A 225,986-nucleotide genomic window follows, 5' to 3' on the forward strand; every position below is an offset into this window, starting at 1 on the left:
CACGGACTCGCCCACGTCCCCGACGAACTTCGCGAACACGTTCTTCCCGTCGCGGACGAACGGCGCCGACTCGTCGCCGACGACGACGCTGTACTCGGGATGCGGCAGCGCCGATCGGAGCCGTCGGCCGCCCTCGACGCCGAGGGTGAACCGACCGTCCGTCAGGTACGAGACGATCCGCCCGGCGTCGCAGGTGACCTGCCGGGGGCGCCCGCTCGTCGAACGCCGGACCGTCACGTCCTCGTCGGTCGGGAACAGCGCGTCGCCCGCGCCCGCGCCGAACTGGTAGTCCGCGACCGTTCGGAGGTCCTCCAGGGTCGCGTCGCCGCTCATAGCAGGAACGTCTCCTCGCGCTCGCTCATGTCGACGAACGAGTCGGCGGCCGCCTTCAGGTCCGCCGCCGCGGACTCCTCGAAGGCGACCACCTCGACGCGGACGCCCTCGTGGCGGAGATGCGAGCACAGGCGCGAGAAGTCGGCGTCGCCGGTGCAGAGCACGACCGTGTCCACGTGGTCCGCCAGCGTCACCGCGTCGAGACTGATCCCCACGTCCCAGTCGGCCTTCTTCGAGCCGTCGCCGAACGTCTTGATCTCTTTGATCTTCGTCTCGAACCCGATGTCGCGCAGCGCCTGGAAGAACGTCTCCTCGTCGGGCGAGTCCGCGCGGATCACGTACGCGATCGCTCGGGTCAGCTGCCGCCCCATCACGGCCTTCTCCAGCATCTTCGAGTAGTCGACGTTGCGGGAGTAAACGCTCTGTGCGGAGTGATACAGGTTCTGCGAGTCGGCCAACACGGCCACCCGCTGTCCCTCGTGTATCTCGGTCATATCTGTGGGTGTCGGACCGGGCGTTTAGTCGTGTCGGGGCGCGTCGCCGACAGCTACACCATCCTCGGCGACGATAACGCGATATGGCATCTTCGCTCGAAGCCCTGCCGGACCGCTTCGCCGGCCTCAGCCACGAGGACCACGTCCGCGAGGCGATCGAACTGGCCCGGGGCGCCGCGGAGCGCGGCGACGACCCGTACGGCTCCGTGCTCGTGCGCGCCGCGGACGACGAGATCGCGATGACCGAGCGCAACGCCGTCACCACCGAAAACGACGTGCGCCGACATCCGGAGCTGACGCTCGCCCACCGCGCTGCCCGGGAGTTCTCGCCCGAACAGCGCGCCGACCTGATCATGTACACCAGCACCGAGCCGTGTCCGATGTGCGCGGGCGGGATCGCCCACGTCGGCCTCGGCGCGGTCGTCCACGCCACCTCGTCCGAGCGCGGCGCCGAACTGTACGGCTCGGACTCGTGTCTCCCGTCCGCGGAGGTGTACGAGCGCCTCGGCAGCGACGTTGTCGCCGCGGGGCCGGTGCTGCCCGAGGTGGGCGACGCGGTTCACCGCGACTACGGCGGCATCGCCGGCAAGTAAACGGCGCGCAGTCGTCCGGGCCACGCCGTCGACCGGGCCGGAACTCGAACCCCGGAACCACTGGGTGTTTTGTCGCGGCCGACCGGAGGCGAGTACATGACCGACTCCGACGCCACCTCCGACGGGGACCGCCGCGACGCCGCGCTCGTCGACGCGTTCACGACCGAACCGCTCGCGGGCAACGTCGCGGGCGTCGTCCCCGACGCCGACGGCCTCGACGACGGACAGATGCGGGCGATCGCGAACGAACTGGGCGCCAGCGAGACGGCGTTCCTTCACCCGTCGAGCGGGGCCGACCGCCGGGTGCGCTACTTCTCGCCGACAGCGGAGGTCGACCTCTGCGGCCACGCGACCGTCGCCGCCCACGCCCGCCTGTTCGAGACGGGCGCGATCGACGCGGGGACGCACTCGCTGGAGACGAACGTCGGCGTCATCGAGATCGAGGTGACCGACGAGGGGCGGGTGTGGATGACGCAGAACCCGCCGACGGTGTACGAGGTCGAGGTCGACTACGACCGCCTCGGCGACGTGCTCGGCGTCTCCAGCGAGGCCTTCCGCGACGTGGGCGCGGAACTGCCCGTCGCGTACGCCTCGTCGGGGCTGCCGTTCCTTGTCGTCCCGGTGAACTTCCTCGAACACCTCGGCGACATGACGCCGGACTTCGACGCCGTCGCGGCGCTGGCGGACGAGCACGACGCCGCCGGCGTGTACGCGTTCACCTTTGACGCGCTCGGCCCCGACTCCACGGCCCACGGCCGGTGTTTCGTCCCCGGCAGCGGCATCGACGAGGACCCCGTGACCGGAACCGCGAGCGGCGCCTGCGGCGCATACCTCGACCACTTCGGCGCGTTCAGCGGCGGCGACACCGGCGGCGTTCCCGGATCGGATGCCGGCACCGCGGGCGACGGAGGCGACGGCGTCGACGCCGGGACGCCCGAGGAACTGGTGTTCGAACAGGGCCACTACGTCGACCGCCCGGGGCGGGTTCGGGTGCGCCCCGGTGCCGGCGACGGCGGCGCGCCGGTCGTCGGCGGCGACACGGTGACCGCGTTCGAGGGCGAGATCCGCGTCCCCGAGAGCGACGACGACGAGATCATCGAAGTCTGAGTTCTCGCTCCGATCCCGACCGCTGTCCTGCGGTTATTACGTCGGAGGAGGTCTTCGAGAGGACGGAAAGACGCGACGGCGATCCGGAGGAACTACCGCCCCTGAGCCGCGTCCAGCGCCTCCTCTGGTGAGCGGTCGGGCGCCTCGTCGGGGTTCTCGTCGAGGTACGCCTCCGCGTCCGCGATCGTCGCCTCGTTCTCCAGCCCGTACGCCCGCGCCGTCGCCGCGTCCGCGCTGGCGTCGACGACCTCGGGTACGTCGGTCCGCTCGTCGTCGTCCTCGCCGACGTGGCGGCGAACGATCACCGCGGCCGTGACGACCGCGAGAACGGCGCCGACCGCGAGCCCGAGCGCGCCCGCGAGCAGCCAGCCCGCGGCTGGGAGGCCGACCGCTGCGATCGGGACGAGCGCGAGCACGAGGCGACGACGGGAGCGCGCCCGGCGTTCGTACGTCGTCACCACGTCGGATCCGGCGCCGGCGGGGACGACGCGGTGGACCGGCTCCGGGTCCTCCTCGTACCGGAGCACGTCCCAGCGGTCGGCGGCCGCCGCCGCGAGATACGGCTCCTCCGGCGACCCCTCGCCGGACGCATCGGGCTCGGTGGTGTCGCTCACACCTCGTCTCGGGAGCGGGCCGTCGAAAACCCCGCGGTTCGTGAGCACCCTCCCAGGCTGTGCCGCAGTTCGTGAATTCCCTCCCAGGCTGTGCGGTGTCGGCCGCATCCGTACGGGGGCGACAGCGACGGAGACAGCGACGAGATCGACCGTTCGCGAAACCCCACGAGACCCGACGAGAAGTACTCAGAACCGAGTATAGTCTTCAATTCCGTTGCGTCGGTCGATACCTTCTTGGTTCAGTCCTCGGTTCCTCCAGGTACGAAATGGCTGTACTTTGGCTGGACGACGTCTCCGCCGATGACCTGGACACCGTCGGCGGAAAAGGGGCCTCGTTGGGGGAGCTGACCGGCGCCGGCCTGCCGGTCCCACCGGGGTTCGTGGTGACCGCGGGCACGTACCGAACGTTCATCGAGGAGGCGGGCATCGACGAGGAGCTGTTCGCAGCCATGGAGATCGACCCCGAGGACTCCGCGGCGTTGCGGGCGGCCGAGCAGACCGCCAGGGACCTCATTCTCGGGACGGAACTGCCCGAGTCCGTGCGCGAGGAGATCCTCGATGCCTACCGGACGATGGGCGACGACGGCGAGGCGTTCGTCGCGGTGCGCTCGTCGGCGACCGCGGAGGACCTCCCGGACGCCTCCTTCGCGGGCCAACAGGAGACGTTCCTCAACGTCCGCGAGGAGGCGCTGCTGGAGCGCGTGAAGGAGTGCTGGGCGTCGCTGTTCTCCCAGCGCGCCATCTACTACCGACAGCGGCAGGGGTTCCCACACTCGGAGGTCGACATCGCGGTCGTCGTCCAACGGATGGTCGACGCCGAGAAGTCCGGCGTGATGTTCACCTCCCATCCCTCGACGGGGGAGCCTGAGATCATCATCGAGGCCGCGTGGGGACTCGGCGAGGCGGTCGTCTCCGGCTCGGTTTCGCCCGACAACTACGTCGTCAACCGCGAGACGGCGGCCGTCGACGAGGTGACCGTCGCCGACAAGAAGCTCCTCATGGAGAAGGACATGGAGACCGGCGAGACGGTCACGCGCGACGTGCCCGACGAGAAGCGCGAGGCACGGGTGCTCACCGACGAGGAGATCGAGCGGCTCGTCGAGCTCGGGCGACGGGTCGAGGACCACTACGGCGAGCCGCAGGACGTGGAGTGGGCCGTCTACGACGGCGACGTGTACATGCTCCAGTCGCGTCCGATCACGACGATCACGGACGCCTCGGGGTCGACCGAGTCGACCCCGTCGGGCCAGGAGCGCGAGGCCGTCACGAACGGCGGCGCGGCCGCCGGAACCGCCGGGGCGAGCGGCGACGACGACGACGACGTGCTCTTCCGCGGACTCGGTGCCTCGCCGGGGATCGTCTCCGGAGAGGTGCGGATCGTCACGAAGCTCGATCACCTCGACCAGGTCGCCGAGGGCGACATCATCGTCACCGAGATGACGATGCCGGACATGGTGCCCGCGATGAAGCGCGCCGTCGGCATCGTCACCGACGAGGGCGGCATGACCAGCCACGCCGCCATCGTCTCCCGCGAGCTCGGCGTCCCGGCGGTCGTCGGCACCGGCTCGGCCACGAGCGCGCTCTCGGACGGCCAGGTCGTCACCATCGACGGCGACAAGGGAACGATCCGACAGGGTCGCGCGACGAAAGAGGAGGAGGAGTACGAGCCGGTCGAGGCGGTCCGCCCGGAGACGCCGGTCAAGCCGATGACCGCGACGGAGGTGAAGGTGAACGTCTCCATCCCCGAGGCCGCGGAGCGAGCGGCCGCGACGGGCGCCGACGGCGTCGGCCTGCTGCGCATCGAGCACATGGTGCTGTCGCTCGGGGTCACCCCCGAGAAGTACATCGCCGACAACGGCGCCGACGCGTACGTCGAGGAACTCGTCGACGGCATCCGGGAGGTCGCCGAGGAGTTCTACCCGCGGCCCGTGCGCGCGCGAACGCTCGACGCCCCCACCGACGAGTTCCGCGAGCTGGAGGGCGGCGAGAGCGAGCCCGACGAACACAACCCGATGATGGGATGGCGCGGGATCCGCCGTTCGCTCGACAAGACGGACGTGTTCCGCCAGGAACTGACGGCGTTCAAGCGCCTCTACGAGATGGGGTACGACAACGTCGAGCTGATGCTCCCGCTGGTGAACGACGCGGCGGACGTGGAGGCGGCCAAGCGCCACATGGAGGCCGTCGGCATCGACCCCGTGAAGCGTCGCTGGGGCGTGATGATCGAGACGCCCGCCAGCGCGCTCGCCATCGAGGAGCTGGCCGAGTGCGGCATCGACTTCGCCTCGTTCGGGACGAACGACCTCACGCAGTACACGCTCGCGGTCGACCGCAACAACAGCAACGTCGCCGATCGATTCGACGAGCTCCACCCGACGGTGCTCACACTCATCGGCGACGTGATCGAGTCGTGCCGCGAGCTCGACGTGGACACCAGCATCTGCGGGCAGGCGGGGTCGAAGCCGGAGATGGTCGACTTCCTCGTCGAGGAGGGGGTTACGAGCATCTCCGCGAACATCGACGCCGTCCGCGACGTGCAACACGAGGTCAAGCGCACCGAGCAGAAGCTGATCCTCGACGACGTGCGCTGACCGGCACCCGGACACCGCGACACCGGGTCCCCGAAATCGCAATCCCTAATTCCCGCTCCCGTCGTTCTTCCGGCAATGCAGCCGTCCGCCGCCGAGCGCCGTCCCCGGTCGTTCGACCGTGTGCTCTCCTCGATGTGCACGGAGCCGCACCCGGCGGCCCGGCGGGCGGCCGAACGCTTCCTCGCGTCCAATCCCGGCGACCCGGCGACCTACGGGACGATCGCCGAACTGGAGCGCGAGGCCGTCGCCGCGCTCGCGGAGATAACCGGACTCGCCCACACGCTCGGGGGCGACGCCGCCGACGTCTCGTCACACGGCTACGTCACCGCCGGCGGCACCGAGTCGAACATCCAAGCCGTGCGCTCGGCGCGCGAGCGCGCCGACGTCGTCGACCCGGTCGTCGTCGCGCCCGACTCCGCCCACTTCAGCTTCCACAAGGCGGCGTCGGTGCTCGGCGTGGAGCTTCGGACCGTCCCCACCGACGGGGACGGCCGCGTCGACGTGGACGCCGTCGCCGCCGCGATCGACGACGCGGCGCTGGTCGTCGCCGTCGCGGGCTCGACGGAGTACGGTCGCGTCGACCCGATCCCCGCGCTCGCGGACCTGGCGGTCGACGCCGACGTTCCGCTTCACGTCGACGCCGCGTGGGGCGGGTTTCATCTCCCCTTCTCGGGGCACGACTGGGGATTCGCCGTCGACGGCGTCGAGACGGTGACGATCGACCCCCACAAGGTCGGCCGCGCGGCGGTGCCCGCCGGTGGACTGCTCGCGCGCGACCCCGCGACGCTGGACGCGCTCGCGGTCGACACGCCCTACCTCGAAACCGCCTCGCAGGCGAGCCTTACGGGCACCCGCTCGGGTGCGGGCGTCGCCAGCGCGGTCGCGGCGACGGACGCGCTGTGGCCCGACGGCTACCGCCGCGAGCACGAGCGCGCGATGGAACTTGCGACGTGGTTCGCGGACGAACTGCGCGGCCGCGGGCTCGGCGTCGTCGACCCGGAGCTCCCGCTCGTCGCGTTCGACCTCCCGCGAGCGACGTTCGAGGGACTCCGCGAGCGCGGCTGGCGCCTCTCCCGGACCGGCGCCGACGAGGCCCGCGTCGTCGTCATGCCCCACGTCACCCGGGAGTCGCTGTCGGCGTTTCTCGACGACCTCGACGAGTTGCGGTAGTTCGATCCGACCCGCCGGTCGATCCTCGCCGGGAACCACCGAACTTATTCTCCGGTATCCCCCCGGTTCGAACGTGCTTCCGGTCCCCGCCTCCGCCACGCTGACGGCACCGACGGCGGTCGACGCCGTCACCACGGCGGCGTCCGTCGGACTCATCCCCCTCGGCGACGCGGTCGCTCAGCTCGGCACCGCGGTCCCGCTGGCGAGCGAGCCGTCCTGGTGGCCCGACTTCGGCTGGCTCACTCGCCTCGTCGAGACCGCGACCGGCTGGACCGGCCTGGGGATCATCTTCGTCTACTCGTTTCTCATCGCGTTCGCGCTCCCGGGCGTGAGCGAGGTCGTCCTGCTCGCCCCCTTGGATCTGGGGCTCCCCACGTGGGCGAAACTCTCCGTGATCATGTTCGTCTCCGGGCTCGGGAAGGCCGCAGGCTCCGTGTTCGCGTTCCACATCGGGCAGGAGGCGAAGCAGTCCGGCCCGATAATCAGGTGGCTCCGACGCTCTCGGTTCGACGTGATCGAGTGGTCCGAGAGCACCACCGCGGAGCTGGCGCGTCGGTACGGGTACGCGGGGCTCGCGCTCGCGCTGTGTGTCCCGTTCTTTCCGGACACGATCTCCATCTACGCGTTCGCCGTGCTGGAGCGCGACTACTGGCGGTTCGCGCTCGCGACGTTCGTCGGCAGCGTCGGCCGGCTGATCGTCACGCTCGCCCTGTTCGGCGCCGGATCGCTGACGCTCGGCCTGTTCTAAGGCGTCCGTCTCCGGTCCTGTCGACGAGGCACCAGCCGTGACCCCCTCCGTCCTCAACTCACTCCGTCGTCGACGGGGGCTCGTCCGACGACTCGATCGGTTCGTGTCTCACACGATAGCCGCCGGCCGTCGACTCGACCGCGGTCGCCTCGTACAGTCGGATGTCGCGTTCGGCCTTCGTCACCACCGGAAACTCGTAGTGGCTCGCGTCGTAGCCCGGCCGCTCGTCGCGCTCTGTCACGAACGCCCGGTGTTCGCGGAGCCTGCGTCGCCCCCGCTCGCGCGAGAGTGCGGGCGCCCGTCGAGCGTCGGCGTCGAACGACGCGACCAGGTCCGGGTCGCGCTCGACCCCGACGGATCCGCGGCCGGCGGCCATCGCCGCCAGCGTCGTCGTTCCCGTCCCCCAGAACGGGTCGAGCACGCGGTCGCCGTACGTCGAGTACATGTTGAGCAGCCGGTAGGGGAGTTCGAACGGGAACGCCGCCGACCGGTCGCGGGCGTCGCCCCCCTCGAGCGCCTGGTCGACCCCGCGGAGGTCGGTCCAGGCGTCCGAGAACCAGCGGTTGCGCTCCTCCCAGAAGAACGCCGACGCGTAGCGCGCGGGGTCGCCGGCGTCGAACGAGCGGCGCGACCCCTTCCGGAACACGAGCACGTGCTCGTGTTCGAGCGTGACGTAGGCGTTCGGCGGGAGCGTCCCGCTCCCCATGAACTTCGTCGGCGCGTTCGTCGGCTTGCGCCACAGTACGCCCGGCAGGCGGTCCAGTCCCGCCGCGCCGAGTGCGTCCGCGACCCGGGTCGCGTTGTCCCACAGCCGGAACCGCCCGCCGACCGAGCGGGTCGCGTCGCCGACGTTGACGCAGGCGACGCCCCCGGGCGCCAGCACCCGCGCGATCTCGTCCCACGCCGGGGCGAGCGCCTCGTGCATCGCGTCGAACGCGCGCTCGGCGGCCGCCGCGGCGTCGGCATCGCCGGACCGTGCCGCCTCGAGCGCCTCGCTGACCGCGGGGTCGAGGCGCGCGAAGAGGTCGTCCCACTGCTCGACCATCGGATACGGCGGCGACGTGACGACGAGATCGATAGACTCGTCGGGGATCGCGAGCGCACGCGCGTCGCCGCCGACGACCACGTGTTCCGTCTCGAACACCGGGCCGACGCCGGGTGTGGCGGCGTCAGCGTCGGCGTCGTCGACTCCGGTCGCGTTCGGTTCGTCGTCGCCGCTCATCGCGTCATCGGATCGGTCCCCGTGGACCGAGCGAATAAACCCCGGCGGTTCGGTCGAACGACGGGAACGCAGGACGGAGAGCTACTCGGTACAGGCGTCGAGCCACTCGCCTGCCCACGACTCCACCTCGTCGAAGACGACCGAGAGGGACTCCCCCTTCGCGGTCAGCGAGTAGTACGTCGCAACGGGTGCGTCCGGCTCCATGCGCTTGTGGACGAAGTCCATCTCCCGGAGGTCGTCGAGCACCCGCGAGAGCGTCCGCGCGCTCGCGTCCGTGGAGCGCTTCAGCTCGTTGAATCGCTTCTCCCCGTCCAGGAGGTCGTGTAGCACCACGAGCCGCCACTTCGATCCCACCTGTTCGAGCGCGTCGACGACGGGACACGGCCCGGCGTCGAGCGACTCCACGGACTCCGCCGTCTGCGGCTCTTCGACTGCCATGGAATCTCGTACACGTCCGAGGGGTATAGCAGTTCGGATCCGAACCGGGTAACGGACGGCAATCGCAAGTCACGATGTCAGCGGTACGAACGGGGTCGATCAGTTCGCCTGTGTGCCTTACTCCTCGGCGTCGACAGCCGCGCGCTCCGCTTCCCAACTCTTCAGCGAGTCGCGTACCGCCGCCAGATCCTCCGGGTCGCCGGCCTCGCGGCTGTCGACCACCGTCCAGCCCGTGTCGGGATCGTACCCGAGGCCGTGGATCGTCTCGCCAGCCTGCACCGCGAGCGCGCGAATGTCGTCGTCGTCTACTCCCAAGGGCGCGGCCTCGGTGACGCTGTCGGCGTCGCGGAGTGCCTCCAGTTCGGCCGAACGGAGCGGTCGCGGCGGGAGCGAATCGAGGACGGACATGGAGAGAGAACAGAGCGGATGCGGGTTCAACGATCCGACTCGCAATCGGATCGCCCAACGATCGATAGCTGCCGTAACGCTCGTGGGTCCGACGGTGTTGACCGTCTGGTCGGCGGCGCCTGGCGGTCAGTCCGCCGGCGCCGGAAGCGCGACCGAAGGCGACGGTGTCGTCGCCGAAGGGGCGCCCGATGTCGGCCGAGAGCGTGTCGGGCGCCCAAAGATTCATCGAGCCAGGTTGGAACCGGTGAACTGCACATGTCAGGGGGGACCACCGACGGCGACGGCGACGACGTGCTCGAAGTCGAGTTCCGATTCCAGCGATCGGCGTATCCGTTCGTCCGGGTGTCCGCGGTCGCCGACTGTACGCTCGAACTCGCCGAGTTTCTGCCGCGAGCGGACGGCGAGTATGCCGAGTTTTTCACCGTGACGGACGCCGACCCCGAACGGATCACGGCGCTTGCGGCCGAACACGAGGGAACAGAGGCCTCGCTGGTCGAGACGTACCGCGACGGCGGCCTGTTCGAGTTCTTGGTGTCCGACGACTGCCCGGCTCGCCGGCTGGCCGAACTCGGCGCGCTCCCGCGGACGGTTCGGGGAGCCGCCGGTCGGGGCAGCATCGTCGCCGAGATCCCGACGGAAGCCGACGCCGCGGGGATCGTCGGGACGTTCCTCGAGGAAACGCCCGAGGCGACGCTAGCCTCGAAGCGGTCGAAGCCGTCGATGACGCCGCTGCTCTCGCGGGCGACGCTGCACCGAACGCTGGAAGCGGAACTGACAGACCGACAGCGCGAGGTCCTACAGACTGCCTTCGAGGCCGGCTACTACGACTGGCCTCGCGAGTGTACTGGCGAGGAGGTCGCGTCCAAACTCGGTATCTCGTCGGCGACGTTCTCGGAGCACGTCCACGCCGCCGAGCGGACGCTCATCGCGACGCTGTTCGATGAACGCTGAAGCGGGACGCTACCGATACCGGGATTCGAACGGGCTAGGTATCCCCTCCAGTCGGTTCGACTGTCGTCCCACCGCTCGCGTGGATCGTAACGTCGCATCCGTGATAGCGGAACGTGACGTGGCCGTCCGTCGCCCGCGTTCCGGATCCGATCTCTCTCGTGAACAGACGGTCCAGCGCTTCGGGGTCGACCACGTCGTGGAGCGGTGGAAGACGGATCGGGTCAGTGGCGGTCGCCTCGGCGACGGACTCGATCACGAGGCGCGACGGCTGCCGTCCCTCGCCAGTGTCGTCCCGGCTGGTCAGTTGATCTGTCATTCAATGGACTCCCATACCCTCCGTCGACCGACTACGCCATAGTTCGGTTCCCTACAGTTCGAGGGTTTCGTTCGCTCACCGTCGGTACGTCCTTCACCTCTTGTCCGAGCACGGTCGGTCGTGGTGCCCCCGCACTCGGGAGAGCCGGTGGTTCGGCGATTGTATATCGCGCTATATGATTTACGCTACTCGAACGCGCTCGTCGTCACTGGATCCGCGATCGCCTGTAACTCCTCGGGAGCGAGTGCGAACACCGCATCCGGCGTCCCCGCGGCCGCCCAGATCCGATCGTGGGCGAGCAGCGACTCGTCGAGATACGTCGGAACCGCCGACTCGTGGCCGAACGGGGGAACGCCGCCGATGCTCCATCCCGTCGCCTCCTTCACCTCGTCGGGATTGGCGGTCCGGACGGAGTCGGCGCCGAGTTCGGTCGCGAGCGCGTCCGTATCGACGCGGTTGTCGCCGGCGGTGAGCACGACGATCGCCTCGTCGTCGGCGACGAGGACGATGCTCTTGACGATCTGTGCGACCGAGCAGCCGACGGCGTCGGCGGCATCTGCCGCGGTTTTCGTTCCCTCGGGGAACTCCTCGATCTCGGGCTCGAACCCGTACTCGTCGCCGACGCGTCGTGCAAACCGTGCCGCGCTGTCGTGCATATCGGTGCGGACCGCGCCGACAGCCAAGTAGCCACGGGAGGCGACACCGACGTGTGTGCGGCGGTCCGTTCGCCTCGGGTAGATCGTTCGCGGCCGTCGCGGTCCGTAGCGGAGCGGCACCGACGGCGACGTGAATGCCGGACGCACGGTCGGAGGACCGACGACGCCCACGGACGGAGATCGTTCGCCCGATTCGGCGGGCTTTAGGTCCGCATCCACGACACGTCACCCATGAGCAGCAAGGACACTCTCACGCGCGACCCGTTTCCCGCGGACGCGCCGGCGGTGGTGACGTGCGGGTTGCCGTACGCCAACGGCGACCTCCACATCGGCCACCTCCGGACGTACGTCGGCGGCGACGTGTACGCGCGCGCGCTGGAATCGCTCGGCCAAGAGACCGCGTTCGTCTGCGGGTCGGACATGCACGGCACGCCCGTCGCGGTCAATGCGGAGAAGGAGGGTACCTCACCGGAGGAGTTCGCGCTCGCGTGGCACGAGCAGTACGAGGAGACGTTCCCGCGGTTCGACGTCGACTTCGACAACTACGGCCACACGCACGACGCGACGAACACCGAGACGACTCAGGAGTTCGTCCGCACGCTGGAGGAGAACGGCCACGTCTACGAGAAGGAGATCAAGGTCGCGTACGACCCCGAGGCCGAACAGTCGCTCCCGGACCGGTACGTCGAGGGGACGTGCCCGTACTGCGGGGAACTCGCCCGCGGCGACGAGTGCGACGAAGGGTGCGGCCGCCACCTCGAACCCGGCGAGATCGAGGACCCCCGCTCGACGGTCACCGGCAACCCCGCGGAGTACCGCGATCAGACACACAAGTTCTTCCGCGTCTCGGAGTTCGAGGAGTACCTCTCGGGCTTTCTCGACCGCCTGGAGGGCACCTCGAACGCCCGAAACCAGCCGCGCGGGTGGCTCGAGGACGGCCTCCGCGACTGGTGTATCACCCGCGACATGGACTGGGGGATCGACTACCCCGATATCGACGGGGAGGATCCCACCGATCTCGTCTTGTACGTCTGGGTCGACGCGCCCATCGAGTACGTCTCCTCGACGAAACAGTACACCGAGCGCGTCGGAGCCGACGAGTACGACTGGCAGCGGGCGTGGCAGGAGGACGGGGAGATCGTCCACGTCATCGGGCGCGACATCATCCAGCACCACACCGTCTTCTGGCCCGCGATGCTGCACGGCGTCGACTACAGCGAGCCACGCGCGGTGATGGCAAGCGGCTTCATGACGCTCGACGGGGACGGCTTCTCCACCTCCCGTAACCGCGCGGTGTGGGCACGCGAGTACCTCGAGGAGGGGTTCCACCCGGACCTGCTGCGATACTACCTCGCCACCAACGGCGGGTTCCAGCAGGACGTCGACTTCTCGTGGGAGAAGTTCCGCGACCGCGTCAACAACGAGCTCGTCGGGACAGTCGGCAACTTCCTCTACCGCTCGCTTTTGTTCGCCCACCGCAACTTCGAGGGGACGCCCGAGGCGGAAGTCAGCGACGAGGTCGAGGCTCGGATCGAGGAGGCGATCGCGGAGTTCGAGGCCGGCGTCAACGACTACTCCGTCCGCGCGATCGGCGACGCGACCGTCGAACTGGCCCGCTTCGGCAACGAGTACATTCAGCACGAGGAGCCGTGGAACCTCGTCGGCGAGGACGACGAGGCGGCTGCGCAGGTGATCCGCGACTGCGTCCAGATCGCGAGGGCCGTCGCCGTCCTCTTCGAGCCGGTCGCGCCCGGCACGAGCGAGGAGCTGTGGAGCCAGCTCGGCGAGGATGGCTCCGTCCACGACGTGACCACGGACGCCGCGCTGGCGGCGCCCCCGCGCGACTTCGGCGCGCCCGAGGAGCTGTACGAGAAGATCGAGGACGAGCGCGTCGAGGAACTCAACGAGAAGCTCGAATCGCGCGTCGCCGCGGCGGCGACCGACGACGCGGACGAAACCAAAACCGACGAGGCCGAGGCGGACGCCGAGTCGACCATGAGCGACATCGAACCCGTCGCCGACGACCGCATCAGCTTCGACGAGTTCCAGGATCTCGACCTCCGCGTGGGCGAGATCCTGGCGGCCGAACCGATCGAGGACTCCGACAAGCTCGTGAAGCTCACCGTCGACATCGGCGTCGAAAAGCGTCAGATCGTCGCGGGGATCAAGCAGCTTCACGACGTGGACGACCTCCCGGAGACGAAGGTCGTCGTCGTCGCGAACCTCGAGAAGGCCGAGCTGTTCGGTCACGAGTCCAACGGCATGCTGCTGGCCGCCGGCGAGGACGCGGACCTGTTGACGACCCACGGCGACTCGCCGATCGGAACGAAGATCCGATAGTCCGCTCGTTGCGACGGCGGCTCGTTTCATTTTCACGGTGACTGTGGGCCGCTGAGCCCGTCGTACGGAAGATTTTCGATGTCCGGCGGAATTCCCGGCAGTCCGGATATATGCTTGTATAAATTCCATAACGCGATACAAAATATACTCTCCTGCAGCAGAGTTTCGGAGGATGGGTGGGGGCGGCGACATTTCTTCCAGAGGTCATCGGAAGCGTATGCGATGAGACCGCTCCAGAAGCGCGTGAAATCGCGAACGGCGTTGCGTCGGTAGTTCCCACCACCGCCACCCCGGCTTTTCCCTTTGTCCTGCTGATAGCGCTGGAAGGAACTCGTGAATGACTGATCGGCACGTTCTCGGGATATTTTTATCGGGAATCATGATCCAGTAGAAAGTACCGGCATTATTCATATTCCGGCGGAAACAACTCCGCATGAACAGTTTGGAACTAACACTTCGCCTGAGTGCCGGCCTCTTACTCATCCTTGCAAACGGGTTTTTCGTTGCAATCGAGTTTGCGCTGACCCGTGTCCGGCAGTATCCACAATCCGAGTTCGATGTCCCGGGCCTCAGGCGGGCTTGGAAGATGACACAGGATCTCGAAATCTATCTCACGAGCTGTCAGGTCGGTATCTCCGCAACCAGTATTGCTGTCGGCATCGTCGCAGAACCAGCGCTGGCTTCGTTGATCGACCCAGTGTTCGAGAATACGCTCCTCACGTCGATCGGCGCGGGTGGCATCCTCGCGTTCGTCATCATCAATCTGCTCCACCTGACTCACGGCGAACAGACACCCACGTATCTCGGGGTCGAACGGACGAAATTCGTCGCTCGATACGGTGCGACCCCTCTCTACTGGTTTGCGAAACTACTCTACCCGGTTATCGTGCTCGGCGATGGCGTCGCCAAATGGACGCTCCGGCGCTTCGGAGTCGAAATGACCGGTGCCTGGCTCGAAACCGAAACCGATCGCGTCGAATCGCGGGCGGACCTCCGCCATCGACTCGGGTCCTTGCTTGATCGAGGGAACCTCTCCGAGGAGCGCAAAGATGAGATCATCAACGCCTTCACTGTCGGCGAAAAGCCGGTCAGCGATGTTATGACCGATCGTGAGGATATTATTTTTCTCTCGACAACAGTCTCTGTACAGGAAAACCTCCATCGGATCGGAACGAGCCCTCACACACGATTTCCGCTCATAGGTGACGATCCCACCGATTATATAGGCATTGTCTATGTTCCCGCAGTTGTCGATCGAATCGACGAACTCCAACGTGGCGAGATTGCGTTTGAAGATATCGCTGCCCCACCAATGACGCTTCGAGCAGACACCCTCATTAGCGATGCTGTCGATCAGTTTCAGAACGAACATCAGGAACTCGCACTCGTGGCTACTGAGAGCGAAGAGAACGTCGTTGGACTGATCACTGCGACGGACGCCCTCGAAGCGGTGATGGGTGAAATCGAAGACCCTCTCGATATCAAACTTCAGGAACGAACGAGTGATTCGCGGTGACACGTCATCCATCTTTCAGATATAATATCGGAACTGAATTTTGCCACGTGGTGACTACACGCTCTGTATCTCGCGCCCGATTTCTGAAACCATGTCGGTAGGTTGGCCCTCTGGGCGGCAAGTGAGCCATCTGTAGGTAGCAACTGTTCCGTACTACCCGTTCAGATCTCAGCAGATCTCCTCGACGTATCTCCGAACGGTCCGGCGAACCCTTTTGTCCCGTGATGTCGTTGTTCACGGAACTCATGGGGATCTTCAACGAGCTCGGGCGACGGGTCGAGGAATTCAAGCAGACTGCGAAGAACGCGGCCGACGAGAACGAGGCGTCCGAGTGTCCCGCGTGTGGTGAGCGGTTCGACAGCAGCCGCGAGCGGTGCCCGGACTGCGGGGAGCGGCCGGTCACATCGACGGGAACGACGGAGTAGTGCGTCCGCCGTCGTTCCCGATCGGCGACGGAGCGACCCAGACGGACTCCACCACGATCCCGACAGTTACGCGACCGCGAATCGAACGCGTATCTCGTCAGGATCGACCGCAACGAGCCCGTTGCCGCCGTTTTCCGTCACGCCGAATCCCGCGTCAGTGAGCGACTCGCGGATCGCTTCGAGCGCGTCGCCGTCGGAAACGAGCATCTCGAACTCGGCGAGCCCGGTTCCCGAGGCGGGCTCGCTTCGTCGGTTCCAGGTGTTGAGGCCGACGTGGTGGTGATAACCGTCGGCGGCGAGGAACAGGGCGTCGCCCCCCAAGCGCTGGCGCACGTCGAACCCGGCGGCGTCGACGTAGAACGCCTCGGCAGCATCGAGGCTAGTCGCCTCCAGATGAACGTGGCCGACAGTCGTGCCGGCGGGTGCGGGGTCGCCGGCGGCGTCCGCGTCGCCCGCGCGGTCCGCGAGAAGCGCGTCCACGTCGAGCGGCAGCGTGTCCATCTGCACCTCGCCGTCCGCTTCCGGCCACTCCTCGCGCGGTCGATCGCGGTACAGTTCGACGCCGTTTCCCTCCGGATCTCGCAGGTACAGCGCCTCGCTGACGCGGTGGTCTGAAGCGCCGGTGAGCCGTGCGCCAGCGTCGCGGATCCGTGCGAGCGCGTCGCCCAGCGCTCCCCGGGACGGAAACAGGAAGGCCGTGTGAAACAGCCCCGCGGCGTTCGACGGCCGAGGGTCGGCGTCGGAGTCCTCCTCGAGAACGAGCAGATCGGCGGGAGCGTCGCCGGCGGAGTCGTCGTCAGCGACGGCGTCGGCGGCGCTTCCGAGAACTGTCCGGCCGTCGCCCCGATCGCGAACGCGGAGGCCGACGACGTCGCGGTAGAACGGGAGGACGGTTTCGAGATCGGAGACGGCGAGCGTGACGCGACCGAGCCGCGTCTCCGCGGGAAGCGAACGGGTTGGCACGGCGGATCTACTCGACAGGCGACCATAGTCGTGGCGTCGGGGGCGGTTCGATCCGGCGTCACGATCGGTGCGGCGATTCACCCCGCCGGGAGTCGCTCCGGCCTCGGTCACTCCGGCAGCCACGACGCCCGCTGTGCCAGCACCAGTCCGACCAGCAGCACCACGAGGCCGACCGCGGCGGCGCCGAAGACGGCGTCGTACGCGAAGCCGGCGCCACGGAGCGACCCGACGACCGAGGAGCCGGTCGCCTGAACGACCATCATCGACGCGGAGTAGACGGCGTACGCCGACCCGCGTGTCGCGTCGGGCAGCGTGTCGAGCAGGTAGGTGTCCATCGCCGGGAACAGCGAGTGGATAACGTAGCCCGTGACCGCCGACACGACGAGCAGCGGCACGAGCCCGGAGACGGACACCAGCGCGAACAGGCACACGATGAACGCCGCGAGAACGCTCAACAGATACGGGACGTGCGGGAACCGGTCGGCGAGCCGCCCGGAGATCAGGAACGCCGGGACGCCGGCCCCGAAGACGACGGTGAGCGCGTTGCGGGCGACGTTCGGCGCGAGCCCCTTGTCGAGCATGTACAGTTCATAGAAGTTGAACACGCCCTGCCAGACGAAGCCCGCGATCCCGAGGATGAGCACGCCGGTGAGGATGGTCCGCCACTCGGTTCGGGCGGCGCCGAGCAGGTCTCGGTCCTCCGCGCCGAGCTCGGGGAGGTCGGCGCCACGGGCGGCGACGAACACCGCGCCGGTGACGGTCGCCGCCGCGACGGCCAGCAGCGCGAAGACGGCGCGCCACCCGGCGAACGACTCGATTCCGAGACCGAGCGCGACCGTCGCGAACGGCGCGGCGGAGACGGCGGCCAGTTGACTCGCGGTGCCGTGGATGCCCATGACCCGACCAACCGTTTCGGGGAACAGTTCCGAGACGAGCGGATTGCCAGCGATGAAGTAGACGCCGGAGGCCAGCCCCATACCGACCGCGGCGATCATCAGCACGTCGATTCCGGGGGCGAACGCCGCGAACGTCGACGCCAACGTGAGGACGACCCCGGCGCCGAGGACGACGTAGTGGCGGGGGACTCGGGTGAGCAGCCACCCGGTCGGGAGCCGAGGGGCGGCGCTACCGACCCACACGAGCGTGACGAGCAGCCCCGCGGTCGCCTCGCCGATCCCGAAGGTATCGATGAACTCCGACAACAGCGGCGCGAACACGACCCGCGCCATATTGACGAGGAACACCGCCCCGCACAGCGTTCCGAACAGCCGTCCCCGTGACACGGTCCAACGATTTGCGTCTCAAAGCTCAAGCCTTCCGACTCGCCGCCGTCGTGGGTACGACTCGCAAGCCCCGCCGGACGGCGTGGTCGTCCGCAACGCCGTCCTTTTGGGGCCCCCGCGCCAACTCACGGGTATGAAATCGACTCGTAAGGGGCTCCGCGAGGGTGAACTGGAGAAGGACAACTACGAACGGCTGGTGTGTGCCGACTGCGGTCAGTCGCTCGCGAGCGAGAACCCGCCTGATGAGGTGTACACCATCCGGAGCTGTCAGGACTGCGGACGAGAGTGGAAGGAACTTCGCTGACACGACCGATCTCCGACCGCGACGACGACCGACCCGGCCCCTCCACGTTCGATTCTCCCGTTTTCGACCCCGCTAACGACTTCGGCAAGCGATCCCCTCGCTACTCGAACACCGAGTCGAACGCCGACGCGCCCAACGGGTCGAACGTCCCCGCGGCGACGCTCTCGCGGACGTGTTCGGCCCGGCTACACCCAACGAGCGCCGCGGTCACTGCGGGCGCCGAGCGCGCGAAGTTCAGCGCCCGCTGGGCCGGCGAGTCCCCGGCCAACCGCGCTTCGACGGACTCGGGGATCGACCCCTCCTTCGTCAGATCCCCCTGCCCGAGGCTGGCGGCGGCGAACACGGACAACCCCTCGCGGTGACAGAACTCCAGCGCGCTCACCGGTCCGTCTTCGCCGTCGGGGTCGTGGCGTTCGCGGGTGAACGCGTCGGCCATCCGGACGTTGAACGGGAGCTGTACCGCCCGGAGGCCGTGCTCGTCGAGACCGACTCGGTCGGCGGCGGCCTCGGCGCGGGCGAGCACCGCCGCCAGATCGAGGGCGGCGTCGTGGTCGGCCGGCACGCGGAACGCCTCCCAGGTGGCGACGCCGTATCCGCCGATGTCGCCGGCGGCGCGGCGGTGCTCCAGTGCCTCGAACGCGGCGCCGAGCTGATCGTAGACGGCCTCGCGCCCGCGTCCCGCGAGCTGCGTCTCGGGGTTGTGGACGTAGTAGCAGTCGATCGAGTCGACGCCGAGCGCGTCCAGCGATCGATCCAGCATCGCGTTGAGGAACCCGGGCGCGATGCAGTGACTTCCCCGCGCCAGGTCCGCGGGGTCGACGAGGCCGGCGTCGACGAATCGCTCGCGGACGTACTCACTCGGATCGTCGGGGCGCTCTCTCTCGAACGGGAGGAAGCCCGCCTTGCTCGCGACGACGACGTGGTCGCGGTCGACGGTCGACTCGCGAAGCGCCTCTCCGACGACGCGCTCGGACCGTCCGCACCGATAGTTGCTCGCGGTATCGACGAGGTTGACCCCCGCTTCCAGTCCCGCGACTATCGCCTCGCGGTAGCCGTCGTCGACGGCGTCCGTGGGATCGCCCAGGTACGTGCCGAGGCCGACGCTGGAAACGACGCCGGGGCCGAACCGGCGGAAGTAGGTGCGACCGAAGCGGTCGCCGAAGCGGTCGCGGTACGCCCACGTTCCGCTGGAGGTTGCCATGTCGGGCGGTCCGGGCCGAGCGAGAAAAGGGCTGCCGGACGGGCGTCGGTTCTCGCTCCCCTCAGCGCTCCCCGTCCATCGCGTCGAACAGCCGGTCGATCAGTTCCGTCCGGCCGAGGACGGGGACGTCCTCGCTCCCGTCGGCCGTGATCTGTGGCCCGATCTGGCCGCCGCCCATCCGGGCGTGCCCGCCGGCAGAGGCGTCGTTCGCGTCGCTGACAGCCGCCTCCAACGCCCGTCCCATGTGGACGCGGTCGTCGCGCGAGCGCCCCGAGAGATGGATCGTCCCCTCCCGTTCGCCGAGGACGACGACCGCCGTCACCCCCTCGAGGCCGACGAGTTCGTCGGCCGCCTGCGGGATGGTGTCGGCGCTGGAGACGCGCCCCACGTCGCTGACGGCGAAGGAGCCGCGGACCTCCCGGCCGGCGATCGCGCGCGCTTTCACGTCGAGCGCCTCGGTGCTGACGGCCGGGTCCGCGATCCGTTCGAGGGTGTCCTCGTCGACGCCCGGCTGAAGGTACGCCCCCGCAGCGAAGTCGGCCGCGGACGCTCCTCTCGTCAGCCGGTTCGTGTCCGAGACGATGCCGTACAGCAGGCCGGTCGCCGTGCGCGTCGAAAGGGTGGCTCCGGTCACCTCCGTCTCGTGGGCGTCCGGCGGGATCGGCGTCGCGCCGGTGTCGCGGAAGTACTCCGCGAGGATGCTCGCGGACGCGCCGTAGTCGGTACGAACGTCGGTGTACGCCTCGCCGCCGCCCTCCCCGGGGTGGTGGTCGACGACCGCGAACGGGAGCACGCCGTCGGCGCCCGCGAACCCGCGCGGGGCGTTGTGGTCGACGAGGACGACCGCCTCGGCGGCCAGGTCCGAGACGTGGTCGATCCGGTCCAACTCCACGTCGAGGACGGTCCGAAACGCGCGGTTCTCCTGGCGGCGCACCTGGCCAGTGTACTGGACGATCGCGTCGGTGTCGACGCTCTCGGCGAGTTCGGCGACGGCGATGCCGGCGGCCATCGCGTCCCCGTCCGGATTCGGGTGCAAGAGCACGCTGATCGACTCTCGCCCGGCCAGCAGCGCCCGGAACCGCTCGCCCGGCGCCCGACGAAGTCGTCGGTACAGCGCAAGCGCGGCGACGAGCGTGAGAGCGCCGCCGGCGACGGCGACCACCAGCCGCGGGTTGGCGGTCAGCGCGTCCCACCCCGCCCGGATGGCTCGCGTGCTCACCTGTGCCATAGCGGCGCTATTTGGGCCCACCATATGAAGGTACTAGTCCCTTACTCGTCGCGATACGCCTCGACCGCCGCCCGGTATCCGCTCCGATACGTGGGATACGTAAACTGGTATCCGAGCGTCCGGAGGCGGTCGTTCGAACAGCGCTTGCTCGTACGGACCCGACGTTCGGCCGCCGTCGAGAGGTCGCCCGCGGCGATTCGTTCCTCCTTGGTGCGCGTTTCGGGCCGCTCGACGCCGCACTCGTCGGCGAGCCAGTCGGCGAACGTCCACTTGTCGGCGGGCTCGTCGTCGACGACGAGGACGGTCCCGTCGCGCGCGAGGTCGTCCGAGAGGAGGAACCGCACGGCGCCCGCGGCGTCGTCGCGGTGGACCATGTTCAGATATCCCGCGGTTACCGGCCCGTCCAGGTACCGCTCCAGTCGATAGCGGTCCGGACCGTAGAGGCCGGCGAACCGGGCGACGGTGCCGTCGATGCCGACCGCGGCCGCCTCCTCGCGGGCGACGCGCTCGGCCTCGGCGAGCACGCGGGTCTTGTCGGTGGTCGGGTCCAGCGGTGTCTCCTCGTCGACCCAGTCGCCGCCGTGGTCGCCGTACACTCCGGTGCTGGAGGTGTACACGAGTCGGTCCGGCGGAGCCTCACGAGCGTCGTACTCGCGGATCACGTTCCGCAGCCCCTTGACGTACACCGAACGGGCGGCGTCGGCGCCGCGGCCGCCGGAGCTGGCGGCGAACACGACGGCGTCCGTGTCGGGCAGTGCCGCAAGCGAGTCGGGGTCGGTCGCGTCGGCGGCGACGGCCGTCGCGCCGACCGCCTCGACGGCGTCCAGCCCCGACTGTGATCGACGAACGCCGACGACCGCGTGGCCGTCCGCGAGCAGTTGGCGCGCGAGTTCGAGTCCGACGTAGCCGCAGCCGATGATCGTGACGTGCATGGGGGGATCAGTTGAGTTGGAGTCGAGTGGGCGATCAGGGCGTCCGGTCGATCATGAGCGCCTGGATGTCTGCCAGTTCGCCGAGGGTGAGCCGGGTCCGACCTTCGAGCGCCTGTTGGACCTCCTGTCCGGTGAGGTCGGCGTCGATCTCGGCGGCGATCGTGTCCACGTCGAGGATGGCTGTCACCATCTCCATCATCAGGTGGTCGCGCACCTCGTATGCGATGTCGTCCGCGGGAACCCCCTCGTGAAGTTCGAGAACCGCCGCGGCGTCGGTGAGTCGGACGGTCGCGAGCGCGTCGGTGTCGCCGGCGGCCATCGCGGCGACGACCGACTCGTCGACGCCGGTTTCGTCGGCCACCGCGGCCGGATCGGCGTCGTCGAGCGCTCCCGCCAACTCCCCCGCGTACGAATCGAGCAGGTCCCCCGGTGTCGCCCCGTCCGGATCCGCGAGGGCGTCGTAGAGCATACCCTCCCTCCCGCCCGCGACGGCAAAACCGTTGTCACTCCCCGCCCGGAGGCGGACAGCCGGGAGCTTCGGCCGCCGCCGCGGTTCCGCTACCGTCCGGCACAGTCGGGCACGGCCACTCCGGCGATCGCTCGTCCGCGTTCCCGTCCACGTCGCCGACGCCGGACGGTCCGGCCGGAACGACGACTACGACCACCGTCCAGGTCCGGAACGCGACGCGCTCGCTTCGGCCGAGTCGTTCGACTGTCCCGTCACCGTCCACGTCGATCGTTACGGTTCGGCCGTCGCGAACGTACCGGACCTGACTGACACCGCCGTCGGGGTCGCCGCCGGGGGCGGCAACTTCGAACCGGGGATACGCGCCGGCGACTTCCACGTCCCAGACGTTCACCGTCGCGTACCAGTAGCCGGGGACGGGCGCGACCGGGAGCCCCGCGAGGACCGGTCCGAGCTTCCCCTTGCCGTACCGCTTGTGGAGGCGCTCGGTGGCGTTGTCACCCGCTCGCTTCGCCGCGGTGCGCAGTTCAGCGCGCCGCGCCGCCCGCGTCTCGTCTACGACGCCCGCGCTGATCGACGCGGGGACCGCGACGCTGGCGTCGGTCGCCGCGTCCGCGGTCTCGACGCGCAGCCGGAGCGCCAACCGGTCCCTGTCGGCCTCGCCCCAGTCGTCGGCGCGGGCGGTCGCGGCCCGTGCGACGGCGGCGGCGTAGGACCCGTCGACGATCGCCGCCGTCCGCGCTCCCGGCGACGGCCACCGACGGTTCGCGGCGCGAATCGCGGCGGCCCGCTCGCGACGGGCGAGATCCGTCCGGCGGTCGAGCACCGCGAGCGCGCGCGAGTCGACAACTCGAAGCTCGTCGGCGACCCGCCGGCGCAGCGTCGCCCGCGCGCGGTCCTCGTCCGACCCCGGAGCCGCGCTCGCGTTCGTCGCCGCGGCCGTCCGGTTCGCAGCGACGAGCGCCCGCCCAGCTTCAGGGAGCGACGCGGTGCGCTGCGCGGGGAGCGCGGCGTCAGTGACTGTGTCCGCTGCGTCGCCGGTGGGAACGGCAAACAGGTTCGTGTTACGCGCGACGAGCGGATGAACCGGCTCCCCGGGCGTCACCGACGCGACGTGATCGGCGCCGACGGCCGTGACCGGGAGATACCCCGGCGTTCCCTGCGGGGTGAACACCACTTCGCCGGCGCGCCACCGCCCCGCCGGCGCCGGCTCCGGCTCAGTCGCGTCGGCCGCGATCCGTGCGAGCTCGTCGATCCGTCCGTCAGCGTTCCCTCGTACCTGTCGGATCTGTTCGAGATAGGCGTCGTTGCGCGCGGCCGAGCTCTCGGATCGGGCGTCGAGTTCCGCGAGCACCGCGTCGACGTACGCAGCTCTGGCGGCCACCCGCGCCCGGTCGGCGGCGCCGTCGTACGTCCCCGGAGAGTCGACGAGTGTGTCCCGCCGTTGTCTGATTACAGCAGCCAGCCGTCGGGCGGCGTTCGCCCCTCCGGCGGCGACCTCGGAACGCGGAACGAGGACGGAGATACCCCGGACGCGTTCGCGGAGGGCCGCCACGTCGCGGTACACCCAGTCGTCGAGGCGATCCGGTCTGTCGCCGTAGAGAACCGTACGGTCCACAGTCTCGCCCGGTCTCGAGTCGTCCTCGGCGATCGACCGGACCGCGGCCCGTGCCTCGCGGTCGGCGGCGCCGGCGGGAAGTAGCTCGGCTCGCGCGGCCGCCGGTGTGTCCGCGAGGTTCGGCCCGTCGACGGCGCCGCCGCGAACGAACACCGGCTCGGTCGGTCGTGCGGGGCCGGCCGACGGGGCATGCTCGATCGACACCGCGATCCGCACCTCGTACCGGTCGGTCCACGTCGCCGTCGTCGTCCGAAAGGAGCCGTTAGCTATCCATCGTCTCGTCACACGGTGTCTGACGGCGACCGTCCGCCGTTCGTCGGCGACCGAGCGGGACGACGACGCGGAGTGCGGCGAGGACGACGAACGCGACGGCGTGGAGCCCGATTCCCGGTCGACGATGACGACCCGCTCGTCGGTCCGCGCCGAGAGGAGCGTCCAGTTGGGACCGGGCGGGGACGCCGACGGTCGCCGTGAGCGGGCGACCGACTCTACGGTCACGCTGCGGACCGCCTCGGCGCGGTAGGCGTCGCGGACCACGGCGTCGAAGCCCCGAGGGGAGTCGTCGTCGATGAACTCGAGGAAGGCCCGATCCGCGGTGGCGTTCACGCCAACGCGGAAACCATCAGCGCCGGCGGCTCCGGCGGCGCCGCCGCTCGGGTCCCACCGGCTGTCGTTCGCGGACGCGGTCGATGACGGTCCGCCCGCGCCCGCTCCGATAGCGGACGTGCTCGCGTCGAGGACACGACCGGTCCACGACGGCCCGCTCTCCATCGCCGGCGTGAGCAGGTCCCGTGCTCCGACGCGACCGGTCGCCCTGATCAACGCGGCGCGGCCCGCCGGGTCGCTGTGGCCGTACGTCGCACCCTGCGCGCGCAACGCCGCGGCGTTCGTCGACAGCTCCACGTGGCGGGCGGCGAGCACGTTCGAGATCGGCGCGCCGAGGTACTGTCCGGTGCCGCGAGCCTGCGCGACCGACCACAGGCGCCACGTGAGCGCACGGCCCAGTCCCGGTCCCTGGAAGGGGGAGCGGTTCAGCCGCGTCTCGTACGCGACCGTGCGGTCGTGCATCGCGAGGACGGGCACCGCCACCGCGACGGTGTAGTTCACCCGACGCGTCGCGACGGCGTCGCCCCCGCGGGTCGCGGTGAGCGTCACGTTCCGGACGGTGACGCGCATCGCGGTTCCGTTCGCGAGCGACGCGACCGAGACGCGCTCGATGGCGGCCCGCGTGTCGTTCGGGGACTCGACCGCCGGGAGCGACGCGGTCGCCGTCACCCCGCCGGCGTCGGTCCGCGCGTCGGCCAGCGCATCGGCGACCGCCAGCGAGATCCGCAGCCGAAGCGCGTCCCGGAACGGCCGGTGGGGATCGAGGGCGCGTCCAGCCGTCGTGTTCGCGGGCGCCGTTACGGGGTTCAGGGCCGCCTCGCGGGCCGCGGCGGCCGCTGCAGTCCTGACAGCGGGCCTGCCGACCGCTTCGGCGCGGTCGAGCGCGTCGTCCGCGGCGGTGTCGACGACGACCGGACCGCGGAGCGCGAGCGTGTTCGCGTAGACGACGCTTCCGAGCAGGAGCACGACGGCGATCAGCGCGAAGGGAACCAGCGCCCTGTCGCCGTCGTCTCCGCCCCCGGATCCGCCGAGTGCGCCGAATCCGCCGAACCCGCGGAGTCCGCCGCATCCGGAGACCCTGGCGGGCGCGGACCCCGGACTGCCTCGTGCGTTCATGCTGACCACGTCCTGACGACGACGGTCACGCGGTCCGGATCTCCCGTCCGGCATGCGTCGGCTGTCTCATTGGAGGCCGAGGAGCTATCCCCCACATATCGGTCAGCGAGCGCCGTCGCGAGCGCGCGGTTCGCCTCGCGCGGCCCGCCGCGCTTCAACGCGTCGACCGCGTCGACGCCGAGCGCCTCGCCGGCCCGACGATACCGGTCCGTCACGGCCGTCGCCGCCGCGGGGTCACCCCGTGCGGCGGCGGCGATCCTGTCGGGCGGAAACAGCACCGCGATCGTTCGCGCGGCGGCGCTCCCGACTCGAGTGGCGTCCCCGTCCCCGGACGTCAATGACTCCGATGACGGGGCGACCGGAACCGCGAACCGTGCGGCGTGGACGGTCGCCGCCGGCGGTGGGCGGGGCCCGACTCTGATCACCTCCGTGACTCGGGACCCCTCGTCGGAGTCGTCACACGGGAGCGGACGCCAGACGGCGCGAACCCTCGTGTTCGAACCGAGCGCGTCGGCGACCGTTCTGCGGACCGACCGACGGTAGTCAGCGGCCGTCGGCGACGGCGTCGCGTCTTCGAAGGTCGCCGACCGGACCGCGGCGCGCGCGAGGTGCTCGGCGAGCGTCGCGTGTGCGACCCGCTGTGCCTCCGGCGACGGGGTTGCGCCGTCGTCGGTCCCCGTCCTCTCGCCTGCGGGGACGACCGTGTACTCGACTGCCGCCGTCGACGCGGCAAGCGTCTCCGCCGTCTCGCCGGCTCGCGAGGACGACGCTCCGATATCGTCGGCGGTGGCCGCCTCCGCGTCGGCGCCGACAAGCGTTCCGGCGGCGGCGCTGATCAGGAGGAGCGCGAGGCACACGTCGAGCAGCGACCCGGTCATTGCCACACCGTGACGCGGAGTCGTCCTGGCCGGACGCGGCCGGGTGCGAGTGCGACGCCGACGCGATGGGTCGCCGTCGCCCGAGTCGAGGCGGGAGCCGAGGACTTCGGAACCGCATCTCCGGCGCGCCAATGTCGACCCGCGACGGTCAGCGTGACGCTCGCGTTCCCGTCCGTTCCAGCGATCACGGAGCGGACTCGATCGAGGCGGCCGGGATCCGCGACGCCGCCGACCGAGATCGCGTCGTGAACGCGTTCCAGCGTCGGCTCCGCGGTCGGCTCTCGCTCGTCGACACCGCCCAGTACAACCGTGTACGCGGCGACGCCGAGCGACAGCGCGAGTACGGCCGCCAGCGCGACGGTCGGCTCGGCGAACGCGCGCTCACGCGACCAGAACGAGCGTGACATCCGTCTCCCCCCACGAGACGTGGCGGACATGCAGCGTCCGGCCCGCGGTCCATTCGGCGGCCGACTCCGTTCGCGTCGCGATCGAGTCCTCCTCCGCACGCGCGGTCGCGACCGCGACGGCGAACTCTCCTGGTGCGTCGAACGCCCGGTTCGGGTGATCGCCGAGCGCGATCCCCGCGAGCGCGTCGCCGGAGTCGACGGGAACAACCGAGTCCGTTCCGAAGGCGGCGAACGCGCTGCCGCCGTCGGAGCGCAGCGAGACGCCGCGGGTCGTCACTCGGGTCCGATCCGCTGTGACCCGATAGCGGGCGGTCGCGGGCGGGTCCGCAGCAGCGACGGTGTCGACGGTCTCGGCGGCCGAGACGGCGTCGGGCGGCGGTGCAGTCGGGAGCCCCGACACGACCCCGAGGGTGACCGCGCCGGCGACGGCGAGCCCGATCCAGGCGTACCAGACGTCAAGCGGTGCGTCGATCATGTCCCGGGGTGGTCCCGTTCTCGTATTTGAAGGCTCGGGGCGGGGTCACCCGATGAGCATCGCGACGGCGGCGTGTCCGGCGACGAACGCGCCGCTCGCGGTGACGAGCGCGATCCCGACGCGGTAGCCGACGACCGTGCGGTCGAGCCCGCGCTCCAGTCCCGTCGCGAGCACGGTCAGCGTCGCCGCCAGCGACAACACGTACACCCCGACGACTGGGCCGACGAGCGACGCCGAGAGCGCGGCGGTCTCCGCTGTGACTGCGCCCCCGGCAGTGTGTCCGACGGCGCCCGCGGTCGAGCCGATGTTGCCGGCACCCGATGCGAGGCCGCCGACCGCCCCCGAACCGCCGAACCCGCCGAGATCGTCGAGCCGTCCCGCCAGCGCGACCGTCGCGCCGCCGACGAGCGGGCCGAACAGCGCCGCCGTGTCGCGGAGCGTCCCCGTCACGGTCGCCAGCTCCCGGCGGGCGGCGCGCTCGGCGCTCGCCAGCGCGTCGAGTCGGTCGGCGTGTGTCACCAGCGCGTCCCCGGCTGGCCGCCCCTCCGTCGCCGCCGTGGCGATCGCGGTCACCGCGCCGGCCGCTCGGCCGCCGGAACCGCGATCTGGACCGAAGGGAGCACCGTCGCCGGCGAGCGCGCGCCGGACCGGAACGCCGAGCGCCGACCGTCGCCGGCTTGCCTCCGCGAGCGCGTCGGCCGTCGGCCCGGACAGCGACGCCGCGACGGCCGGGAGCGCCCGTTCGACGGCCTCGCCGTCGGCCACACGACGACCCAGCAGCGCGAGGGCGTCGCTCAGCCCGCGATCTCGCTCGTCGACCGCCCGCCGGACCTCGCGGCGCGGATGCAGATGGACGCAGAGCCCGACACCGACGCCGCCGCCGACGGCGAGCACCGGGCTCGCCCACTCGCCGGCGACGATCGGGGCAGCGAACCAGCCCGCGGCAGCCGTCGCCACGGCTGCAAGCAGTGCCGGTCCCCGTCGGTCGGGAACGTCCGGATGTGTCGTGTCGATCCGCGGTGCGGGTATCGCGACCGGGCGGCGCAGCAGCAGCCGGCCGGCGGCGACAGCGACCGCCGCGGGCAACACCACGTCGTACGTCACGACGAACGCCCGCGGCGGAACCGGCACGCCCGCGGCGATCGCCGCCGGAAGCGTGCCGACGAGCGCCAGCGGGAGCAGCACCCCGAACGCGTACAGTCCGGTGACCGGCGCGCGGAGGTCGCCGGCGAACGAGGCCGTCCGGTCGCGGAGGTCGTCCTCGACGGCCGCGACCGCGCGATCGAGCAGCCGAGTCCGATCGGTGCCCGCGTCGGCGTCGACGGCCGCGAGCAGGAGCGCGACCGAGCGATCGAGCGCCGGGAACCACTCGCGCCACTCCGCGGCGAACGCCGAGAGTCCGCCGTCGGCGGCGCCCGTGACGACGGCGTGATCGGCGTGTTCGGCCAGGCTCCGGTGGAGGGGTCCCGTCCCGGCGTTCGCGGCGAAGCGCGCCGCCCGCTCCGGCACCGGCGAGAGCCGGAGCGACAGCGCCAACGCGCTCGCGACGGCCGCCGCGTCCCCGACCGCCCGGGTTCTGGCGATCGCCGCCGCGACCACGGGCGCACGACAGCTTCCCGAGAACGCGATCCAGCCGGTCGCCACCGCGATTCCGGACGCCAAGGGGACCGCAATCGACGGGGGTACTGCACGACCGAGGAGCCACCAGCCGAGCGCGACGACGAACGTACCCGCTCCGACGAGCGCGCTTCCGGTTGCGGCCGCGGACGTGATACGGTCGGCGTCGACGGTGAGATCGAGGAACGCGCACGCCCGGCGGAGTTCCTCGTCCGGGGCGACCCAACCGGCGTAGCGATCGGGCCATGCGCGGGCGGCCGACGCGATCCAGCGCTGGACGGCTCTCCGTCCGGTCATGGATCTGCGGTCACGTCGACCCCGCTCACGTCGGTCCTGTCGACGTCCGCGAGTGAACCGATCGCCCGCCCACGGCGACGGATCGCCTCACGAACGTCGGCGTACGTTTCGCCCGGTCCGGCGAGCTCGGCGACGATCGCGCTCTCGCCGCGATCGATCACGTCGGTCACGACCCCGCCGCCGTCGCGCTCGACGACCTCCACGATATCCCCGAGGTCGGGTCCGCGAACCTCCTCGATCGACGCCAGCGCTCTGTCCGGCCCGAGCGTCACGACGAGATCCGTCGCGGCGAACGACGACGCCGGCACGTCGAGGTCGGAGACGACCCGCTCGCGAACCGCCTCGCCGCCGGTCCCGTGGATCGTCCCGAGGACGGCGTCGGCGGCGGCGCCGACGCGCATCGCCTCGTACAGCGCCCGCGCCTCCGGTCCGCGGACCTCGCCGACGGCCAGCGCGCCCTCGCCGAGCCGGAGAGCGGTTCGGACGGCGTCGGTCGGCGTGAGCGCGTCGTCTCGGTCGGTCCCGGCATGCAGCGGCTGTACATCACGGCCGGCCTCGCGGATCGCCGCGACCGGGAGTTCGGGCGTGTCCTCGATCAGGACCGTCCGGGCGTCGACCGGAACCTCCATACATAACCCGCCGAGCAGCGACGTCTTGCCCGCTCCGCGGGGGCCGGCGACGAGGATCGCGGCGCCGCGCTCGACGGCGACCGATAGGAGTCCGGCGGTTCGTGCCGAGAGAGAGTCGACCGAAACGAGCCGGGGGAGCGTCCACGGGTCCTCGTCTCGTCGTCGGAAGGCGAACCCGCGGCCGTCGCTCGCGGGATCGGTGACCGCCGCGACGCGAACGTCGCCGAGGGCGGCGTCGGTCGTCGGCGACGCCCGCGAGAACGCCCGCCCGCTGGACGCGCGGACTCTGGACGCCAACGCGTCGAGATCGTCGCGCGAGAGCCGGACGTTGGTCGTCATCGTCTCGTCGTCGACGACCGCCCGGAGCCTCCCGTCGGCCGCGGGCGCCGACAGGAACGCGTCTGTCACGCGGTCGTCGTCGAACAGTTCGTCCAACACGCCGAGCCCGCAGGTGTGGCGACGCAGCGCCGCCGCCAGGGAGTCGATCGGAAGCGGCTCCGCCGGGTTCCCGGTTTCGCCCGCGTCGGACGTTCGATCGGCGACCGCGTGGCGGACGGCACGGCGATGAGAGCGCGGCCCGTGAGCCACGGATCCGTCGGCGAGTGCGTCGGCAGCAGCCGCAAGCATGCCCAGCGCGTCCGCCGAGAACGTTCGATCCGCGGGCGTGAGGTGATAATGCGGAACGTCGTCCGGTCGGTCGTACACGGTCGCGCTTCCGCCCGTCGAGAGGTCCCGACGCCCGCGCAGCACAGTGTCGGATGGGGGCGCGGGTCGAGTTCGTCCCAGCGCCGCCACCGAGGCGACGCTCGCCGAAAGCGACGCCTCGCCGTTCCCCGGGTCGGCGCAGGTGTCGGCCCACGTCGAGAACCCCGTCTCGGCGGCGAGTCGAGCGACCGGCCCGGCACGGCCGACCGTCTCGCGGGCGACCGCGAGGGGATCCCCCGGGACGCGCTCCGCCAGGGCCGGATCGCGGCCCTCGACCGCGTCCGCGAACCGGCCCGCCCCGAGCAACAGCGCGGCCGCCTCGTCCTCGTAGAACCGATCGAGTCCGCCGGATCGGACGCGAACGAGCCCGGCGTCCCGGTCTGCGAGCGCGTCGATCACCGTCGCTCTGCACGCCGGATCCGCCGCGAGGTCGCCCCCGGAACACCCCGACGCGTCGACGTGCAGTGCGGTCGTCTCGGTCATCGAACCGGGATCGGGACTCGATCCGTGACCGGGGACCGAACGGGTTGCGAACTCGGTGGTGCACCGGCAGCCACCCCCGGCGCATCCGCGGTCGTCGGCACTCCGTCCGTCGCCGACGCGGTCGCGGAGGTCGTCGATGAGTCGCATGGCCGGGCTGGTTCCGTCTCGGTACTTGAACCTGCGCTCGGGGTCGGCGGGGTACGCAGTCGGACCCGAACGCGGCGCGTCGTTCCTCCGGGCCCGGAACCGATGGGGACCAACGAGAGGGACACGCGGCGACCTCGGTCGAGCGCGATCCCGCCGTTCGGGAGGTCGTACGGGGCCGAGAGCACCGTTCGTGACGGGACGGCGTCGCCGACGGCGGAGACCAGGACCGCCGTTCCCCGTTCGTCGCCCGGACACAGCGACAGCGATCGAACCGGCGCGGTCGCGACCGATCCACCGGGAACCGGGATCGACACGACGCGTCGTGCGGTCGGCGCCGATCCGGTTGACGGCCGCCGCTCCGGCTCCCCGGCGAGCGTCGACAGCGCCGCGCGGTCGATCCGGTCGGGGACGCGCTCGATCGCGGCCGTCGTCCGTTCGACCCGTGCGGTCTCGACCGCCGGGAGCGACGCCGAGAGCAGCGCCGCCGCGACCGCGACCGCGACGACCGCGCGGATCACAGCGCGTCGTGCAACCGCTCGACGAGCGGCGCGTCGTCGTCCTCGGGGTCGCCCGCGTCGTCGGGGGGCCCGGTCGTCTCGTCCCCGACCGCGTCGGCCGGGGCCGCCGTCCCGTCGATCGCCGGTCGGTCCCCGGCCGGTCGGGTCCGCCCCGAACGCTCCTGATCCGGTCGCCCTTCCGTGGGGCCCTCCCCTGTCGCTGCGAGCGCCCGGTCGGCGCGTCGCTCGACGCGCTCGTTCACCGCGCGTATCGATCCGACGTAGCCGCGGAGCGCCTGCGTGGCCGATTCGAGTTCGGCGACGCGCGCTTCGAGGTCGTCGAGCCGTGTGGATGCGCGTTGCAGCTCCGCCGTGGCTTCGGCAGCGTCGGCGAGATCGGATAGGTCGGTGTCGGCGTCGCCGGTGCAGGCGCGTTCGACGGCGGCGATCCTGGCTCGGAGGTCATCGACCGTGGTCGTCGTGGCGTCGAAACCGGTGTCTGCGTCCGTCAGCCGTCCGTCTTCGGGGGAGAACCGCTCCGACGTGTCACGGGACATACGAGGGATAGCCGCGTGTTCGTATTTGAACTTCGAGGCCGACAGGGGCCGCAATGTGGAGCGCGAACGTCGAGGACAGCGCCCCACCGGCGGCGCGTTCGCGGCGACACGCTCGAAGTCACCGCGAGTGAAGCCACCCCGACCGTGGGAAGATTCAAGCGCTGGGCTGCACGAACTGCGTGCGTATGAAGACGGTCCTCATCGGCGTCGGCCAGGCCGGCGGCAAGGTCACCTCCTCGCTGGTCGAGTTCGACCGCGACATGGGATTCGATTCGGTCCGAGGGGCGCTCGCCGTCAACAGCGCCACGGCGGACCTCCAATCGATCCCGATCGACACGGTACTCGTGGGACAGGACCGCGTGAAGGGACACGGGGTGGGCGGCGACAACGAGCTCGGCGCCGAGGTGATGCAGGCGGACGCGGGCGAGGTCATGTCCGCGCTCGACGGCCGCATCACCGCAGAGGCGGAGGCGATCGTCATCGTCGCGGGGCTCGGCGGCGGGACTGGCTCAGGCGGCGCGCCGGTGCTCGCGAAGGAGCTCAAGCGCGTGTACGACGTGCCCGTCTACGCCATCGGCATCCTCCCCGGACGCGGCGAGGGCGCGATGTACCAAGTCAACGCCGGACGCTCGCTGAAGACGCTGGCGCGGGAAGCCGACTCGACGATCCTCATCGACAACGACGCGTGGCACTCCTCGGGCGAGAGCCTGGAGGAGGGGTTCGACAGCATCAACAAGTCCATCGCCCGCCGGGTCGGCCTGCTGTTCGCCTCCGGCGAGAACGTCGAGGGAGTCGGCGAGTCGGTCGTCGACACCAGCGAGGTGATCAACACGCTCCGCTCGGGCGGCATCGCCGCGCTCGGCTACGCCAGCGCGCAAGCCGACGACGACCCGGACACGAACATCAACGTCGTCACCAGCGTCACCCGCAACGCGTTGCTCACGGGGACGAGCCTCCCGAACGCGACGGAGGCGGACGCCGCGCTGCTCGTCGTCGCCGGCAAGCCCGACCGCATCTCGCGCAAGGGCGTCGAGCGAGCCCGCAAGTGGCTCGAGGAGGAGACCGGGTCGATGCAGGTCCGCGGCGGCGACTTCCCGCTCGACTCCGACCGCCTCGCCGCGCTGATCGTGCTCGGCGGCGTCGAACGCTCCCCCCGGGTGGAGGAGTTCATGGAGCGGGCGAAGGAGGCCCGTGAGGAGGCGCAACGGCAGAGCGAGGAGACCGACGAGGCCGATAAGCTGTTCCAGAACGACGACCTCGACGGGTTGATGTGATCTGATCCTGTCAGCGACGAGAGTGTTCCCAGTCGCGATCCGTGTCGCCGTCGCGACCTGACGCGGCCGCGACCGATCGTCCGGCGTCCGTACGGGATCGGTCCGCGTCGAGAACGGCCTCCATCCGTTCATCGAACTCGCCGCGGTCGATCTCGCCTGTCGCGTACTGCCGTTGTAGCTCCGTCACCGGATCGCTCTCGGTTCCATCGGCGGCGTCCCCGGGGCGATCGCCGGGGCCCCCTGCGTCCGGGGCCAGCAACGCTGCCGCCGCGAACGCCGGCGCGAGGAGCGTTACCGCGGCGAACGCCGCGATAAGCAGGTTGTAGATCGGCCCGCTCTTGACGCCGGAGACCACTGCAACGGCCGCATACAGCGCGATCACCGCCGCGAGCGACGCCGTCGCGGCGACCAGTCGCCGCCTCCGGCGGTCGTCCGGAGTGACTCGTGCGAGGAAGGCTGATCCGATCGGGTTCGGTGGAGGGCTCACGATTCCCGGCGCGTCGCATCGGAACTTAATGGTGACCCCATCGCGTCGGATTCGACCGCGCGTTCTAAGTGCGAGCGCGACCCAGATCCGTCGATGACACGCGGACCCGACTGGCTCTCGTTCCGTCGGTACGCGGCGTTCACGGCCGGGATGGCGCTGACGCTCATCTCGCTCGGGATCTACACCGCCGCGACCGGCGCAGGATTGGCGTGTGCCCAACAGTGGCCGTTGTGTGACGGGGGCGTGCTCCCGCAGTCGATCCCCTCGTTCATCGAGTGGTTCCACCGGCTGTGGGCGATGATAACCGGGATCTTCATCCTCGGCGCGGCCGTGTGGGCGTGGCTCGGACGGGGAACGGTGTCGACCCGTGGTCGGTACGCAGCGACCCTCGCGACGGTGCTCACGCCGATGCAGGCGATCTTCGGCGCGATCACCGTGACTCTCAACGGCGCGCTGCCGGGCGGCTACTCCGCGCCGGTGCACGCGGCGCACTTCCTCACCGGCTTTTCGATCTTCGCGCTGCTGTCGTACACGACGATACTCGCGTACGACGGGCGGTTCTCGCGGGACGCGCTCTCGCGCAGTCGACTCGCCGTCGGCGTCGGATTGGTCGGGCTGCTCCTCGCGTGGGTGTTCGCGCGGATCGATCCGGTTTCGTCGTACAGCCCCCCCGAGCAGGCCGCCTTCTTCGCCGTGTCGCTGTCGGCGTTCGCGGGACTGCTGGCGGCGACGCGCTGGCTCGGCGAACTGGACGAACTGGTCCCCCGTGTCGCGACCGGCGCCGCGGGCGTGCTGCTGTTCGTCGGGATGCTGCTGGGTCGCGACCTCGTCGTGTATTCGGCCGGCGTGCGGTTCGTGAACTGGCTCGTGTTCGCGGCCGCGGTGGCGCTGACTGCGGGCGCGGCGTGGGTGCTGCGCGGCGTCGAACCCGACGTCTCGGAGCCCGTCTACGGGTCGACGGACGACTGAGCGGGCCGCGGCAATACTTGCGTCCGCGGACGGCCACCGAAGGGAACTAATAGCCAGGCCGGAGTATCACACGCTGTCATGGATAGACGCACGTACATCAAGTCCGCCGGCGCGACCGGCGTAGCGCTCACGGCCGCCGGCTGTCTCGGCGGCGGCGGCGGCGAAAGCGAGACGATCACCATCGGCTCGGACATTCCGTACCGGCCGTTCGAGTACGAGACGACCGACGGGGAGCTGACCGGCTTCGACGTCGACATCGCGCAGGCGGTGTTCACCGAGGAACTCGGCTACGAGCACGAGTTCGTCCAGACGTCGTTCGACACCATCATCCCGTCGTTGAACAACGGGAACTTCCGCGTCATCATGTCCGCGATGACGATCAACGACGAGCGCGACGAGGAGGTCGACTTCTCGGACCCGTACTTCACGGCGTACCAGACCATCGTCGTGCTAGAGGACTCCGACATCTCCTCCGTGGAGGACATGGCGGGCGTCCGCGTCGGCGTCCAGAAGGGGACCACCGGCGCCGCCGCCGCCCAGTCGCTCAAGGAGGACCTCGGGGGCGACCTCGAGATCAACGAGTACGACCAGATCCCCGACGCGTTCAGCGCCCTGCTGAACAACCAGGTCGACGCCGTGGTCAACGACAACACCGTCAGCGCGGAGTTCGTCAACGGCGATGGCGAGGGGGAGGTCCGGTTCGTCGAGGGCGAGGGCGCCGCCAGCGAGGCCGGCCAGGACGCGCCGCCGTACCTCACGCTCACCGTCGAGAACTACGGTATCGCGTTCCGCGAGGACGACGACGAGCTCCTCGAGGAGGTCAACGGCGCGCTCGCGACCATCAAGGACAACGGGACGTACGACGAGATCTACAGCGAATACTTCGCCGGGTAACCGATGGCGACAGACACCGGGCGCGCGGCAGAGCGGGATCGCGGTTTTTTCGAACGGCTGAACGACCGCACGTTCCGACGACTCGGCATCGTCGGGACGACGGTGTTCGCGCTCGGCGTCGCCGCGTTCATCGCGTACATCCTGTTCGTCAGGGTCGACTACGCGCTGCTGGTCAACATCGTCTACCCGCAGTTCACGTTCGCGTTCCTGCGCGTCATCGGGATCGTCGTGGTCTCAAGCGTGCTGTCGGTGATCGCGGGCGTCTTGGTCGGGTTGGCGCGCGTCTCGAAGACGCGCGTGACGAGTTCGATCGCTAAGAGCTACATCGAGTTCTTCCGGGGGACGCCGCTGTTGTTCCAACTGTTCGTCATCTATCTGGGCATCCCTCAGTTGTGGCCGCCGGGCCAGTTCCCCATTCAGGGGTTCAACTACTACGCCGCGGTCATCGGGCTGACGCTCAACCACGCCGCGTACGTCGGCGAGGCGCTCCGCGGCGGCATCGAGTCGATCCCGGACGGCCAGATGGAGGCCTCGCGCTCGCTGGGCCTGTCGTACATCCAGTCGATGCGCGAGGTCATCCTCCCGCAGGCGTGGCGCAACTCCCTGGCCGCCATCGGCAACGACCAGGTGATCCTCGTGAAGGACACCTCGCTGCTGACGGTGCTGGCGATCCCGGAACTCCTCTCGGCGTTCCGGCAGATCAACTCCGCGACGTTCGACGCGTGGACGCCGATCGTCCTCGTCGCGATCGCGTACCTCATGATCACGGTCCCGCTCGGGAAGGTGATCCGGACGCTCGAGGACCGTGCCGATCCGGCGACTCACGGAGGTGACGACTGATGGCACTGCTCGAGTTCGATGGGGTGAACAAGTACTTCGGCGAGACGCACGTGCTGAAGGACATCGATCTGTCGGTCGACGAACAGGAGGTGGCCGTCGTCATCGGTCCCTCGGGGTCCGGGAAGTCGACGCTCCTGCGGTGTACGAACCGTCTCGAGGAGATCCAGTCCGGGGAGATCCGCCTCGACGGCGTGCCGCTCACCGACCCGGACGCCGACATCAACCAGCTCCGCCAGCGCATCGGAATGGTGTTCCAGTCGTTCAATCTCTTCCCGCACAAAACGGCCCTAGAGAACGTCGCGCTCGCCCCCAAGCGGGTGAAGAACGTCCCGGAGGAGAAGGCAAACGAGAACGCACGGGACCTGCTGGAGCGGGTGGGCCTTGGGGCCCAGACGGATTCGTACCCGAGCGAGCTCTCCGGCGGCCAGCAGCAGCGCGTCGCCATCGCCCGCGCGCTCGCGATGGATCCCGACGTGATGCTGTTCGACGAGGTGACCAGCGCGCTCGACCCCGAGCTGGTCGGCGAGGTGCTGGAGGTCATGCGCGATCTGGCCGAGGAGGGGATGACGATGATGGTCGTCACCCACGAGATGGGCTTCGCCCGCGAGGTCGCCGACACGGTGACGCTCATGGCCGACGGCCGGATCGTCGAGCGGACGCCCCCCGAGCAGTTCTTCGACCAGCCGACGACCGAGCGCGGGCAACAGTTCCTCTCGAAGCTACTGTAACGCCGGCGATCACCCGCCGGTCGCGTTCGCTCCATCTCGGTCAGAACGTCAGCACCTCGACCCCGTCTGTCTCGTAGTCGGTCATCGCCGCCAGTCGCTCCGGCACCTCGTCCAACCCGACCTCGCGACCGACGAGCACGCTCGGATCGAGGTCTCCGGCCTCCAACAGGCCGAGCAGCTCGTCGTACCGCGTCGGCGGCATCCCGCGCGAGCCGAGGAAGTCCACCTCCCAGCGGCTCATCGCGTCCGTCGGCAGCGACACCTCCCCCTTCTCGGCGTCGGTCGTCAGCCCGACCTGCACGTGCGTGCCGCGCTCGCGGAGGCAGCCGACGGAGTTGCGGCACGTCTCCGCTCGGCCGAGCGCGTCCACCGAGACGTGTGCACCCCGACCGGTGATCGATTCGACCGCGTCGGGCACGTCCACCTCGTCGCCGCGGACGGTCTCGTCGGCGCCCGCCGCCGTCGCCCGCGAGAGCGCACTGTCGTCCACGTCGACGGCGATCACACGGGCCCCGAGGGCGTCCGCGACCTGCACTGCCGAGAGCCCGACGCCGCCGCAGCCGTGGACGGCGACCCACTCGCCGGCGCCGACGACCGCACGGTGTTCCAACGCGTGGTAGGCGGTCATGAACCGGCAGCCCAGCGCGGCCACGTCCTGGGGGGCGACGCCCTCCGGCAGGCGCATCGCGTTGTAGTCGGCGTGCGGGAGGTGCACCCGCTCGGCGAACGCGCCCGGCGCCGCGCGCTCGAACCCCAGCGCACGACCGTCGAGGCAGGTGTTCCCGTGGCCGTTCACGCACTCGGGGCAGGCGCCGCAGCCGAGATTGAACGGGACGGCGACGCGGTCGCCCTCCTCGACGGAGGCGACGCGCTCCCCGACCGCGACGACGGTGCCCGCGGGCTCGTGACCGAGCACGTAGTCGAGGGGGACCTGATCGTCGGCCCACTCGCCGTGGCCCATCCAGGCGTGCCAGTCGGAGCGGCAGATGCCGCACGCCTCGACGTCGACGACGACGCCGTGGGGTTCCAGCTCAGGCCCGGGAACGTCGGTCACGTCCAGTGGCTCCCCGTACTCGCGGAGGACGGCCGCTTGCATGGCTCGTGGTTCGGGGACGGGGATGAAAAGTAGGTCTGTCCCGGCGAACGGCGGGACGGCCGCGGGGTCCCGTCGCCGATCACACGGGGTTCGGGCGGATCACATGAAGTCCGACAGCCCCGACTGGCCGTCGTCTTCTTCGGCGGCATCGGGGTCGGCGTCGCGGTCGTCATCGTCCATGTGTTCTGTTTCGTTCCCGCCGGCGGCCGCGAGGCTCGTCTGGCCGTCGTCGGATCCCTCGTCCGTCTCGGCTTCCGCCTCCCTCTCCGCTTCCGTGCTCGGCGCGACGCCCGCGAACGCCCCGCCGGAGTGCGCTTCCATGCGTTCTGCCCGCATCTCTTCGGCGTCCGCGACGATCGACTCGACCTTGTTCGTCGTCTCGCCCGAGCCGGTGACGAACGAGATGTGCTCCTCCTCGAACTCGTAGGCGGCGGCCATTTCGACCGTCAGTTCCCGCGGTTTGCAGTGGTGGGTCATCGCCTGAAGATACGGCAACACGGCGCGGCGGGCCGTGTCCATCGAGAAGCCGCCGCGCTCGGCGATGGCGCGGACGACCTCGTCGCTGGTGTTCGAGGTGGAGTGGTAGAACTGCGGGCGACCCCAGCGCGTCCATCCGCCCTTCGTCTCGTCGCGGGCGGCAGCGACGCCCGCCGAGAGGTTGTCGCCGGCGTAGCGCCAGTACGAGTAGTTCTGGCTGGCCCACACGCGACCGAGCCACACGTCGGCGTCGGCGAGATAATCGTACGCGCGGGTCGCCTCCGCCGCGTCGTACACCTCCAGCATGTTGTCCTCGATCCACTTCGTCAGGTCGTCCGGCGTCTCGTCCACGTCGTAGCTGGCCTGCAACGCCTCCTGTGCGGACTCGGTCTCCTTGAGCACCAGATCGAGGAACGGGAAGACCCCCATCGAACGGTCGCGGTCGCCGGTGATCACGTCCTCCAGCGTGAGTCGGTTCCTGCCGTCGGCGACGGCCTGCAGGTCGTTGACGGCGCCGCGGAGGTCGCCGTTGTTGCGCTCGGCGATGCGATCGAGCGCGTCCGAGTCGAACTCGATCCCCTCCTTGCGGCAGATGTCGCGGAGGACGGGCACGATCGATCGCGTGCCCACGTCGCGGAACTCGATGTCCTGCGTCGCGTTGCGCAGTCCGCGACTCATCTCGTAGTACTCGTTGGCGATGAGGATCACCGGCTGGCCGGCGCTTTTCACCAGCTCCGTCACCGCGCTCTTGCCGCCGCGGTCGTAGTTGCCGTGAATGTTGTCCGCCTCGTCGAGGACCACCAGCTGGCGGCCGCCGGTGTCGTCGCCGCCGCTGGAGCCGCTGAGCGTCTCGTTGTTCGCCGCGCGGCCGGCGTACCGCTCGATCACGTCGGCGGTGCGCTGGTCGGACGCGTTCAGCTCGACTGTCTCCCAGCCCATGTCCGCCGCCAACGCGTGCGCCGCGGAGGTCTTCCCGACCCCCGGCGAGCCGTGGACGACGAGCGCCTCGCGGTGGTCGTCCCACGTGTCGGCCCACTCGCGGACCCCCTTCACCGCCTTGTCGTTGCCCCGGAGCTCCGAGAGCGAGGATGGGCGGTACCGCTCCGTCCAGTCGGTCATTATCGGAGGGAGGAGCGAGCCGCGTTTAGTGGTTGTGGACGGGGGCGGACCGCGCCGGCGATCGTCCCACAGGTCGGGCGCTTTCGGTATCAGCCGTGATTCTCCCGGCGACGCGATTACGTATCGAACCGGGAGAGTTCCGGTAGTTCGGGCGCGTCGCTGGGGACCCGACAGTCGGAAACCCATGACAGCGACACCACAGCGGGACACGCCCTCGCGCGACAGAGCGGTGACGCCGGTGATCGCGACCGTCACGATGGTCGCGATCACGGTCGTGCTTGCGGCCGTGCTCGGCGCCGCGGTGCTCGGCCTCCCGGGCGGACTCGGTGCCGGTCCCCCGGCGCTGTCGGTCGACTTCACCTATCGGACGGTCGGCAACGACTACGAGGTGGCCGCCAGTATCCACGGCGGGGAAACCGTCACCAAGCAGAACACGGGCAACCTGACGCTCGTCGCCGACAGCGGCCACGAGCACGCCGCGGTGAAGGATCGCTACCCGCTCACCGGCGGCGACAGCATCATGCTCTCAGAAGAGACGGATGGGCCGGTTCCGTCGGGAACCGACGTGCGGTTGGTCTGGACCGACCCGGACGGGCGGGCCTCCGTCGTGCTCGCTCGTGGGCGGACGCCGTTTTGAGGGCACGTCGGCGGGAGGGGCAGCCGCGGTGGTTCGCCCCCGCCGGCGACGACCGCGGCCCGCAGAGTTTTCGAGCGCCGCCGCGCAACCCCGAGTATGAGCGAGGACCTCGGGACGCCCGTGCTCGACAACCACCTCCACCTCGACCCCGAGCACGGCCGTGGCATGGCCGCCGTCGACGACTTCGCACGCCTCGGCGGCACACACTTGATCGTCGTCAACAAGCCCTCGTGGCACCTCGGTCCGATCCCGTCGAGCCGCGAGGAGTTCCGCCCAGTGTTCGAGGCGACGGTCGACGCGGTCCGTGAGGCGAGCGACCGGCTTCCCGGACGGGCATGGCCCGTGCTCGGCGTTCATCCGGGGTTGATCTCCCGCCTCGTCGACGAGGAGGGATACGAGCCGACAGCGGCGCGGGATCTGATGTGCGAGGGGCTGTCCGTCGCCGCGGAGTTCGTCGCGGAGGGTCGCGCGCTGGGGCTGAAGTCCGGACGGCCGCACTACGACGTGTCCGAGGCGGTGTGGGAGGGGTCGAACGCCGTGATGCGCCGGGCGTTCGAGTACGGCGCCGAGTTGGACTGTGCGGTGCAACTTCACACGGAGGCGAGCGAGGACCTCACCGGGATCGCCGAGTGGGCCGCCGACGCCGGGATGGACCCCTCTCGCGTCGTGAAACACTACGCCTCCGGGACACTGGCCGGCCCGACCCCGAGCGTGATGAGCGAGACGGACTGGCTGTCGACCGCCGCCGAGCGCGGGGAGCCGTTCCTGATGGAGACGGACTTCGTCGACGACCCCGAGAAGCCGGGAATGGTGTTGGGGCCGAAGACCGTGCCGCGGCGCGTCCGGTGGCTGCTCGAGGAGGGGTACGACGATGCGGTGCGGACCGCACACGTGGAGACGCCGCGGACGGTGTACGACATCGACACCGAGGCGACGCTGTCGGCCGGGGATTCGACCTGATCCCGCGGGAGAGATACGTGAACTCACAGTTGGGAACGGTCGTCGGGCGAGCCTGACGCGGGAGACTGGGTCGGCCCGGCGTCGGAGACGGCAACTGTCGCCGCTATCGGTGCATGAGAGTGACACGGGAGATCGCCGGGAGATCCCCTGACTCGGCCAGGATCGGCGGGCGTACGGAGAGAAGAAAGGCCTATCAAGACAGGCCGAAACCGTGTGGGTATGAGCGAATCCGAGGACACGTTCTACACCGCCGACCGGTGGCAGAACTGGCTCGACCGCGTGGCGGAAGAAGACCTCGATCCGGAAAACGAGGACTCCGCCCGACTGCTGCTCAATCTTCAGGACGACACCGCGATCGCGATCGCGAAAGTCCTCGCGGCGTACGACGACGACCAGCTGAGCGAGGAGGAGGCGACCGACGAGGTCGCCGACATCCGCGACATCGTGCTCGCCGACGTGGACATCACCGACGAGGAGAAGGCGATGTTGATCGACGGCGTTCAGACGAGCCTGGTGTGCGTGTTCTACGCCGCCGAGGAGTACGTCGTCGGCGGCCCCGCCGAGGAGGGAACCGTCGCCGAGTACGTCGAGGCCGCCGCGGCCGCGGAGGCCGAGGAGGACGTCGACGCCGCGCTCGGCTACCTCGTGCAGGCCGGCACGCGCATCATCGACGGCGACGAGCTGCCGATGGACCTCGTCGAGGACCTCGAGTACGGCTTCGTCTCCGAGTGGGTCAACGGGCTCGACTCGCTGCAGTCGGCGATGGCCGACCCCGAGGTCGTCGAGGAAGACGAGTAAGATCACCGACGTGGCGGCGTCCGAACTGATATTTGGTCCCGCACGCTTATCCCCGTCCTCCGGCTACAGGGCCCCATGACTGGCCGGGGGGACGGGAACGGAGAGCGAGACCGCGCCGTCACGGTGCAGATCGGCGCGGTGATCCTCTTCGGATTTCTGATCGTCGCCCTCTCGACGTACCAGGCCACGGTCGTCCCCGACCAGAACCGCGAGGTCGAGTTCCTCCACAACCAGGAGGTCCAGACCGACATGGTGGAACTGTCGTCCGGTATCACCGCCACCGGTCGGACCGGCGACGCCGCGCCGGCGACGGTGAAACTCGGGACGCGCTATCCGAGTCGGACGTTCTTCGTGAACCCGCCGCCGGCGTCGGGGAGACTACAGACAGTCGATCCGCCGGACGGCGGGAACGTGACGCTGGAGAACATCACGATTCAGAGTTCCGCCAACGGCGAGGCGAACGACTACTGGAACGTCGCGGCGAACCGGAACAAGTCGACGCGGTTCATCGTGTACGAGCCGGGGTACAACCTCTATCGCGGGGCTCCGACGACACGCTACGAATCGGGGGTCGCGTTCAATCGGTTCTCCAACGGGGCGAACCTCACGCTGACCGATCAGGGCGTCGTCAGGGGCGACCGGATCACACTCGTCGCCGTGTCGGGAGAACTCCAACGTAACGGTGTTTCGACCGTTTCTGTCGACCCCGAGTCGATCAGTTCGATCAGCCGGCGCGAGCGCGTCTCGGGAGAGTTGACGATCGTGATCCCGACGACGCTCAGCAACGAAACGTGGGAGAACGAACTGTTGAACGAGGAGATCGAGGACGGGTGGGTGAACGGGACGGAATCTATCTCGGGGGAGGACCGGATCAGGATCCACCTGAACGACAATCGCAACTACTCGCTCGGCATCGCGGCGGTCCACGTCGGCTCCGGCGACGGTCCGGACCGATCGGCGGCGTATCTCGACATCGACCAGCGCCCCTCGGAGATGACCGAGGGGACGACCCGGGAGGTCGTCGTCGAGGTGCGCGACCAGTTCGGGAACCCGGTCTCGGGGACGACCGTCACCGGCTACGCGTCGGACGGATCGTTCGTGGACGACACCAATGCGACCGTACGTACCAACGGTGACGGACGAGCGATCTTCGAATACACCGCCGGGACCGCGAACACGACGCTGAACTTCTCGTTCGCTGACGACCCCGCTCTCGCCGGGTTCGACGCCTCCACGGCGGAGAACGCGAGCGTCGACATCACGGTGAACGATGGCGGAGCGGCGGGCACAGGCGATGACGCGGAGGGTATCAATCCTGCTTCCGCCGGGGAGATCAGACTCGAGGACGAGACGACGAACGGCAAAAGTGTCGCAGATCTGGTGCTTAACAACACTGCAAACACGACAGTGAACGTCACCAACGCGCGGGTTAGTTTTTACTTCGAGACGGAGAATAAAAAGGAGTTCGACACCGCCGAGATTCGGCAGGGCGGGACGCCGTCCGCGACGCTGACCATCGGTGGGAAGTTTGAGCGGCTCGATCCCGAAATAAACCTCCCTCCGGGTGAGACAACTGTCACGCTTGAGTTCTCCGGCGATGCGCAGTTCAGTAGAGACGAGTTCTTCGTCCTTAGTCTCCGGTTCGACAACGGGGAGTCCGTTACATACTTCATCAATGCCGGCTGATTTCGACGATCGACGTATTCGATCATCGACAGACCTACAACCCGGTTTCGCATACACCCGCCCATGACAGCAGTCGGCATCGACGCGATCGAGATCTGGACGGGGAAGCTCCAGCTTGACCTCCCCGGAACGTTCGCGCCGGCGAAGGGTGAGGATCCCGGCAAGTACACGAAGGGACTCGGACTGGAGACGTCCTCGTTCCCGGACGCCTACGAGGACATCGTCACGATGGGGGCGAACGCGGCCAAGCGCCTGATCGACCGGAAGGGGCTCGACCCCCAGGACATCGGGCGCATCGACGTGGCGACGGAGTCGGCGTTCGACAACTCCAAGCCCGTCTCGACGTACATCGCGGGCTGCCTGGAGCAGGTGTACGACGACGACTTCCACCACGCGAACAAGGGCGAGCGGAAGTTCGCGTGCCTCGCGGGCACCCAGGCGATCGACGACGCGTACAACTGGATCAAGGCGGGGCGAAATCGCGGGCGCGCGGCGCTGGTCATCGCCACCGACACCGCGCTGTACGCCCGCGGCGACCCCGGCGAGGCGACCCAGGGCGCCGGCGCGGTCGCGATGCTCATCACGGAGGACCCGTCGGTCGTCGAACTCTCGACCGAGCAGGGGTACGGCAGCGCCGACGAGACGGACTTCCTGAAGCCGAACCAGCAGTTCCCCAGCGTGGACGGCAAGCGCTCGATGCAGGTGTATCTCGCGCGGATGCGCGAGGCGTTGACGGACTTCGAGTCCGTCGCGTGGGACGCCCACCCCGACGACTTCGCGTACGTCCCGTTCCACACGCCGTTCCCGGGGATGGTCCGCAAGGCGGGGCTGCTCGGCTACCGGCACATGATCCGCGACACGGAGATCGAGGACGCGCTGGAGGGTCGCATCGGCCGCCAGCCCCGCGAAGAGGACTTCGACGACTGGGAGGCGTACGAGGAAGCCATCCGCGCGTACATGGACGACCTGAAGGAGACCGAGGAGTACCAGAGCTGGTACGCCGACACGATCGAGCCGACGCTCGACATCGCCCGGCGCGTCGGTAACTGGTACACCGGCTCGGTCCACGTCGCCCGCGCGTCCGCGCTGCGACGCGCCGCCGAGAACGACCGCGACCTCGCGGGGAAGAAACTCCTCGTCGCGTCGTACGGCTCCGGGGCGCAGGCGGAGATCCACGCCGAGACGGTCGCCGACGGCTGGCGCGAGGAGATCGAGGCGGCGAACGTCGAGGACCAACTCCAGCGGCGCTACGACCTCTCGTACGAGGAGTACGAGGGCGTCCACGATCGCCACAACCACGACATGGACGTGGAAATGGAGAAGTTCACCCAGCCCGAGGGCGAGTTCGTGTTCACCGGCTGGGGCCGCATGAGCGAGCGGAAGTACGACTACGTCGAGTAGACAGCGCTTCGCCGTCGGCGTCCGGCGTTCTCCCGTCGATGCGCGGGTCGCGCATTCGGGTGCAACGGCTTTACCCGCGGACGGCGAACTTCGTTCATGAGCGACACATCAGCCGCAGAGCCGTCCGCCGACACGACACCCAAGCCCCGCAGCGTCGACGCCCACGACTTTCCCGACGAACTCCGAGCGGCCGTCGCCGAGTCGGACCTGGTACTCGTCGACTTCTACACGAACGGCTGTTCGATCTGCAAGAGCATCGAGCCGGTCTTGGGCGGCGTCGCCCGGAATGCAACCGTGCCCATCCTCCTGGTGAATCCCCGAGACGACCCGCCGCTGGTGAGCGAGCACGCGATCCGCTCGGTGCCGACGCTCGCACTGTTCGAGGCGGGCGACGACGGCGAGCCGGTCGAGGTCGACCGCCTCGCCGAGGGGTTCGTCGGCGCCGACGAGCTCGTCGAGTTCGTCGAATCGCACCGCTGAGGCTGCCGCTTCGGCGACCCGGACTACAGCGTTCGAAGCTTCTCCAATGCCGGCTCCAGCTCCGCGGTCGACACCGCCAAGGAGAACCCGTCGACTCGCGCCAGCGCGGCGGCGTGATCCCACAGCGCCCCCTCGTCGAGGCCGTGGAGGATCACTGCGTTCGGCGTCGGCGTCACCACCCGCAGCGCCACCAGCGGCGACTCTCCCCGGGTGACGCCCGTGAACACTAACGCGCGGTCGGTCGACTGGCCGTACAGCCGATAGAACTCCTCGGAGGACAGCGAAGTGATCGCCTCGATGGAGTTGATCACCGTGTGGCCGTTGACGGTGTCGCGCTCGCCGGCCGTGATCTCGGTGGCGTCGAGCGCCTCGTACACCCGTTCGGTCGGGATGGCCGCGGGATACTCGCGGATGTCGCGGACGATGTCCGACTCGAAGCCCGCCGAGACGACGCGTGCGAACTGCCGGATCCGCGATCCGCCGCGGGCCTCGTCGATGTCGAGCAGCCCCTCCACGACCCGGGAGACGAGGCCGATCCCGGGCGACTCCCGGCGACCGCTCTCGTAGTCGGAGACGACCGACGATGAGACGTCCATCCGCTCGGCCAACTCCGTCTGTGAGACGTCGAAGTCCGTCCGCCATTTTCGAAGCGTCGCCCCGGGGTCAGTCGAGAGCGTGATCTCGCCCGCGATCCGGCGGGCGAGTTGCGCGCGCGCCTCGCCGGAGTGCTCGCCCACTGTCATAGCCCGGAGGTCGTCGCACCCGCGTGTAAGGGTGTCGGAGCGGACGGTTCACGGCGCCCGGACGCCGTCAGCGATGCCAACTATCGGAGCCCGGGACGCCGAAACGGCCATACCGTCGCGCCGCCAGAGTCATCCCGTGCCGTCCACGCTCGTCCACCTCGCGCTCGGGGGGCTGCTCGCGGCGGCGCTGCTGCGCGAGTCCGCGTTCGGTCGTCGCGCGGTCGGCGTCGTCCTCTTGGCGACCGTGATCCCCGATCTGGACTCGTTCGTTTCGCCGGTGCTCGCGGGCGCACATCGCTCGCTGGGCCATAACGTCCTGATCCCGATCGCGCTCGTCGGCGTGCTCGCATACGACGCCCGCGTTCGCGAGCGCTCGTGGCTGCGGGAACACTGGGGCGACGCCGCGCCGCATGTCGCGTGGATCGCGCTCGCCGGCTTCGCCGTCGCGGGGGTCGGACTGGACTACGTCGCCAACGGCGTCAACCTGTTCTGGCCCGTGCACGACCAGTTCTACACCCTGAACGGCCGTGCCGGCCTGTCGAACCAGCGCGGCTTCTTTCAGACGTTCGTCGAACTGACGCCCGAGACGGTTCGCACGACCGAGACCCTCCACTACGCGACCGGCGTGGATCCCTCGCCCGGCGACGAGGCCGAAGACGTCGAGCGGGTGTTTCCGCTCGTGTGGGCCGGGTGGCAGTTGCTGCTCGTCGCGACGAGCGCCGCCGTGCTCGCGGTTCGATTCGCGCGTGGGCGGTGAGGCGGTCGCTGTCGTCGGGATCGCCGCCACCGGCGGGTTGATTCGTCCGCCGGCGAAGACGACGGCATGGACGACACGGACGACGGGAGCGACGCTGATTCGACGATCCGGCCGTACGAATCGAGCGACGCCGACGCGCTGTGGGCGCTCAAGCGCGGCTTCGAGACCGGACTCGGCGCCGGAACCGGCGGCGAGGAGAAGGCGGCGACGTACGAGGCCAAGTTGACCGACGAGTATCGGCGACGCTGGCTCGAGTGGGTCGACCGCTGCGTCGACGAGCAGGCGGCGACCGTGACGGTCGCGGAGGCTGGAGGCGACACGGCCGCCACGGGGGGCGCCGCAGACGGCGCCGCGGACGACGCAGCCGCGGACGAAGGTCCCGTCGGGGAGGCGTCGGCCCTCGCGGGCTACGTGTTCGTCCTCCCGGAGTCGCTGTCGTTCGTCTGGGACGCCGCCGTCCTCAACGAGGTGTACGTCCGCCCCGAGTATCGCAGCACGGGCGTCGCCGACGACCTGATGGAGGCGGCGCTGTCGACCGCCCGCGAGCAGGACCTGCCGCTCGACCGGATGGTGCTCGACGTGGACCGAGAAAACGAGCGCGCACAGGCGTTCTACGAGCGATACGGCTTCGAACACTGGGGCGAGATGGTCGCCCGCGATCTGTAGCGGCGCCGCGGGCGAACGGAGTCGCGCCCGCCGAACCGGCCGTCAGGCGTCGCCGACGAGCGACCCCAGCGCACCCCCGATACCGCCGAAGACGGCCGGGTAGACGACGCCGGCGAGGAGCGCGCCCGTGACGTAGTCCGGGTGGACGCTCCCGGCGTCGCCGACGCCGTACGCGAAGGCGACGGTGCCGACGACCGCGAGCAGGAAGTACGCGGGGACGACGCCGAGCGCGGCCAGCGCCCCGTAGGCGGGGTCGTCGACGCCCGCAAACACGGCGACCGCGACGCCGGCGAAAAGCAGCGCGAGCGGCGGTACCACGTACAGGTACGTCAGGCCGGCGTCCGCGCTCGCGAGGAGATTCGACGAGCGCGTCCCGCCGCCGAACGACGGCGACACGGTCGCGACGAAGTGGGCGTTGTAGAAGTACCAGCCGACGCCCTGCCACGCCGCGACCGGGTCGCCGCCGAACAGGCTGGTGAGGAAGTTCAGCCCCGAGACCCGCTCACGAACCGCGCCAGCCTGTGTCGCGTACGTCACGAGATAGCCGAGCAGGTACGCGCCGACGCCCGCGATCGCCCCGGGACCCAGCGAGATCCGCTCGCGTCTCCCGACCGTGTTCGATCCGTCCGATCCCGTCGCTCCCGCGTTCGTCCGTGCATCCCCCATGCCCTCGGGGAGCCCCCGGCGAGCTAAACCCGTTGTGGCCGCGCCGTCAGGTCCGCGATCCTCCGCCCCCGGATCCGGAACCCTCATTCGACCGCCGTCCGGACCGGAGAGCATGCTTCTGCGGGACGCGACGCTCGTGGACTCCGGAGGCGTTCGAACCGGCGGTCTCCGCGTGTCCGATGGACGGATCGAGGACGCGGGCGATCTGACCGCCCGGACCGACGAATCGGTCGTCGACCTCGCCGGGTACGCCGTGCTCCCCGGGCTGGTCGACGCCCACGTGCACTTCTCGCTGTCGGGCGAGCGAACCGTCGAGGACGTCGTCGGCCGAAGCGACGCCGAACTCGCGTTGACCGAGGCGCGCAACGCTCGCCGGACGCTTGAGGCGGGGGTAACCGGTGCCCGCGTGATGGGCGCACGCGACGTGGACGTGCACGTTCGCGATCGGATCGACTCGGGGGACGTTCCGGGCCCGCGAACGGTCGCGAACTGCCGGTCGATCACGGCGACCGGCGGCCACGGTCACCATCTCGGCCGGGAGATCACCGGCGCCGACGACGCCCGACGGGCGGTCCGCGAGCAGGCGAAGCGCGGCGCCGACTTCATCAAGTTCATGGTGACCGGCGGGGTGACGACGCCCGGCAGCGACCCGAACGCCGTCGCGCTCACCGACGCCGAGGTGGAAACGCTCGTCGACGAGGCCCATCGCCGCGGGCTGCACACGGCGACCCATGCGCACGGCGGCGCAGGGGTGAAGGCGGCCGTCGCGGCCGGCGTCGACACCGTCGAGCACGGGACGCTCCTCGACGACGAGGCGGTCGACATGCTCGTCCGCGAGGACGTGACGCTCGTGCCGACGCTGTCGGCGCCCCACCACATCGTCCGCAACGTCGCCGCCGCGACCGAGGAGGATCGCACCCAGACCGAGGCGGTGTACGAACGCCACCTCGACTCGTTCGCCCGCGCCGTCGAGGCGGGCGTCCGGATCGCCGGCGGAACCGACGCCGGGACGCCGTTCAACATGCACGGCAGCAACGCGGCGGAGGTTCGGCTCATGCACGAGTACGCGATGGACCCGCTGGAGGCGATCGTCGCGATGACCGAAACCGCCGCCGCCGCCGTCGGCCTCGACGGACAGGGGACGCTGGATCCGGGGACCCACGCCGACCTGCTCGTCGTCGACGCGGACCCGACCGACGACCTCACCGCGCTGAACGACCCGGGCGTCGTGATCAAGGGCGGAAGGGTCGTCGCGGGCGGAGCCGAACGGACGAAGCGGGCGATCGTCGACGCCCGCAGCGACGACTGAGCACGGGTCGGACGGCGTCGGGCCGGACGGTCGCGGATCGCCTCCGCGCACCCGGTGCACACCCCGGCGGAGTTTAAGTCGGCGGCGACGCTACGTCCGGACGCGATGTCAGATCTCGTCCTCTACGAACTGGAAGGCTGCCCGTACTGTGCGAAGGTGACGAACAAGCTGGCCGAACTCGGCCTGGAGTACGAGTCTATCGCGGTCCCGGGCTCGCACGCCGACCGCACCGAGGTCGAGGAGGTGTCGGGACAGACCGGCGTTCCCGTCCTCGTCGACGAGGAACACGGCGTCGAGGGGATGCCCGAGTCCGACGACATCGTCGCGTACCTCGAAGAGACGTACGGCGACGGCGCGGCGTAGTCGTTTCGGCGCGCAGTCGATCGCGCAAACGATCCCGCGCTGTCGGGGCCGCTCACGCCTCCGCCGGTTCGTCGGAGCGCTCGCGGATCAGCTCGCGGATGCGCTCGGGGTCGTCGGCGCGCGACAGTTCGACCATCGTGACGATGGCGGTGCCCTCGACGGTCTCCTCTTTCGGCTCGTCGTCGCCCTCGGTGAAGTAGACGGCGCGCGTGCCGGTGACGCGCCCGAGTGACCCCATGAGCTTGGCGCGTTTCTCGGCGGTCCTGGTAAACGGCGAGTGCCCAGTGAGCAGCGTGAACTCCACGCGCGGTTCAGCCTCGTCCTCGCCGACTGCGGTGAACGGCGCCCGCTGGGTCGGGTGAACCGCGAAGCCGGCCCGCGAGAGCACGCCGTACACGTCCTCGTCGTCGGGGTCGGCATCCGGCGGCTCCGGGGTGGGGTCGGCCTCGCGGACCTCCTCGGCGCCCTCCATCACTCGCACCGGGTCCGAGAAGGGGCGGTCGAACAGGTCCTCCAGCTCGACGGCGACCTCGACGGAGGCGTTCATCCCGTCCTCGTACTTCGCGACGGTGCGCCGGGAGACGCCCAGCTCGTCGGCCAGGCGGCCGAGGCTCCAGTCACGGTCCCTGCGCTCGTCCGCGATCGTGTCGCCGTCGATGTTGACGTACAGACCGCCGGGGGCGGCGTAGATGAGCGGCGGCACCTCCTCGACGAGCAGATCGTACAACGTGTCGGGATGGATCGCCGGGACGCCATGGCGGAAGTAGACGACGCCGGGCTTGAGGTCCTCGTCGCGCGTGCGCATCCCCACGAGGATCGGCGTCCCCGAGAGGTACTCCCCGAGCCGGCGCATCTCCGCGCCCGTGGCCCGGTCGAACGCGTCGACGTTGCCGAGCACCTTCACGAGGAGGAGGTCCTCTCCCCGCCGGGCGGCCACGTCGAAGCTTTTGGGGCGAACCGCACAGCGCTCGCTGACCAGGAAGTCGGCGTCCGCGAGCATGGCGGTCACGTTCCCGACCAGCGCTTTCCGCGACATACTCGTATATACGCGACTCACCGGTTAAAGGGATTGTGCCGAGTGTCACGACGGTCCATTCGACGCCGTCACGCGGTCAGTACGCGCTCGCGGCCGATAGAGCTATACACCCGTGTCGCCGCCGGCGGACGGCGCCAGACGCGAAAGGCACAACTCCGGTCGCGCTCTCCGACCGGTCGTGACGGTCCTCGGCATCGACGACACCGACTCGCGCACCGCGGGGATGTGCAGCACGTACCTCGCCGCGCTGGTCGCCGAGGCCATCGAGGACGCCGGCGACACCGTGCACCGCCGGCTGCTCGTCCGGCTCAACCCCGCCGTCGAGCACAAGACGCGGGGCAACGCCGCGCTCGCGCTCCACACCGACGCACGGGCCGGGGACGCCCTGGCGATCGCGAGCGACCTGGTCGGGACGTACGCCGTCGACACCGACCCGCGGACGTCCCCCGGCGTCGTCGTCGCCGACTGCGACCCCGCGGCCGTTCCGGACCGCGTCGCCGCGTTCGCCCGCGAGGCGGTCCGCGAGTTCCACGAACTCGACGACGCACTCGCGCTCGCCGACGAGGTCGGATTCGACCATCGTGGATGGGAAGCCGACGGCGGTGGCGACACCCGAGCAGCCGCCGCCGGCGACGACGCGGACGACGCTGACGACGTGGCCGGCCGCGGCCGGATCGGCGCGCTCGCCGCCATCGGGGCCTGGCGAGCGTTCGACGACTGGACGTACGAGCACATCTCGTATCGGGAGTTCGACCGGTGCGGCACGCCCCGCGAGGTCGAGGAGGCGAGCGTGTTCGCCGCCGCCGAGGAGGCGTATCCGCTCGCGTGGGACACCGTCGACCGCGACGAGGGCGAGGCAGTGTGCGTCCCGAACGCCCCCGGACCGATCCTCCACGGGATCCGTGGCGACGACCCCGACGCCGTTCGGTCGGTCGCCGACGGAATCGACGGCGAGCCGGTCGAGCGGGCGGCGCTGTTCGTTACCAACCAGGGAACCGACGTACACCTCCGGGAGGGGACCCTCGGCGACCTCCGCGACGGGGGCGCCTACCGCGTCGAGTGCGAGGTCGCGACGGCGCCCGAGACGCGCCGCGGCGGGCACGTGTTCTTCGAGGTGACAGACCCGGACAGGGACGCCGCCGACGCACCCGGTGACGGGGACGCCGCCGACGGCGACCCCGCCGAGTCGGCCGCGGTCGACTGCGTCGCGTTCGAGCCGACGAAGCGGTTCCGTGACCGCGTCCGCGACCTGCGTATCGGCGACCGCCTCACCCTCTGCGGCGAGGTCGCCGACGGCACGCTCAAGCTCGAGAAGTTCGCCGTCCGCGACCTCGTCGAGACGGAGCCCGCCGTGCCGACGTGCCCGGACTGCGGTCGCTCGATGGAGTCGGCCGGCGCGAACCAGGGCTACCGCTGTCGGGACTGCGGAACCCGCGAACCCCGGAAGGTCGTCGAGCCGATCGATCGGGGGCTGGAGCCCGGCTGGTACGAGGTGCCGCCGTGCGCGCGGCGCCACGTCAGCAAGCCGCTCGTCCGCGGCGGCTTCGACGCGCCGACGCACCCCGAGCGGTGACGCCGCTCGGGCGAGGACCAACCGCGGACCGAGTCAGCCGTCGAACACGGCCGCGAGCAGGTCGCGGTCCCACGGGCTTATCCCGCCGTCGTCGCGGAACGCATCGAGCGTGTCGAACCGGGCGGCGCTGGTCTCGTCGCGGGCGGTCGGCTCGCCCGCGGTGACGGCCCGGTCGACGACGTAGCGGATCCCGACGACCGACCGGCGCTCCTTCGCCGTGTGATCGACCGAGAACAGTTGCAGATCCCCGGGAGCGACACGGACGCTCGTCTCCTCGCGGAGTTCTCGCGCGGCACCCGCCGCGGGATGCTCGTCGTGTTCGAGGTTGCCGCCGGGGACACCCCACAGGCCCCGGTTTGGTTCCACATCGCGCTTCCCGAGCAGCACCGCGTCGCCGTCGCGGACGACAACGCTCGCGACTGGTTTGCTGTTTTGCCAGACGACGCGGTCGCAGTCGGGACAGCGGCGCCGTTCGCGTCCCTCGACACGGGTGCGATCGAGTGCAGCGCCACAGAGCGGACAGTAGTCGCCGTCGACGGTGATCACGCTCCGACCACCATGAAGAGCGACCTCGTTGGGTCCATCGTCACGTCTTCAGTCCGCTTCCTGTCAGGGGAACGACGACGTCCTCGTCGTCGTCGAGCGCGCCCCGTTCGCGGTACGCGCGCAGCGCCGCGGGCGCGACCGCGCAGGTCGGCTCGGTGTAGAACCCCGACGCGTGGAGGTCGGCGAGTTCGGCCTCGACGGCGTCGCCCCCGAGCGCGATCACGTCGCCGTCGGTGTCATCTATCGCCTCGAGGATCTGGTCGCGGCGAACGGGCTCTGCGATCTGGATGCCGTCCGCGGCGTCGTTGTCGCCGGCGGCGGCCTCCGGGCCGTGGAGCGCCTCGACGACCGGGGCGTGGCCGGCCGCCTGCGCGCCGAGCAGTCGCGGCACCTCGTCGATCCAGCCGGCGTCCCGAAGCGCGTGAAAGCCGCGATACGCGCCGAGAAAGAGCGTGCCGTGCCCCAGCGGGAGGACGACCGCGTCGGGGGCCTCCCAGTCGCGCTGGAGCGCGGTCTCGTAGGCGAACGTCGCGGTCCCGGCGAAGAACGCGGGGTTCCACGCGTGGCTGGCGTACCAGCCGGCGCGCGTGACTCGCGGCTCGTCGCCGTTCGCCCCGTCGGCGGCGCTTCGCGCCGCCCGCTCGACGGCGTCGATACACGCGTCGGTCGTCGCCTGCCGCGGACCCTCGGTCTTCACCGGCGTCGCGCCGGCGCGGCGGATCGCCCGCAGCTTGGCGTCCTTCACCGACGCCGGGACGTAGATCTCGGCGTCGATGCCCGCGCGGGCGGCGTAGGTGGCGATCGCGGCGCCGGCGTTGCCCGAGGAGTCCTCGACGAGCGTGTCGACGCCGAGGGCGGCCGCCCGCGAGACGGTCGTCGTCGCGCCGCGGTCCTTGAACGAGCCGGTGGGGAACACGTACTCCAGCTTGAACTGGGCGTCCCACGCGTCGGCGTCGACCAGCGGCGTCATTCCCTCGCCGAGAGTGACCAGCGGCGACTCGGGGAGGAACTCGTCGAACGACCAGAGCCCGTCGCGCGTGTCGAACGCGGACGGGTCGGGGGCGGGCTCGTCCGGAAGCGGTCGGGATCCGTACTCGAGCGGGTGTCCGCACTCGCAGCGCCAGCGGTCCGCGTACGTGGCGCCGCAGTCGGGGCAGCGGAGCGGCGGAGCGGTCATGCCTGAACGAGCGACGGCGACCGACCAGTAGGTGACGGTTCGAGAAATCGGGTCCGAGTCGTCCGTCGAGGACCGCCGACCCGTTTACCGCTCGTCGTCCGATCGCTTCGATCTGAGCCGGTCGAGGCCGAGCGTCGTGACGAAGAAGACGCTCCCGACGTACAGCAGCGTCTGCGGACTCGTAATAAGGGAGTTGCTATAGCCGATAGCGGTACCCAGATATCCGAGAAGGGACGCCGTCCAGCCGAAGCCCGTTATCCCCGCGATCTGATCGATCACGTCCCTGTCCGATCGTGCCTTCTGTTTCAGCGACATGGAGCAGTCACACCCAGCATAGGACGTGCTTACTCGTCGGCGGTGATGAAGGTGTTTTCAGCCTGCCATAGTATGAGTACCATTCCGTCCCCGCTGAGGATCGAACGCGTCCTCGATACGTGCATCGTTCGGTCGACCGCTCGTCGTCCCACCCGTGAATCACCCGTTTGAGGGAGGGTCCGCTTCGGTACCGTCGATCACCGTCGTACGGAGGGAGACGGGAGCCGGACGGGGCGACGGCCGAACCCGATCGACACCGACGCGTCGGTGACGGGGCTGTGCGACGCTGCCAGTGCCGGCGAGCTAGAACTGATCGATGTCCGTTCCCACCGAGCAGACGTACTCCCCAGTGGCGACCTGCGGCAGGCGTCGGGAGCGCCAGAAGACGCCGTCGTTGTCGGCGGTCACGCGACCCTTGAGCGAGCCGAACGTGTCGGTCACCTCGAACAGGGTGTCGCCGCGCTCGACGCGATCGCCAAGGTCGCGCTCGAAGGTGACGAGCCCCCCGGCGGGGGAGCCGTACTGGTCGAATCCGGAGGCGCGCGTCTGCAGATCGCGGTCCACCTCGCCCTCGAGAAAGCCGTAGTAACGGAGCACGCGGACCATCCCGTCCACCCCGATCTGAATCGACTCCTCGTCCCACCCGACAGCGCCGCCGAGTTCCGGATCGATCGTCGGGATGCCGTTGTCGGGCGCCGTCCGCGCGAGCTGGCCGTCGGGACCCTTCTGATCGAGGACGTAGCCGGTGCCGAAGACCTTCGCGAGCTCGAGACACTCCCGGTGGAGTCGATGCCGGGGCCCACAACGCACGCGTGTCTCGTTGATCATCCGGGAGGTACGCCCTTGGTGGAGGTCGACGACGAGGTCGGCGCGCTTGGCGGCCTCGAACGTCGCGGCGGCGATGCGCTCGGAGGAGGTGCCGTTGGCGTCGCCGGGGTACGCCCGATTCATCTTCGTGTCGTCGATGGGGTTGCGGTGCTCGGCGACCTGGAAGGCGTGGTAGTTGACGATCCCGACGAGGAGGATCTCGCCCGCGACCTCGTCGGGGTCGAGTTGCGGCACGAGACGGTTGATCACGCCGAGTCCGTTGAGCTCGTCGCCGTCGCTGACCGCCTGCACGTACAGCGTCTTCCCGTCCTCGGCGCCGTTGAGTACCGCCACGGGGAGCCCGACGGTCGAGCCGTCGCGGGTCTCCCCGACCGCGAGCCGGCCCGTGTCGAACTCGCCGGGGGACGCACTCGCGCTCCCGAGCGTCGTCTTCATTACGTCGTGGCTTTCGAGTATCGCCTCTTTAGGGGTTCGGTCCGATCGTGCGCTCCTCTCGGTATCGGCCGTGGACAAGGGGCCTCCCCAGGTAGAGATGAGATCCGTCAAGAGAGGACTCAGAGGACTCAGAGGACGGACCGCGAAAGCCCCCGCGGCCCTTTTCAGTCCCACCCTGTGGACGGACGGGTGCGCCGTCGCCGGCGGCTGCTCGGGGTCGTCGATTCGGCTCCCCGCCCCTCCCCGGTCGCCCGCGAGGGCGCGGCACACCGAGGCGCCGCGCGTGAATGCGGGCGACACGCGTCCCCGTGGATGGTCGGTTGTCGTCGGTTCCCGGCGGTTGACCGGAGGTCGTCGGGTTCCAACGGTCGTCGGCGATGCCGCGGGTTTGAAGCCCGGGCGGTCGGACCCGCGAGTATGGTCGACATCGACGAGCGCGAGGAGCGCCTGGAGCGCTTCCTCGCCGAGGAGGGGTACGAGGCGGCCTGGTTCGCGCGACCCAACGCGTTCGCGTGGCTCACCGGCGGCGACAACTGGGTCGACGCGAGTGCCGACGTGGGCGACGCCGCCGCGGGCTACCTCGGCGACGGCGAGTGGACAGTCGTCACGAACAACATCGAGGCCGCGCGGCTGGCCGCCGAGGAACTCCCCGCGGAGCTGTCGATGTCCGTCGTCGCCGACGACTGGTACGAGGCCTCCCTGGCGGAATCGGTCGCCACGCGTTCGCCGACGCCCGCGGCGGCGGACTTCGACGTCCCCGGGCTCGACTCGGTCGACCCCACACGGCTGCGCCTGCGGCTCGGCGACGACGACCTCGCGTCGTACCGCGACCTCGGCCGGGAGGTCGCGCTGGCGGTCGAGACGGTGTGTCGGGAGCTGCAGCCGGGCGACACCGAACACGAGGTCGCCGCAGGACTGCGAATTTCGCTGGCCGGCCGGAACATCGACGCGCCGGTCGTGCTCGTCGGCGGGAGCGAGCGCGCGCCCGAGTACCGCCATCCGACCCCGACCGACGCCGCCCTGGGCGAGTACGCGCTCGTGATCGTCACCGCCCGGCGGGGCGGGCTGCACGCCTCCTGCACCCGGACCGTCGCGTTCGACCCGCCCGAGTGGCTCGAGGACCGGCACCGCGCGGCCCAGCGTGTGGAGACACGCGCGCTCGCGGCGACCCGCGAGGCCGCCGGGCGCGAGGATGGCACCGCGGGCGACGTGTTCGCGGCGATCCGGGAGGCGTACACGGAGGAGGGATACGACGGCGAGTGGCGCGAACACCACCAGGGCGGCGCGACGGGGTACGCCGGCCGCGAGTGGTTCGCGACCCCCGGCAGCGACGCGCCCGTCGCGAACGGGGCCGCCTACGCGTGGAACCCGACCGTACAGGGAGCGAAAAGCGAGGACACCGTCTACGTCGCCGACGACTCCGTCGAGGTGCTCACCGACTCGGGGCGCTGGCCGACCGACACCGTCGAGGTCGACGGGCTTAGCTTGCAGCGGCCGGCGATCCTGGAGAACTGACCCGCCGAACTGCGTACCGGACCGGAACCGGAGTTCCTCGCCGAGCCGAGGAACAACCTTCATGTTGCGCGGCCATGAGACGCCGACATGAGTTGGCACGGCGTCGACGCGGTCGACGACGCGATCGACGTGACCCGCGAGTTCCTCTTTCCCTTCAGCCTCGGACGGTGGATCAGAATGGTGGTCGTGAGCCTGTTCACCGGCGGCGGCAGCGCCGGCGGACAGGTCGTCAGCAACGCCGGCAACTTCGGCGCACGCCTCGCCGGCGTCGGCGGGGTTTCCGGACCATCCAGCGGGGCGAGCGCGCTGGCGGCGCTGCTGGTCTCGGTCCCGGCGCTCTCGGTGGGCGCGCTCGCACTCGGCGGCCCCGTCCTCCAAGCCGAGGGCGTCCCACAGCCGGGCGCGCTCGGCGCGCTCGGGATCGCCGCCCTCGTCGTGGTCGCCGTGATCGCGTTGCTCGCGGTCCTCCTCTCGCCGGTGTTCGAGTTCGTTCTCGTCGACGCCATCGCCCGCGACGACCTCCGCCTCCTGCGGGACGTCGGCAGCCACCTGACGAACGGGCTCCGGCTGCTCGGCTTCCGGATCGGGCTGTTCGCCGCGTTCGTCGTTCCTCCCGCGGCCGTGGTCGCCGCGATCGTCCTCAGCGGCACCCGCGTCGAACCGCTGGCCGGGCGACCGCTGCTCCTCGCCGGAGTGGCGATCGTTGCGATCGCGTACGTCGTCGCGTACGCGTTGATCGACCGGTTCACCGTCGAGTTCGTCGTCCCGGCGATGGTCGCCGACGGCGGCGGCGTCATCGACGGCTGGCGGCGCGTGTGGCCGTGCCTGCGGAGCCAGCCCGGACAGACGATCGTCTATCTCGTGATGCACGTGCTCGTCGGGATCGGCATCTCGATCGTCTCCGTTGTGCTGCTGCTGATCGGACTGCTCGCGGTCGGTGCCGGGGCGGCCGGGATCGGCTTCGGGGTCGGGACGATCTCCAGCGGCGCCGCGTCGACCGATCTCGGGGTCGGTCTGGGCCTGCTTGCCGGCGTCGCCGTCGGTATTCCGGTGTTCATCGTGTGTGTTCTGCTCCCGGTTCAGGTGCTCACGGTGACGTACCGGCGCTCCTACGAGATCGCCGCGCTCGGTCGGTTCGGCGAGAACCTGGATCTCATCGGGCGCTATCGTGACGGCGACGGTGACGACGACGACGGCGACGATATCGCCGCCGCGATCCGGGACGACGGGAGCGACGGCGACGACACAGCGGCTCTCGGCGCCGATGGCGACGCCGTCACCGGCGACAACGACTCGCCCGCGGACGAGGAGTTCGGCGGGTTCGTGCCCGCGTCGTCAACTGTGGCGGCCGAGGAGGACGAGGCTGTCGAGGAGGACGAGGCGGTCGAGGAGGACGAGGCGGTCGAGGAGGACGAGGCGGTCGAGGAGGACGAGGCTGTCGAGGAGGACGAGGCGGTCGAGGAGGACGATCGGGACGAACCGAACCACGGCGACGACACGGAACGCCGCGAGTAAGGGGAACTCGGCGTCGAGTTGCGGTTTCGGGCCCGGGCACTCGGGGGTGTCGGCTCGGTAGGTTTTTCCCCGATCCTGCGGTCCCGACAGTATGGGACTAGACGACGACGCACGGGAGTACCACCGGTCGGATCCTCCCGGGAAGATCGAGATCTCGACGACGAAGCCGACGAACACCCAGCGTGACCTCTCGCTGGCGTACTCGCCGGGCGTGGCCGCGCCGTGTCTCGACATCGACGAGGACCCCGAGCGCGCGTTCGAGTACACCGCGAAGGGGAACATGGTCGGGGTCGTCTCGAACGGGTCGGCCGTGCTCGGACTCGGCGACATCGGCGCCCAGGCTTCCAAGCCCGTGATGGAGGGGAAGGGCGTCCTGTTCAAGCGGTTCGCCGACATCGACGTGTTCGACATCGAACTCGACGAGGACGACCCCGACGAGATCGTCCGCTCGGTCGCGGCGATGGAGCCGACGTTCGGCGGGATCAACCTCGAGGACATCAAGGCGCCCGAGTGCTTCGAGATCGAGGAGCGCCTCCGCGAACGGATGGACATCCCCGTGTTCCACGACGACCAACACGGCACCGCGATCATCTCCGGGGCCGGGCTGCTCAACGCCGCCGACATCGTCGACAAGGACCTCTCGGAGCTGGATATCGTCTTCTCCGGTGCGGGCGCCTCCGCCATCGCGAGCGCGAAGTTCTACGTCTCGCTCGGGGCGGACCCGGACAACATCACGATGTGTGACTCCTCGGGGATCATCACCGAGGAGCGCGCGGCCGCCGGCGACGTGAACGACTACAAGGCGCAGTTCGCCAGCGAGGGCGAGGGCGGCGACCTCGCGGACGCCATCGAGGGCGCGGACGTGTTCGTCGGCCTGTCGGTCGGTGGGATCGTCAGCCAGGAGATGGTCCGCTCGATGGCCGACGATCCGGTCATCTTCGCGATGGCGAACCCCGACCCCGAGATCACCTACGAGGACGCCAAGGACGCCCGTGACGACACCGTCATCATGGGGACGGGCCGGTCGGACTACCCCAATCAGGTGAACAACGTCCTCGGGTTCCCGTTCCTGTTCCGGGGCGCGCTCGACGTTCGCGCGACCGACATCAACGAGGACATGAAGCGCGCGGCCGCCGAGGCGCTCGCGGAGCTGGCGCGTCAGGACGTCCCGGACGCGGTCGTGAAGGCGTACGGCGACCAGCCGCTGAAGTACGGCCCGGAGTACGTCATCCCGAAGCCGCTGGACCCGCGCGTCCTCTTCGAGGTCGCGCCCGCGGTCGCGAAGGCGGCCATGGAGTCGGGCTGTGCCCGTACGGAGGTCGACACCGACGTGTACGCCGAACAACTCGAGGCCCGCCTCGGCAAGAGCCGCGAGATGATGCGCGTCGTCCTGAACAAGGCGCGCTCGGAGCCAAAGCGCGTCGCGCTCGCGGAGGGGACCGACGAGAAGATGATCCGCGCGGCCTACCAGATGGCCGAGCAGGGCATCGCCGACCCGGTGTTGCTGGGGGACCGCGACACGATCGAGTCCACCACCGCCCACCTCGGGCTGGAGTTCGACCCCGAGGTCGTCGACCCTGACGGGGACAGCAAGGCCGACGTGTACGCCGACCGCCTCCACGAACTCCGCAGGCGCAAGGGAGTCACCCGGTCGGAAGCGGACGAACTGCTCCGCCGTGACACGAACTACTTCGGCAGCGTGATGGTCGAACGCGGCGACGCCGACGCGCTCCTCACGGGCCTGACACACCACTACCCGAGCGCGCTCCGGCCGCCGCTGCAGGTCATCGGCACCGCCGACGACGCAGAGTACGTCGCCGGCGTGTACATGCTCACGTTCAAGAACCGCGTCGTGTTCTGCGCCGACACCACGGTGAATCAGTCCCCCGACGCCGAGGTGCTCGCCGAGGTGACGAAACACACCGCGAAGCTGGCGCGTCGGTTCAACGTCGAGCCGCGCGCGGCGATGCTGTCGTACTCCAACTTCGGCTCCGTCGACAACCCCGGGACACGCAAGCCCCGGGAGGCGGTCGACCGGCTCCACGACGACCCCGAGGTCGACTTCCCGGTCGACGGGGAGATGCAGGCCGACACCGCCGTCGTCGAGGACATCCTCGAGGACACGTACGACTTCTCGACGCTCGACGGTCCCGCGAACGTCCTCGTGTTCCCGAACCTCGAGGCCGGCAACATCGGCTACAAGCTGCTCCAGCGTCTCGGCGGCGCCGAGGCCATCGGGCCGATGCTCGTCGGGATGGACCAGCCCGTCCACGTGATGCAGCGCGGCGACGAGGTCAAGGACATCGTCAACCTCGCCGGCGTCGCCGTCGTCGACGCACAGAGCGAGACGGAGTAGTCAGTCCCGCTGCCGGCCGATTCAGGCGGGCGACTATCCCGCTGTCCCTCGTCATCGCGCGGACGGTGACCGAGCCGACAGGCCGAAGCGTCCGGGGCTCGAGCGTGTGCGCCACAGTACCCCAGCATATAAGGAGTCGTCTCACATCGTTCCTGCTATGTCTGATCAAGACACGAGCAGACGGCGGTTCCTCCAAGCGGCGGGTTCGGCGACTGCGGCCGTCGCGCTCGCCGGCTGTTCCGGCGGCGGCGACTCGACGCCGACCGACGAGGCGACCGAGACCAGCGGGGGCGGCATGGAGACGACGAGCGAGCCGGAGGAGACGACCGAGCGCCCCGAGCCGGACACTCGTGACGGCTTCCTCCAGCGCGCCAACCGCCACACCCACGAGCAGGCGCCGTGGGTGTTCCTCCACCGCCAGTACTCCGTGTACGGGCAGTCCTCCGACATCGAGTGGCAGCCCCGGACCGACGAGCGTGTGTCGGCGTACGCCATCGAGCCGGCGACCGACGCCGGCGACGACGTCGTGATGACGCAGTCGCAGATGGACTCCGGGCTCGACCCGCAGGACCACCGCGAGACGCCGACCGACAACATCGTCCTGCAGGCGTACGAGGGGCTGCTCGAGCGCGATCGCGAGGGCGCCATCGTCGAGACGCTGGCGACCGACTACCAGCGCCTCGACGAGACGACGGTCCAGTTCACCGTCCGTGACAACGTCTCGTTCCACTCGGGCGACTCGCTCACTCCCGAGGACGTCGCCTACTCGATCAACCGGATCGTCAAGTCGGACGTGGGCATCGAGTCGCCGCAGGTCGACCAGCTCCTGGGCGTCGAGGGTGCCGAAGTCGCCTCCTCCGACGACCGCACGGTGAACGTGAACCTCTCGGGGCTCAACCCGATCGTGTTCGCCTCGTTCGCGACCTACTGCGACGTGATGAACAAGTCGTGGGTCGAGAGCAACGACCAGGCGTACATCAACCAGAACATGGAGGGGACCGGTCCGTTCGTGCTCTCCAACTACGAGCAGGGCGTCGAGGTCGCCTTCCAGCGGAACAACGACTACTGGGACGAGCCGGCGGCCATCTCGACGTTCACGATCAACTCCGCGTCCGAGTCCTCGACGCGCGTGAACCGGCTCCTCAGCGGCGAGACCGACATCGCGGTCAACGTTCCACCCCAGGAGGTCTCCCGGGTCGAGAACAGCGAGGACGCGTCGATCTCGGCGGTGCCGTCGACGCGCGTCATCTTCAACGCGATGCGCTACGACGTGGAGCCGTTCGACTCGCCGACGTTCCGGCAGGCGGTCAACTACGCGGTCGACCTCGACTCCATCATCGAGAACGTCCTGCAGACGTTCGGCTCGGCGACCGGCCAGCCGACCCTCGAGGGCTTCTTCGGTCACAACGAGGACCTCGACCCGTACCCGCAGGACCTCGACCGCGCCGAGCAGCTCGTCGAGGAGTCCGGCTACGCCGGCGCCGAGATCGAGCTCGTGACGCCGATCGGTCGGTACCTCAAGGACGTCGAGATCGCCCAGGCGGTCGCCTCGCAGGTCGACGAGATCCCGAACGTCTCGGCGACCGCGCGACAGGTCGAGTTCTCGACGCTCGTCAGTCAGGTGACGACGGGCAACATCGAGGACAAGCCCCCGTGGTACCTGCTCGGGTGGGGGAACGCGACGTTCGACGCGATCCAGACGATCCAGCCGCTCCTCGCGAGCGACGGGGCGCTGACCTCGTACAAGAACGACGAGCTCGATCGGCTGCTCGACGAGGCGCAGAGCCTCCCGAGCGAGAGCAACTAGGCCGTCATGGGCTACGGTCGATTTCTTCTCAAGCGCGGCGTGCAGGGAGTGGGTGTCGTCTGGGGAGTCGTGACTGTCGTCTTCGTCCTCCGATTCATCACGCCGGGGTCGCCGATCGACACGGTGGCGCCGCTGGACGCCAGTCAGGAGACGCGCCAGCGGATCGCCGAGGAGCTGGGACTGAACCAGCCGCTGTACGTCCAGTATCTGGATTACCTCTGGGAACTCCTCCAGGGAAACATGGGGTACTCGTACATCTCGAGCATCCCGGCATCGGTGCAGGTGTTCCAGAAGCTCCCGGCGACCCTGGAGCTCGCGGTCGCCGCGAGCGTCGTGGCGGTCGTCATCTCGATTCCGTTGGGGGTCATCTCGGCGACGCGGCGCCACGAGCCGGCCGACTACGCCGCCACGACGTTCTCGCTGCTCGGCATCTCGACGCCGAACTTCTGGCTGGGGATCATGCTCGTGCTCGTGTTCGCGGTGGAGCTCAACGTCTTCCCGACCAGCGGTCGGGCGTACGGCTTCATGGAGTCGCTCGCGGCGATCACCGGCCCGGAGCCGTTCTTCACGGTCGTGACGGCGTGGCTCGCCTCGCTGTTCCTCCCGGCGATCACGCTGGGGACGTACTTCACGGCGCTCATCACTCGACTGGTCCGCTCCGGGATGCTCGACGAGCTGTCGGAGGGGTACGTCCGCGCGACGCGAGCGAAGGGGCTTCCCGAGTCCCTCGTCCGATACAAGCACGTCCTCCGCAACACGCTCGTTCCGGTGGTGACCGTCCTCGGGCTCCAGCTCGGGACGCTCATCGGCGGAGCGGTGATCACGGAGGCCGTCTTCGCGTGGCCCGGACTGGGCTCGGAGATCATCCGCGCGATCAACGCGCGCGACTGGCCGATCCTGCAGGGGAGCCTCATCGTTATCGGGACCGGGTTCGTCCTCTTGAACATCGTCGTCGACGCGCTGTACGCGTATCTCGACCCGCGGGTGATCGCTGAATGAAGATCGGACCGATATCGATCTCCCCACGTACCATCCGGAACCTCCGCAAGGAGTTCCGGTCGTCCGGACTCGCGCGGATCGGCGTGGTGCTCGTGGTCGTGATCGTACTCGCGGCGGCGTTCGCCCCCATGATCGCCCCGCACAACCCCCGAACCCAGGATCTGGACCGGGCGCAGCTCCCGCCGCTTGGGTTCACCGATACCGAACAACAGACCCGGACCGAGATGGTGAACGGGAGTGTCCAGACCGTGACTGAGAACGTCACGGTGAACGCGACCGCTCAGCACCCATTGGGGACCAACTCGCTGGGACAGGACATCCTTTCGCGGGCGATATACGGCGCCCGGACGTCGCTGCTCGTCGGGTTCTTCGGCACGGTGCTCGCTGCGCTGTTGGGCGTCACCGTCGGGCTGACCGCGGGGTACTACCGCGGCCGAATCGACGACGCGCTGATGCGCACCGCCGACGTGTCGCTGGCGTTCCCGTCGCTCGTGCTGGCGATCGCGTTGATCGGGCTGTTCAGCCGCTTCCAAGCCGACGTGGCGGTCGCGATCACCGACCCGCTCGTGACCACCGGCGTGGCCGGCGCGTTCCGCGACGCGGTCGGGCTACCGACACCGATGCCGGAGGCGTTCGTGTTGCCGACGGTCGTCATCCTGGTCGTCGGGTTCGTCAACTGGGTGTGGTTCGCCCGCATCGCGCGCGGCGAGGCGCTCTCGGTCCGCGAGGAGGAGTACGTGAAAGCCGCGCGGGCGCTCGGCGCCAGCGACGTGCGGATCGTGTTCCGGCACGTCCTTCCGAACTCGATCACGCCGATCCTCGTGTTGGCGACCATCCAGGTCGCCGCGATCATCCTGTTGGAGTCGGCACTGTCGTTCCTCGGTTTCTCGGGGACGACGCTCTCGTGGGGTTTCGACATTGCGCAAGGACGCGACTACCTCTCGTCGTCGTGGTGGATCGCAACCGTGCCCGGGATCGCGATCGTGCTCTCGGTCATCGGCATCAACCTCGTGGGTGACTGGCTCCGCGACGCGCTCGATCCGGGTATCGAGGGCGAGGGGGGGATGTAGATGAGCGAGACAGCCTCCACGGAGTCCACCGGCGCCCCCGACGAGCACGGTGCCCCGGAGGGCCACCCGGACGACGTGCTCCGGGTTCGGAACCTCTCTACGCGCTTCTTCACCGAAGAGGGGCAGATCAACGCCGTCGAGTCGGTCGACTTCACCGTTCGTGACGGCGAGGTGTACGGTATCGTCGGCGAGTCCGGCTCCGGGAAGTCGGTGGCGGCGCTGTCGCTCATCGACCTCGTCGACTCGCCGGGGCGGATCACCTCCGGCGAGGTGTGGTACCGCGACGCCGACCTCGCGGACGAGTTCCGGGACGAGCTGCCCGAGGCCGTGGACGGCGACCTCGTCGACACGCGTCGGCTACCCGAGGGCGTCCGCCGCGCGCTGCGCGGGCCGGCGTTCTCGATGGTGTTCCAGGACCCGATGTCCTCGCTGAACCCCTCGATCACCGTCGGCGAACAGATCGCCGAGGCCGTGGAGGTGCAGCGACGCGCCCGCGCGAACCCGCGAAGCACGCGCTCGCGGACACAGGGGTACGGGATGGGACGACTCATCGCCGACACGCTGCTGCCGAACCGCGGATACACCTCCGAGTCGAGCATGAACCGGGCGATCGAGCTGCTCGAACAGGTCGGCATCCCCGACCCCGCCGATCGCGCCCACGAGTACCCCCACCAGTTCTCCGGCGGGATGCTCCAGCGCGCGATGATCGCGCAGGCGCTTGCCGGGGAACCGGACGTGCTGATCGCCGACGAGCCGACGACCGCCCTCGACGTGACGATCCAAGCGCAGATCCTCAACCTCCTGCGCGACCTGCAGGAGGAGCAGGACACCTCCGTCGTGATGATCACCCACGATCTGGGCGTCATCGCCCGGATGTGCAACCGCGTGGGCGTCATGTACGCGGGGCAGATCGTCGAGCGGGGAACGCTCGCGGACGTGTTCGACTCGCCCGTCCATCCGTACACCGAGGGACTCATCGGCTCGATCCCGGACCTCGACGATCCGGACCCTCGGCTCCAGCCGATCGGGGGGAACGTCCCCTCGCTGTTGGACGAGGAGATGGGCGGCCGGTGTTTCTTCGCCGACCGCTGTCCGAAGGCGATGGCCGATTGCCTTCAACCGATCCCCGAGTACGACGCGGAACCCGGAACCGACGACCACGCCGTTCGCTGCGTGCTCGCACAACGGGAGTTCAGCGAGGCGGACGCGCTCCCGCCGGATCACTTCGACCGCAACGAGGAGGTGCGCGGCGATGAGTGAGTCCCCGCCCGGAGACCCGCTGCTCGAGGTCCACGGCCTGCGGAAGTACTACTACGAGAACGACTCGCTGTTCGATCGACTGCTCGGCCGGGACCCGTCCAGCGTGAAGGCCGTCGACGGCGTCGATCTGGAGGTGTACCCCGGGGAGACGCTCGGCGTCGTCGGCGAGTCCGGCTGCGGGAAGTCGACGACGGGCGAGACGCTCCTCAGACTGCGCGAGGCCACCGACGGCACCGTCCGCTTCGACGGCGAGGACGTCATGGAGATGGCCGGGGACGAACTGACGCGCTTCCGCAAGCGCGCGGGTATCGTCTTCCAGGACCCGTTCTCCAGCCTCGACCCGCGGATGACCGTCGGCGACATCGTGGGCGAGGGGTTGAAGATCCACGACATGCCCGAGGAGTCGCCGGACGACGGCCGCTCAAAGCGGGAATGGCGCCGCGACCGCGCGAAGGAACTGCTCGAACGCGTCGGCCTCTCGGCCGACCAGATCGATCGGTACCCACACGAGTTCTCCGGCGGGCAGCGCCAGCGCGTCGGCATCGCGCGCGCGCTCGCTCTCGACCCGGAGTTCATCGTGCTCGACGAGCCGGTCTCCGCGCTCGACGTGAGCGTGCAAGCGCAGATCCTGAACCTCCTGGAGGACCTCCAGGAGGACTTCGGGCTGACGTACCTGTTCATCGCCCACGACCTCTCGGTCGTGCGGCACATCTGCGACCGCGTCGCCGTGATGTACCTCGGCGAGGTGGTCGAGACCGGCCCGACCGACGACATCTTCGAGTCGCCGAAACACCCCTACACGAAGGCGCTGTTGGAGTCGGTTCCGCGCGCGTCCGTCGAGGAACAGGGGCGCCGCGTCGACGCGCTCCCGGGGGACGTTCCCTCGCCGCGGAACCCGCCGTCGGGCTGTCACTTCCGGACGCGCTGTCCGAAGGTGATCCAGCCGGCGACCGTCGACGTCCCGCAAGAGCAGTATCGCGGGATCATGAACCTCCGCGACCGCCTCGAACGCCAGGGGTTCACCGCCGACTCCGTCTGGGAGACGCTCGAAAGCGAGCACGACGGCGAGGACTTCGAGCGGAACACCGTCGTGTTCAAGGAAGCGATGCGCGAGGAGTTCGACCTCGCGGGACTGTCGGGCGCGACCATGGACACCGTCGAGGACGCCCTCGAGATCCTCGCGAACGGCCGCGAGACGGAAGCCGCGGACCGGCTTCGGGACGCGTTCGCCTCGCCGTGTGAGGAGGAAGAGCCCATCCTGACCGGGGGCGAGCACGCGGCAGCGTGCCACCTCTTCGCCGACGAGGAGTACGACCGCGACCTCGACCCCACAGACATCGGGAGTGCGATGGGCGGGATGCCGGCGCCCGATCAGTCGCCGACAGCCACCGGCGACGTGGACGACGAGCCCGATCTCGACAGCGTCGACACCGCCACCGAGTCGGACGCCGACGACACCGCCGAGCCGGATACCGACGACAGCCAGTAGGACCGCGACCGGGGGGCTCTCTTCGTTCCAGAACGGCGAATATCGACGGTCTGATCGTTCGATCCCCCGTCGACCCGCCTTCGCGTGTCGGCCACGATCGGGCGAACGGACGACCAACGCCCGACGCATCTGCCATCGCCGGGGTGGTCGAGTCGCCCGAATGAACGGTCGGTTACGAACGGGCTTCCGAGCGCCACGGTCGTCGTCGCGACCGGCTGTCCCGACGGCGGGTCGTGATCCGGCTGGATCCAGCGCCAGACAGCGGTGCGAGTGCCGGATGTTCCTACGGATTCGATCCGACGAGAAAAAGATTCAGCGGGCGTAATGAACCGTTTAGCCTATTCTCGGGGAGTCGTGAAACGTCGTCGTAACCTCTCGACGAGACGATGAACGGTTCGAATCCGCCCGAATGCTCTTAATACTATATGTGGTCGGGGATCCATCGGATCAGTGTACGATGACCCCCTCCAATCCCCTCCGCTCCGTCGCCGGTCTCCGGGACGCGGTGCCGGCATCGTCGAGACTGAAAGACGCCCTTACCGAATCCACGGGCACCGGTCGGACGCTCGCGGTCGAGCCGGTGCGCGCGCTCGCCTTCTACGCCGCGATCGTCCTCCCGTTCGTCTACCTCCCGCTCCTCGCGAACGGCGTCACGACCGAACAGCTCTCCGTCCTCGTCGGTCTGTTGCTGGCGAATGCGGCCGCACTGGTGCTCGGCCACGGACACGGCTCGGCATAACTCGCCGCGCCTCTCGGTCTCTTCCCCGCACCTCTTCGCCCGACGAACCACGACCCCGGAGCTCGCCAGGGTGACCACTCGGGTTCACAGTGGGCAAGAGCCACGGTACACAGCGCCCGTCGTCGGTGGGGCGCTATGGCCGGCTTCCTCGATCGACCGTCCGACAGTATCGCGGATCAGTACTGTCAGACCCTCGGAAGTGACCTCGTGAGCGGCGCAGCTCTCTACGGAGAGATAGTGCTATGTCTTGCGATCACAGCGTAAGAAGCGGATGGGTTGGGGCGGATTTGAACCGCCGGCCTCCTCCATGTCAAGGAGGTGTCATAACCGGACTAGACTACCAACCCGACCGGTCGTTCCTCGCATCCAACGATTCCGCAGGGACGTAATTAAGGCTTCCGAAAGGGTGCCGATCCGGGGCGCCGTCCCACGGTTTCTCTCCTCACCCGCCGCTGACCGGCGGGAACAGCGCGAGTTCGTCGCCGGCGTCGACCGGGGTGTCGAGCCCCTCGGCCGCTCGGACGTCTCGACCGTTTCTGAGCAGGTTGATGTGTCCCCGGAGGTCGCCGCCCTCGTCGAGCACGCGGGCCGCGAGCGCGGGGTACGCGTCCAACAGCGCGTCCAGCGCCTCCCCGACCGTCTCGGCGTCGGCCCCCTCCACCTCCGGCTCGGACTCGCCGGCCGCCTCGGCGAGATCGGCGAACAGCTTCCAGTGCATATCTCCCCGTCCCTGTCGGGCGGGCAAGAGCGTTGCGCCGTCGACTCAGTCGTCGTCGGTGTTCGGGCCGTCCGTCGTCCGTGACGTGCCGCCGTCGGTCCCGGCGCCCGCGTCGGTGGGGTCGGTCCCGGCGTCCCCACCGGCGCCGGCCCCGCGTCGCTCCAGCTCCCGGATCGCCTCGGGGCGCGCGATCACGTACACCGTCTCGCCCGCGGAGAACGTCCGGCCGCGCGGCGGGATCGGCTCGATCGAGCCGTCGATGCCCTCGACGGCGACGACCGATCCCCGCACCGCCCCGACACGCGTGCCGTCGAGCACGCTCCGCTCTCCGACGGTGACGACCGCCATCGTCTCGTCGGCGACCCGGAGGATCGACGCGAACTCCCGGTCCGCGCGCGCCTCGGCGGGCATCGTCACCAGTCGATAGCTGCCGTCGGCGTGGAACTCATCGGCGTCCGACTCGTCGACCGCGAGCGTCACCACGTCGCCGGCCGTCGCGCGCAGTTCCGCGGTTGCGACCCGTCTCGGGGCGGGGTCGTCTCCGTCATCGGCTCCCGTTTCCGCCGCCGCAGAGTCCGTCACAGCCGGGACTGTCGGGTCCCTCGGGCTCGCCTCCGCCGCGACCGATCCGTCCGATATGGAGCCCGCCGAGTCGCTCGGTTCTGACCCCGCCGGTGTGGATGCCGCAGACGTATCGGGGACTCGCCACACCTGAACGACGTCGCCCGGGCCCGCGCCGTTGGGCGGGTCGGCGCGGATCGCGACCGCACACGCACCCGGCCCGAGCGTCGGGCCGATGCCGGCGACGCGGCGACCGACGCCGAGGTATGTCACGTCCCCGCCGTCGAACTCGGCGTCGACGTGGCCGACGCCGTACTCCTGCTTCAGTCGCGTCAGGAACGCGTCGCGCAGTTCCCCGTCCGAGAGCCGTCGCGGGAACAACAGCGTCTCCCCGGAGAGGCGCTCCTTGGTCGCCTCGTCGACGGGGTCGTAGCCGTCGATGTCGGCGATCTCCTCGGGGAGCTCGACGCTCCGGATCCGGCCGACCGTCCGCGCGAACCTGCTCAACTCGCCGTCGACGCGCTCGCCGCCCGCGACGGCCGTCACGTTCGTCGCGAAGTGGTCGCCGACTCGGCGACCGATCGGCGCCGTCCCCGCGGCCACGAGGAGGCTCACGACGTTCCGGATGACCGTCATCGGCGCGAACGGGTCCGTCGTGACGACGCCCGCGACGGGGAGGACGGACGCGAACAGTCCGACCGTGTTGAGATACACCGCGACCGTCGCCGTCCCGAGCAGCGTAGTCAGTCCCCGCGGAACCGGCTCGTTGACGTACCACCGGTACGCCGCCGCGCCGAGGGCGGCGACGAGAAACGAGGCGACCGCGAAGCCGACGAGCCGCGGGGCGTTCACGAGCTCGAGCACCTCGGACACGGACTGAAGCGGCGGGGCCGTCCGGAGCGGCCGGTTGGCCCGAACCGGCGAGATCCCGGCCTCCGTGAGGCGCCCGATGGCAGCCGGGATCACGCCGCCACCTCGCGACCGAATCGGTCGAGGGCGTCCCGCGTCCCGACGACGACGAGGTCGGCGCCGGCCTCCGGCCTGACGTCGCCGTCGGGTCCGAGGCGCCACCGTCCGGCGCTGCGAACCGCGAGGACGGCCACGCCGTACTCGTCGCGGACCGCCGCCTCCCGAAGGCTGTGTCCGTCGAGGGGCCCGTCGGCCCGGACGCTGAACCGACGGAACCGCTTGCCCGCCCGGCGGAGCAGTGCGATGAGTTCGAACTCGCGTCTCGTCCCCCGCGAGCGCACGGCCAACCGCCGCACGTCGGCGTCGAGGAGCCGAGGCGCGGCCGACCGGTCGACCGCGAGCGTGAGGCGACCGTCGCCGCCGGTCGTCGTCGGGGAGGGCGCCGGCGGCGCGTCCGTGCCGCCGTCGGCCGCCGTCGCGGGCGTCTCATCCGGCGTAGCGCCGTCGGTGCGGGCGGCGACGACGGTGCCGTCGACGGCGTCGCCGTCGGCCGTGACGACGGTTATCTCGTCGCCCCGGGCGACTCCTGTCGGGAGCAACACCGACACGGAGACGGCGCGCTTGCCGTCCGGAATGCGGCTCGAGACGCCGGCCAACGGCGGCGCGGCGGCGACGGTCGCCCGTCCCCGCTCGTCGAGGTGGACGGTCACCTCGGCGAGGTCGTGCTCCGAGCGGAGGCGCTCGGCAACGGCCGCCTCCAGTTCGCTCAGCGGGAGGTCGGCCGGGAAGTCGTCGGCGAAGGCGCGAACCTCCGCCCGGAGGTCGGCGGGGAGCGCGGGGTAGCCCTCGATGTCGCCCACGTCGCCTGCGACCGAGACCGTCACTCGTCCGCGTCCCGCGGTCAAGTCGATCGCGTCCGTGGAGAGCGTCCGCTCCGTCAGCTGTCTGAGCGTGAGTCGCTTGGGGAGCGACGCGCCCATCGCGTCGCCTTTGGAGTGGGCGTACAGCGAGATCATCAGCACGACGATGATCGCGATCAGCAGCGCGGTGCCGTTGGCGGAGTTCCGGATCGTCTGATCGTTGAGGGCGAGGAGGCCGCCGTTGACGCCGGCGACCGCCAGCGCGAGGACGACGACACCGAAGCCGGGGATCGACACCCCGGTGAAGTACTTGAACGTGAATCCGAGCGCCCACGAGACCAGCCCGGGGACGATCCCCGTGAGCAGGCCGAGATACAGCCCGAGCAGGAGCTGGATCGGGAGCGAGGAGGCGGGCATAGGTTGTCGCTGACGCCCGTCGTACAAATCCCTGCCGGCGTGAGATCTCCTGTCGGGTCGTGGCCCGGTCGGATGGTGTCGCATCGCTTATCACCGGCCGAGTGAACGTCGGGGCATGGACGGCTGGCGCGATCGGGTCGGCGGTCGGATCGCCGTGACGCTCGTGACGGTCGCGGCGCTGCTGTCTGTCGTCGCCGGCATCGGGGGTATCGTCACCCGACCCACGAGACGGCTCTCGATCGTCGCTGCGCTCCCCGACGATGCAGTGATTCTCGCCGGCTTCACCGGCGCTATCACGGGGTTTCTCCTCCTCGTTGCGGCGTACGGACTCCGGCGCGGACTCCGTGCTGCGTGGATCGCGGCGGTCGTGCTGCTCCCGCTGACGGCGATCCAGGGGCTCGTCGGCTCGACCGTCGCGGGGCCGGTGCTGCTCGCGCTCTCGCTGGCGGCCCTGCTCGCGCTCGCGCTCAACCGGCGACTGTTCGCCACGGAGATCGACCTCTCGCCGACACAGTGGGCCTCGCTGTCGGCGCTGGTCGGCTCGCTCGGCTACTCGACCGCCGGCGCGTTCGCGTTGGACGACCAGTTCACCGGCGTCTCGACGATCACCGACGCGGTGTACTTCTCGGTCGTCACCGCATCGACCGTCGGCTACGGCGACGTGACGCCGGCGACGCCGCTGGCGAAGTGGTTCGCCATGTCGGCGCTCGTGCTCAACGTCGCCGCCTTCGCGATCGCGCTCGGCGTGCTCATCACACCGGCCATCGAAGCCCGCCTCACGAACGCTCTCGGACGCATGACAGACACAGACATCGACCTGCTCGCCGACCACGTCATCGTGCTCGGCTACGGCGAACTGACCGAACCGATCGTCGACGAACTGATCGCCGCGGACGTGGAGTTCCTCGTGATAACGCCCGACGAGGGGGCCGCACGTTTGCTCCACGAGGAGGACGGTGTCCACGTGCTCACTGCCGACCCGTCCGGCGAGGAGCCGCTGGAGCGCGCAAAGATCGGCGACGCCCGCGCGGTCGTCGCCGCGACGAACAACGACGCTGAGGACGCGCTCGCGATCCTCACGGCCCGACAGCTCAGCCCGGACGCGACGATCGTCGCCGCCGCGACCGACCGCGAGAACGTGAACAAGCTGAAGCGCGCGGGCGCCGACACGGTCATCTCGCCGGCGACGATCGGCGGACATCTCCTCGTCGAGTCCGCGCTGGGCGGAGAAGACTCCGAGGCGGTCGCTCGACAGCTGCTCGACGAGGAGTGACGCGTCCGGCCGGCGGGGACGGGCATCCCCGAGGTCACGCCGCGGCCAAGGCGGCGAGTAACTCCTCGACGACGGCGACGTCATCGGTCCAAAGGCCCGTGTACCCGTCCGACTCCTCCCTCGCCACGAGTCCGCACGCCTGCGCCTCGTCGCCCCCGTCGAACGCGAGGGCCCAGAACCGGTCGAGGTCGCCGTCGCCGGTGGCGTGGTACGTGACGCCCGGTATCGTCGGCGGCTCCCAGTCGTCGGCCCCGTACACGTGGACGGCGAGGTCGGTGTCGGCCGCGAGGTGACGGTACGCGTCGACCTGCGGTCGGAACGCCGAGAACCGCTGAAAGCTCGCGCGAAGGGTTCCCGTACCGACCCGATAGGCGCGGTCCTCGATCTCCCGACTCACCGCGCGTAGCGCCCCGCGCCGCATCGACGTGAACAGCGTGTCGTCGAACAGCTCGAAGATCGCTCGATACCCCGGGGACACCTCGTCCCGTTCGCCGGGGCGGACGATCGGCGGAGCGAACAGCCCCTCCAGCTCCGCGGCGCCGATCACCCCGGCGAACTCGCCGTCGGTCTCGATGTGGACGAACGGGTCCGGCCCGGTCGGCGGGAGCTCGCGGACCGCGTACTCGACGCCGTGTGCGGCGAACAGCGACTCGACTTCGATCGGCTCGTCGCCCCGATACACGACGATCGCGTGCTCTCGGTTCCGGGCTCTCGTGAGCAGGGAGTCGAGCATGTCACGACCGCGGTGACGACTCTGCGGCGACGCTTCGGTCGAGAAGCTCTTCGACCGCCGGGTCCAGCGGGCGCGGCGAAGCGGCTCCGTCTCCTCGGTCGTAGTCCACCAGCCCGACGGCGTCGAGGTGTGGGAGATGCACGTGCGTCAGTGCGGCCAGCAGCCGATCCCGGTCACTCGGGGTTTTCATCGTGCCGGTGTCCGCGGCATCGTACCCACACAGCAGCGTCGCGAGTTCCTCGACGGACGTTTCATCCGAACCCGTGTCTCGAAGTATCGCCAGCACCCGCCGTCGTTGTCTCGACGCGAACGCGCGATAGAGCGCATCGTCCGCCAGCGTCACGGTCGCGTCCGCCTGTTCCTCCTCACCGTGTCTGTCGGCGCGCGTCGTGTCGTTCATCGTACTATTTCGAATGTTGATTCTACTCTATCATAACGTCTTCGACGGGGCCGTGTCGGGCGTCGAGCCGGGAGCTCGAACCGCTCGGCGACGGCGATGCAACCCGGATCCGCCGACGCGGCGACGGGTGATGCCCCCGACCGACAACCACGCGCTGCCGTCGAACGCTACAGCGACGCGACCGAATCGAGCGCGATGTCGATGGCGCGTCCGACGTTGTTCTTCGCCTTCTCGGGGAGTTCGTCCTCGGAGTCGGCGCCCTTCTGGGTTCCGGCGACGAGGTTGCCGTCGGCGGTACAGATGGCCCCTGCGTTCATGCCGCGGCGGCGCGCCAGCGAGAACACGGCCGACGCCTCCATCTCGATCGCGAGCAGCCCCGCCTCCTCCCAGTCGGCGACGTACTCGTCGGACTCGTTGTAGAAGGCGTCGTCGGAGACGATCGGCCCCACGTGAACGTCCTCGTCGTTCGCCTCGGCCGCGTCGACGAGCGCCGTAAGCGTGTCGTAGTCGGGGACGGCGGGGTACGTCTCGGACTCGTAGCGCTTGCTCGTCCCCTCCTCCTTCGCGGAGCCGGTGGCGACGACCATGTCGCCGATCTCCACGTCGGTCTGGAGGCCGCCGCAGGTGCCGACGCGGATCACCGTCTCGACGCCGACGTTGTGGAGCTCCTCGATGGCGATGGCGGCGGAGGGACAGCCGATCCCCGTCGAGCAGATCGTGAGGTCGACGCCGTCGTAGGTCGCGTTGACGATCCGGTACTCGCGGTTCTCGGCGACGAGTTCGGAGTCGTCGCAGTGGTCGGCGATGCGGTCGACGCGATCCGGGTTGCCCGGGATCAGCGCGATCTCGTGAACGTCGCCCTCGTCGACGAGCAGGTGGGGCTGGTTGGCCATACGATCGCTCGCCCCGCGCTCAGCAAAAACCCCGCGAAGCGCCGGCGCGGCGGCGACAGCGTAGTTCGTCGCCGTCGATCGTGGCCTCGGTCGGTCGCGTCGCTCACGGGTCGCGTCGCTCACGGGTCGCGTCGCTCCCCGTTCGACTCGCGGTCTCCCTCCGGTCGACCGCGCGTCGCTCCCCGTTCGCATCGAGGCCTCCCGTCGGTCGGCCTCACACCGCTCACTCTCTCGGCCACGCAGGTAGCGCAATCCCTTTCCCCCGCTCAATCGAACGGCGGGGTATGAGTGTCCTCGACGATGACGTGCTGGAGAAGTACCGCGAGGCGGGCGAGATCCTGACGACGGTGATGGGCGAGACGCGCGAGCTGGTCGAGCCGGGCGCGACGCACCTCGAAGTCGCCGAGTACGCGGAGGAGCGCATCCGCGAGGAGGGCGCCGGACTCGCGTTCCCGGTGAACGTCTCGATCGACGAGGAGGCGAGCCACGCGACCCCCGAGCGCGACGACGGAACCGTCTTCGGCGAAGACGTGGTCTGTCTCGACATGGGCGTCCACGTCGACGGCTACATCGCCGACTCGGCGGTGACCGTCGACCTCGCGGGCGAGACCGAACTCGTCGAGGCCGCCGAGCAGGCGCTGGAGGCGGCCGTCGACGCCGCGGGGCCGGGCGTCCCGGTCGGCGAGATCGGCGCCGAGATCGAGGACGTGATCGAGGCGTACGGCTACACCCCGGTGTACAACCTCTCGGGCCACGGGGTCGAACGGTACGACGCGCACACGGGACCGAACGTCCCCAACCGGGGCGTCGACCGCTCCGTGGAACTGGAGCCGGGGCAGGTCGTCGCCATCGAGCCGTTCGCCACCACCGGCAGCGGGAAAGTCGGCGAGGGCAACGACGAGGAGATCTTCGAGCTGACCCAGGACGTGTCGGTGCGCAACCGCACGGCCCGGCAGACGCTGGAGCAGGTGCGGGAGTTCGACGGCCTCCCCTTCGCCGCGCGGTGGCTCGACTCCTCGCGCGACGAGATGGCGCTGCGTCGGCTCGTCCAGCAGGACGCCGTCAAGGGGTACCCCGTGCTGAAAGAGCAGGACGGCGAACTGATCAGTCAGGCCGAACACACGCTCGTCGTCACCGAGGACGGGATCGAGGTGACGACCACGGGCCTGTTCTCCTGAGACAGTCGAGGGATCCGTCGTGAGGAGTCGCCACGAACGGGCGTCGGGAACGGGCGGCGAGTAGTCGGTCCCGGCTCGGCTCTCCGGTCCGGTGGGACGGTCGATCGATGCGGACGGTCGGTGCTACGCGTTGTTCATCCGGGTCGCGGTCTCGACCCCACACTCGTTGCAGGTGGTGATGCGGTAGGGTTCGCGGGAGAACTCCGCGTTTTCCTCCTTCTGACTCTCCGTGCGGATCTCCACCCGCACGCCGTGGGTCGTCTTTCCTCCGCACGTCACGCAGCGCTCTGTGACGTGGTCGGAGACGGAGGGTTGGGTCGCCATGCAGTAGGGTACGACGCTAACCCCGATAAAGGTGTCACGTTGGGTATAAAACCTTCGCCCGGCAGCCGCGAGCGCGGCGGCCGCCTGCCCTCCGCCCGCGCTCACTGGGTTCTAAGAGCCGCGCGGGTGACCGCCCGGTATGGATCAGGTGTTCGCGCCGTGGCGGATCGAGTGGGTCGACCGGGACGCCGACGAGGACGCGATCGACGGCTGTCCGTTCTGCGTGCTTCCCGAGCGCGGGAACGACCGCGACTCCCGGATCGTCGCCCGCAGCGAGCGCGCGTTCGTCCTGCTCAACAACTACCCGTACAACCCGGGCCACGTCATGGTGATCCCGCGGGTCCACGAGGGGGAGTTCCCCGCCCTCGACGACGCGACGCTGTTGGATCACGCCCGCCTGAAGCAGCGGACGATGCGCGCACTCGAGGACGCGCTCGGCCCGGACGGACTCAACGCCGGGATGAACCTCGGCGGCGACGCCGCCGGCGGCTCCATCGACGACCACCTCCACACCCACGTCGTCCCGCGGTGGGGCGGCGACACGAACTTCATGCCGGTCATCTCGGACACGAAGGTGATCGTCGAGGCGCTCGAGGACACCTGGGAGCGCCTCCGGGACGCCCTCGCCGAGCAGGAGGGCGCCCGCGCCGGCGACGACGACGAGGCGGTGCGGTTCGCGTTCGAGTAGGCCGGCGGGTTCGCCACCACCGGGAGGAGTTCACACGCCGGCCGAACCGTCAAGTGTCGACCGACGAAGGCGACGCCATGGAGATCCGACCGCTCCGAGGCGAGGAACTCGAGGCGTTCGTCGACGACCTCTGGATACCGTTTCAGCGCGAGGCCGCCGCGGACGAGCCGTTCCACCCCCTCGTCGACGACCTCCGGACTCCCGGGATCGACCACCGCGAGGACCGCCTCGCGGACGACGACGCCGCCGACCTCGTCGCGGTCGTCGACGGCGATCGCGTCGGCTTCGCGTCGGCGACCCGGGAGCCGACGGCGCCGGTCTTCGACCGCGATCCGAACTGCCACGTCTCGGAGCTGTACGTCGCCGAGGCGTATCGCCGTCGGGGCGTCGCGACGGCCCTCCTCGACGCCTGTGTGGATCGGGGCCGCGAGTGGGGCTGCGAGACGGCGTCGATCTCCGTGGCCGTCGACAACGACGCCGCCCTGGCGCTGTACGAGCGCGAGGGCTTCGAGGTACGTCGCCGCCGCCTTCTGCGCGGGATCGACGGCAGGGCCGACACCCGCGTCGATGACGAGGACGGCGACGGCGGGACCGAGCGCGGCGTGGACGCCTAGGGGCGTATCGACCCAACGACTATGTTCGGCGACGTTCCATGACCCGGCATGAGCAGATCCGCGGAGGAGGCCGTCGACCACGCGGGGGAGGCGGACCTCGACCCGGCGGAGGCGTTCGCCCTCCTCGGCAACGAGACCCGCATCGACATCCTCCAGTCGCTGCACGAGGCGACGATCGAGCGCGGCGACGACCAACCGGTCGCGTTCTCCGAGCTGTACGACCGCACCGACCTGAACGACAGCGCGCACTTCAACTACCACCTGAAGCAGCTACTCGACCACTTCGTCCGCAAGATCGAGTGCGGCGACGACGCCGCCGACGGGGACGGTGGTTCCGTCGGCGACACCGCCGGCGCCACGGCGGCCGACGACTGCGTCGAGGGGTACGAGTTCCGCACGCCGGGCTGGAAGGTCGTGCGCTCGGTGTTCGCGGGGACGTTCACCGGCCGCAGCGAGCTGGGGCCGTTCGACGCGCCAGGGGCGTGTTACGAGTGCGACGGCGACCTGGAGGCGCGGTACGCGAACGAGCTGCTCACGATCGCGTGTACCGAGTGCGGGCGCACGCCGGTGAACTACTCGTTCCCGCCGGGCGGTCTCGCCGACCGGACGCCCGCGGAGTTCCTCGACGCGTTCCATCACCACGTCCGCCACCACTACTGTCTCGCCGCCGACGGCGTCTGCCCGGAGTGTATGGGGCGCATGGAGACCGATCTGGTCACCGAGACCGCCGTTCCCGGACAGGACGTCGCGGTGCGCCACACCTGCGGCCGCTGTGACAACCGGCTCACCTCCGCCGTCGGCGTGAACCTCCTCGACACCGCGCCCGTGCTCACGTTCTTCGCCGAGCGCGGCGTCGACCTCACGACCGAGCCGTTCTGGACGCATCCGTGGACCGTCAGCGACGGGCACACGAGGGTGGTGAGCGAGGATCCGCTCCGCGTTCGGCTCGATCTCCCCTGCGACGGCGACGTGATCCGCGTCACCGTCGACGAGACGCTCGAGGTGCTCGACGCGGAGACGAACGAGCCGACAGAGACGAACACAGCCGACGACGATGTCGAGGCCGACGCGTAGCTCTCACCGACCAACGGTTCCTGGTTTCTCACCGACCGTCGTACACCACGTCGCCGTCGACCGCAGTTAGCGCCACGGCGATCTCGTCGATCCGGTCGGACATCTCCCACGGCGACTCGTCGAGGAGGACGAAGTCCCCGCGCTTTCCGGTCTCTAGCGTCCCGAGTCGGTCCTCGTCGAAGCCGGCGTACGCGGCGCCCACAGTGTACGCCCGCAGCGCCTCGGTGACGCCGAGCGACTGGTCCTCGCTGGGGGCGTTGACCGCGTAGTGAACGCCCAGCAGCGGGTCCAGCGGCATGCAGTCGCTGCCGAACGCCAGCGGCGCGTCGGCGTCGAGGTAGGCGGGCAGGCGGTTCGCGTCGGTGCGCCGGTCGCCGAGGCGCGCGTCGTACAGTCCCTCCTCGAAGCCCCACTTGTGGAAGTTGGGCTGCATCGACGCGATCACGCCCAGATCGGCCATCCGCTCGATCGCCTCGTCGGTCGCGAGTTCGCTGTGCTCGATCCGGTGGCGTGCGGCGCCCGGGTCGTCGGTCTCCTCGTAGGCGTCGAGCACGGCGTCGATCGCGGCGTCGCCGATCGCGTGTAGCGTCACCTGGAACCCGTGGTCGTCGGCGCGGGTCACGAGGTCGCGGATCTCGTCGGGATCGAGCACCCACGTCCCGGTCTCGTCGGCGTCGTCGGCGTACGGCTCGTGGAGCTTCGCCGTCCGGCCGCCGAACGTGCCGTCGGTGTAGGACTTGACACCGCCGACCTGTACCATGTCGCTGCCGTGGTTCGTGCGGAGACCGGCATCGACGAGGGACTCGTAGTGGTCGGCCCAGTAGTTGATCCGCACGCGCAGCGTGAGTTCGTCCGCCAGATCGAGGTCGCGATACACCTGCGGCGCCTTCGACTTCCGGACCATGTCGTGGATCGTCGTGACTCCGCGCTCGTTGGCGGTCGCCTGCGCCGCGCGGATCAGCTCCTCGGCCTCCTCGGCGTCGGGCTCGATCGCCTCGTAGACGGGGTCGACCGCCTCCTCGACGATCACGCCGGTCGGGTCGCCGCCCTCGGTGTGTACGTCCCCCTCGGGCATCCCGTCGCCGAGGCGGTCGAGGACCGGGTCGTTGACCGCGGCGACGTGCATGTCCTCGCGAAAGGCGACGACCGGCGTCGTCCCGGAGACCTCGTGGAGATCCTCGCGGGTGAGGTAGCGGGACTCGTCCCACGTCGACTCGTCGTAGCCGAAGCCGAGCACCCACTCGTCGCCGCCGTCGTCGTCGCTGTCGGCGTCACCGGCGCCGATCTCGTCGGCGCGTTCGCGAAGCAGCTCGACCGCGTCGCTCGGGGAGCCCGCCGTCGAGAGATCGGCGTGGACGAGCGAGCGGCCCGCGTTGAGCAGATGCGTGTGCGCGTCGATCAGGCCCGGGATCGCGACGCGGCCGTCGGCATCGATCGTCTCGGTGTCGGCGCCGGCGAGGAACTCCACGTCGTAGGTGGTGCCGAGCCGGACGACGCGACCGTCGCGGACGGCGAACGCGTCGTACGTCTCGTCGGGGTCGGCGAGCGTGTGCACCTCGGCGTCGACGACGACGAGGTCGGCGGGGTCGGTCATGCGCGAAGGCGGGTCCCCACGGGGCAAAACCGTTCGGGAACCGGGCGGCTGCCGGGCGGGTATGCGGAACCGACACGACTTAGCGGCCGCCGCCGTCACCCGGAGGTATGACCGATACCGACGCCGAGACGCTCGCCGAGCGCGTGCGCGACGGCGACCTTCGCCTGTACGAGTTGGAGGAGCACGCCGACGCCGACACCGCCGCCGCGGCGCGACGGCTGCTCGTCGAGGAACACTCCGGTGCCGACCTCTCGACCGGCGGCGAGTACGCCTTCGACGCCGCAGACGCCGAGTCGAACATCGAGAACATGCTGGGCGCGATCCAGATCCCGCTGGGCGTCGTCGGCCCCGTCGAGATCGACGGCGGCGCCATCTCGGGAGAGCAGTACCTCCCGATGGCGACCACGGAGGGGGCACTGCTCGCGTCGGTCAACCGCGGCTGCGCGGCGCTCAACACGGCCGGCGGGGCGGGCGCGCGCGTCCTCAAAAACCGGATGACGCGCGCGCCGGCGTTCCGCGTCGCCGACGTTGCCGAGGCGGAGGCGCTGTCCTCGTGGGTTCGGGACAACGTCGACGCGCTGCGGGAGGCCGCCGAGTCGACGACGAGCCACGGCGAGCTGAAGGAGGCGACGCCGTACGTCGTCGGCAACACCGTGTTCGTCCGCTTCGCCTACGACACGAAGGACGCGATGGGGATGAACATGGCCACCATCGCCACCGAGGAAGCCTGCGACGTGATAGAAGCCGAGACGACCGCCTCGCTCGTCGCGCTGTCGGGCAACCTCTGTACCGACAAGAAGCCCGCCGCGATCAACGCCGTCGAAGGTCGGGGGCGGACGGTCGCCGCCGACGTGACGATCCCCCGCGAGACGGTCGCTGAGACCCTGAAGACGACGCCCGAGGCCGTCGCCGAGGTGAACACCCGCAAGAACCTCGTCGGCTCCGCGAAGGCCGGCAGTCTGGGATTCAACGCCCACGTCGCCAACAGCGTCGCGGCGATGTTCCTCGCGACCGGACAGGACGCCGCGCAGGTCGTCGAGGGCGCGAACGCGATCACCACCGCCGAGGTCGACGACGACGGGGACCTCTATGTCTCGGTCACCATCGCGTCGCTGGAGGTCGGGACCGTCGGCGGCGGGACGACGCTCCCCACGCAGTCGGAGGCGCTGGACGTGCTCGGGATCCGCGGCGGCGGCGACCCCGCCGGCAGCAACGGCGACGCGCTCGCGGAGGCGGTCGCGGTCGCGGCGCTGGCGGGCGAACTCTCCCTGCTGTCGGCGCTCGGGTCGCGGAACCTCTCGTCGGCACACGCGAGTCTCGGTCGATAGGTCGTCCAGTCCAACACTCGGACTCGGACCCGGCCCTCGGTCCCGACGCTACCGCTCGTCCAGTCGCGTCGCGAGCGCTTGGATCGCCCACACTGTCCGTCGCCGGACCGAGAGGGGGTCTCCCCACAGGTGCGCCGCCATCGGCGTCTGGATCGCGGCCGCGGCGATCAGGAACCCGCCGACCGCGGGGTGGACGTACACCCACGCCGCGATCCCGGTCGTTCCCTCCCACACGAGCAGCGCGTACGCCGCCGCGCCGTGCATCGTCAGGAACATCCCCAGCAGGGAGACGAAGGCGGCGAGAAACAGGAGGCCCGCGTACGGCGGGGCGTCCGCCGGCCCGGCGACGGACTGCAACGGCCACGCGAACGGAACGCGGAGCGCACCGGCGGCTTCGACGCCGGCGGCCGCCGCTCCCGCGATCATCGACATGGTTCGACTGGTTCGGTATCCGATATAAGCGCTCCGCCGTCGTTACAGGAGTCGATACTCGCCGCGCGACTCGGACGCCTCGCCGCGGCGCGTCAGCCGGTCGAGAACGTCCCGCGCCGCCTCGGCGGGGACGCCGTGGTCGGTCGCGTACGCGACGACGGCCTCCTCGGTCGCGTTGCCCTCCCTGAGCGCGTCGCGGACCACCTCGTCGCGCGAGCGCGACCCACCGGCGTCGTCGGCGCCCGCGGCCGCGACCTCGTCGGCGTCGAGCCCGGACCCCTCCAGGTACTCCCGGTCGTCGACGGCGCCCTCGAACCCGTCCAGTTCCCGCTCCAGCTCGGCGACCGTCCCCGCACGCTCGAACGCTTCGGACTGTCCGTGCTTGTCGGCGAGCAGTTTCGCCCGCGCCTGCGCGGCCGCCGCCCGGTCGTCCGACTCGTGGAAGCGGTTCAGCCGGTCGGTCGGGTGCCGCGTCTCACAGCGCGGGCAGGTCGCCGACTCCTGTCGGTCGGGATCGCTGACGAGCCAGTAGGTGCCACAGGAACGACAACCGACGACCGCGTACATGACCGCGCGTTGCTCGTCACCGGAGTTGAACCTTGCTCTCGACGGGGTGGCCGTCGCCCCGTGTCGCGTGAGGATCGCCCCCGATCCGAGGAATCGCCGGCGGAGTTAAGACGGTCGCCGCCGCCGGCAACGGTATGGACCACGAACCGCACGACCCGAGCGCGGACACCGAGGCCGTCCCGGGAGTCAACCTCGCGCAGTTGGCGACCGGCGCCGAAATGAGCGTCCAACACTTCTCGATCGATCCCGGCGCCGAGGTGCCGTCGCACAGCCACCGTCACGAACAGGCGGGGTACATCACCGCCGGCGCGCTGACGTTCCTCCTGGCCGACGGCGAGGAGGTCGTCTGTGAGGCCGGCGACTCGTACGTGCTCGCGGGCGAGGAGGTACACGGCGCCGAGAACCGCGGTGACGAGCAGGTCGAGGGCGTCGACATCTTCAGCCCGCCTCGGCCGAACCCCGACTGGCAGGAGTAAGACTCAGTCGCAGGGGGAGAACTCAGTCCGCCGTCGCCTCGGCGTCGTCGTCGACGTCGCTCTCGTCGACGCCCGGCGCGGCGCTCACGTCGACGTCCTCCGGCTCGTCGGTGCCGCCGACGTGGAGTTCGCCGTCGGCGTCCTCGACGTACGCGTCGTCGGCGAACCCGGCGACGGCGTTCTCGAACTCTCCGTCCTCCATTCGGTCGGGGGTCTCCGGAGCCTCAGTGACGCCGTCGGCGGGACGGAACTCGCCGAGCGGGTCGTCGATGGTGATGCCGTACCGCCGGAAGAACTCCTCGTAGCGACGGTAGTGTTCCTCCAGTTCGTCGCTGGGGATCTCCATCATCTCGGCCCATCCGTGGTTGAAGAAATCGAAGTTCGCCTGCAGGTGGGTGATCTCGCGGGCCTCCGCCTCGGGGTAGCCCGCCTCCAGCGCCGCGACGTAGGTGTCCATCGTCGCGTCGAAGAAGTCGTCGAGGTGCGCGCGACGTTCCTCGCGACGGTCCTCGTCGGCCTTGTTCAGGAAGATGTCCGTATGCATGTCGACGAGCCTGTCGTTGACGTAGTCGCCGACGACCGGCGTGGTGAGCGCGCGCTTGGCGGCCCAGTGGCGGACGTTCTGCCGGAGCTTCATACCAGTTCCTGGGGCCGCGGACCCTTGAATGTGCGGCGCAGCGACACCGGACCGACGATCGCGACCGGCGATCGGATCGGACGCTGTATCGGGTCCCGGAGGACCGCGGACTCCCCCTTTGGTACAGGTCCACGTGAATCTCCACGTCGATAGCAACCCACATTAACCCCGAATCCGAATCCCCGGTATGAGCGAGTCGTTCGTCATCATCGGCGACGGGATCTCCGGTAGCTCTGCCGCCGAGACCCTCCGGGAGGAGGCGCCCGACGCCGACATCACCGTGATCACAGACGAGGGGGAGGCCCTTTACAATCGCATCCTCATCAAGGAGTTCGCCAAGGGGAAGCTTCCCGAGGCGCCCATCTCCATCCACGAGGAGGGGTGGTACGAGGACCGCGACATCGATCTCGAGCTCGACACGCTCGTCACGGATATCCGGACCGACGACCACGAGATCGAGACCCACGAGGGCGACGTGCTGGAGTACGACAAGCTGCTCCTCGCGGTCGGCGGCACGCCCCAGCAGCTCCCCGTCGAGGGGAGCGACGCCGACGGCGTCCACCACTTCTGGACGTTCCAGGACGCCCGGCGCATCCGCGAGTCGGCCGAGGCGGCCGACGACGCCGTCATCGTCGGCGCCGGCCTGCTCGGGATCGACCTGGCGGCCATCTGCGGCGCCCAGGACATCGAGGGCAAGTACCTGATGCGCGGCAACTCCTGGTGGCGCTACGCGCTCAACGAGGAGGGCGCGGAGATCATGCACGAGGCGATGCGCGAGCGCGGCGTCGAGCCCGTCTTCGAGTCGGGCGTCGACCACTTCGAGACGGACGACGACGGCCACGTGACGGCCGCGATCGACCCCAACGGCGACCGCTTCGAGGCCGACTTCGCGGGCGTCGCCATCGGGCTGAACCTCAACACCGAACTCGTCGAGGACACGCCCATCGAGACCGACGACGGGATCCTCGTCGACGAGTTCATGCGGACGAACGACCAGGACGTGTTCGCCGCCGGCGACATCACCCGGTTCAACGACCTGATCCTCGGCGAGCAGGCACAGAACGGCGCGTGGGGCAGCGCGAAGGAGCAGGGCACCATCGCCGCGAAGAACATGCTCGAGTACGGGTCCGAGGAGTTCCGCTGGGTCTCCTCGTACTCCATCACGCACTTCGACTTCCCGTTCCTCTCGTTTGGCCATCCGACGCTCGGCGACGACGAGGTCATGCGGTCGTTCGGCGACGACGAGTGGCGCCGCCTCGCGCTGAAGGACGGCAAGATCGTCGGCGGCGTCCTCATCGGCAACCTCGCGCCCCAGTCGGCGTACAAGCAGCTCATGCGCGAGCAGGTCGACGTGAGCGGGCAGAAGGACCTCCTCATGACCGAGGGCTTCTCCGCCGACGACCTCGAAACCGAGGGCGCGGCCGCCGAGTAACCGCCCGCTCGCCGCGTTCGATTCCGGCGGAACCCAGACACGCACCTGAGAGTGGCGACGACGATGTCGCCGGCGACCGCGACGGACAGTGGAGCGCAGTCAGTGGACACGGAGTGAGCGACGGGACCGACACCGTTTTCGGCGCCAGCCCCGGAATGCGACCATGGATGCCGGCGGTTCGAGCGACATGACGCTCGCTTTCGAGTTGGACGCGCTGCAGTCGTTGGCCGATCCGAACGCGGTGTTCAACGACGCGCGCGGGTGGACGGAGTACGTCGGCGTGGTCTCGGAGAAGCCCACCTACGTCGTCACCAACTTCACCCGGAAGCACCGCGTCCGACAGGACTTCTTTTCGGGCCCGCGCGGGGTGGTCGAGTCGCTGGAGAACGTGAAACGCCAGTTCGACACCGGCCGGCACGTGTTCGTCGGAACGACCGACGAGGACCGCGCGGTCGCCGAGGAGACCGGCTGGGAGTTCCTCCCGCTGGCTCGGGCCGCCGAGGCGGCCGGGTGGACGACGACCGACCCCGACGAGGAGTCCGACCACTTCGGCGACGACACCCGCGACGACTGGCCCTGAGCGCGCGGGGACTCACGCCACGGTACCGCCGACCGCGGCGCGCGTTCGACGCGTGTGACGACGACCTTCAGGTTCCGAAACCACTAATCAGCGTCGACCCTTGGGAGTATCTACTCAATGAGTCACCAGTTGCCGGACGTGCAGGCCAGTCGGCCGGACGTCTCAGTCGGGCTCAGTCAGGTCGGCGTCACCGGCGTCGACAAACTCGTGAAGATCGACCGCGGCGACCAGCGACCGTGGGTATTCATGGCCGAGTTCTCGGTGTTCGTCGACCTCCCGGGCGAGCGCAAGGGGATCGACATGAGCCGGAACATGGAGGTCATCGACGAGGTGCTGGAGGCGGCGACGCGCGAGGAGGCGTACCGCATCGAGGACGTCTGCGGCGACGCCGCCGACCGGCTGCTCGCGAAACACGACTACACGACGACCGCGGAGATCGAGATGACCGCCGAGCTCGCGACCCGTGAGGACACCCCCGCATCCGGCCGGGAGACCCAGTCGACGTTCACCGTCGTCGCCTCCGCCGTCGCCGACGAGGACGGCACCCGCGAGGAGATCGGCGCCGAGGTGACCGGGATGACCGTCTGTCCGTGTTCACAGGGCATGTCCGAGTCGCGCGCCCGCGACAAGCTCGCCGAGCTCGGCGTCGACGACGAGGTCGCCGAGGAGTTCCTCGACGCCGTCCCGCAGCCGGGACACTCCCAGCGCGGCCACGCCACGCTCACGTTCACGGCCGACGGGACGCCCGACGTCGACCTCCTCGACGTGATCGACACCGCGCGTGACGCGATGAGCGGGCGGATATACAACTACGCCAAGCGTCCCGACGAGGACTACATGACCTACGAGGCGCACATGGACGCGAAGTTCGTCGAGGACTGCGTCCGCGCGCTCGCCGAGGACGTGGTCGAGACGTACGACCACCTCGACGACGACGTGGTCGTCCACATGAGGCAGTCGAACGACGAGTCCATCCACCAGCACAACGCACACGCCGAGCGCGAGATCACGATGGGGACCCTGCGCGAGGAACTGGTGCGCTAACGCCGCTCCGATCCGTCCGCCTCAGGGGCCCGGGGCAGCTCGCTCCGCGGTCTCGCCCGCCGCTCACAGCGACAGCGGCGACGATTCTTCCCACCGCTCGCGGAACGTCCGGCGAACGTCGCCGGCGAACTCGGGGTCCTTCAGGTCGATCATCGCGAACGACTCGTCGGGGTCGACCGGGCTCGGAACCTCCATGCACACCTCCGCGTCGTCGACGAGCGTGAACGTCCCGCGCAGCCCCGGCGCGGTCCGAACCACGAAGTTCGGGTGGTCGGCCATCCGGTCGAAGTATCGCTCGCCGACGCCCTCGGGGAGCTGCCCGGGGAGCTCCTCCGACAGCAACAGCGACACGGCGACGCCGCGTTCGAGCGCCGACTCCAGCTCTTCGGTGATCGCCTCGCCGACGGCGCCGATGTCGAGTCCGGACGCCGGCGCGGCGGCGATCATCACGACGCGCTCGTCGGCCGCGGACAGCCGTTCGAGCAGCAGATCGGCCGTCTCCTCGGGGCCAAGCGCGGCCGTCCAGAACTGCTCGTCGGGGGGGTCGCCGGCATCCAACTCCGTGGAGAGCTCCTCGACGACGGCCTCGTACTGCTCGGCCTGCTCGTCGAGCTCGCGTCGCTTCTCCTCCAAGAGCCGATCGAGGGCGGCGTCCGGCTCGACCGCGAGGTACTTCTTCGGCCGGCTCGCCGCCTGGCTCCGGGCGAGTCGGTGCCGTTCGAGGCTGTTGAGGACGTCGTACACCCGTCCCATCGGCACGCCGCTGGACTCGGACAACTCCTTTGCGGTTGCCGGTCCGATATCGAGCAGCGATCGGTACGCGCGGGACTCGTACTCGGAGAGTCCCAGGTCGCGAAGGTCGGCCATACAGCCTCCACGAGTGGGGGCGTGAAAAAACACACTCCGGGTTTACCCGAACGTCGCACCGGGAGTGGACGCCGCGCGACGACCGTCCGCCCTACTGCGCCGCGTCGGCGACCCGACGCATCAGCGCGTCCGGCGACTCGGCGGGGTCGGCCTCGCGGCCGCGGAGGGAGGCGGCGCTCGCGGGTGCGCGGTCGCTGTCGGGGACGACGACGGCCTCGTGGTCGGCGACCCGCAGCGCCGCCCGGTGAAGGTCCGAACCGACGGCGGTGTTCACGTCGATCACGAGCGGGTCACGAGTGAGCCGGCCGGCGACCGAGCCGTACCCCGCCACCTGTGCGCCCATGCGTTCGGTCGCGCCGGCGAAGGCGCCGACTGCGGCCTCGGCGCGCTCGCGGTAGGCGTCCTCGCCCGTGAGCGCCGCCACGTCGAGCAGCGCGTCGGCGAACTCGACGACGCCGTCGATCGGGCGGAGCGGCCGATCGAGCATCCCGGGCCCGGAGGCGGGGCCGTCGCGGAACGCGTCCTCGTCGCCGAGGCGATCGATCCCGCGATCGGCCACCGCGCGGGCGACGTCGACGCCGTCGCCGAGCACGGATTCGGCGGTACAGAACGCGGCCGTGACGCGGCCGACATCCTCGAGGAGGTCGATCTCGGCGCCGTCGTCGTCGACGTGGCGGACGACGCCGTCGTCGACGAGCGTCTCGCGGAGGTACGCGAGCGCGTTCTCGGCGGACTCCCTCGCGGGCTCGTCGTCGGTGTACGCCGCGAGGGTGAGCAGCGCGTCCGCGGCGAGGGCGTTGCCGCCGGCGTAGGCGGTGAGGTCGGTCCGCTCGCCGTCGGGGCCGACGCTCGCGCCGTAGGCGAACCCCGACCAGAGGTCGGCGTCGAGGAACGCGCGGATCGACTCGGCGGTCTCGCGGTAGGCCTCGTCGCCGGTGTAGAGGTAGCCGTTGGCGAACGCCCGGAGGACGCCGGCGTCGTCCGCGAGCAGTTTCTCGCGGGCGGGGGCCGACCAGTCGCGCGCGCCGGCGTACCGGAAGACGCCGCCGTCGTCGTCGAGGAGGTTGCGTTCGATCGCGTCGAGCGTCTGCGTGGCCTTGTACCGGTCGCGCTTGAGCGCGAACTCGACGGTCCGCGGCATGGGGAACTTCGCGTCGTCGCCCCACCCGGCGAACTCCGGGTCCCACTGCGCGTCGAGCTGGCCCGCGAGGTGCTCCTCGATGGCGGTCGTGACCGGCCCGCTCGGCGTCTCGTTTCCGGCGAGCGCGCGGGGGACGCGGCCGGCGTCCTCCCCGTCCGCGTCCCACGTCTCGCGCACGCGGTCGAGCACCGACCGGAAGCCGTCGGGGCCGAGATACGTCGCGCCGGTGAGCAGTTCGCCCGACGGAGTCGTGAACACCGTCGAGGGGAACCCGCCCATGTTGTACCGCTCGCGGACGCGGGGCTCGCGATCGACGTCCACCGTCACCGGGACGAACCCGTCGTTGACGTTGGCCGCGATACGCGGCTCGCCGAACGTCTCCACCGACATCCGGTGGCAGTCGTCACACCACGTCGCCGTGAGGAACAGCAGCACCGGCCGGCCGGTTTCCTCGGCCTCCGCGAAGGCGTCGGCGCCCCAGTCGCGCCACTGCACGCGCGTGTCGTCGGTCATACTCGCGTTCGGAGGTGCCCGAGGGTAAAGTCGGCGTTCGCGGACGCTCGACCGCCGCCCGTCCGCTCGGAACTGGACCCGCGAGCCACCCTCCAAAAGGGCTATACAGCGCGCTCGGGTATCCGGAGTATGCGCATTCGGGTTCGCTACGTGCTCGTGGCCCTGCTCGCGATCCCGCTGGCGGACGCCGCGTTCCTGCTGTGGGTGGCGACGAACCTCCTCACCGCAGTGCAGACGGTCGCGCTGGTCGTCCTCACCGGGCTGCTCGGGATGCTCCTCGTGCGCGCCGAGGGACGGCACACGCTTCAGGCCGTCCAGCGGAAGCTCGCGGCGGGTGAAGCTCCGACCGGCGAGGTGCTCGACGGCGGGCTGTTGATCGCCGCGGGCGCGTTCCTGCTCACGCCCGGGTTAGTGACCGACGCGATCGGATTCCTGCTCGCGATCCCGCCGACGCGGTACCCGATCCGCGAGCTGCTTCGCCGCTACGTCGTCGTTCCGTACGTCGACGCGCGGATGGACGGCTTCGCGACGGGCGCCGTCTGGACGGGCGGGTTCCCGAACCCGGAGGGGACGGCCGGCGGCGACGGCGCGGCCGGGGGCGGGGCGTCCGGACCCACGGGGTTCGGCGGCACGGCGACAGCCGCCGACCGCGACGCGTCCGATTCCGCGGACGACGACGTCGTCGACGTCGACTTCGAGGAGGTCGACGACGAGGACGGGGACCGCCCGCGGTAGCCCCGTTATCGCGGGGCGTGCAATCGCATGACGTAGCTCCGATGCCGAACGGAAACGCTTAACCAATCCCTTCCACTACTCGAAGATGCGCTCGCCTGGGCCAATAGCTCAGTCAGGTTGAGCGCTCGGCTGATAACCGGGAGGTCCACGGTTCAAATCCGTGTTGGCCCATATCCGGTCCGGACGGCTTCCGTCCGGACGGAATTGGGGCCGTCGGCTCCCCAGCCACCCAATTTCCGCGTTCTACCAACACTACCGATAAGGGTAGTTTAGCGTCAATTCATCCGTTCACCACCCGCGGGTCCACCCCGTACAGCGGTGCCAGTAGCCGGAGGTGGGTCGCGTGAACCGGAACTTCACCCGCTCCGGAGGTTCCGAACGGGAGTGTCAATTCTGCGGCTGCCACGTCACCGCCCGGTTTGCCCGGGTCTTTGGCGACGAGAACGACGTCGCACATCGCTGTCTCTCGTGTGACTCCACGTTCCGCGTCCAGAACGGGAGCGCCGCCGGACTCGACGTCGACCATCCCGATCCCGCAGAGAACCCGAACCGAAACCGCGGCCCACGTGTCGGGGCATCTGTCCGAGCCGATGGGGGGCCAGACTCTTGAGCCGTACCGAACCTCCTCAGCAGGACAAGCCCAAATGTTCTGATTGCAGTCGATCGACACCGACAACTGCTGAGCGCGCTCCGTACGATGTCGTCCTCTGTCCGAACTGCTACCTCAAGCGCGAGGGAGTCAAATGAGAGCCGTCTCGCCGTCATGGCACGAATTCGCCATGCAACTCAATTTCTCCGGCGGGCTCGATCCCTACTTCGCCGCCCACGCTGTTGTTCGCTCGAGCGGAGGATCACGCGAAATTGAGTTCTCTCGCGACGGCAAAACGTGGCTCGCGAAGCTCTATTACCAGAGTTCGGGTATCGAGCATCCCGGTGTCCGACTCCCGACAGGGACCGAGTGGGATCTGGATCAAGTCCGCGAGTTTCGGGTCAAGGTCAAGCGCCGCGGCGACGAAGACAAGCCCGGCCAACAGTCGTTCAACGCGCATCTACGCCCCCGCTGGAAGGGAATGTGCGTCGAACGCTCCGACGGAGAGACCCAAGAGTTAGCGCTTCCGCCTGGTATGCGCGAGGGAGTGAACCTCCGAGTCACTGGCTCGAACATCCGACCGACGCGGTATCTCCCGCTACTCCGCGACGCTGCTCGGGCGCTCGACGTGAATCCGGACTACTTCACCGAGCCCGACGATTCGAGTACTGTCCGCGACGCAGAGCGCTACGTCCGGCTCCTCGAAGATGCGAGCGGCCCCGTCCACGCGAGAGATGGACCGATCGCGAAACTCGGCCACTTGCTCGAGAACGACCGTAGCGGGTACCGCAAGGTCGTTCAGAACGATACGGACGGTCAGGGCAACGACGTTCCCGGGTACTACCACACCGCGACGCTTGGACCGGGGCGCGTCGAAGAAGCATGGCCGAACCACCAACTCCCGAAGGAGATTAAGCACTACCGAGCCCGTCACGCTGAGTCGCTTGATGAGGATAGTCCACTGCGTCACCCGAAGGTCGGAGTCTCGTATCAGGTGAATCGGTGGGATGGCTCGCTCGGAGTCACCGAGGAAGATCTCGCACGTCTCGAACGCGAGTTGGATGAGGCGCTTCACTCTGTACTCCGTGAAGCCGGACTACCGCTCGAGCCTCCAGGAGGCGATGGGTCGCCGCCCTACCAGTCCGACCCGTACTTCGATGCAGAGCTCGGCGAGCACACCGAGCCTCCGAAGCTGAATCTGACTGAACTTGAGTCGGAACAAGAGCATGTCGTCATTCGTGAGTTGGCGAAGACTGGCGGTGTTTCGCCCGTTGAAGAGGAGATTGTTGAGTACCTGCTCGCGGACGGCGGAACCGCTAGCCCGGCCGACATCGCCGAGGAACACGGCCGTCACGTCGGCTCGGTCCGCCGCGCGCTCCGTCGTATGGATGAGCTGATCGACCGAAAATACGGAGAAGTCGCGCTCGCGTCGAACCACATCGCCGAGATGCTTCACTCGGCCGTCTCCGAGCTCCGCGACGCGAGTACCCGGCTCTCCGAGGCGACCGGCGAAGCGCTTCTCTCGGCGACACGGGGGCTCGACGAGACCACCAGCGCACTTCGGACGTGGCTCGCTGCGCACGACTGCGAGACGGACTCCCGCGGTCAAGCGGTCAAGAAGCTCCGACTCGGCGAGTTCGATCCTTCCGGGAAGTACGGCTACGCAGAGGTGATCTCCGAACTCCGGAAAGGACTCCGCTACTGGACCGACGCTGACCGTGATCCGGCTGCGTTCAAGCACGCCACCGTTCTGTTCCGTCGGTCTGACCGGCAGAAGCTACAGACGATGGACGCCGCCCGGCTCCTCGAGCTCCGCGGCGGGTAGCCCGTAGTTGTCCCGTCGGTTCCCGATGAGCGGGGGCCGACGGGTAGTGACGACTCTCTTCTGTACCCCCGAAAACGGCCGTTTTTCGGCTGATTCGGCCCTTACCTCCGTTTCGTTTGGAGGCTGTGAGTGCAGATCGCTAGCCCTGAGGACCACTCTTCGCGCTCGAACCGAACCCAGGGGGTTCCGTTCCCGCTTAGGGGTGTGGCTAATGCCACCCCATCAACAGACCACCGCGACCGGATCGCGGTCGCCACCTGAAGCGCCCCTTGCGGGTGCGCGAAAAAATTTTGAGCTTCAACTGCTGAAATAGTCGATGAGTTAGGTAGCGAGCTTAGCGGTGTGATACGATTCTGATGCGCAAATTTCCGATCTCGTCGGCGGTGATCGTAACTGTCGTGGAATCCCACTCCAAACATGCAGGTCCTCTTGAGATTGTGCTTGTTGAAGAGTCCATCAAGTGCGTCTGTGTCAATCACATCACTAATGAACCACCATTGCGCGAGCAGCCGCTCAGCAGTAGAAAACGATGGCGCGGGCAACTAGTCCGCGCCAGCTGTGTGGAGAACACCAAGTGGTGTTCAGTTTATTCACGCTATACGGTTACAAAAGTGCACGCATTACCGAAAGACGCTAGGAAGTGTTCGTGCTGCGGCAGCACTGATGACAACATTTTGCTCTGTGGCGGTAACGGCTCCATCGACGATCTCTCGGATGAGATCAGCCACGGTTCTCCGGTAGAACTCGCCCCGATATCTCCCTTGTATCATGAGCGTGTCTTTATCGTCTTGGGCAGTTGCGCGCTCACACACCCACAGGAGCGCGAGCGTCCGGCGAGTCCCAGTCGAGAGCTGGTCGAACCAGTTCGGAAGTGACTTGACCATCGTGAAATCGCCTTGGGGGATGCCAAGACACACGAGAACCCGCCCAAAGACGCTCGCGTTGGTAGCAGGGATGATCTCGGTGGGCCGATCAGACTCGCCAGCGTGGCGAAGACTGTATCCGGTTCCAACGACCTCGAGCCCGTGTATGATGAGCTGCCTAGCGATTCGTGTACTCGGATTCCACGCTGGGACGATGCGATCGTTGTCAATACTCCCGCAGGTATAGATCCCTGCTGCGAGCACTGCACATGCGTCACCAATCGCGTCTTGGAGTGTTGCATCAAGCCAGCCCAATTCTCGCGCAGTTTCCACAGCGTGAACGGCATCGGGCTTCCCGCCCTCGATCCATGTTCGGACGCGACTTGGCGGGAGTTCGAGTGCCGTCCCGACACGAGTCCGACCGTGGTCTGGATGCTTCGATGCGTACTCCATCACACGGTCATAATCCTCGAGTAGGTTTGCTGGGTCTGGATACGACTGCGGATTGTACGTACGGGCGAGGGACTGGACGTCGACAAGAGGCGTTGTCTGATCCTCGAGCACTGTAGTAAAAAACGGCTACTGATCTGTAGCCTTAGTTCGGCGTGTCTTCGCTCGCGAGTGCTTGGGAGGTATCGCCGTTGGACGATGTCCAAAGCACGCGAACCGTCTCTCCAGCGGGCACGGCCCCGCCGGTGTCAGCACTAAGATTTGCTGTCGTTCCTGCACTTACTGGGAGTTCGAATGGAGTCGACTGACCACTGGTGGCATTCAGCGACAGTGAGCCAGTGTTCTGGTCGTTGATCGTGGCGCCTCCGGTGTGAGTAGCGGTGACATTGTAGTCACCGGCAGTCGCCGTCTCATTGAAATCGAATTGGAAGTTCGCATTCGGCGTCGTCTGCTGAACGCTGTTACCCAATCCGAGGACGAACGATCCGATGACGGCCGCGAGGATCACAGTGATCGCGACCATAAGGATGACTCCGATGACAGGGGAGACGGCGCGATCGTCGTCGAGTAGTTGGTTAAAATTCATTTGTGGTCAGGGCGCGGTTTCCTCAGCGAGTGCTTGCGAAGTATCTCCATTTTGGGAGACCCAGAGGACGCGAACCGTCTCACCTGAAGAGTACGTCACATTGGTAATACTATCTCCAGCGCTCATTTCACCACCACTGTAAGGGGCAGAATCGACACTCGTGTTCAGTGAGACGCGCTCATTTGCAGGGATTGTGTCTCCACCAGTGTGCGTTGCGTTAACAACGGCGGTGTCGGAAGCGTTCTCGCCAAACTCGAATTGGAAGTTTGCGTTCGGTGCGGTCTGCTGCACGGAGTTTCCGAGGCCGAGGACGAACGAGCCGATTACGGCCGCGAGAATCACGGTGATCGCGACCATAAGGATGACTCCGATGACCGGAGACACGGCACGATCGTCGTCAAGTAGTTGCTTGAATTGCATTGTTAGTAGTTTCCACACAGCGTTGTCCAGCCGGGATCCCCCCGACACTGCTGTGATAACTAAATTACGGTGTGCTTACTTAATAAGTATTTCCTCCTAGGTTTCAAGAATGAAAATGACAATTAGACAGAATTCGCCTAAACCAATAGTAGAGCCGTATACTACAAACGGCGACACAGTAATGTTGGTAAGGCTAGTCATCCAACCTAACTGATAGAGATCCTACCCAAGTACTCGAGACGGAGCGATCTTCGCTTGCTCACCCTTCTGATGTGACCCTGCTCCGTAGAACCGGAGCCGGAGCGATCGTGCCCAAACCGTTCGCGTTTCGAGCACGCGAATTCCACGCCCGACTGGCCGGTACGCAACGAACACGTACCCACCAGAGGCGCGCACAAGCCGCGTGTGTTGGTCCTTCCAGAGGCGGAACCGCGGCGCCTTCCGCGTCATCATCGCTGCCTTCACGTCCCATGGGTCACCCTCCGAGTCTCTCGCGTCGGTCCACGACGAGTGATCTACCTCGAGCCCGTACAACTCGCGAGCCACCTGCTCTGCCAGCGCCCCGTACCGAGCTGCGTTCTGCGAGCGATTCGTCCTCACCATGACGTCTTTTGACCCATGACCTCGCTTCGAGTTCGATTCTTGACCGTGACCCCGATTTTCCCACACCGATCACCCCGGGTTTCCGCCCGGTGCTTCCGCAGACCCATCACGTAGTAAGTAGGTATATGACAGCCGGGGGGAGGGGAGCGGACGGAACGCACGGAACACAGTGCAGTCATACGGTTTCCCCTTCCGACGGTTCCGGTACGTCCTCTAATTCGTTCCACTCGCCGCGTTCCCACTCCTTCTTTCGGTCCGTCGCCCACGATGTACCGTATCCGGCCTTTGCAGCCGCGTCCTTCTGCGAGATTCCCTCAGAGTCAGACCACGGTTTGCTATCCAGCAGGTACGACCGGACCCGCTCGCGACGCCGTATCTCGTCCGGGCTCGGTCCATCCTCTGTATCGTCATCGTCGCCGTCCGCGCCGAGAATCCGGAACTCGGACGCTTCGTGTTCCGAATAAGACTCACGCGTATCCGTGAGCCCCTGATAATCCGCTCCGTTCTCGAAGGTGTCTTGTCCGCCCTCGGTTTCGAGCAGCCGGGCGAATCCCGGATCGTCACGCTTGGGTTTCTCGATCGCGAACGTCGCGAGCCGCCGGAACGCCGCCGCCGTTCGCTTGCGCGTGTGGTTCACCATCAGCACCGAGCCGCGCTTTGCGTGCGGCCCGTGGCTTCCCTCCTTCTTCCGGATGAACGTCAGCGCGTTCGCGAACGTCTCGGCTTTCGGTCCGTCTTCTCCATAGCCCGAAAGTTCCTGTGCCGTCTCATCGATCACCGCGAGCACTTGACCTTCTACCGATGCCATCGCTTCGAGCATCTCTCGGTCTGACCGAACGATCTGGTCGAACCCGTCCCACGCGGTATTTCCGATGATGTGCCCGCCCGTGCGCGCCGCCCAGGTCCGCGCCACATCGAGCGTTGTCGCGGTCTTCCCCGAACCCGGTGGGCCGAGGACGAGCCCGATCGCGCCCTCGTGTTCCAGCTGCTCCGCGGCCGACGTGAGCAGGTCTTTTCCGTCCCGTGAGCGGTTCGTCAGTCCGACCATTCCCTGCATTTGCGAGACGTTCCCCTCCGTGAAGGCACGATCCGCCATACGCGTACTCGCTGACCGGATGATGTTCCGCGCCAGCGCCGACTCGAGAAACGCCCCGTGCTCGTCAGGGACGAGCCCGCTCTCCCATAGACTCGCGTAATAATTGAGCAGATCGAGCGTCTCCGCGTCGTCAATCAGCCCAGCGAACTCGCGCACCCACTCGTTTGGCTTGTCCTCGAGCGCCCCGCGGAGGAACTCGCGCCCCTGCGCCGCCGCGTACACCGACGAGTCCGACGACTTACCGGGCATCGTACCCCCGCGTCTCCCACCACAGTACCAGCCGGTTCCCTGCTTCGGCGGCGTAGGGAATTCCCGCCAGCGCCGCGAGGAACACCAACAGCACGATCGCCGCCAGCGGCTCCGGTAGTTGCCCGCCACCGAACGCCTCCGGTATCCCGAGCGCGACTCCCCAACCGAGCAGATCAGCCGCCGCCCATGTCGCCACTCGGCGCGTCGTCATCTCCCGGCGGTCCGGAAGCACTAGTAGACTCATTCGACACGCCCCCCGTCGTTGGCGATCGATCCGGTCGGCTCGAGCGCCTCGTCATCTTCCAAGAGATCTAGCGAGAACATCTCGCCGTTCTCATCGTCGTCGAGATCGTCGCCGGTGCCGTCGTCGTCAGGTGCGAGGTGCGACGGGAGCGACTCCGCCGGGAGTTCCTCCGCGATCACGTCGTCGATTGTCTCGTCACCGAACGACGGCGACAGGTGCGGTTCGAGCGCCGCGTTCTGGTCCGTCGCCCGCCGCGCGTCGAGTCGCCGGAGGATCGACGGGATACGCCGCCGCAGCGCCCGAGCGTGTCTCGCGTCTTCCTCGTACTGGTCCCGCAGTTCACCCACCATCGCCCGCACCGCCGATTCCTCCGTTTCCCCGAGCACGCGCGACGCGGGCGCCGCTTCCCGCCAGTTGGCGACCGCCGCATTCGCCTCCGGGTTGTAGATCCGCGCCTCGTAGGTATCCAGCGGCGAGTCCGTCCACGGGTACAGCGTCCCCTCGTGCACGTCCAGTTCCTCCCACGCTCGATCGTTCAACTCCCACGCTCCGAGCCCCATGTCCGTCGTCTCGTCCAGCGCGACGATGATGTGGCCCGGCGGGTCCGGCAGCAGGTCGGCTATCTTGTCCCCGACCATCCACGCGACGAGCAGCGTGCCCAGGAACGCGAGCGCCCCGAGCGTCCACCACCCCGGCAGCGATGGCACCGATGGGTACCCCGCGTCGATCACGTCCATCTCGACTGCGAGCACGTACCCGCCGCCGACCGCGATGATCGTCCGGAGGTTGTCCGAAACCAGATTGATGAGTGATTCTCTCGCGGTCATGGTCATGCGATCCGGTCTATCTCGGGCTCGTCCGATTCCTCGAGCTTCTCTCGCGAGCGCTTGAACGAGAGGTATCCCGTGCCGACCGCCGCGCTCGCGGTGAGTGCTCCGGCGGTCGAATACGTCACCGTCGCCGCGCCCGCTTCGACCGAATCCGTCCGGAGCAACGCCGCGCCCTTCGCCGACGCGACCGTGATCGCATACGCCCCGTCAAACTCTACGGGCTCGAACGTGATCCGCGTCGTGTCGCTCCCGAGCGAGTAGCCCCGCGTGGGGATCTTCGTCGCCGTCGCCCCGCTTCCCTCGGTCATCGCCCGCATCACCGCTCCCGTGTCGGTGATCTTGATGCTCGTTGGGTAGTCCGCTTCGAGTTCGAGCACGAAACTCCCGTCCGTGTACTCCCATGTCCGCACCTTCACCACCGGCCCGAGTTCGACCGCTATCTCCGGACCTTCTGGTGTGTCTGTCGGCGCCGTCTCGTTCGCTTCCTGCGCGCTCGCCGTTCCCGCTCCGGCGACCGTCGCGGCCGCTCCGCCGAGCGCCGCGAGCACTGTTCTCCGTGTCGTTCCCGTCGCTTCTGAGTTGTCGGTATTGTCGGTCATGGTCAAGAAATGGGATCGCCGATATCTAGCTCGGCGTCGTCACTTTGAGATACACGAGCCCGGCCACCGCGAGGATCGCCGCCGCCCCGCCGACGGATATCCCGAGCAGCGCCGCGAGCCTCTCAAAGAGCCCCTCGTTTGTCTCGGCGGCGCCGCCCGACGCCTTCGGTTCGCGACTCTCGATCTCCTCGCGGAGTTCGAGGATACGATTCATCTTTTCGAGTTGTTCACTCGTGTTGCTCGTCTTGTAGACGACTTTCTTGGTTGTCACCTCGTTTATTTGACCTCCTTCCTCATTGGTGATTGAGGAAACAGTGAACTCTCCAGAGAGTTCCGTAGTCTTACCACCAGTGTGGGCGAGTAGGACCGGTCCGGTGATGTTCGACGTGTTGTACGTGGTTCCAGCCTGCCACGAGCCATTCGGCGCGTTGCGCGCCATCAGGAACCCGTTGTACGTCGCGCCCTTGTACTGGACTTCCATCGTCCCGGTCCCGTTGAGTTCCGGAGAATCGAGTCCCATGGATGAGAGCGCAGCCACCACGTCGTAGGTGGAGTTCGTCCCGTCGACAGCCGACTGCCCGTAGCGGAACATCTGTGTGTTCCGACTCAGCACGTCAGCCGCGTCGATCTGTCCCGACTCGTACGCTTGCCACGTGTTTTCAACGAAAACATCCACCTCGCTCTGCAGGGCGGAGTTTTGAGATTCAATCCGATCCCACCGATTTGCGTAATCGGCGAAGCGGATGTATGTCACCTGATCGTAATCAGAATTCGGCGGTTTGATCCGGAGGTAAGTCACATTCTGTCCGTGGTAGTAACTCCCCTCTTGAGTCTCGCCCTGCGCGGAAACCTGATTGACAGTTACAGAGTCGGTCCTCGTTCTGCCGTTCAGAGATTCCTTCTCTTTGAACCTGTACGCTTTCACACCGTGAGCGGTGCCGTTGGCAAGTGTGACAGACGTATCGACGGTGCCGATGAAGTACGAATTAGCCGAATTCGCATTCGTGTAGGCCGCACCGGCGTTAGCGTCGAGGACGTTTTCGGCAGTCAACGCAGATTCGTTCTGAGCGACGCCGAGCATCACATCAGCCGACTTCGCAGACGCATTGTAGGACTCGATGAGATTGATCTGCTTGACAACGTAGTACTCCTGAATTGCCTGTTGCGCTTTGGACTTCGCTAGCGCCTTCGAAGAGCCGTTTTCATACGCTTGAGCGATCGCCATTTCTGCCTGCATCCACGCGGCGGATTCGGTGTCGTTGAGGTAGTTGTCGTACACAGCGGATCGAGTCTCAGTCTCCGCTTTTTGCTGTAATCCGGAGTTGTAGATGTCGAGATGCGTTTGATTAGCATCCGAATCTTGCATGTCCTCAATCGCCTGCGCGCGGTGCGAGTCGGTACACTTGCCATCGAACAGGAACTGATCGGTGGCGTAGCCGCCGAGGCCAAAGGAGAACGTCGCGAGCCGCTGTGTCTCCGAGCAGTCGTGCGTCGCGGACGCCGGTGCAACCGGCGACCCGGCGAACGGCGCCCCGATCGCCGCCATCACGAGCAGCCCCACGACAAGCACGCCGCCAACCCGCTCGCGCCTCGGCGTGATCGAGGCGACGAGCCCGCGCAGATCAGCGTCGAGCCCGACGCGAGCCATGACTATGACCAGCGCTGCGATAGAGAGGACGGTCGGAGCGATCCACTCGCCCCGGAGTGTCAGGAACCCGGCCGCCGCGAGCGATGCGACGGCCGAGTATGTGAGCAGCAACCGATTCCAGATCATCGGCTTACTCGTCTCCCTCCCGACCGAGCAGCACGTAGCCCCCGACGAGCACGATCGCGACGAGCCCGCCCGTTCCGATCGAGCCGAGCGACGAGCCGATCCCGCCCCCGCCGCCCGAGCCGGCGACCATCTGGATCGTCCCGACCTCTGCCGAGACGTTCGCCGTCGATGCGGTCGTGTTGTCCACGTGGACCATGACCTTGACCTGAGAGTACGCCGAGGCGTTCACGTCCGTGTACTCCACCAGCGACGTGTTCCCCGAGTCCACCGTCACGTTCCTAGTGTCCAGCGTTCCCGTTTCGTTGCCGTCCGCGTCGATCCCGACGAACTCCACCGTGAAGTTCGCCGATGTGTTCACGTCGCTAGTCGCGTTCAGGTCCGCGTACACACTCCGTGTATCGCCATCGACGGCGACCGTTTCGTTTGTGAGCTCAACATCGGCGGCGACCGCGCCGCCGGTCGCTCCGATCAGGCCGGCCGCCGCGACGAGCACGGCCGCCAGCAGCGCGAGCCCGCGCTTCATGCGTCATTACCTCCGAGCACGTCGAGCCCGATGTTTCCCGCTAGCGACAGCGCGCCCGCGGCGCCGATCACGATGTAGACCAGCCCCGCCGACCCGGAACCGAGTAGTTCCGTAACGAGGTTCAGGTCGGCCGCTTCCATCAGGCCCCAGTTGAGTGCGCCGAGCCCCGCCAGCAGCCACACTGTGACCTTGACCGCGGACTCGTCCGACTCGTAGGGGTTGCGAAGGTCGGCCATCAGCGCACCCACCCCAGTCCGATCTGTGCGACCGCCACGCCGAGGATGTAGAGCACGCCCCACAGGTCCGTACTCTGGAAGAACGAGGCAACGTCAGGGAACAGCACCCAGCCGACGAGCAGCGCCGCCGAGCCAAGCACGGCGTAGGCGTACACGTCGTCCATGTCCTCCTTCATCCGGTCGAGCCCGTCTGCGCTCAACAGGTCTGTGTGGTCGTTTGTGATCACGACCGCCGCGAACGTCCCGACCGTCACCAGCCACGCGATTGAACTCTCAATACCTGCGACTGTGAACGTATCAGACATCGACACGCCGAACGCCGACACTGTCGCGATCCCGGTCATCACCGCGGCCGAGAAGATCGCGAGCACCAGCGCCCCGATGTCCTCCGCGTCAAATTCTTGGTATGCCATGTTGTGAGTGTGAGTTCTACCAGGACGCCCGCCGCGTCGTCGGTTCGCTACTGTGCTCCACGTCCGTTGTAGGGGCGTCAGCCCCACCTTTGGCCTTCATAGGTACCTCGTCGGCCGACCACGGGCCGATACGGCCGCCGAACCCTCCCCCTCACAAATACCCTAACTTGAACAGCGGGTTCCCCTCAGGGGTTCCCCCCGGGGTACCCACCTCTCGGACGGGGTTTTATCAAACCCCGAGGGTAGCGCCCGGATATGCCCCACAGACGGCTACGGAAGATCGGGACCGACTCCGTCGGGATCGTGCTGGAGCGGTCGGACTTTCTGGAGCGGGACGGGATCCTCGACGAGGACGGAGAACTCCCCGAGAACACTACCGCGTTCACCGAGCGGTTGGGAGAACGAACCTACCTCGTCCGCGTCCCCGAGAACGGACACGTTCCGGAACTACACGAGTGCGCACCGATTCGGCGGGTCGCCGGACAGCTCTATCTGGAGAACACGACGGGCGGGGCGGAAGCGTCACGGGCGGATTGACCAAACGGGGAGGTCGAAAGTCTACGTTGTGCCTTTCGGGAATGCAACATGGGTAGAATAGTCCTCACTCACAATCACTCTGGTTCCGGTCGGCCATGTGAGTCGACGGATACTCGATAAGACATCGGAGTAAGACCCGATGATATTCTGGAACAATCCCCAACCAAGGATCAGCTCCAAAGTCAGGTTCACACCACTCAAAAGGAGCAACAGAGAAGCCAGAGATAAGAGTTGAGGCGCAAGCAACATCGGGAGTATATGCTTTACTGGTAGGCTTTCTTCAGGCACATAAACCATAGTTGGCCACACATAGACGGGGTCGTATCCGAGCGCGGAAGCGGTGACATAGTGTAGAGATTCATGAATGAATATAAAGGAGACAAGCCCGATTCCAAAGCTCAGAACATACAGCTTTAGATCATTTGGAATAAGAATAATCGACTCTGAGAAGACCAGACCAACAGCAACTGCCAGTAACACCAGTCTTGCAACAAAGGTGGCCCACTTTGGGAGATTGTATTTTTTATACTCGGTATACCCATTTGGAGAGTCTACCGTCGCCATTCTTTGGCGTTTGCAACTATTTATTTCAGTATAAATTCACCTGTCGAGACGTTTTGACTACCGCCACCGACTCTCGATACTCGTCCGATAGTACAACCCGAGAACGTCGGTATTCGCGATATCTTGGATCGTCCGCGGGTTGTATTCCTCCCTCGCGTCCTCGACGTTCCGCGCCGACTGGACGAGGTGGGTAAGCGCCGCGTCGATCACGTCGGACCGCGGAGGATCGTCGCCGTCGCCGGCCGCGACGATCCCGGCCGCTTGGTCCAGTAGTCGTTTCCGTTCGTCCGACAGCCGCAGGGTCGTTCGTTCAGTCCCCATATCCGGCGGCTGACCTCCCCCCTTTATAATCGCATGTATGAGCGGAGTCCGGATCGCGTCGATCTGGAGTCACCGGAGGGGTCCCGCATTATATACCCCCGGCCGCGCGGCCGCTCGGAGCTGCGGACTCGACGCGAGGGACCGTCCGGATGTATGCACGAGGACCCCCGCTCGCCTGGGGTGTGCATACGCTGGGTGTGCATACATCGCGGATCCCCGTGACATTGGCGCGCGACCCCGTGGATACGGAGCAAGACCACTCATCAAAGCCACTAGCGGTCTTACCACTCACTTTTCCTCCCTCATATTTGTAGAAATGGGTATGAGTGCCTCCACAGATTCCTCAGATGAATTATATTTGAAAACAATAATGTAACCGGAAGATGGTTTTTGACTACTGGAATGTCGGAGCCTCAATCACCACTGACTGATATCCCCGCTGTCGGAGCAACTCGTTCGAAGCGTCTCCAAGAGGCGGGATTTGCGACCATTTCCGACATTGGCGATGCAGAAACAAATGAACTGGCCAATGTCCCGGCGATAAACCCGGATATCGCACGCTGTGTCAGGCAGGGAGCTAGGGAGTTACGGGGTGATGATGACACGATTCAGAACCAGATAGCGACCGACTGCGGTGTGCCGAGAGAAGCAGTCGCCGAAGCGTTCGCCGAGATCGCTTATCGGGGAGGGTCGTTCGAGACTAAAAGAACCGCCCTCCGGGAGGTGTTCTGCAAGGCTAATGAGGAATCCATCCTGCACCTCAACGGACACTCGCTAAGATTTCTTTTTCTGCTGTACAACGCCGGCTTTCGTGATCTCGACGCCGTCGCGAGCGCCTCTCTCAGCGAGCTCATTAACGTAAGTTACTTCGATAAACAGCGGGCCCAAGAGGTCAGAGCAACCGCACGCAACGCGAAGGCCGACATGCGGGGGCGCTCCTCTGAGGAACAGTCGAGCGAGGAAGGCGTCGGGACGGAGTTCATCTGCGAGGAATGCGGCGAAACGTTCGAGTCCGAATCCCATATCCAACAGCACAGCCACCGCAATACCGAAGCTAAGGACGCATCTCGACAGTCCGACTCGAATCCGGGAGGTACGTCCTTCGAAACGTCACCACGCGTTACAAGGGATCAGGCGCAGAAACTCCTTGAAGAGAGCATCGGCCCCGAGGCCGAGTTCCGGCCACAGCAACGGGAGGCCATCAGCAGACTGGTTAACCAGAAGGAACGCCTATTTATCGTCCAGCGAACGGGGTGGGGGAAGAGCACCGTTTACTTTATTGCGACACGGTTGCTCCGAGACCAAGGTTCAGGGCCGACCCTCATCATCAGTCCACTCCTATCGCTGATGCGAAATCAAATCTCGAATGCCGAACAGCACCTGAACCTCAACGCAATCACCATCAACTCCAACAATGAAGGGGAATGGGACGAGGCCAAAAGGGCGGTGATCGAGGGGAACTGCGATTTGCTGCTTATATCACCTGAACGACTCGCGAATCCGGAATTCCGGCAGGATGTCCTCAACGAGATGGAGCAGGGATTCGGGATGCTCGTCATCGACGAGGCCCACTGTATCTCCGACTGGGGCCACGACTTCCGCCCTGACTATCGGCGTATCAAGCGCATCATCAAACGGTTGCCGGAGAATATCCCGGTCGCTGCAACGACCGCGACGGCGAACGACCGGGTGGTCGAGGACGTTACCACACAACTCCCAGACCTAAACCCGATTCGCGGCACGCTTGTCCGCGACTCACTCAAAATCCAGACAATCAACCTGGGCTCCCGGGAAAGGCGCCTGGCGTGGCTAGCCGAAAACGTGACCGAAACCCCAGTCTCCGGCATCATCTACTGTCTCACCACCAATGAGGTCGAACAAGTCGCCGACTGGTTAACCGACCAGGGCCTCGACGTCCTCCCGTATCACGGGCGGCTCGACAACGAAGTCCGCCGAGAGCGCGAACAGAAGCTCCTGGACAACGAAGTCGACGCTCTGGTCGCGACCAACGCGCTCGGAATGGGATTCGACAAACCTGATCTCGGCTTCGTCATCCACTTCCAGCGTCCACCTAACCTCATCCGATACTATCAAGAAATCGGACGTGCCGGGCGAGACATCGACGAGGCGTACGCCATCCTCCTTTCTGGCGAAGAAGACGACGACATCGCCGAGTACTTCATCGAGAGCGCATTTCCGGAGCCCGAGGATTTCGAGAGCGTGCTCTCGACAATCGGGACGAGCGACGGGCCAGTTTATCGCCGCGCGATCCTGAGACGGACGGACATCAGCTGGAGGCGGATGAACAAGTGCCTCGATATCCTCCAGGTGGAGGGAGCCATCAGCAGGGAGGATGAGGGCTATGTGAGAACTGCAAACTCGTGGCAGTACGACTACGAGCGGTTCGAGCAGGTTACAGAACGGCGTTGGGAAGAGCTCGAACGAATTAAAGAGTTTGTCAGAACGGATGAGTGCCTCACCCAGTTCGTTGATGACGAACTCGACGGGGACCTGGAAGAGCCCTGCGGGCACTGTGCGAACTGCGCCGGCAACTTCCTCCCATCCGCCGTTCAGAACGAGGAGTTGATTCAGGAGGCAATTGAGCACTACCAAAGCGAGGGATGGAACGTGATCGAGCCCCGAAAGCAGCGGCACAAACAAGGTGGCGGTCGCGAACGAATCCCTGAGAGGGTACGCATGGAGGCTGGTCGGGCACTGTGTGTCTGGGACGACCCCGGCTGGGGAACGGACGTTCGGGAAGGCAAGTACGAACAGGGCCGCTTCGGCGACGATCTCGTCGAGGCAGCCGCCGCGTTCATCCGTGAGGAATGGAATCCATCCCCGGAGCCGAAGTGGATTGCAGCTGTGCCCTCGACATCGACCGAAGGAGTGGTCACCGACTTCGCCAGCCGGCTGGCAGAGAAGTTGGACATTCCATTTATCGATCGCATCAAGAAGGTGGAGAACACGCGTCCTCAGAAGGACATGGAAAACTCGTACCAGAAGTGCTGGAACGTCGAGGGGGCGTTCAATACAACCGACGAAGTCCGCGGCGATGCAGTCCTTCTCGTCGACGACGTAGTTGCATCCAAGTGGACGTTGACAGAGACAGCAAAGGAGCTTCGCTTGGCCGGAAGTGGGCCGGTATATCCCTTCGCCTTAGCCAAGCGCCGAGGCGGGTAAGTCCAAATGGAGCAACCCGACCTCTCCCGTGATAGCCATGTGGTCCTCCTCCTTGCCTCCCACCTCGGAGGGGAACCAGATGGCGAGGGCTCGGATAGCGGCCTCGGGCCGGCTGGCTGGCAGGATTTCGCCACCAACGTCGCCGACTCCTCCCTCGACTCGCCCGGTTCACTGCTAGAACTGGAACCAGACGAGTGGCCCACGGACATCTGGACGAATCAAGCCAATCGAGAGTGGGTGACACAGCGACTCGGTCGATCGACGCGTTTAGCGATGTCACTTGAAGATCTCAACAATCGGGGCATTTGGGTTACGACTGTCTACGAGCCATCGTATCCATCTCGGCTTGCTGAAAACCTCGGTCGAAAGGTACCACCATTCCTCTACGTGGCTGGCGAGGAAGAACACCTCTCGACTACTGCGGTCGGATTCGTCGGGTCCCGGGACGCAGACGAGACCGATCGAGGCCACACTCGCCGACTGGTCGAGAAGGTGAGCGACGATGGATTTGGGATTGTCTCGGGTGGTGCGAAGGGAATCGACGAAACGTCCGAAAAGACAGGATTGGAGTACGGTGGCCCTGTAATTGAGTTTCCCGCGGAGGGGATTCATCACTGCCTCCAAGATGGGACCATCCGAGATGCGGTGATGGAAGGCCAGATGACACTCGCCTCGCACTACCATCCGCGTGCATCATGGAACGTTGGGGCGGCGATGGGACGGAACAAGCTGATTCATGGCTTCGGGAAGTATACAGTCGTCGTGCGGTCCGGAGACGAAACTGGGGGGACGTGGGAGGGTTCAATCGAGAATCTCAAGCACGGATGGTCGCCACTCCTCGTCTGCAAGGATGACGACACACCCCCGGGAAATGAGGCCTTAATCAAAGAGGGTGGAATACCGATCGACCCGACTACAATCCCAAAAGAGGAATCGCTTGACGAGTGGATAAGTGCGCAAAGGCAGAACGTATCTGATTCGGTCGGGCATGACGACCGGCCAACGCGCTCAGTCGACGAAATAAATTTGCCGAACGACACGCAGTCCTCCCTCAACGACTTCGAGTAGTTCAACACCGGTCATGTACTTCTTGTGGGCATACACTGGGCGTGCATATATCGCGGATTCCCGTGACATTGGCGTGCGACCCCGTGGGTTCACTTATTGATCCCTCACCACAGGACTATAGGCCGTTAGGCTTGTTGAAGGCCTTCGCAGGAGATAGATCCTAGCCGCCGTGCTGAATAGAGGACGCGAATCGGTTATGCAGATCCAATGACCCACAAAAATCTTGACGCGGTCTCATACGTACTATGGCCACCCAAGACTTATTTGGGAGGCTACTATACTCATGAGACGGGTTCCAAGATTACCTATGACCAAAGACGAAGAACAGGAACGAGAACGAATAACGACCACCATCAGTCCAAAAACTAAGATGAACCTCAAAGAGGGAGAAGGGGCGATGGGCGTACAGATCGATAGATTGGTTAACAACGGGTCTGAGATGGATTTCCACATCGTCAATACAAATGCTCAACATCTCAATGACGACGGTGCGAAAATCTATCAAGCAGGGAAAGTCGTAACATACGGCCCCGAGAAATTTGAAAAGAAGCTGAATAACATCAACCCAGGTGATGGGGTTTTCTCTTATGTTAGCAAGGGGGAAGTGAATTATCCAGGAGGATTCAAAGCCTTCGGGATCGCTCGCGCACCATACGACGGGGTTCCAACTGAAGGAGATGCAAGGATTTACCCGAACGACGGTCACGAATATGAGTATCACGTCCCCGTTACTTGGCTAGCAGTCCTTCCGGACAATCGGACGGTTACAGTTCCCGAGAAACGCCGATTTGTCGGTGAACAACCCACGGACACGAAAATAAAGGCCCGCGACCAAGAGCTTCGTCAGGGATGCCGGCTACTTGCTGAGGTTATGCTCGGGCGATCCGGCTATCCACTAACCTGGTAGCCATCTGCTGAATAGATTCTCTGTATCCCGCATGCCGATCCTATCAGTTTTTGAGGTTTCAACAGAACCGGAGCGTTCACTTACACATCGGAATCATCATTGATGGGATAAACGGGGGTTGCTGAGATGATCGCAGGACAGCACTGCTTTTGATCCCTCAATCAGCACCGTCATTTGGCCGTGTTTTACTTCCACTGAGCATGGACGGCTCGCGACTATTGTCCAGTAGTCTACCCATGAAGTATGCAACGCGACTGGTCGAACGGTGGGGTCGAGCTACCGTCACTCCAGCCGGGAGTAACGCTACTCGATATCGACTCGTCCCTTGGCGTCGAACCGCTGTGTGCGGTCGTCCTCGATCATTTGCTCGGGGAGTCCGGTCGGGCGTTTTGGGTTGACGCCGGCGGACACGCTCGAACCCGAACGCTTCACCGGCTCGCTCCCCATTCGAGATACCTCGACCGGATTACGGTCGGGCGGGGGTTCACCGCCTATCAGCACGCTTCTCTACTGGATCGACTCCCGCGGATCGTCTCGAATAGTGCCCTCGATAGGGAGCCGCCAGCCCTTGTCGTTGTGCCGGGCATGGACCGACTTTATCGAGACGACGATATCCCTCGCGAACAAGCGCGGGATCTCCTCGTTCGCCGACTCGCGACGCTCGCTGCTATCGCTCGGGAACGCGAGGTCCCCGTAGTCCTCACCCGGTCACGTGAGGACGAATTGAGCGAGCCGCTCGTGGCCGCCGCTCGCGAGACACTGACCTGTGAGGCAACGAAATTCGGACCGCGGTTCACCGACGAGGAGGGTGAAGACGAGACGTTGGTCTACCACCTCGGTGACGGCTGGATGCAAACCACGCTCGCGTTCTGGCAGGAAATCCTCCAACACCGTGCCCGTGCTGCCGGCGCTCTGGTCGACGAGGACGGTCCCGCGGCGGACACACCAGGTAACGTCCCGAGCCCATCCACACCCGTGACCCCGGAGGGATGGTGACTGTGGGCCGGACGAACCCGACGTTCCGCGATATTCTCTCGCGGATGGAAGACGAGTGGGGCGACTTCCGGCGTGCGCTCCGTCGACGACACCAACCGCTATTCGATCGGCTCTGGACCTACGCCAGAGAGCACGCCGACGCGGCGGGGAATCTCAACCATCCCGACCGACTCGCTCCCGTGCTCGTGAGTATCGACATCGAACAGGAGGACCGGATCGACGAACTCGAACGCCGCGTCTCGGAACTGGAGGCGGAGGTTTCGGACGAGGAGTCAACGGCGGACCGATCCTCCGAGGTGGCCGCCACCGACGACGAATAGCCCCAGATGGTACTCGCGATAGACTACGACAACGATTCCGTTACCGAATGGCGACTTACAGCGGACGGAGTGGAGCGGACAGTCGTCGACGACTACCGGCCTACTCTGTTCGTCGGATCCCCAGTCTCCGAGCTATACGGCCGGGACGGCGGCCCGAACCCGGAGCCGAAGCTGGCGAGACGCGGCGCTATCCCTGAATCACTTCGTGACCTCCGGTCGTTCCTCGACGGACAAGACGCGGTCGCGGATCTGACGATCGACGTGTGGCGGCAGACGTTCCGGTCGAGCGCGCGGCCGGTCCTCCGTGTTGATTGTCGACGGATCGAGGACATCCGATCGGTCGCGCGCCGGATCCACCAATTCGGAGATCCCGACGCCTATACCTGCTACAACGTCGATCTCACGCGGCAATTACGCTACACCCTCGAAACCGATACCGAGGCGGCCCCCGATACCTCGATTCGGGACCTCCGCACTCTCCGTATCCAGTTCCCGGCTCACGAGTCGGATCACTCGGCGCTGAGTCAGCTCCGGGTCAACGGAGAACAAGTCGGGTCTTCCCCACGAGAGGTCGTGGAGGCCGTCGAACAGCGCGTTTCATCTGTCGATCCCGATGTTCTAATCGTCGATACGGCCCGCGTGGTTCCGTTGCTGTTCGAGGCGGCCGCGGAATACGGGCTGGAGCCGTATTCACTCGGGCGTGAATTCGGATACACACAGTTGGCCTCGGAGTCGACGTACACGAGCTACGGGAAGGTCGGTCACTCCCCGGCACGGTACTCCGTTCCCGGACGGGTCATTCTGGACCGTGCAAACACGTTCTTCTACGGCGAATCAGGGCTTGACGGGTGTCTAGACTTGGTTGAGCGTGCGGGCTTACCGTTGCAGGAACTCGGGTGGGCGTCGATTGGGCGCGTGCTGACGGCCATGCAAATCCGCGAGGCGCGGTCTCGGGGCGTCCTCGTCCCCTGGCGGGCATGGCGTCCCGAGTTCTTCCGTTCCGCCTCGACGCTGGACACCGCTGATCGAGGCGGAACGACGCTCGCGCCGGAGGTCGGCGTTCACGAGGACGTCCACGAACTCGACTTCGCGTCGATGTACCCGAACATCATCCGCGAGTACAACATCTCGCCGGAGACGGTCCGTTGTGGCTGTTGTGACAACGATGCGGTCCCGAAGATCGGCTACTCCATCTGCGAGCGAGACGGCTATCTCCCGGACGTTCTCGGGCCACTCATCGACGGGCGGAGCGATATCAAACGGCGGATCCGCGAGACGAACGATCCCGATGAACGGGCGACGCTGGAGGCCCGTTCCTCCGCGATCAAGTGGATTCTCGTGTCTTGCTTCGGATATCAGGGGTTCTCGAACGCCAAGTTCGGGCGTATCGAGTGCCACGAGTCGATCAACGCCTTCGCTCGCGAGATCCTACTGGATGCGAAAGCCGCACTCGAAGAAGGTGGCTGGCGTGTGCTTCACGGGATCGTTGATTCGATCTGGGTGACGCCCGCACCCGAGGTCGCCGAGAGCGACAGACGGTCGCTCGACGACATCGCCGCGGAGGTGTCCGGGGAGACACAGATCGAGTTGGAGTATGAGGGTGCGTTCGACTGGGTCGCGTTCTGTCCACGTCGCGGCGGCGACGGCGGGGCACTGACACGGTACTTCGGCCGGCGACGGGGCGTCGAGTATCCCGACGACGGGCTCGGAGACGCGGTGAAGACACGCGGGATCGAGTCGCGACAGGACGACACCCCGGCATGGATCGCGCAGCTCCAGTCGACGCTGATTCGGACCCTCGACCGGACCCACGACGTGGAGGCGGTCGTGTCGAAACTCGCGTCGGCGCTCGGTCGACTGGAGCGCGAGGAGCTCCCGCCGACGGACCTTCTCATCACACAGCGCGTGTCGAAGCGGGCCGAACAGTACCGTCACGAGACGGTGACGGTCGCCGCGCTCAAGCGCGCGAAGTGGAAGAACTGTGCGTTAGCGCCGGGACAGCGCGTCGAGTATCTGGTGTTCGACGACGCCGCCCACGGGCTGGGGCGGGTCCGGTTAAGTCACGAGGAGTTGCGGTCCTACGATACCGGCTGGTATCGCAAGCAAGCGATCCGGGCCGCCGAAAGTGTGTTGTCACCGCTCGGGTGGGACCGTGAGCGGATCCGGCGGTCCCTGTCGGGGTATTCGGACAGCCGACTTTCGGCATACGAATAGAATGTGTGCATATCGAAGTTCTTCGTGACATTGGCGCGTAGGGTCGGGAGTATGAGACTCATGACCTGGTACGAACAACACGTGAGCGTGTAGGACTAGAAGAGTGCGAGCCGTGTGGCCCCAGCCGTGGGCGCGGGCCGCTGGGGTCGGGCACAAGACCGAGGTGACGGCGGTGGTGCACGTGCCCACCGGCGCGATGGTGTCTCTGCCGCCGGAGCTATCGCTGGAGGAATTCTTGGCTGCAATTGAGGTCTGAGAGGACCGCTGTCAGTATGTGGACAAAGTACTTACCTGTCAATCAGGTGGGTGCCAGTATGCCCTCGCTGGGTTCCCTGAGTCCCAAAACACTCCTTGCACTGGGGTGTGCTGTGTTCGCCGCAATCACGATCGGGATGCCACTGTCGAGTGCACGGAACGAAGCGGCGGCGCCGCTCCTTGGTAAATGCCCCGCTGCCTTAGGAATCTTGGCGTCTGAGCCCAGCTTAGGTTCGCTTCAAGCGTTCATTGGCTGCTCGGTTGGGGCAATGATACTAGTGGGAATCACGGGAACCTTGGGTGTAGGTCTGACCGTATTCAAATCCATGAGATAGTCTAGCAGATTTCAAAAACCACAAGATCTCATATAATTGGATATCAAGATAGGCTCATCGGAACACGATGTCATTCTATTTCCAAGCTAAATATTTCTACTCTGAGAAAACTTCCCTCAACAAAGCTATCTCCATATCATAAAGAGTATGTTTGAACTTGTCTCTCTTATGTACTCTCGTACCTTCTTCATCAACGTACTGTTGTGCCGATTTCAACGCTGAGGCGACTTGCGGAATCTTATCCAGTATCTCCGCTTTCGATGCAGTCCCTAAGTCAATACTGACAGACGTGTCATCAAAAGCTACACGATGCTTCCGTTCGTTCATCAGGAAATCAGCTCTGTTCACGGCTGAGTTAGAGATCTTCGATTGCATCGTCTCAATCTTACCAGATGTCCCAAATCCACTCAGTGAAGTACTCTCAATGAACTGTTCATATTCATCTCTATCTCCCCTCATAAATAACAGCTCACAGGCTGTCTTGGAATTACTGGCTTTACGGCCGATATTTGAGAGTGTTTCTAAGATACTTGGGTATTCTGCAAGTTCAATCCAGTATGATCCTGTAAGGCCGTACTCAATAGACGATGCCACTAGAAACTCTGCAGCCTCATCGTCAATATTCAATTCAGAAGACCGATTATAATAACTCCACAGAGGGTGTCGAGCGATACGGTATGACGGCCTTTGACGCCATAGACTTATCTCGCTATTTAATTCTTCATCGCCTGTCGTAGGTGCGGTTCTAGTGAACTTCTGCTCCACTGCTACCCCCGAATCAGGATCTTCTGCAACGGGAACTCCACCGGTCGCAACCTGCTTCTTCATAGCATCAATGACCTCAGGGCCTAACTCCACGGCTTTATGAACGGAATCGAGAATGTCTTCTCGATACTTCTCAATTCGATATTGTAGCATCTCCTCAACGTCTTCCCTGTTTGCGATTTTTTCCCCGAGCCAGATCTAAGATAGATCTCTCCGTTTCTCAGATGTGTCGTGCTATCTTCTTGGATTTCCTTGCTGACTACCGCGGGAGGCTCAGCTACCTGTGATATTTGAATGGCAGCGAACCTTTTCCCATCATTCTCGAATGTATGAATCGAGAAGTCAGGACTAGGCGAGAGATGGCTGGTTACTGTCTCTTGTAAGTTTGATTCGTCCATGTCGAACAAGTGCTTTCTACTATCACCTTCGTCACCTACCTTGCTTTCTGTGATACCAATGAGGTCACCCCCGTCGGTTACACCTACCAGAATGTATCGGGGAGACCTTGTGTGGACCGTGTTTGCAATAGAGGCGATATCCTTGATGAATTCGGCTTTCTGATAGAGGACGCCACCAACGAAATAGTCCTCTTTGAAATCAATCCAATCCTGCTCATCAGCTCCTACTTCAGTTAGCAGTTCGGTGAAGTCTTCCTTATTCATCAAGTAAGTCGTATCATCTACGCTGTAATTATTGTTGATATTTCTCTGGAAACCCTATCGTACACTTTCTGATAAAAATTCGGCAGTCAAAGACCGTACAGATCTGCACGCTGAGTAATTGCTCGCCTGATTGTCTTCCTCCCAGCGTCAAGTTCCTGGGCTGCTGCACGCTGACTCATCTCGTCGGTCGCGACCTGCTCCAGTACAGTAACGACGCGGTGGTAGTCGGCGCCCTCGATGAGCCGACCGTCGTCCTTCTCGAACCCGAGCGGCGCCGGTCCGTGTCGATACTCGTCGGAGTCCTGGCGCGCGGCGATCCCCTCGCGGATGTTCTGACGCTTGATCCGCGCCTCCAGCTCGCCGAACACTCCGAGCATCTGAAAGAGCGCGCGTTGATAGGGGTCTTCCTCGTCCGGTTTCATCACGAGCGACTCGGAGACGATGTGCAGCTCGACGCCGGCCTCGCGGAGTCGATCGGCGGTGCGTTCGAGGTCAGAGATCGAGCGGGCGACGCGCGACACCTCGTGGGCGATGACGGCGTCGATCTCGCCGGCTTCGGCGTCGGACATGAGCCGCTGGTAGGCGTCGCGGGCGGTGTTGGTGCCGCTCGACTTGTCGCGGTACACCTCGATGTCGGCGAGCGAGGCGCCGAGGGTGTCCTCTGCGTACTGCTGGGTTGAGGTGAGTTGGCGATCGAGGTTCTGCTTCGCGGTGGAAACGCGGGTGTAACAAGCGACGGTCATGCCCACCGCTACGCTGTCTTAATGTCTAGTCTTTACGCCCAGTCTGGGCAGGTACTACAGTATTGATCTCAGGTGAGAATGGTCAGGCCGGTATCCACGCTCACCGCAAGTGTGCATACAATCTACGTGCATACATCGAAGATTCCCGTGACATTGGCGTGCGACCCCGTGATGCAGTTGATGTCGGACCCTCTGGTTGAGCCGTTCTGAGTAATTGGCTGCGATAGGAAAAGTACACTAAAACTGAGCCGCTTGCATAAGAGCAGCCTCAGATTTTAAACCAGTTCTTAGTCTGTAGCAGTAGAGTCCTCTTGTCTCAACTCTCGCCCAATCTTTTTCTCTATTCTCTTAATATTAGTTTGGACGTTACCGGGAGAGTACCCGATCATTCGAGCGATTTCGGTTTGACCATATCCTCCCTCCTCATAGAGATATCGGATAATCGCCTGTGTCGGACTTAGATCGCCTCGGAACGCTAATTTGCTTATAGGGACCGGTGATCTACTTCTAACCGTCTTGTTTCTACCCGAATTATCGATGTCAACGAGATATTTGGTGGCAAGTTCTGACATCGCATCGCGTAATTCGGAATTATCGCCGTCGATTTTATCTACTACTTCTGATAGTTTCATTTCTCCTCCTTGCTCAAGAGTTTCAAGAATTTTTTTCTGCAAGTCGGCGCTGGCCATCAATCCTTTTTCGTTCATCGACATCAAAGGAACTACCTACTAAGATACCACATTGTGGTAAGAGTTAATGCGAGGCAGCGAGTAGCCAGGCTCACTTGGGAGAGAAAAATGACTGAGAGATGGAAAATAGAACTAACGGAGGCGATAAAACAAATCGCGGAAGAGTTGCCGAGACTCACCGCGGAACTACGGGACCTCAACTGTCGGCCAGATGCCGAAAACCAGCTGGGGCAAACCGAAAACGACACCACTGACTCTCCCATTCGAGGAGATAACTAATACATGGCTGAAAAGGACGACTCTCGAAATATCAAACCACGCTCAGATATTCCTGCAAGTGCTGATGAAATCATTGCTGGCGCTCCTGATCAGAATCTCAGCACCGATATCGCTGCTAATATTGTTGGAATGCGGAGCGCTCACTTCAGAAAGATCGTTCGAGAGGGGCTCGGTGGGACTATCGGAAAGACGACCTCCTTCGAGACATTAGCGAAAGTATATGCACGGTCCCGACCTTCACCTTCTGTTCTCACAGACAAGCACTTCACCACGGAGGAGGGTCAAACGGGCCTAATCGACTTGGTCGAATATCTTGAAGATCCGGCCGACCCACCGAATCAAAGCAGATGGTCTTCAGACGAATTTGAGACCAACCAGATTTTCCTTGGTTCCGTTTTCGATCATTTCTCACAGATCCCGTTGAACTCCATCCAATCTGTGATTACATCTCCCCCCTACTGGGGAATGAGAGTTTATTCAGAGGAGTTTGAGGTTCAGTGGTCAGACGGAACGGAGGTACCGTTTGGTGGGGAACAAACACCAGAAGATTACATTCGACACACTCTTGAGCTTTTCCTCCGACTCAGACCAATTCTTACTGATTCAGCAACTATCTGGTGGAATGTAGGAGATGTTTATAACACCAGAACAGAAATCAGGGAAACTTCGATGGATCGGAAAAAAGCGGTCGTTAACAACGAAGAGCGCTCTTGGGCGAATCTGGATGCGAAGCGTGATTCATACGGACATGAATACCTAAAAGATAAAGACCTCACGCTGATCCCATTTCGAATCGCACAGGGATTGCAGCGGTGTGGGTTTTATGCCCGATCTGTAATCACCTGGAGAAAAGAGAAAGTCGTCCCTGAAACAGTCAGCGATCGACCCACGACTGGGCACGAAAATCTGCTACTAATAAGCAATTCGAGTACTTACCAATTCAATGAGAAAAGGTGGAGAGAGGAAGAGAGAAAATCATTCGGAGGGCGTTCTCGACACGAAAATAAAGATCTGAGGACTGTATGGGAACTGGATCACATTAAAGGCGGGTTGAAGGAACAAGAAGCCGCGATTATCGACGAGCTGGGCAATATAATGGATGTCCTGTCAGAGACGAACAAAAAGGACACCTCAGAGATGTTACCGGCGGAAACAGAGAAGCAACTTCAAGAGCGGCTGAAACAATTATTGGCCTTGCTCGCGGAAGAACGAGATAGCATTCAGCAATCGATACTGGATCCAGAAGAGCACGAAGTCGTCGCTAAACGGGATTCCCCGAACCACTTCTCAGAGGGAAGTGAATTAGAACGAAGCCCCTCTAACCAAGACCTGAGAAGAGGTCCGCCCGTCTGGTCTATGCCTGTTGCTGATGGGAAATATAAGCACGCAGCACCTTTCCCAGTTCAGTTACCAGCTCGATGCATCTTATTGAGCATTGCAAGGAGTGCTTCCGGGGATTCCGACCAAGAAGTAGTATATGACCCCTTCATGGGTTCAGGAACGACTGCTGTGGCGGCAGAGAATATCAAAAGACTGGACAGCGGATTTAACTTCTCTTGGATAGGGTCAGAAATCGTTCCTAAGTACAAGAAACTCGCGGAGGACCGTATCAGCCAGATGAGAACAGATGAAGACCCAGATGAATGGATCACGATCGATCAGACTACGATGAAGGACTTCAGTTGAGGAGATAGAAGCATATTTTTATTCTACAATATAGCTCCGGAATTAGTATAGGCATCTCACCGTATCCTTGAGCATCGGTTCGAAAGAACCAGGTCCCCACAAAGAAAGGAACCAGGAAGACGGATGTCCAACGAGCATGAAGGGTCCTCCCCTCCCTATCATATCAGCCTGGATCGCCTGAAGAGTTCGGTCGAGAATCTGCTAGTACGTGCTAATAGATACGGACCAGCTACATATGTGACTTTCTGGTTCATCCTCAAGATGAGAGGGTTGAAACCTGGTGGGGACCGCGTCTTGATTAATGAGGAAAATGGAGAGCCTTTACTTGATCATCTACTGAGAGTCGAAGATCTAACAGACTATATCGACGCTGACGATACTCCCTATTATGACATATTTGTGGGTGCAACTCGAAAAGAATCCGCTGACAAAAACTATTGGCAGAATAATATTGGAAATTTCTATCAGAACCAGAATGCATCTAACCCGGAGAAATGGCTCAATATAGAGGAGGTCGATGGGGAATATTACGCCTCTTATACCGACGAATTCGCCGATTATCTCGGAAGGGGAAAAGACGGATTCGCTCCAAAAGGAAAGCAGCTGGAAATCCCCCTTATCGATATGATGGCGTGGTACTTTCGGTATCGGTCCTTTGACAAAAAGCCGTCATACGATGAGCTGCTAGAAGAATTCACAAACGATCTCCATCTCAGCCAGATTGAGCTCAATCTGGTTTTTGACCGGTCAAACACAGATATTGATGGGCTATTTGAAGAGAACCTCCGTATGGGGGAGAAGAAGAAAGAGCTAGCAAGGTTCTTGGCGGATCATCTGGAAGAGCAGCAAAGCGGATACAGTGTTGACATTGAACCGAGCGAACAACCGGACAAATTCAGCGAACGAAAAAGAGATACGATAATTTACTCATCAAGGAACACAATGTATGACACATTTGATCCGTCAGTTGACCCGAGTGAGGATCTACATGATGCGGTTGTCGAGGACGGGAAACGAAATCTGATCCTCGTTGGACCGCCCGGAACTGGAAAAACCCACACTGCAATACGAACTGCGGAAAAGCTCGGTGAAGAGACCTTCTTCTTCCAATTCCATGAGTCATACACGTACGAGGACTTTGTTGAGTCATATGAACCGACGTTTAAGGGAGGAGAAATTGTCGGATTCGAACCGATACAGAAAGGCTTCATAAAGTCTTGCCAGAAAGCTCAGGAAATATCTGATGATAAGTATGTGTTTGTAGTTCTTGACGAAATCAACCGAGCGAAAGTATCCAGAGTATTTGGAGAACTGTTTTCTCTTATAGAATATCGAGAAGACATAACAGAAATGGATGTGAACTTGCAGACATTGTATTCAGGAGGATCTATCGTTGTTCCAGATAATCTAGTTATCATAGGTACCATGAACAATTTAGACAAGTCAACTGAAGATATTGAATTTGCACTCAGACGTCGATTCTCTGAGATAGAAGTTCCACCGTCTACGAATCTACTAAGAGAGCTTCTGCGTGAACAGAGTGATTACGACTGGGAACAAGAAGAGATAGACGAGTTAGCACGATTACTCAACATAGTCAACGAGAAAGGAGACTATCCACTCGGGCCTACGTATTTCAGAGGGATGCAAGGCATTGATGACTTATTGAAAGTCTATAGAAGAGAAATAAGGCCTTCAATAAAGCAGTATTTTGGAGAATATAGAGAAGAGCAACTCGAAACAGTAGATGGATTCTTCGAACTCGCCTCTGATTTGGAGCTGTCGGAGGACAGTTGATGAGTGGACTACAAAGCTACAAGATAGAATTCCCCCCTGGGGCCTCACGTCCATTAGTAGAAAACTGCTCAGACGATAGAAATCAGCTGTCAAGTGAATTCAACCCGTCAATATTACCTGACGACTATCAAGACTACCTTACATTAGAACTTAGCTCATCTGGGGAATACAGGGCCAATACCGGACCATACGTGGGAATACTGTCGTGCAAGGATGGGTCATACCTCCCAATAAGACCAAAAACAGAGGTGGGGAACATGACATATTTCCTTCGCGAAAGCGGCAGAATTGCCCAAGATCTTGACACACCATTCGACGAAGATGTTCCCTATCAGACAGTGACAGACAACCTGATAGGAATGCGTGAATTGTATGTTCAACATTTTCTAAATCAACTGGACAAACTCAAGCGAGATGGTCTACTTAAGCAATCTATAGTAACAAGCATTGAATCTAGCCGAGTAGAGGGACGAATAAATGTGAACAGATACAGCAAGAATATTCTCTCGGGGAAACCCAATAAAATACCTCAGTCCGTCAAAAGCCAAAGTATTGATAATATTCCAAATATGTTCCTGAAGCTTGCACTCAGATACCTAATGAATATGAGGCTCATAGGGATTGATCGAAGAGAAATTGCAGATAGACTGGATTATTTTCGTCCCGTATCAGAGTTCGATAGATCGGCGAAAATAGACGAGATCAAAGCTCAGATTCGAGAAGTAATTGCAGAGAACGAACTCCCGCCGTCCCGGTCATATTATTATCCCCCTCTTGATTCTGCTTTACTCATCCTTGACCAGAGCGGGATAACAGTTGATAAAATCGTGGATAGCAAGGCCCAGAGTTTTATGTTTAATATGCAAAGTGCATTTGAAGACTACATACGTAGAACTGTTCGGCGCCTTCTCAAGCCAAAAGGCTACGATGTTTACAACGGTGTCAGCCAGGCACATAGATTAGACCTATATGATTCTCAAAGTTACAGCCGTTTACCTCTAGAACCAGATATTTTGGTAGCTGACGGAATGAACAATATCGGCGTGATCGACGTTAAGTACAAAGATGAATTATCAAGCTCCGACCATTATCAGATTTGGACTTACAAGCAACAATACGATGTAGAATTAGCAGCGTTCGTGTCTATACCAAAGAATCCCTCACAGAGACTCGACGTAGAAAAATACAATCGTAATGGGTCTGGCAATCAGATCTCGAATTTCCGCTTCTGGTTGGGAGACTTTAGTGCGTCTGAAAACTCTCTTTCTGAATTTTTGAGCAACTCCGAAGCAGTAGGCCCGTAGGCAGATCTCAACGGAACAGCGACCAGAGTTGATTACCGTTTGGAGCTTAGCGGGTGAAGTCTATAGAATTCCAATTGTGAGTCGGTTCACTTCCACCGCTAATCCCCCGCCCGCATCCGGGTGCATTTCACTTTCACTCTGCCCATGGCTCGCTTCTAATACCAGACCGTGTCGCTAATGAATTGATGTCAGGAACAACCGAGAACCGGGGGACGTTCACGCACGTCCAAGGCGAACTCGCGTGGACTATCGCCGAACAACGCTCCCCGAGCGAAGCGATCACTCTGACCCGCCACCTCACAGAAGCCGACGAAGGCCGGTACGAACTACTCGGACTCATCAACGAGTGCGAGGTCGCTCTCTACTGGGACTACTTCTGGAACCACGTCGTCGCCGCGAACTTCGACGAAACCGGCGTCGACGATCTCGCCCGGGATACTCCTGAGGAGATCCGGTACACCGGACTCGGCGCGTACTTCGCCGAAGTTGAACTCGACGACTGGGACTGGATCCACCCCCGTCACCAATGGCACGCGGAGTGACCGCGTCGGTCCCGCGGGTCCTGGAACTCGACCGCGTCCCGGAACGGATGCCCCACAGGGACGCCACGCTCGGCCAGTTGGCGAACGCTCTCGACCCGCTCCGCTCGGACCGACCAGCGTACCCGATCTGTCTCTCCGGCCCGACCGGCGCCGGCAAGACGGCCGTCTCTCAGTTTGCCGTCGGAGAACTCCGCCGAGAGACGGCGGTGAACACTGCGCACGTCGACTGTCTCCGAACACGCTCGCGGGCCGCGATACTGCAAGAGGCGCTCGTCGATGCCGGACTCAAGACACGGTCGTCGCCGAAGGCGGACGCCGCATCGTCGTACCTCGCGCAGATGGAGGACGCCGACGCGCCGCTCGTCCTCACGCTCGACGAGGCGGAACACATCGAGGACGAGCACCTCCCGCACGTCCTCTTCGAGGCGGAGGGCGTGACGCCGATATTCGTCGTCCACGAGTACGAGCGGTTCGCGGCGCGCCTCGACGCCGCGACGGCGTCGCGGCTCCGCACCGGCCCGCATATCGAACTGAGCCGGTACAGTCAGTCGGAACTCGTTGACATCCTCCAGGCACGCGTCGACGCGGGCGACCTCTCCGGGATCACGGGCGGGACGCTGGAACTGATCGCGGACACCGCCGCCGGAAACGCGCGGGAGGCGATCTCGATCCTCCGGGAGGCCTACGTTGAGGGGAAGACCCGCGACGAACGGGTCACGCCGGCGTTGATCGCCGACGTTCGCGAACCAGCGATGGAGTCGATCCGGCGATACAACGTCGAGCGCCTGGACACGCCGCATCGACTACTGAAGCACATGATCGACGACGCGGGCGAGATCCGGGCCGGGGAGTTGGCAGACCTCTTCGAGGCGGAGTACCCGGACGCGAACGGTCGCGACCGTCGCCGGTATCTGAACGTCCTCGTTCGCTACGGGTGTATCCGGAAGCAGGGGAGTGGGCGGGGAACGCGGTATCTCTCAATTGGAGCCACTGAATAGCGGGCAATCCGGCTCCAGAGAAACCTCGAAATTGAAACCCACTGGATGATACGTACAGAGAATGAACACAGTATATCCTCTCTGTTTGTATTCTACCAGTGACAACCGAATCGACTAGCGTTTTTAGGTACTCATAGTATAGTGACCGACTTTATTTCGCCAACTATTTCTGATCCTCCATCTCTGGGGTCAATCATTTCTAAATACACAGGTGTGAAAGGCTCAGTATTCCTGAGCCGGTGTGGGAACTGGCTGTCATCTTGGGGTGTCACTCTAGTGTCTAACGGTTTAGTATGGTCTTGTGATACCTGACCTAGATCCAGTTCCATACTCCCACCCTCTTCAAATTCTACTTCAACATTTTCTCCCGAATTTTTTCGAATCTTTTCACTAATTGGCTCCCAAGTTCCAAATTCTTGCTGGATTGTTTGATTAGATTCGATACTTTCGAATTCTCTTTCGAGAGTGTTTATTTTCAGTATTAAATCTGCCAAATCAGGGTTTACTGTAACGGTATCTGGATCTATGTCAGATAGTCTTTGTTGTAATTCCTGTGCCTCATATTGAAGATCAGCTAGTTCCTCCTCATCACTCACATATGACTGAATATTAGCTGATGAAATAGACTGAAGATCTTGTTGAAGCTGAGTTACCAACCGTTCTTCGGCACCAAGTTCCTCAATTGTCTCATAGTATTTTTGACCCTGTGTGATTAGCCATTCACGCCAATCCGGCGCTGTTTCCACTAGTCCATTGAGAGGGCCCTCGGGAATTCCTTCGGTCACGTCATGCACGATGTCATTTCTCCGCTGACCCAGGACACCGCAGAACTTGTCGTATTTCGGTGGCGCTTCTACATCGATCACTCTTTCGATAGCGCTGGTGATCGTGTCCCAGTTTTGGGTTATTTTCGAAGGATCATGTGGTTTAGTCATATTCAGGTCTTCAAAATAGCTTTTCCTGACCTCATGAAGGACGACAGTTCCAAAGTCTAGAATATTTAAATAAGCGACTCGCCGTTCCACCATTGATTGGAGTGATAATGATTCCACATTTTCCAGATATTCCTCACCAAGTGCAGTTGACATAAATAAAACCCTGTAGCCGCCCATCATGAATCTGATGCTAAACAGCCTGCCGGGAATGAGGGCAAACACAATATTCGTGTTCGGAAGTCCCGCAATTTGGCCCTCGTTTGTCCGGAAGTGAACCCCGAAGTCGGCGCTGTATGGTAATTCTGCTCTTGAGATGCGGAAGATAGTCGGCTTCTCTCACCTATTCAAACCCGAAACGGCACTCTGTTCGCTCGATGTCGACGAGAGATCGCGTCCTGTCCCCGCAGGACACCGACGACGACGCGCCGGAGATCCGGTTCAGCATCGACGAAGAGGCGTATCAGTCCGACGAAGTCGGGCTGACGCTCTGGCGCGGGAACGGCCGCGAACGGTTCCGTGTCACCGACGAGGACGAAGCTATCTACGAGGATGCCGGCGTCGAGCCGACGTGGTGTGAGGTGACGATCCGGCGGCTCGGACTACACCTCGACGTGATCACGGAGTGATCAAGATGTGCGAAGTACACCAGAACTCGCCGATTCGTTACGTCCGTTCGCGAACCTCGCAGACGGATTCGACGGGGTCCACGTCGAGATCTCCGGCCATGCCGAGGAGCCGATCTCCGAGTGGTCGGTTGTCTCGATTCGCACTCATACCCTATGGCTGTCCAAAATCGGGCAAAAGCCTTCGGTCAGTCCTCGTCGTCGAGGTAGGCGTCTATCACCGCGTCGAAGTCGTCCGCATCCTCGTACTCGTCCCGCAGCTCCAGCGCGGCGCGGCCCCGCTCCGTGATCTCGTAGAGGCCGGCGTTCTCGTTGGGTCCGATACGGCGGACGAGACCGTAGTCCGCCATTTGTCCGAGCCGACTGTTCACGTAAGGACGCGACACATCAAGTGTCATGTGGAGATTCGCGGCCACGTTCCGCCCGTCGACAAGTGCGTCCAAGATGGAGAAGTCCACGGGACGGAGAATCATTGGTTCGCTATTCTTTCCGGTCGTAACTTGACTTTGAGTGGTTGTCAGCGTATTCATGCTAGCGGTTCAAACGCGTTGATACTTAGCTATCAATATCTTATCACCGGTAAGATTATCAGTAACCCGTTCACTTGGACGTGCAACGAAGGTGCTTCGCGGACCCGTCGCTGTCCGATGGGTCCGGCAGTAAGATGCGGACCCGACGTTTGGGCGTCGGTCCGCGCGGGCCTTCGTGAGTGGAGCACGAAAGCCATGTACGACGACAGCACACCGGGGCTTGAAACCCCCGAACGAGAAGACGTACCGCTTTTCCTGAGAACCGATTGTCCCGAGTGCGGCCGCGCGCTCGCGGATCACGGCCTATCGACGGCCGGACCCGGACGGACGACGCTCGCGCCGTGCGGGTTCGACGTGGCCGGCGTAACGCTTCGCGAGGTCGCGTTCGTCCTCGACGATGGCGCGTGCCGGGTCGCGACCGACGGAGGTGAACCGGCATGAGTGTCGAGGTGGACGTTGGCGATGACCGGAGCACGAACTGGACGGACCTCACCGCGTTCGAGGGGGATGTCCTCTACGCGCTCGCTCGCCTCGAAGCCGACGAGGAGACGTCCTACGGACTCGCGGTGAAGCGCGTCCTGCAGGACCTTTACAACCAAGAGATCAACCACGGCCGTCTCTACCCGGCACTGGACGACCTTGCAAAACACGGCCTCGTCGAGAAGTCCGCTCTTGACAAGCGAACCAACGAGTACGTCCTCACGGATACCGGGCGGGAGCTTCTCCGCGGCCGGATCGACTTGCTCGCCGACGCGTTCGCTGGGGGTGCGTCTGCGTGAACAAGAGCGACCTACAGCGGCTGGCCGACGAACTCGATCGTCGGGCTGATCAGCACGCCCTCTGCGCGAACAACCCGCTGAACCCCGCTTCGTCACTTCTCGCGGACGTCCGCGCCGATGCGTTCGGTGAGGCGGCCGAGCTCGCCCGCGAGATGGACGACGAGAACGGCGAGAACCGCGACGACAGATCCCAGTGCGAGATCTGCGGCGGCGACGTCGAGGACCCGCACATCACGAACGACGGTCACCCCGAGGGTCCGAATCTGTGGGCGTGCGCCGCCTGTGCGTCGGAGGAGCCGGGTGTGAATCCCGACATGGACGACGAAGCCGACGGAGGTGAGACAGCGTGAGCGACGTGGACGTTACCGCGCCGGTCGGCTACGTGTGCCGCGTCTGCGGCCACGAACAGACGGTCCACGTTTACCCCGTCGTTCGCGACGACGGCGCGACGCTGGACGTGGAGTCGACCCACCGCCTCGTGCAAGCCGGGTGTCCGGAGTGCGACGAACGCCGAACCCACGTCGCGGCGGTGACGCTGTCGGACCACGAGGGGGAGAACGACGCCGATCCGGGGGTGGCCCTCGACGGCGGGACGGCTGACCGGACGCTGACCCTCGACGGTGACGGGATCGAGGTTCCCGACGACGTGGACGTGTCCGAGGGCGTCGTGTTCCGCGCCCGCGGCGCGACGGTGGACATGAAGCCGGGCACGGCGGATCGCGACCGCTACCCGCTCATCAAGCGCCGGAGTCTGGAGGCCGACGGCCGGCGCGTCGTGAACCAACACCTCGGGATCCGTGAGGTGACGGTGAAGCCCTACGGAGAGGACGCGCGGACCTACCGCGTGGAGGTCGCGGAGGACGGAGGTGCGGTCCGGTGACGCTGGACGTGACGCGGTACATCGTCGGCCGGACGGCGTCGATCTCCTACGGGCCGACGGGCGCGAACGTCGAGGCGTGGGAACTCCGCTTCTCGACCCGAGAGGACGAGCGGATCGTGATCCGGTTGGACCGCGCGGACATGTACGAACTCTGGACGGAGGTCCGCGGCGTTCCGTGGCCGACGGTTCACAACGATCCGGAGCGTCGCGAGAAGGACGAACTCGTCCGTGAACTCGTGGAGCGGGCGAACGTCGCGGACGCCGCGCAGCTCCGTGAGGCGCTGGACACGCTCGGGGGACGAGAGTGAGCGACGATCTCGATCCCATGACGCCGGAGGCCGCGCTGGACTACTACGTCGACACGCGGCGGTACAACCTCGCGGACGAGACGTTGAAGTCTCACAAGTACCGCCTCGGGTCGTTCGTTCGGTGGCTGGTTTCCGAGGACCACGGCGGCGGTCCGATCATGAACATGAACGACGTGGACCTCCGGGATGTCCACGCCTACCGCGTGTTCAAGCGGGAGGAGAATTGGCCCGACATGGAGCCGTGCAACGCCGTCTCCATGCAGGGACAGGTGTCCACGCTCCGGGTGTTCTTCGACCACTTGGCCGACGTGAAAGCCGTCTCCCCGGATTTCAGCGACCGGATCCGGCTCCCGCAGGTCCGCGACGGTGAGGGCGTGGACACGCGGTTGCTGGAGGCCGAACGCGCACACGCGATCCTCGACTACCTGCGAGAGTGGGAGTATGCGACGCCCCAACACGTCGCCATGCTGTTGTTCTGGCGGACCTCGTGCCGCCTCGGAGGACTTCGATCCCTCGACGTCGAGGATTTCGACCGGGACGACGGCGCGCTCCAGTTCCGCCACCGCCCGCAACAGGGGACGCCCCTCAAGAACGGGACGAACGGGGAACGGGACGTCTCCCTGATCCCGCGCGTCGTCGGTGTCATCGAGGACTACATAGACGGCCCGCGCCGTCGCGAGGTCCAAGACGACTACGGGCGGAACCCGCTGATCACGACGGCCCGCGGCCGCCCGGCAACGACGACGTATCGCGATTGGGTCTACTTCTGGACGCAACCCTGCCGGATCGGTGAGGAGTGTCCGGAGGGCCGCGACCCGAACGAGTGTGAGGCGACAGCTCACGATACACTCAGTAAGTGCCCGGTGAATCGGTCGCCTCACCCCGTTCGCGCGGGGTCGATCACGGCCCACCGTGACGCCGGAACGCCGCGCGAGGTCGTCAGCGATCGCGGCGACGTTTCGGAGAAGATCTTGGAAGCGCACTATGACCAAGCCTCGAAGCGCCAGCGGATGCGCCGTCGGCGCGAGTTCATCCCCGACGAACTATGACACGTTACAAAATCGTAATGTCCCGTATCTCCCCGCGTCAGTCGCTTAGAACCGCGTTCCCGTGTTGGCCCATATCCGGTCCGGACGGCTTCCGTCCGGACGGAATTGGGGCCGTCGGCTCCCCAGCCACCCAATTTCCGCGTTCTACCAACACTACCGATAAGGGTAGTTTAGCGTCAATTCATCCGTTCACCACCCGCGGGTCCACCCCGTACAGCGGTGCCAGTAGCCGGAGGTGGGTCGCGTGAACCGGAACTTCACCCGCTCCGGAGGTTCCGAACGGGAGTGTCAATTCTGCGGCTGCCACGTCACCGCCCGGTTTGCCCGGGTCTTTGGCGACGAGAACGACGTCGCACATCGCTGTCTCTCGTGTGACTCCACGTTCCGCGTCCAGAACGGGAGCGCCGCCGGACTCGACGTCGACCATCCCGATCCCGCAGAGAACCCGAACCGAAACCGCGGCCCACGTGTCGGGGCATCTGTCCGAGCCGATGGGGGGCCAGACTCTTGAGCCGTACCGAACCTCCTCAGCAGGACAAGCCCAAATGTTCTGATTGCAGTCGATCGACACCGACAACTGCTGAGCGCGCTCCGTACGATGTCGTCCTCTGTCCGAACTGCTACCTCAAGCGCGAGGGAGTCAAATGAGAGCCGTCTCGCCGTCATGGCACGAATTCGCCATGCAACTCAATTTCTCCGGCGGGCTCGATCCCTACTTCGCCGCCCACGCTGTTGTTCGCTCGAGCGGAGGATCACGCGAAATTGAGTTCTCTCGCGACGGCAAAACGTGGCTCGCGAAGCTCTATTACCAGAGTTCGGGTATCGAGCATCCCGGTGTCCGACTCCCGACAGGGACCGAGTGGGATCTGGATCAAGTCCGCGAGTTTCGGGTCAAGGTCAAGCGCCGCGGCGACGAAGACAAGCCCGGCCAACAGTCGTTCAACGCGCATCTACGCCCCCGCTGGAAGGGAATGTGCGTCGAACGCTCCGACGGAGAGACCCAAGAGTTAGCGCTTCCGCCTGGTATGCGCGAGGGAGTGAACCTCCGAGTCACTGGCTCGAACATCCGACCGACGCGGTATCTCCCGCTACTCCGCGACGCTGCTCGGGCGCTCGACGTGAATCCGGACTACTTCACCGAGCCCGACGATTCGAGTACTGTCCGCGACGCAGAGCGCTACGTCCGGCTCCTCGAAGATGCGAGCGGCCCCGTCCACGCGAGAGATGGACCGATCGCGAAACTCGGCCACTTGCTCGAGAACGACCGTAGCGGGTACCGCAAGGTCGTTCAGAACGATACGGACGGTCAGGGCAACGACGTTCCCGGGTACTACCACACCGCGACGCTTGGACCGGGGCGCGTCGAAGAAGCATGGCCGAACCACCAACTCCCGAAGGAGATTAAGCACTACCGAGCCCGTCACGCTGAGTCGCTTGATGAGGATAGTCCACTGCGTCACCCGAAGGTCGGAGTCTCGTATCAGGTGAATCGGTGGGATGGCTCGCTCGGAGTCACCGAGGAAGATCTCGCACGTCTCGAACGCGAGTTGGATGAGGCGCTTCACTCTGTACTCCGTGAAGCCGGACTACCGCTCGAGCCTCCAGGAGGCGATGGGTCGCCGCCCTACCAGTCCGACCCGTACTTCGATGCAGAGCTCGGCGAGCACACCGAGCCTCCGAAGCTGAATCTGACTGAACTTGAGTCGGAACAAGAGCATGTCGTCATTCGTGAGTTGGCGAAGACTGGCGGTGTTTCGCCCGTTGAAGAGGAGATTGTTGAGTACCTGCTCGCGGACGGCGGAACCGCTAGCCCGGCCGACATCGCCGAGGAACACGGCCGTCACGTCGGCTCGGTCCGCCGCGCGCTCCGTCGTATGGATGAGCTGATCGACCGAAAATACGGAGAAGTCGCGCTCGCGTCGAACCACATCGCCGAGATGCTTCACTCGGCCGTCTCCGAGCTCCGCGACGCGAGTACCCGGCTCTCCGAGGCGACCGGCGAAGCGCTTCTCTCGGCGACACGGGGGCTCGACGAGACCACCAGCGCACTTCGGACGTGGCTCGCTGCGCACGACTGCGAGACGGACTCCCGCGGTCAAGCGGTCAAGAAGCTCCGACTCGGCGAGTTCGATCCTTCCGGGAAGTACGGCTACGCAGAGGTGATCTCCGAACTCCGGAAAGGACTCCGCTACTGGACCGACGCTGACCGTGATCCGGCTGCGTTCAAGCACGCCACCGTTCTGTTCCGTCGGTCTGACCGGCAGAAGCTACAGACGATGGACGCCGCCCGGCTCCTCGAGCTCCGCGGCGGGTAGCCCGTAGTTGTCCCGTCGGTTCCCGATGAGCGGGGGCCGACGGGTAGTGACGACTCTCTTCTGTACCCCCGAAAACGGCCGTTTTTCGGCTGATTCGGCCCTTACCTCCGTTTCGTTTGGAGGCTGTGAGTGCAGATCGCTAGCCCTGAGGACCACTCTTCGCGCTCGAACCGAACCCAGGGGGTTCCGTTCCCGCTTAGGGGTGTGGCTAATGCCACCCCATCAACAGACCACCGCGACCGGATCGCGGTCGCCACCTGAAGCGCCCCTTGCGGGTGCGCGAAAAAATTTTGAGCTTCAACTGCTGAAATAGTCGATGAGTTAGGTAGCGAGCTTAGCGGTGTGATACGATTCTGATGCGCAAATTTCCGATCTCGTCGGCGGTGATCGTAACTGTCGTGGAATCCCACTCCAAACATGCAGGTCCTCTTGAGATTGTGCTTGTTGAAGAGTCCATCAAGTGCGTCTGTGTCAATCACATCACTAATGAACCACCATTGCGCGAGCAGCCGCTCAGCAGTAGAAAACGATGGCGCGGGCAACTAGTCCGCGCCAGCTGTGTGGAGAACACCAAGTGGTGTTCAGTTTATTCACGCTATACGGTTACAAAAGTGCACGCATTACCGAAAGACGCTAGGAAGTGTTCGTGCTGCGGCAGCACTGATGACAACATTTTGCTCTGTGGCGGTAACGGCTCCATCGACGATCTCTCGGATGAGATCAGCCACGGTTCTCCGGTAGAACTCGCCCCGATATCTCCCTTGTATCATGAGCGTGTCTTTATCGTCTTGGGCAGTTGCGCGCTCACACACCCACAGGAGCGCGAGCGTCCGGCGAGTCCCAGTCGAGAGCTGGTCGAACCAGTTCGGAAGTGACTTGACCATCGTGAAATCGCCTTGGGGGATGCCAAGACACACGAGAACCCGCCCAAAGACGCTCGCGTTGGTAGCAGGGATGATCTCGGTGGGCCGATCAGACTCGCCAGCGTGGCGAAGACTGTATCCGGTTCCAACGACCTCGAGCCCGTGTATGATGAGCTGCCTAGCGATTCGTGTACTCGGATTCCACGCTGGGACGATGCGATCGTTGTCAATACTCCCGCAGGTATAGATCCCTGCTGCGAGCACTGCACATGCGTCACCAATCGCGTCTTGGAGTGTTGCATCAAGCCAGCCCAATTCTCGCGCAGTTTCCACAGCGTGAACGGCATCGGGCTTCCCGCCCTCGATCCATGTTCGGACGCGACTTGGCGGGAGTTCGAGTGCCGTCCCGACACGAGTCCGACCGTGGTCTGGATGCTTCGATGCGTACTCCATCACACGGTCATAATCCTCGAGTAGGTTTGCTGGGTCTGGATACGACTGCGGATTGTACGTACGGGCGAGGGACTGGACGTCGACAAGAGGCGTTGTCTGATCCTCGAGCACTGTAGTAAAAAACGGCTACTGATCTGTAGCCTTAGTTCGGCGTGTCTTCGCTCGCGAGTGCTTGGGAGGTATCGCCGTTGGACGATGTCCAAAGCACGCGAACCGTCTCTCCAGCGGGCACGGCCCCGCCGGTGTCAGCACTAAGATTTGCTGTCGTTCCTGCACTTACTGGGAGTTCGAATGGAGTCGACTGACCACTGGTGGCATTCAGCGACAGTGAGCCAGTGTTCTGGTCGTTGATCGTGGCGCCTCCGGTGTGAGTAGCGGTGACATTGTAGTCACCGGCAGTCGCCGTCTCATTGAAATCGAATTGGAAGTTCGCATTCGGCGTCGTCTGCTGAACGCTGTTACCCAATCCGAGGACGAACGATCCGATGACGGCCGCGAGGATCACAGTGATCGCGACCATAAGGATGACTCCGATGACAGGGGAGACGGCGCGATCGTCGTCGAGTAGTTGGTTAAAATTCATTTGTGGTCAGGGCGCGGTTTCCTCAGCGAGTGCTTGCGAAGTATCTCCATTTTGGGAGACCCAGAGGACGCGAACCGTCTCACCTGAAGAGTACGTCACATTGGTAATACTATCTCCAGCGCTCATTTCACCACCACTGTAAGGGGCAGAATCGACACTCGTGTTCAGTGAGACGCGCTCATTTGCAGGGATTGTGTCTCCACCAGTGTGCGTTGCGTTAACAACGGCGGTGTCGGAAGCGTTCTCGCCAAACTCGAATTGGAAGTTTGCGTTCGGTGCGGTCTGCTGCACGGAGTTTCCGAGGCCGAGGACGAACGAGCCGATTACGGCCGCGAGAATCACGGTGATCGCGACCATAAGGATGACTCCGATGACCGGAGACACGGCACGATCGTCGTCAAGTAGTTGCTTGAATTGCATTGTTAGTAGTTTCCACACAGCGTTGTCCAGCCGGGATCCCCCCGACACTGCTGTGATAACTAAATTACGGTGTGCTTACTTAATAAGTATTTCCTCCTAGGTTTCAAGAATGAAAATGACAATTAGACAGAATTCGCCTAAACCAATAGTAGAGCCGTATACTACAAACGGCGACACAGTAATGTTGGTAAGGCTAGTCATCCAACCTAACTGATAGAGATCCTACCCAAGTACTCGAGACGGAGCGATCTTCGCTTGCTCACCCTTCTGATGTGACCCTGCTCCGTAGAACCGGAGCCGGAGCGATCGTGCCCAAACCGTTCGCGTTTCGAGCACGCGAATTCCACGCCCGACTGGCCGGTACGCAACGAACACGTACCCACCAGAGGCGCGCACAAGCCGCGTGTGTTGGTCCTTCCAGAGGCGGAACCGCGGCGCCTTCCGCGTCATCATCGCTGCCTTCACGTCCCATGGGTCACCCTCCGAGTCTCTCGCGTCGGTCCACGACGAGTGATCTACCTCGAGCCCGTACAACTCGCGAGCCACCTGCTCTGCCAGCGCCCCGTACCGAGCTGCGTTCTGCGAGCGATTCGTCCTCACCATGACGTCTTTTGACCCATGACCTCGCTTCGAGTTCGATTCTTGACCGTGACCCCGATTTTCCCACACCGATCACCCCGGGTTTCCGCCCGGTGCTTCCGCAGACCCATCACGTAGTAAGTAGGTATATGACAGCCGGGGGGAGGGGAGCGGACGGAACGCACGGAACACAGTGCAGTCATACGGTTTCCCCTTCCGACGGTTCCGGTACGTCCTCTAATTCGTTCCACTCGCCGCGTTCCCACTCCTTCTTTCGGTCCGTCGCCCACGATGTACCGTATCCGGCCTTTGCAGCCGCGTCCTTCTGCGAGATTCCCTCAGAGTCAGACCACGGTTTGCTATCCAGCAGGTACGACCGGACCCGCTCGCGACGCCGTATCTCGTCCGGGCTCGGTCCATCCTCTGTATCGTCATCGTCGCCGTCCGCGCCGAGAATCCGGAACTCGGACGCTTCGTGTTCCGAATAAGACTCACGCGTATCCGTGAGCCCCTGATAATCCGCTCCGTTCTCGAAGGTGTCTTGTCCGCCCTCGGTTTCGAGCAGCCGGGCGAATCCCGGATCGTCACGCTTGGGTTTCTCGATCGCGAACGTCGCGAGCCGCCGGAACGCCGCCGCCGTTCGCTTGCGCGTGTGGTTCACCATCAGCACCGAGCCGCGCTTTGCGTGCGGCCCGTGGCTTCCCTCCTTCTTCCGGATGAACGTCAGCGCGTTCGCGAACGTCTCGGCTTTCGGTCCGTCTTCTCCATAGCCCGAAAGTTCCTGTGCCGTCTCATCGATCACCGCGAGCACTTGACCTTCTACCGATGCCATCGCTTCGAGCATCTCTCGGTCTGACCGAACGATCTGGTCGAACCCGTCCCACGCGGTATTTCCGATGATGTGCCCGCCCGTGCGCGCCGCCCAGGTCCGCGCCACATCGAGCGTTGTCGCGGTCTTCCCCGAACCCGGTGGGCCGAGGACGAGCCCGATCGCGCCCTCGTGTTCCAGCTGCTCCGCGGCCGACGTGAGCAGGTCTTTTCCGTCCCGTGAGCGGTTCGTCAGTCCGACCATTCCCTGCATTTGCGAGACGTTCCCCTCCGTGAAGGCACGATCCGCCATACGCGTACTCGCTGACCGGATGATGTTCCGCGCCAGCGCCGACTCGAGAAACGCCCCGTGCTCGTCAGGGACGAGCCCGCTCTCCCATAGACTCGCGTAATAATTGAGCAGATCGAGCGTCTCCGCGTCGTCAATCAGCCCAGCGAACTCGCGCACCCACTCGTTTGGCTTGTCCTCGAGCGCCCCGCGGAGGAACTCGCGCCCCTGCGCCGCCGCGTACACCGACGAGTCCGACGACTTACCGGGCATCGTACCCCCGCGTCTCCCACCACAGTACCAGCCGGTTCCCTGCTTCGGCGGCGTAGGGAATTCCCGCCAGCGCCGCGAGGAACACCAACAGCACGATCGCCGCCAGCGGCTCCGGTAGTTGCCCGCCACCGAACGCCTCCGGTATCCCGAGCGCGACTCCCCAACCGAGCAGATCAGCCGCCGCCCATGTCGCCACTCGGCGCGTCGTCATCTCCCGGCGGTCCGGAAGCACTAGTAGACTCATTCGACACGCCCCCCGTCGTTGGCGATCGATCCGGTCGGCTCGAGCGCCTCGTCATCTTCCAAGAGATCTAGCGAGAACATCTCGCCGTTCTCATCGTCGTCGAGATCGTCGCCGGTGCCGTCGTCGTCAGGTGCGAGGTGCGACGGGAGCGACTCCGCCGGGAGTTCCTCCGCGATCACGTCGTCGATTGTCTCGTCACCGAACGACGGCGACAGGTGCGGTTCGAGCGCCGCGTTCTGGTCCGTCGCCCGCCGCGCGTCGAGTCGCCGGAGGATCGACGGGATACGCCGCCGCAGCGCCCGAGCGTGTCTCGCGTCTTCCTCGTACTGGTCCCGCAGTTCACCCACCATCGCCCGCACCGCCGATTCCTCCGTTTCCCCGAGCACGCGCGACGCGGGCGCCGCTTCCCGCCAGTTGGCGACCGCCGCATTCGCCTCCGGGTTGTAGATCCGCGCCTCGTAGGTATCCAGCGGCGAGTCCGTCCACGGGTACAGCGTCCCCTCGTGCACGTCCAGTTCCTCCCACGCTCGATCGTTCAACTCCCACGCTCCGAGCCCCATGTCCGTCGTCTCGTCCAGCGCGACGATGATGTGGCCCGGCGGGTCCGGCAGCAGGTCGGCTATCTTGTCCCCGACCATCCACGCGACGAGCAGCGTGCCCAGGAACGCGAGCGCCCCGAGCGTCCACCACCCCGGCAGCGATGGCACCGATGGGTACCCCGCGTCGATCACGTCCATCTCGACTGCGAGCACGTACCCGCCGCCGACCGCGATGATCGTCCGGAGGTTGTCCGAAACCAGATTGATGAGTGATTCTCTCGCGGTCATGGTCATGCGATCCGGTCTATCTCGGGCTCGTCCGATTCCTCGAGCTTCTCTCGCGAGCGCTTGAACGAGAGGTATCCCGTGCCGACCGCCGCGCTCGCGGTGAGTGCTCCGGCGGTCGAATACGTCACCGTCGCCGCGCCCGCTTCGACCGAATCCGTCCGGAGCAACGCCGCGCCCTTCGCCGACGCGACCGTGATCGCATACGCCCCGTCAAACTCTACGGGCTCGAACGTGATCCGCGTCGTGTCGCTCCCGAGCGAGTAGCCCCGCGTGGGGATCTTCGTCGCCGTCGCCCCGCTTCCCTCGGTCATCGCCCGCATCACCGCTCCCGTGTCGGTGATCTTGATGCTCGTTGGGTAGTCCGCTTCGAGTTCGAGCACGAAACTCCCGTCCGTGTACTCCCATGTCCGCACCTTCACCACCGGCCCGAGTTCGACCGCTATCTCCGGACCTTCTGGTGTGTCTGTCGGCGCCGTCTCGTTCGCTTCCTGCGCGCTCGCCGTTCCCGCTCCGGCGACCGTCGCGGCCGCTCCGCCGAGCGCCGCGAGCACTGTTCTCCGTGTCGTTCCCGTCGCTTCTGAGTTGTCGGTATTGTCGGTCATGGTCAAGAAATGGGATCGCCGATATCTAGCTCGGCGTCGTCACTTTGAGATACACGAGCCCGGCCACCGCGAGGATCGCCGCCGCCCCGCCGACGGATATCCCGAGCAGCGCCGCGAGCCTCTCAAAGAGCCCCTCGTTTGTCTCGGCGGCGCCGCCCGACGCCTTCGGTTCGCGACTCTCGATCTCCTCGCGGAGTTCGAGGATACGATTCATCTTTTCGAGTTGTTCACTCGTGTTGCTCGTCTTGTAGACGACTTTCTTGGTTGTCACCTCGTTTATTTGACCTCCTTCCTCATTGGTGATTGAGGAAACAGTGAACTCTCCAGAGAGTTCCGTAGTCTTACCACCAGTGTGGGCGAGTAGGACCGGTCCGGTGATGTTCGACGTGTTGTACGTGGTTCCAGCCTGCCACGAGCCATTCGGCGCGTTGCGCGCCATCAGGAACCCGTTGTACGTCGCGCCCTTGTACTGGACTTCCATCGTCCCGGTCCCGTTGAGTTCCGGAGAATCGAGTCCCATGGATGAGAGCGCAGCCACCACGTCGTAGGTGGAGTTCGTCCCGTCGACAGCCGACTGCCCGTAGCGGAACATCTGTGTGTTCCGACTCAGCACGTCAGCCGCGTCGATCTGTCCCGACTCGTACGCTTGCCACGTGTTTTCAACGAAAACATCCACCTCGCTCTGCAGGGCGGAGTTTTGAGATTCAATCCGATCCCACCGATTTGCGTAATCGGCGAAGCGGATGTATGTCACCTGATCGTAATCAGAATTCGGCGGTTTGATCCGGAGGTAAGTCACATTCTGTCCGTGGTAGTAACTCCCCTCTTGAGTCTCGCCCTGCGCGGAAACCTGATTGACAGTTACAGAGTCGGTCCTCGTTCTGCCGTTCAGAGATTCCTTCTCTTTGAACCTGTACGCTTTCACACCGTGAGCGGTGCCGTTGGCAAGTGTGACAGACGTATCGACGGTGCCGATGAAGTACGAATTAGCCGAATTCGCATTCGTGTAGGCCGCACCGGCGTTAGCGTCGAGGACGTTTTCGGCAGTCAACGCAGATTCGTTCTGAGCGACGCCGAGCATCACATCAGCCGACTTCGCAGACGCATTGTAGGACTCGATGAGATTGATCTGCTTGACAACGTAGTACTCCTGAATTGCCTGTTGCGCTTTGGACTTCGCTAGCGCCTTCGAAGAGCCGTTTTCATACGCTTGAGCGATCGCCATTTCTGCCTGCATCCACGCGGCGGATTCGGTGTCGTTGAGGTAGTTGTCGTACACAGCGGATCGAGTCTCAGTCTCCGCTTTTTGCTGTAATCCGGAGTTGTAGATGTCGAGATGCGTTTGATTAGCATCCGAATCTTGCATGTCCTCAATCGCCTGCGCGCGGTGCGAGTCGGTACACTTGCCATCGAACAGGAACTGATCGGTGGCGTAGCCGCCGAGGCCAAAGGAGAACGTCGCGAGCCGCTGTGTCTCCGAGCAGTCGTGCGTCGCGGACGCCGGTGCAACCGGCGACCCGGCGAACGGCGCCCCGATCGCCGCCATCACGAGCAGCCCCACGACAAGCACGCCGCCAACCCGCTCGCGCCTCGGCGTGATCGAGGCGACGAGCCCGCGCAGATCAGCGTCGAGCCCGACGCGAGCCATGACTATGACCAGCGCTGCGATAGAGAGGACGGTCGGAGCGATCCACTCGCCCCGGAGTGTCAGGAACCCGGCCGCCGCGAGCGATGCGACGGCCGAGTATGTGAGCAGCAACCGATTCCAGATCATCGGCTTACTCGTCTCCCTCCCGACCGAGCAGCACGTAGCCCCCGACGAGCACGATCGCGACGAGCCCGCCCGTTCCGATCGAGCCGAGCGACGAGCCGATCCCGCCCCCGCCGCCCGAGCCGGCGACCATCTGGATCGTCCCGACCTCTGCCGAGACGTTCGCCGTCGATGCGGTCGTGTTGTCCACGTGGACCATGACCTTGACCTGAGAGTACGCCGAGGCGTTCACGTCCGTGTACTCCACCAGCGACGTGTTCCCCGAGTCCACCGTCACGTTCCTAGTGTCCAGCGTTCCCGTTTCGTTGCCGTCCGCGTCGATCCCGACGAACTCCACCGTGAAGTTCGCCGATGTGTTCACGTCGCTAGTCGCGTTCAGGTCCGCGTACACACTCCGTGTATCGCCATCGACGGCGACCGTTTCGTTTGTGAGCTCAACATCGGCGGCGACCGCGCCGCCGGTCGCTCCGATCAGGCCGGCCGCCGCGACGAGCACGGCCGCCAGCAGCGCGAGCCCGCGCTTCATGCGTCATTACCTCCGAGCACGTCGAGCCCGATGTTTCCCGCTAGCGACAGCGCGCCCGCGGCGCCGATCACGATGTAGACCAGCCCCGCCGACCCGGAACCGAGTAGTTCCGTAACGAGGTTCAGGTCGGCCGCTTCCATCAGGCCCCAGTTGAGTGCGCCGAGCCCCGCCAGCAGCCACACTGTGACCTTGACCGCGGACTCGTCCGACTCGTAGGGGTTGCGAAGGTCGGCCATCAGCGCACCCACCCCAGTCCGATCTGTGCGACCGCCACGCCGAGGATGTAGAGCACGCCCCACAGGTCCGTACTCTGGAAGAACGAGGCAACGTCAGGGAACAGCACCCAGCCGACGAGCAGCGCCGCCGAGCCAAGCACGGCGTAGGCGTACACGTCGTCCATGTCCTCCTTCATCCGGTCGAGCCCGTCTGCGCTCAACAGGTCTGTGTGGTCGTTTGTGATCACGACCGCCGCGAACGTCCCGACCGTCACCAGCCACGCGATTGAACTCTCAATACCTGCGACTGTGAACGTATCAGACATCGACACGCCGAACGCCGACACTGTCGCGATCCCGGTCATCACCGCGGCCGAGAAGATCGCGAGCACCAGCGCCCCGATGTCCTCCGCGTCAAATTCTTGGTATGCCATGTTGTGAGTGTGAGTTCTACCAGGACGCCCGCCGCGTCGTCGGTTCGCTACTGTGCTCCACGTCCGTTGTAGGGGCGTCAGCCCCACCTTTGGCCTTCATAGGTACCTCGTCGGCCGACCACGGGCCGATACGGCCGCCGAACCCTCCCCCTCACAAATACCCTAACTTGAACAGCGGGTTCCCCTCAGGGGTTCCCCCCGGGGTACCCACCTCTCGGACGGGGTTTTATCAAACCCCGAGGGTAGCGCCCGGATATGCCCCACAGACGGCTACGGAAGATCGGGACCGACTCCGTCGGGATCGTGCTGGAGCGGTCGGACTTTCTGGAGCGGGACGGGATCCTCGACGAGGACGGAGAACTCCCCGAGAACACTACCGCGTTCACCGAGCGGTTGGGAGAACGAACCTACCTCGTCCGCGTCCCCGAGAACGGACACGTTCCGGAACTACACGAGTGCGCACCGATTCGGCGGGTCGCCGGACAGCTCTATCTGGAGAACACGACGGGCGGGGCGGAAGCGTCACGGGCGGATTGACCAAACGGGGAGGTCGAAAGTCTACGTTGTGCCTTTCGGGAATGCAACATGGGTAGAATAGTCCTCACTCACAATCACTCTGGTTCCGGTCGGCCATGTGAGTCGACGGATACTCGATAAGACATCGGAGTAAGACCCGATGATATTCTGGAACAATCCCCAACCAAGGATCAGCTCCAAAGTCAGGTTCACACCACTCAAAAGGAGCAACAGAGAAGCCAGAGATAAGAGTTGAGGCGCAAGCAACATCGGGAGTATATGCTTTACTGGTAGGCTTTCTTCAGGCACATAAACCATAGTTGGCCACACATAGACGGGGTCGTATCCGAGCGCGGAAGCGGTGACATAGTGTAGAGATTCATGAATGAATATAAAGGAGACAAGCCCGATTCCAAAGCTCAGAACATACAGCTTTAGATCATTTGGAATAAGAATAATCGACTCTGAGAAGACCAGACCAACAGCAACTGCCAGTAACACCAGTCTTGCAACAAAGGTGGCCCACTTTGGGAGATTGTATTTTTTATACTCGGTATACCCATTTGGAGAGTCTACCGTCGCCATTCTTTGGCGTTTGCAACTATTTATTTCAGTATAAATTCACCTGTCGAGACGTTTTGACTACCGCCACCGACTCTCGATACTCGTCCGATAGTACAACCCGAGAACGTCGGTATTCGCGATATCTTGGATCGTCCGCGGGTTGTATTCCTCCCTCGCGTCCTCGACGTTCCGCGCCGACTGGACGAGGTGGGTAAGCGCCGCGTCGATCACGTCGGACCGCGGAGGATCGTCGCCGTCGCCGGCCGCGACGATCCCGGCCGCTTGGTCCAGTAGTCGTTTCCGTTCGTCCGACAGCCGCAGGGTCGTTCGTTCAGTCCCCATATCCGGCGGCTGACCTCCCCCCTTTATAATCGCATGTATGAGCGGAGTCCGGATCGCGTCGATCTGGAGTCACCGGAGGGGTCCCGCATTATATACCCCCGGCCGCGCGGCCGCTCGGAGCTGCGGACTCGACGCGAGGGACCGTCCGGATGTATGCACGAGGACCCCCGCTCGCCTGGGGTGTGCATACGCTGGGTGTGCATACATCGCGGATCCCCGTGACATTGGCGCGCGACCCCGTGGATACGGAGCAAGACCACTCATCAAAGCCACTAGCGGTCTTACCACTCACTTTTCCTCCCTCATATTTGTAGAAATGGGTATGAGTGCCTCCACAGATTCCTCAGATGAATTATATTTGAAAACAATAATGTAACCGGAAGATGGTTTTTGACTACTGGAATGTCGGAGCCTCAATCACCACTGACTGATATCCCCGCTGTCGGAGCAACTCGTTCGAAGCGTCTCCAAGAGGCGGGATTTGCGACCATTTCCGACATTGGCGATGCAGAAACAAATGAACTGGCCAATGTCCCGGCGATAAACCCGGATATCGCACGCTGTGTCAGGCAGGGAGCTAGGGAGTTACGGGGTGATGATGACACGATTCAGAACCAGATAGCGACCGACTGCGGTGTGCCGAGAGAAGCAGTCGCCGAAGCGTTCGCCGAGATCGCTTATCGGGGAGGGTCGTTCGAGACTAAAAGAACCGCCCTCCGGGAGGTGTTCTGCAAGGCTAATGAGGAATCCATCCTGCACCTCAACGGACACTCGCTAAGATTTCTTTTTCTGCTGTACAACGCCGGCTTTCGTGATCTCGACGCCGTCGCGAGCGCCTCTCTCAGCGAGCTCATTAACGTAAGTTACTTCGATAAACAGCGGGCCCAAGAGGTCAGAGCAACCGCACGCAACGCGAAGGCCGACATGCGGGGGCGCTCCTCTGAGGAACAGTCGAGCGAGGAAGGCGTCGGGACGGAGTTCATCTGCGAGGAATGCGGCGAAACGTTCGAGTCCGAATCCCATATCCAACAGCACAGCCACCGCAATACCGAAGCTAAGGACGCATCTCGACAGTCCGACTCGAATCCGGGAGGTACGTCCTTCGAAACGTCACCACGCGTTACAAGGGATCAGGCGCAGAAACTCCTTGAAGAGAGCATCGGCCCCGAGGCCGAGTTCCGGCCACAGCAACGGGAGGCCATCAGCAGACTGGTTAACCAGAAGGAACGCCTATTTATCGTCCAGCGAACGGGGTGGGGGAAGAGCACCGTTTACTTTATTGCGACACGGTTGCTCCGAGACCAAGGTTCAGGGCCGACCCTCATCATCAGTCCACTCCTATCGCTGATGCGAAATCAAATCTCGAATGCCGAACAGCACCTGAACCTCAACGCAATCACCATCAACTCCAACAATGAAGGGGAATGGGACGAGGCCAAAAGGGCGGTGATCGAGGGGAACTGCGATTTGCTGCTTATATCACCTGAACGACTCGCGAATCCGGAATTCCGGCAGGATGTCCTCAACGAGATGGAGCAGGGATTCGGGATGCTCGTCATCGACGAGGCCCACTGTATCTCCGACTGGGGCCACGACTTCCGCCCTGACTATCGGCGTATCAAGCGCATCATCAAACGGTTGCCGGAGAATATCCCGGTCGCTGCAACGACCGCGACGGCGAACGACCGGGTGGTCGAGGACGTTACCACACAACTCCCAGACCTAAACCCGATTCGCGGCACGCTTGTCCGCGACTCACTCAAAATCCAGACAATCAACCTGGGCTCCCGGGAAAGGCGCCTGGCGTGGCTAGCCGAAAACGTGACCGAAACCCCAGTCTCCGGCATCATCTACTGTCTCACCACCAATGAGGTCGAACAAGTCGCCGACTGGTTAACCGACCAGGGCCTCGACGTCCTCCCGTATCACGGGCGGCTCGACAACGAAGTCCGCCGAGAGCGCGAACAGAAGCTCCTGGACAACGAAGTCGACGCTCTGGTCGCGACCAACGCGCTCGGAATGGGATTCGACAAACCTGATCTCGGCTTCGTCATCCACTTCCAGCGTCCACCTAACCTCATCCGATACTATCAAGAAATCGGACGTGCCGGGCGAGACATCGACGAGGCGTACGCCATCCTCCTTTCTGGCGAAGAAGACGACGACATCGCCGAGTACTTCATCGAGAGCGCATTTCCGGAGCCCGAGGATTTCGAGAGCGTGCTCTCGACAATCGGGACGAGCGACGGGCCAGTTTATCGCCGCGCGATCCTGAGACGGACGGACATCAGCTGGAGGCGGATGAACAAGTGCCTCGATATCCTCCAGGTGGAGGGAGCCATCAGCAGGGAGGATGAGGGCTATGTGAGAACTGCAAACTCGTGGCAGTACGACTACGAGCGGTTCGAGCAGGTTACAGAACGGCGTTGGGAAGAGCTCGAACGAATTAAAGAGTTTGTCAGAACGGATGAGTGCCTCACCCAGTTCGTTGATGACGAACTCGACGGGGACCTGGAAGAGCCCTGCGGGCACTGTGCGAACTGCGCCGGCAACTTCCTCCCATCCGCCGTTCAGAACGAGGAGTTGATTCAGGAGGCAATTGAGCACTACCAAAGCGAGGGATGGAACGTGATCGAGCCCCGAAAGCAGCGGCACAAACAAGGTGGCGGTCGCGAACGAATCCCTGAGAGGGTACGCATGGAGGCTGGTCGGGCACTGTGTGTCTGGGACGACCCCGGCTGGGGAACGGACGTTCGGGAAGGCAAGTACGAACAGGGCCGCTTCGGCGACGATCTCGTCGAGGCAGCCGCCGCGTTCATCCGTGAGGAATGGAATCCATCCCCGGAGCCGAAGTGGATTGCAGCTGTGCCCTCGACATCGACCGAAGGAGTGGTCACCGACTTCGCCAGCCGGCTGGCAGAGAAGTTGGACATTCCATTTATCGATCGCATCAAGAAGGTGGAGAACACGCGTCCTCAGAAGGACATGGAAAACTCGTACCAGAAGTGCTGGAACGTCGAGGGGGCGTTCAATACAACCGACGAAGTCCGCGGCGATGCAGTCCTTCTCGTCGACGACGTAGTTGCATCCAAGTGGACGTTGACAGAGACAGCAAAGGAGCTTCGCTTGGCCGGAAGTGGGCCGGTATATCCCTTCGCCTTAGCCAAGCGCCGAGGCGGGTAAGTCCAAATGGAGCAACCCGACCTCTCCCGTGATAGCCATGTGGTCCTCCTCCTTGCCTCCCACCTCGGAGGGGAACCAGATGGCGAGGGCTCGGATAGCGGCCTCGGGCCGGCTGGCTGGCAGGATTTCGCCACCAACGTCGCCGACTCCTCCCTCGACTCGCCCGGTTCACTGCTAGAACTGGAACCAGACGAGTGGCCCACGGACATCTGGACGAATCAAGCCAATCGAGAGTGGGTGACACAGCGACTCGGTCGATCGACGCGTTTAGCGATGTCACTTGAAGATCTCAACAATCGGGGCATTTGGGTTACGACTGTCTACGAGCCATCGTATCCATCTCGGCTTGCTGAAAACCTCGGTCGAAAGGTACCACCATTCCTCTACGTGGCTGGCGAGGAAGAACACCTCTCGACTACTGCGGTCGGATTCGTCGGGTCCCGGGACGCAGACGAGACCGATCGAGGCCACACTCGCCGACTGGTCGAGAAGGTGAGCGACGATGGATTTGGGATTGTCTCGGGTGGTGCGAAGGGAATCGACGAAACGTCCGAAAAGACAGGATTGGAGTACGGTGGCCCTGTAATTGAGTTTCCCGCGGAGGGGATTCATCACTGCCTCCAAGATGGGACCATCCGAGATGCGGTGATGGAAGGCCAGATGACACTCGCCTCGCACTACCATCCGCGTGCATCATGGAACGTTGGGGCGGCGATGGGACGGAACAAGCTGATTCATGGCTTCGGGAAGTATACAGTCGTCGTGCGGTCCGGAGACGAAACTGGGGGGACGTGGGAGGGTTCAATCGAGAATCTCAAGCACGGATGGTCGCCACTCCTCGTCTGCAAGGATGACGACACACCCCCGGGAAATGAGGCCTTAATCAAAGAGGGTGGAATACCGATCGACCCGACTACAATCCCAAAAGAGGAATCGCTTGACGAGTGGATAAGTGCGCAAAGGCAGAACGTATCTGATTCGGTCGGGCATGACGACCGGCCAACGCGCTCAGTCGACGAAATAAATTTGCCGAACGACACGCAGTCCTCCCTCAACGACTTCGAGTAGTTCAACACCGGTCATGTACTTCTTGTGGGCATACACTGGGCGTGCATATATCGCGGATTCCCGTGACATTGGCGTGCGACCCCGTGGGTTCACTTATTGATCCCTCACCACAGGACTATAGGCCGTTAGGCTTGTTGAAGGCCTTCGCAGGAGATAGATCCTAGCCGCCGTGCTGAATAGAGGACGCGAATCGGTTATGCAGATCCAATGACCCACAAAAATCTTGACGCGGTCTCATACGTACTATGGCCACCCAAGACTTATTTGGGAGGCTACTATACTCATGAGACGGGTTCCAAGATTACCTATGACCAAAGACGAAGAACAGGAACGAGAACGAATAACGACCACCATCAGTCCAAAAACTAAGATGAACCTCAAAGAGGGAGAAGGGGCGATGGGCGTACAGATCGATAGATTGGTTAACAACGGGTCTGAGATGGATTTCCACATCGTCAATACAAATGCTCAACATCTCAATGACGACGGTGCGAAAATCTATCAAGCAGGGAAAGTCGTAACATACGGCCCCGAGAAATTTGAAAAGAAGCTGAATAACATCAACCCAGGTGATGGGGTTTTCTCTTATGTTAGCAAGGGGGAAGTGAATTATCCAGGAGGATTCAAAGCCTTCGGGATCGCTCGCGCACCATACGACGGGGTTCCAACTGAAGGAGATGCAAGGATTTACCCGAACGACGGTCACGAATATGAGTATCACGTCCCCGTTACTTGGCTAGCAGTCCTTCCGGACAATCGGACGGTTACAGTTCCCGAGAAACGCCGATTTGTCGGTGAACAACCCACGGACACGAAAATAAAGGCCCGCGACCAAGAGCTTCGTCAGGGATGCCGGCTACTTGCTGAGGTTATGCTCGGGCGATCCGGCTATCCACTAACCTGGTAGCCATCTGCTGAATAGATTCTCTGTATCCCGCATGCCGATCCTATCAGTTTTTGAGGTTTCAACAGAACCGGAGCGTTCACTTACACATCGGAATCATCATTGATGGGATAAACGGGGGTTGCTGAGATGATCGCAGGACAGCACTGCTTTTGATCCCTCAATCAGCACCGTCATTTGGCCGTGTTTTACTTCCACTGAGCATGGACGGCTCGCGACTATTGTCCAGTAGTCTACCCATGAAGTATGCAACGCGACTGGTCGAACGGTGGGGTCGAGCTACCGTCACTCCAGCCGGGAGTAACGCTACTCGATATCGACTCGTCCCTTGGCGTCGAACCGCTGTGTGCGGTCGTCCTCGATCATTTGCTCGGGGAGTCCGGTCGGGCGTTTTGGGTTGACGCCGGCGGACACGCTCGAACCCGAACGCTTCACCGGCTCGCTCCCCATTCGAGATACCTCGACCGGATTACGGTCGGGCGGGGGTTCACCGCCTATCAGCACGCTTCTCTACTGGATCGACTCCCGCGGATCGTCTCGAATAGTGCCCTCGATAGGGAGCCGCCAGCCCTTGTCGTTGTGCCGGGCATGGACCGACTTTATCGAGACGACGATATCCCTCGCGAACAAGCGCGGGATCTCCTCGTTCGCCGACTCGCGACGCTCGCTGCTATCGCTCGGGAACGCGAGGTCCCCGTAGTCCTCACCCGGTCACGTGAGGACGAATTGAGCGAGCCGCTCGTGGCCGCCGCTCGCGAGACACTGACCTGTGAGGCAACGAAATTCGGACCGCGGTTCACCGACGAGGAGGGTGAAGACGAGACGTTGGTCTACCACCTCGGTGACGGCTGGATGCAAACCACGCTCGCGTTCTGGCAGGAAATCCTCCAACACCGTGCCCGTGCTGCCGGCGCTCTGGTCGACGAGGACGGTCCCGCGGCGGACACACCAGGTAACGTCCCGAGCCCATCCACACCCGTGACCCCGGAGGGATGGTGACTGTGGGCCGGACGAACCCGACGTTCCGCGATATTCTCTCGCGGATGGAAGACGAGTGGGGCGACTTCCGGCGTGCGCTCCGTCGACGACACCAACCGCTATTCGATCGGCTCTGGACCTACGCCAGAGAGCACGCCGACGCGGCGGGGAATCTCAACCATCCCGACCGACTCGCTCCCGTGCTCGTGAGTATCGACATCGAACAGGAGGACCGGATCGACGAACTCGAACGCCGCGTCTCGGAACTGGAGGCGGAGGTTTCGGACGAGGAGTCAACGGCGGACCGATCCTCCGAGGTGGCCGCCACCGACGACGAATAGCCCCAGATGGTACTCGCGATAGACTACGACAACGATTCCGTTACCGAATGGCGACTTACAGCGGACGGAGTGGAGCGGACAGTCGTCGACGACTACCGGCCTACTCTGTTCGTCGGATCCCCAGTCTCCGAGCTATACGGCCGGGACGGCGGCCCGAACCCGGAGCCGAAGCTGGCGAGACGCGGCGCTATCCCTGAATCACTTCGTGACCTCCGGTCGTTCCTCGACGGACAAGACGCGGTCGCGGATCTGACGATCGACGTGTGGCGGCAGACGTTCCGGTCGAGCGCGCGGCCGGTCCTCCGTGTTGATTGTCGACGGATCGAGGACATCCGATCGGTCGCGCGCCGGATCCACCAATTCGGAGATCCCGACGCCTATACCTGCTACAACGTCGATCTCACGCGGCAATTACGCTACACCCTCGAAACCGATACCGAGGCGGCCCCCGATACCTCGATTCGGGACCTCCGCACTCTCCGTATCCAGTTCCCGGCTCACGAGTCGGATCACTCGGCGCTGAGTCAGCTCCGGGTCAACGGAGAACAAGTCGGGTCTTCCCCACGAGAGGTCGTGGAGGCCGTCGAACAGCGCGTTTCATCTGTCGATCCCGATGTTCTAATCGTCGATACGGCCCGCGTGGTTCCGTTGCTGTTCGAGGCGGCCGCGGAATACGGGCTGGAGCCGTATTCACTCGGGCGTGAATTCGGATACACACAGTTGGCCTCGGAGTCGACGTACACGAGCTACGGGAAGGTCGGTCACTCCCCGGCACGGTACTCCGTTCCCGGACGGGTCATTCTGGACCGTGCAAACACGTTCTTCTACGGCGAATCAGGGCTTGACGGGTGTCTAGACTTGGTTGAGCGTGCGGGCTTACCGTTGCAGGAACTCGGGTGGGCGTCGATTGGGCGCGTGCTGACGGCCATGCAAATCCGCGAGGCGCGGTCTCGGGGCGTCCTCGTCCCCTGGCGGGCATGGCGTCCCGAGTTCTTCCGTTCCGCCTCGACGCTGGACACCGCTGATCGAGGCGGAACGACGCTCGCGCCGGAGGTCGGCGTTCACGAGGACGTCCACGAACTCGACTTCGCGTCGATGTACCCGAACATCATCCGCGAGTACAACATCTCGCCGGAGACGGTCCGTTGTGGCTGTTGTGACAACGATGCGGTCCCGAAGATCGGCTACTCCATCTGCGAGCGAGACGGCTATCTCCCGGACGTTCTCGGGCCACTCATCGACGGGCGGAGCGATATCAAACGGCGGATCCGCGAGACGAACGATCCCGATGAACGGGCGACGCTGGAGGCCCGTTCCTCCGCGATCAAGTGGATTCTCGTGTCTTGCTTCGGATATCAGGGGTTCTCGAACGCCAAGTTCGGGCGTATCGAGTGCCACGAGTCGATCAACGCCTTCGCTCGCGAGATCCTACTGGATGCGAAAGCCGCACTCGAAGAAGGTGGCTGGCGTGTGCTTCACGGGATCGTTGATTCGATCTGGGTGACGCCCGCACCCGAGGTCGCCGAGAGCGACAGACGGTCGCTCGACGACATCGCCGCGGAGGTGTCCGGGGAGACACAGATCGAGTTGGAGTATGAGGGTGCGTTCGACTGGGTCGCGTTCTGTCCACGTCGCGGCGGCGACGGCGGGGCACTGACACGGTACTTCGGCCGGCGACGGGGCGTCGAGTATCCCGACGACGGGCTCGGAGACGCGGTGAAGACACGCGGGATCGAGTCGCGACAGGACGACACCCCGGCATGGATCGCGCAGCTCCAGTCGACGCTGATTCGGACCCTCGACCGGACCCACGACGTGGAGGCGGTCGTGTCGAAACTCGCGTCGGCGCTCGGTCGACTGGAGCGCGAGGAGCTCCCGCCGACGGACCTTCTCATCACACAGCGCGTGTCGAAGCGGGCCGAACAGTACCGTCACGAGACGGTGACGGTCGCCGCGCTCAAGCGCGCGAAGTGGAAGAACTGTGCGTTAGCGCCGGGACAGCGCGTCGAGTATCTGGTGTTCGACGACGCCGCCCACGGGCTGGGGCGGGTCCGGTTAAGTCACGAGGAGTTGCGGTCCTACGATACCGGCTGGTATCGCAAGCAAGCGATCCGGGCCGCCGAAAGTGTGTTGTCACCGCTCGGGTGGGACCGTGAGCGGATCCGGCGGTCCCTGTCGGGGTATTCGGACAGCCGACTTTCGGCATACGAATAGAATGTGTGCATATCGAAGTTCTTCGTGACATTGGCGCGTAGGGTCGGGAGTATGAGACTCATGACCTGGTACGAACAACACGTGAGCGTGTAGGACTAGAAGAGTGCGAGCCGTGTGGCCCCAGCCGTGGGCGCGGGCCGCTGGGGTCGGGCACAAGACCGAGGTGACGGCGGTGGTGCACGTGCCCACCGGCGCGATGGTGTCTCTGCCGCCGGAGCTATCGCTGGAGGAATTCTTGGCTGCAATTGAGGTCTGAGAGGACCGCTGTCAGTATGTGGACAAAGTACTTACCTGTCAATCAGGTGGGTGCCAGTATGCCCTCGCTGGGTTCCCTGAGTCCCAAAACACTCCTTGCACTGGGGTGTGCTGTGTTCGCCGCAATCACGATCGGGATGCCACTGTCGAGTGCACGGAACGAAGCGGCGGCGCCGCTCCTTGGTAAATGCCCCGCTGCCTTAGGAATCTTGGCGTCTGAGCCCAGCTTAGGTTCGCTTCAAGCGTTCATTGGCTGCTCGGTTGGGGCAATGATACTAGTGGGAATCACGGGAACCTTGGGTGTAGGTCTGACCGTATTCAAATCCATGAGATAGTCTAGCAGATTTCAAAAACCACAAGATCTCATATAATTGGATATCAAGATAGGCTCATCGGAACACGATGTCATTCTATTTCCAAGCTAAATATTTCTACTCTGAGAAAACTTCCCTCAACAAAGCTATCTCCATATCATAAAGAGTATGTTTGAACTTGTCTCTCTTATGTACTCTCGTACCTTCTTCATCAACGTACTGTTGTGCCGATTTCAACGCTGAGGCGACTTGCGGAATCTTATCCAGTATCTCCGCTTTCGATGCAGTCCCTAAGTCAATACTGACAGACGTGTCATCAAAAGCTACACGATGCTTCCGTTCGTTCATCAGGAAATCAGCTCTGTTCACGGCTGAGTTAGAGATCTTCGATTGCATCGTCTCAATCTTACCAGATGTCCCAAATCCACTCAGTGAAGTACTCTCAATGAACTGTTCATATTCATCTCTATCTCCCCTCATAAATAACAGCTCACAGGCTGTCTTGGAATTACTGGCTTTACGGCCGATATTTGAGAGTGTTTCTAAGATACTTGGGTATTCTGCAAGTTCAATCCAGTATGATCCTGTAAGGCCGTACTCAATAGACGATGCCACTAGAAACTCTGCAGCCTCATCGTCAATATTCAATTCAGAAGACCGATTATAATAACTCCACAGAGGGTGTCGAGCGATACGGTATGACGGCCTTTGACGCCATAGACTTATCTCGCTATTTAATTCTTCATCGCCTGTCGTAGGTGCGGTTCTAGTGAACTTCTGCTCCACTGCTACCCCCGAATCAGGATCTTCTGCAACGGGAACTCCACCGGTCGCAACCTGCTTCTTCATAGCATCAATGACCTCAGGGCCTAACTCCACGGCTTTATGAACGGAATCGAGAATGTCTTCTCGATACTTCTCAATTCGATATTGTAGCATCTCCTCAACGTCTTCCCTGTTTGCGATTTTTTCCCCGAGCCAGATCTAAGATAGATCTCTCCGTTTCTCAGATGTGTCGTGCTATCTTCTTGGATTTCCTTGCTGACTACCGCGGGAGGCTCAGCTACCTGTGATATTTGAATGGCAGCGAACCTTTTCCCATCATTCTCGAATGTATGAATCGAGAAGTCAGGACTAGGCGAGAGATGGCTGGTTACTGTCTCTTGTAAGTTTGATTCGTCCATGTCGAACAAGTGCTTTCTACTATCACCTTCGTCACCTACCTTGCTTTCTGTGATACCAATGAGGTCACCCCCGTCGGTTACACCTACCAGAATGTATCGGGGAGACCTTGTGTGGACCGTGTTTGCAATAGAGGCGATATCCTTGATGAATTCGGCTTTCTGATAGAGGACGCCACCAACGAAATAGTCCTCTTTGAAATCAATCCAATCCTGCTCATCAGCTCCTACTTCAGTTAGCAGTTCGGTGAAGTCTTCCTTATTCATCAAGTAAGTCGTATCATCTACGCTGTAATTATTGTTGATATTTCTCTGGAAACCCTATCGTACACTTTCTGATAAAAATTCGGCAGTCAAAGACCGTACAGATCTGCACGCTGAGTAATTGCTCGCCTGATTGTCTTCCTCCCAGCGTCAAGTTCCTGGGCTGCTGCACGCTGACTCATCTCGTCGGTCGCGACCTGCTCCAGTACAGTAACGACGCGGTGGTAGTCGGCGCCCTCGATGAGCCGACCGTCGTCCTTCTCGAACCCGAGCGGCGCCGGTCCGTGTCGATACTCGTCGGAGTCCTGGCGCGCGGCGATCCCCTCGCGGATGTTCTGACGCTTGATCCGCGCCTCCAGCTCGCCGAACACTCCGAGCATCTGAAAGAGCGCGCGTTGATAGGGGTCTTCCTCGTCCGGTTTCATCACGAGCGACTCGGAGACGATGTGCAGCTCGACGCCGGCCTCGCGGAGTCGATCGGCGGTGCGTTCGAGGTCAGAGATCGAGCGGGCGACGCGCGACACCTCGTGGGCGATGACGGCGTCGATCTCGCCGGCTTCGGCGTCGGACATGAGCCGCTGGTAGGCGTCGCGGGCGGTGTTGGTGCCGCTCGACTTGTCGCGGTACACCTCGATGTCGGCGAGCGAGGCGCCGAGGGTGTCCTCTGCGTACTGCTGGGTTGAGGTGAGTTGGCGATCGAGGTTCTGCTTCGCGGTGGAAACGCGGGTGTAACAAGCGACGGTCATGCCCACCGCTACGCTGTCTTAATGTCTAGTCTTTACGCCCAGTCTGGGCAGGTACTACAGTATTGATCTCAGGTGAGAATGGTCAGGCCGGTATCCACGCTCACCGCAAGTGTGCATACAATCTACGTGCATACATCGAAGATTCCCGTGACATTGGCGTGCGACCCCGTGATGCAGTTGATGTCGGACCCTCTGGTTGAGCCGTTCTGAGTAATTGGCTGCGATAGGAAAAGTACACTAAAACTGAGCCGCTTGCATAAGAGCAGCCTCAGATTTTAAACCAGTTCTTAGTCTGTAGCAGTAGAGTCCTCTTGTCTCAACTCTCGCCCAATCTTTTTCTCTATTCTCTTAATATTAGTTTGGACGTTACCGGGAGAGTACCCGATCATTCGAGCGATTTCGGTTTGACCATATCCTCCCTCCTCATAGAGATATCGGATAATCGCCTGTGTCGGACTTAGATCGCCTCGGAACGCTAATTTGCTTATAGGGACCGGTGATCTACTTCTAACCGTCTTGTTTCTACCCGAATTATCGATGTCAACGAGATATTTGGTGGCAAGTTCTGACATCGCATCGCGTAATTCGGAATTATCGCCGTCGATTTTATCTACTACTTCTGATAGTTTCATTTCTCCTCCTTGCTCAAGAGTTTCAAGAATTTTTTTCTGCAAGTCGGCGCTGGCCATCAATCCTTTTTCGTTCATCGACATCAAAGGAACTACCTACTAAGATACCACATTGTGGTAAGAGTTAATGCGAGGCAGCGAGTAGCCAGGCTCACTTGGGAGAGAAAAATGACTGAGAGATGGAAAATAGAACTAACGGAGGCGATAAAACAAATCGCGGAAGAGTTGCCGAGACTCACCGCGGAACTACGGGACCTCAACTGTCGGCCAGATGCCGAAAACCAGCTGGGGCAAACCGAAAACGACACCACTGACTCTCCCATTCGAGGAGATAACTAATACATGGCTGAAAAGGACGACTCTCGAAATATCAAACCACGCTCAGATATTCCTGCAAGTGCTGATGAAATCATTGCTGGCGCTCCTGATCAGAATCTCAGCACCGATATCGCTGCTAATATTGTTGGAATGCGGAGCGCTCACTTCAGAAAGATCGTTCGAGAGGGGCTCGGTGGGACTATCGGAAAGACGACCTCCTTCGAGACATTAGCGAAAGTATATGCACGGTCCCGACCTTCACCTTCTGTTCTCACAGACAAGCACTTCACCACGGAGGAGGGTCAAACGGGCCTAATCGACTTGGTCGAATATCTTGAAGATCCGGCCGACCCACCGAATCAAAGCAGATGGTCTTCAGACGAATTTGAGACCAACCAGATTTTCCTTGGTTCCGTTTTCGATCATTTCTCACAGATCCCGTTGAACTCCATCCAATCTGTGATTACATCTCCCCCCTACTGGGGAATGAGAGTTTATTCAGAGGAGTTTGAGGTTCAGTGGTCAGACGGAACGGAGGTACCGTTTGGTGGGGAACAAACACCAGAAGATTACATTCGACACACTCTTGAGCTTTTCCTCCGACTCAGACCAATTCTTACTGATTCAGCAACTATCTGGTGGAATGTAGGAGATGTTTATAACACCAGAACAGAAATCAGGGAAACTTCGATGGATCGGAAAAAAGCGGTCGTTAACAACGAAGAGCGCTCTTGGGCGAATCTGGATGCGAAGCGTGATTCATACGGACATGAATACCTAAAAGATAAAGACCTCACGCTGATCCCATTTCGAATCGCACAGGGATTGCAGCGGTGTGGGTTTTATGCCCGATCTGTAATCACCTGGAGAAAAGAGAAAGTCGTCCCTGAAACAGTCAGCGATCGACCCACGACTGGGCACGAAAATCTGCTACTAATAAGCAATTCGAGTACTTACCAATTCAATGAGAAAAGGTGGAGAGAGGAAGAGAGAAAATCATTCGGAGGGCGTTCTCGACACGAAAATAAAGATCTGAGGACTGTATGGGAACTGGATCACATTAAAGGCGGGTTGAAGGAACAAGAAGCCGCGATTATCGACGAGCTGGGCAATATAATGGATGTCCTGTCAGAGACGAACAAAAAGGACACCTCAGAGATGTTACCGGCGGAAACAGAGAAGCAACTTCAAGAGCGGCTGAAACAATTATTGGCCTTGCTCGCGGAAGAACGAGATAGCATTCAGCAATCGATACTGGATCCAGAAGAGCACGAAGTCGTCGCTAAACGGGATTCCCCGAACCACTTCTCAGAGGGAAGTGAATTAGAACGAAGCCCCTCTAACCAAGACCTGAGAAGAGGTCCGCCCGTCTGGTCTATGCCTGTTGCTGATGGGAAATATAAGCACGCAGCACCTTTCCCAGTTCAGTTACCAGCTCGATGCATCTTATTGAGCATTGCAAGGAGTGCTTCCGGGGATTCCGACCAAGAAGTAGTATATGACCCCTTCATGGGTTCAGGAACGACTGCTGTGGCGGCAGAGAATATCAAAAGACTGGACAGCGGATTTAACTTCTCTTGGATAGGGTCAGAAATCGTTCCTAAGTACAAGAAACTCGCGGAGGACCGTATCAGCCAGATGAGAACAGATGAAGACCCAGATGAATGGATCACGATCGATCAGACTACGATGAAGGACTTCAGTTGAGGAGATAGAAGCATATTTTTATTCTACAATATAGCTCCGGAATTAGTATAGGCATCTCACCGTATCCTTGAGCATCGGTTCGAAAGAACCAGGTCCCCACAAAGAAAGGAACCAGGAAGACGGATGTCCAACGAGCATGAAGGGTCCTCCCCTCCCTATCATATCAGCCTGGATCGCCTGAAGAGTTCGGTCGAGAATCTGCTAGTACGTGCTAATAGATACGGACCAGCTACATATGTGACTTTCTGGTTCATCCTCAAGATGAGAGGGTTGAAACCTGGTGGGGACCGCGTCTTGATTAATGAGGAAAATGGAGAGCCTTTACTTGATCATCTACTGAGAGTCGAAGATCTAACAGACTATATCGACGCTGACGATACTCCCTATTATGACATATTTGTGGGTGCAACTCGAAAAGAATCCGCTGACAAAAACTATTGGCAGAATAATATTGGAAATTTCTATCAGAACCAGAATGCATCTAACCCGGAGAAATGGCTCAATATAGAGGAGGTCGATGGGGAATATTACGCCTCTTATACCGACGAATTCGCCGATTATCTCGGAAGGGGAAAAGACGGATTCGCTCCAAAAGGAAAGCAGCTGGAAATCCCCCTTATCGATATGATGGCGTGGTACTTTCGGTATCGGTCCTTTGACAAAAAGCCGTCATACGATGAGCTGCTAGAAGAATTCACAAACGATCTCCATCTCAGCCAGATTGAGCTCAATCTGGTTTTTGACCGGTCAAACACAGATATTGATGGGCTATTTGAAGAGAACCTCCGTATGGGGGAGAAGAAGAAAGAGCTAGCAAGGTTCTTGGCGGATCATCTGGAAGAGCAGCAAAGCGGATACAGTGTTGACATTGAACCGAGCGAACAACCGGACAAATTCAGCGAACGAAAAAGAGATACGATAATTTACTCATCAAGGAACACAATGTATGACACATTTGATCCGTCAGTTGACCCGAGTGAGGATCTACATGATGCGGTTGTCGAGGACGGGAAACGAAATCTGATCCTCGTTGGACCGCCCGGAACTGGAAAAACCCACACTGCAATACGAACTGCGGAAAAGCTCGGTGAAGAGACCTTCTTCTTCCAATTCCATGAGTCATACACGTACGAGGACTTTGTTGAGTCATATGAACCGACGTTTAAGGGAGGAGAAATTGTCGGATTCGAACCGATACAGAAAGGCTTCATAAAGTCTTGCCAGAAAGCTCAGGAAATATCTGATGATAAGTATGTGTTTGTAGTTCTTGACGAAATCAACCGAGCGAAAGTATCCAGAGTATTTGGAGAACTGTTTTCTCTTATAGAATATCGAGAAGACATAACAGAAATGGATGTGAACTTGCAGACATTGTATTCAGGAGGATCTATCGTTGTTCCAGATAATCTAGTTATCATAGGTACCATGAACAATTTAGACAAGTCAACTGAAGATATTGAATTTGCACTCAGACGTCGATTCTCTGAGATAGAAGTTCCACCGTCTACGAATCTACTAAGAGAGCTTCTGCGTGAACAGAGTGATTACGACTGGGAACAAGAAGAGATAGACGAGTTAGCACGATTACTCAACATAGTCAACGAGAAAGGAGACTATCCACTCGGGCCTACGTATTTCAGAGGGATGCAAGGCATTGATGACTTATTGAAAGTCTATAGAAGAGAAATAAGGCCTTCAATAAAGCAGTATTTTGGAGAATATAGAGAAGAGCAACTCGAAACAGTAGATGGATTCTTCGAACTCGCCTCTGATTTGGAGCTGTCGGAGGACAGTTGATGAGTGGACTACAAAGCTACAAGATAGAATTCCCCCCTGGGGCCTCACGTCCATTAGTAGAAAACTGCTCAGACGATAGAAATCAGCTGTCAAGTGAATTCAACCCGTCAATATTACCTGACGACTATCAAGACTACCTTACATTAGAACTTAGCTCATCTGGGGAATACAGGGCCAATACCGGACCATACGTGGGAATACTGTCGTGCAAGGATGGGTCATACCTCCCAATAAGACCAAAAACAGAGGTGGGGAACATGACATATTTCCTTCGCGAAAGCGGCAGAATTGCCCAAGATCTTGACACACCATTCGACGAAGATGTTCCCTATCAGACAGTGACAGACAACCTGATAGGAATGCGTGAATTGTATGTTCAACATTTTCTAAATCAACTGGACAAACTCAAGCGAGATGGTCTACTTAAGCAATCTATAGTAACAAGCATTGAATCTAGCCGAGTAGAGGGACGAATAAATGTGAACAGATACAGCAAGAATATTCTCTCGGGGAAACCCAATAAAATACCTCAGTCCGTCAAAAGCCAAAGTATTGATAATATTCCAAATATGTTCCTGAAGCTTGCACTCAGATACCTAATGAATATGAGGCTCATAGGGATTGATCGAAGAGAAATTGCAGATAGACTGGATTATTTTCGTCCCGTATCAGAGTTCGATAGATCGGCGAAAATAGACGAGATCAAAGCTCAGATTCGAGAAGTAATTGCAGAGAACGAACTCCCGCCGTCCCGGTCATATTATTATCCCCCTCTTGATTCTGCTTTACTCATCCTTGACCAGAGCGGGATAACAGTTGATAAAATCGTGGATAGCAAGGCCCAGAGTTTTATGTTTAATATGCAAAGTGCATTTGAAGACTACATACGTAGAACTGTTCGGCGCCTTCTCAAGCCAAAAGGCTACGATGTTTACAACGGTGTCAGCCAGGCACATAGATTAGACCTATATGATTCTCAAAGTTACAGCCGTTTACCTCTAGAACCAGATATTTTGGTAGCTGACGGAATGAACAATATCGGCGTGATCGACGTTAAGTACAAAGATGAATTATCAAGCTCCGACCATTATCAGATTTGGACTTACAAGCAACAATACGATGTAGAATTAGCAGCGTTCGTGTCTATACCAAAGAATCCCTCACAGAGACTCGACGTAGAAAAATACAATCGTAATGGGTCTGGCAATCAGATCTCGAATTTCCGCTTCTGGTTGGGAGACTTTAGTGCGTCTGAAAACTCTCTTTCTGAATTTTTGAGCAACTCCGAAGCAGTAGGCCCGTAGGCAGATCTCAACGGAACAGCGACCAGAGTTGATTACCGTTTGGAGCTTAGCGGGTGAAGTCTATAGAATTCCAATTGTGAGTCGGTTCACTTCCACCGCTAATCCCCCGCCCGCATCCGGGTGCATTTCACTTTCACTCTGCCCATGGCTCGCTTCTAATACCAGACCGTGTCGCTAATGAATTGATGTCAGGAACAACCGAGAACCGGGGGACGTTCACGCACGTCCAAGGCGAACTCGCGTGGACTATCGCCGAACAACGCTCCCCGAGCGAAGCGATCACTCTGACCCGCCACCTCACAGAAGCCGACGAAGGCCGGTACGAACTACTCGGACTCATCAACGAGTGCGAGGTCGCTCTCTACTGGGACTACTTCTGGAACCACGTCGTCGCCGCGAACTTCGACGAAACCGGCGTCGACGATCTCGCCCGGGATACTCCTGAGGAGATCCGGTACACCGGACTCGGCGCGTACTTCGCCGAAGTTGAACTCGACGACTGGGACTGGATCCACCCCCGTCACCAATGGCACGCGGAGTGACCGCGTCGGTCCCGCGGGTCCTGGAACTCGACCGCGTCCCGGAACGGATGCCCCACAGGGACGCCACGCTCGGCCAGTTGGCGAACGCTCTCGACCCGCTCCGCTCGGACCGACCAGCGTACCCGATCTGTCTCTCCGGCCCGACCGGCGCCGGCAAGACGGCCGTCTCTCAGTTTGCCGTCGGAGAACTCCGCCGAGAGACGGCGGTGAACACTGCGCACGTCGACTGTCTCCGAACACGCTCGCGGGCCGCGATACTGCAAGAGGCGCTCGTCGATGCCGGACTCAAGACACGGTCGTCGCCGAAGGCGGACGCCGCATCGTCGTACCTCGCGCAGATGGAGGACGCCGACGCGCCGCTCGTCCTCACGCTCGACGAGGCGGAACACATCGAGGACGAGCACCTCCCGCACGTCCTCTTCGAGGCGGAGGGCGTGACGCCGATATTCGTCGTCCACGAGTACGAGCGGTTCGCGGCGCGCCTCGACGCCGCGACGGCGTCGCGGCTCCGCACCGGCCCGCATATCGAACTGAGCCGGTACAGTCAGTCGGAACTCGTTGACATCCTCCAGGCACGCGTCGACGCGGGCGACCTCTCCGGGATCACGGGCGGGACGCTGGAACTGATCGCGGACACCGCCGCCGGAAACGCGCGGGAGGCGATCTCGATCCTCCGGGAGGCCTACGTTGAGGGGAAGACCCGCGACGAACGGGTCACGCCGGCGTTGATCGCCGACGTTCGCGAACCAGCGATGGAGTCGATCCGGCGATACAACGTCGAGCGCCTGGACACGCCGCATCGACTACTGAAGCACATGATCGACGACGCGGGCGAGATCCGGGCCGGGGAGTTGGCAGACCTCTTCGAGGCGGAGTACCCGGACGCGAACGGTCGCGACCGTCGCCGGTATCTGAACGTCCTCGTTCGCTACGGGTGTATCCGGAAGCAGGGGAGTGGGCGGGGAACGCGGTATCTCTCAATTGGAGCCACTGAATAGCGGGCAATCCGGCTCCAGAGAAACCTCGAAATTGAAACCCACTGGATGATACGTACAGAGAATGAACACAGTATATCCTCTCTGTTTGTATTCTACCAGTGACAACCGAATCGACTAGCGTTTTTAGGTACTCATAGTATAGTGACCGACTTTATTTCGCCAACTATTTCTGATCCTCCATCTCTGGGGTCAATCATTTCTAAATACACAGGTGTGAAAGGCTCAGTATTCCTGAGCCGGTGTGGGAACTGGCTGTCATCTTGGGGTGTCACTCTAGTGTCTAACGGTTTAGTATGGTCTTGTGATACCTGACCTAGATCCAGTTCCATACTCCCACCCTCTTCAAATTCTACTTCAACATTTTCTCCCGAATTTTTTCGAATCTTTTCACTAATTGGCTCCCAAGTTCCAAATTCTTGCTGGATTGTTTGATTAGATTCGATACTTTCGAATTCTCTTTCGAGAGTGTTTATTTTCAGTATTAAATCTGCCAAATCAGGGTTTACTGTAACGGTATCTGGATCTATGTCAGATAGTCTTTGTTGTAATTCCTGTGCCTCATATTGAAGATCAGCTAGTTCCTCCTCATCACTCACATATGACTGAATATTAGCTGATGAAATAGACTGAAGATCTTGTTGAAGCTGAGTTACCAACCGTTCTTCGGCACCAAGTTCCTCAATTGTCTCATAGTATTTTTGACCCTGTGTGATTAGCCATTCACGCCAATCCGGCGCTGTTTCCACTAGTCCATTGAGAGGGCCCTCGGGAATTCCTTCGGTCACGTCATGCACGATGTCATTTCTCCGCTGACCCAGGACACCGCAGAACTTGTCGTATTTCGGTGGCGCTTCTACATCGATCACTCTTTCGATAGCGCTGGTGATCGTGTCCCAGTTTTGGGTTATTTTCGAAGGATCATGTGGTTTAGTCATATTCAGGTCTTCAAAATAGCTTTTCCTGACCTCATGAAGGACGACAGTTCCAAAGTCTAGAATATTTAAATAAGCGACTCGCCGTTCCACCATTGATTGGAGTGATAATGATTCCACATTTTCCAGATATTCCTCACCAAGTGCAGTTGACATAAATAAAACCCTGTAGCCGCCCATCATGAATCTGATGCTAAACAGCCTGCCGGGAATGAGGGCAAACACAATATTCGTGTTCGGAAGTCCCGCAATTTGGCCCTCGTTTGTCCGGAAGTGAACCCCGAAGTCGGCGCTGTATGGTAATTCTGCTCTTGAGATGCGGAAGATAGTCGGCTTCTCTCACCTATTCAAACCCGAAACGGCACTCTGTTCGCTCGATGTCGACGAGAGATCGCGTCCTGTCCCCGCAGGACACCGACGACGACGCGCCGGAGATCCGGTTCAGCATCGACGAAGAGGCGTATCAGTCCGACGAAGTCGGGCTGACGCTCTGGCGCGGGAACGGCCGCGAACGGTTCCGTGTCACCGACGAGGACGAAGCTATCTACGAGGATGCCGGCGTCGAGCCGACGTGGTGTGAGGTGACGATCCGGCGGCTCGGACTACACCTCGACGTGATCACGGAGTGATCAAGATGTGCGAAGTACACCAGAACTCGCCGATTCGTTACGTCCGTTCGCGAACCTCGCAGACGGATTCGACGGGGTCCACGTCGAGATCTCCGGCCATGCCGAGGAGCCGATCTCCGAGTGGTCGGTTGTCTCGATTCGCACTCATACCCTATGGCTGTCCAAAATCGGGCAAAAGCCTTCGGTCAGTCCTCGTCGTCGAGGTAGGCGTCTATCACCGCGTCGAAGTCGTCCGCATCCTCGTACTCGTCCCGCAGCTCCAGCGCGGCGCGGCCCCGCTCCGTGATCTCGTAGAGGCCGGCGTTCTCGTTGGGTCCGATACGGCGGACGAGACCGTAGTCCGCCATTTGTCCGAGCCGACTGTTCACGTAAGGACGCGACACATCAAGTGTCATGTGGAGATTCGCGGCCACGTTCCGCCCGTCGACAAGTGCGTCCAAGATGGAGAAGTCCACGGGACGGAGAATCATTGGTTCGCTATTCTTTCCGGTCGTAACTTGACTTTGAGTGGTTGTCAGCGTATTCATGCTAGCGGTTCAAACGCGTTGATACTTAGCTATCAATATCTTATCACCGGTAAGATTATCAGTAACCCGTTCACTTGGACGTGCAACGAAGGTGCTTCGCGGACCCGTCGCTGTCCGATGGGTCCGGCAGTAAGATGCGGACCCGACGTTTGGGCGTCGGTCCGCGCGGGCCTTCGTGAGTGGAGCACGAAAGCCATGTACGACGACAGCACACCGGGGCTTGAAACCCCCGAACGAGAAGACGTACCGCTTTTCCTGAGAACCGATTGTCCCGAGTGCGGCCGCGCGCTCGCGGATCACGGCCTATCGACGGCCGGACCCGGACGGACGACGCTCGCGCCGTGCGGGTTCGACGTGGCCGGCGTAACGCTTCGCGAGGTCGCGTTCGTCCTCGACGATGGCGCGTGCCGGGTCGCGACCGACGGAGGTGAACCGGCATGAGTGTCGAGGTGGACGTTGGCGATGACCGGAGCACGAACTGGACGGACCTCACCGCGTTCGAGGGGGATGTCCTCTACGCGCTCGCTCGCCTCGAAGCCGACGAGGAGACGTCCTACGGACTCGCGGTGAAGCGCGTCCTGCAGGACCTTTACAACCAAGAGATCAACCACGGCCGTCTCTACCCGGCACTGGACGACCTTGCAAAACACGGCCTCGTCGAGAAGTCCGCTCTTGACAAGCGAACCAACGAGTACGTCCTCACGGATACCGGGCGGGAGCTTCTCCGCGGCCGGATCGACTTGCTCGCCGACGCGTTCGCTGGGGGTGCGTCTGCGTGAACAAGAGCGACCTACAGCGGCTGGCCGACGAACTCGATCGTCGGGCTGATCAGCACGCCCTCTGCGCGAACAACCCGCTGAACCCCGCTTCGTCACTTCTCGCGGACGTCCGCGCCGATGCGTTCGGTGAGGCGGCCGAGCTCGCCCGCGAGATGGACGACGAGAACGGCGAGAACCGCGACGACAGATCCCAGTGCGAGATCTGCGGCGGCGACGTCGAGGACCCGCACATCACGAACGACGGTCACCCCGAGGGTCCGAATCTGTGGGCGTGCGCCGCCTGTGCGTCGGAGGAGCCGGGTGTGAATCCCGACATGGACGACGAAGCCGACGGAGGTGAGACAGCGTGAGCGACGTGGACGTTACCGCGCCGGTCGGCTACGTGTGCCGCGTCTGCGGCCACGAACAGACGGTCCACGTTTACCCCGTCGTTCGCGACGACGGCGCGACGCTGGACGTGGAGTCGACCCACCGCCTCGTGCAAGCCGGGTGTCCGGAGTGCGACGAACGCCGAACCCACGTCGCGGCGGTGACGCTGTCGGACCACGAGGGGGAGAACGACGCCGATCCGGGGGTGGCCCTCGACGGCGGGACGGCTGACCGGACGCTGACCCTCGACGGTGACGGGATCGAGGTTCCCGACGACGTGGACGTGTCCGAGGGCGTCGTGTTCCGCGCCCGCGGCGCGACGGTGGACATGAAGCCGGGCACGGCGGATCGCGACCGCTACCCGCTCATCAAGCGCCGGAGTCTGGAGGCCGACGGCCGGCGCGTCGTGAACCAACACCTCGGGATCCGTGAGGTGACGGTGAAGCCCTACGGAGAGGACGCGCGGACCTACCGCGTGGAGGTCGCGGAGGACGGAGGTGCGGTCCGGTGACGCTGGACGTGACGCGGTACATCGTCGGCCGGACGGCGTCGATCTCCTACGGGCCGACGGGCGCGAACGTCGAGGCGTGGGAACTCCGCTTCTCGACCCGAGAGGACGAGCGGATCGTGATCCGGTTGGACCGCGCGGACATGTACGAACTCTGGACGGAGGTCCGCGGCGTTCCGTGGCCGACGGTTCACAACGATCCGGAGCGTCGCGAGAAGGACGAACTCGTCCGTGAACTCGTGGAGCGGGCGAACGTCGCGGACGCCGCGCAGCTCCGTGAGGCGCTGGACACGCTCGGGGGACGAGAGTGAGCGACGATCTCGATCCCATGACGCCGGAGGCCGCGCTGGACTACTACGTCGACACGCGGCGGTACAACCTCGCGGACGAGACGTTGAAGTCTCACAAGTACCGCCTCGGGTCGTTCGTTCGGTGGCTGGTTTCCGAGGACCACGGCGGCGGTCCGATCATGAACATGAACGACGTGGACCTCCGGGATGTCCACGCCTACCGCGTGTTCAAGCGGGAGGAGAATTGGCCCGACATGGAGCCGTGCAACGCCGTCTCCATGCAGGGACAGGTGTCCACGCTCCGGGTGTTCTTCGACCACTTGGCCGACGTGAAAGCCGTCTCCCCGGATTTCAGCGACCGGATCCGGCTCCCGCAGGTCCGCGACGGTGAGGGCGTGGACACGCGGTTGCTGGAGGCCGAACGCGCACACGCGATCCTCGACTACCTGCGAGAGTGGGAGTATGCGACGCCCCAACACGTCGCCATGCTGTTGTTCTGGCGGACCTCGTGCCGCCTCGGAGGACTTCGATCCCTCGACGTCGAGGATTTCGACCGGGACGACGGCGCGCTCCAGTTCCGCCACCGCCCGCAACAGGGGACGCCCCTCAAGAACGGGACGAACGGGGAACGGGACGTCTCCCTGATCCCGCGCGTCGTCGGTGTCATCGAGGACTACATAGACGGCCCGCGCCGTCGCGAGGTCCAAGACGACTACGGGCGGAACCCGCTGATCACGACGGCCCGCGGCCGCCCGGCAACGACGACGTATCGCGATTGGGTCTACTTCTGGACGCAACCCTGCCGGATCGGTGAGGAGTGTCCGGAGGGCCGCGACCCGAACGAGTGTGAGGCGACAGCTCACGATACACTCAGTAAGTGCCCGGTGAATCGGTCGCCTCACCCCGTTCGCGCGGGGTCGATCACGGCCCACCGTGACGCCGGAACGCCGCGCGAGGTCGTCAGCGATCGCGGCGACGTTTCGGAGAAGATCTTGGAAGCGCACTATGACCAAGCCTCGAAGCGCCAGCGGATGCGCCGTCGGCGCGAGTTCATCCCCGACGAACTATGACACGTTACAAAATCGTAATGTCCCGTATCTCCCCGCGTCAGTCGCTTAGAACCGCGTTCCCGTGTTGGCCCATCCAAGGTATCACCGGCCCTTGGCCGGTGAGAATTGGGCCACTGGCTCCCCAGCCACCCAATTTCCGTGTCCTAACGATTCTGAGACGGTAGTCCATCGTTTTGTTCGGGAATACTTCTTGGTACCCCCCGAAGCCGTCGGGCGGTTAGTCTTCGCCGAAACAAGGCGACGGCGTGGTGCTGGAACTTGTTCCGGCTTCCCGCCTGTACGACCACCTCGGACCGACTGCTGCCCGGTCTGCCGTCACGTTTTAGTTCAAGTGTGATAATTTGAACACTAAGTATATTACAGAGGACGACTAAGCTGTAACCAACACAGGAGGGTTGGCGGTAGTGATCGCTCGCTGTGTACCAACGATTCCATGAATTTCAAAAACCTATTCGGCGACGACCGTGCCGTGTCTCCGGTGATCGGAGTCATCCTGATGGTCGCTATTACAGTGATACTCGCAGCGGTGATCGGGTCGTTCGTCCTCGGCCTGGGGAACAGCGTGCAACAGACCGCACCGAACGCGAACATTCAGTTTGATTTCAACGCTACTAATGTGACCGCAACTCACACTGGTGGTGACACAATCCCGTCCGGTGAGACACTGACTCTGAATGCAAGCGCCTCCAACAGCACTGCCTTCGATACACCTGTTGCCGCAGGTGACAGTGCTGTGACCGGATACAACACCGGCGACACGGTACGCGTGATCTGGACTTCCGAAAACGGAGAGACTTCACAGACGCTCGCTGAAGAGACTGCCCCGTAGAGCGACCCCCTCTGCTACTCCCGTTTTTGAATAACCGTCGCGACCAGCGACAGCCACGGAGATTCGTATGTGAGTGAGAAGCTGTGCTCGGATTTCTGGTTAGGCTCGGTGCCTGGTTCAGCCAAACTCCTGAATGTACGTCACTAAGGAGTGTTCTCAGATGAGTTGGTATATTTAGTACTAGACACCGCGTGGCGGCAAAGACCGAGCCGGCGTTCGGCGACCTCGACGCACCGAACACGAATCGGGAATCGAGCGGTAGCAACCGGTCGAATCCCGGCCCCGGTGACGATCGCGTCTCCGCGGTCAGAACCCCTCGCGGAGGAACGGCTCCGTCGGCGGAAACGCGTCCGCGAGCGCGGTCCGCACCGCCTCGCGTTCGACATCGACGGCGTCGAGTTCGACCAGCCTCTCGACTCCGTGTGAGCCGACAACCAGTCGCGAGAGCGCGCCGACGTCGAGGGATACGTCGACGTCGGTGTCGGCGGCGACGCGCTCGACGGTTCCACGCCCGTCGGCGACGCGGAGGCGGACGCGCCCGTCGTTCCAGTCGCACGTGTCGTCACGCACGTCGAACACGAGCGTCGTCTCGACGGCGTCCGGATACGAGATCGTCTCCAGTGCCGCCTCGACGTCGACGACGCGGGCCATCGGCCCGGGTCGGATCTCCGTCTCCGCGGCCCGCGGGTCGTCGAGGTCGTCGAACAGCCGGGTGGTCGACGGGCCGGTGAACCGAACCCGTTCGATCTGCGAGTCGTGGTTGCGACAGAACCGCAGGAGGTGTCCGCGCGCCGCACGGTCGGCGTACGCGAACTCGCTCACGGCCATCGTGTTCCCCTCGTCGTCGCCGTCCCGGATCGTGTACACGACGTACCCGCGGAGGTCGTCGCCGGGGTCGCCGTCGGTCCATCCGTACACGTACGGGTCGGTGTCCCGAGACCGGACCACCCGCAGGCGCCACCAGTCCTCGCTCCGGTCGAGGCGGAACTCGTCGTTCGCCCACTCGTCGTACACCGCGTCCAAGCGGGGCCAGTCGTCCTCCCCGAGCCGTTCGAACGAGCCCGCGGGGTCCGGGCACGCGCCGGTCAACGCGTCGGGGGAGACGACTATCCGCGCGTAGTCGCAGATCCGCTCGTACCCGAGCTGACGATAAAAGGAGTACTTGAACGGCCACAGCGCGGCGAACGCGACGCCGTCGTCGCGAAGCTCGCGGTGTACGTGTCCGAGGAGCGTTCGGACGAGTCCGCTGCGACGAGTCTCCGGCGGCGACGCGACTGTCGCGACCCCACCCAAGTCGCGAACGTCGCCGCGGATCCGCGCGGAGAAGTCGTAGTACCCGCAGACGACAGCGAGGTCGGCGGCGTCGAGATCGGCTCCGTCGGCTACGCCGGGATCAGTTCCGTCGACTGCGTCCGATCCCTCCGGGTCGGCGTGCTCGTAGAGACCCCGGGGGTGGAACGATGCGGGCTGATCGAGGTCCGACAACTCGTGGTTCGGCCCGCGTTCCGGCGAGAACGCGTACACGAGGGCGTCGTCGAAGGCGTCCTCGTGCGCGTCGGGGATCGCGCGATAGCGCATGACACGACCGGGTCCCTGCCGGGGCAAAGCGTTTGCGACACGATGGGACCGATACGCACGCCGAAGCGGTCGACACCCCGACGGCGGCTCCGACAGTCACGCCGGATCGCGGGGTTCTCGGTCCTGGAACACCCATCGACGGTATGGGCGAGGACACGAGGCTGCGCGACCGGATCACCAGCGACCGACTCCTGCTCGCGGCGGTGTTGGTGGTCGGTATCGCCGGAACGGGGGTCGTCCGCCGACAGCTGGGCCTCCTCGGGTTCAACGACCTCGGCCGAGTGGTGTTCATCCTCGGGTACGGGCTCACCGTGTTCGTCGTGTGGTACGGGTGGATCCGGCCGCTCGACATCACCGGCCCGGGCACCGACCGCGACGTCCCGCCGTCGGGGTCGTCGTTCGACGCGCCGAGCGGAGCCGACCCCGAGGACGACGGCGACGGCTCGGGTGGTGACCGGTCGACGCCCGGGACCGATCGACCGAACTGATCGGTTCGGCGATCTCGGAGGACCCGGTCGGGTCTCGGGACGCCTCCTGCGACCGCGATCTCCGGCGGGGTCGTCGAACGGAAACGAGCCAGAACGGAACGTTAATGCGGCGGCCGTGGCGAACTGGAGACAAGAGATGATCCCGCTCCAGATCGTCGACAGCTTCCTGCTCCCGTACAACGTCGGACAGGCGCTGCTGCTCGGGTTCGTGCTGACGACGCTCGCCACGCTGCCGGTGTCTCGCAAAGCGATGGCGCTCAACACGATGCTGTTCGGCGTGGTGTTCCTGCTCACGCCGCAGTCGCTCGTTCCGGTTCATTACCTCTTTCTCGGCATCGTGCTGGTCGTCATCGGACCGCTCGTGTTCGTCGTTTCACGGCGGTAATCCGCGGCTACGGCCGGCCCTCGCCCCACGTCTCGTTCACTACCGAACGGGAGCGGCAGACGCTCGCCCCGAACGTCATCCTTTTGCCCGCCGCGCCGGACCGACGCGGCATGGTAACCGCCCGCGCGCCGGCGACCAGCGCGAACCTCGGGAGCGGCTTCGACACCTTCGGCGTCGCGCTCTCGCACCCGGCAGACACCGTCTCGGTCGAGCGTGCAGCCGAGACGACGATCGAGGTGAGCGGCGCGGGCGCCGAGTTCATTCCGACCGACCCCGAGACGAACGTCGTCGGCGCCGTCGCCGACGCGCTCGATGCCCCCGCCCACATCCACATCGACAAGGGCGTGCGTCCCTCCTCGGGGCTGGGCTCCTCGGCGGCGTCCGCCGCCGCCGCCGCGGTCGCGCTCAACGAACTGTACGACCGCGGCTACAGCCGTCACGACCTCGTCCCCGTCGCCGCCGAGGGCGAGGCGGTCGTCTCCGGCGAGGCCCACGCCGACAACGTGGCCCCGGCGCTGCTCGGGGGGTTCACGATCGTCCGCAGCGACGACGGCGCGACGAGCATCGGGACGGACCTGTCGCTGGTCGCGTGTCTGCCGGAGGTGGTCGTCTCCACGCGCGACGCTCGCGGGGTCGTCCCCGACTCCGTGTCGATGGCCGATCACGTCGAGACGGTCGGCAACGCCGCGACGCTCACGGCCGGAATGTGCCGGTCCGACCCGCGGTTGGTCGGGCGCGGGCTCGACGACCCGGTGGTCACGCCGGCGCGGGCGGAACTCATCACCGGGTACGCGGGCGTCAGGGAGGCCGCACTGGCAGCCGGCGCGACCGGGGTCACCGTCAGCGGTGCCGGTCCGAGCGTGCTCGCGGTGTGTGAGCCCGGCGAGCGGCGGGCGGTCGCCTCGGCGATGGTCGAGGGCTTCGCCGACGCCGGCGTCGGCGCGCGGGCGTACCAGACGGCCGTCGGCGACGGCGCGACGGTGCTGTAGCTCCGAGGGTCACTCCAGCGTCCGCTCCGGGAAGCGCTCCCTGACCTTCGGCTCCGGCACCTCGCAGGCGTCTTTCCTCCCGAACACGTCGTAGCGGTACTCGGCGACCAGATCGTAGACGGCGTCGCGGATGCGACGCGGCACGACTCGCAGGGTCCACGCGAGGTCCCACGGCGAGTCGAGCCGGCGGGCAACCCGCAGCGCCGCCGCCGACTTCAGGTGTGCCCCCGCGGCGTCGACGAGAACGACCGAGTCGTAGTCCGCCGTCGGCAGGTCGTGACGCTCCAGGAGTGCCCGTCCGACCGGCGAGTCCAGCGGCGCGAACCGAAACACGCCCGCATCGTCGTGGCGGACGAGAAATCGGATCGCGCCGTGACAGAGGTTGCAGACGCCGTCGAAGAGGACCACAGGGTGACGATCGGGGTCCACGTCCGTGAGGGGATCCGTGTCGGCGTCGGCCATACCGGCCGCTACGTGGGCCACGGATTTCAACGTCGTGGCGGCGACACGGCGTGCCCGAGTGTGGCTGACAGGCGACACGGCCCGCACGCTCCGCGGGACGGCGTGTCGCACACCCGCGTGCGCCCCGCGGCCGGTCTCACGTCACGACGGTCGCGTCGCTGTGGTCCCGGTATCGGAGAAAAACGTTCGTGCGAGCGGCGGCGGATCGTGACCCTACGTTAGACGCCGCGGCCCTGGAGTTTCTCTTCCTCGGGCATCGTCTCGTTGGCCTGGCCCTTCATGCCGGCGCCGATCCCCTTCGCGATCTCCATGAGCGTCTCGGGGTCGTCGTAGTTGTTGACCGCCCGGACGATCGCCTCGCCCATCTCCGTGGGGTCCTCCGCGCCGAAGATCCCCGAGCCGACGAAGATGCCGTCGCAGCCGTGCTGCATCATGAGCGCCGCGTCGGCCGGCGTCGCGATGCCGCCGGCGGCGAAGTTGACGACGGGGAGCCGGCCCATGTCGGCCGTCTCGTGGACGAGCTCGCGGGGCGCCTCGTTCTCGCGGGCCCACTCGTCGCGCTCCTCGTAGTTCATTCCCGACAGCTTGCGGATGGAGCGTTGGATGCTCCGCTGGTGGGTGACCGCCTGGTTCACGTCGCCGGTGCCGGCCTCGCCTTTCGTGCGGATCATCGCCGCGCCCTCGTCGATGCGCCGGAGCGCCTCGCCGAGGTTGCGCGCGCCACAGACGAACGGCGCGGTGAACTCTCGTTTGTCGATGTGATAGCGCTCGTCGGCGGTCGTGAGCACCTCCGACTCGTCGATCATGTCGGCGCCGGCGGCCTCCAGGATCTGTGCCTCCGCGGTGTGGCCGATGCGGGCCTTCCCCATCGCCGGGATCGACACCTCGTCGATCACCGCCTCCAGCTTGCCCGGGTCGGCCATCCGCGCGACGCCGCCGCGCTTGCGGATGTCGGCGGGGACGGACTCGAGGTGCATCACGGCGACCGCGCCGGCGTCCTCGGCGATCCGCGCCTGCTCCCGGCTGACGACGTCCATGATCACGCCGCCCTTCTGCATCCGCGCGAAGCCGCGCTTGACCAGGTCGGTCCCGCGTTTGAGCTCCTCCAGATCGGTCTCCTCGGTCATGTATGTGCATTCGCGCGTGCGTACGTAACGGTTGTCCTTCCCCGGGCGAAGGGGCGCCCGAGGGCGTCGCCCTCGGGGTGTCGTTCAGCGCGTACACAGGGGGGTGGCGGGAGGTGTGAGGGTGGAGAGTTGAGCAGACGATCGGAGACCGAGGCGACTGTGACCGGCCGTCGATTCAGGCGTCGGCCTCGATCGCCTGATCGATCCGTCGCTCCACCTGCGGCAGCCGTCGGCCGACGAGCTCCGGGAGCCGTCCGGGGAGCTTCTCGCGGGTCCGTTCGAGCGCGTCGGTGAGCGCCGCCGTCCGCTGTCGGAGCCCCCGCAGACGGTTGTCGGTGCCGTCGGCGTTCCCGGCCTGCGCCGCCTCGTTCGCCCGCTTGGCGGCCGTCGTCGTCGCCTCCAGCGCCCGCAGGAGGCCGGTGAAGCCGTCCGAACCGCCTCCGGGCCCTCCGCCGCCGCCGGTTCCGGCGCCGTCGCCGCCGTCATCGTCACTGTCGTCGCCGGCCGCCTCGGCCGCGGCCGCCAGCACGTCGTCGACGACGTCCTCGGCGCTCCCTTCCTGCTCGGCGGTGCTGTCGGGGACGCCGACCTCGTCGATGCCGTCCGCGTCGCCGTCGGCGAAGACGGTCGCCTGCGCGGTCGTCTCAGTGAGGATCGTGAGCAGGAACGACACGAGCGAGGCCTTCCCGGTCCGGGGCTCAAGGATCGTCGCCGTCGCCTGGTCGGCGCGGGGGTTCACGCGGAAGGCGCCAACTGCACCCGCCTCGTCCTCGATCTCTGTGGTGTAGGCGCCCTCGCGGTGGGCGTACACCGCGACGCCGCGGTCGCCCTCGTTCGCGCCCGTGCCGTCGGCGGCCGTCGCCGTCTCGGTGCTCCCGCCGTCGTCGCCGCTACTGGCGCCCGCGTCGTCGCCGTCCGCGACGCTCGGCGGGAGCCCGTCGTACACCGCCCCGGCGAAGTCGTCCTCGACGGCGACGCGGCCGACGCCGGGGGCGTCCGCGGGCGGCGACGCCCGCACCTTCACCGCGTCCTCGTTGGGCGCGACGACCACGTCGCCGTCGACGCCCGCGGTCGTCGGTTCGCCGTCCTCCTCGTGGGCGAGGCCCTGGCTGAACGGCGCGACGCCCGCGCCGTTGACCGTGAGCGTGTGGTCGCCCTCGGGCACGTCCTGGAGCGCGACGACGCCGTTGAACGTCGGGACGGCCTCGGGGTCCGATTCGAGGAGCGCGACCCCCTCGACGGTCGGCTCGACTGTGTCGACGCCGTTGCTCCCCGGCGCGTCGTCGCTGGCGGTCGCCTCCCGCAACAGGCCGACGACGTCGCCCGCGAGGCCCGTCACGTCGACGTCGAACCGCTCGGAGAGCGCCGAGCGGTGCCGGGGGTCGGTCACGTCCGCGATCGGGTTCGCGAACCGCGGCTGGCCCTGCGGGGTTCCCACGGTCGTGAGGTGGGACGCGATCGCGTCCTCGGCGAAGGAGGGAACGGCGAACTCGAAGCTCAACTGCGGCCCGGCGTACTCCTCGATCCCGACCTCGGCGATCGGTTCGAGGGCGTAGTCGTAGTCCGCTTCCGCGGCGTCCTCGGCGTCCTCGAAGGTGAACCGCAGTTCCGTCTCCCGAAGCGGGAGGTTCTCGGGCGGGGACGGGATCCCCGAGAACGAGTCGACGGTGAACTCGGGGGGAACGAGGTGGTCACGGGTGACGTTCGGGAGGTCCGGGTGCTCGTACAACGGCGCGTCGTCGAGTTCCGGGGCCGAGAACGGGAGTCGGTACCCCTCGCCCCGTGGCAGCCCGTACGCCGCGGGGATGTCGAAGGGCGCGAGCGAGCCGTTGGAGACGTCCGCGATGTCCGTCGAGATCGGGAGTCGCTCGAACACCGCCTTCGTCTCGTTCACGCCGAGCGCCGAGGAGTGGCTCCCGACCTCGCTGATGACGCTCGCACGGTCGGTCCCGGGGTCGAGATACTCGTTGTTCGGCACCTTCCGGGAGTGCGCCGAGGCGACGAGCAGGGTCGGATCGCCGGTCTCGGGGTCGCCGGAGTCCTCGCTCACGTCCAGGAACGCGTGCAGCACCTCCCAGTCGTGCCAGTGGAAGTTGATCGAGAACTGGTCGAACGCCGAGTACATCCAGTACTGGACGACGACGAGGTCCGTCTCGGGGTAGTCGACGGCGTTGTAGAACACGGTCCGGTTCGGCGGCTCGCCCGCCTGGTCGGTGTCGCGGGAGTAGCCGTCGAGGGCGGCGAAGCCGTCGAGCACGGACTCGCCGTCCGCCAGGTACTCCCGGGGGTCCGTCGGGAACCACCGTTCGCCGACGCCGAAATACAGGTCCGGCGCGTGAGCGACCGCGAGCGTTCGCGCCCGCTCGTCGTCGACGGTGCCGGTCTCGGGCGTGTCGCCGCCGCCGATCAACCCGGAACAGCCCGCGAGCGACGACGCCCCGACGGCGCCGGCGGCCGCGAGCGCGTCGCGGCGCGTGATCCCCGGGGAGGCCGTCCCGTCGACGTCCGTTTCCCGGTCGGCGGCGGCGCGCCGCCCCCCGGGCGCTCCCTCCGGGTCGGCCCGGTCGCGAGTTGGTTCGGTCACGCTTCCTCGTGGGTGACCGACCGCATCATCGTGTACACGTCGTCGCTCTGCCCCGACAGCAGCGACGGGTACGCCCCGACGGTGACGACGAAGTCGGCGCCGGCCCGCACCGCCTCGGACACGTGAATCCGCACCTCGGTCGTGACGCCCTCGGCGATCGTCGCGTCGGCGGTGAACAGCCCGACGGTGGTGTCGGTGCCGAGCACCGCGACAGTCTCCTCGCCGTCCTCCCGGAGGTTGTCGATCCCCTCGTACTGGGTGAGCATCCGTCGCGCCAGCTCGCGGGTGCTCATCTCCCCGACGGGGTTGAACGTCCGCCCGGCGATCTCGACCGCCGGGGTAGAGAGCGCGACGAACATCGACGCGCGGAGGCGTTCGCCGAACACCTCCGCGGCCTTGTCGTACTGCGCGAGCTGGTTCGTGACGACGACCTCGCGGGTCTGACCGGCGACGGTGAACTCCCGAGTCAGTTCCATCGGCTCGATCCGATACTCCTCGAATCCGGTCGACTCGAGCGTCGAGTCCGGAACGGACGCGAGCGTCGCGGAGAACTCCGCTGGCTCGGAGCCGGTGATGACGCCGAGACAACCGCTGGTGGCGGCCGCGCTCCCCAACGCGAGTGCACCGCCGGCCGCGCGCAAGACATCCCGTCTGCGTGCCTCTCGTGACATGGTCGGAACATAGAGACCGAACGGTATCAGTCCCGGGGGTGCCACACCGCGGTGAGACGACCATATCGTCCGCGTCGCCGTTCCGCACCGAGCCCTCACTGCCCGACACCGGAATCTCATCGCCACACACGGGGGGACGACCCGGCATCGCACCGCTTTTGACGCTCGGACGGGTACGTCGTGTACTGAATGATCTCGAAGGGCTGTGAACAGTGCTCCAAGGGCGGGAAGATGGTGCTGTTCGTGTACGGCTACTGCGACCAGCGCGACTGCTTCTACTGTCCGCTCGGGGAGAACCGGAAGAACGTCACCGACGTGTACGCCAACGAGCGCCTCGTCGAGTCCGACGAGGACGTGATCGAGGAGGCCAAGCGCATGTCGGCGCTGGGCACCTCCATCACCGGCGGCGAGCCCCAGGAGGCGATGGAGAAGACGACTCGGTACCTCCGGCTGCTCAAAGACGAGTTCGGCGAGGACCACCACACGCACCTCTACACCGGTATCCCGGGCGGGCGCGAGAACATGCGCCGTCTGTCGGAGGCCGGGCTCGACGAGATCCGTTTTCACCCGCCCGTCGAGCAGTGGGGCGACCTCCACGGCACCGAGTGGGAGGACATCCTGTACGTCGCCCGCGAGGAGGGCCTGACGCCGGCGTTCGAGATCCCCGGTATCCGCGCGGAGGAGGAGTTCCTCGAGTTCCTCGACGAGGGCGCCGCCGACTTCTGTAACATCAACGAGTTCGAGATGTCCGACGGGAACTACCGCCGGATGCAAGAACAGGGGTTCGAGCTGCAGGAGGGGCACATGTCCGCAGTCGACGGCTCGAAGGAGGCGATCCTCGACGTGATGGGCGACCACGAGAAGGTGTACTTCTGCACCTCCGTGTTCAAGGACGCCGCCCAGCACCGCAACCGCCTCAAGCGGATGGCGCGCAACCTCCGGCGCCCGTTCGACGAGGTGACCGACGACGGCACCCTCGTGTACGGGAAGACGTACACCGAGCCCGAGCGCTTCGAGCGGCTGGAGGTCCCCGACGAGTTCTACAGCGTCAAGTCCGAGCACGTCGAGGTCGCGTGGTGGCTGCTGGAGGAGATGATCGAGGCTGGCGACCTCGACGACGGCGAGGTCGTCGAGCAGTACCCCACCTACGACGGCACGGTCGTCGAGCGGACGCCGCTGGCGTAGCCGGGACGACCGCTCCAGTGAAGGCTACGGGACGGCGATGGATGTCGCCCGTACGGGACGGCGTTCGAGGGCGCCGGCCGGGGCGACGGACGTCCGACGGTGCAACCGGGCCGTGAGGACCGTCCCCCGGTCACTCCTCGGTTCGTCGACTGCAAACGAGGACCGGCCGGTCCGTCCCGAGAATGACCTCCTGAGAGACGCTCCCGAACAGCACCTTTCCGGCCTTCGAGCGCTCGCGTCCGGCGATGGTAATGGCATCGACGTCCAGTTCGTCCGCGGCCTCGATGATCGACGTCGAGGGGCTCCCGCTCGTCTCGTGGTACTCCACGGCGATCCCGGCGTCCTCGAGAATGTTCGCCGCGTGTCGGACGGCGGCTATCTGCCCGACGGACGCCCCCTCGAAGTTGTCCGTGAAGTCGTGTAACAGGTGCGCGGTGGTGTGCTCCGTGTCGAACAGGTCGCGAACCGTCTCCGCCTGGGCGACCGCGCGGTCGTCGCTCTCGTCGAGAGCCAGCAGGACGTGCTTCATACGTACTAATTGATAATGAAGGAACATATGCGTACGGGTGGTTTCGGAGGGGATGGCCGCGTCGGAGTTCCACCCACCTTCGGAGCCGTCACTCCCCGAGCGTCACCGCGTCGTCCGCGCTCCGACGCAGCGCGTCCGATCGCCCGTAGCTTCCAGGCGCGATCGCGAGCGTCCCCAGCCCGTACTCGTTGGCGACCTCCAGCGCGGGCTTGAAGTCCGTGTCGCGGGAGGCGATCGCGACCGTCGCCGCGCGCCGCTCGGCCGCGAACGACGCCACGTCGACGGCGAGCTTCACGTCCACGTCGCCGCTGGTGGTGATCACCTGAAAGCCGTTGGCCTCGGCCGCCTGAATGAGCCCCGGCGTGGCGTGCTCGTCGAGGTAGAGCCGCGCGGTGACGAGACCCCCGTCGTGGTCGTCCTCGCGCGTCGCCGCCGCCCGCAGGTCGGCGAAGTCCACCTCGAACTCCTCGCGAAAGACGTTCGGGCCGTCGACGAACAGCGCGACGCCCCGCGGCGCCGCGGGGTCGCCGTCGGCGTCGTGCCACGGGCCGCGCGGACCGGCCGTCCGGGCGTGGGCGGCGGCCCGCTCGTCTGTCGCGCCGGCGTCGCCGCCGGCTGCGCCCGGTCCGAAGACGCGATCCAGCAGTCCCATGGCGAGGGGAACGGACGGCGGGCGATACGCGTTCCGGTTCCCGCCCCGCCGGCGTGTCTGTCACTCGCCGGCGCGAGGGAAACCGACATACCCGCCGCCCGCGATCGGACGGGTATGAGCAACTGGACCGACGCGATCGTCGGCGAGCGGATGACCGTGGACCGCGAGTTCACCGACCGGATCCGGGCGTCGGAGTTCTCGAATCAGGAGTGGGGACTGATCATGACCGCCGTCGAGTTCGAGATCGAGGACGCCGACGACTCCGAGGAGGCCCGGATCGTCGCCGACACCTCGAAGCTGCCGCAGATCATGCCCGAGTTGGACAACATCTCCCAGCAGATGGGCGCGATGGCCGGCGGCGGCTCGGACGGCGGCTCCTCGGGCGGCGCGTTCGGGGAGATCGTCTCCGACATCAAGGACGCCGTCTTCGGCGCCGGGGGCGGCGGCGGCGTCGACGAACAGAAGCTCGAGGCGGCGGAGCGACTCACCCAGGAGTACGCCGACGAGCTTCAGCGTCACCTGGAATCGAAGGGGAAGTTCGAGCAGGTCCGGCTCGCGTATCAGGAGTAGGTTCACCTCGCGTACGAGGACGGGTCCTCGGTTCGTCCGAGGGGGCCGTCCACGTCGCGGACGGAACGCCGCCCCCGACCGCTACAGCCGCGCCAGCACCGCGTCGGTCACCTCCCGCGTCGTCGCCTCGCCGCCCAGATCGGGCGTACGCGGACCGTCAGCGAGGACGCCCTCGACGGCCGAACGAATCTCCGCGGCAGCGTCGTCGTCGCCGAGCGACTCGACGAGCATCGCCGCCGAGAGGATCGTCGCCGAGGGGTTCGCGACACCCTCGCCGGCGATGTCCGGCGCGGTGCCGTGAACCGGCTCGAACAGGCCGCGCTCGGGCCCGACGTTCGCGGAGGGCAGCAGTCCGAGCCCGCCGACCAGTCCGGCCGCGAGGTCAGAAAGGACGTCGCCCGCGAGGTTCGGGCAGACGATCACGTCGAACTGCTCGGGGTCGAGACACACGCGCGTCGCGAACGCGTCCATGAGGACGGTGTCGGCGTCGACGCCCGCCTCATCGGCCGTCGCGAGCACCGTGTCGCGGAACAGCCCGTCGGTTTCGCGCATCACGTTCGCCTTGTGCGCGACGGTGAAGCCGTCCTTGCCTCGTTCCTCGACGTACTCGCAGGCGAACTCGCCGAGCCGTCGCGAGGCCGACTCGGTGACGACGCGCGTCAGCGTCGACACGTCGTCGGTGAGCCGGTCCTCGTGGCCCGCGTACACCCCCTCGGTGTTCTCCCGGAGGAAGACCAGATCCGTCTCCGGCCGGAGCGCGTCGACGCCGGGGTACGCCCGTGCCGGCCGGATGTTGACGAACGAGCCGACGGCCTCCCGCAGCGGGAGGATCACGTCCGCGGCCGACTCGCCGGCGGCGCCGAACAGCGTTGCATCCGCGCTGGCGGCGAGCTCGTACGTCTCCGCGGGCAGCGCCTCGCCCGTCTCGTCGAGCGTGGCGTCGCCCGCCTCGGCCTCGGCGAACGCGTAGTCGCCGACCGTCTCCAGCACCTCGACGGCGGCCGGGACGACCTCGCGGCCGATACCGTCGCCCTCGATGACCGCGATCTCGGGGGGAGCGTCGTCGTCCGCGTCGGCGCCGCCGGATCCCGCCTCAGTCATCGGTGTACGGGAGGCTGTCGTTGACCTCCGTCGCGCGGTCGAGGTTCGTCCGCATCACCGCGGTCGTGTCCCAGATACCCTCCAGCAGGGCCTCGCGCATCGCGTCGGGCACCTCGCCCTCGACGGCCGTTCCGTCGTAGCGGACGGTCTCCGCGCGCACGTCGACCTCGATGCCCGCGTCGGGGTTCGCCTCGATGAAGTCCTGCAGGTCGACGGCGTCCTCGTGGTCGACCGCGAGCGTCGCGATCCCCAGGGACTTGCAGTTGTCCTGGAAGATCTCCGCGAACGACTCGCCGACGATGGCCTCGACGCCCCAGCGCATCAGCCCCTGCGGGGCGTGCTCCCGGGAGGAGCCGCAGCCGAAGTTGTCGTTGACCGCGAGGACGTTCGCGCCCTGGAACTCGTTGAACGGGTGGTCGTTCAACTCGCCCGCTTCGTCGCGGCGCTGATCGTAGAAGGCGTACTCGCCCATGTCGTCGAACGTGACCGCCTTCAGGAAGCGCGCGGGGAGGATCTGGTCGGTGTCGATGTCATCGCCCCGCAGCGGGACGCCCGTGCCGGCGACGCGCCGGATCGCGGGCACCGCCGCCTCGTCCGTCTCTGGCGCGTCGTCGCCGGCGCTCCCGGGCGCGTCGCCGTTTCCGCTCATCCGTCCACCTCCGCGTCGGCGACCGACTCACCGGCCTCGTCGGCGGTGTCGAACGCGCGCACGTCGGTCACGGCGCCCTCGACGGCCGCGGCGGCGACCATCGCGGGCGACATCAGGTGGGTACGTCCCTCGGTACTGCCCTGACGACCGACGTAGTTGCGGTTCGAGGAGGACGCACAGACCTCGTCGCCCTCCAGCGCGTCGTCGTTCATCGCCAGACACATCGAACAGCCGGCCTCGCGCCACTGGAAGCCGGCGTCCTTGAACACCTGATCGATGCCCTCGGCCTCCAGCGTCCGCTTCACGGTCCCGGAGCCCGGCACCGCGAGCGCGCGCACGTCGTCGGCGACCTCGCGGCCCTCCAGCACGCGGGCGGCCTCGCGGAAGTCGGCGACGCGGCCGTTCGTGCAGGTGCCGAGGAACGCCACGTCGACCTCGTGGCCCTCCATCGTCTCGCCGGGCCTGACCTCGGTGTGGGCCTGTGCGGATTCGGCCGCGTCGGGGTCGCGCGTCTCGCTCGGCTCGGGGACGGGTTCGTCGACGCCCACGACCTGCTCGGGGTTGGTACCCCACGATACCTGCGGCGCGAGGTCGTCGGCGTCGACCTCGACCCAGTCGTCGTACTGGGCGTCCTCGTCCGAGCGGATGGACTCCCAGTACTCCTTGCGTTCCTCGAACGCCTCGCCCTCGGGGGCGAACTCGCGTCCCTTCAGGTACTCGTAGGTGGTCTCGTCGGGGTTGATGTAGCCCGCGCGGGCGCCGCCCTCGATGGACATGTTGCACACCGCGAGGCGGCCCTCCATGTCGAGGCTCCGGATCGCCTCGCCGCCGTACTCGTACACGTGGCCGACGCCGCCGTCGACGCCGAGCTCGCGGATCACGTGGAGGATCACGTCCTTGGCGCCGACGCCGTCGCCGAGCTCGCCGGTGACCTCGACGCGCCGGACGGCCTTCTTGTCGGCCGAGATGGAGCCGGTGGCGAACACGTCGCGGATCTGGCTGGTGCCGATCCCCATCCCGATGGCGCCGAAGGCGCCGTGGGTCGAGGTGTGGCTGTCGCCGCAGACGACGGTCATGCCCGGCTGGACGAAGCCCAGCTCCGGACCGACGACGTGGGCGATGCCCTGGCGGTCGTCGTCGAGGCCGAAGAAGCGGATGCCCGCCTCCTCGGTGTTGTGCTCCAGATGGGAGAGCATCTCCTCGGCGCGCTCGTCCGCGAGCGGGCGCTCGCGACCCTCCCTCGTCGTCGGGACGATGTGGTCGGTCGTCGCGACGGTCCGATCCGGAAACGCGACCGCCATGTCGCGCTCGCGCAGCATTCCGAACGCCTGCGGGCTCGTCACTTCGTGGACGAGGTGGAGGCCGATGAACAGCTGGTCCTGTCCGTTCGGCAGGTCCGCGACCTTGTGCCGTTCCCACACCTTGTCGTACAGCGTTCCCTCGCTCATCGTCGCTCGCCGTCGTCGTCGGTCTCGGCGGCGGGCGACTCCTCGCCCCGCTCCCACACCGCGTTCGGGTCGGCGGCGCCCTCGGGCGGCTCGTGGTCCACGTCGGCGACGGTGTCGCCGTGGCGGCCGCCGTCGGTCTCGGCGGTCCGGTCGCGGTCCTCAGTCATCGGCGCGGACCTCGGTCCTCTCCTCGTCGTCGGCTTCGGTCTCCTCGTCCCACGCGAACAGCGCGCGCAGGTCCTCGCCCACGTCCTCGATGTCGTGGTTCTTCTCGGCCTCGCGAAGCTGTGTGTAGGAGGGACGGCCGGCCTGGTTCTCGGCGATCCACTCGCGGGCGAAGGTGCCGTCCTGCACCGCCTCCAGCACCGCCTCCATGTTCTCGCGGGCGTGCTCGTCGACGACCGCGTCGCCCTTGACGAGCCCGCCGTACTCGGCGGTGTCGGACACCGAGTCCCACATCTCGCCGAGCCCGCCCTCGTACATCAGGTCGACGATGAGCTTCAGCTCGTTCAGACACTCGAAGTACGCCATCTCGCGGGAGTAGCCCGCGTCGACGAGCGTCTCGTACCCCTGCTTCACGAGCGAGGTGACGCCGCCGCACAGCACCGCCTGCTCGCCGAACAGGTCCGTCTCGGTCTCCTCGCGGAAGGTGGTCTCGACGACGCCCGCACGGGTGCAGCCGATGGCGTGGGCGTACGCGAGTCCCTCCTCTCGGGCCTCGCCCGTCTCGTTCTGGTACACCGCCAGCAGCCCGGGCGTCCCCTCGCCGGCCTCGTAGTTGCGCCGCACGAGGTGTCCCGGCGACTTCGGCGCGACCATCGTCACGTCGACGCCCTCCTTCGGGACGATCTGGTTGTAGTGGATGTTGAAGCCGTGCGCGAACTGGAGGGTGTCGCCCGGCTCGATGCCGTCCTCGATCGCCTCGTAGACGGCCGGCTGGACGGTGTCGGGGACGAGCACGGAGACGATGTCCGCCTCGGCGGCGGCGGCGGCGGGGGTCTCGACGCGCAGGCCGTCGCGCTCGGCGGCCGCGCGCGAGGAGGAGTCCTCCCGCAGGCCGACGATCACGTCGACGCCGCTGTCGTGCAGGTTCTGCGCGTGGGCGTGGCCCTGGCTGCCGTAGCCGAGCACGGCCACGGTCTTGTCGTCGATCCGCGAGCGGTCCGCGTCGTCGTCGTAGTATACCTCGGTGTCGAAGGTGGAATCGGAGTCTGTCATCGTTGTGGTGTGTGAAGTGTCTCAGTCGTCGTAGTTCGTGAACTCGTCGTCGTCGGTCGAGCCCGCCGAGTGCCCCGGCTCCTCGCCGGGCGTCGTCGGGGAGTCACCGCGCTCCAGCGCGGTTTGGCCGGTCCGGGCGATCTCGATGATGCCGAACTGGTCGAACGCGTCGATCGCGTCGTCGATCGTGGTCTCGTCGCCGGTGATCTGCACCGTGATGGTGCGCGGCCCGGCGTCGAGCGTCTGCCCGTCGTACATCGAGGTGATCGCGTGGACCTTGTCGGGCTCCTCGCCGCGAACCTTCAGCAACACGAGTTCGGCGGCGACGGCGTCCCCGCTCAGTTCGCCCACCGCGATGACGGGCGTGAGCTTCGCGAGCTGCTTTTTCGCCTGCTCGATGCCCGCTTCCGTCTCCTCGACGACCAGCGTGATCCGCGAGTGGCCCTCGACAGTCGTCGGGCCGACGGTCAGGCTCTCGATGTTGAACTGTCGCCGGCGGAACAGTCCCGCGGCGCGCGCGAGCACGCCGGGTTCGTCCTCGACGAGCGCGGAGACGGTCGCCCGGCGCGTCGGCTCCGGGCCGTGGTCGGGCTCCTTGCGGACGCCGTGTTCGTCGCGACGTCCCGTCGGGTGCGGGCGCTCCTCGGGCGTCGGTCCCGCCATCCCCGTGTCCGGCGCGTCGCCGCCGGCGGGGCGGGCGTGTTCCGCGATCGGCGACTCGGCCGGATGGTCGGTGCCGCCGTCGGTGGTGGGTTCCTCGGCGGAGGGGTCGGTCTCGTCGCCCGAATGCTCTCCCTCGACCTCGCGGCTCATAGCTGGTCCTCCGCGAGCGCGAACTGCCCGTTCGCCGCGCCGCTGGCGACCATCGGGTAGACGTTCTCCTCGGGGTCGATGTGGGCGTCGACGACCGAGGGGCCGTCGTACGCGAGCGCCGCCTCGACGACCTCCTCCACGTCGTCGTACTCGTCGATGCGGAAGCCCTTCGCGCCGAACGCCTCCGCGAGCGTGTCGAACTCCGGCATCCAGTCGTACTGGGAGGCCATGTGGTTGCCCTCGAAGAAGGCGTCCTGCCACTGCCGGACCATCCCGATGTACTCGTTGTTGAGCACGACGACGGTGATGTCGAGATGCTCGCGGACGGCGACCGACAGCTCCTGAATCGTCATCAGGAACGACCCGTCGCCCTCGAAGCTGATCACCTCGCGGTCGTCGTCGGCCGCGACGCGGGCGCCGATGGCGCCGGGCAAGCCGTACCCCATCGTCCCCAGGCCGTGCGAGGAGACGAAGGTGCGCGGCGTGGTGAACGTCCAGTACTGGGCGGCCCACATCTGGTGTTGGCCGACGCCGGTGGTCACGTACGCGTCGTCGTCCATCGCGGCGTCGAACGCCTCGACGACGAACTGGGGCTTCACCGGCTCGTCGGGGTCGATGGCGTAGTCCATCGGGTACCGCTCGCGCCACTCGTCGCACTGGGCGCGCCACGACTCGGTGTCGGGGGCGTCGCCGTAGCCGATAGCGGCGTCGAGCTGGTCGATGACGGTCGCGGCGTCGCCGACGACCGGGTAGTCCGCGTGGACGTTCTTCGAGATCTCGGCGGGGTCGATGTCGACGTGGACGACCTCCGCCTCGGGGGCGAACGTGTCGACGCCGCCGGTGAGGCGGTCGTCGAAGCGCGTCCCGACCGCAATGAGACAGTCGGTGTGCGTGATCGCCATGTTGGCGTAGCCGGTGCCGTGCATGCCCGCCCACGAGAGACACAGGTCGTCGTCTTCCGGGAAGCTCCCGATGCCGGGCATCGTCGTCACGACCGGGATCTCGAACTCGCGGGCGAACGCCCGCGCCTGCTCGGTCGCGTCGCCTTTGATCACGCCGCCGCCGAACAGACAGAGGGGGCGCTCGGCGGTCTGAATCGCTCGCGCGGCCGCCTCGACCTGTTCCTCGTCGGCCTCGAGGTCGGGAACGGCGCGGTCGGGCGCGGTCGGCTCGCCGACCGGCCGGTCGGTCTCGCCGAAGGTGACGTCCTTCGGTAGGTCGACCAGCGTCGGTCCCGGGCGGCCGGTGTTCGCGAGCGCGAACGCCTCGCCGACCGTGCGGCCGACCTCGTCGGAGTCGTTGGCGAAGTAGTTGTGCTTCGTGATGGGCGCGGTGACGCCGACGGTGTCGGTCTCCTGGAAGGCGTCGGAGCCGACCATGTCGGAGGGCACCTGTCCCGTCAGCGCGAGCATCGCGTCCGAGTCCATCGACGCGTCGGCGATGCCCGTGACGAGGTTCGTCGCCCCCGGCCCGGAGGTCGCCATGCAGACGCCCGGGTCGCCCCGGACGATGCCGTAGGCGTCGGCGGCGTGGACGGCGCCCTGCTCGTGGGCCATCGTCACGTGGTCGACCGTCGACGCCGACAGCGCGTCGTACACGGGCATGATCGCCCCGCCCTGCACGCCGAAGGCGGTCTCCACGCCGGCGGCCTCGAGCGCGGCGACGACCGCCGCCGCGCCCGAGCCGGGCTCGCGCGTCGCGGCCTCCTCGCGTGCCGCGGCTTCCTCCTCGGCCGTGTCCGTGCCGTCCGTCGGTTCGGATCGCTCTCGTTCGTCGTCGGTTCGCCCCTCCGGGTCGCCCTCCTCGGGCGACGCGGCGTCGGGGGTCGCTGGCTCGTTCATCGTCGGTGTCCTCGGTCCGTGTGTGTCATTCGTTCGCGGTCGGTGATCGCTGATCGCTGGTCGGTCGCCGTCGATACGTGTCTCGGGCGGTCGTCGGTACGTGGGTCGGGGGTGGGTGATGTGGGGGCGCTTACGCCCCTACGATACCCGCGATCCCGGCGAGAAGGGCGACGACGCGCTCGGCGGCTGCCGAGCGAACGGCGGTCGGCGCGGGTCGCGTCGTCATCTCGCCGTCGATTTCGGCGCGGCGCGTATAAGCGTGACGCGGGTGGCAACGATTGCACCCCGGCGACGACGCCGTCCCCGTTCGCCGGCGTCGCGCCCGCGGCCCGGTCAGACGCGCGCCTCCCGCTCGGCCTCCTCCTCGGAGTCGTCCATCTCGGCGACGCCCTCCTCGCGGGCGAACCGCCGTACGTCGGACATCGTCACGCGCCCCTCGGCGCCGGCGTCCTTCACGCGGCGGGTGATGGCGCGTACCTCCGACTCGGTGGGGTCGAAGCCGGCGTCGGTCAGCCGCTCGCGGACCGAGTGGGTGCCGGTGTGTTTCCCCATCACCAGCTCGCGGGTCGCGCCGACCATCTCCGGAGTCATGACCCCCGGCTCGAACGTGTCGCTGTTCTCGATGACGCCGGCGGCGTGGATGCCGGACTCGTGGCTGAAGGCGTTGCGCCCCACCACGGGCTTGTTCGGCGGCACCCCGATGTCGCTGGCCTGTTCGACCATGCGCGACACCTCGGTGATCTTCGTCGTGTCGACGCCGGTGTCGGCGTTGTACAGCGACTCGGCGGCCATGACGACCTCCTCGAGCGCGGCGTTGCCGGCACGCTCGCCGATGCCGTTGACCGACACCTGCATCTGGTGGGCGCCCGCCTCGACGCCGGCCAGCGCGTTCGCGCCAGCCAACCCGAAGTCGTCGTGGGTGTGGACGTCGACGCCGGCGTCGGTGTGCTCGGTCACGACCTCGATCAGGTCGCCGAAGCGGCGCGGGGTCGCCACCCCGCAGGTGTCGGGGATGTTGATCCAGTCGACGCCGACCTCGTCGACGGCCTCGATCACCTCGACCAGGAACGACTCCTGGGTGCGGGTGGCGTCCATCGGGGAGAACATCACCTCCGCGCCCGACTCCTCGGCCATCTCGACGGCCTCGACCGCCCGCTGTTTCACCTCCTCGCGGGTGGCGTGCATCGAGTCTTCGATCTGCACGTCGCTCGTGGAGACGAACGTGTGGATCATCCCGACCCCCGAGTCGATGGCGGCCTGGATGTCCTTCTCGACCACGCGGGCGAGCCCGCAGACGGTCGTGTCGGTCGACTCCGCGATATCCTTGACGGCCTCGAACTCCGCGTCGGAGTTGACCGGGAACCCCGCCTCGATGACGGACACGCCCAGGTCGTCGAGCGCCGCGGCTATCTCCCGTTTCTCCTCGTAGTCGAACGACGTGCGCGGCGACTGCTCGCCGTCGCGAAGCGTCGTGTCGAAGATGCGGACAGAATCGAACTCGTCAGTTGCACTCAGTGTGCCCTGGAAGAACTCGTTCCGCCGGACTGGTTACCGACGAGTCCTGGTTATGGGACATCATCAGTCCGAAGAGGAGAACCGATTGTAAAGCGTTGTGGTCAGACAGATCGACGCCGCCACGGAAACCCATCATGAACGGTTCAGTCACGCATAATCGAACGACTGCGCCGACTACCCGCCGGATACAATTCTTAGTATTCCCTAATACACATGGTATTGACGTTCGGGCAGGATCGCGTCGGCTCCGGAGGCGAGGCACGCCGTACTCCGTGAGCTGCGAGCCGTCGTCCGGCGGAGTCGGGGCGGTCCGACGCCCGTCGGGCCACGGACCGAACGCTTTTGGGCGGACGCGTCCTCTGGCGCGCTATGAGCGATTTCGGGCTCGACCTCAGCGACGCCGAGGAGATGATCGAGTCGGAGGGGACGGTGGGGGACGTGGTCCTCGGGGTGCTCGACGGGGAGACCGAGCCCGAGCACTGGGTGCGCAACGTGGAGTACGGCAACGTGCTCGTGCTCGCCGTCGACGGCGACCTCAACGAGCGGGCCGCCGGCTTCGCGCGTGAGGTGAAGGACATGGGCGGGGAGCTGACCCACTTCCGGGGCTTCCTCGTCGTCTCCCCGCCGGGCGTCGCCGTCGACACCGAGAAGCTGAGCTGAGCGCCCTCCTCTTTTCGCCTCTGAGCCCTCCGAACTCCTCGACGGCTACCCCGAGAAGCGGTCGGTCTCGGCGCCGCAGTCGGCACACACGAGCACGTACTCCTCCACCCCCGGGTCGGCGCCCGAGCCGACGTTCTCGACCTCGTATCCCCGATCTGTCTCCGCCCCGCATGCGGGACAGTCCTCGCTGATCACCGCGCCGTCGGCGTCCTTGGGGGCGCCGACCGCGAGGAACCGACACGGTTCGTCGCCGACGGCGACCGCCCGGTTCGGCGCGTCGCGGGGGACGAAGAACGCCTCGTCGGCGCCGACGCGGTACGTCCCGTCCGGCGTCTCGACCGCGAGTTCGCCCGCGAGCACGTAGAACAGTTCCTCGTGATCGGGATGTCGGTGGTACCCCCACGGAACCTGCTCGCCGGGGTCGGCCTCGTAGTAGTTACACCCGAACAGCGACGCGCCGACCGCCTCGTCCAGTTCGCGTTTCGCGCGCGTCGGATTCGGCGTGTTCGGCACGTCCTCGACCGCGACGTGGCGGTAGTCGTCCGCGGGGCTCTCGGGGTCGGCGTCGGCCGCGCCGGACCGGTCCCCGGTCACGGCTCCTCCGATTCCGTGCTCTCGTCGGCAGGCAACAACACGAGGTGGTGGCCGTCCGGGTCGTACAGCTCGACCGAGCCGTCGGGCGCCTCCCGAACCGTCACCGAGGGGAGGTCGCCGTAGGCGTGCTCCGCGACGGCCGCGGGTTCGTGTACCCGGAGCGCCAAGTCGACGTGGACGCCGCCGCGAGCGCCCGCCAGTCCCAACTGGGGCTCCCACAGCTCCACGTCGAACTGCCGATCGGCCCCCGCGGGGCCGCGCATCCGGATCCGTCGCCGCTCGTCGCCGCGGTCGACCGCCGAGAAGCCCAGCGCCGACCAGCAGTCGCTCGCGAGGTCGACGTTCGCCACCTCCAGCACGACCTCGAAGATCCCCACGAGGCCGGTCCCCGTCCCGTCGGGGGCCGTCCCGCCGATCTCGGGGGCGTGACCGTCGTCGTCCTCGCGGTACAGCGAGCGGAACGAGCCGAAGTCGATCTCGGGTGCGTCGGGGGAGCGAGCGCGCCAGGCGGGGTACTCGCGGGCGGGCACCTCGAACGCGAAGTGCGTGTGGAGGCCGCCCCGGGGAACCGAGTCCGGCCGGCGGAGCACGAACTCGGTGCCGCCGACGTCGAAGGCGCACTCGGTGGCGGTTCGACGGCTCGGGACCAGGCCGAACGTGTCTGCGTACCACGTCGCCGCGCGCGTGAGGTCGGTCACCTCCAGCGCGAGCGACGCGAGCGCCGGCCGCGGCTGCGTCGTCGCGGGTCGCGTCGTCATCTCGTCCGCTCCTCCGGCGGCACCCCACTTAAGCCCGCGGCGCTCCTGTCACCGTCCATGCCGATGAAAGGGTCCGGCGACGCCGACCTCGCGGTGATCGACGAGTTCGACGGCGGCGTCGGCTGGATCGCCTACCCCGACGAGACGATGGAGCGCGCGAGCCACGCCCTGTCGGTCGACGACGAGGTGTGGGTACTGGATCCGGTGGACGCCGACGGCGTCGACGACCTCCTGGCTGACCTGGAGGGAGCAGTCGCCGGAGTCGTGGTCTGTCTCGACCGCCACAAGCGCGACGCGGCGGCGATCGCGACCCGCCACGACGTGCCCGTGTACGTGCCCGACTGGATGACCGGCGTCGCCACGAAGCTCGACGCGCCCGTCGAGCGGTTCGGACGCGACCTCGGCGGGTTGCAGGCGATCACGGTCCGCGATTCGTCGATCCCGCCGTGGCAGGAGGTCGGCCTGTACGACGAGGACGGCGGCACGCTGTACGTCCCCGAGTCCGTCGGGGCCTCCTCGTACATGCGCACGGGGGCGGAGACGCTCGGTGTCCACCCGATGCTCCGACTGTTCCCGCCGCGCCGTGCGCTGTCGGGGCTCGACCCCGAGCGGGTGCTGTGCGGCCACGGCGCCGGCGTCATGGCGGACGCCGGGCGCGAGCTCGCGGCCGCGCTCGACAGCTCGCGCGGGAACGCGCCGGGACTGTACGCGAAGGCCATCGGGCAGTTCCTCGGGTGATCGGTCCGTCGTGATCCCCCCAGCCGGCGGCGGCGGCGCCGCCGACGCCGTGAGCGACCCGGACGACGCGTCGCGCACCGACCCCGCGCCCGTCCACGTCACCGCCGATCTGCTCGCGCTGTTGTGTGAGCGCGCGGCCGACGCCGACCCCGAGGCGGAGAACGTCGTCCTCGACGCGACAGCCGCGGGCGAGTTGGTCGACGCCCCCGCGGACCTGGATCCGTCGACGCCCGTGCTCACGCACTTCTATTTCCCGTCGGCCGGCGGGTCCGTCTCGGCGGTGTTCGGGATGGATCTGGGGCGGCCCGCGGGTCGCGCGCGCTTCCTCTCACATCCGAGCGGCGACCGCCGGCTCACCGAGGAGGACGACCTCGCGGCCACGGTGCTGGTGGCGGTGCCGCCGTACGATTCCGGGAACGTGACCGCGTACGACCGACGGGGACGCCGGCGGGAGCTGGTCGTCGTCGACGCGCACCCGCCGGAGGAGCGGGTCGAGGACTGAGTAGGATCGAGGAGTGAGCGGGGACGCGACGGGACGGGATGGGCCGAGGCTGGCGTGGGACTCGGCAGCCGCGACTCTACTCTAGGTAGCCGAGGTCGCGGAGTTGGTCGGTGATCTCCTCGAACTGTGCCTCGGACAACGACCCCTGCTTCTGGTGTTGGATCACGATGCTGCGGAGGAGAAACCGCACGAGATCGGAGGTCGACGAGAAGCTCGTTCCCTCGAGCGTCTCGTCGACGCGCTCGGCGAGGTCCTTCGGGATGGAGACGGTGGTGTAGTCGGTCATGGCACGGGGAACGGGCGCGCGACCGATAAGCGCGACGGAGCCGACGACGGCGACGGCGACCGGGGGAGGAGGGCTCCTCGCCGCAGCACACGGGTCCGCGCCGCTTTAGTCCCCGGAGCGGCAACACGGCGTAATGGCAGCCAGACCGCCGCAGGGGGACACGGACGAGCCCGAATCCATCGAGTTCGGCATCGCGGCGCTGGACGCGCGCCTCGACCGAGCGGGCGTACGGTTCCCGGCGACGACCGAGGAGCTGATCGCGTCGATGGGGGACACCGGCGTCCCCTACGACGGCGCGGGCAACACGCTGGATCTGGCGGAGGTGCTCCGCGAGCTTCCCGAGGAGCGGTTCGAGACCGAACGGGACTTCCTCAATCGCCTCCATCCGATCTTCGAGGACCGGCGGCGCAGCGGCGCGGGGTCACTGCTCGGGCGGGTCCGCTCGATCCTGCCCTTCTGAGTCTGAGGTGTCTGTGGCGTCGTCGCCCGTCGGCCCGTCGGCCGTCGCGGCGCCCGCGGAATCGACCTCCCGTTCGAGCGCCTCGACCCGGTCGAGCGTCTCGCCGTGGAGCGTGACGAGCAGATCCGAGAGCACGCCGAAGATGAGCAGCTGCACGCCCAGGATGACCCCGACGCCCGCGACGAGCGCGAGGACGTTGTGGGAGATGCCGTTGGCGAACCAGTCCCAGGCGACGTACGCCGCGATGATCGCGCCCGCGACCCCGGACACCGCGCCCGCGCTCCCGAAGTAGAACAGCGGGTTCGAGGTCTTCGCCTGCCGGTAGATCGCCATCAGGATGATCCCCCCGTCGCGCACCGGGTGGAGGTTCGTGTTCGAGCCGTCCGGGCGCGGGAGGTACGTGATCGGGACGACCGTCGTGCGGACGCCGTGGCGCGCGCACTCGACGGCCAGCTCCGTCTCGAGACCGAAGCCGTCCGCCGAGAGGCGGAGGCGCTCGAAGGAGTCGACGGTGAACGCGCGGTACCCCGAGAGGATGTCGCCGAAGTCCTCGCGGTGGATGAGCGAGAACAGCCCGTTGAATATCGTGTTGCCGACGCGGTTCAGGCCCGTCATCGCGTCGTCGTGCATGTCGGCGAAGCGGTCGCCGATGACGTGCTCGGCGGTGCCGCCGCGGAGCGGTTCGAGCATGGCGTCGGCGTCGCTCGCGCGGTAGGTGCCGTCCGCGTCGGCCATGAGGACGTAGTCTGTGGTGACGTGCTCACGGACCGCCTCGCGGATCGCTTGGCCCTTTCCGGAGCCCGACTGGATCTCGACGCGCGCGCCCGCCTTGCGGGCGCAGTCGCGGGTGTCGTCCGTGGACCCGCCGTCGATGACGAGGATGTTGGTGAAGCCGTGGTCGCGGAAGTCCGTGACGACGTCTGCGACTGTGGCGGCCTCGTCGTAGGTGGGGAGGAGTACGCAGACGTCGCCGGTCATGTGTGTGGGGTGGAGTGGGTGGCGAGTTAGGGGTTTCGGGAGCGACCCGTCCTCACAAAAGAGTCCGTGAAAGGTGGTGATACCCTCCTCATGTGAACTCCAATGTATGGTTCGTCGAAGAACCCGAGTTTTTCGCCCGCAAGCCGATCGGAACGTAGGGCCGATAGATCTATGCGCTTTGTTAAAGATACCTCACACGTCCGATAAAGAAACAAATAAAACGATTATTGTCCGATCTACTCGATGATTGCTGTCGATCTCACCGATTTTCCTATTCCGCGTTTTCCATCTCCTCTTGGAAGTACTCGATCGACCGTTTCAGCCCATCCTGCAGCCCTACGGTCGGTTCCCACCCGATCTCGGAACGTGCTTTCGAGATGTCCGGTCGCCGAACCTCCGGATCGTGAGGGGGCAACGGTTCGTTCGTTATCCCGCTCGAACTCTCGGTTAATTCGACGATCACCTCGGCGAGTTCGTTGATCGTTCGTTCGTCGGGGTTACCGATATTCACCGGTTCGTCGACACCCGATTCGTACAGCGCAAGCAGTCCATCGATCATGTCGTCGACGTAGCAGAAGCTCCGAGTCTGTTCGCCGTCGCCGTACACGGTGAGATCCTGCCCGGTCAACGCTTGCTTGACGAAGTTGGGGATAACTCGCCCGTCGTCCAGTCGCATCCGGGGTCCGTACGTGTTGAAGATACGCGCGACGCGCACGTCCATGTCGTGTTCGTCCCGGTACGCGCGTACGAGCGCCTCGCCGTATCGTTTCGATTCGTCGTAACAGGAGCGAGGACCGTAGCAGTCCACGTTACCACGGTAGTCCTCCGGCTGGGGATTTACCTCGGGGTCACCGTACACCTCACTCGTCGACGTGAACAAGTACGTCGCATCCTTCTCTTTTGCCAGTCCGAGGGTTTTGTGCGTGCCAAGCGCCCCGACTTTCAGCGTCTTGATCTGGTAATCTCGATAGAAGACAGGCGAGGCGAGACTTGCAAGGTGGAATACCGCGTCCAATTCCCCGGAGATGTGGATGAACTCCGTAACGTCGTGGTCGACAAAGGAGAAGTCGTCGTGATAGATGAAGCCGTCGAGGTTCTGGTTGCGTCCGCTGACGCCGTTGTCCATTCCGATGACCTCGTGGCCGTCTTCAAGTAGCGCCTCACACAGGTGCGAACCCAAGAACCCCGCTGCACCAGTAACGAGGATCCGACTCATTCCCGGTACTCCGCCAGAAGTTCTTGGACAGCGTCGTGCATCTCACCGTCGTCGTGATGGAGCGCCATATCCAGATTGGCTTGAAGCCAACTGGGAATGTTTCCGATGTCGTACCGGTCGCCTTGAAGTTCAACGCCTCGGACGGTGTCGAGTTTCCGGATCGCGTCAGTTAGCTGGAGTTCGCCACCCACACCCATTTCTGTCGCAGCGAGCTTCTCGAACACGTCCGGGGTGAGGACGTATCGACCGGTTATCGCGAGGTTCGACGGCGCTTCGGCCTGTGGCGGTTTCTCGACGAAATCGTGTACGGGAAACGAGCCTCCGGTCGACACCGAATCGTCGATGTCGGCGACACCGTAGGAGGGAACCTGTTCCCACGGGACCCGCTCGAGCGAGATCGTCGAGGACTCGTGCTTCTCGGCCTGCTCGATGAGCGTCTGCGTGCAGGGGATTTGGTTCTCGACGATCGTATCTCCTAAAAGAAGCGCGAACGGCTCGTCTCCCACGTGCTTGCGCGCGTACATCACCGCGTCACCGAGTCCGTTGCGCTCCTTCTGGCGAACGTAGTGGATGTCGGCCAGATCGGCGATGTCCTGCACGCGGTCGAGCCGGTCGAGTTTCCCGTCCGCTTCCAGTTCCTCTTCGAGTTCGTAGGACTTGTCGAAGTGCCGTTCGATCGCTTGCTTCCCACGACCGGTGATGATGAGAATGTCGTCGATCCCGGCCTCGACCGCCTCCTCGACGACGTACTGGATCGTCGGCTTGTCGAGAACCGGCATCATCTCCTTGGGTTGTGCCTTCGTCACGGGGAGGAATCGCGTCCCGAATCCCGCAGCGGGTATCACTGCTTTAGAGACATCCATACCTGGATACGCCTGCAGATAGCAACGGCATAATACCTGCTCTTTCACAGCCGTCTTTTCTTTGATCACATCGATAGGACAGCTAAACCCAGATGATTCCTGTACCCCGCCGCAGAGACGGATGTATACAGATTTCTGTCATCGGGAGCGGGTATGTCGGGACGACGATCGCCGCGTGTTTCGCGAATTTGGGCCACGACATCATCAACGTGGATATCGACGAGGACATCGTCGCCACGATCAACGAGGGGAACGCACCTATCCACGAGGATAAGCTCCCTGAGTTAGTTGCCCGCCACGCAGGTCCGGACGGCACCGGCCGGCTGCGTGCGACCACGGACTACGACGCCGTCTTGGCGACGGCAGCCACGTTCCTTTGTCTCCCAACGCCCCAGCACGACGACGGGAGTATCGATCTTTCGATCATGGAGGCGGGTGCCAAACAACTCGGGGCGACTCTCGGTAACAAGGACGAGCGACATACGGTCGTCGTCAAGAGCACGGTAATCCCCGGATCGACCGCCGATGTTATTGGACCTACTATTGAGGAGACCAGCGGGAAGACGGTTAGAGACGGCTTCAGTATCGGGATGAACCCGGAGTTCCTTCGGGAGAGGACAGCTGTCGACGACTTCCTTACCCCTGATAAGGTCGTGCTCGGTGCTGACGGGCCGTGTTAAGTTAGGAGTGAGGCGGTCGTTGGTTCGGATGGTTATGGCCGAATTCGACCGCCTCAGCGGAGATATCGACTGGATTGACTTGGAGTTTGTGGAGCGAGAGCGGACACCCGAGCAGATCATTGAAGTCGGCATTCAGCTCCATCTTGCGGGTCTGTCGCTTTCGAATATCAAACAGTATCTTGAGAGGTTGGGTGTCAAGCGGAGTCGCACCGCGATTCATAACTGGATTCAGAAGGCAGATCTACAGCCGACTGGCGACGGAGCTCCGAATCAGATCGCGGTGGACGAGACGGTGATTCGGATCAATGATGAACGTCGCTGGCTGTACGCCGTCGTTGATCCCGAGACTAACGAATTCCTCCATGTCAGGCTGTTTCAGACGAGAACCACGCAACTCACCGTGCTGTTCCTTCGTGAACTCCGTAACAAACAGCAGGTTGAGCAAGCAACGTTCCTCGTCAATGGAGCGCACTATCTCAAAGCTGCGTTGGAGCGGCTCGGGCTCCGATTTCAGATGACTCGCCACGGAAATCGGAACAGTGTCGACCGTGTCTTTCGTGAGGTAAAACGGCGAACCTATTCGTTTTCAAATACGTTCAGCAACGTGGATCCACCGACGGCAGAATCGTGGCTCCAAGCCTTCGCCGTCTGCTGGAATCGATGCTAAACTTAACACGACGCTTGGTTCGGGTACAGCAGTTCTTTGGCCGGCGTCGACAGGTTACCAGGTCAACCCTTCGTAGTCCATCCTGTCGCGTGGCTCGACCGCGCGGCGCCCGTCGATGACGACCTGTTCGGCCATCGCATCGAACTCGTCGTCAAGGGCGCCGAACTCGTCCCATCCCGTGACGACGAGGCAAGCGTGGGCACCCTCGAGGGCCGCGGCTGCCGAGTCGGCGTACGCCAGGTTGGGGAAGTGATCGCGTATGTTCTCGGCGGCAACCGGGTCGTAGGCCACGACGTCAGCGCCACGCTCGCGGAGCCCCTCGATCACCGGGATAGCGCGGGAGTTGCGCACGTCGTCGGTCCCGGGCTTGAACGCGAGACCGAGGACGGCGACGCGCAGGCCGGCAACGTCCACGTGGTCGTCGAGGAGGGATAGAAAGCGTTCGGGTTGGCGGTCGTTAACCTCGACGGCGGCGGAAAGCATCGGTGGTTCGTACCCCTCCTCGCGAGCGGCGGCGATGATGGCGGCGACGTCTTTGGGGAAACAAGAACCCCCCCAGCCGAGCCCCGAGCGGAGAAATCGCTCGCCGATGCGGTCGTCGAGACCGATGGCGTCCGCCACCTCGTAGGCATCGACGCCGAACTCCTTGCAGATGTTCCCGATGTCATTGATGAGCGACACCTTCGCGGCGAGGAAGCCGTTGTTGGCGTACTTGACCATCTCCGCCGTCGTGGTGTCGGTCTCGACGACCGCCGGGTCGTCGGCCGCCGCGATTAGCGGGTCGAACACGTCGCCCATCACGGACCGAGTGGCCTCGTCGTTCGCGCCAAGGACGACCTTGTCGGGGTCCCGGAAGTCTGCAACGGCGGTCCCCTCGCGCAGGAATTCGGGGTTCATGCCAACGCCGAGGTCGTCGCCGAGTGTCTTGCCCGACTCCTCGGCGACGATGGGGGCGATGGTTTCGGCCGTGGTTCCGGGGACGACGGTGCTCTTCACGACGACGGTGTGGCGGTCGTCTTTCTTGGCGAGAATCCCACCCAGAGATTCCGCGCCAGCCTCCATGATGGAGAGATCGATGCTGCCGTCGTCGTTCTGCGGTGTCGGGAGACAGAGGAAAGTACAGTCGGTGTCCAGAACGGCGTGGTAGTCTGTCGTCGCCCGCAGGCGACCGGTTCCGCCGGGACCGGCGTGTTCGGCGACGAGTTCGGGAAGCCCCTCCTCGTGGATGGGGGCCTCCCCGGCGTTGATGGTGTCGACGACGGACTCGTCCACGTCGACGTTGACAACCTCGTGGCCCAGGTCCGCGAAGCAGGCCGCGACGGTCGTCCCGACGTAGCCGGAGCCGATGACGGAGAGGTGCATGGTCGGACTCTTGTCGCCGGCTCTCAAAAGAGGTCCGCTCTCAGCGCGACTCCCACCAGTCAACGAACCGCTCCATCCCCGTCTCGAAGTCGACCCGCGGCACCCAGTCGAGTTCGTCGCGGGCCCGGGAAATGTCCGAGACGTACACCTTCTGGTCGCCCTCGCGCCATTCGTCGAAGGAAATGTCCGTGCGCTCGCCGGTCTGGTCCTCGAGGAGGTCGAGGAACTCAAGGAGACTCGTCGTGTTCTCGGGGCCGCCACCCACGTTGTAGACCGCGGGCTTGCCCTCAGGGTCCGACAGGAACGCGTCGTAAGCCCGGATCAGGTCCTTCACGTAGAGGACGTCCCGGACTTGCTTGCCGTCGCCGAAGATTGTCAGCGGTTCGTCCCGGAGCGTCGAGATAGCGAAGTGGGCGACCCATCCCTGGTCCTCGTTGCCGAACTGCCGTGGCCCGTAGATGCAGGACATGCGGAACGCGGCGGCGTCGACGGCGCCCCTGTCGGCGTAGTCCTGCACGTATAGGTCGCCCGTGAGTTTCGAGACGCCGTAGGGCGTGTGCTCGCAGTCGTCAATGGACAGCGACTCGGGGATGCCGCCGTCGTACTCGGGGTCGTCGTACCAGTACCGCGTCTCCTCCTCTCGGACCGGAATCTCGTTGACGTTGTCGCCATACACCTTGTTGGTCGAGGCCATGACGACCGCAGGGTCGCTGTCCGCGTTGCGGGCCGCTTCGAGGACGTTGAACGTCCCCTCGGCGTTGACCTCGAAGTCCGTTCGGGGGTCCTCGAGCGAGGCAGTTACCGCGACCTGGCCGGCAGTGTGGACGACGGCGTCGTGACCCTCCACGACCTCCGCGAGGCGCCCCTCATCCCGAATGTCGGCTTTCACGCGATCGACGTCGGGGTAGTTCTCGGCGATGTACTCCCAGTTGTAGGCCGCGGTGTTCCGGCTCTCGTCGGCCGTCTCGAGCGTCTCGACGCGACTCAGGTTGTCGAGCGCGGTGACGTCCGCGCCCCGCTCGGCATAGTACTCTACGGCGTGGCTTCCGACGAAGCCAGCGCCGCCGGTGACGAGGACGCTGTCTGGATTGCTCATGGACTCACTTCAGCATCGGGGGTTATGGACCTTCCCCAATCGCGTCAGTCCTCGCCGACGAGGCCCTTCTCCTCGAGTTCGGCGTGGGCCTCCTCGAAGCGGTCCTCGGCCTCCTGCTCGCGGCCCCACTCGACGAGTTCCCGCATCCCCTCCTCGAATCCGACCTCGGCTTCGAAGCCGAGGGCTCCGCTCGCCAGGTCGGTGTCGGCGTAGCAGTGCCGAATGTCGCCCTGTCGGTAGTCGTTCGCGATTTCGGGGGCGAGGTCGTCGCTCTGGCCGTAGAGGTCGATGAGGGTCTCCGCCACCTCGTTGATGGTCGTCGGGTCGCCGGTGCCGACGTTCACCGCGACGTCGTCGGCGTCGGACTCCACCGCGAGGCGGTTCGCCCGTGCCACGTCACTCACGTGGATGAAGTCGCGGGTCTGCTCACCGTCCTCGAAGACCAGCGGGGGGTTGCCGTTCTTGATTCGCGAGGAGAAGATGGCGCAGACGCCCGTGTAGGGGTTGTCGAGCGCCTGTCGGCTGCCGAAGATGTTGTAGTAGCGGAGCGCGACAGTCGGGATGTCGTAGGCCCGGCCGATGGAGAGCGTGAGTTCCTCCTGGTCCTTCTTCGTGATTGCGTAGACCGACGTGCTGTCCCGCGGCTTCGACTCGGGCGTGGGCAGGGGTTCGAGGTCGGTCCCGCACGCCTCGCAGACGTGCTCCCACTTGCCGCGGGCCATCTGTTCGTCGCTACGGAGCGACGGGTAGCGACGCTCGTCGCAGTCGGGACAGCGGTACTCGCCCTCGCCGTAGATGGACATCGACGAGGCGACGACCATCTTCTTGAGGTCGACGTCCTCGTTGACGATGACGTCGAGGATGCGCGCCGTGCCGAGGGTGTTCACGTCCACGTACTTCTCTATCTCGTACATCGACTGGCCGACGCCGACGGCGCTTGCCTGGTGGTTGAGGACGTCGGCGTCCGCGAGCAGGTCCGCCATCAACTCGCGGTCGCGGACGTCGCCCCAGACGTACTCGGCGTCGTCGTTGAGGTAGTCTGGTTCGTCGTCGTGCACCTGGTCGGTGAGGTTGTCGACGACGGTCACATCGTAGCCGGCGTCGACGTATTCGTCAACGATGTGGCTGCCGACGAAGCCCGCGCCGCCGGTGACGAGAACGCTGGTCATGGTGGGACAACCGTGGAGACCGAAGAAAAAAGGTCGGTTTGGCCCTCGCGAGTGGGAACTGTTTTGAGGCCCTTCGGTACATAGAGGAGTGATGGAGATTTCGGTCGTCGTCCCCGCGCACAACGAGGCGGGGAACGTCGAACGCCTCGTCGAGGCGGTGACAGCCGTCCTCGACGCGCCGTCGTTCGAGCACGAGTACGAACTGCTCCTCGTCGACGACAACAGCACGGACGAGACGCCCACCATCTGTGACCGTCTAGCCCAAGAACATCCCGGCGTCCGCGTCCTCCACCGCACCGCCGACGGTGGGTTCGGAAACGCGATCAAGGCCGGCCTGACGAAGGCCCGCGGCGACGTCCTCATCCCATTCATGGGCGACCTGTCGGACGATCCTGCGGACATTCCGAAACTCGTCGCCGCCATCGAAGACGGGTACGACGTGGCCTACGGCTCCCGCTTCACCGAGGGCGGGTCCGTCGATGGGTATCCCCGGATAAAGCTCCTGTACAACCGGGCGTTCAACAACTGCATCCGCCTGCTGTTCGGCGTCCGCTCGAAGGACGTGACGAACGCGTTCACGGCGTACCGGAGGGAGGTCGTTGAGACCGTCGACGTCGACACGCTCGTCTCGGAGAGCTTCGACCTGACTGCCGAACTGCCGCTCCGGGCCCACATCGAGGGGTTCCGGAGTACGGAGGTGCCCGTCTCCTGGTGCAGCCGCGACGCCGGCGTCAGCAAACTCGACGCGACGCGGAAGGGGCCGCTGTACCTCAAGCGACTGCTCCACATGTTCGTCATCGGCAACGCCGTCGCGCTGTCGGACCTCTGGGACGCAGTCTCGACGGGCAGCCCGCTCCGGATGGTTGGCGCCAGCCTCCTCGGCGTGCTGATTCTCGTGGGGCTGTTCTCGCTGTCGGGCTACGAGGAGGTGTTCAGCATTCTCGCCGGCACCCAACCCGCGTGGCTCCTCGTTGCGGCGGGCGCCTACGGCGTCTCGTTCCTGTTCCGGACGTGGCGGTACCGGGTGTTACTTCGGACCTCGGGCCACCTCGCGAGTCGCGGTGGAGTCTTCAGGTGCATCATGAGCGGCTGGTTCGTGAACTTCATTCTCCCCGCTCGGGTCGGCGACGCGGTGCGGGGGCTTGCACTGAAGACGACGGAGGGCGTCCCGTTCGGCGTCGCGACCGGCATGGTCGCGATCGAGCGCGCCCTGGACATGCTCGTCCTCGGATTCGGGATGGTCGCGATCACGCTGTTCTTGCTCCCGGAGGCGGAGATGGGGCTGCTCGCGGGCGGCGCGTTCGCCATCGCCGCCGTCATCGTCTTCGGGCTGTTCGTGTTATACAGGTTCGAGCCGCAACTGGCCCGGTTGCTGGGAAAGCGGTTCCCCGCTGCCGGCGAGGCCATCGCCGCCCTCGTCGCCGCCCTCGAACAGACGGTCAAGAATCCGTTCGCGCTCACGCTCGCGGCGGCCCTGTCGGTCCCGGTCTGGGCGTTCGAGGTCAGCACCATCTACTTCAGCGCCATCGCGATCGGCGTCGACATCGGGCCGGTGGTCACCGCGACCGCCGGCATCGCGGCCTTCGTGGCACAGGCGGTTCCGGCCACCCCAGCCGGCATCGGGACCTACGAGGCGACGATAACGGCCGTGCTAGCGGGCTTCGACCTGCCGTCGAGTCAGGGAACAGCCCTGGCGCTCGTGGACCACTTCGTCAGGGTGGCCCTCGTCTACGTGGTCGGGGCGATCAGCCTGGTACACATCGGGTTCCGGTCGCGAGCGTACTTCCGGGAACGCGACGCTGAAACAGACGCCGACACCGACGTGGCGTCGGCGGTAGACGCCGGAGGAGGTGAGAACTGATGTGGGAGCGGTGGCGCTCGCTGGAGCGCGAGACGCGACTCGTCGTCGGCCTCGCCGTGGGGTTCGTCGCGTTCCGGGTGCTCGTCGCGTCCCTGTCGGGGTTCGGCTTCCATCAGGGGTGGAACGAGGGACACTACGCGCTGATCGCGCGCGGCTTCCTCGATCACTCCCTCGTCCCACGCTACGCCGGCCGCTACGTGTACAGCGTCCCGCCGCTGTTCCCCTACACGGTCGCGGCGTCGTATCTCGCGTTTGGAACGTCTGTCGTCGCCGCGCGCCTTCCAAGCATTCTCGCGACCGGCGGACTCATCGTGGCGACCTACGCACTCGGCCGCGAACTGTTCGACCGCCGGACGGCACTCGTCGGGTCCGCACTGCTCGCGGTGCTCCCGTTCGTCCAGCTGTACGGCGGGCGCGTGCAGACGGACATGCTGATGACCGCCCTTCTCACGGCGTCGCTAGCGGCCATCGTCAGAGGGTACGACAGGGCCGACGGGACGCGGTGGCTCGTCGCTGGCGGCGGTCTGTTCGCGGCTGCGGTCGCCGCGAAGCAGCCGAGCCTCCTCCTCGCCGGCGTCGTGATCGCGTGGCTCGTCGCCGATGGACGATTCGACCGCGAGACGATCAACCGAACGGGCGTCCTGATAGGCGCGAGCGCGGTCTTTCTGCTTCCGGTCGCCGCCTGGCTCGCCTTCAACTACTCGCTGAACCCGACCACCTTCGTCACCGACTGGCGTCACGAGCTGTTCTCGCGGACGTCGCCGTTCGCCAACGTCCGCCTCCTGCTCGCCATCGGCCTCAGCCTCGGAGCGACACCGCTCGTGCTGGCCGGTGCCGCGGTCGGCGTCTGGGAGGACGTCACGGCGTCGATACGGGAGCTCCAGCGACAGGGACTCGGGGCCCACGCGGGTCCCTCACCACTCACCTGGTGGCTCCTCCTGTTCGGCGCGTTTGTGTTCTACCGGACGCCGCAGGGCCACCAGTACTACGCGCTGGTCCTGATGCCGCCGCTGGCGCTCTTCGCGGCGCGCGGGCTAACGGTGACCGCCGAGCGGTTCGCCCCGGCCGTCCCGCGGCCGCGTCAGGTGGTCCACCTCGTCCTCGTTGCCGTCGTCGTGCTGTCGGCGCTCTCGGGGACAGTCGTACTCTTCGAACTGTCGGGGGAGTTCTCGGCCGCTGAGGGCGGCGGATCCCACGTCGCGGCCGACGCTGGCGAGTTCGTGGGTGACGAGGTACCCGAGAACGCGACGGTTCTCGTGGAGAGCGGATACAGCCGTCCAGTCATGTGGTACGTCCGGGGCGAGTTCCCGCTGGCGAACGTGTCGCCATACGGCGTTCCTGGACTGGACGAGGAGCGGATACGACGAGCGGAAAGTCGCTCCGCCGGGCCGGTGTACGTCGTCTATCCGGACCCCGCGTGGGCGGCGTTCCCGGCCGAGAACGCGACGGTCGTCCACCGGACGGAGTCGTATGACCTGACGGTGATGGCCGCCGTGGGCGCTTTCGTCCAGTCGGACTCGAAGTTCTCGATGTACCTCAACGACCGGGGCCTCGTGATCTATCGGCTGAACGGTACGGCCTAGAGCAGCTCGCGGTAGTCGGCGACCGTCCGGCTGAGCCCCTCGCGGAGGGGAACCGCGGGTTCCCAGTCGAATTCGGCCGTGATCTTCGAGATGTCCGGGCGGCGGACCTGCGGATCGTCCTCGGGGAGTGGTTCATGTGTGATGCCGCTCTCCGTGTCCACAACGTCCAGGACGACCTCCGCGAGTTCGCGGATCTCCATCTCGTCCGTGTTGCCGACGTTGAACACCTCGCCGGCTGCCGCCGAACGGTCTGCTGTCGCGACGGCCCGGATGCCCCCGATGAGGTCGTCGACGTAGCAAAAGGAGCGGGTTTGCGTGCCGTCCCCGTACACCGTCAGGTCATCGCCGTGGAGCGCCTGTGAGAGGAAGTTCGGAATGACCCGACCGTCGTCGGGTCGCATCCGCGGGCCGTACGTGTTGAAGATGCGGACGGTGCGGACGTCGACCTCGTACTGCTGGTCGTAGGCGACGGCGAGTGCCTCGCCGAAGCGCTTGCTTTCGTCGTAGGGCGTTCGCGGACCGCGGACGTTGACGCTTCCGTTGTAATCCTCATGCTGGGGGTGGACTTCTGGGTCGCCGTACACCTCGCTGGTGGAGGCGAGGAGGACAGTCGCGTCGTGGTCGAGCGCACATTCGATGGCGTTTCGCGTGCCCTCGCTGTTCGTCAGCGCGATTTCGACCGCGTGCGACTCGAAGTCCTCTGGACTGGCGCGCGAGGCCATGTGGTACACCTCGTCGACACGGTCGAAATCGGGGAGTGGGTCGCGGACGTCATGTTCCAGGCTCTCGAAGCGGTCGCTCTCGACATGCACGAGGTTCTCCGGCCGGCCGCTACCGTAGTTGTCGAGACTGGTGACGTGGTACCCGTCGTCGAGGAGCGTGTCCACGAGGTGGCTGCCGAGGAAGCCGGCGCCGCCGGTTACGACGGCGTGCGGGCGGCTCATAGGTTGATGCTGGAGTTGTCGCCGACGTTCAGCTGGTTCGCATCCCCGGTGACCGTCGCGTTGTCGCCGATGATGCTCTCATCGAGGTTCACCGTCTCGACGGCGGCACCCTCCCCCAAGATGGCGTCGCTCAAGATGGAGTTCTCGATGCTGGCCCCGTCGTCGACACTGACGTTCGGGCCGACGACGCTCGACTCGAGGGTGACGTCCGAACCGATGTCGACGGGCGGAACGACGACGCTGCCCTTCAGGTCGTCGGGGACGCTCGTCGTGCGGTCGGCGAGGAGCACGCGATTCGCCTCGAGGAGCGTCTCCGGGCGGCCGCAGTCGTACCAGTCCTCGACTTCAAAGGTGTGGAGGTCGGCCCCCTGGTCGACCATCCGGCTGAGCGCGTCGGTGAGTTGGTACTCGTCACCGGCGCCCCGGATGTCCTTCTCGACGAGGTGTTCGAGCGCCTGGAAGAGGCTCTCGCTGTCCTCGATGATGTACACGCCGCTGATGGCGTACTCGGACGGCGGGTCGTCGGGCTTCTCGACGAGGTCGACAATATGGTCGTCGCTACCGAGTTCGGCGACGCCGTAGTGCTGCGGGTCGTCTACGCGCTTGACACCGAGACTGCCGTCAACGTCTCCAAGGGATCTGTGAGCCTCCAGGAACTGCTCGTAGCCGTTCTCGAAGAGCATGTCGCCGAGTGCGATGAACACCGGTTCGTCCGCGGCGACGTGCCGGGCCTGATACACGCTGTGTCCGAGGCCCTCCGCGGCCTCCTGTTCGACGAACTCGAAGTCGAAGCGGCCACCGTACTCCTCGACGGCGTACTCGGTGATCTGGTCCTGCATCGGGCCGCCGACGACGAGGATGACCTCGTCGACGTCCGTCTCGGCGACGCTGTCGAGGATGTGGCCGAGGATCGGCCGGCCGGCGAGGCGCACCATCGCCTTCGGTTTGGTGTGGGTCTGGGGGTAGAGCCGGGTCCCTTGCCCGGCGGCCGGAATGAGGACTCGCATACCCTTTCTCCCCTTCGACCTTGTAAAAAAGCATCGCAAAAATGGCGTCGGGGCGACAGACAGATCGCTCCACGCCGGCCGCGTGTCCCGTCACTCGTCACCTATTTACCCACCGTTCAAGAAGTGACCAGCAGATGCGAGTCGGAATCGTCACCGACGCCTTCCCGCCGGAGGTGGGGGGAATCCAGACGTTCGCCGACCAGTACGTCTCTCACCTCGCGGCCGCGGACGAGGTCGACCACGTCGAGGTGCTCGCGTTCGTCCCCGGTGCGGACAAGCGACGTGACGGCGCCTCGATTCGCCGCGTCGACCGCGAGAACACGCCCGCAAAATTCGCAACCGGGCTCAGATGGGCCACCAACCACGAATTCGACATCCTCCACTCGTTGACGCTGTATCCGGGGGGACTCATTGCCGCGCTGTACGGCAGGATCAATCCCGCCGTGAACACGTACGCCACAGTGTACGGTCTCGACGCCATCAGCGTCGCCGACCACCCGATTCTCGGTCCCGTCCACAGGTTCATCTTCGCCTCGCTCGACGAGGTGCTGTTCTTCAGCGACTCCACGCGGGAGAAGACCCACGACACCTACGACACGGCCTTCGCCAGCCGTCGGATCTACCCCGGCGCACCGGTCTTCCCCGACGACCCGGGACCTGACCCGCTCGCCGACCGGGACCTTCCCCACGCGGAGTTCGTCGTCGTGACGGTGGCCCGCCTGGTCGAACGGAAGGGAATCGACGATCTCGTCGCTGGGGTCGCAGCGTGTGACGACATCGCGCTGTGGATCGTCGGCGACGGCCCAGAGCGTGCGTCGCTCGAGGCCCAGGTTCCCGACCACGCCGCGGACCGGATCGCCTTCCTCGGCGAGATCGACCACGACAGCCTTCCGCACGTGTATCGGCGCGCCGACGCCTTCTGCATGCCGTCGGTGTACCTCCGCGACGAGGGCGACGTCGAGGGGTTAGGGCTGGTCTTCCTTGAGGCCCAGCAGTTCGGACTGCCGGTCATCGGGACACGGAGCGGCGGCGTCCCGGAGGCGCTCGTCGACGGGGAGACGGGCTTTCTCGTCGACGAGCGGTCACCGGACGAGATCGCCGAGTGCATAGCAAACCTTCGCGACGACGACGCGCGGTATCGGGAGTTCTCGTCGAACGCCATGTCGTTCGTCGCCGAACAGTTCGCGTGGGAGGACTGCGTGACAAACCACCTCGCGGCCTACCAGTCGTGACCGGAATGTCGCCGCTCAGGCTCACCGTGTCCGTTCCCGGGACCTTCTGGGCCTTCCGGATCGCCGAGGCGGTGGCGGACCGCGGCGGCGACGTCGTGGTGTTCACGAGCGAGCCCGCGTTCGTGCGCTCGACCGACAGCGGCCAGGCGACGGTACGCACGATTCGGCATCCGTTCCTCGTCGAGCAAGTCGGTCATCAGGTGCCGTGGCCTGACCGACTCGTCGGTTTCACGGGGCTCAACCGACCGTTCCAGCGCTGGGGGGCGTACCTGTTCGACCGCGCGGTCGCCCGCAATCTCCGGGCCGAACGCGCCGCTAACGGCCTGTTTCTGGGCTTCGCCGGGGCCTGCCGAGACTCGCTACGGCGGGCGAACGACCTCGGGTACACCACCGCAGTGGAACGGAGTTCGACCCACATCCGGACCCAGCGGGAGCTCCTCCGAGCGGAGTACGAGCGGTTCGGCGCGACCGGTCAGCCCATCTCCGAGCGCCACGTCGAACGCGAAGAGCAGGAATACGTGGCGGCCGACTACGTCGTCACGCCCTCCGAGTTCACAGTCGAGTCGTTCCGGGACCAGGGGGTCGACGCGGAGAAACTGGTTCGGATTCCGTTCGGGACTGACGTCGACTTCGAGCCGCCGACTCGCGGCGGCGAGGACACGGTGACGTTCCTCTTCGTCGGCCACGTCTCACTCCGAAAAGGGATCCAGTATCTCTTGCCGGCGTGGAAACAACTCGAGCATCCGGACGCGGAACTCGTCGTTGCGGGCCGCATCGACGACGCGGTGGCCGACATCGTTGCCGAGTACGCCGACGACTCGATCCGCTTCGAGGGTTGGGTCGACGACATGGCCGCGCTGTATCGGGAGGCGTCCGCGCTCGTCCTCCCGACGCTCGAGGAGGGGAGCGCCCGCGTCACCTACGAGGCGATGGCCTGGGCACTGCCCGTGGTGACGACGTCGCACTCGGGGTGGGTCGGCACGGACGGTGAGCACGGGTTTTGGGTGCCGATTCGGGACCCCGAGGCGCTGGCCGACGCAATGGCGCGATTGTGTGCGGACGCAGACCTGCGGCGTCGGCTCGGTGAGAACGGGCGGGCGCTGGTGGAGCGCGAGTACACGTGGGCGGACTACGGTGAACGGGTGTGGAGGGCGTATCGAGAGATGGTGGGAACGAAAGACTAGCTCTGCCGTACTCAGACGGTTGGTACGGAAGTGGAAATTATTAACCGCGCCCATCACCCACCCGGAGTACGCAACCCCAACTGGAGCAGGTCAAACAACACATGAAACCATCTGCGAAATCGAATCTGACGTATCTCGCGTGTCTTTTGACCTCAATCGGAGTCGCAGGTCTGTTAGCGGGCCACGTGCTATTCGGCCGCTTTGGCTGGACTTCCGCACATACGAGACCGCGGTAGAGGTCTTCTTCGCCGGTGGGAACCCGTACGACCTCCAGACGTTACGGGCGTACGGACACGGGTATCCGTTCGTCTATCCCCCGGTCACTCTGCCCTTCCTGGCATTGCTCACTGTTCTGCCTCGGTTCTTCCATCCGCTCTACATGGTACAGTACGCCGTCTTCGCCGGCATCTGCATGTATGTACTAGCCACGCTCGTTGATTCTCGCGATCCGATCAGGGAGTGGATCTGGACGACGACCGCGGTAACGTGTGGGTTCGCCGGCACCTACTGGACGTTACTGTCGGGGAATTCGGACGTGATCGTACTACTGCTGCTCTGCCTCGGACTGGTGGCTGTAGCGAGTGAACGGTGGTATGTGTCTGGTATCCTCTTCGGTATCGCCGGGTCCATCAAGATCATTCCGCTCGTCGCCACGGGGACGTTTCTCGTGACGGATGCATCCCTTCGCGACCGTGTTTCGGGGGTTTTCGGCGCCGTAACTGGCGCAGTCCTCGTCTTCGGATCGTCTGCCCTGTTCTTCGACGCGCTGTTCCCTGCTGAGTTCCTGGCGTCGGTCCGGTCCGAGGGCGGTGTGACGGCTATCGCCGGCGAGGGCGTCGTGACGAACTTTCCGTTGCTCTACCTCTGGCAGGACATCGCCCGTTTGGCCGGCGTGTCCCATGCCTACGGCATTGCGTTCCACGGCATATTCTCACTCGCAGTGATCTCCCTGGGGATTTGGTGGGTCCGACGAACCACCCGTCCGGAGGCCGCCCTTGCGCTGAGTCTGCTCGGAACGCTTCTCGTGTTCACGCGGATGAAGCCCTACTACACAGTGTATGAAGTCCCCGCAGTCGTACCGATTACGGCAGTACAACGGAGGGATAACAGCGAACTCGTGAGGTGGCCGGACGTGATACTGGTCGCTGTCATACCGTTTATCGCTAAAGTGTTCTACACGATGCTCTCGCGGGAGACGATCCGGTCGTTCCACCCAATCGCGACGATGGCGCTCCAGTACGCGCCAATTCTCGTATTGCTTGGTTGGGCCGTGTATCGCTTTCCGGCCGGCGAACTCTCGGTTGCCGACAGGGTGAGGGGTTTTCGGGACGCGGCCAAGCGGAGGGTCAAATGAACGCCCGGGCCACACTCACTCGATGTCGGATGTCCGGTGCCTTCGTCTGCGCTCGGAACGCTTCTGCCAGATCTCGGGTGCCTCACGGACGAGGGATGCGTAGGCCCTCGCGTACTGAACGATGCGGTCCCCGCGGTCCGGGGCAAACAGTGCACCGGCGAAACTCCGCAGTTCGTCGACAGCCATGCACGGGAGCCATCGAGCCGGGTAGTTGATGGCTTTGAAGAGGATCTCGTGTTTCCGCATCAGGAACATCACGCGTTCGCTCTCGTCACCGGCAGATCCGTCGTGGGTCACGATGCCATTGGGGTTGTACACTACACGATACCCGTCCGCGCCGACGCGCCAGCAGTAGTCCACCTCCTCGAAGTAGATTGGAGCGAAGATTTCGTCTAACGTTCCGACTTCGGTCACGACGTCATTGCTGATGAAAAAGACGGCCCCGCTCACCCAGTCGACATCCTCGACGTCCACGGTCTCTCCTTGGTCGACGATGCGTCGCTCCCCGCCAAAGGGACCGAAGAAGCCCCCAGAGTGTACGCTTCCGTCCGGGAATCGGAGCTCAGGACCCTGGACGCCAACGTCCGGATTGGCTTCCGCGTACTCCACCAGCGGAGTGAGCCAGCCCTCCTCTGGATCGGCGTCGTTATTGAACAGCACGTAATAGTTCGCGTCCCTGGACTCCATAACCTGGTTGTGGGCCGGTCCGAAGCCACGGTTCGTCTCGTTCTCGATCAGTCTAACTTCGGGGAACGCCTGCCGGATGGCCGTCACGGATCCGTCTTCACTGCCGTTGTCGACTACTACAATGTCTACGTTCGGATAGTTCGTCTGCGTCCGAAGCGCTTCGATGCACTCGATAGTCTCCTCGCGCTGGTTCCAGTTTAGGACCGAGATGACGACGCGGGGTTCTGTGGAGTCAGTCATGCTATTTTGGAGTTAGTCCGGCAATCGATGGACGGTTGTCAGCCCATTACAGAGGGGATCGTGCTCGATCACGTAGTTCGACTGGACGGTACTGAATTCTGAGGATTCATCGAATTCTGCGTCAAATCGAGACTCCAGAGCGCGAATGACTGCTCGCTCATTGTTCCATGCCAGCCCGATCGTGCCGTCGGAGCGCCGATACAGTTTCGTAAGGTTCGTGTCGTGGAAAAATACAGTCGCCCGCTCGGCGAGGTTGGGAAACCATGCATCAATCTCCCCCAGCGTCTCGGCGAACTCGTGAGTCGTGTCAATGAACAGAACGTCGATTTCCCGACCCACGCCGTTCTCGTCCGCCCACGATGGAAATTCAGCGCCGAACTCGACACCGTTGGCCTGGACAAAGTGCCACTCCTCATAGTCAGAGACGTTAGAGCAGTCATCTAGATCGACACTAACCAGGTCGGCGTTGCACCTCTCCGCCACCCGTTCGAAGACGAAGGTAGATTCACCGCCCCGTACACCGACTTCTACTATCGTCGCAGGATTCTGCTTCAGAGACTCAGTATAAAGATGGTGCAGATGGTCGCTGAAATCGGTCGGCTCTCGCGCCCGCGACTCGACGGCCCGGTACCGGTCGTCGTCAGTCGGTGGTGCGTAGGCGGCTCCCACGAAGCGATTGTACCATCGAACCGCTCGCCACAGGACGAGATTGTCGAAGAGAACCTCTACACCTGCTGCAACACCGGCCTCCCTGAACGCACCAACAGCCTCGTCGAGAAAGTTACGCGAGCTCAATGGCAGTCACCTTGAATACGTCTGGGTAGATCCCGAGTTCAAACTGCCGGTTTACGTCGATTTTCCGGTCCCGACAGTTCCGTGGAACAGTCATCTGTCGCCTATTCAAACAGATCCGTTTTTCGTCAGATACCGTCCAATATTCACTTCCACGGCGTTATTCTCGGGTGGCAACGAGGTGGACCTCATCAATCGACTCGGAATCGATCCGTTCGACGACGAAGCCCCGGGACTCAAATCGCCCCCTGATGTCGGCGAGGCTCGAGCCGTAATCCCTCGCCGAGTCGCGCTCCCCACTGGTCGGCTGGTGGACCTCGCAGAACACGGTCCGGACCGCGTCCCTGTCGAGCGTCTCGGCCATGCCCGCCAGCACCAGCGGTTCGGCCCCCTCGACATCGATCTTCACGATGTTCGGCACCGGGACCTCTCCCGATGCCACGAGGCTGTCCACGTCCACGGTCTCCACCTGGAGTCCGTTGCTGCCGTCAGGGGAGATACCGCCAATCTGGCTCCCGACGCGCTCCTCCGGTTGACTGAAGCTCGTAGTACCCCGGGTTTCAGAGGCGGCCACCGCCTCTATCTCGACGTTGTCGGCGTTCAGCGCGGCGTTCGATCGGAGTACCTCGACGTTCGGCGGGTACGGTTCGAAGGCGACGACCGTTCCTTCGGTGACGCAGTTGGCCGCGAACGCCGTGTACAGGCCAAGGTTGGCCCCGATGTCGAAGAACACGTCGTCCGCGCGCAGAGTCTCGACCGTGCGGGCTAACTGGGGCCGCTCCTTGGCGAACATCCACCTGATCCGCTCGATGGCCTCGTGGTTCGACGCGTCGAAGCGGGCCGAGACGCCCCCGACGGAGAACGTCTGGACGCCCCGGCACTCGCAGTACGCGTTGTAGCATCTCCTGGCGAGCGCCCGAAGACTGACCCGCAGAGACCCGCCGGGCGAGAGACCGCGTCCGTTCATCGATCGAGACCTTCCCACGAGAGGTAATAGCGCCTGCGGTTCGGGTTCCGACGCACGCGGTGACGAAGCGCTCGGCCCGTCGTCGCATCGTTTCGGCCCATCATCGAGAACAATCGGGGAGCGAACGGCACCGAGGGATGAGCGAGCGTTCCTGATGGCTACACCTATGAAGGTGCGCGCGGACTCTCAAGCGACTACGCAGCATGACGAGCGAGACCATCCTGTTGCTCGGAAGGAACGAAGGCGGGGGCGAAGCGACGTTTCTGGAGACGGTCGATGAGCTGCTCGAATCCGACGATACGTACAGCCATACGTTCCAGTCCGAATCTTCAGAGGGCATCCACAAGACCGTACTGGAGTACTTCAATCTGCTCCGATGGAAGTTCTTGTTCCCCGAACCCGAACCCCTGTACTCCGACGAGAACCTCTCCGACTACGATATCGTTCACGCGCATTCGAACCCGGTGGTGCTGAAGGACTCGATTGACGTCCCCTTCGTCTACAGCGCGAGCGCGAGCAACTATCACTACCTGCGAGATTACTACGAGTGGTCAGAGAGCAAAATCGAACGACGCCACGCGGTTGCCAGGGTCGCCTACAAACTGTTACAGCTCCACGACAGAGCCCTGAACACCGGTGCTGTGGATCGGTTGCTGATATGGACTGAGTTTCCCAAAGAGTACTACACGCGAATCGGATACAGCGAAGACCAGATAGACGTCATCTACCCGTCCTGCAGGGACTTCGGCGACGGTCAGACACCCCACAACGGGACGAACGTCCTGTTCGTTGGGAAAGGGGGACGAAAAGGGGCTGGAATCGCTGTTGATGCGTTTCAGAACGTCCGGAGCGGAACGCAAGAACTGACGCTTCACTACTATCACCCACCCGGGGAGCAACCGGATTATGCTGGCGAGGGCGTCCGCCTACACGAGTACGTCCCCCATGAGAAATTCCGGACGGAGGTGCTTCCGAAGATGGACATCCTGGTCTCCCCGACGAAGTACGAGAGCTACGGGTACACGCTGGTCGAAGCACAATCCCACGGGATTCCCGTCGTGGCTACGGACCTTCCCGTAACGCGGGACATCCTCGGGAAGGGCGCGCTCCTGCCATCGAGAGACAGGAATTCGTTCACACGCGCACTCGACTCTCTCGTATCTGACCCGACGTATCGGGCCGAGATGGGGAATCGGGCACGGGCAAACTACGAGGCCCGCTTCACGACGGCGGCCTTTCGCCAGAGGCTGTATGACTCGTATGACCGAGCGATGGACTAATGAACCAGGTACCCCGTACCCCGGATTACCAGTCTCTCCCGTCTATGCTTATAATGACTCAGCATCACGAACCGGGTACAGATGAGTAATTGGCCAGATGCGACGACGAGGAATTGCCTCGTGGTCGTCCTCGATACGGTCCGTGCACAGAGTACGTACCTCGAAGGCCGGGAAACCACCCCGAACATGGAGGAGCTAGCCACTACCGGCACGTCGTTCGGCCGTGCCATTGCACCAGCTCCCTGGACGCTCCCTTCTCACGCGTCGATGTACACGGGCCTGCATCCGACCGAGCACGGAGCGACACATCAGCACAAGTACCTCGACGACGTCCACACGACACTCCCGGAACAGCTCAACTCGGCGGACGTGCGGACGGGTCTCTTCACGGCCAACATGTTTCTCACCGAATCGTTTAATATGGCGAAAGGGTTCAACGAGGTGTCGTTCATCCGGGGCCAAGACAACAAGCTGTTCGACGCTGGTCTCGATCCGATTCAGTTCCTGAACGAACGCGACGAAGACGAAGGGATCGGACGGTTCACCGAAATCGCACGCGCCATTATAGACGGTCCCGTTGGGAAGAACGCCGCCAACGCCCTCTACTACAAACTTCAGGACACGTACCGGCGTCAGGTCTCTGACCTCGAACCCCCTTCATGGGACGAACGGGCTGTCGCAGACGCACGGGAGTTCGTCTCGAAGACCGCCGCCGAAGACCAGCGGTTCTTCGGGATGGTGAATCTGATCGGCGCGCACGGTCCGTGGGAGTTCGACCGTGAGCGACTCGCCGCCGTCGACGTGGTCCCGGAAGACATCGCACCCATCGATCGCTGGAAGTCCGTCGCTGCGAACTCTGAGGCCCAGTGGCCCCACGCTGCGGGCGAGGTGACGTTTGATGCCACCGACCGGAAGATACTGACGCACCTCTACGAGGCATGGGTCCATCGCGTGGACGAACTGGCAGGGGAACTCGTCGGCCACTTGGAACGCGAAGGCGTCCGAGATGACACTCTCGTCGTCGTGACGGCCGATCACGGCGAGTGTATCGCGCGTGACGGTGTCCTCGGTCATGAACTCACGGTCGACGAATCTGTGGCGCACGTCCCGCTCGTCGTCGACGGCCCGGGTGTTCCGGATGAGACTGTCTCGGAGCCAGTCAGTCTGACCGACCTTTATGGGACGATCCGGTCCTCGATGGGCATCGCCGACGACGAGCGGCATCTCTGGAGCGAAGAGAGCCGAGGGCGAGCATTCGTCGAGACGCATCCGATCGACCCGGACACAGTGGGTGACCAGTACCGTGACGCGGCCGCACGCTTTGGCTATCGCTGCGCACTCTTCACGTCAACCGGATGGGCGGAACGTCGAGAGCGGACCGACGAAACGTTCGGGGATACCGAAACGCTACGTGAACTCGACGCACTACGGGCCGATCTGACCGCACACGACGCGTCGAGAGACGACCACGAACTCACGGCCGAGGTCGAGGACAGACTCCACGAACTCGGATACAAGAGCTGACAGTCAATCGGCGTACCCGAGCGCTTCGAGTTGGTCGCCGATCGCCGATTCGTCAAGTGCCGCTTCCCCGTGGAGGTAGTTATCGGGAACATCCGGAACGTGGGTCCGCTCGTCACGGCCGCTCACGTTCACCCATGGCACCTCCCTGACGACACTCAGCGGGATGCCATTCGGATGGCCGTAGATGCCCCACTCCCCGAGCCCATTTCCGTGATCTGCGCTCACGGCGACATTCGCGTCAACGTTCTCCAACAGCAGGTCGACGTCGTCCAGAACCCACTCGAGGTTGTCGAGATAGGCAGTCCAGAACTCTCTGCGGTCGATCTTTCCGTCCCGCAGTTCGACGAATCCCAGTCCCCAACCGGTGTCGGTTTTCACTTCTTCGAACCACTCCGGGTGAGACCGAAACGGGGTATGGGGTTGCATGTAGTGGACCACGAGCTGTTCGACTCCGAGTTCGTCTCGACGCCGCCAGACGTCGATGGCCCTGTCAGTGACAGCCCGCGGTTCGATGAATCGAACTCCGTCCGCGAGTTCGAGATTTGCCTCTACCTCGCTGAACGCGGCGAATTGTTCGACGTCGAAGTCGTGGACGAAGAGGTTCGAGGTGACGTACCCCGTCTTCGAGAGCGATCGGTCGGTATCGAAGTGCGCGTCCATCCAGCCGTGACTCGAACTCGCAGGGGATCGAACCGTCTGGAGGTCTTCGGCGGATGGCAACCACGGGTGGTCTCCGGTCGAACACGCTTCGCGCATGAGGTCCGGGCGACAGGCGTCCAGCAGAACTAGGATGTCCCATTCGTCGGACCAGAATATCTTACCGTCGTCGAACAGTGGTGCGCAGCCACGGACTGCGCCAAGGTACAGTTCTTGTGCGGCATGTTTGGCTGCGAACGACGGTCCGTCGCTGCGGATGTTAGCGCTCGTCGTCCGAATCCAGTCCGACAGACCCATTGTAGAGGCGAGGTCGTGGTGTGCGTATAGATGTTACTGTCTACCGATGCAAGCGGATATCGATACACACTCGTTTCCCGGTAGTCTAGCCTATCAGTATATGGGTATCTCCGACTGGGGTAACCGAATCCGAGACGCAATCGAGCGCGAGGGGGTCTGGCGTGGCCTCAGTACGGCGCTCTACGAACTGCGCGTCGGAGCCATCCGCCGCCTCGCGCAACGATCACACGAACCGGAGTACATCTGGGATCGCGACTGGGACGTGCTCGTGGTTCTCGACGCTTGTCGCCTCGACATGATGCGAGAGGTGGCTGGCGAGTACGAATATATCGACGTTGTGGAATCACACACGTCGGCAGCGACCAGTACGACCGCGTGGAGCAAGCAGAACTTCGCCCCACAGTTTGCGGATGAGCTTTCCGAGACGGCGTACGTTACGGCGAATCCGAACTCGATCACCATCGGGGACATAATATTACCGGAGACGTGTTCCTGTGGCGTACCACTCTCACACGACCACCGTGCGGTGACCGTGGCCTGTCGAGAGTGCGGAAAGCAAGTTGTGGGGGATCGCCAGCACCCCTTCATGATATTCGACGAGGTCTGGCGGGGGAACTGGAATGACAGCCTCGGGACGCTATTACCAGATACGGTGACTGCACGCGCCGTGGAAGCCATGCGAGAGGAAGCACCCGAGAGGCTGATCGTCCACTACAACCAACCGCATCACCCGTTCGTCGCCCGCGACGGAGACGGAAGGCGGACTGAATTCGATCTCGGGGAGGGAACGAACGTGTGGCAGGAGCTCCGCGTCGGCAACGTCTCCAGGGATGAAGTTTGGGATGCATACGTCGATAACCTGCGATACGTCCTCGACTCACTCCCAGCCCTGCTCGAGAACATCGACGCAGATACTGTCGTTATTACCTCAGACCATGGAAACGCACTAGGTGAGTGGGGAGTGTACGGCCATCCATATCCCTCGGTTCCCATCGAGCCGCTTGTGAACGTCCCGTGGATAGAGACGCAGGCCCAGAACGACAGGGGCGACGAACCGTCTGTCATCGCGGACGAACCTAAGTCCGACGAGGTCGCTGGAGAGGTCAATGAACGTCTCCGCGATCTCGGATACGTCTAACTGTAAGGGTCTCCACGAGCGGCAAAACGGTTACACCGATGTGGGAGCCACGTCCCCGAATATCGCCACGAGACGGGACCGGATGTCTGGCGCGACCAGAAAGATAGTCACGAAGTACGTGATGATGCCGACTCCAACGAGTACGAGGATGGCCACGAATGAGTACGGATCGACTGCCATCCGCATGACGTATACGATAGCCGCCATGAACGCCGCTGCGACCGCCTCGCGCGATACATCCTTGAGCGGGAGGTCGGACACCGAGAGGTTGAGTATTGCTGCCAAGTGATAGCCCATGTAGAGGCACTGTAGCAACATTCCGACGAAACTGGCGACGATAGCACCGACCACGCCCACCGTTGGTACGAGCAGGACATCGAGAAGCAGATTCGTGGCAACGAGGATTATCCCCCCACGGAACCCCACGTCGGGACGGTCCATCCCGCTCAGAACGCTCCCGAAGCTAGAGCGGAGTCCCTCCGGAATCCGAGTCGCGACAGCGACGACAGCGACCAGTGTCGCCGCGGCGAACTCTCCTGTATAGAAGGTGACGATGATCGGTCGGGCGAGGACGACGAATCCCGCGAATGCGGGGAGGCCGATCAGGAGGCCCAGCACGAGGGCGTCCGAGAGCACCTCCTTGATTCGAGCTTCGTTGTCCTGTGCATCGTGCTTGCTGATCTCGGGAGCACTCGTTCGATTTATGGCGCTGTAAAAGATCGTCAAAATCAGCGAGAACCGAAACCCGATCCCGTACACGCCCGTCGCGGCCTTCCCGAGCAATACGGTGATGACGATGATGTCGATGTTGTCGTAGAAGTGCTGGACGAAGTTGTTGGCGAAGCTGTACCGAGCGAACTCCATCAGACTCCGGAAATGCCGCTTCGCCGGCCGCTCGAAGTCGAATCGCCACACCACCAGCCCAACAGCCACCAGCGCCGCCAGCGTCGACCCCACCAGGTAGCCCGACAACAGCGCCACGGCTCCGAAGCCAGCGACGATCAGCCCGACCTGCACGCTCACCTGGCCCGTCGCGTCGACAAACTCCACCACGCCCGACCGCCCGACGTTGAAGTTACTCGTCAACAGCGCCCCCAGCGTGTCCCGGACCTGGTACGCGACCACCGACCCGACCACGAACACCACCGACAGCCCGCCGTATCCGAAGAAGTCGATCAGCCACGGCGACGCGAGCAGGGCGACCAGCGAGACGCCGAGAACGAGCGCCCCCGACATCAGCAGTCCGGCCGTCGCGAACGCGTTCGGCTCCTCGCCCTCGCTCACGCGCTTCACGATGGCCCCGTTCAATCCGCCGTTCGCCAGCAACACGAGAAACGAGACGATGGTCTCGAACGCGTAGTACGTCCCCAGCGTCGCCTGCGGGTCCACGAGGGCGCGCGTGAAGTAGAGACTCGCAAGCCACGTGACTCCGAGGGCGCCGAGGCGGGCGACCATCCAGCCGACCCCGGAGCGGGCGATGCTCATCGACCGGGAGAAGCGGTTCGGACCACATAAACACCTGCCGTTCGGGGAACGTCCCTATCGGCGTTCGCCGTCTGTGCGGTTCCAGTAGTAGGTCTGACTCTGATGCTCTTTGAGCAGCACGATGTCGCCGGACTTCGCGACGACAACCGTGTTCTCACTCTCGATGGTCGCCGCAATCTGTGCGTCGGTGATACGACCCTGCGGCCCGTCGTTGACCGCCCTGTCGAGAAGGATGTACGAGGGTTCCTCAAGATGGGGATATCGCTCCCCTGACTTCGGCGGGAACAGCCTGAGCTCCGACCGCTGAGCGAGGGCGTTCGAGTACATATAGGTCGTCTTGACCGGTACGCCCTCCGGAATGTGATCGATGAGTGCCCAGGCCGCACGGTCGCTCTCGGAGACCAGCATCGGCTGGTCGCGCTGATACCGGGGATTGTCGGCATCGACGGCGCCGAACGTATAGGTGATGCCGCCGGCCGTCGCGAGGAGCGTGACGAGGAGGACCGCCGAGAGCACCTGTGGAACGCTCGGTCCGACCCACTGGAGGTCGAGGCGGTCGAGTTCGGCCTGTTCGAGGAGCGAACGGACACGGGCCAGTCCGAGGCGACCCGTTTCGGAGTCGAGGGCGAAGTACACGGCTAGCATCAGCAGCGGGACGACGGCGACCGTCCGTTGCTTCAGCGGGTGGATGACCGCCCAGAGCCGCGTCTGGAGGAGATTGATCCCAAAGTAGGGGACCAGAACGAGCGAGAACGACGTAAACAGGGGAAGCAGGCCGAAGATGCCCACGAGTCCCGCAATCCACACCAGCTTCAGCGGCTCGCGAATCAGGTACTCGAACGTCAACACCGGATGCGTGAGCATCCCCGCGATTGTCCCGAACCCGCCCGATCCGTACGGGAAGCCCAGGCCCCCTTCGGAGAAGTTCGAGGTTGGGAACAGCATCTGCGAGGCGAGGACGAACCACGCGATCGCGAGGCCGGCCGGGACCAGCTGCCGATCCCTGTAGAAGAACCACACCGATATGGGGGCGACGAGGAAGACGGCGGCCATGTGTGTGCTGAGACAGACGACCGTGGCGAGGACGGTGCCCCAGTTAGATCCACGGTGCAGGAAGTACACGAGCCACGGGAGCGTCGTACCGGTGAACACGAGCGGTCGGAATCCCTGTGCTACCACCGGGAACGCGTAGGGATGGAACGCGACGACGGCAATGGCCAGCAGCCCGGATCGGGCACCGTAGCGATCCGCAAACAGTCGGAATACGGGATACAGGCCGACGGCGAATGCCAGTATGTTCTACATGTTCAGCACATACCACGACTCGTGGACAGCGTAGAGCGACGCGACGACGTAGACGAACGGGGAGATGCGACTCTGCATCAGCGGCCCGTCCAGGAGGGTGTTCCGCAGTCCGTTCCCGTTGGCGAAGTTCCATACCGACTGGTGGAGTGCGGCAAGGTCTTGGGCGGAGAACTGCGAGAACGACGCGTGGAACTGTCGGCCCAGCAACGCCATCAGAACCATGTAGGCTGCTACGAAGAGGAGGAAGATGCGCGTCCGGCGCTGGAACATCGGTACCTGTGTTCGTGTGAAGGCGAGCTTAAGTATTCCGGAGGATCACGTCGATGTGATTGCGCAAACCGGTACCCTTTTCGCCGATACCGACCTTCCTCCGGCGAACCCTGCGATGCACGCCTCCGTCGTCGTCCCGACGTACGAGCGGCCCGCCAAACTCGAGCGGACGCTCGACTCCGTCTGCGAACAGACCGCAGACGCCTACGAGGTCATCGTCGTCGACGACGGCTCCGAGTCCGACGCGCAGGACGCGGTCCTCGACCGCTACGCCGGGCGCGACCGCGTCACCGTCCTCCGACAGGCGAACGCCGGCCCCGCCACCGCCCGAAATCGCGGCTGGCGCGCCGCCGACGGCGAATACGTGCTCTTCACCGACGACGACTGCATCGTCCCCGAGACGTGGGTCGAGGAACTCGTGGACGCCTTCGAACCGGGCGTCGCCGTCGGCGGCGGCGATCTCGTCCCGATCGCGGACCTCCTGCCCGACAACCCCTTCGCTCGCACACATCGCCTCAGGGACGAACTAGACTACGACGCCCCCGACGGACCCGTCAGGGGCCACGAGGCGTTGAACGTTGGCGGGACGGCCAACGTCGGCTACCGCCGGTCGGTGCTAGCCGAGGTCGACGGCTTCGACGAGTCGTTCCCGCTCGCCGCAGGCGAGGACGCCGACCTTTACCGGCGCGTGCTCGACGCCGGTTACGACGCGAAGTACGTCCCCATCACCGTCCGCCACAACGACGACTATAACTGGCAGTCGTTCACCTCACGCGCGATTCGCTTCGGGGAGGGGACCTGCCACTTGCACCGAAAGCACGGCTCACAGCGCTCTGCCGCCCGGATCGCCGCCGGCCTGATCGGGTCCCCGATATTCTTCCCGGCCGCGCTCGCTCGCTCCCGCGACCCCGTCTCCTCGGCGCTCTACGTGGCAGAGCGGATTCTGAGTCGCTGGGGCGAACTCCGCTGTGCTCTCAGTCGATAGCCCGGCCGTACACGTCCAGCAATTCCCCGACGATCCGTTCGGGCGCGAACCGCTCCGTCACGTACTCCCGGTTCTCTGCGCCGACGTCGGAGCGTTCTCGCGCGGTTCTGATTCCGGCTGCGAGTCCGTCCGGGTCCCGTGGCGGCACCAATAGCTCGTCCTGGGGGACGACCTCCGCGGGCCCGCCGACGGCAGTCGCGACCACCGGAAGGCCCGCCTGCATCGCCTCCAGTATCGTCCGGCCGAACGGCTCCGGCCACACGCCCGGGTGGACGAAGCAGTCCGCTTCGGCGTACGCCACGCGGACCTCCTCGTAGGGGAGATGACCTGCGAACGCGACCCGATTGTCGACGCCCAGGTCGGTGACCAGCGACTCCAACCGCTCCCGCTTGTCCCCGTCGCCGACGATACGGAGCGTCACGTCCTTGGGCAATTCCGACATTGCGCGGACCAGGTACTCGACCCCTTTCTCGTGGATCAGGCTGCCGACGTAAAGCAACTCGTACCCGCCGTCGTCCCGCACGGTGTCCGGGACGGCGAAGGAGGGATCGAGCATGTTCGGCACCACCTCGATGGGGACGCTGTCGAAGCCGTGCTCCCGATACAGGTCTCGTGACGCCGCGCTGAGCGTGACGAATCGCTCGACGTCACACGCCGCTCGTCGTAGCAGGCGGCCGGTCGTCGGCATCGCCAGCAGTTCGTACAGGCGGCGGGGGACATCGGCCGAGACGCCGAACGTCGACTTAGGCAGTAGGTCGTAGGAGTTCAGGGTCGCCACACTCGGCAGGTCGAGGTGCGACGCAACCGCCCCCACTGCCGGCGTGAGCGTGACGTTGTAGGCGTGAACCACGTCGAGCGACGTCAACTCGTCGCGGTGCCGCCAGAGTTCGTACGCCGCGTACGCGTTTCCGACTTCCATGACAGCGTGTGGCGGGCGCCGAAACCGGCGGACCGGCACGCCGTCGACGCTGGTCTCGTCACCGCCGTCGAAACTGAAAACGGTGACGTCATGGCCGCGGTTGCTCAATTGGTCGGCGAGGAGTTTGACGCTGATCTCGCCGCCCCCGCTCACGACGGGGGGGTAGCGGGGTGTTACGAGACCAACGCGCATGCTGGCTCGTCGGCCGCGACGGGTCTAAAAGGTGTCCGATCGGCGGGGCCCGCCGTACACGCTGAGATGGCGGTCCACGACCTCGTCCCACGTTGGAACGGCCGCCACGTCGACTGGTGCGTCCACTGCGTCGCGTACCGCAGACGCGACGGCCGCTGGCGACGGGTCCATGACCGCGACGCACCCATCGACCGCCGCCCACTCCCCGAGCGCCGTGCCGTCGCGGACGACGCATGGTGTCCCGCTCGCCAGCGCCTCCCCCACCGTCAGCCCGTAACTCTCGAAGGACGAGAGCGACAGGTGGGCCGCCGCACCGGCGTAGTACGACGGCAACGCGTCGTGGCCGACGGTGCCCAGGAACGTAACGCGGTCGGCGACGCCGTTTTCGCGGGCGATCCGTTCCAACTCCTCGCGGTACGGTCCGTCGCCCGCCACGAGCAGGTCGTACCCCTCAAGTGCCGGGAGCGCCCGGACGACGTGCTGGACGCCCTTGTACTCCTCCAGTCGGGCCACACAGAGCAGATAGGGACGGTCGCGAACCCGGGGGGTAGCCGATGCAAACGCGTCGACGTCCACTCCGAGCGGAATCTGTTCAGCGTCGACGCCGAAGTCGTCGGCCACATGCCGGCGCTCCCACTCGCTCACGGCGGACACGGTGTCAGCACGCCGGAGCGCTGCCCTGGCGACAGGCCGATAGCCGTTCCAGAGAACGGAGCGGAGCCCGTCCGCACTTGTACCGTGATAGTACGCCGTCGCGACGAACCGTGAGCCACCCTGCCCAAGCGCCGCAAAGATCAGCGGCAGCGAGTGGACGTTGTGCGCGTGGACCACGTCCGCTCCCGCCCGTCGAACCGCCGGCGCAATACCCGGTGCGACGTGGAAAGCGCCGCCCGGACTAAGTGAGCGGTGTCGGTGAACGGTTACGCCGTTCCGGGTCTCGGAACGGGGCACGTCGTCGCCGGCGTCGGCGGTCAGCACGGTCACGTCGTGACCGCGATTCACGAGTCGCTCGGAGATGGCCTGCAACTGCATCTCCACGCCGCCCGTCCGGGGCGCGTACCGGGGCGTCACCTGGAGGATCTTCACGTCTCGCTCGCCTCCACCCCACCCGCAGACACCGGTCGCGCACCGACGACTCCGGATGAGCGCATACCAGCGTCGAGTGCTGCGGGGGGTAAAATCCCTGCGGCATTCTCTGACAGCCCGGAACGGCGAATGCCGCGGTGAAGCAAACGCTTTTTGCCCGCTCCGCAGTCGCCCAGACAATGGTCGGGATCGCCGGCGGAGACACCGCCACCCGGGACCTTGACGCAGTCGTCGACCCCCTTCGTCACGAACCGTGGTACGCGGTGGACCGGGTCTCGGCAGGACAGTACGGCATCACACGTCTCGCACACGGCTCCGGGACCACCGGAACGTGGTCCCAGGGCGACCGCGTCGGAGCCGTCCACGGCCACGTGGACCGGGATCTCGACGAACTCTTTCCCGCACTCTTCGATGATCCCGTTGGCGCGCTCGCAGATCTCGATGGCCCCTTCGTTCTCGCGGCCACGGACGCCGATGCCGACCGGGTTCTCCTCGCAACAGACAAGATGGCGACGACGCCGTGCTACTACACCACCGACGGTGGCTTCGCCTTCGGAACGGAGGTCAAGGGCCCCGTCGCGGCAGTCGAAGACCCCACACCCGACGTCGCCGCCGTCGCGGACCTGCTGGCGACCGAGTTCGTCTGGGGCGACAAGACCCTGGTCGAGGAGGTCACCGCGCTCCCGCCAGCGAGCGTCCTCGAGTACGACGGCGGCGAGGTCACTGGGAGGCGGTACTGGTCATTCAACTTTGACTCCGACGCCACTAAGTCCTACGTGCCGACACTCGTGGACCGCTACCGAGAGGCCGTGGGCGACGTCGCCGACAGCGGCGCTAACGAGAGCGTGGCGATGATGCTTTCAGGCGGCCTCGACAGTCGCGCGCTGGCGGCTTGCCTCGCCGAAATCGACACGGGGTTCCAGACGTTCACCTACGACGCGAACCCTGCCGGTGGCGAGAACGTGCGTTCGGCGCAACGTATTGCTGACCTTCTTGGCGTGGAGAACGAAGTGATCCAGTTCACACCAAATGGCTTCGCGGATGTCCTCGAACAGGGCGTCTCGCTCGCGGACGGGCTCGCGCCGTGGGTCCATTATCACAATCTTCCGTTCACGCTCGACTCGCTCCGCGAGCGGAGCGACCTCCTCATCAACGTCTCCGGCCAGGGCGAGTTCTTCGGCGAGGACATCCTCAGACACCGGGTCACCGGGCCGACGGAGATTCGGGACCTCGTCTACGAGTTCGCCGTCCCCGACCAGCGGAGCGGCACTGCCCTCGGCGGCCTCCTTCAGCAGTACGGCCACCTCGGTCAGTCAGACGTCGACGAAATACTGGCGGCCGAAACGTCTGTCTCAGACTCCATCCAAGCTGAACTGGACCGGTCGCGTGAGTTCTACGACGAGCGATCCGAGCGGGTCCTCGACGCGGTGTACCGGAACTTCTATCCGAATTTCCACTTCAAGTCGAACGCGATCGAGGGCAGTCAGGTGCCGGTCCGAACCCCCTTCGCCGACGGCGATCTCCTCGACGCAATTGCCGGGATGCCCGGCAGGTACCGGCGACAGATTCCTCATGTCACTTCTGAACTCAAGCTGGCCGTCGTCCGCGAGCTCGACCGCGGCACCGAGGACGTGACGTACGAGCGCACCAACACCGCGCCCAGCAGGCCGCTCGCGCTACACACAGCGCGTCACTTCGCCACCAGCGCCCTGCCGAACTCGGACGCCAAGGCCGGAAGCCGCCCACTGATATTCAGTGCGGATCTGCTACAGGGGGTGTTCGGCTCCGGCAGCTACTCGATGTACGGCGCGTGGTATCGCGACCACGACGAGCTCCGGGACCTGATTAGCGACCTCGTTGAGGCTGCCTGTGAGCGGGACTTCTTCGACGCCTCGACGCTCCGGGAACTGGACCGCGAGCACCGAGCCGGAGAGCGCGACAACATCGGAGTTATCGCGGTCGTTACGACAGTCGAAAGCTGGCTCCAACAGCACGTGGACTGACGATCACTCGTACACTTCCCGCAACTCTGCGTCCACGTCCCACATCGCGCTCCCTTCCCCTCGCAGCAACTTCACGCCCGCACGCAGCAGCGACACCTGCGTGTCGAACAGGGCGTACAGCGCCTGGACCGGGCCCAGCAACTCACGCGACCCCAACACCACGAACACGCCGACAGCCACGGGAACGACCACTCCACCCACCCCGGAAACCGACACCCCCGCCGCCGTCGCGACCACCAGCGTCACAGCCAGGAGCCACGGCGAGACGATCATGAACCACCAGTTGAAGGGCAAGACCAAGCGCCCGTATTTCCCGTACCTGCCGAGCGCATCGCGGTGCTGTACCAGCAACCGAATAAGCCCCATCGCGCGCCGGTCCTTCTGCTTGCGGCGCTTCCCGAACGCGGAATGCGCAGCCTCCATATACCGAATCGACGGGTCGAACAGGACCCGCTTGCCGCCGCGACGGATTTTCAGCGCCAACTCGGTGTCGTCGGCGATCGAATCCGGGTCGATGGGCCGGATCTCGTCGTTCTCGAACGCGGAGAACGGCCCGTGAAAAATCAACGTCGAGTCGAGGTGCGACTCCAGCGCCTGAATGTGGCCCTGCACGCCGCGATACCCCGCCTCGACCTCGCTGCCGCCCAGCACGTCCGCGTTCCGGCCCGTGACGGCACCGACGTCGGGGTCGGCCAAGTTCGCCACGGCCTCGCGTAGCGCGTCGTCGGCGACTTCCGAGTCACAGTCGGTCTTCACCACGACCTCGTTTTGTGCCGCCGCGTACGCGTCGTTGAGCGCCGGCGCCAGTCCGCGCCGCTCTTTCTCCTCGATGAGATGCAGCGAGGGAGACTCCCGCCCCTCGAAGAAGTCACGAATCAGGTCCGGCGTTTCGTCGTCACTCGAATCCACGACGACGACCTCCATCTTCTCAGCCGGGTAGTCCCAGTCACAGATGCCCGCGAGTTTGCCCTCGACGATGCGCGACTCGTTGTACGTCGGCAACACCACGCTCACCGTCGGTTCCGCCGCCTCCTTCGCGGCCGGCGACCCAGACGGCCGTATCCACGCGTAGAGCGACAGATACGCGACGTAGGGCGCGGCCGCCACCGCGAGGAGCGCGAGCGCGGCCACCACGAGTGCGTTCATACTGGCGGAGTAGAATACGTCGGGGTAAAACCCCTCCGCCAATACGCGACATCGTGTTTAGTTAAGCGAGTTCCAACAGACGGCAAAGCTTCGTAACCATGTCTCAGCAGTCTCTGGATCGGCGTGGCTGAAACTATTGCTAAACGAGGAAGTTCGTCGTTTTATATCTCGAAAGAGACGTTCGACGGTATTCCGATTTCCATGGCGAATCGTCTGAAATTGGAGACCCACTCGCTGCAATGCAGCCGCTAGGTGCTGTGCGTAATCGACGAGAAACACGGCGCGGAGACGTCGCGTTTCATATAGTGAATCCAGCTGTTACAAGAACCGCACTTCACAAGGCTTATCCTCGTTTTCCAAGTCCATCGATGCAAATGAGTCGAAGCGATAGCGACACGACCCCGGACGGGGGGAACGCCACCACCACCGTCCCGGGCCTCAACTACTCCTTCGCGGGGAAGTCGGCCACCGACGTCCTGGGTGATCTCTATCACATCCCGACGCTCCTTACGATCGTCGCGTTCATGCTGTGGGTCCGCCTCCAGTCCTACAGCAACTTCATCCGCGACGGGCAGGTATATTTCAACGGAAACGACGCGTGGTACCACCTCCGTGAGGTCCGGTACACCGTCGCGAACTGGCCCGCCACGATGCCGTTCGACCCGTGGTCGTACTACCCGTTCGGCACGACGCAAGGGCAGTTCGGTACCCTCTACGATCAGCTGATCGCCACGGCCGCCCTCATCGTCGGCCTCGGCTCCCCCTCCGAGGCGCTCGTCGCCAAGACGCTCCTCGTTGCGCCCGCGGTCTTCGGCGCGCTCGTCGCAGTCCCCACGTATCTCATCGGGAAGCGCCTCGGCGGCCGACTCGCCGGTCTCTTCGGTGCCGTCATTCTGATGCTCCTCCCCGGGACGTTCCTCCGTCGCGGACTCGTCGGGTTCGCCGACCACAACATCGCGGAGCCGTTCTTCCAGGCGTTCGCCGTCGTCGCACTCATGGTCGCGCTCGCGGTCGCCCAGCGGGACCGCCCCATCTGGGAACTCGTCCAGGCTAGTGAGTGGGACGAACTGAAGCCCACCCTCACCTGGAGCGCGCTCGCGGGCGTCGCGGTCGGCCTCTACATCTGGACGTGGCCGCCGGGCGTCCTCCTGCTGGGCATCTTCGCCGCGTACGTCGCGTTCCAGGCCGTCTCAGACTACGCCGGCGACCGCTCGCCGGACCACGTCGCGTTCGTCGCCGTCGTTTCGATGGTCGTCGCGGCGCTGATGGCGCTCCTCAAGTTCGAGGAGGCGACGTTCTCCCCGACGTCGATGAGCCTCATCCAGCCCGCCTTCGCGCTCGCGACCGCTGCGGGCGCGGTCTTCCTCGCGTTCCTCGCGCGCCAACTCGACGCACGCGAGTTTGAGGACCCGCGCCTGAACGACCACGCCTTCGCGGGGATCGTTGGCATACTCGGCGCGGTCGGCGTCCTCCTCGTCATCTTCGTCGAGGCGGCGCCGTTCACGACGATCGAGGGCAACCTCCTCCGGTTCGTCGGCTTCTCCGCGGGCGCGCAGACCCGGACCATCGGCGAGGCCCAACCGTTCCTCCAGTCGGGGCTCGTTCAGTACTACGGCGGCTTCGGCGTCGTGCTCGCCGAGTACGGCTTCGCGTTCATCACCGCCCTCGCGGCGGCGGTGTGGATGCTCGTCAAGCCGCTGTGGAAGCGCGGCACCACGAGCGACTACTACTACCTCGCCGGCTCGGCGCTCGTCGTCCTGTTCGTGTTCGTCGGCGCGCCGATCTTCAACGACCTCACGGGCGCGCTCGGACTCAACCCGCAGGTGGCCGGCCTCGCGCTCGTCGCACTGATCGTGTTTGGCGCGGCCGCACGCGTCCGCTACGACGCCGAACACCTGTTCGTGTTCGTGTGGGCGGCGTTCATCACCGCGGCGGCGTTCACGCAGGTGCGCTTCAACTACTACCTCGCGGTCGTCGTCGCGGGGCTGAACGCCTACTTCCTGAAGGAGATCCTCGCGATCATCGGGATCGACTTCTCGGCGGACCTCTCGATGCCGGACGTCGAGACGTACCAGATCATCGCGGTGGTGCTCACAGTGCTGGTCGTCCTCGGCCCGGTGCTGGTCGTCCCGCTGACGCTCGGCAACACCGGCCAGGCGTCCATCGACCGGACGAACACCGCCGTCGGCGTCGGCAACAGCACCGGCCCGGGTGCGGTGACGATCTGGGACGAGAGCCTGCAGAAGATGAACGACAACACGCCCGCCGAGGGCAACCTCGGCGGCGCCGGCAACGCGGACGACCTCGACTACGACGGCACCTACCAGCGGCCCGCCGACGGCGATCACGACTACCCGGAGGGTGCCTACGGCGTGATGTCGTGGTGGGACTACGGTCACTGGATCACCACGCGCGGCGAGCGCATCCCGCACGCGAACCCGTTCCAGCAGGGCGCCACCTCCGCGGCGAACTACCTCCTCGCGCCCAGCGAGGAGGAGGCAAGCGAGGTGCTCGCGAACATCGACGACGACGGCGAGGCCGAACACATGCGCTACGTCATGGTCGACTGGCAGATGGTCACGGTCGGCTCGAAGTTCGGCGCGCCCGTCGTCTTCGACGACGACACGAACGCCTCGGACTACTACGCGCCGACGCTGCGCGCCCAGCAGACCCAGCAGGGCACTCGCTACGGCGTCGCCTTCCGGGACAAGAAGCAGCGCTACTACGAGAGCATGATGGTGCGGCTGTACATGTACCACGGCAGCCGCGCCGACCCGACGGTGAACACGCTGTTCGGCGAGCGCGTGGTCGTGTTCG

At 64.9% G+C, this 225,986-nt stretch carries 230 protein-coding genes, 2 tRNA genes and 3 pseudogenes (2 of these 235 only partly in view); 112 read left to right on the forward strand and 123 right to left on the reverse strand.

Going from position 1 to position 225,986, the window contains the following annotated elements; all coding sequences use genetic code 11:
• Together K6T25_RS00915 and K6T25_RS00920 are read right to left on the reverse strand one after the other, a co-directional pair.
• Positions 1–333 carry the 5' portion of a PUA domain-containing protein gene (locus tag K6T25_RS00915; RefSeq protein WP_222915776.1) on the reverse strand. Its footprint begins 141 nt before the window's first position, so only the first 333 of its 474 coding nucleotides appear in the window; it begins with the start codon at positions 331–333; its stop codon lies beyond the left edge, outside the window.
• Positions 330–827 carry a LabA-like NYN domain-containing protein gene (locus K6T25_RS00920; RefSeq protein ID WP_222915777.1) on the reverse strand — a complete coding sequence of 166 codons (498 nt, stop codon included), beginning with the start codon at positions 825–827 and terminating at the stop codon, positions 330–332. The genes K6T25_RS00915 and K6T25_RS00920 overlap by 4 nt, the downstream gene beginning before the upstream one ends.
• Positions 828–910: 83 nt before the next feature.
• On the opposite strand from K6T25_RS00920, the gene K6T25_RS00925 reads away from it, so the two are divergent.
• Both K6T25_RS00925 and K6T25_RS00930 read left to right on the forward strand, forming a co-directional pair.
• Positions 911–1,420, forward strand: a complete 510-nt coding sequence (locus K6T25_RS00925) for a nucleoside deaminase (protein WP_222915778.1) — start codon at positions 911–913, stop codon at positions 1,418–1,420.
• A 96-nt stretch (positions 1,421–1,516) separates the two neighbouring features.
• Positions 1,517–2,527: a PhzF family phenazine biosynthesis protein gene (locus K6T25_RS00930; protein WP_222915779.1), complete on the forward strand. Its 1,011-nt coding sequence runs from the start codon at positions 1,517–1,519 to the stop codon at positions 2,525–2,527.
• A 92-nt stretch (positions 2,528–2,619) separates the two neighbouring features.
• Here the strand turns inward: K6T25_RS00930 and K6T25_RS00935 are convergent, their stop codons facing one another.
• On the reverse strand, positions 2,620–3,141 hold the full coding sequence (locus tag K6T25_RS00935) for a hypothetical protein (protein ID WP_222915780.1): 522 nt from the start codon (positions 3,139–3,141) through the stop codon (positions 2,620–2,622).
• Positions 3,142–3,407: 266 nt separating this feature from the next.
• On the opposite strand from K6T25_RS00935, the gene ppsA reads away from it, so the two are divergent.
• From ppsA to K6T25_RS00950, 3 genes are all read left to right on the forward strand, one after another.
• Complete coding sequence (gene ppsA, locus K6T25_RS00940; protein ID WP_222915781.1) at positions 3,408–5,732, forward strand: phosphoenolpyruvate synthase; 2,325 nt, start codon at positions 3,408–3,410, stop codon at positions 5,730–5,732.
• Between the two features lie 75 nt (positions 5,733–5,807).
• Entirely contained in the window at positions 5,808–6,902 is a 1,095-nt protein-coding gene (gene mfnA / locus K6T25_RS00945; RefSeq protein WP_222915782.1) for a tyrosine decarboxylase MfnA, read from the forward strand.
• A 199-nt stretch (positions 6,903–7,101) separates the two neighbouring features.
• Positions 7,102–7,650 carry a YqaA family protein gene (locus K6T25_RS00950; RefSeq protein ID WP_222917793.1) on the forward strand — a complete coding sequence of 183 codons (549 nt, stop codon included), beginning with the start codon at positions 7,102–7,104 and terminating at the stop codon, positions 7,648–7,650.
• A 58-nt stretch (positions 7,651–7,708) separates the two neighbouring features.
• On the opposite strand, the gene K6T25_RS00955 is transcribed toward K6T25_RS00950, so the two are convergent.
• From K6T25_RS00955 to K6T25_RS00965, 3 genes are all read right to left on the reverse strand, one after another.
• Positions 7,709–8,872: a DNA-methyltransferase gene (locus K6T25_RS00955; protein ID WP_222915783.1), complete on the reverse strand. Its 1,164-nt coding sequence runs from the start codon at positions 8,870–8,872 to the stop codon at positions 7,709–7,711.
• Positions 8,873–8,953: 81 nt separating this feature from the next.
• Positions 8,954–9,310: a winged helix-turn-helix transcriptional regulator gene (locus K6T25_RS00960; RefSeq protein ID WP_222915784.1), complete on the reverse strand. Its 357-nt coding sequence runs from the start codon at positions 9,308–9,310 to the stop codon at positions 8,954–8,956.
• 117 nt (positions 9,311–9,427) lie between these two features.
• Positions 9,428–9,718: a DUF7964 domain-containing protein gene (locus K6T25_RS00965; RefSeq protein WP_222915785.1), complete on the reverse strand. Its 291-nt coding sequence runs from the start codon at positions 9,716–9,718 to the stop codon at positions 9,428–9,430.
• Positions 9,719–9,973: 255 nt separating this feature from the next.
• On the opposite strand from K6T25_RS00965, the gene K6T25_RS00970 reads away from it, so the two are divergent.
• Positions 9,974–10,669, forward strand: coding sequence for a helix-turn-helix domain-containing protein (locus K6T25_RS00970; protein WP_222915786.1), 696 nt, complete (start codon positions 9,974–9,976; stop codon positions 10,667–10,669).
• Between the two features lie 34 nt (positions 10,670–10,703).
• Here the strand turns inward: K6T25_RS00970 and ddfA are convergent, their stop codons facing one another.
• Positions 10,704–10,985 (reverse strand): DdfA family disk-determining factor, encoded by a 282-nt coding sequence (ddfA, locus tag K6T25_RS00975; RefSeq protein ID WP_222915788.1) that lies wholly within the window; start codon positions 10,983–10,985, stop codon positions 10,704–10,706.
• A 185-nt stretch (positions 10,986–11,170) separates the two neighbouring features.
• Positions 11,171–11,641: a YbaK/EbsC family protein gene (locus K6T25_RS00980; protein ID WP_222915790.1), complete on the reverse strand. Its 471-nt coding sequence runs from the start codon at positions 11,639–11,641 to the stop codon at positions 11,171–11,173.
• 231 nt (positions 11,642–11,872) lie between these two features.
• Between K6T25_RS00980 and metG the strand changes: the two genes are divergently transcribed.
• From metG to K6T25_RS00995, 3 genes are all read left to right on the forward strand, one after another.
• Positions 11,873–13,981, forward strand: coding sequence for a methionine--tRNA ligase (gene metG, locus K6T25_RS00985; RefSeq protein ID WP_222915792.1), 2,109 nt, complete (start codon positions 11,873–11,875; stop codon positions 13,979–13,981).
• Positions 13,982–14,414: 433 nt separating this feature from the next.
• A complete protein-coding gene (locus K6T25_RS00990) occupies positions 14,415–15,497 on the forward strand; it encodes a CNNM domain-containing protein (RefSeq protein ID WP_222915794.1) in 1,083 nt (360 codons plus the stop codon).
• Between the two features lie 224 nt (positions 15,498–15,721).
• Positions 15,722–15,922 (forward strand): hypothetical protein, encoded by a 201-nt coding sequence (locus K6T25_RS00995; RefSeq protein ID WP_225917774.1) that lies wholly within the window; start codon positions 15,722–15,724, stop codon positions 15,920–15,922.
• A gap of 66 nt (positions 15,923–15,988) precedes the next feature.
• Here K6T25_RS00995 and K6T25_RS01000 read toward each other — a convergent pair whose 3' ends face one another.
• Positions 15,989–16,885 carry a VOC family protein gene (locus tag K6T25_RS01000; protein ID WP_222915796.1) on the reverse strand — a complete coding sequence of 299 codons (897 nt, stop codon included), beginning with the start codon at positions 16,883–16,885 and terminating at the stop codon, positions 15,989–15,991.
• A 107-nt stretch (positions 16,886–16,992) separates the two neighbouring features.
• Positions 16,993–18,114: an MFS transporter gene (locus tag K6T25_RS01005; protein WP_240009238.1), complete on the reverse strand. Its 1,122-nt coding sequence runs from the start codon at positions 18,112–18,114 to the stop codon at positions 16,993–16,995.
• A 187-nt stretch (positions 18,115–18,301) separates the two neighbouring features.
• Here K6T25_RS01005 and K6T25_RS01010 point away from each other — a divergent pair, with 187 nt between their 5' ends.
• Complete coding sequence (locus K6T25_RS01010) at positions 18,302–18,472, forward strand: HVO_0758 family zinc finger protein (protein WP_222915800.1); 171 nt, start codon at positions 18,302–18,304, stop codon at positions 18,470–18,472.
• 100 nt (positions 18,473–18,572) lie between these two features.
• Here the strand turns inward: K6T25_RS01010 and K6T25_RS01015 are convergent, their stop codons facing one another.
• From K6T25_RS01015 to K6T25_RS15710, 12 genes are all read right to left on the reverse strand, one after another.
• Entirely contained in the window at positions 18,573–19,673 is a 1,101-nt protein-coding gene (locus tag K6T25_RS01015) for an aldo/keto reductase (protein ID WP_222915802.1), read from the reverse strand.
• A gap of 61 nt (positions 19,674–19,734) precedes the next feature.
• The gene (locus tag K6T25_RS01020) at positions 19,735–20,901 is read right to left on the reverse strand and encodes a DHH family phosphoesterase (RefSeq protein ID WP_222915804.1); all 1,167 of its coding nucleotides are present in this window, start codon (positions 20,899–20,901) and stop codon (positions 19,735–19,737) included.
• Between the two features lie 41 nt (positions 20,902–20,942).
• Entirely contained in the window at positions 20,943–21,833 is an 891-nt protein-coding gene (locus tag K6T25_RS01025; protein ID WP_222915806.1) for an SDR family oxidoreductase, read from the reverse strand.
• Positions 21,834–21,867: 34 nt separating this feature from the next.
• Positions 21,868–22,302, reverse strand: coding sequence for a DUF5791 family protein (locus K6T25_RS01030; RefSeq protein WP_222915808.1), 435 nt, complete (start codon positions 22,300–22,302; stop codon positions 21,868–21,870).
• A gap of 34 nt (positions 22,303–22,336) precedes the next feature.
• On the reverse strand, positions 22,337–25,639 hold the full coding sequence (locus tag K6T25_RS01035; protein WP_222915810.1) for a DUF7286 family protein: 3,303 nt from the start codon (positions 25,637–25,639) through the stop codon (positions 22,337–22,339).
• Positions 25,636–26,517 carry a DUF7284 family protein gene (locus K6T25_RS01040; RefSeq protein ID WP_222915812.1) on the reverse strand — a complete coding sequence of 294 codons (882 nt, stop codon included), beginning with the start codon at positions 26,515–26,517 and terminating at the stop codon, positions 25,636–25,638. Before K6T25_RS01040 ends, K6T25_RS01035 begins: the two co-directional genes overlap by 4 nt.
• The gene (locus K6T25_RS01045; protein ID WP_222915814.1) at positions 26,514–26,924 is read right to left on the reverse strand and encodes a DUF7285 family protein; all 411 of its coding nucleotides are present in this window, start codon (positions 26,922–26,924) and stop codon (positions 26,514–26,516) included. The genes K6T25_RS01040 and K6T25_RS01045 overlap by 4 nt, the downstream gene beginning before the upstream one ends.
• Positions 26,899–27,399: a DUF7283 family protein gene (locus K6T25_RS01050; protein ID WP_222915815.1), complete on the reverse strand. Its 501-nt coding sequence runs from the start codon at positions 27,397–27,399 to the stop codon at positions 26,899–26,901. Before K6T25_RS01050 ends, K6T25_RS01045 begins: the two co-directional genes overlap by 26 nt.
• A 45-nt stretch (positions 27,400–27,444) precedes the next feature.
• A complete protein-coding gene (locus K6T25_RS01055) occupies positions 27,445–29,313 on the reverse strand; it encodes a type II secretion system protein (RefSeq protein WP_225917775.1) in 1,869 nt (622 codons plus the stop codon).
• Positions 29,310–31,130, reverse strand: a complete 1,821-nt coding sequence (locus K6T25_RS01060; protein WP_222915816.1) for an ATPase, T2SS/T4P/T4SS family — start codon at positions 31,128–31,130, stop codon at positions 29,310–29,312. The genes K6T25_RS01055 and K6T25_RS01060 overlap by 4 nt, the downstream gene beginning before the upstream one ends.
• Positions 31,127–31,795: a DUF7311 family protein gene (locus K6T25_RS01065; protein ID WP_222915817.1), complete on the reverse strand. Its 669-nt coding sequence runs from the start codon at positions 31,793–31,795 to the stop codon at positions 31,127–31,129. Before K6T25_RS01065 ends, K6T25_RS01060 begins: the two co-directional genes overlap by 4 nt.
• Positions 31,792–32,331 carry a DUF7310 family coiled-coil domain-containing protein gene (locus tag K6T25_RS15710; protein ID WP_222915818.1) on the reverse strand — a complete coding sequence of 180 codons (540 nt, stop codon included), beginning with the start codon at positions 32,329–32,331 and terminating at the stop codon, positions 31,792–31,794. Before K6T25_RS15710 ends, K6T25_RS01065 begins: the two co-directional genes overlap by 4 nt.
• A 185-nt stretch (positions 32,332–32,516) precedes the next feature.
• Between K6T25_RS15710 and K6T25_RS01075 the strand changes: the two genes are divergently transcribed.
• Positions 32,517–33,605 (forward strand): tubulin/FtsZ family protein, encoded by a 1,089-nt coding sequence (locus tag K6T25_RS01075; RefSeq protein ID WP_222915819.1) that lies wholly within the window; start codon positions 32,517–32,519, stop codon positions 33,603–33,605.
• A gap of 10 nt (positions 33,606–33,615) precedes the next feature.
• Here K6T25_RS01075 and K6T25_RS01080 read toward each other — a convergent pair whose 3' ends face one another.
• On the reverse strand, positions 33,616–34,092 hold the full coding sequence (locus K6T25_RS01080; protein ID WP_222915820.1) for an SHOCT domain-containing protein: 477 nt from the start codon (positions 34,090–34,092) through the stop codon (positions 33,616–33,618).
• A gap of 93 nt (positions 34,093–34,185) precedes the next feature.
• Between K6T25_RS01080 and K6T25_RS01085 the strand changes: the two genes are divergently transcribed.
• The 4 genes from K6T25_RS01085 (at position 34,186) to K6T25_RS01100 (ending at position 37,523) form a co-directional block, all read left to right on the forward strand.
• Entirely contained in the window at positions 34,186–35,061 is an 876-nt protein-coding gene (locus K6T25_RS01085) for a COX15/CtaA family protein (RefSeq protein ID WP_225917776.1), read from the forward strand.
• A 78-nt stretch (positions 35,062–35,139) separates the two neighbouring features.
• On the forward strand, positions 35,140–35,955 hold the full coding sequence (locus K6T25_RS01090) for a transporter substrate-binding domain-containing protein (protein WP_222915822.1): 816 nt from the start codon (positions 35,140–35,142) through the stop codon (positions 35,953–35,955).
• 3 nt (positions 35,956–35,958) lie between these two features.
• A complete protein-coding gene (locus K6T25_RS01095) occupies positions 35,959–36,795 on the forward strand; it encodes an amino acid ABC transporter permease (protein WP_222915824.1) in 837 nt (278 codons plus the stop codon).
• Entirely contained in the window at positions 36,795–37,523 is a 729-nt protein-coding gene (locus K6T25_RS01100) for an amino acid ABC transporter ATP-binding protein (protein WP_222915826.1), read from the forward strand. The genes K6T25_RS01095 and K6T25_RS01100 overlap by 1 nt, the downstream gene beginning before the upstream one ends.
• 40 nt (positions 37,524–37,563) lie before the next feature.
• On the opposite strand, the gene K6T25_RS01105 is transcribed toward K6T25_RS01100, so the two are convergent.
• Together K6T25_RS01105 and K6T25_RS01110 are read right to left on the reverse strand one after the other, a co-directional pair.
• A complete protein-coding gene (locus tag K6T25_RS01105) occupies positions 37,564–38,619 on the reverse strand; it encodes a zinc-dependent alcohol dehydrogenase family protein (RefSeq protein ID WP_222915828.1) in 1,056 nt (351 codons plus the stop codon).
• A 99-nt stretch (positions 38,620–38,718) separates the two neighbouring features.
• Complete coding sequence (locus K6T25_RS01110; protein ID WP_222915830.1) at positions 38,719–40,215, reverse strand: replication factor C large subunit; 1,497 nt, start codon at positions 40,213–40,215, stop codon at positions 38,719–38,721.
• A gap of 184 nt (positions 40,216–40,399) precedes the next feature.
• On the opposite strand from K6T25_RS01110, the gene K6T25_RS01115 reads away from it, so the two are divergent.
• The 6 genes from K6T25_RS01115 to K6T25_RS01140 all read left to right on the forward strand — a co-directional run bounded on the left by K6T25_RS01115 (position 40,400) and on the right by K6T25_RS01140 (position 46,177).
• Positions 40,400–40,852 carry a type IV pilin domain-containing protein gene (locus K6T25_RS01115; RefSeq protein ID WP_222915832.1) on the forward strand — a complete coding sequence of 151 codons (453 nt, stop codon included), beginning with the start codon at positions 40,400–40,402 and terminating at the stop codon, positions 40,850–40,852.
• A 96-nt stretch (positions 40,853–40,948) separates the two neighbouring features.
• Positions 40,949–41,812, forward strand: a complete 864-nt coding sequence (locus K6T25_RS01120; RefSeq protein ID WP_222915834.1) for a TatD family hydrolase — start codon at positions 40,949–40,951, stop codon at positions 41,810–41,812.
• Between the two features lie 219 nt (positions 41,813–42,031).
• Positions 42,032–42,610: a DUF2150 family protein gene (locus K6T25_RS01125; RefSeq protein WP_222915836.1), complete on the forward strand. Its 579-nt coding sequence runs from the start codon at positions 42,032–42,034 to the stop codon at positions 42,608–42,610.
• 75 nt (positions 42,611–42,685) lie between these two features.
• Positions 42,686–44,296, forward strand: a complete 1,611-nt coding sequence (locus tag K6T25_RS01130) for an Ig-like domain-containing protein (protein WP_222915838.1) — start codon at positions 42,686–42,688, stop codon at positions 44,294–44,296.
• 63 nt (positions 44,297–44,359) lie between these two features.
• The gene (gene hmgB, locus K6T25_RS01135) at positions 44,360–45,697 is read left to right on the forward strand and encodes a hydroxymethylglutaryl-CoA synthase (RefSeq protein ID WP_222915840.1); all 1,338 of its coding nucleotides are present in this window, start codon (positions 44,360–44,362) and stop codon (positions 45,695–45,697) included.
• A 96-nt stretch (positions 45,698–45,793) separates the two neighbouring features.
• On the forward strand, positions 45,794–46,177 hold the full coding sequence (locus K6T25_RS01140) for a thioredoxin family protein (RefSeq protein WP_222915842.1): 384 nt from the start codon (positions 45,794–45,796) through the stop codon (positions 46,175–46,177).
• A 23-nt stretch (positions 46,178–46,200) separates the two neighbouring features.
• On the opposite strand, the gene K6T25_RS01145 is transcribed toward K6T25_RS01140, so the two are convergent.
• On the reverse strand, positions 46,201–46,920 hold the full coding sequence (locus tag K6T25_RS01145; protein ID WP_222915844.1) for a helix-turn-helix domain-containing protein: 720 nt from the start codon (positions 46,918–46,920) through the stop codon (positions 46,201–46,203).
• Between the two features lie 136 nt (positions 46,921–47,056).
• On the opposite strand from K6T25_RS01145, the gene K6T25_RS01150 reads away from it, so the two are divergent.
• Both K6T25_RS01150 and K6T25_RS01155 read left to right on the forward strand, forming a co-directional pair.
• The gene (locus K6T25_RS01150) at positions 47,057–47,677 is read left to right on the forward strand and encodes a metal-dependent hydrolase (RefSeq protein ID WP_222915846.1); all 621 of its coding nucleotides are present in this window, start codon (positions 47,057–47,059) and stop codon (positions 47,675–47,677) included.
• 66 nt (positions 47,678–47,743) lie between these two features.
• Positions 47,744–48,343, forward strand: a complete 600-nt coding sequence (locus tag K6T25_RS01155; RefSeq protein WP_222915847.1) for a GNAT family N-acetyltransferase — start codon at positions 47,744–47,746, stop codon at positions 48,341–48,343.
• A 42-nt stretch (positions 48,344–48,385) separates the two neighbouring features.
• On the opposite strand, the gene K6T25_RS01160 is transcribed toward K6T25_RS01155, so the two are convergent.
• Positions 48,386–49,009, reverse strand: coding sequence for a DUF7978 family protein (locus K6T25_RS01160; RefSeq protein ID WP_225917777.1), 624 nt, complete (start codon positions 49,007–49,009; stop codon positions 48,386–48,388).
• A gap of 112 nt (positions 49,010–49,121) precedes the next feature.
• On the opposite strand from K6T25_RS01160, the gene K6T25_RS01165 reads away from it, so the two are divergent.
• Both K6T25_RS01165 and K6T25_RS01170 read left to right on the forward strand, forming a co-directional pair.
• On the forward strand, positions 49,122–50,318 hold the full coding sequence (locus tag K6T25_RS01165; RefSeq protein ID WP_222915849.1) for a metal-dependent hydrolase family protein: 1,197 nt from the start codon (positions 49,122–49,124) through the stop codon (positions 50,316–50,318).
• Between the two features lie 105 nt (positions 50,319–50,423).
• Positions 50,424–50,681 carry a glutathione S-transferase N-terminal domain-containing protein gene (locus tag K6T25_RS01170; RefSeq protein ID WP_222915851.1) on the forward strand — a complete coding sequence of 86 codons (258 nt, stop codon included), beginning with the start codon at positions 50,424–50,426 and terminating at the stop codon, positions 50,679–50,681.
• Between the two features lie 52 nt (positions 50,682–50,733).
• Here the strand turns inward: K6T25_RS01170 and K6T25_RS01175 are convergent, their stop codons facing one another.
• A complete protein-coding gene (locus tag K6T25_RS01175; RefSeq protein ID WP_222915853.1) occupies positions 50,734–51,717 on the reverse strand; it encodes a transcriptional regulator in 984 nt (327 codons plus the stop codon).
• Between the two features lie 178 nt (positions 51,718–51,895).
• Between K6T25_RS01175 and K6T25_RS01180 the strand changes: the two genes are divergently transcribed.
• Positions 51,896–53,290 (forward strand): tRNA(Ile)(2)-agmatinylcytidine synthase, encoded by a 1,395-nt coding sequence (locus K6T25_RS01180; RefSeq protein WP_222915855.1) that lies wholly within the window; start codon positions 51,896–51,898, stop codon positions 53,288–53,290.
• 33 nt (positions 53,291–53,323) lie between these two features.
• Here the strand turns inward: K6T25_RS01180 and K6T25_RS01185 are convergent, their stop codons facing one another.
• The 4 genes from K6T25_RS01185 to K6T25_RS01200 all read right to left on the reverse strand — a co-directional run bounded on the left by K6T25_RS01185 (position 53,324) and on the right by K6T25_RS01200 (position 56,591).
• Entirely contained in the window at positions 53,324–53,836 is a 513-nt protein-coding gene (locus tag K6T25_RS01185) for an NUDIX hydrolase (protein WP_222915857.1), read from the reverse strand.
• A gap of 40 nt (positions 53,837–53,876) precedes the next feature.
• The gene (locus K6T25_RS01190; RefSeq protein ID WP_222915859.1) at positions 53,877–55,013 is read right to left on the reverse strand and encodes a pyridoxal-phosphate dependent enzyme; all 1,137 of its coding nucleotides are present in this window, start codon (positions 55,011–55,013) and stop codon (positions 53,877–53,879) included.
• Positions 55,014–55,097: 84 nt separating this feature from the next.
• Positions 55,098–55,328, reverse strand: coding sequence for a hypothetical protein (locus tag K6T25_RS01195; protein WP_222915861.1), 231 nt, complete (start codon positions 55,326–55,328; stop codon positions 55,098–55,100).
• 303 nt (positions 55,329–55,631) lie between these two features.
• Positions 55,632–56,591 carry a succinylglutamate desuccinylase/aspartoacylase family protein gene (locus tag K6T25_RS01200; RefSeq protein ID WP_222915863.1) on the reverse strand — a complete coding sequence of 320 codons (960 nt, stop codon included), beginning with the start codon at positions 56,589–56,591 and terminating at the stop codon, positions 55,632–55,634.
• A 417-nt stretch (positions 56,592–57,008) separates the two neighbouring features.
• Here K6T25_RS01200 and K6T25_RS01205 point away from each other — a divergent pair, with 417 nt between their 5' ends.
• The 9 genes from K6T25_RS01205 to K6T25_RS01245 all read left to right on the forward strand — a co-directional run bounded on the left by K6T25_RS01205 (position 57,009) and on the right by K6T25_RS01245 (position 69,341).
• Positions 57,009–58,106, forward strand: a complete 1,098-nt coding sequence (locus K6T25_RS01205) for a M24 family metallopeptidase (RefSeq protein ID WP_222915865.1) — start codon at positions 57,009–57,011, stop codon at positions 58,104–58,106.
• An 87-nt stretch (positions 58,107–58,193) separates the two neighbouring features.
• Complete coding sequence (locus tag K6T25_RS01210) at positions 58,194–59,621, forward strand: DUF7544 domain-containing protein (RefSeq protein ID WP_222915867.1); 1,428 nt, start codon at positions 58,194–58,196, stop codon at positions 59,619–59,621.
• A gap of 91 nt (positions 59,622–59,712) precedes the next feature.
• On the forward strand, positions 59,713–61,977 hold the full coding sequence (locus K6T25_RS01215; protein WP_222915869.1) for an NADP-dependent malic enzyme: 2,265 nt from the start codon (positions 59,713–59,715) through the stop codon (positions 61,975–61,977).
• Between the two features lie 157 nt (positions 61,978–62,134).
• Entirely contained in the window at positions 62,135–63,784 is a 1,650-nt protein-coding gene (locus tag K6T25_RS01220) for an ABC transporter substrate-binding protein (protein WP_222915871.1), read from the forward strand.
• Positions 63,785–63,790: 6 nt separating this feature from the next.
• Positions 63,791–64,783 (forward strand): ABC transporter permease, encoded by a 993-nt coding sequence (locus tag K6T25_RS01225; RefSeq protein ID WP_222915873.1) that lies wholly within the window; start codon positions 63,791–63,793, stop codon positions 64,781–64,783.
• Positions 64,780–65,853 (forward strand): ABC transporter permease, encoded by a 1,074-nt coding sequence (locus K6T25_RS01230; protein ID WP_222915875.1) that lies wholly within the window; start codon positions 64,780–64,782, stop codon positions 65,851–65,853. The genes K6T25_RS01225 and K6T25_RS01230 overlap by 4 nt, the downstream gene beginning before the upstream one ends.
• Positions 65,854–67,113 carry an ABC transporter ATP-binding protein gene (locus tag K6T25_RS01235; protein WP_222915876.1) on the forward strand — a complete coding sequence of 420 codons (1,260 nt, stop codon included), beginning with the start codon at positions 65,854–65,856 and terminating at the stop codon, positions 67,111–67,113.
• Complete coding sequence (locus K6T25_RS01240) at positions 67,106–68,602, forward strand: ABC transporter ATP-binding protein (RefSeq protein ID WP_222915877.1); 1,497 nt, start codon at positions 67,106–67,108, stop codon at positions 68,600–68,602. The genes K6T25_RS01235 and K6T25_RS01240 overlap by 8 nt, the downstream gene beginning before the upstream one ends.
• A gap of 457 nt (positions 68,603–69,059) precedes the next feature.
• Entirely contained in the window at positions 69,060–69,341 is a 282-nt protein-coding gene (locus K6T25_RS01245; RefSeq protein WP_222915878.1) for a DUF8028 family protein, read from the forward strand.
• Positions 69,342–69,613: 272 nt separating this feature from the next.
• Here the strand turns inward: K6T25_RS01245 and K6T25_RS01250 are convergent.
• The 4 genes from K6T25_RS01250 to K6T25_RS01265 all read right to left on the reverse strand — a co-directional run bounded on the left by K6T25_RS01250 (position 69,614) and on the right by K6T25_RS01265 (position 72,806).
• Positions 69,614–69,688, reverse strand: a tRNA-Val gene (locus tag K6T25_RS01250).
• A gap of 95 nt (positions 69,689–69,783) precedes the next feature.
• Positions 69,784–70,059, reverse strand: coding sequence for a ubiquitin-like small modifier protein 1 (locus K6T25_RS01255; protein ID WP_222915879.1), 276 nt, complete (start codon positions 70,057–70,059; stop codon positions 69,784–69,786).
• A gap of 45 nt (positions 70,060–70,104) precedes the next feature.
• On the reverse strand, positions 70,105–71,586 hold the full coding sequence (locus tag K6T25_RS01260; protein ID WP_222915880.1) for a DUF8167 domain-containing protein: 1,482 nt from the start codon (positions 71,584–71,586) through the stop codon (positions 70,105–70,107).
• A complete protein-coding gene (locus K6T25_RS01265; RefSeq protein WP_222915882.1) occupies positions 71,583–72,806 on the reverse strand; it encodes a potassium channel family protein in 1,224 nt (407 codons plus the stop codon). The genes K6T25_RS01260 and K6T25_RS01265 overlap by 4 nt, the downstream gene beginning before the upstream one ends.
• Before the next feature lie 115 nt (positions 72,807–72,921).
• Here K6T25_RS01265 and K6T25_RS01270 point away from each other — a divergent pair, with 115 nt between their 5' ends.
• The gene (locus K6T25_RS01270; RefSeq protein ID WP_222915883.1) at positions 72,922–74,079 is read left to right on the forward strand and encodes an NAD-binding protein; all 1,158 of its coding nucleotides are present in this window, start codon (positions 72,922–72,924) and stop codon (positions 74,077–74,079) included.
• Positions 74,080–74,113: 34 nt separating this feature from the next.
• Here K6T25_RS01270 and K6T25_RS01275 read toward each other — a convergent pair whose 3' ends face one another.
• The 3 genes from K6T25_RS01275 to K6T25_RS01285 form a co-directional block, all read right to left on the reverse strand.
• The gene (locus K6T25_RS01275) at positions 74,114–74,812 is read right to left on the reverse strand and encodes a DICT sensory domain-containing protein (protein WP_222915884.1); all 699 of its coding nucleotides are present in this window, start codon (positions 74,810–74,812) and stop codon (positions 74,114–74,116) included.
• 1 nt (position 74,813) lies between these two features.
• Entirely contained in the window at positions 74,814–75,212 is a 399-nt protein-coding gene (locus K6T25_RS01280; RefSeq protein ID WP_222915885.1) for a DUF7344 domain-containing protein, read from the reverse strand.
• A gap of 167 nt (positions 75,213–75,379) precedes the next feature.
• Complete coding sequence (locus tag K6T25_RS01285; RefSeq protein WP_222915886.1) at positions 75,380–76,105, reverse strand: guanosine phosphorylase; 726 nt, start codon at positions 76,103–76,105, stop codon at positions 75,380–75,382.
• A 284-nt stretch (positions 76,106–76,389) separates the two neighbouring features.
• Here K6T25_RS01285 and map point away from each other — a divergent pair, with 284 nt between their 5' ends.
• Entirely contained in the window at positions 76,390–77,283 is an 894-nt protein-coding gene (map, locus tag K6T25_RS01290; protein WP_222915887.1) for a type II methionyl aminopeptidase, read from the forward strand.
• A 123-nt stretch (positions 77,284–77,406) separates the two neighbouring features.
• Here map and K6T25_RS01295 read toward each other — a convergent pair whose 3' ends face one another.
• Positions 77,407–77,607: a DUF7835 family putative zinc beta-ribbon protein gene (locus tag K6T25_RS01295; RefSeq protein WP_222915888.1), complete on the reverse strand. Its 201-nt coding sequence runs from the start codon at positions 77,605–77,607 to the stop codon at positions 77,407–77,409.
• Between the two features lie 139 nt (positions 77,608–77,746).
• On the opposite strand from K6T25_RS01295, the gene K6T25_RS01300 reads away from it, so the two are divergent.
• From K6T25_RS01300 to K6T25_RS01310, 3 genes are all read left to right on the forward strand, one after another.
• Positions 77,747–78,295, forward strand: coding sequence for an HIT family protein (locus K6T25_RS01300; RefSeq protein ID WP_222915889.1), 549 nt, complete (start codon positions 77,747–77,749; stop codon positions 78,293–78,295).
• A 77-nt stretch (positions 78,296–78,372) separates the two neighbouring features.
• On the forward strand, positions 78,373–78,909 hold the full coding sequence (locus K6T25_RS01305; RefSeq protein WP_222915890.1) for a GNAT family N-acetyltransferase: 537 nt from the start codon (positions 78,373–78,375) through the stop codon (positions 78,907–78,909).
• A 48-nt stretch (positions 78,910–78,957) separates the two neighbouring features.
• Positions 78,958–79,983: a winged helix-turn-helix domain-containing protein gene (locus tag K6T25_RS01310; protein ID WP_222915891.1), complete on the forward strand. Its 1,026-nt coding sequence runs from the start codon at positions 78,958–78,960 to the stop codon at positions 79,981–79,983.
• Positions 79,984–80,011: 28 nt separating this feature from the next.
• Here the strand turns inward: K6T25_RS01310 and K6T25_RS01315 are convergent, their stop codons facing one another.
• Positions 80,012–81,577: an amidohydrolase gene (locus K6T25_RS01315; protein ID WP_222915893.1), complete on the reverse strand. Its 1,566-nt coding sequence runs from the start codon at positions 81,575–81,577 to the stop codon at positions 80,012–80,014.
• A gap of 107 nt (positions 81,578–81,684) precedes the next feature.
• On the opposite strand from K6T25_RS01315, the gene hmgA reads away from it, so the two are divergent.
• Positions 81,685–82,905 (forward strand): hydroxymethylglutaryl-CoA reductase (NADPH), encoded by a 1,221-nt coding sequence (hmgA, locus tag K6T25_RS01320; RefSeq protein WP_222915895.1) that lies wholly within the window; start codon positions 81,685–81,687, stop codon positions 82,903–82,905.
• 48 nt (positions 82,906–82,953) lie between these two features.
• Here hmgA and K6T25_RS01325 read toward each other — a convergent pair whose 3' ends face one another.
• Together K6T25_RS01325 and K6T25_RS01330 are read right to left on the reverse strand one after the other, a co-directional pair.
• Positions 82,954–83,337: a hypothetical protein gene (locus K6T25_RS01325; protein WP_222915897.1), complete on the reverse strand. Its 384-nt coding sequence runs from the start codon at positions 83,335–83,337 to the stop codon at positions 82,954–82,956.
• A gap of 42 nt (positions 83,338–83,379) precedes the next feature.
• The gene (locus K6T25_RS01330) at positions 83,380–83,904 is read right to left on the reverse strand and encodes a DUF5817 domain-containing protein (protein ID WP_222915899.1); all 525 of its coding nucleotides are present in this window, start codon (positions 83,902–83,904) and stop codon (positions 83,380–83,382) included.
• Between the two features lie 134 nt (positions 83,905–84,038).
• On the opposite strand from K6T25_RS01330, the gene K6T25_RS01335 reads away from it, so the two are divergent.
• The gene (locus tag K6T25_RS01335; protein WP_222915901.1) at positions 84,039–84,380 is read left to right on the forward strand and encodes a cupin domain-containing protein; all 342 of its coding nucleotides are present in this window, start codon (positions 84,039–84,041) and stop codon (positions 84,378–84,380) included.
• A 22-nt stretch (positions 84,381–84,402) separates the two neighbouring features.
• Here the strand turns inward: K6T25_RS01335 and K6T25_RS01340 are convergent, their stop codons facing one another.
• Positions 84,403–85,017, reverse strand: a complete 615-nt coding sequence (locus K6T25_RS01340; protein ID WP_222915903.1) for a DUF6149 family protein — start codon at positions 85,015–85,017, stop codon at positions 84,403–84,405.
• Positions 85,018–85,204: 187 nt separating this feature from the next.
• Here K6T25_RS01340 and K6T25_RS01345 point away from each other — a divergent pair, with 187 nt between their 5' ends.
• From K6T25_RS01345 to mptA, 3 genes are all read left to right on the forward strand, one after another.
• Positions 85,205–86,449: an NAD(P)/FAD-dependent oxidoreductase gene (locus tag K6T25_RS01345; protein ID WP_222915905.1), complete on the forward strand. Its 1,245-nt coding sequence runs from the start codon at positions 85,205–85,207 to the stop codon at positions 86,447–86,449.
• 163 nt (positions 86,450–86,612) lie between these two features.
• Entirely contained in the window at positions 86,613–87,029 is a 417-nt protein-coding gene (locus K6T25_RS01350; RefSeq protein WP_222915907.1) for a DUF7124 domain-containing protein, read from the forward strand.
• Positions 87,030–87,146: 117 nt separating this feature from the next.
• Complete coding sequence (gene mptA / locus K6T25_RS01355; protein ID WP_222915909.1) at positions 87,147–88,073, forward strand: GTP cyclohydrolase MptA; 927 nt, start codon at positions 87,147–87,149, stop codon at positions 88,071–88,073.
• Between the two features lie 63 nt (positions 88,074–88,136).
• On the opposite strand, the gene K6T25_RS01360 is transcribed toward mptA, so the two are convergent.
• Together K6T25_RS01360 and K6T25_RS01365 are read right to left on the reverse strand one after the other, a co-directional pair.
• Complete coding sequence (locus K6T25_RS01360) at positions 88,137–88,940, reverse strand: TrmB family transcriptional regulator (RefSeq protein ID WP_222915911.1); 804 nt, start codon at positions 88,938–88,940, stop codon at positions 88,137–88,139.
• A gap of 91 nt (positions 88,941–89,031) precedes the next feature.
• A complete protein-coding gene (locus K6T25_RS01365) occupies positions 89,032–90,594 on the reverse strand; it encodes a DUF255 domain-containing protein (protein ID WP_222915913.1) in 1,563 nt (520 codons plus the stop codon).
• Between the two features lie 135 nt (positions 90,595–90,729).
• Here K6T25_RS01365 and K6T25_RS01370 point away from each other — a divergent pair, with 135 nt between their 5' ends.
• The 4 genes from K6T25_RS01370 to K6T25_RS01380 all read left to right on the forward strand — a co-directional run bounded on the left by K6T25_RS01370 (position 90,730) and on the right by K6T25_RS01380 (position 93,743).
• Positions 90,730–91,329 (forward strand): FxsA family protein, encoded by a 600-nt coding sequence (locus K6T25_RS01370; RefSeq protein ID WP_303646391.1) that lies wholly within the window; start codon positions 90,730–90,732, stop codon positions 91,327–91,329.
• Between the two features lie 97 nt (positions 91,330–91,426).
• Positions 91,427–91,500, forward strand: a tRNA-Ile gene (locus K6T25_RS01375).
• 172 nt (positions 91,501–91,672) lie between these two features.
• Positions 91,673–91,939 (forward strand): DUF7563 family protein, encoded by a 267-nt coding sequence (locus K6T25_RS15735; RefSeq protein WP_225917778.1) that lies wholly within the window; start codon positions 91,673–91,675, stop codon positions 91,937–91,939.
• A gap of 133 nt (positions 91,940–92,072) precedes the next feature.
• Complete coding sequence (locus K6T25_RS01380) at positions 92,073–93,743, forward strand: DUF7845 domain-containing protein (protein WP_222915917.1); 1,671 nt, start codon at positions 92,073–92,075, stop codon at positions 93,741–93,743.
• 620 nt (positions 93,744–94,363) lie between these two features.
• Here K6T25_RS01380 and K6T25_RS01385 read toward each other — a convergent pair.
• From K6T25_RS01385 to K6T25_RS01435, 12 genes are all read right to left on the reverse strand, one after another.
• Positions 94,364–95,170, reverse strand: coding sequence for a hypothetical protein (locus K6T25_RS01385; protein WP_222915919.1), 807 nt, complete (start codon positions 95,168–95,170; stop codon positions 94,364–94,366).
• 31 nt (positions 95,171–95,201) lie between these two features.
• Complete coding sequence (locus K6T25_RS01390) at positions 95,202–95,642, reverse strand: type IV pilin domain-containing protein (protein ID WP_222915920.1); 441 nt, start codon at positions 95,640–95,642, stop codon at positions 95,202–95,204.
• 6 nt (positions 95,643–95,648) lie between these two features.
• Positions 95,649–96,062: a type IV pilin domain-containing protein gene (locus tag K6T25_RS01395; protein ID WP_222915922.1), complete on the reverse strand. Its 414-nt coding sequence runs from the start codon at positions 96,060–96,062 to the stop codon at positions 95,649–95,651.
• A 222-nt stretch (positions 96,063–96,284) separates the two neighbouring features.
• Positions 96,285–96,665 (reverse strand): PD-(D/E)XK family putative nuclease, encoded by a 381-nt coding sequence (locus K6T25_RS15860; protein ID WP_486606333.1) that lies wholly within the window; start codon positions 96,663–96,665, stop codon positions 96,285–96,287.
• A gap of 175 nt (positions 96,666–96,840) precedes the next feature.
• On the reverse strand, positions 96,841–98,010 hold the full coding sequence (locus K6T25_RS01400; RefSeq protein WP_222915924.1) for a P-loop NTPase family protein: 1,170 nt from the start codon (positions 98,008–98,010) through the stop codon (positions 96,841–96,843).
• Positions 98,000–98,254 carry a hypothetical protein gene (locus K6T25_RS01405; protein WP_222915926.1) on the reverse strand — a complete coding sequence of 85 codons (255 nt, stop codon included), beginning with the start codon at positions 98,252–98,254 and terminating at the stop codon, positions 98,000–98,002. Before K6T25_RS01405 ends, K6T25_RS01400 begins: the two co-directional genes overlap by 11 nt.
• Positions 98,251–99,087: a DUF8125 domain-containing protein gene (locus K6T25_RS01410; RefSeq protein ID WP_222915928.1), complete on the reverse strand. Its 837-nt coding sequence runs from the start codon at positions 99,085–99,087 to the stop codon at positions 98,251–98,253. The genes K6T25_RS01405 and K6T25_RS01410 overlap by 4 nt, the downstream gene beginning before the upstream one ends.
• Positions 99,084–99,683 carry a DUF8063 family protein gene (locus K6T25_RS01415; RefSeq protein WP_222915930.1) on the reverse strand — a complete coding sequence of 200 codons (600 nt, stop codon included), beginning with the start codon at positions 99,681–99,683 and terminating at the stop codon, positions 99,084–99,086. The genes K6T25_RS01410 and K6T25_RS01415 overlap by 4 nt, the downstream gene beginning before the upstream one ends.
• A 25-nt stretch (positions 99,684–99,708) precedes the next feature.
• On the reverse strand, positions 99,709–101,457 hold the full coding sequence (locus tag K6T25_RS01420; protein ID WP_222915932.1) for an Env/VP5 family phage fusion protein: 1,749 nt from the start codon (positions 101,455–101,457) through the stop codon (positions 99,709–99,711).
• A gap of 4 nt (positions 101,458–101,461) precedes the next feature.
• Complete coding sequence (locus K6T25_RS01425; RefSeq protein ID WP_222915934.1) at positions 101,462–101,980, reverse strand: hypothetical protein; 519 nt, start codon at positions 101,978–101,980, stop codon at positions 101,462–101,464.
• The gene (locus K6T25_RS01430) at positions 101,977–102,216 is read right to left on the reverse strand and encodes a DUF378 domain-containing protein (RefSeq protein WP_222915936.1); all 240 of its coding nucleotides are present in this window, start codon (positions 102,214–102,216) and stop codon (positions 101,977–101,979) included. The genes K6T25_RS01425 and K6T25_RS01430 overlap by 4 nt, the downstream gene beginning before the upstream one ends.
• Positions 102,216–102,629, reverse strand: a complete 414-nt coding sequence (locus K6T25_RS01435) for a DUF8023 family protein (protein ID WP_222915938.1) — start codon at positions 102,627–102,629, stop codon at positions 102,216–102,218. The genes K6T25_RS01430 and K6T25_RS01435 overlap by 1 nt, the downstream gene beginning before the upstream one ends.
• Positions 102,630–102,884: 255 nt before the next feature.
• Between K6T25_RS01435 and K6T25_RS01440 the strand changes: the two genes are divergently transcribed.
• Positions 102,885–103,166 (forward strand): DUF8053 family protein, encoded by a 282-nt coding sequence (locus tag K6T25_RS01440; RefSeq protein WP_222915940.1) that lies wholly within the window; start codon positions 102,885–102,887, stop codon positions 103,164–103,166.
• A gap of 21 nt (positions 103,167–103,187) precedes the next feature.
• Here K6T25_RS01440 and K6T25_RS01445 read toward each other — a convergent pair whose 3' ends face one another.
• On the reverse strand, positions 103,188–103,730 hold the full coding sequence (locus tag K6T25_RS01445) for a hypothetical protein (protein WP_222915942.1): 543 nt from the start codon (positions 103,728–103,730) through the stop codon (positions 103,188–103,190).
• A gap of 57 nt (positions 103,731–103,787) precedes the next feature.
• Positions 103,788–104,051, reverse strand: a complete 264-nt coding sequence (locus tag K6T25_RS01450) for a DUF7386 family protein (RefSeq protein ID WP_222915944.1) — start codon at positions 104,049–104,051, stop codon at positions 103,788–103,790.
• 402 nt (positions 104,052–104,453) lie between these two features.
• Here K6T25_RS01450 and K6T25_RS01455 point away from each other — a divergent pair, with 402 nt between their 5' ends.
• The 6 genes from K6T25_RS01455 to K6T25_RS01480 all read left to right on the forward strand — a co-directional run bounded on the left by K6T25_RS01455 (position 104,454) and on the right by K6T25_RS01480 (position 112,739).
• Positions 104,454–107,234 (forward strand): RecQ family ATP-dependent DNA helicase, encoded by a 2,781-nt coding sequence (locus K6T25_RS01455; protein WP_222915946.1) that lies wholly within the window; start codon positions 104,454–104,456, stop codon positions 107,232–107,234.
• Between the two features lie 6 nt (positions 107,235–107,240).
• Complete coding sequence (locus K6T25_RS01460) at positions 107,241–108,302, forward strand: DNA-processing protein DprA (RefSeq protein WP_222915948.1); 1,062 nt, start codon at positions 107,241–107,243, stop codon at positions 108,300–108,302.
• Between the two features lie 307 nt (positions 108,303–108,609).
• Entirely contained in the window at positions 108,610–109,209 is a 600-nt protein-coding gene (locus tag K6T25_RS01465) for a hypothetical protein (protein WP_222915950.1), read from the forward strand.
• Positions 109,210–109,452: 243 nt separating this feature from the next.
• Entirely contained in the window at positions 109,453–110,205 is a 753-nt protein-coding gene (locus tag K6T25_RS01470; RefSeq protein WP_225917779.1) for a P-loop NTPase family protein, read from the forward strand.
• Positions 110,206–110,207: 2 nt separating this feature from the next.
• Positions 110,208–110,525: a DUF8156 family protein gene (locus K6T25_RS01475; RefSeq protein ID WP_222915952.1), complete on the forward strand. Its 318-nt coding sequence runs from the start codon at positions 110,208–110,210 to the stop codon at positions 110,523–110,525.
• A gap of 6 nt (positions 110,526–110,531) precedes the next feature.
• Positions 110,532–112,739, forward strand: coding sequence for a type B DNA-directed DNA polymerase (locus K6T25_RS01480; protein WP_222915954.1), 2,208 nt, complete (start codon positions 110,532–110,534; stop codon positions 112,737–112,739).
• A 686-nt stretch (positions 112,740–113,425) separates the two neighbouring features.
• Here the strand turns inward: K6T25_RS01480 and K6T25_RS01485 are convergent.
• The 4 genes from K6T25_RS01485 to K6T25_RS01500 form a co-directional block, all read right to left on the reverse strand.
• Positions 113,426–114,157 carry a hypothetical protein gene (locus tag K6T25_RS01485; RefSeq protein ID WP_222915956.1) on the reverse strand — a complete coding sequence of 244 codons (732 nt, stop codon included), beginning with the start codon at positions 114,155–114,157 and terminating at the stop codon, positions 113,426–113,428.
• A gap of 20 nt (positions 114,158–114,177) precedes the next feature.
• The gene (locus K6T25_RS01490) at positions 114,178–114,756 is read right to left on the reverse strand and encodes an AlbA family DNA-binding domain-containing protein (protein WP_222915957.1); all 579 of its coding nucleotides are present in this window, start codon (positions 114,754–114,756) and stop codon (positions 114,178–114,180) included.
• Positions 114,757–114,842: 86 nt separating this feature from the next.
• Positions 114,843–115,499 carry a recombinase family protein gene (locus K6T25_RS01495; RefSeq protein WP_222915958.1) on the reverse strand — a complete coding sequence of 219 codons (657 nt, stop codon included), beginning with the start codon at positions 115,497–115,499 and terminating at the stop codon, positions 114,843–114,845.
• 287 nt (positions 115,500–115,786) lie between these two features.
• Positions 115,787–116,188: a winged helix-turn-helix transcriptional regulator gene (locus tag K6T25_RS01500; RefSeq protein ID WP_222915959.1), complete on the reverse strand. Its 402-nt coding sequence runs from the start codon at positions 116,186–116,188 to the stop codon at positions 115,787–115,789.
• A gap of 282 nt (positions 116,189–116,470) precedes the next feature.
• On the opposite strand from K6T25_RS01500, the gene K6T25_RS01505 reads away from it, so the two are divergent.
• From K6T25_RS01505 to K6T25_RS01525, 5 genes are all read left to right on the forward strand, one after another.
• Positions 116,471–118,153: a DNA-methyltransferase gene (locus K6T25_RS01505; RefSeq protein WP_222915960.1), complete on the forward strand. Its 1,683-nt coding sequence runs from the start codon at positions 116,471–116,473 to the stop codon at positions 118,151–118,153.
• Positions 118,154–118,390: 237 nt separating this feature from the next.
• Positions 118,391–119,950, forward strand: a complete 1,560-nt coding sequence (locus tag K6T25_RS01510; protein WP_222915961.1) for an McrB family protein — start codon at positions 118,391–118,393, stop codon at positions 119,948–119,950.
• Positions 119,950–121,254: a 5-methylcytosine restriction system specificity protein McrC gene (locus K6T25_RS01515; protein WP_222915962.1), complete on the forward strand. Its 1,305-nt coding sequence runs from the start codon at positions 119,950–119,952 to the stop codon at positions 121,252–121,254. Before K6T25_RS01510 ends, K6T25_RS01515 begins: the two co-directional genes overlap by 1 nt.
• 185 nt (positions 121,255–121,439) lie before the next feature.
• Positions 121,440–121,796, forward strand: a complete 357-nt coding sequence (locus K6T25_RS01520; RefSeq protein ID WP_222915963.1) for a hypothetical protein — start codon at positions 121,440–121,442, stop codon at positions 121,794–121,796.
• Positions 121,781–122,794 (forward strand): Cdc6/Cdc18 family protein, encoded by a 1,014-nt coding sequence (locus K6T25_RS01525; RefSeq protein ID WP_222915964.1) that lies wholly within the window; start codon positions 121,781–121,783, stop codon positions 122,792–122,794. The genes K6T25_RS01520 and K6T25_RS01525 overlap by 16 nt, the downstream gene beginning before the upstream one ends.
• Positions 122,795–122,925: 131 nt before the next feature.
• On the opposite strand, the gene K6T25_RS01530 is transcribed toward K6T25_RS01525, so the two are convergent.
• Positions 122,926–123,882 (reverse strand): hypothetical protein, encoded by a 957-nt coding sequence (locus tag K6T25_RS01530; protein WP_222915966.1) that lies wholly within the window; start codon positions 123,880–123,882, stop codon positions 122,926–122,928.
• A gap of 221 nt (positions 123,883–124,103) precedes the next feature.
• Between K6T25_RS01530 and K6T25_RS01535 the strand changes: the two genes are divergently transcribed.
• Positions 124,104–124,355, forward strand: coding sequence for a hypothetical protein (locus tag K6T25_RS01535; RefSeq protein ID WP_222915968.1), 252 nt, complete (start codon positions 124,104–124,106; stop codon positions 124,353–124,355).
• Between the two features lie 185 nt (positions 124,356–124,540).
• On the opposite strand, the gene K6T25_RS01540 is transcribed toward K6T25_RS01535, so the two are convergent.
• The gene (locus K6T25_RS01540) at positions 124,541–124,810 is read right to left on the reverse strand and encodes an ArsR family transcriptional regulator (RefSeq protein ID WP_345778227.1); all 270 of its coding nucleotides are present in this window, start codon (positions 124,808–124,810) and stop codon (positions 124,541–124,543) included.
• A 267-nt stretch (positions 124,811–125,077) separates the two neighbouring features.
• On the opposite strand from K6T25_RS01540, the gene K6T25_RS01545 reads away from it, so the two are divergent.
• From K6T25_RS01545 to K6T25_RS01575, 8 genes are all read left to right on the forward strand, one after another.
• Complete coding sequence (locus tag K6T25_RS01545) at positions 125,078–125,323, forward strand: hypothetical protein (protein ID WP_222915972.1); 246 nt, start codon at positions 125,078–125,080, stop codon at positions 125,321–125,323.
• Positions 125,320–125,661, forward strand: coding sequence for a PadR family transcriptional regulator (locus K6T25_RS01550; protein WP_222915974.1), 342 nt, complete (start codon positions 125,320–125,322; stop codon positions 125,659–125,661). Before K6T25_RS01545 ends, K6T25_RS01550 begins: the two co-directional genes overlap by 4 nt.
• Positions 125,658–126,011, forward strand: a complete 354-nt coding sequence (locus K6T25_RS01555) for a hypothetical protein (RefSeq protein ID WP_222915976.1) — start codon at positions 125,658–125,660, stop codon at positions 126,009–126,011. The genes K6T25_RS01550 and K6T25_RS01555 overlap by 4 nt, the downstream gene beginning before the upstream one ends.
• Positions 126,008–126,541 (forward strand): hypothetical protein, encoded by a 534-nt coding sequence (locus tag K6T25_RS01560; protein WP_222915978.1) that lies wholly within the window; start codon positions 126,008–126,010, stop codon positions 126,539–126,541. The genes K6T25_RS01555 and K6T25_RS01560 overlap by 4 nt, the downstream gene beginning before the upstream one ends.
• The gene (locus K6T25_RS15490) at positions 126,538–126,849 is read left to right on the forward strand and encodes a hypothetical protein (protein WP_225917780.1); all 312 of its coding nucleotides are present in this window, start codon (positions 126,538–126,540) and stop codon (positions 126,847–126,849) included. Before K6T25_RS01560 ends, K6T25_RS15490 begins: the two co-directional genes overlap by 4 nt.
• Positions 126,846–127,898 (forward strand): tyrosine-type recombinase/integrase, encoded by a 1,053-nt coding sequence (locus tag K6T25_RS01570; RefSeq protein ID WP_222915979.1) that lies wholly within the window; start codon positions 126,846–126,848, stop codon positions 127,896–127,898. The genes K6T25_RS15490 and K6T25_RS01570 overlap by 4 nt, the downstream gene beginning before the upstream one ends.
• Before the next feature lie 244 nt (positions 127,899–128,142).
• On the forward strand, positions 128,143–128,409 hold the full coding sequence (locus K6T25_RS15740; RefSeq protein ID WP_225917778.1) for a DUF7563 family protein: 267 nt from the start codon (positions 128,143–128,145) through the stop codon (positions 128,407–128,409).
• 133 nt (positions 128,410–128,542) lie between these two features.
• On the forward strand, positions 128,543–130,213 hold the full coding sequence (locus K6T25_RS01575) for a DUF7845 domain-containing protein (protein WP_222915917.1): 1,671 nt from the start codon (positions 128,543–128,545) through the stop codon (positions 130,211–130,213).
• Between the two features lie 620 nt (positions 130,214–130,833).
• Here K6T25_RS01575 and K6T25_RS01580 read toward each other — a convergent pair.
• From K6T25_RS01580 to K6T25_RS01630, 12 genes are all read right to left on the reverse strand, one after another.
• Positions 130,834–131,640 (reverse strand): hypothetical protein, encoded by an 807-nt coding sequence (locus tag K6T25_RS01580; protein ID WP_222915919.1) that lies wholly within the window; start codon positions 131,638–131,640, stop codon positions 130,834–130,836.
• Between the two features lie 31 nt (positions 131,641–131,671).
• Positions 131,672–132,112 (reverse strand): type IV pilin domain-containing protein, encoded by a 441-nt coding sequence (locus K6T25_RS01585; RefSeq protein ID WP_222915920.1) that lies wholly within the window; start codon positions 132,110–132,112, stop codon positions 131,672–131,674.
• Between the two features lie 6 nt (positions 132,113–132,118).
• Entirely contained in the window at positions 132,119–132,532 is a 414-nt protein-coding gene (locus tag K6T25_RS01590; RefSeq protein WP_222915922.1) for a type IV pilin domain-containing protein, read from the reverse strand.
• A gap of 222 nt (positions 132,533–132,754) precedes the next feature.
• Positions 132,755–133,135, reverse strand: coding sequence for a PD-(D/E)XK family putative nuclease (locus tag K6T25_RS15865; protein WP_486606333.1), 381 nt, complete (start codon positions 133,133–133,135; stop codon positions 132,755–132,757).
• Between the two features lie 175 nt (positions 133,136–133,310).
• Positions 133,311–134,480 (reverse strand): P-loop NTPase family protein, encoded by a 1,170-nt coding sequence (locus K6T25_RS01595; protein ID WP_222915924.1) that lies wholly within the window; start codon positions 134,478–134,480, stop codon positions 133,311–133,313.
• The gene (locus K6T25_RS01600) at positions 134,470–134,724 is read right to left on the reverse strand and encodes a hypothetical protein (RefSeq protein ID WP_222915926.1); all 255 of its coding nucleotides are present in this window, start codon (positions 134,722–134,724) and stop codon (positions 134,470–134,472) included. Before K6T25_RS01600 ends, K6T25_RS01595 begins: the two co-directional genes overlap by 11 nt.
• Positions 134,721–135,557 (reverse strand): DUF8125 domain-containing protein, encoded by an 837-nt coding sequence (locus tag K6T25_RS01605; RefSeq protein ID WP_222915928.1) that lies wholly within the window; start codon positions 135,555–135,557, stop codon positions 134,721–134,723. Before K6T25_RS01605 ends, K6T25_RS01600 begins: the two co-directional genes overlap by 4 nt.
• Entirely contained in the window at positions 135,554–136,153 is a 600-nt protein-coding gene (locus tag K6T25_RS01610) for a DUF8063 family protein (protein ID WP_222915930.1), read from the reverse strand. The genes K6T25_RS01605 and K6T25_RS01610 overlap by 4 nt, the downstream gene beginning before the upstream one ends.
• Positions 136,154–136,178: 25 nt before the next feature.
• Positions 136,179–137,927, reverse strand: a complete 1,749-nt coding sequence (locus K6T25_RS01615) for an Env/VP5 family phage fusion protein (RefSeq protein ID WP_222915932.1) — start codon at positions 137,925–137,927, stop codon at positions 136,179–136,181.
• Between the two features lie 4 nt (positions 137,928–137,931).
• Positions 137,932–138,450, reverse strand: a complete 519-nt coding sequence (locus K6T25_RS01620; RefSeq protein ID WP_222915934.1) for a hypothetical protein — start codon at positions 138,448–138,450, stop codon at positions 137,932–137,934.
• Complete coding sequence (locus K6T25_RS01625) at positions 138,447–138,686, reverse strand: DUF378 domain-containing protein (protein WP_222915936.1); 240 nt, start codon at positions 138,684–138,686, stop codon at positions 138,447–138,449. The genes K6T25_RS01620 and K6T25_RS01625 overlap by 4 nt, the downstream gene beginning before the upstream one ends.
• The gene (locus tag K6T25_RS01630) at positions 138,686–139,099 is read right to left on the reverse strand and encodes a DUF8023 family protein (protein ID WP_222915938.1); all 414 of its coding nucleotides are present in this window, start codon (positions 139,097–139,099) and stop codon (positions 138,686–138,688) included. Before K6T25_RS01630 ends, K6T25_RS01625 begins: the two co-directional genes overlap by 1 nt.
• Positions 139,100–139,354: 255 nt before the next feature.
• Between K6T25_RS01630 and K6T25_RS01635 the strand changes: the two genes are divergently transcribed.
• Positions 139,355–139,636, forward strand: a complete 282-nt coding sequence (locus tag K6T25_RS01635) for a DUF8053 family protein (protein WP_222915940.1) — start codon at positions 139,355–139,357, stop codon at positions 139,634–139,636.
• Between the two features lie 21 nt (positions 139,637–139,657).
• Here K6T25_RS01635 and K6T25_RS01640 read toward each other — a convergent pair whose 3' ends face one another.
• Positions 139,658–140,200, reverse strand: a complete 543-nt coding sequence (locus K6T25_RS01640; RefSeq protein WP_222915942.1) for a hypothetical protein — start codon at positions 140,198–140,200, stop codon at positions 139,658–139,660.
• 57 nt (positions 140,201–140,257) lie between these two features.
• Positions 140,258–140,521 carry a DUF7386 family protein gene (locus tag K6T25_RS01645; RefSeq protein WP_222915944.1) on the reverse strand — a complete coding sequence of 88 codons (264 nt, stop codon included), beginning with the start codon at positions 140,519–140,521 and terminating at the stop codon, positions 140,258–140,260.
• A gap of 402 nt (positions 140,522–140,923) precedes the next feature.
• On the opposite strand from K6T25_RS01645, the gene K6T25_RS01650 reads away from it, so the two are divergent.
• The 6 genes from K6T25_RS01650 to K6T25_RS01675 all read left to right on the forward strand — a co-directional run bounded on the left by K6T25_RS01650 (position 140,924) and on the right by K6T25_RS01675 (position 149,209).
• A complete protein-coding gene (locus tag K6T25_RS01650; RefSeq protein WP_222915946.1) occupies positions 140,924–143,704 on the forward strand; it encodes a RecQ family ATP-dependent DNA helicase in 2,781 nt (926 codons plus the stop codon).
• Positions 143,705–143,710: 6 nt separating this feature from the next.
• Positions 143,711–144,772 carry a DNA-processing protein DprA gene (locus K6T25_RS01655; RefSeq protein WP_222915948.1) on the forward strand — a complete coding sequence of 354 codons (1,062 nt, stop codon included), beginning with the start codon at positions 143,711–143,713 and terminating at the stop codon, positions 144,770–144,772.
• Between the two features lie 307 nt (positions 144,773–145,079).
• Complete coding sequence (locus tag K6T25_RS01660) at positions 145,080–145,679, forward strand: hypothetical protein (RefSeq protein ID WP_222915950.1); 600 nt, start codon at positions 145,080–145,082, stop codon at positions 145,677–145,679.
• 243 nt (positions 145,680–145,922) lie between these two features.
• Positions 145,923–146,675, forward strand: a complete 753-nt coding sequence (locus K6T25_RS01665) for a P-loop NTPase family protein (protein ID WP_225917779.1) — start codon at positions 145,923–145,925, stop codon at positions 146,673–146,675.
• A 2-nt stretch (positions 146,676–146,677) separates the two neighbouring features.
• Entirely contained in the window at positions 146,678–146,995 is a 318-nt protein-coding gene (locus K6T25_RS01670; protein WP_222915952.1) for a DUF8156 family protein, read from the forward strand.
• A gap of 6 nt (positions 146,996–147,001) precedes the next feature.
• Positions 147,002–149,209: a type B DNA-directed DNA polymerase gene (locus K6T25_RS01675; protein ID WP_222915954.1), complete on the forward strand. Its 2,208-nt coding sequence runs from the start codon at positions 147,002–147,004 to the stop codon at positions 149,207–149,209.
• Between the two features lie 686 nt (positions 149,210–149,895).
• Here K6T25_RS01675 and K6T25_RS01680 read toward each other — a convergent pair.
• From K6T25_RS01680 to K6T25_RS01695, 4 genes are all read right to left on the reverse strand, one after another.
• Positions 149,896–150,627, reverse strand: coding sequence for a hypothetical protein (locus K6T25_RS01680; RefSeq protein WP_222915956.1), 732 nt, complete (start codon positions 150,625–150,627; stop codon positions 149,896–149,898).
• A 20-nt stretch (positions 150,628–150,647) separates the two neighbouring features.
• Positions 150,648–151,226 carry an AlbA family DNA-binding domain-containing protein gene (locus K6T25_RS01685; protein ID WP_222915957.1) on the reverse strand — a complete coding sequence of 193 codons (579 nt, stop codon included), beginning with the start codon at positions 151,224–151,226 and terminating at the stop codon, positions 150,648–150,650.
• Between the two features lie 86 nt (positions 151,227–151,312).
• Entirely contained in the window at positions 151,313–151,969 is a 657-nt protein-coding gene (locus K6T25_RS01690; protein WP_222915958.1) for a recombinase family protein, read from the reverse strand.
• A 287-nt stretch (positions 151,970–152,256) separates the two neighbouring features.
• Positions 152,257–152,658: a winged helix-turn-helix transcriptional regulator gene (locus K6T25_RS01695; RefSeq protein WP_222915959.1), complete on the reverse strand. Its 402-nt coding sequence runs from the start codon at positions 152,656–152,658 to the stop codon at positions 152,257–152,259.
• 282 nt (positions 152,659–152,940) lie between these two features.
• Here K6T25_RS01695 and K6T25_RS01700 point away from each other — a divergent pair, with 282 nt between their 5' ends.
• The 5 genes from K6T25_RS01700 (at position 152,941) to K6T25_RS01720 (ending at position 159,264) form a co-directional block, all read left to right on the forward strand.
• Positions 152,941–154,623, forward strand: a complete 1,683-nt coding sequence (locus K6T25_RS01700) for a DNA-methyltransferase (protein WP_222915960.1) — start codon at positions 152,941–152,943, stop codon at positions 154,621–154,623.
• A gap of 237 nt (positions 154,624–154,860) precedes the next feature.
• Positions 154,861–156,420, forward strand: coding sequence for an McrB family protein (locus tag K6T25_RS01705; protein ID WP_222915961.1), 1,560 nt, complete (start codon positions 154,861–154,863; stop codon positions 156,418–156,420).
• Positions 156,420–157,724, forward strand: coding sequence for a 5-methylcytosine restriction system specificity protein McrC (locus K6T25_RS01710; RefSeq protein ID WP_222915962.1), 1,305 nt, complete (start codon positions 156,420–156,422; stop codon positions 157,722–157,724). The genes K6T25_RS01705 and K6T25_RS01710 overlap by 1 nt, the downstream gene beginning before the upstream one ends.
• 185 nt (positions 157,725–157,909) lie before the next feature.
• Entirely contained in the window at positions 157,910–158,266 is a 357-nt protein-coding gene (locus tag K6T25_RS01715; protein ID WP_222915963.1) for a hypothetical protein, read from the forward strand.
• Positions 158,251–159,264, forward strand: coding sequence for a Cdc6/Cdc18 family protein (locus K6T25_RS01720; RefSeq protein WP_222915964.1), 1,014 nt, complete (start codon positions 158,251–158,253; stop codon positions 159,262–159,264). Before K6T25_RS01715 ends, K6T25_RS01720 begins: the two co-directional genes overlap by 16 nt.
• 131 nt (positions 159,265–159,395) lie before the next feature.
• On the opposite strand, the gene K6T25_RS01725 is transcribed toward K6T25_RS01720, so the two are convergent.
• On the reverse strand, positions 159,396–160,352 hold the full coding sequence (locus K6T25_RS01725) for a hypothetical protein (protein WP_222915966.1): 957 nt from the start codon (positions 160,350–160,352) through the stop codon (positions 159,396–159,398).
• Positions 160,353–160,573: 221 nt separating this feature from the next.
• Between K6T25_RS01725 and K6T25_RS01730 the strand changes: the two genes are divergently transcribed.
• Positions 160,574–160,825 (forward strand): hypothetical protein, encoded by a 252-nt coding sequence (locus K6T25_RS01730; RefSeq protein ID WP_222915968.1) that lies wholly within the window; start codon positions 160,574–160,576, stop codon positions 160,823–160,825.
• Positions 160,826–161,010: 185 nt separating this feature from the next.
• On the opposite strand, the gene K6T25_RS01735 is transcribed toward K6T25_RS01730, so the two are convergent.
• Positions 161,011–161,280, reverse strand: a complete 270-nt coding sequence (locus K6T25_RS01735; protein WP_345778227.1) for an ArsR family transcriptional regulator — start codon at positions 161,278–161,280, stop codon at positions 161,011–161,013.
• A gap of 267 nt (positions 161,281–161,547) precedes the next feature.
• Here K6T25_RS01735 and K6T25_RS01740 point away from each other — a divergent pair, with 267 nt between their 5' ends.
• The 7 genes from K6T25_RS01740 (at position 161,548) to K6T25_RS01770 (ending at position 165,197) form a co-directional block, all read left to right on the forward strand.
• On the forward strand, positions 161,548–161,793 hold the full coding sequence (locus K6T25_RS01740; RefSeq protein WP_222915972.1) for a hypothetical protein: 246 nt from the start codon (positions 161,548–161,550) through the stop codon (positions 161,791–161,793).
• Positions 161,790–162,131 carry a PadR family transcriptional regulator gene (locus tag K6T25_RS01745; protein ID WP_222915974.1) on the forward strand — a complete coding sequence of 114 codons (342 nt, stop codon included), beginning with the start codon at positions 161,790–161,792 and terminating at the stop codon, positions 162,129–162,131. Before K6T25_RS01740 ends, K6T25_RS01745 begins: the two co-directional genes overlap by 4 nt.
• The gene (locus K6T25_RS01750; RefSeq protein WP_222915976.1) at positions 162,128–162,481 is read left to right on the forward strand and encodes a hypothetical protein; all 354 of its coding nucleotides are present in this window, start codon (positions 162,128–162,130) and stop codon (positions 162,479–162,481) included. The genes K6T25_RS01745 and K6T25_RS01750 overlap by 4 nt, the downstream gene beginning before the upstream one ends.
• Positions 162,478–163,011 carry a hypothetical protein gene (locus K6T25_RS01755; protein ID WP_222915978.1) on the forward strand — a complete coding sequence of 178 codons (534 nt, stop codon included), beginning with the start codon at positions 162,478–162,480 and terminating at the stop codon, positions 163,009–163,011. Before K6T25_RS01750 ends, K6T25_RS01755 begins: the two co-directional genes overlap by 4 nt.
• Positions 163,008–163,319, forward strand: a complete 312-nt coding sequence (locus K6T25_RS15500) for a hypothetical protein (protein ID WP_225917780.1) — start codon at positions 163,008–163,010, stop codon at positions 163,317–163,319. The genes K6T25_RS01755 and K6T25_RS15500 overlap by 4 nt, the downstream gene beginning before the upstream one ends.
• A complete protein-coding gene (locus tag K6T25_RS01765) occupies positions 163,316–164,368 on the forward strand; it encodes a tyrosine-type recombinase/integrase (RefSeq protein WP_222915979.1) in 1,053 nt (350 codons plus the stop codon). The genes K6T25_RS15500 and K6T25_RS01765 overlap by 4 nt, the downstream gene beginning before the upstream one ends.
• 433 nt (positions 164,369–164,801) lie before the next feature.
• Positions 164,802–165,197, forward strand: coding sequence for a type IV pilin domain-containing protein (locus K6T25_RS01770; protein ID WP_222915980.1), 396 nt, complete (start codon positions 164,802–164,804; stop codon positions 165,195–165,197).
• 306 nt (positions 165,198–165,503) lie between these two features.
• On the opposite strand, the gene K6T25_RS01775 is transcribed toward K6T25_RS01770, so the two are convergent.
• On the reverse strand, positions 165,504–166,775 hold the full coding sequence (locus K6T25_RS01775) for a GNAT family N-acetyltransferase (RefSeq protein WP_222915981.1): 1,272 nt from the start codon (positions 166,773–166,775) through the stop codon (positions 165,504–165,506).
• A 143-nt stretch (positions 166,776–166,918) separates the two neighbouring features.
• On the opposite strand from K6T25_RS01775, the pseudogene K6T25_RS01780 reads away from it, so the two are divergent.
• The 3 genes and pseudogenes from K6T25_RS01780 to K6T25_RS01790 form a co-directional block, all read left to right on the forward strand.
• Positions 166,919–167,137 (forward strand): annotated as a pseudogene (locus K6T25_RS01780) (DUF7996 family protein); the annotation flags it as partial.
• Between the two features lie 262 nt (positions 167,138–167,399).
• Positions 167,400–167,648, forward strand: coding sequence for a DUF8006 family protein (locus K6T25_RS01785; RefSeq protein ID WP_222915982.1), 249 nt, complete (start codon positions 167,400–167,402; stop codon positions 167,646–167,648).
• A gap of 110 nt (positions 167,649–167,758) precedes the next feature.
• Complete coding sequence (locus K6T25_RS01790) at positions 167,759–168,637, forward strand: homoserine kinase (RefSeq protein ID WP_222915983.1); 879 nt, start codon at positions 167,759–167,761, stop codon at positions 168,635–168,637.
• Between the two features lie 9 nt (positions 168,638–168,646).
• Here the strand turns inward: K6T25_RS01790 and K6T25_RS01795 are convergent, their stop codons facing one another.
• From K6T25_RS01795 to K6T25_RS01810, 4 genes are all read right to left on the reverse strand, one after another.
• The gene (locus K6T25_RS01795) at positions 168,647–169,099 is read right to left on the reverse strand and encodes a thiol-disulfide oxidoreductase DCC family protein (protein WP_222915984.1); all 453 of its coding nucleotides are present in this window, start codon (positions 169,097–169,099) and stop codon (positions 168,647–168,649) included.
• Positions 169,100–169,317: 218 nt separating this feature from the next.
• Entirely contained in the window at positions 169,318–170,226 is a 909-nt protein-coding gene (gene pdxS, locus K6T25_RS01800; protein WP_222915985.1) for a pyridoxal 5'-phosphate synthase lyase subunit PdxS, read from the reverse strand.
• Positions 170,227–170,401: 175 nt separating this feature from the next.
• Positions 170,402–172,810 carry a hypothetical protein gene (locus K6T25_RS01805; protein WP_225917781.1) on the reverse strand — a complete coding sequence of 803 codons (2,409 nt, stop codon included), beginning with the start codon at positions 172,808–172,810 and terminating at the stop codon, positions 170,402–170,404.
• Positions 172,807–173,481, reverse strand: coding sequence for a DUF6517 family protein (locus K6T25_RS01810; protein WP_222915986.1), 675 nt, complete (start codon positions 173,479–173,481; stop codon positions 172,807–172,809). Before K6T25_RS01810 ends, K6T25_RS01805 begins: the two co-directional genes overlap by 4 nt.
• 189 nt (positions 173,482–173,670) lie before the next feature.
• Here K6T25_RS01810 and K6T25_RS01815 point away from each other — a divergent pair, with 189 nt between their 5' ends.
• Positions 173,671–174,666, forward strand: a complete 996-nt coding sequence (locus tag K6T25_RS01815; RefSeq protein WP_222915988.1) for a radical SAM protein — start codon at positions 173,671–173,673, stop codon at positions 174,664–174,666.
• A 130-nt stretch (positions 174,667–174,796) separates the two neighbouring features.
• Here K6T25_RS01815 and K6T25_RS01820 read toward each other — a convergent pair whose 3' ends face one another.
• Both K6T25_RS01820 and K6T25_RS01825 read right to left on the reverse strand, forming a co-directional pair.
• A complete protein-coding gene (locus tag K6T25_RS01820) occupies positions 174,797–175,195 on the reverse strand; it encodes a universal stress protein (protein ID WP_222915989.1) in 399 nt (132 codons plus the stop codon).
• Between the two features lie 88 nt (positions 175,196–175,283).
• Entirely contained in the window at positions 175,284–175,838 is a 555-nt protein-coding gene (locus tag K6T25_RS01825) for an NYN domain-containing protein (RefSeq protein ID WP_225917865.1), read from the reverse strand.
• 123 nt (positions 175,839–175,961) lie between these two features.
• Here K6T25_RS01825 and K6T25_RS01830 point away from each other — a divergent pair, with 123 nt between their 5' ends.
• Complete coding sequence (locus tag K6T25_RS01830) at positions 175,962–176,417, forward strand: DUF5799 family protein (RefSeq protein WP_222915992.1); 456 nt, start codon at positions 175,962–175,964, stop codon at positions 176,415–176,417.
• Between the two features lie 81 nt (positions 176,418–176,498).
• Here K6T25_RS01830 and K6T25_RS01835 read toward each other — a convergent pair whose 3' ends face one another.
• The 8 genes from K6T25_RS01835 to K6T25_RS01870 form a co-directional block, all read right to left on the reverse strand.
• Complete coding sequence (locus K6T25_RS01835) at positions 176,499–177,518, reverse strand: isocitrate/isopropylmalate dehydrogenase family protein (RefSeq protein ID WP_222915993.1); 1,020 nt, start codon at positions 177,516–177,518, stop codon at positions 176,499–176,501.
• Positions 177,511–178,167, reverse strand: a complete 657-nt coding sequence (locus K6T25_RS01840) for a 3-isopropylmalate dehydratase small subunit (RefSeq protein ID WP_222915995.1) — start codon at positions 178,165–178,167, stop codon at positions 177,511–177,513. Before K6T25_RS01840 ends, K6T25_RS01835 begins: the two co-directional genes overlap by 8 nt.
• Complete coding sequence (gene leuC, locus K6T25_RS01845; protein WP_222915996.1) at positions 178,164–179,615, reverse strand: 3-isopropylmalate dehydratase large subunit; 1,452 nt, start codon at positions 179,613–179,615, stop codon at positions 178,164–178,166. Before leuC ends, K6T25_RS01840 begins: the two co-directional genes overlap by 4 nt.
• On the reverse strand, positions 179,612–179,782 hold the full coding sequence (locus K6T25_RS01850; RefSeq protein WP_222915997.1) for a DUF7989 family protein: 171 nt from the start codon (positions 179,780–179,782) through the stop codon (positions 179,612–179,614). The genes leuC and K6T25_RS01850 overlap by 4 nt, the downstream gene beginning before the upstream one ends.
• On the reverse strand, positions 179,775–180,833 hold the full coding sequence (gene ilvC / locus K6T25_RS01855; RefSeq protein WP_222915999.1) for a ketol-acid reductoisomerase: 1,059 nt from the start codon (positions 180,831–180,833) through the stop codon (positions 179,775–179,777). Before ilvC ends, K6T25_RS01850 begins: the two co-directional genes overlap by 8 nt.
• A gap of 21 nt (positions 180,834–180,854) precedes the next feature.
• Complete coding sequence (gene ilvN / locus K6T25_RS01860) at positions 180,855–181,496, reverse strand: acetolactate synthase small subunit (RefSeq protein WP_225917866.1); 642 nt, start codon at positions 181,494–181,496, stop codon at positions 180,855–180,857.
• A gap of 146 nt (positions 181,497–181,642) precedes the next feature.
• On the reverse strand, positions 181,643–183,487 hold the full coding sequence (ilvB, locus tag K6T25_RS01865) for a biosynthetic-type acetolactate synthase large subunit (RefSeq protein WP_222916002.1): 1,845 nt from the start codon (positions 183,485–183,487) through the stop codon (positions 181,643–181,645).
• 333 nt (positions 183,488–183,820) lie between these two features.
• Positions 183,821–185,002 carry a LeuA family protein gene (locus tag K6T25_RS01870; RefSeq protein WP_222917807.1) on the reverse strand — a complete coding sequence of 394 codons (1,182 nt, stop codon included), beginning with the start codon at positions 185,000–185,002 and terminating at the stop codon, positions 183,821–183,823.
• Between the two features lie 369 nt (positions 185,003–185,371).
• Here K6T25_RS01870 and K6T25_RS01875 point away from each other — a divergent pair, with 369 nt between their 5' ends.
• On the forward strand, positions 185,372–185,662 hold the full coding sequence (locus tag K6T25_RS01875; RefSeq protein WP_222916004.1) for a DUF5779 family protein: 291 nt from the start codon (positions 185,372–185,374) through the stop codon (positions 185,660–185,662).
• A gap of 45 nt (positions 185,663–185,707) precedes the next feature.
• On the opposite strand, the gene K6T25_RS01880 is transcribed toward K6T25_RS01875, so the two are convergent.
• Positions 185,708–186,256: a cupin domain-containing protein gene (locus K6T25_RS01880; RefSeq protein WP_222916005.1), complete on the reverse strand. Its 549-nt coding sequence runs from the start codon at positions 186,254–186,256 to the stop codon at positions 185,708–185,710.
• Positions 186,253–187,014 carry a VOC family protein gene (locus tag K6T25_RS01885; RefSeq protein ID WP_222916006.1) on the reverse strand — a complete coding sequence of 254 codons (762 nt, stop codon included), beginning with the start codon at positions 187,012–187,014 and terminating at the stop codon, positions 186,253–186,255. The genes K6T25_RS01880 and K6T25_RS01885 overlap by 4 nt, the downstream gene beginning before the upstream one ends.
• 57 nt (positions 187,015–187,071) lie before the next feature.
• Here K6T25_RS01885 and K6T25_RS01890 point away from each other — a divergent pair, with 57 nt between their 5' ends.
• Positions 187,072–187,752, forward strand: coding sequence for a hypothetical protein (locus tag K6T25_RS01890; RefSeq protein WP_222916008.1), 681 nt, complete (start codon positions 187,072–187,074; stop codon positions 187,750–187,752).
• Positions 187,753–187,762: 10 nt separating this feature from the next.
• A complete protein-coding gene (locus K6T25_RS01895) occupies positions 187,763–188,254 on the forward strand; it encodes a JAB/MPN domain protein-containing protein (RefSeq protein ID WP_222916009.1) in 492 nt (163 codons plus the stop codon).
• Positions 188,255–188,330: 76 nt separating this feature from the next.
• Here the strand turns inward: K6T25_RS01895 and K6T25_RS01900 are convergent, their stop codons facing one another.
• On the reverse strand, positions 188,331–188,540 hold the full coding sequence (locus tag K6T25_RS01900) for a ribbon-helix-helix domain-containing protein (RefSeq protein ID WP_222916011.1): 210 nt from the start codon (positions 188,538–188,540) through the stop codon (positions 188,331–188,333).
• A gap of 133 nt (positions 188,541–188,673) precedes the next feature.
• Here K6T25_RS01900 and K6T25_RS01905 point away from each other — a divergent pair, with 133 nt between their 5' ends.
• Complete coding sequence (locus tag K6T25_RS01905; RefSeq protein WP_222916012.1) at positions 188,674–189,000, forward strand: DUF5789 family protein; 327 nt, start codon at positions 188,674–188,676, stop codon at positions 188,998–189,000.
• Here the strand turns inward: K6T25_RS01905 and aglJ are convergent.
• The 3 genes from aglJ to K6T25_RS01920 all read right to left on the reverse strand — a co-directional run bounded on the left by aglJ (position 188,962) and on the right by K6T25_RS01920 (position 192,000).
• Positions 188,962–189,978, reverse strand: a complete 1,017-nt coding sequence (gene aglJ / locus K6T25_RS01910) for an S-layer glycoprotein N-glycosyltransferase AglJ (RefSeq protein ID WP_222916014.1) — start codon at positions 189,976–189,978, stop codon at positions 188,962–188,964. The genes K6T25_RS01905 and aglJ overlap by 39 nt on opposite strands.
• A 271-nt stretch (positions 189,979–190,249) precedes the next feature.
• Entirely contained in the window at positions 190,250–191,194 is a 945-nt protein-coding gene (locus K6T25_RS01915) for a UDP-glucuronic acid decarboxylase family protein (protein WP_222916015.1), read from the reverse strand.
• On the reverse strand, positions 191,191–192,000 hold the full coding sequence (locus K6T25_RS01920; protein ID WP_240009221.1) for a UTP--glucose-1-phosphate uridylyltransferase: 810 nt from the start codon (positions 191,998–192,000) through the stop codon (positions 191,191–191,193). The genes K6T25_RS01915 and K6T25_RS01920 overlap by 4 nt, the downstream gene beginning before the upstream one ends.
• A gap of 182 nt (positions 192,001–192,182) precedes the next feature.
• Between K6T25_RS01920 and K6T25_RS01925 the strand changes: the two are divergent.
• Positions 192,183–192,722 (forward strand): annotated as a pseudogene (locus tag K6T25_RS01925) (3-hydroxyacyl-CoA dehydrogenase NAD-binding domain-containing protein); the annotation flags it as partial.
• A gap of 49 nt (positions 192,723–192,771) precedes the next feature.
• Positions 192,772–193,404 (forward strand): IS6 family transposase, encoded by a 633-nt coding sequence (locus tag K6T25_RS01930; protein WP_222916019.1) that lies wholly within the window; start codon positions 192,772–192,774, stop codon positions 193,402–193,404.
• A 54-nt stretch (positions 193,405–193,458) separates the two neighbouring features.
• On the opposite strand, the gene aglM is transcribed toward K6T25_RS01930, so the two are convergent.
• Genes aglM through K6T25_RS01945 form a run of 3 tightly spaced genes read right to left on the reverse strand, consistent with a single transcriptional unit; the run spans position 193,459 to position 197,031 of the window.
• Positions 193,459–194,766, reverse strand: coding sequence for a UDP-glucose 6-dehydrogenase AglM (aglM, locus tag K6T25_RS01935; RefSeq protein ID WP_222916021.1), 1,308 nt, complete (start codon positions 194,764–194,766; stop codon positions 193,459–193,461).
• A gap of 40 nt (positions 194,767–194,806) precedes the next feature.
• Complete coding sequence (locus tag K6T25_RS01940; protein ID WP_222916023.1) at positions 194,807–195,862, reverse strand: NAD-dependent epimerase/dehydratase family protein; 1,056 nt, start codon at positions 195,860–195,862, stop codon at positions 194,807–194,809.
• Between the two features lie 44 nt (positions 195,863–195,906).
• A complete protein-coding gene (locus K6T25_RS01945) occupies positions 195,907–197,031 on the reverse strand; it encodes an NAD-dependent epimerase/dehydratase family protein (RefSeq protein WP_222916025.1) in 1,125 nt (374 codons plus the stop codon).
• 91 nt (positions 197,032–197,122) lie between these two features.
• On the opposite strand from K6T25_RS01945, the gene K6T25_RS01950 reads away from it, so the two are divergent.
• Both K6T25_RS01950 and K6T25_RS01955 read left to right on the forward strand, forming a co-directional pair.
• Positions 197,123–198,892, forward strand: a complete 1,770-nt coding sequence (locus K6T25_RS01950; RefSeq protein ID WP_222916027.1) for a flippase-like domain-containing protein — start codon at positions 197,123–197,125, stop codon at positions 198,890–198,892.
• Positions 198,892–200,475 (forward strand): ArnT family glycosyltransferase, encoded by a 1,584-nt coding sequence (locus tag K6T25_RS01955; RefSeq protein ID WP_222916029.1) that lies wholly within the window; start codon positions 198,892–198,894, stop codon positions 200,473–200,475. Before K6T25_RS01950 ends, K6T25_RS01955 begins: the two co-directional genes overlap by 1 nt.
• Here K6T25_RS01955 and K6T25_RS01960 read toward each other — a convergent pair.
• Both K6T25_RS01960 and K6T25_RS01965 read right to left on the reverse strand, forming a co-directional pair.
• A complete protein-coding gene (locus tag K6T25_RS01960) occupies positions 200,472–201,419 on the reverse strand; it encodes an NAD-dependent epimerase/dehydratase family protein (RefSeq protein WP_222916031.1) in 948 nt (315 codons plus the stop codon). The two genes, K6T25_RS01955 and K6T25_RS01960, sit on opposite strands and share 4 nt — an antisense overlap.
• Entirely contained in the window at positions 201,416–202,426 is a 1,011-nt protein-coding gene (locus K6T25_RS01965; RefSeq protein ID WP_222916033.1) for a sugar phosphate nucleotidyltransferase, read from the reverse strand. The genes K6T25_RS01960 and K6T25_RS01965 overlap by 4 nt, the downstream gene beginning before the upstream one ends.
• Positions 202,427–202,560: 134 nt before the next feature.
• On the opposite strand from K6T25_RS01965, the gene K6T25_RS01970 reads away from it, so the two are divergent.
• The 3 genes from K6T25_RS01970 to K6T25_RS01980 all read left to right on the forward strand — a co-directional run bounded on the left by K6T25_RS01970 (position 202,561) and on the right by K6T25_RS01980 (position 206,196).
• The gene (locus K6T25_RS01970; RefSeq protein ID WP_222916035.1) at positions 202,561–203,658 is read left to right on the forward strand and encodes a glycosyltransferase family 4 protein; all 1,098 of its coding nucleotides are present in this window, start codon (positions 202,561–202,563) and stop codon (positions 203,656–203,658) included.
• A 26-nt stretch (positions 203,659–203,684) separates the two neighbouring features.
• The gene (locus tag K6T25_RS01975; RefSeq protein WP_222916037.1) at positions 203,685–204,842 is read left to right on the forward strand and encodes a glycosyltransferase family 4 protein; all 1,158 of its coding nucleotides are present in this window, start codon (positions 203,685–203,687) and stop codon (positions 204,840–204,842) included.
• 139 nt (positions 204,843–204,981) lie between these two features.
• A complete protein-coding gene (locus K6T25_RS01980; RefSeq protein WP_222916039.1) occupies positions 204,982–206,196 on the forward strand; it encodes a glycosyltransferase family 87 protein in 1,215 nt (404 codons plus the stop codon).
• A gap of 15 nt (positions 206,197–206,211) precedes the next feature.
• On the opposite strand, the gene K6T25_RS01985 is transcribed toward K6T25_RS01980, so the two are convergent.
• From K6T25_RS01985 to K6T25_RS01995, 3 genes are all read right to left on the reverse strand, one after another.
• Complete coding sequence (locus K6T25_RS01985; protein WP_222916041.1) at positions 206,212–207,123, reverse strand: glycosyltransferase family 2 protein; 912 nt, start codon at positions 207,121–207,123, stop codon at positions 206,212–206,214.
• Between the two features lie 12 nt (positions 207,124–207,135).
• The gene (locus tag K6T25_RS01990) at positions 207,136–207,918 is read right to left on the reverse strand and encodes a class I SAM-dependent methyltransferase (RefSeq protein WP_222916043.1); all 783 of its coding nucleotides are present in this window, start codon (positions 207,916–207,918) and stop codon (positions 207,136–207,138) included.
• A gap of 157 nt (positions 207,919–208,075) precedes the next feature.
• A complete protein-coding gene (locus tag K6T25_RS01995) occupies positions 208,076–208,708 on the reverse strand; it encodes an FkbM family methyltransferase (protein ID WP_222916046.1) in 633 nt (210 codons plus the stop codon).
• A 377-nt stretch (positions 208,709–209,085) separates the two neighbouring features.
• Between K6T25_RS01995 and K6T25_RS02000 the strand changes: the two genes are divergently transcribed.
• Positions 209,086–210,162, forward strand: coding sequence for a glycosyltransferase family 4 protein (locus K6T25_RS02000; protein WP_222916048.1), 1,077 nt, complete (start codon positions 209,086–209,088; stop codon positions 210,160–210,162).
• Between the two features lie 120 nt (positions 210,163–210,282).
• On the forward strand, positions 210,283–211,686 hold the full coding sequence (locus K6T25_RS02005) for a sulfatase (RefSeq protein WP_222916050.1): 1,404 nt from the start codon (positions 210,283–210,285) through the stop codon (positions 211,684–211,686).
• Positions 211,687–211,689: 3 nt separating this feature from the next.
• On the opposite strand, the gene K6T25_RS02010 is transcribed toward K6T25_RS02005, so the two are convergent.
• Positions 211,690–212,640: an LTA synthase family protein gene (locus K6T25_RS02010; RefSeq protein ID WP_222916052.1), complete on the reverse strand. Its 951-nt coding sequence runs from the start codon at positions 212,638–212,640 to the stop codon at positions 211,690–211,692.
• Positions 212,641–212,740: 100 nt separating this feature from the next.
• On the opposite strand from K6T25_RS02010, the gene K6T25_RS02015 reads away from it, so the two are divergent.
• The gene (locus K6T25_RS02015) at positions 212,741–213,778 is read left to right on the forward strand and encodes a sulfatase-like hydrolase/transferase (RefSeq protein ID WP_222916054.1); all 1,038 of its coding nucleotides are present in this window, start codon (positions 212,741–212,743) and stop codon (positions 213,776–213,778) included.
• A 30-nt stretch (positions 213,779–213,808) separates the two neighbouring features.
• On the opposite strand, the gene K6T25_RS02020 is transcribed toward K6T25_RS02015, so the two are convergent.
• The 3 genes from K6T25_RS02020 to K6T25_RS02030 are packed head-to-tail and all read right to left on the reverse strand — an operon-like array spanning position 213,809 to position 216,838.
• A complete protein-coding gene (locus K6T25_RS02020; RefSeq protein WP_222916056.1) occupies positions 213,809–215,263 on the reverse strand; it encodes an oligosaccharide flippase family protein in 1,455 nt (484 codons plus the stop codon).
• Positions 215,264–215,317: 54 nt separating this feature from the next.
• Positions 215,318–216,559, reverse strand: coding sequence for a DUF2079 domain-containing protein (locus K6T25_RS02025; protein WP_222917811.1), 1,242 nt, complete (start codon positions 216,557–216,559; stop codon positions 215,318–215,320).
• A gap of 3 nt (positions 216,560–216,562) precedes the next feature.
• Positions 216,563–216,838 carry a hypothetical protein gene (locus K6T25_RS02030; RefSeq protein WP_222916058.1) on the reverse strand — a complete coding sequence of 92 codons (276 nt, stop codon included), beginning with the start codon at positions 216,836–216,838 and terminating at the stop codon, positions 216,563–216,565.
• 115 nt (positions 216,839–216,953) lie between these two features.
• Between K6T25_RS02030 and K6T25_RS02035 the strand changes: the two genes are divergently transcribed.
• On the forward strand, positions 216,954–217,823 hold the full coding sequence (locus tag K6T25_RS02035; protein ID WP_222916059.1) for a glycosyltransferase family 2 protein: 870 nt from the start codon (positions 216,954–216,956) through the stop codon (positions 217,821–217,823).
• Here the strand turns inward: K6T25_RS02035 and K6T25_RS02040 are convergent.
• Positions 217,813–218,934 (reverse strand): glycosyltransferase family 4 protein, encoded by a 1,122-nt coding sequence (locus K6T25_RS02040; protein ID WP_222916061.1) that lies wholly within the window; start codon positions 218,932–218,934, stop codon positions 217,813–217,815. The genes K6T25_RS02035 and K6T25_RS02040 overlap by 11 nt on opposite strands.
• A gap of 24 nt (positions 218,935–218,958) precedes the next feature.
• On the reverse strand, positions 218,959–220,020 hold the full coding sequence (locus K6T25_RS02045; protein ID WP_222916063.1) for a glycosyltransferase family 4 protein: 1,062 nt from the start codon (positions 220,018–220,020) through the stop codon (positions 218,959–218,961).
• A 179-nt stretch (positions 220,021–220,199) separates the two neighbouring features.
• Between K6T25_RS02045 and K6T25_RS02050 the strand changes: the two genes are divergently transcribed.
• Positions 220,200–222,023, forward strand: a complete 1,824-nt coding sequence (locus K6T25_RS02050; protein ID WP_222916065.1) for an asparagine synthase-related protein — start codon at positions 220,200–220,202, stop codon at positions 222,021–222,023.
• A 3-nt stretch (positions 222,024–222,026) separates the two neighbouring features.
• Here K6T25_RS02050 and K6T25_RS02055 read toward each other — a convergent pair whose 3' ends face one another.
• Both K6T25_RS02055 and K6T25_RS02060 read right to left on the reverse strand, forming a co-directional pair.
• Entirely contained in the window at positions 222,027–223,169 is a 1,143-nt protein-coding gene (locus tag K6T25_RS02055; RefSeq protein ID WP_222916067.1) for a glycosyltransferase, read from the reverse strand.
• Positions 223,170–223,226: 57 nt separating this feature from the next.
• Positions 223,227–223,451, reverse strand: a pseudogene (locus tag K6T25_RS02060) (IS6 family transposase); the annotation flags it as partial.
• A 92-nt stretch (positions 223,452–223,543) separates the two neighbouring features.
• Here K6T25_RS02060 and K6T25_RS02065 point away from each other — a divergent pair.
• On the forward strand, positions 223,544–225,986 hold the 5' portion of the coding sequence (locus K6T25_RS02065) for an oligosaccharyl transferase, archaeosortase A system-associated (protein ID WP_222916069.1). It continues 938 nt past the right edge of the window; only the first 2,443 of its 3,381 coding nucleotides appear in the window; the start codon lies at positions 223,544–223,546; its stop codon lies beyond the right edge, outside the window.

The organism is Halobaculum rubrum, from assembly GCF_019880225.1.
Classification (GTDB): Archaea; Halobacteriota; Halobacteria; order Halobacteriales; family Haloferacaceae; genus Halobaculum; species Halobaculum rubrum.

Coding starts and splice junctions, on each gene's coding strand:
- K6T25_RS00920 (WP_222915777.1), bottom strand. CDS start 827: ATGACCGAGATACACGAGGGACAGCGGGTGGCCGTGTTGGCCGACTCG.
- K6T25_RS00925 (WP_222915778.1), top strand. CDS start 911: ATGGCATCTTCGCTCGAAGCCCTGCCGGACCGCTTCGCCGGCCTCAGC.
- K6T25_RS00930 (WP_222915779.1), top strand. CDS start 1,517: ATGACCGACTCCGACGCCACCTCCGACGGGGACCGCCGCGACGCCGCG.
- ppsA (WP_222915781.1), top strand. CDS start 3,408: ATGGCTGTACTTTGGCTGGACGACGTCTCCGCCGATGACCTGGACACC.
- mfnA (WP_222915782.1), top strand. CDS start 5,808: ATGCAGCCGTCCGCCGCCGAGCGCCGTCCCCGGTCGTTCGACCGTGTG.
- K6T25_RS00955 (WP_222915783.1), bottom strand. CDS start 8,872: ATGAGCGGCGACGACGAACCGAACGCGACCGGAGTCGACGACGCCGAC.
- K6T25_RS00960 (WP_222915784.1), bottom strand. CDS start 9,310: ATGGCAGTCGAAGAGCCGCAGACGGCGGAGTCCGTGGAGTCGCTCGAC.
- K6T25_RS00965 (WP_222915785.1), bottom strand. CDS start 9,718: ATGTCCGTCCTCGATTCGCTCCCGCCGCGACCGCTCCGTTCGGCCGAA.
- K6T25_RS00970 (WP_222915786.1), top strand. CDS start 9,974: ATGTCAGGGGGGACCACCGACGGCGACGGCGACGACGTGCTCGAAGTC.
- ddfA (WP_222915788.1), bottom strand. CDS start 10,985: ATGACAGATCAACTGACCAGCCGGGACGACACTGGCGAGGGACGGCAG.
- K6T25_RS00980 (WP_222915790.1), bottom strand. CDS start 11,641: ATGCACGACAGCGCGGCACGGTTTGCACGACGCGTCGGCGACGAGTAC.
- metG (WP_222915792.1), top strand. CDS start 11,873: ATGAGCAGCAAGGACACTCTCACGCGCGACCCGTTTCCCGCGGACGCG.
- K6T25_RS00990 (WP_222915794.1), top strand. CDS start 14,415: ATGAACAGTTTGGAACTAACACTTCGCCTGAGTGCCGGCCTCTTACTC.
- K6T25_RS00995 (WP_225917774.1), top strand. CDS start 15,722: ATGTCGTTGTTCACGGAACTCATGGGGATCTTCAACGAGCTCGGGCGA.
- K6T25_RS01005 (WP_240009238.1), bottom strand. CDS start 18,114: ATGGCGCGGGTCGTGTTCGCGCCGCTGTTGTCGGAGTTCATCGATACC.
- K6T25_RS01010 (WP_222915800.1), top strand. CDS start 18,302: ATGAAATCGACTCGTAAGGGGCTCCGCGAGGGTGAACTGGAGAAGGAC.
- K6T25_RS01015 (WP_222915802.1), bottom strand. CDS start 19,673: ATGGCAACCTCCAGCGGAACGTGGGCGTACCGCGACCGCTTCGGCGAC.
- K6T25_RS01020 (WP_222915804.1), bottom strand. CDS start 20,901: ATGGCACAGGTGAGCACGCGAGCCATCCGGGCGGGGTGGGACGCGCTG.
- K6T25_RS01025 (WP_222915806.1), bottom strand. CDS start 21,833: ATGCACGTCACGATCATCGGCTGCGGCTACGTCGGACTCGAACTCGCG.
- K6T25_RS01030 (WP_222915808.1), bottom strand. CDS start 22,302: ATGCTCTACGACGCCCTCGCGGATCCGGACGGGGCGACACCGGGGGAC.
- K6T25_RS01035 (WP_222915810.1), bottom strand. CDS start 25,639: ATGAACGCACGAGGCAGTCCGGGGTCCGCGCCCGCCAGGGTCTCCGGA.
- K6T25_RS01040 (WP_222915812.1), bottom strand. CDS start 26,517: ATGACCGGGTCGCTGCTCGACGTGTGCCTCGCGCTCCTCCTGATCAGC.
- K6T25_RS01045 (WP_222915814.1), bottom strand. CDS start 26,924: ATGTCACGCTCGTTCTGGTCGCGTGAGCGCGCGTTCGCCGAGCCGACC.
- K6T25_RS01050 (WP_222915815.1), bottom strand. CDS start 27,399: ATGATCGACGCACCGCTTGACGTCTGGTACGCCTGGATCGGGCTCGCC.
- K6T25_RS01055 (WP_225917775.1), bottom strand. CDS start 29,313: ATGACCGGACGGAGAGCCGTCCAGCGCTGGATCGCGTCGGCCGCCCGC.
- K6T25_RS01060 (WP_222915816.1), bottom strand. CDS start 31,130: ATGACCGAGACGACCGCACTGCACGTCGACGCGTCGGGGTGTTCCGGG.
- K6T25_RS15710 (WP_222915818.1), bottom strand. CDS start 32,331: ATGTCCCGTGACACGTCGGAGCGGTTCTCCCCCGAAGACGGACGGCTG.
- K6T25_RS01075 (WP_222915819.1), top strand. CDS start 32,517: ATGAAGACGGTCCTCATCGGCGTCGGCCAGGCCGGCGGCAAGGTCACC.
- K6T25_RS01085 (WP_225917776.1), top strand. CDS start 34,186: ATGACACGCGGACCCGACTGGCTCTCGTTCCGTCGGTACGCGGCGTTC.
- K6T25_RS01090 (WP_222915822.1), top strand. CDS start 35,140: ATGGATAGACGCACGTACATCAAGTCCGCCGGCGCGACCGGCGTAGCG.
- K6T25_RS01095 (WP_222915824.1), top strand. CDS start 35,959: ATGGCGACAGACACCGGGCGCGCGGCAGAGCGGGATCGCGGTTTTTTC.
- K6T25_RS01100 (WP_222915826.1), top strand. CDS start 36,795: ATGGCACTGCTCGAGTTCGATGGGGTGAACAAGTACTTCGGCGAGACG.
- K6T25_RS01105 (WP_222915828.1), bottom strand. CDS start 38,619: ATGCAAGCGGCCGTCCTCCGCGAGTACGGGGAGCCACTGGACGTGACC.
- K6T25_RS01110 (WP_222915830.1), bottom strand. CDS start 40,215: ATGACCGACTGGACGGAGCGGTACCGCCCATCCTCGCTCTCGGAGCTC.
- K6T25_RS01115 (WP_222915832.1), top strand. CDS start 40,400: ATGACAGCGACACCACAGCGGGACACGCCCTCGCGCGACAGAGCGGTG.
- K6T25_RS01120 (WP_222915834.1), top strand. CDS start 40,949: ATGAGCGAGGACCTCGGGACGCCCGTGCTCGACAACCACCTCCACCTC.
- K6T25_RS01125 (WP_222915836.1), top strand. CDS start 42,032: ATGAGCGAATCCGAGGACACGTTCTACACCGCCGACCGGTGGCAGAAC.
- K6T25_RS01130 (WP_222915838.1), top strand. CDS start 42,686: ATGACTGGCCGGGGGGACGGGAACGGAGAGCGAGACCGCGCCGTCACG.
- hmgB (WP_222915840.1), top strand. CDS start 44,360: ATGACAGCAGTCGGCATCGACGCGATCGAGATCTGGACGGGGAAGCTC.
- K6T25_RS01140 (WP_222915842.1), top strand. CDS start 45,794: ATGAGCGACACATCAGCCGCAGAGCCGTCCGCCGACACGACACCCAAG.
- K6T25_RS01145 (WP_222915844.1), bottom strand. CDS start 46,920: ATGACAGTGGGCGAGCACTCCGGCGAGGCGCGCGCGCAACTCGCCCGC.
- K6T25_RS01155 (WP_222915847.1), top strand. CDS start 47,744: ATGGACGACACGGACGACGGGAGCGACGCTGATTCGACGATCCGGCCG.
- K6T25_RS01160 (WP_225917777.1), bottom strand. CDS start 49,009: ATGGGGGATGCACGGACGAACGCGGGAGCGACGGGATCGGACGGATCG.
- K6T25_RS01165 (WP_222915849.1), top strand. CDS start 49,122: ATGCTTCTGCGGGACGCGACGCTCGTGGACTCCGGAGGCGTTCGAACC.
- K6T25_RS01170 (WP_222915851.1), top strand. CDS start 50,424: ATGTCAGATCTCGTCCTCTACGAACTGGAAGGCTGCCCGTACTGTGCG.
- K6T25_RS01175 (WP_222915853.1), bottom strand. CDS start 51,717: ATGTCGCGGAAAGCGCTGGTCGGGAACGTGACCGCCATGCTCGCGGAC.
- K6T25_RS01190 (WP_222915859.1), bottom strand. CDS start 55,013: ATGACCGCTCCGCCGCTCCGCTGCCCCGACTGCGGCGCCACGTACGCG.
- K6T25_RS01195 (WP_222915861.1), bottom strand. CDS start 55,328: ATGTCGCTGAAACAGAAGGCACGATCGGACAGGGACGTGATCGATCAG.
- K6T25_RS01200 (WP_222915863.1), bottom strand. CDS start 56,591: ATGAAGACGACGCTCGGGAGCGCGAGTGCGTCCCCCGGCGAGTTCGAC.
- K6T25_RS01205 (WP_222915865.1), top strand. CDS start 57,009: ATGGTCGACATCGACGAGCGCGAGGAGCGCCTGGAGCGCTTCCTCGCC.
- K6T25_RS01210 (WP_222915867.1), top strand. CDS start 58,194: ATGAGTTGGCACGGCGTCGACGCGGTCGACGACGCGATCGACGTGACC.
- K6T25_RS01215 (WP_222915869.1), top strand. CDS start 59,713: ATGGGACTAGACGACGACGCACGGGAGTACCACCGGTCGGATCCTCCC.
- K6T25_RS01220 (WP_222915871.1), top strand. CDS start 62,135: ATGTCTGATCAAGACACGAGCAGACGGCGGTTCCTCCAAGCGGCGGGT.
- K6T25_RS01225 (WP_222915873.1), top strand. CDS start 63,791: ATGGGCTACGGTCGATTTCTTCTCAAGCGCGGCGTGCAGGGAGTGGGT.
- K6T25_RS01230 (WP_222915875.1), top strand. CDS start 64,780: ATGAAGATCGGACCGATATCGATCTCCCCACGTACCATCCGGAACCTC.
- K6T25_RS01235 (WP_222915876.1), top strand. CDS start 65,854: ATGAGCGAGACAGCCTCCACGGAGTCCACCGGCGCCCCCGACGAGCAC.
- K6T25_RS01240 (WP_222915877.1), top strand. CDS start 67,106: ATGAGTGAGTCCCCGCCCGGAGACCCGCTGCTCGAGGTCCACGGCCTG.
- K6T25_RS01245 (WP_222915878.1), top strand. CDS start 69,060: ATGACCCCCTCCAATCCCCTCCGCTCCGTCGCCGGTCTCCGGGACGCG.
- K6T25_RS01255 (WP_222915879.1), bottom strand. CDS start 70,059: ATGCACTGGAAGCTGTTCGCCGATCTCGCCGAGGCGGCCGGCGAGTCC.
- K6T25_RS01265 (WP_222915882.1), bottom strand. CDS start 72,806: ATGCCCGCCTCCTCGCTCCCGATCCAGCTCCTGCTCGGGCTGTATCTC.
- K6T25_RS01270 (WP_222915883.1), top strand. CDS start 72,922: ATGGACGGCTGGCGCGATCGGGTCGGCGGTCGGATCGCCGTGACGCTC.
- K6T25_RS01275 (WP_222915884.1), bottom strand. CDS start 74,812: ATGCTCGACTCCCTGCTCACGAGAGCCCGGAACCGAGAGCACGCGATC.
- K6T25_RS01280 (WP_222915885.1), bottom strand. CDS start 75,212: ATGAACGACACGACGCGCGCCGACAGACACGGTGAGGAGGAACAGGCG.
- K6T25_RS01285 (WP_222915886.1), bottom strand. CDS start 76,105: ATGGCCAACCAGCCCCACCTGCTCGTCGACGAGGGCGACGTTCACGAG.
- map (WP_222915887.1), top strand. CDS start 76,390: ATGAGTGTCCTCGACGATGACGTGCTGGAGAAGTACCGCGAGGCGGGC.
- K6T25_RS01295 (WP_222915888.1), bottom strand. CDS start 77,607: ATGGCGACCCAACCCTCCGTCTCCGACCACGTCACAGAGCGCTGCGTG.
- K6T25_RS01300 (WP_222915889.1), top strand. CDS start 77,747: ATGGATCAGGTGTTCGCGCCGTGGCGGATCGAGTGGGTCGACCGGGAC.
- K6T25_RS01305 (WP_222915890.1), top strand. CDS start 78,373: ATGGAGATCCGACCGCTCCGAGGCGAGGAACTCGAGGCGTTCGTCGAC.
- K6T25_RS01310 (WP_222915891.1), top strand. CDS start 78,958: ATGAGCAGATCCGCGGAGGAGGCCGTCGACCACGCGGGGGAGGCGGAC.
- K6T25_RS01315 (WP_222915893.1), bottom strand. CDS start 81,577: ATGACCGACCCCGCCGACCTCGTCGTCGTCGACGCCGAGGTGCACACG.
- hmgA (WP_222915895.1), top strand. CDS start 81,685: ATGACCGATACCGACGCCGAGACGCTCGCCGAGCGCGTGCGCGACGGC.
- K6T25_RS01325 (WP_222915897.1), bottom strand. CDS start 83,337: ATGTCGATGATCGCGGGAGCGGCGGCCGCCGGCGTCGAAGCCGCCGGT.
- K6T25_RS01330 (WP_222915899.1), bottom strand. CDS start 83,904: ATGTACGCGGTCGTCGGTTGTCGTTCCTGTGGCACCTACTGGCTCGTC.
- K6T25_RS01335 (WP_222915901.1), top strand. CDS start 84,039: ATGGACCACGAACCGCACGACCCGAGCGCGGACACCGAGGCCGTCCCG.
- K6T25_RS01340 (WP_222915903.1), bottom strand. CDS start 85,017: ATGAAGCTCCGGCAGAACGTCCGCCACTGGGCCGCCAAGCGCGCGCTC.
- K6T25_RS01345 (WP_222915905.1), top strand. CDS start 85,205: ATGAGCGAGTCGTTCGTCATCATCGGCGACGGGATCTCCGGTAGCTCT.
- K6T25_RS01350 (WP_222915907.1), top strand. CDS start 86,613: ATGGATGCCGGCGGTTCGAGCGACATGACGCTCGCTTTCGAGTTGGAC.
- mptA (WP_222915909.1), top strand. CDS start 87,147: ATGAGTCACCAGTTGCCGGACGTGCAGGCCAGTCGGCCGGACGTCTCA.
- K6T25_RS01360 (WP_222915911.1), bottom strand. CDS start 88,940: ATGGCCGACCTTCGCGACCTGGGACTCTCCGAGTACGAGTCCCGCGCG.
- K6T25_RS01365 (WP_222915913.1), bottom strand. CDS start 90,594: ATGACCGACGACACGCGCGTGCAGTGGCGCGACTGGGGCGCCGACGCC.
- K6T25_RS01380 (WP_222915917.1), top strand. CDS start 92,073: ATGAGAGCCGTCTCGCCGTCATGGCACGAATTCGCCATGCAACTCAAT.
- K6T25_RS01390 (WP_222915920.1), bottom strand. CDS start 95,642: ATGAATTTTAACCAACTACTCGACGACGATCGCGCCGTCTCCCCTGTC.
- K6T25_RS01395 (WP_222915922.1), bottom strand. CDS start 96,062: ATGCAATTCAAGCAACTACTTGACGACGATCGTGCCGTGTCTCCGGTC.
- K6T25_RS15860 (WP_486606333.1), bottom strand. CDS start 96,665: ATGGTGAGGACGAATCGCTCGCAGAACGCAGCTCGGTACGGGGCGCTG.
- K6T25_RS01400 (WP_222915924.1), bottom strand. CDS start 98,010: ATGCCCGGTAAGTCGTCGGACTCGTCGGTGTACGCGGCGGCGCAGGGG.
- K6T25_RS01405 (WP_222915926.1), bottom strand. CDS start 98,254: ATGAGTCTACTAGTGCTTCCGGACCGCCGGGAGATGACGACGCGCCGA.
- K6T25_RS01410 (WP_222915928.1), bottom strand. CDS start 99,087: ATGACCATGACCGCGAGAGAATCACTCATCAATCTGGTTTCGGACAAC.
- K6T25_RS01415 (WP_222915930.1), bottom strand. CDS start 99,683: ATGACCGACAATACCGACAACTCAGAAGCGACGGGAACGACACGGAGA.
- K6T25_RS01420 (WP_222915932.1), bottom strand. CDS start 101,457: ATGATCTGGAATCGGTTGCTGCTCACATACTCGGCCGTCGCATCGCTC.
- K6T25_RS01425 (WP_222915934.1), bottom strand. CDS start 101,980: ATGAAGCGCGGGCTCGCGCTGCTGGCGGCCGTGCTCGTCGCGGCGGCC.
- K6T25_RS01430 (WP_222915936.1), bottom strand. CDS start 102,216: ATGGCCGACCTTCGCAACCCCTACGAGTCGGACGAGTCCGCGGTCAAG.
- K6T25_RS01435 (WP_222915938.1), bottom strand. CDS start 102,629: ATGGCATACCAAGAATTTGACGCGGAGGACATCGGGGCGCTGGTGCTC.
- K6T25_RS01440 (WP_222915940.1), top strand. CDS start 102,885: ATGCCCCACAGACGGCTACGGAAGATCGGGACCGACTCCGTCGGGATC.
- K6T25_RS01445 (WP_222915942.1), bottom strand. CDS start 103,730: ATGGCGACGGTAGACTCTCCAAATGGGTATACCGAGTATAAAAAATAC.
- K6T25_RS01450 (WP_222915944.1), bottom strand. CDS start 104,051: ATGGGGACTGAACGAACGACCCTGCGGCTGTCGGACGAACGGAAACGA.
- K6T25_RS01455 (WP_222915946.1), top strand. CDS start 104,454: ATGTCGGAGCCTCAATCACCACTGACTGATATCCCCGCTGTCGGAGCA.
- K6T25_RS01460 (WP_222915948.1), top strand. CDS start 107,241: ATGGAGCAACCCGACCTCTCCCGTGATAGCCATGTGGTCCTCCTCCTT.
- K6T25_RS01465 (WP_222915950.1), top strand. CDS start 108,610: ATGACCAAAGACGAAGAACAGGAACGAGAACGAATAACGACCACCATC.
- K6T25_RS01470 (WP_225917779.1), top strand. CDS start 109,453: ATGCAACGCGACTGGTCGAACGGTGGGGTCGAGCTACCGTCACTCCAG.
- K6T25_RS01480 (WP_222915954.1), top strand. CDS start 110,532: ATGGTACTCGCGATAGACTACGACAACGATTCCGTTACCGAATGGCGA.
- K6T25_RS01485 (WP_222915956.1), bottom strand. CDS start 114,157: ATGAAGAAGCAGGTTGCGACCGGTGGAGTTCCCGTTGCAGAAGATCCT.
- K6T25_RS01490 (WP_222915957.1), bottom strand. CDS start 114,756: ATGAATAAGGAAGACTTCACCGAACTGCTAACTGAAGTAGGAGCTGAT.
- K6T25_RS01495 (WP_222915958.1), bottom strand. CDS start 115,499: ATGACCGTCGCTTGTTACACCCGCGTTTCCACCGCGAAGCAGAACCTC.
- K6T25_RS01500 (WP_222915959.1), bottom strand. CDS start 116,188: ATGGCCAGCGCCGACTTGCAGAAAAAAATTCTTGAAACTCTTGAGCAA.
- K6T25_RS01505 (WP_222915960.1), top strand. CDS start 116,471: ATGGCTGAAAAGGACGACTCTCGAAATATCAAACCACGCTCAGATATT.
- K6T25_RS01515 (WP_222915962.1), top strand. CDS start 119,950: ATGAGTGGACTACAAAGCTACAAGATAGAATTCCCCCCTGGGGCCTCA.
- K6T25_RS01520 (WP_222915963.1), top strand. CDS start 121,440: ATGTCAGGAACAACCGAGAACCGGGGGACGTTCACGCACGTCCAAGGC.
- K6T25_RS01525 (WP_222915964.1), top strand. CDS start 121,781: ATGGCACGCGGAGTGACCGCGTCGGTCCCGCGGGTCCTGGAACTCGAC.
- K6T25_RS01530 (WP_222915966.1), bottom strand. CDS start 123,882: ATGTCAACTGCACTTGGTGAGGAATATCTGGAAAATGTGGAATCATTA.
- K6T25_RS01535 (WP_222915968.1), top strand. CDS start 124,104: ATGTCGACGAGAGATCGCGTCCTGTCCCCGCAGGACACCGACGACGAC.
- K6T25_RS01545 (WP_222915972.1), top strand. CDS start 125,078: ATGTACGACGACAGCACACCGGGGCTTGAAACCCCCGAACGAGAAGAC.
- K6T25_RS01550 (WP_222915974.1), top strand. CDS start 125,320: ATGAGTGTCGAGGTGGACGTTGGCGATGACCGGAGCACGAACTGGACG.
- K6T25_RS01575 (WP_222915917.1), top strand. CDS start 128,543: ATGAGAGCCGTCTCGCCGTCATGGCACGAATTCGCCATGCAACTCAAT.
- K6T25_RS01585 (WP_222915920.1), bottom strand. CDS start 132,112: ATGAATTTTAACCAACTACTCGACGACGATCGCGCCGTCTCCCCTGTC.
- K6T25_RS01590 (WP_222915922.1), bottom strand. CDS start 132,532: ATGCAATTCAAGCAACTACTTGACGACGATCGTGCCGTGTCTCCGGTC.
- K6T25_RS15865 (WP_486606333.1), bottom strand. CDS start 133,135: ATGGTGAGGACGAATCGCTCGCAGAACGCAGCTCGGTACGGGGCGCTG.
- K6T25_RS01595 (WP_222915924.1), bottom strand. CDS start 134,480: ATGCCCGGTAAGTCGTCGGACTCGTCGGTGTACGCGGCGGCGCAGGGG.
- K6T25_RS01600 (WP_222915926.1), bottom strand. CDS start 134,724: ATGAGTCTACTAGTGCTTCCGGACCGCCGGGAGATGACGACGCGCCGA.
- K6T25_RS01605 (WP_222915928.1), bottom strand. CDS start 135,557: ATGACCATGACCGCGAGAGAATCACTCATCAATCTGGTTTCGGACAAC.
- K6T25_RS01610 (WP_222915930.1), bottom strand. CDS start 136,153: ATGACCGACAATACCGACAACTCAGAAGCGACGGGAACGACACGGAGA.
- K6T25_RS01615 (WP_222915932.1), bottom strand. CDS start 137,927: ATGATCTGGAATCGGTTGCTGCTCACATACTCGGCCGTCGCATCGCTC.
- K6T25_RS01620 (WP_222915934.1), bottom strand. CDS start 138,450: ATGAAGCGCGGGCTCGCGCTGCTGGCGGCCGTGCTCGTCGCGGCGGCC.
- K6T25_RS01625 (WP_222915936.1), bottom strand. CDS start 138,686: ATGGCCGACCTTCGCAACCCCTACGAGTCGGACGAGTCCGCGGTCAAG.
- K6T25_RS01630 (WP_222915938.1), bottom strand. CDS start 139,099: ATGGCATACCAAGAATTTGACGCGGAGGACATCGGGGCGCTGGTGCTC.
- K6T25_RS01635 (WP_222915940.1), top strand. CDS start 139,355: ATGCCCCACAGACGGCTACGGAAGATCGGGACCGACTCCGTCGGGATC.
- K6T25_RS01640 (WP_222915942.1), bottom strand. CDS start 140,200: ATGGCGACGGTAGACTCTCCAAATGGGTATACCGAGTATAAAAAATAC.
- K6T25_RS01645 (WP_222915944.1), bottom strand. CDS start 140,521: ATGGGGACTGAACGAACGACCCTGCGGCTGTCGGACGAACGGAAACGA.
- K6T25_RS01650 (WP_222915946.1), top strand. CDS start 140,924: ATGTCGGAGCCTCAATCACCACTGACTGATATCCCCGCTGTCGGAGCA.
- K6T25_RS01655 (WP_222915948.1), top strand. CDS start 143,711: ATGGAGCAACCCGACCTCTCCCGTGATAGCCATGTGGTCCTCCTCCTT.
- K6T25_RS01660 (WP_222915950.1), top strand. CDS start 145,080: ATGACCAAAGACGAAGAACAGGAACGAGAACGAATAACGACCACCATC.
- K6T25_RS01665 (WP_225917779.1), top strand. CDS start 145,923: ATGCAACGCGACTGGTCGAACGGTGGGGTCGAGCTACCGTCACTCCAG.
- K6T25_RS01675 (WP_222915954.1), top strand. CDS start 147,002: ATGGTACTCGCGATAGACTACGACAACGATTCCGTTACCGAATGGCGA.
- K6T25_RS01680 (WP_222915956.1), bottom strand. CDS start 150,627: ATGAAGAAGCAGGTTGCGACCGGTGGAGTTCCCGTTGCAGAAGATCCT.
- K6T25_RS01685 (WP_222915957.1), bottom strand. CDS start 151,226: ATGAATAAGGAAGACTTCACCGAACTGCTAACTGAAGTAGGAGCTGAT.
- K6T25_RS01690 (WP_222915958.1), bottom strand. CDS start 151,969: ATGACCGTCGCTTGTTACACCCGCGTTTCCACCGCGAAGCAGAACCTC.
- K6T25_RS01695 (WP_222915959.1), bottom strand. CDS start 152,658: ATGGCCAGCGCCGACTTGCAGAAAAAAATTCTTGAAACTCTTGAGCAA.
- K6T25_RS01700 (WP_222915960.1), top strand. CDS start 152,941: ATGGCTGAAAAGGACGACTCTCGAAATATCAAACCACGCTCAGATATT.
- K6T25_RS01710 (WP_222915962.1), top strand. CDS start 156,420: ATGAGTGGACTACAAAGCTACAAGATAGAATTCCCCCCTGGGGCCTCA.
- K6T25_RS01715 (WP_222915963.1), top strand. CDS start 157,910: ATGTCAGGAACAACCGAGAACCGGGGGACGTTCACGCACGTCCAAGGC.
- K6T25_RS01720 (WP_222915964.1), top strand. CDS start 158,251: ATGGCACGCGGAGTGACCGCGTCGGTCCCGCGGGTCCTGGAACTCGAC.
- K6T25_RS01725 (WP_222915966.1), bottom strand. CDS start 160,352: ATGTCAACTGCACTTGGTGAGGAATATCTGGAAAATGTGGAATCATTA.
- K6T25_RS01730 (WP_222915968.1), top strand. CDS start 160,574: ATGTCGACGAGAGATCGCGTCCTGTCCCCGCAGGACACCGACGACGAC.
- K6T25_RS01740 (WP_222915972.1), top strand. CDS start 161,548: ATGTACGACGACAGCACACCGGGGCTTGAAACCCCCGAACGAGAAGAC.
- K6T25_RS01745 (WP_222915974.1), top strand. CDS start 161,790: ATGAGTGTCGAGGTGGACGTTGGCGATGACCGGAGCACGAACTGGACG.
- K6T25_RS01770 (WP_222915980.1), top strand. CDS start 164,802: ATGAATTTCAAAAACCTATTCGGCGACGACCGTGCCGTGTCTCCGGTG.
- K6T25_RS01775 (WP_222915981.1), bottom strand. CDS start 166,775: ATGCGCTATCGCGCGATCCCCGACGCGCACGAGGACGCCTTCGACGAC.
- K6T25_RS01785 (WP_222915982.1), top strand. CDS start 167,400: ATGATCCCGCTCCAGATCGTCGACAGCTTCCTGCTCCCGTACAACGTC.
- K6T25_RS01790 (WP_222915983.1), top strand. CDS start 167,759: ATGGTAACCGCCCGCGCGCCGGCGACCAGCGCGAACCTCGGGAGCGGC.
- K6T25_RS01795 (WP_222915984.1), bottom strand. CDS start 169,099: ATGGCCGACGCCGACACGGATCCCCTCACGGACGTGGACCCCGATCGT.
- pdxS (WP_222915985.1), bottom strand. CDS start 170,226: ATGACCGAGGAGACCGATCTGGAGGAGCTCAAACGCGGGACCGACCTG.
- K6T25_RS01810 (WP_222915986.1), bottom strand. CDS start 173,481: ATGTCACGAGAGGCACGCAGACGGGATGTCTTGCGCGCGGCCGGCGGT.
- K6T25_RS01815 (WP_222915988.1), top strand. CDS start 173,671: ATGATCTCGAAGGGCTGTGAACAGTGCTCCAAGGGCGGGAAGATGGTG.
- K6T25_RS01820 (WP_222915989.1), bottom strand. CDS start 175,195: ATGAAGCACGTCCTGCTGGCTCTCGACGAGAGCGACGACCGCGCGGTC.
- K6T25_RS01830 (WP_222915992.1), top strand. CDS start 175,962: ATGAGCAACTGGACCGACGCGATCGTCGGCGAGCGGATGACCGTGGAC.
- K6T25_RS01835 (WP_222915993.1), bottom strand. CDS start 177,518: ATGACTGAGGCGGGATCCGGCGGCGCCGACGCGGACGACGACGCTCCC.
- K6T25_RS01840 (WP_222915995.1), bottom strand. CDS start 178,167: ATGAGCGGAAACGGCGACGCGCCCGGGAGCGCCGGCGACGACGCGCCA.
- leuC (WP_222915996.1), bottom strand. CDS start 179,615: ATGAGCGAGGGAACGCTGTACGACAAGGTGTGGGAACGGCACAAGGTC.
- K6T25_RS01850 (WP_222915997.1), bottom strand. CDS start 179,782: ATGACTGAGGACCGCGACCGGACCGCCGAGACCGACGGCGGCCGCCAC.
- ilvC (WP_222915999.1), bottom strand. CDS start 180,833: ATGACAGACTCCGATTCCACCTTCGACACCGAGGTATACTACGACGAC.
- ilvN (WP_225917866.1), bottom strand. CDS start 181,496: ATGGCGGGACCGACGCCCGAGGAGCGCCCGCACCCGACGGGACGTCGC.
- ilvB (WP_222916002.1), bottom strand. CDS start 183,487: ATGAACGAGCCAGCGACCCCCGACGCCGCGTCGCCCGAGGAGGGCGAC.
- K6T25_RS01875 (WP_222916004.1), top strand. CDS start 185,372: ATGAGCGATTTCGGGCTCGACCTCAGCGACGCCGAGGAGATGATCGAG.
- K6T25_RS01885 (WP_222916006.1), bottom strand. CDS start 187,014: ATGACGACGCGACCCGCGACGACGCAGCCGCGGCCGGCGCTCGCGTCG.
- K6T25_RS01890 (WP_222916008.1), top strand. CDS start 187,072: ATGCCGATGAAAGGGTCCGGCGACGCCGACCTCGCGGTGATCGACGAG.
- K6T25_RS01900 (WP_222916011.1), bottom strand. CDS start 188,540: ATGACCGACTACACCACCGTCTCCATCCCGAAGGACCTCGCCGAGCGC.
- K6T25_RS01905 (WP_222916012.1), top strand. CDS start 188,674: ATGGCAGCCAGACCGCCGCAGGGGGACACGGACGAGCCCGAATCCATC.
- aglJ (WP_222916014.1), bottom strand. CDS start 189,978: ATGACCGGCGACGTCTGCGTACTCCTCCCCACCTACGACGAGGCCGCC.
- K6T25_RS01915 (WP_222916015.1), bottom strand. CDS start 191,194: ATGAGTCGGATCCTCGTTACTGGTGCAGCGGGGTTCTTGGGTTCGCAC.
- K6T25_RS01930 (WP_222916019.1), top strand. CDS start 192,772: ATGGCCGAATTCGACCGCCTCAGCGGAGATATCGACTGGATTGACTTG.
- aglM (WP_222916021.1), bottom strand. CDS start 194,766: ATGCACCTCTCCGTCATCGGCTCCGGCTACGTCGGGACGACCGTCGCG.
- K6T25_RS01940 (WP_222916023.1), bottom strand. CDS start 195,862: ATGAGCAATCCAGACAGCGTCCTCGTCACCGGCGGCGCTGGCTTCGTC.
- K6T25_RS01945 (WP_222916025.1), bottom strand. CDS start 197,031: ATGACCAGCGTTCTCGTCACCGGCGGCGCGGGCTTCGTCGGCAGCCAC.
- K6T25_RS01950 (WP_222916027.1), top strand. CDS start 197,123: ATGGAGATTTCGGTCGTCGTCCCCGCGCACAACGAGGCGGGGAACGTC.
- K6T25_RS01955 (WP_222916029.1), top strand. CDS start 198,892: ATGTGGGAGCGGTGGCGCTCGCTGGAGCGCGAGACGCGACTCGTCGTC.
- K6T25_RS01960 (WP_222916031.1), bottom strand. CDS start 201,419: ATGAGCCGCCCGCACGCCGTCGTAACCGGCGGCGCCGGCTTCCTCGGC.
- K6T25_RS01965 (WP_222916033.1), bottom strand. CDS start 202,426: ATGCGAGTCCTCATTCCGGCCGCCGGGCAAGGGACCCGGCTCTACCCC.
- K6T25_RS01970 (WP_222916035.1), top strand. CDS start 202,561: ATGCGAGTCGGAATCGTCACCGACGCCTTCCCGCCGGAGGTGGGGGGA.
- K6T25_RS01985 (WP_222916041.1), bottom strand. CDS start 207,123: ATGACTGACTCCACAGAACCCCGCGTCGTCATCTCGGTCCTAAACTGG.
- K6T25_RS01995 (WP_222916046.1), bottom strand. CDS start 208,708: ATGTTCGCCAAGGAGCGGCCCCAGTTAGCCCGCACGGTCGAGACTCTG.
- K6T25_RS02000 (WP_222916048.1), top strand. CDS start 209,086: ATGACGAGCGAGACCATCCTGTTGCTCGGAAGGAACGAAGGCGGGGGC.
- K6T25_RS02010 (WP_222916052.1), bottom strand. CDS start 212,640: ATGGGTCTGTCGGACTGGATTCGGACGACGAGCGCTAACATCCGCAGC.
- K6T25_RS02015 (WP_222916054.1), top strand. CDS start 212,741: ATGGGTATCTCCGACTGGGGTAACCGAATCCGAGACGCAATCGAGCGC.
- K6T25_RS02020 (WP_222916056.1), bottom strand. CDS start 215,263: ATGAGCATCGCCCGCTCCGGGGTCGGCTGGATGGTCGCCCGCCTCGGC.
- K6T25_RS02030 (WP_222916058.1), bottom strand. CDS start 216,838: ATGTTCCAGCGCCGGACGCGCATCTTCCTCCTCTTCGTAGCAGCCTAC.
- K6T25_RS02035 (WP_222916059.1), top strand. CDS start 216,954: ATGCACGCCTCCGTCGTCGTCCCGACGTACGAGCGGCCCGCCAAACTC.
- K6T25_RS02040 (WP_222916061.1), bottom strand. CDS start 218,934: ATGCGCGTTGGTCTCGTAACACCCCGCTACCCCCCCGTCGTGAGCGGG.
- K6T25_RS02050 (WP_222916065.1), top strand. CDS start 220,200: ATGGTCGGGATCGCCGGCGGAGACACCGCCACCCGGGACCTTGACGCA.
- K6T25_RS02055 (WP_222916067.1), bottom strand. CDS start 223,169: ATGAACGCACTCGTGGTGGCCGCGCTCGCGCTCCTCGCGGTGGCGGCC.